Source organism: Vreelandella nanhaiensis (genome assembly GCF_003990185.1).
GTDB classification, from domain to species: domain Bacteria; phylum Pseudomonadota; class Gammaproteobacteria; order Pseudomonadales; family Halomonadaceae; genus Vreelandella; species Vreelandella nanhaiensis.
The window spans coordinates 1-228,192 of the sequence record NZ_RZHF01000025.1 but is presented as its reverse complement, the minus strand read 5'-3'; the positions used below and the strand labels follow the sequence as shown (position 1 = coordinate 228,192).

The 228,192-nt window shown below is 55.8% G+C and carries 216 protein-coding genes, 7 tRNA genes, 1 other RNA gene and 1 riboswitch (1 of these 225 only partly in view); of the genes, 138 read left to right on the top strand and 86 right to left on the bottom strand.

What is annotated here, in order from left to right; genetic code table 11:
• Positions 1-1,980 carry the 5' portion of an excinuclease ABC subunit UvrA gene (gene uvrA, locus ELY38_RS16395; protein ID WP_127063261.1) on the bottom strand. The gene continues 864 nt to the left of window position 1, outside the view, so only the first 1,980 of its 2,844 coding nucleotides appear in the window; the start codon lies at positions 1,978-1,980; its stop codon lies off the left edge, out of view.
• 170 nt (positions 1,981-2,150) lie between these two features.
• Here uvrA and ELY38_RS16390 point away from each other — a divergent pair, with 170 nt between their 5' ends.
• From ELY38_RS16390 to ELY38_RS16375, 4 genes are all read left to right on the top strand, one after another.
• Positions 2,151-3,527 (top strand): MFS transporter, encoded by a 1,377-nt coding sequence (locus ELY38_RS16390; protein WP_127063260.1) that lies wholly within the window; start codon positions 2,151-2,153, stop codon positions 3,525-3,527.
• A 100-nt stretch (positions 3,528-3,627) separates the two neighbouring features.
• On the top strand, positions 3,628-4,251 hold the full coding sequence (locus tag ELY38_RS16385; protein ID WP_127063259.1) for a single-stranded DNA-binding protein: 624 nt from the start codon (positions 3,628-3,630) through the stop codon (positions 4,249-4,251).
• A 61-nt stretch (positions 4,252-4,312) separates the two neighbouring features.
• On the top strand, positions 4,313-5,203 hold the full coding sequence (locus tag ELY38_RS16380) for a sugar nucleotide-binding protein (protein WP_127063258.1): 891 nt from the start codon (positions 4,313-4,315) through the stop codon (positions 5,201-5,203).
• Positions 5,200-5,934: a lysophospholipid acyltransferase family protein gene (locus tag ELY38_RS16375; protein WP_127063257.1), complete on the top strand. Its 735-nt coding sequence runs from the start codon at positions 5,200-5,202 to the stop codon at positions 5,932-5,934. Before ELY38_RS16380 ends, ELY38_RS16375 begins: the two co-directional genes overlap by 4 nt.
• A gap of 88 nt (positions 5,935-6,022) precedes the next feature.
• On the opposite strand, the gene fabB is transcribed toward ELY38_RS16375, so the two are convergent.
• Together fabB and fabA are read right to left on the bottom strand one after the other, a co-directional pair.
• Positions 6,023-7,240, bottom strand: coding sequence for a beta-ketoacyl-ACP synthase I (gene fabB, locus ELY38_RS16370; RefSeq protein ID WP_127063256.1), 1,218 nt, complete (start codon positions 7,238-7,240; stop codon positions 6,023-6,025).
• A gap of 12 nt (positions 7,241-7,252) precedes the next feature.
• Positions 7,253-7,768, bottom strand: coding sequence for a 3-hydroxyacyl-[acyl-carrier-protein] dehydratase FabA (fabA, locus tag ELY38_RS16365; RefSeq protein WP_126949757.1), 516 nt, complete (start codon positions 7,766-7,768; stop codon positions 7,253-7,255).
• 372 nt (positions 7,769-8,140) lie between these two features.
• Here fabA and ELY38_RS16360 point away from each other — a divergent pair, with 372 nt between their 5' ends.
• Entirely contained in the window at positions 8,141-9,979 is a 1,839-nt protein-coding gene (locus ELY38_RS16360; RefSeq protein WP_127063255.1) for a putative bifunctional diguanylate cyclase/phosphodiesterase, read from the top strand.
• Positions 9,980-10,012: 33 nt separating this feature from the next.
• Here the strand turns inward: ELY38_RS16360 and phrB are convergent, their stop codons facing one another.
• Entirely contained in the window at positions 10,013-11,425 is a 1,413-nt protein-coding gene (gene phrB, locus ELY38_RS16355) for a deoxyribodipyrimidine photo-lyase (protein ID WP_127063254.1), read from the bottom strand.
• A gap of 63 nt (positions 11,426-11,488) precedes the next feature.
• Entirely contained in the window at positions 11,489-12,409 is a 921-nt protein-coding gene (locus tag ELY38_RS16350) for a MerR family transcriptional regulator (protein WP_127063253.1), read from the bottom strand.
• Positions 12,410-12,891: 482 nt separating this feature from the next.
• On the opposite strand from ELY38_RS16350, the gene ELY38_RS16345 reads away from it, so the two are divergent.
• Positions 12,892-13,800 (top strand): TIGR01777 family oxidoreductase, encoded by a 909-nt coding sequence (locus ELY38_RS16345; protein ID WP_127063252.1) that lies wholly within the window; start codon positions 12,892-12,894, stop codon positions 13,798-13,800.
• A gap of 10 nt (positions 13,801-13,810) precedes the next feature.
• Here ELY38_RS16345 and rapA read toward each other — a convergent pair whose 3' ends face one another.
• A complete protein-coding gene (gene rapA / locus ELY38_RS16340) occupies positions 13,811-16,756 on the bottom strand; it encodes an RNA polymerase-associated protein RapA (protein WP_127063251.1) in 2,946 nt (981 codons plus the stop codon).
• Between the two features lie 115 nt (positions 16,757-16,871).
• On the bottom strand, positions 16,872-17,675 hold the full coding sequence (locus ELY38_RS16335) for a TlpA disulfide reductase family protein (RefSeq protein ID WP_127063250.1): 804 nt from the start codon (positions 17,673-17,675) through the stop codon (positions 16,872-16,874).
• Between the two features lie 67 nt (positions 17,676-17,742).
• Here ELY38_RS16335 and ELY38_RS16330 point away from each other — a divergent pair, with 67 nt between their 5' ends.
• The 3 genes from ELY38_RS16330 (at position 17,743) to ELY38_RS16320 (ending at position 20,858) form a co-directional block, all read left to right on the top strand.
• Entirely contained in the window at positions 17,743-17,979 is a 237-nt protein-coding gene (locus ELY38_RS16330; protein WP_127063249.1) for a hypothetical protein, read from the top strand.
• Entirely contained in the window at positions 17,972-19,525 is a 1,554-nt protein-coding gene (locus tag ELY38_RS16325) for a phospholipase D family protein (protein WP_127063248.1), read from the top strand. Before ELY38_RS16330 ends, ELY38_RS16325 begins: the two co-directional genes overlap by 8 nt.
• Positions 19,526-19,646: 121 nt before the next feature.
• Positions 19,647-20,858 carry an ABC transporter substrate-binding protein gene (locus ELY38_RS16320; protein ID WP_127063247.1) on the top strand — a complete coding sequence of 404 codons (1,212 nt, stop codon included), beginning with the start codon at positions 19,647-19,649 and terminating at the stop codon, positions 20,856-20,858.
• Positions 20,859-20,937: 79 nt separating this feature from the next.
• Here ELY38_RS16320 and ELY38_RS16315 read toward each other — a convergent pair whose 3' ends face one another.
• The 6 genes from ELY38_RS16315 to typA all read right to left on the bottom strand — a co-directional run bounded on the left by ELY38_RS16315 (position 20,938) and on the right by typA (position 28,554).
• Positions 20,938-22,263, bottom strand: coding sequence for a branched-chain amino acid ABC transporter permease (locus tag ELY38_RS16315; RefSeq protein WP_127063246.1), 1,326 nt, complete (start codon positions 22,261-22,263; stop codon positions 20,938-20,940).
• Positions 22,260-23,267 carry a branched-chain amino acid ABC transporter permease gene (locus ELY38_RS16310; RefSeq protein ID WP_127063245.1) on the bottom strand — a complete coding sequence of 336 codons (1,008 nt, stop codon included), beginning with the start codon at positions 23,265-23,267 and terminating at the stop codon, positions 22,260-22,262. Before ELY38_RS16310 ends, ELY38_RS16315 begins: the two co-directional genes overlap by 4 nt.
• Before the next feature lie 15 nt (positions 23,268-23,282).
• Positions 23,283-24,011: an ABC transporter ATP-binding protein gene (locus tag ELY38_RS16305; RefSeq protein ID WP_422822346.1), complete on the bottom strand. Its 729-nt coding sequence runs from the start codon at positions 24,009-24,011 to the stop codon at positions 23,283-23,285.
• 89 nt (positions 24,012-24,100) lie between these two features.
• On the bottom strand, positions 24,101-24,871 hold the full coding sequence (locus ELY38_RS16300; RefSeq protein WP_127063244.1) for an ABC transporter ATP-binding protein: 771 nt from the start codon (positions 24,869-24,871) through the stop codon (positions 24,101-24,103).
• A 45-nt stretch (positions 24,872-24,916) separates the two neighbouring features.
• Positions 24,917-26,365, bottom strand: a complete 1,449-nt coding sequence (locus ELY38_RS16295; RefSeq protein ID WP_127063243.1) for a sodium-dependent transporter — start codon at positions 26,363-26,365, stop codon at positions 24,917-24,919.
• A 362-nt stretch (positions 26,366-26,727) separates the two neighbouring features.
• A complete protein-coding gene (gene typA / locus ELY38_RS16290) occupies positions 26,728-28,554 on the bottom strand; it encodes a translational GTPase TypA (protein WP_127063242.1) in 1,827 nt (608 codons plus the stop codon).
• A 163-nt stretch (positions 28,555-28,717) separates the two neighbouring features.
• Here typA and ELY38_RS16285 point away from each other — a divergent pair, with 163 nt between their 5' ends.
• The 47 genes from ELY38_RS16285 to ELY38_RS16055 all read left to right on the top strand — a co-directional run bounded on the left by ELY38_RS16285 (position 28,718) and on the right by ELY38_RS16055 (position 63,777).
• The gene (locus ELY38_RS16285; protein ID WP_127063241.1) at positions 28,718-29,701 is read left to right on the top strand and encodes a biotin--[acetyl-CoA-carboxylase] ligase; all 984 of its coding nucleotides are present in this window, start codon (positions 28,718-28,720) and stop codon (positions 29,699-29,701) included.
• Positions 29,698-30,537 (top strand): type III pantothenate kinase, encoded by an 840-nt coding sequence (locus ELY38_RS16280; RefSeq protein WP_127063240.1) that lies wholly within the window; start codon positions 29,698-29,700, stop codon positions 30,535-30,537. Before ELY38_RS16285 ends, ELY38_RS16280 begins: the two co-directional genes overlap by 4 nt.
• A 119-nt stretch (positions 30,538-30,656) precedes the next feature.
• A tRNA-Tyr gene (locus ELY38_RS16275) sits at positions 30,657-30,740 on the top strand.
• Positions 30,741-30,844: 104 nt separating this feature from the next.
• Positions 30,845-30,918, top strand: a tRNA-Gly gene (locus ELY38_RS16270).
• 14 nt (positions 30,919-30,932) lie between these two features.
• Positions 30,933-31,007: transfer RNA gene (locus ELY38_RS16265), tRNA-Thr, on the top strand.
• Positions 31,008-31,172: 165 nt separating this feature from the next.
• Positions 31,173-31,248: transfer RNA gene (locus ELY38_RS16260), tRNA-Trp, on the top strand.
• A 71-nt stretch (positions 31,249-31,319) separates the two neighbouring features.
• Positions 31,320-31,703 carry a preprotein translocase subunit SecE gene (secE, locus tag ELY38_RS16255; protein ID WP_127063239.1) on the top strand — a complete coding sequence of 128 codons (384 nt, stop codon included), beginning with the start codon at positions 31,320-31,322 and terminating at the stop codon, positions 31,701-31,703.
• Between the two features lie 8 nt (positions 31,704-31,711).
• A complete protein-coding gene (nusG, locus tag ELY38_RS16250) occupies positions 31,712-32,245 on the top strand; it encodes a transcription termination/antitermination protein NusG (protein WP_126949739.1) in 534 nt (177 codons plus the stop codon).
• Positions 32,246-32,372: 127 nt separating this feature from the next.
• Entirely contained in the window at positions 32,373-32,804 is a 432-nt protein-coding gene (rplK, locus tag ELY38_RS16245; protein WP_018917744.1) for a 50S ribosomal protein L11, read from the top strand.
• A 2-nt stretch (positions 32,805-32,806) separates the two neighbouring features.
• On the top strand, positions 32,807-33,499 hold the full coding sequence (rplA, locus tag ELY38_RS16240) for a 50S ribosomal protein L1 (protein WP_127063238.1): 693 nt from the start codon (positions 32,807-32,809) through the stop codon (positions 33,497-33,499).
• 304 nt (positions 33,500-33,803) lie between these two features.
• Positions 33,804-34,307 carry a 50S ribosomal protein L10 gene (rplJ, locus tag ELY38_RS16235; protein ID WP_106374976.1) on the top strand — a complete coding sequence of 168 codons (504 nt, stop codon included), beginning with the start codon at positions 33,804-33,806 and terminating at the stop codon, positions 34,305-34,307.
• A 111-nt stretch (positions 34,308-34,418) separates the two neighbouring features.
• On the top strand, positions 34,419-34,790 hold the full coding sequence (rplL, locus tag ELY38_RS16230) for a 50S ribosomal protein L7/L12 (protein ID WP_106374975.1): 372 nt from the start codon (positions 34,419-34,421) through the stop codon (positions 34,788-34,790).
• Between the two features lie 257 nt (positions 34,791-35,047).
• Entirely contained in the window at positions 35,048-39,124 is a 4,077-nt protein-coding gene (gene rpoB / locus ELY38_RS16225) for a DNA-directed RNA polymerase subunit beta (RefSeq protein WP_127063237.1), read from the top strand.
• A 10-nt stretch (positions 39,125-39,134) separates the two neighbouring features.
• Entirely contained in the window at positions 39,135-43,349 is a 4,215-nt protein-coding gene (rpoC, locus tag ELY38_RS16220) for a DNA-directed RNA polymerase subunit beta' (protein ID WP_127063236.1), read from the top strand.
• Between the two features lie 172 nt (positions 43,350-43,521).
• Positions 43,522-43,896, top strand: coding sequence for a 30S ribosomal protein S12 (rpsL, locus tag ELY38_RS16215; RefSeq protein WP_009098973.1), 375 nt, complete (start codon positions 43,522-43,524; stop codon positions 43,894-43,896).
• 147 nt (positions 43,897-44,043) lie between these two features.
• A complete protein-coding gene (gene rpsG, locus ELY38_RS16210) occupies positions 44,044-44,514 on the top strand; it encodes a 30S ribosomal protein S7 (protein ID WP_106374971.1) in 471 nt (156 codons plus the stop codon).
• Between the two features lie 232 nt (positions 44,515-44,746).
• A complete protein-coding gene (fusA, locus tag ELY38_RS16205; protein ID WP_127063235.1) occupies positions 44,747-46,870 on the top strand; it encodes an elongation factor G in 2,124 nt (707 codons plus the stop codon).
• Between the two features lie 29 nt (positions 46,871-46,899).
• Positions 46,900-48,093, top strand: coding sequence for an elongation factor Tu (gene tuf / locus ELY38_RS16200; RefSeq protein ID WP_126949733.1), 1,194 nt, complete (start codon positions 46,900-46,902; stop codon positions 48,091-48,093).
• A gap of 159 nt (positions 48,094-48,252) precedes the next feature.
• The gene (gene rpsJ, locus ELY38_RS16195; protein ID WP_009098983.1) at positions 48,253-48,564 is read left to right on the top strand and encodes a 30S ribosomal protein S10; all 312 of its coding nucleotides are present in this window, start codon (positions 48,253-48,255) and stop codon (positions 48,562-48,564) included.
• A 159-nt stretch (positions 48,565-48,723) separates the two neighbouring features.
• A complete protein-coding gene (gene rplC, locus ELY38_RS16190) occupies positions 48,724-49,362 on the top strand; it encodes a 50S ribosomal protein L3 (protein WP_087108954.1) in 639 nt (212 codons plus the stop codon).
• Between the two features lie 15 nt (positions 49,363-49,377).
• Entirely contained in the window at positions 49,378-49,983 is a 606-nt protein-coding gene (rplD, locus tag ELY38_RS16185) for a 50S ribosomal protein L4 (RefSeq protein WP_126949731.1), read from the top strand.
• Positions 49,980-50,276: a 50S ribosomal protein L23 gene (gene rplW, locus ELY38_RS16180; protein WP_126949730.1), complete on the top strand. Its 297-nt coding sequence runs from the start codon at positions 49,980-49,982 to the stop codon at positions 50,274-50,276. The genes rplD and rplW overlap by 4 nt, the downstream gene beginning before the upstream one ends.
• A gap of 17 nt (positions 50,277-50,293) precedes the next feature.
• The gene (rplB, locus tag ELY38_RS16175) at positions 50,294-51,124 is read left to right on the top strand and encodes a 50S ribosomal protein L2 (RefSeq protein WP_106374965.1); all 831 of its coding nucleotides are present in this window, start codon (positions 50,294-50,296) and stop codon (positions 51,122-51,124) included.
• Positions 51,125-51,157: 33 nt separating this feature from the next.
• A complete protein-coding gene (gene rpsS, locus ELY38_RS16170) occupies positions 51,158-51,433 on the top strand; it encodes a 30S ribosomal protein S19 (RefSeq protein ID WP_009098993.1) in 276 nt (91 codons plus the stop codon).
• Between the two features lie 18 nt (positions 51,434-51,451).
• Positions 51,452-51,784 (top strand): 50S ribosomal protein L22, encoded by a 333-nt coding sequence (gene rplV, locus ELY38_RS16165; RefSeq protein WP_009723900.1) that lies wholly within the window; start codon positions 51,452-51,454, stop codon positions 51,782-51,784.
• An 11-nt stretch (positions 51,785-51,795) separates the two neighbouring features.
• Positions 51,796-52,500, top strand: coding sequence for a 30S ribosomal protein S3 (rpsC, locus tag ELY38_RS16160; RefSeq protein ID WP_087108946.1), 705 nt, complete (start codon positions 51,796-51,798; stop codon positions 52,498-52,500).
• A 15-nt stretch (positions 52,501-52,515) separates the two neighbouring features.
• Positions 52,516-52,929 (top strand): 50S ribosomal protein L16, encoded by a 414-nt coding sequence (rplP, locus tag ELY38_RS16155; protein WP_007112000.1) that lies wholly within the window; start codon positions 52,516-52,518, stop codon positions 52,927-52,929.
• The gene (gene rpmC, locus ELY38_RS16150) at positions 52,929-53,120 is read left to right on the top strand and encodes a 50S ribosomal protein L29 (protein ID WP_018917730.1); all 192 of its coding nucleotides are present in this window, start codon (positions 52,929-52,931) and stop codon (positions 53,118-53,120) included. Before rplP ends, rpmC begins: the two co-directional genes overlap by 1 nt.
• 1 nt (position 53,121) lies before the next feature.
• Positions 53,122-53,382 (top strand): 30S ribosomal protein S17, encoded by a 261-nt coding sequence (gene rpsQ, locus ELY38_RS16145; protein ID WP_009723897.1) that lies wholly within the window; start codon positions 53,122-53,124, stop codon positions 53,380-53,382.
• Between the two features lie 51 nt (positions 53,383-53,433).
• Positions 53,434-53,805, top strand: coding sequence for a 50S ribosomal protein L14 (gene rplN / locus ELY38_RS16140; protein ID WP_009723896.1), 372 nt, complete (start codon positions 53,434-53,436; stop codon positions 53,803-53,805).
• Between the two features lie 14 nt (positions 53,806-53,819).
• Complete coding sequence (gene rplX / locus ELY38_RS16135; RefSeq protein WP_007111996.1) at positions 53,820-54,134, top strand: 50S ribosomal protein L24; 315 nt, start codon at positions 53,820-53,822, stop codon at positions 54,132-54,134.
• Positions 54,135-54,152: 18 nt separating this feature from the next.
• Entirely contained in the window at positions 54,153-54,692 is a 540-nt protein-coding gene (gene rplE / locus ELY38_RS16130; protein WP_127063234.1) for a 50S ribosomal protein L5, read from the top strand.
• 10 nt (positions 54,693-54,702) lie between these two features.
• Entirely contained in the window at positions 54,703-55,008 is a 306-nt protein-coding gene (gene rpsN / locus ELY38_RS16125) for a 30S ribosomal protein S14 (protein WP_127063233.1), read from the top strand.
• A 32-nt stretch (positions 55,009-55,040) separates the two neighbouring features.
• Entirely contained in the window at positions 55,041-55,433 is a 393-nt protein-coding gene (rpsH, locus tag ELY38_RS16120) for a 30S ribosomal protein S8 (protein WP_126949728.1), read from the top strand.
• Positions 55,434-55,442: 9 nt separating this feature from the next.
• Positions 55,443-55,973, top strand: a complete 531-nt coding sequence (gene rplF, locus ELY38_RS16115) for a 50S ribosomal protein L6 (protein WP_127063232.1) — start codon at positions 55,443-55,445, stop codon at positions 55,971-55,973.
• 9 nt (positions 55,974-55,982) lie between these two features.
• Positions 55,983-56,333, top strand: a complete 351-nt coding sequence (rplR, locus tag ELY38_RS16110; protein WP_008959159.1) for a 50S ribosomal protein L18 — start codon at positions 55,983-55,985, stop codon at positions 56,331-56,333.
• Between the two features lie 11 nt (positions 56,334-56,344).
• Positions 56,345-56,845: a 30S ribosomal protein S5 gene (rpsE, locus tag ELY38_RS16105; RefSeq protein WP_071695005.1), complete on the top strand. Its 501-nt coding sequence runs from the start codon at positions 56,345-56,347 to the stop codon at positions 56,843-56,845.
• Between the two features lie 6 nt (positions 56,846-56,851).
• The gene (rpmD, locus tag ELY38_RS16100; RefSeq protein WP_126949726.1) at positions 56,852-57,034 is read left to right on the top strand and encodes a 50S ribosomal protein L30; all 183 of its coding nucleotides are present in this window, start codon (positions 56,852-56,854) and stop codon (positions 57,032-57,034) included.
• Positions 57,035-57,037: 3 nt separating this feature from the next.
• The gene (rplO, locus tag ELY38_RS16095; RefSeq protein ID WP_030074208.1) at positions 57,038-57,472 is read left to right on the top strand and encodes a 50S ribosomal protein L15; all 435 of its coding nucleotides are present in this window, start codon (positions 57,038-57,040) and stop codon (positions 57,470-57,472) included.
• A complete protein-coding gene (secY, locus tag ELY38_RS16090; RefSeq protein WP_126949725.1) occupies positions 57,473-58,804 on the top strand; it encodes a preprotein translocase subunit SecY in 1,332 nt (443 codons plus the stop codon).
• A 27-nt stretch (positions 58,805-58,831) separates the two neighbouring features.
• Positions 58,832-58,945 carry a 50S ribosomal protein L36 gene (gene rpmJ, locus ELY38_RS16085; RefSeq protein ID WP_081139244.1) on the top strand — a complete coding sequence of 38 codons (114 nt, stop codon included), beginning with the start codon at positions 58,832-58,834 and terminating at the stop codon, positions 58,943-58,945.
• Between the two features lie 123 nt (positions 58,946-59,068).
• A complete protein-coding gene (gene rpsM / locus ELY38_RS16080) occupies positions 59,069-59,425 on the top strand; it encodes a 30S ribosomal protein S13 (RefSeq protein WP_018917719.1) in 357 nt (118 codons plus the stop codon).
• A 39-nt stretch (positions 59,426-59,464) separates the two neighbouring features.
• Entirely contained in the window at positions 59,465-59,851 is a 387-nt protein-coding gene (gene rpsK / locus ELY38_RS16075) for a 30S ribosomal protein S11 (RefSeq protein WP_009099028.1), read from the top strand.
• Positions 59,852-59,863: 12 nt separating this feature from the next.
• On the top strand, positions 59,864-60,484 hold the full coding sequence (rpsD, locus tag ELY38_RS16070) for a 30S ribosomal protein S4 (RefSeq protein WP_127063231.1): 621 nt from the start codon (positions 59,864-59,866) through the stop codon (positions 60,482-60,484).
• Positions 60,485-60,605: 121 nt separating this feature from the next.
• Positions 60,606-61,601 (top strand): DNA-directed RNA polymerase subunit alpha, encoded by a 996-nt coding sequence (locus ELY38_RS16065; RefSeq protein ID WP_126949723.1) that lies wholly within the window; start codon positions 60,606-60,608, stop codon positions 61,599-61,601.
• A 39-nt stretch (positions 61,602-61,640) separates the two neighbouring features.
• A complete protein-coding gene (rplQ, locus tag ELY38_RS16060; RefSeq protein WP_126949722.1) occupies positions 61,641-62,027 on the top strand; it encodes a 50S ribosomal protein L17 in 387 nt (128 codons plus the stop codon).
• 388 nt (positions 62,028-62,415) lie between these two features.
• Positions 62,416-63,777: a D-alanyl-D-alanine carboxypeptidase family protein gene (locus ELY38_RS16055; RefSeq protein ID WP_246009171.1), complete on the top strand. Its 1,362-nt coding sequence runs from the start codon at positions 62,416-62,418 to the stop codon at positions 63,775-63,777.
• A 110-nt stretch (positions 63,778-63,887) separates the two neighbouring features.
• On the opposite strand, the gene ELY38_RS16050 is transcribed toward ELY38_RS16055, so the two are convergent.
• The 6 genes from ELY38_RS16050 to ELY38_RS16025 all read right to left on the bottom strand — a co-directional run bounded on the left by ELY38_RS16050 (position 63,888) and on the right by ELY38_RS16025 (position 68,130).
• Entirely contained in the window at positions 63,888-64,625 is a 738-nt protein-coding gene (locus tag ELY38_RS16050) for a DODA-type extradiol aromatic ring-opening family dioxygenase (protein ID WP_127063230.1), read from the bottom strand.
• Between the two features lie 54 nt (positions 64,626-64,679).
• Positions 64,680-65,093, bottom strand: coding sequence for a DoxX family protein (locus ELY38_RS16045; RefSeq protein ID WP_127063229.1), 414 nt, complete (start codon positions 65,091-65,093; stop codon positions 64,680-64,682).
• 86 nt (positions 65,094-65,179) lie between these two features.
• A complete protein-coding gene (locus ELY38_RS16040; protein WP_127063228.1) occupies positions 65,180-66,100 on the bottom strand; it encodes a LysR family transcriptional regulator in 921 nt (306 codons plus the stop codon).
• 10 nt (positions 66,101-66,110) lie between these two features.
• Entirely contained in the window at positions 66,111-66,731 is a 621-nt protein-coding gene (gene thiE, locus ELY38_RS16035; RefSeq protein WP_127063227.1) for a thiamine phosphate synthase, read from the bottom strand.
• Positions 66,731-67,531: a hydroxyethylthiazole kinase gene (gene thiM, locus ELY38_RS16030; protein WP_127063226.1), complete on the bottom strand. Its 801-nt coding sequence runs from the start codon at positions 67,529-67,531 to the stop codon at positions 66,731-66,733. Before thiM ends, thiE begins: the two co-directional genes overlap by 1 nt.
• A 26-nt stretch (positions 67,532-67,557) precedes the next feature.
• A riboswitch (TPP riboswitch) is annotated at positions 67,558-67,653 on the bottom strand.
• Positions 67,654-67,755: 102 nt separating this feature from the next.
• The gene (locus ELY38_RS16025; RefSeq protein ID WP_127063225.1) at positions 67,756-68,130 is read right to left on the bottom strand and encodes a DUF2237 family protein; all 375 of its coding nucleotides are present in this window, start codon (positions 68,128-68,130) and stop codon (positions 67,756-67,758) included.
• A 175-nt stretch (positions 68,131-68,305) separates the two neighbouring features.
• On the opposite strand from ELY38_RS16025, the gene gloA reads away from it, so the two are divergent.
• Both gloA and ELY38_RS16015 read left to right on the top strand, forming a co-directional pair.
• Positions 68,306-68,839: a lactoylglutathione lyase gene (gene gloA, locus ELY38_RS16020; protein WP_127063224.1), complete on the top strand. Its 534-nt coding sequence runs from the start codon at positions 68,306-68,308 to the stop codon at positions 68,837-68,839.
• A 1-nt stretch (position 68,840) separates the two neighbouring features.
• The gene (locus tag ELY38_RS16015; protein WP_127063223.1) at positions 68,841-69,209 is read left to right on the top strand and encodes a DUF6164 family protein; all 369 of its coding nucleotides are present in this window, start codon (positions 68,841-68,843) and stop codon (positions 69,207-69,209) included.
• Between the two features lie 8 nt (positions 69,210-69,217).
• Here ELY38_RS16015 and ELY38_RS16010 read toward each other — a convergent pair whose 3' ends face one another.
• From ELY38_RS16010 to ampC, 6 genes are all read right to left on the bottom strand, one after another.
• Entirely contained in the window at positions 69,218-69,883 is a 666-nt protein-coding gene (locus tag ELY38_RS16010; RefSeq protein WP_127063222.1) for a cupin domain-containing protein, read from the bottom strand.
• A gap of 70 nt (positions 69,884-69,953) precedes the next feature.
• A complete protein-coding gene (locus tag ELY38_RS16005; RefSeq protein WP_127063221.1) occupies positions 69,954-71,096 on the bottom strand; it encodes a glycoside hydrolase family protein in 1,143 nt (380 codons plus the stop codon).
• Positions 71,097-71,131: 35 nt separating this feature from the next.
• Positions 71,132-72,292 (bottom strand): UDP-galactopyranose mutase, encoded by a 1,161-nt coding sequence (gene glf, locus ELY38_RS16000; RefSeq protein WP_127063220.1) that lies wholly within the window; start codon positions 72,290-72,292, stop codon positions 71,132-71,134.
• The gene (locus ELY38_RS15995) at positions 72,289-73,317 is read right to left on the bottom strand and encodes a glycosyltransferase family 1 protein (protein ID WP_246009170.1); all 1,029 of its coding nucleotides are present in this window, start codon (positions 73,315-73,317) and stop codon (positions 72,289-72,291) included. The genes glf and ELY38_RS15995 overlap by 4 nt, the downstream gene beginning before the upstream one ends.
• Before the next feature lie 170 nt (positions 73,318-73,487).
• Positions 73,488-73,676 (bottom strand): NAD-dependent epimerase/dehydratase family protein, encoded by a 189-nt coding sequence (locus ELY38_RS15990; RefSeq protein WP_127063218.1) that lies wholly within the window; start codon positions 73,674-73,676, stop codon positions 73,488-73,490.
• Between the two features lie 399 nt (positions 73,677-74,075).
• Positions 74,076-75,239: a class C beta-lactamase gene (gene ampC, locus ELY38_RS15985; protein ID WP_422822347.1), complete on the bottom strand. Its 1,164-nt coding sequence runs from the start codon at positions 75,237-75,239 to the stop codon at positions 74,076-74,078.
• A 145-nt stretch (positions 75,240-75,384) separates the two neighbouring features.
• On the opposite strand from ampC, the gene ELY38_RS15980 reads away from it, so the two are divergent.
• Positions 75,385-76,260, top strand: a complete 876-nt coding sequence (locus ELY38_RS15980; RefSeq protein WP_127063216.1) for a LysR substrate-binding domain-containing protein — start codon at positions 75,385-75,387, stop codon at positions 76,258-76,260.
• Positions 76,261-76,347: 87 nt separating this feature from the next.
• Here the strand turns inward: ELY38_RS15980 and ELY38_RS15975 are convergent, their stop codons facing one another.
• From ELY38_RS15975 to ELY38_RS15945, 7 genes are all read right to left on the bottom strand, one after another.
• A complete protein-coding gene (locus ELY38_RS15975) occupies positions 76,348-77,358 on the bottom strand; it encodes a metal ABC transporter substrate-binding protein (protein WP_127063215.1) in 1,011 nt (336 codons plus the stop codon).
• A gap of 22 nt (positions 77,359-77,380) precedes the next feature.
• A complete protein-coding gene (locus ELY38_RS15970) occupies positions 77,381-78,271 on the bottom strand; it encodes a metal ABC transporter permease (RefSeq protein ID WP_127063214.1) in 891 nt (296 codons plus the stop codon).
• Positions 78,255-78,989: a metal ABC transporter ATP-binding protein gene (locus ELY38_RS15965; RefSeq protein ID WP_127063213.1), complete on the bottom strand. Its 735-nt coding sequence runs from the start codon at positions 78,987-78,989 to the stop codon at positions 78,255-78,257. Before ELY38_RS15965 ends, ELY38_RS15970 begins: the two co-directional genes overlap by 17 nt.
• A 318-nt stretch (positions 78,990-79,307) precedes the next feature.
• Positions 79,308-81,023 (bottom strand): HD domain-containing phosphohydrolase, encoded by a 1,716-nt coding sequence (locus tag ELY38_RS15960; RefSeq protein ID WP_127063212.1) that lies wholly within the window; start codon positions 81,021-81,023, stop codon positions 79,308-79,310.
• Between the two features lie 123 nt (positions 81,024-81,146).
• Positions 81,147-81,800, bottom strand: coding sequence for a hypothetical protein (locus tag ELY38_RS15955; protein ID WP_127063211.1), 654 nt, complete (start codon positions 81,798-81,800; stop codon positions 81,147-81,149).
• A gap of 354 nt (positions 81,801-82,154) precedes the next feature.
• Complete coding sequence (locus ELY38_RS15950) at positions 82,155-82,460, bottom strand: hypothetical protein (protein WP_127063210.1); 306 nt, start codon at positions 82,458-82,460, stop codon at positions 82,155-82,157.
• A gap of 63 nt (positions 82,461-82,523) precedes the next feature.
• The gene (locus tag ELY38_RS15945) at positions 82,524-83,444 is read right to left on the bottom strand and encodes an alpha/beta hydrolase (RefSeq protein ID WP_127063324.1); all 921 of its coding nucleotides are present in this window, start codon (positions 83,442-83,444) and stop codon (positions 82,524-82,526) included.
• Positions 83,445-83,553: 109 nt separating this feature from the next.
• Here ELY38_RS15945 and ELY38_RS15940 point away from each other — a divergent pair, with 109 nt between their 5' ends.
• From ELY38_RS15940 to glnG, 4 genes are all read left to right on the top strand, one after another.
• A complete protein-coding gene (locus ELY38_RS15940; protein ID WP_127063209.1) occupies positions 83,554-84,582 on the top strand; it encodes an acyltransferase family protein in 1,029 nt (342 codons plus the stop codon).
• Between the two features lie 444 nt (positions 84,583-85,026).
• Complete coding sequence (gene glnA, locus ELY38_RS15935; protein ID WP_127063208.1) at positions 85,027-86,433, top strand: glutamate--ammonia ligase; 1,407 nt, start codon at positions 85,027-85,029, stop codon at positions 86,431-86,433.
• A gap of 269 nt (positions 86,434-86,702) precedes the next feature.
• On the top strand, positions 86,703-87,761 hold the full coding sequence (gene glnL, locus ELY38_RS15930) for a nitrogen regulation protein NR(II) (RefSeq protein WP_127063207.1): 1,059 nt from the start codon (positions 86,703-86,705) through the stop codon (positions 87,759-87,761).
• Positions 87,758-89,185 carry a nitrogen regulation protein NR(I) gene (gene glnG / locus ELY38_RS15925; RefSeq protein ID WP_127063206.1) on the top strand — a complete coding sequence of 476 codons (1,428 nt, stop codon included), beginning with the start codon at positions 87,758-87,760 and terminating at the stop codon, positions 89,183-89,185. Before glnL ends, glnG begins: the two co-directional genes overlap by 4 nt.
• 16 nt (positions 89,186-89,201) lie before the next feature.
• On the opposite strand, the gene ELY38_RS15920 is transcribed toward glnG, so the two are convergent.
• The 5 genes from ELY38_RS15920 to ELY38_RS15900 all read right to left on the bottom strand — a co-directional run bounded on the left by ELY38_RS15920 (position 89,202) and on the right by ELY38_RS15900 (position 94,031).
• On the bottom strand, positions 89,202-89,747 hold the full coding sequence (locus ELY38_RS15920; RefSeq protein ID WP_127063205.1) for a YqiA/YcfP family alpha/beta fold hydrolase: 546 nt from the start codon (positions 89,745-89,747) through the stop codon (positions 89,202-89,204).
• 7 nt (positions 89,748-89,754) lie between these two features.
• On the bottom strand, positions 89,755-89,889 hold the full coding sequence (locus ELY38_RS15915; protein WP_127063204.1) for an entericidin A/B family lipoprotein: 135 nt from the start codon (positions 89,887-89,889) through the stop codon (positions 89,755-89,757).
• A gap of 922 nt (positions 89,890-90,811) precedes the next feature.
• Entirely contained in the window at positions 90,812-92,257 is a 1,446-nt protein-coding gene (locus tag ELY38_RS15910) for a sodium/glutamate symporter (RefSeq protein ID WP_127063203.1), read from the bottom strand.
• Between the two features lie 108 nt (positions 92,258-92,365).
• Positions 92,366-92,905, bottom strand: coding sequence for a phosphatase PAP2 family protein (locus ELY38_RS15905; RefSeq protein ID WP_127063202.1), 540 nt, complete (start codon positions 92,903-92,905; stop codon positions 92,366-92,368).
• On the bottom strand, positions 92,868-94,031 hold the full coding sequence (locus tag ELY38_RS15900; RefSeq protein WP_127063201.1) for a glycosyltransferase family 4 protein: 1,164 nt from the start codon (positions 94,029-94,031) through the stop codon (positions 92,868-92,870). Before ELY38_RS15900 ends, ELY38_RS15905 begins: the two co-directional genes overlap by 38 nt.
• Positions 94,032-94,356: 325 nt before the next feature.
• Here ELY38_RS15900 and ELY38_RS19755 point away from each other — a divergent pair, with 325 nt between their 5' ends.
• Together ELY38_RS19755 and ELY38_RS15895 are read left to right on the top strand one after the other, a co-directional pair.
• Complete coding sequence (locus ELY38_RS19755) at positions 94,357-94,503, top strand: hypothetical protein (protein WP_479694248.1); 147 nt, start codon at positions 94,357-94,359, stop codon at positions 94,501-94,503.
• A 46-nt stretch (positions 94,504-94,549) separates the two neighbouring features.
• Positions 94,550-95,362 (top strand): porin, encoded by an 813-nt coding sequence (locus ELY38_RS15895; RefSeq protein WP_479694247.1) that lies wholly within the window; start codon positions 94,550-94,552, stop codon positions 95,360-95,362.
• Positions 95,363-95,492: 130 nt separating this feature from the next.
• Here ELY38_RS15895 and ELY38_RS15890 read toward each other — a convergent pair whose 3' ends face one another.
• The 3 genes from ELY38_RS15890 to fdhF form a co-directional block, all read right to left on the bottom strand.
• Positions 95,493-96,572, bottom strand: coding sequence for an aldo/keto reductase (locus tag ELY38_RS15890; protein WP_127063200.1), 1,080 nt, complete (start codon positions 96,570-96,572; stop codon positions 95,493-95,495).
• Between the two features lie 150 nt (positions 96,573-96,722).
• Positions 96,723-97,253, bottom strand: a complete 531-nt coding sequence (locus tag ELY38_RS15885) for a helical membrane plugin domain-containing protein (RefSeq protein ID WP_127063199.1) — start codon at positions 97,251-97,253, stop codon at positions 96,723-96,725.
• A complete protein-coding gene (fdhF, locus tag ELY38_RS15880) occupies positions 97,253-100,219 on the bottom strand; it encodes a formate dehydrogenase subunit alpha (RefSeq protein WP_127063198.1) in 2,967 nt (988 codons plus the stop codon). The genes ELY38_RS15885 and fdhF overlap by 1 nt, the downstream gene beginning before the upstream one ends.
• Before the next feature lie 238 nt (positions 100,220-100,457).
• On the opposite strand from fdhF, the gene ELY38_RS15875 reads away from it, so the two are divergent.
• Positions 100,458-101,126 carry an SDR family oxidoreductase gene (locus ELY38_RS15875; protein WP_422822344.1) on the top strand — a complete coding sequence of 223 codons (669 nt, stop codon included), beginning with the start codon at positions 100,458-100,460 and terminating at the stop codon, positions 101,124-101,126.
• 54 nt (positions 101,127-101,180) lie between these two features.
• On the opposite strand, the gene phnE (ELY38_RS15870) is transcribed toward ELY38_RS15875, so the two are convergent.
• The 3 genes from phnE (ELY38_RS15870) to phnD (ELY38_RS15860) form a co-directional block, all read right to left on the bottom strand.
• Complete coding sequence (phnE, locus tag ELY38_RS15870; RefSeq protein ID WP_127063196.1) at positions 101,181-101,984, bottom strand: phosphonate ABC transporter, permease protein PhnE; 804 nt, start codon at positions 101,982-101,984, stop codon at positions 101,181-101,183.
• Positions 101,985-102,000: 16 nt separating this feature from the next.
• Complete coding sequence (gene phnC / locus ELY38_RS15865; RefSeq protein ID WP_127063195.1) at positions 102,001-102,804, bottom strand: phosphonate ABC transporter ATP-binding protein; 804 nt, start codon at positions 102,802-102,804, stop codon at positions 102,001-102,003.
• Positions 102,805-102,903: 99 nt separating this feature from the next.
• Entirely contained in the window at positions 102,904-103,785 is an 882-nt protein-coding gene (gene phnD, locus ELY38_RS15860) for a phosphate/phosphite/phosphonate ABC transporter substrate-binding protein (RefSeq protein WP_127063194.1), read from the bottom strand.
• A gap of 246 nt (positions 103,786-104,031) precedes the next feature.
• Between phnD (ELY38_RS15860) and ELY38_RS15855 the strand changes: the two genes are divergently transcribed.
• On the top strand, positions 104,032-105,672 hold the full coding sequence (locus ELY38_RS15855) for a bifunctional metallophosphatase/5'-nucleotidase (RefSeq protein WP_246009167.1): 1,641 nt from the start codon (positions 104,032-104,034) through the stop codon (positions 105,670-105,672).
• A gap of 310 nt (positions 105,673-105,982) precedes the next feature.
• Positions 105,983-106,432 (top strand): DUF305 domain-containing protein, encoded by a 450-nt coding sequence (locus ELY38_RS15850; RefSeq protein WP_127063193.1) that lies wholly within the window; start codon positions 105,983-105,985, stop codon positions 106,430-106,432.
• 41 nt (positions 106,433-106,473) lie between these two features.
• On the opposite strand, the gene ELY38_RS15845 is transcribed toward ELY38_RS15850, so the two are convergent.
• From ELY38_RS15845 to ugpB, 4 genes are all read right to left on the bottom strand, one after another.
• Positions 106,474-107,532, bottom strand: a complete 1,059-nt coding sequence (locus ELY38_RS15845) for a sn-glycerol-3-phosphate import ATP-binding protein UgpC (protein WP_127063192.1) — start codon at positions 107,530-107,532, stop codon at positions 106,474-106,476.
• A 1-nt stretch (position 107,533) separates the two neighbouring features.
• Positions 107,534-108,382, bottom strand: a complete 849-nt coding sequence (gene ugpE / locus ELY38_RS15840; protein WP_127063191.1) for a sn-glycerol-3-phosphate ABC transporter permease UgpE — start codon at positions 108,380-108,382, stop codon at positions 107,534-107,536.
• A gap of 50 nt (positions 108,383-108,432) precedes the next feature.
• Positions 108,433-109,317 carry a sn-glycerol-3-phosphate ABC transporter permease UgpA gene (ugpA, locus tag ELY38_RS15835; protein ID WP_127063190.1) on the bottom strand — a complete coding sequence of 295 codons (885 nt, stop codon included), beginning with the start codon at positions 109,315-109,317 and terminating at the stop codon, positions 108,433-108,435.
• 162 nt (positions 109,318-109,479) lie between these two features.
• Complete coding sequence (gene ugpB, locus ELY38_RS15830; RefSeq protein ID WP_127063189.1) at positions 109,480-110,808, bottom strand: sn-glycerol-3-phosphate ABC transporter substrate-binding protein UgpB; 1,329 nt, start codon at positions 110,806-110,808, stop codon at positions 109,480-109,482.
• Positions 110,809-111,007: 199 nt separating this feature from the next.
• Between ugpB and argE the strand changes: the two genes are divergently transcribed.
• Positions 111,008-112,180 (top strand): acetylornithine deacetylase, encoded by a 1,173-nt coding sequence (argE, locus tag ELY38_RS15825; protein WP_127063188.1) that lies wholly within the window; start codon positions 111,008-111,010, stop codon positions 112,178-112,180.
• Positions 112,181-112,271: 91 nt separating this feature from the next.
• Here the strand turns inward: argE and ELY38_RS15820 are convergent, their stop codons facing one another.
• Positions 112,272-112,583 carry a hypothetical protein gene (locus ELY38_RS15820; protein ID WP_127063187.1) on the bottom strand — a complete coding sequence of 104 codons (312 nt, stop codon included), beginning with the start codon at positions 112,581-112,583 and terminating at the stop codon, positions 112,272-112,274.
• A 290-nt stretch (positions 112,584-112,873) separates the two neighbouring features.
• Between ELY38_RS15820 and ELY38_RS15815 the strand changes: the two genes are divergently transcribed.
• The 10 genes from ELY38_RS15815 to ELY38_RS15770 all read left to right on the top strand — a co-directional run bounded on the left by ELY38_RS15815 (position 112,874) and on the right by ELY38_RS15770 (position 126,419).
• A complete protein-coding gene (locus ELY38_RS15815; RefSeq protein ID WP_422822343.1) occupies positions 112,874-113,245 on the top strand; it encodes a YchJ family protein in 372 nt (123 codons plus the stop codon).
• Positions 113,246-113,350: 105 nt separating this feature from the next.
• On the top strand, positions 113,351-114,268 hold the full coding sequence (locus ELY38_RS15810) for a tripartite tricarboxylate transporter substrate binding protein (protein WP_246009166.1): 918 nt from the start codon (positions 113,351-113,353) through the stop codon (positions 114,266-114,268).
• Positions 114,269-114,316: 48 nt separating this feature from the next.
• Entirely contained in the window at positions 114,317-118,294 is a 3,978-nt protein-coding gene (locus tag ELY38_RS19460; RefSeq protein WP_246009165.1) for a bifunctional diguanylate cyclase/phosphodiesterase, read from the top strand.
• A 9-nt stretch (positions 118,295-118,303) separates the two neighbouring features.
• Positions 118,304-118,585 (top strand): GIY-YIG nuclease family protein, encoded by a 282-nt coding sequence (locus tag ELY38_RS15800; protein ID WP_127063184.1) that lies wholly within the window; start codon positions 118,304-118,306, stop codon positions 118,583-118,585.
• Positions 118,586-118,655: 70 nt separating this feature from the next.
• A complete protein-coding gene (locus tag ELY38_RS15795; protein WP_127063183.1) occupies positions 118,656-119,696 on the top strand; it encodes a histone deacetylase family protein in 1,041 nt (346 codons plus the stop codon).
• 60 nt (positions 119,697-119,756) lie between these two features.
• Positions 119,757-120,122, top strand: coding sequence for a hypothetical protein (locus ELY38_RS15790; protein WP_127063182.1), 366 nt, complete (start codon positions 119,757-119,759; stop codon positions 120,120-120,122).
• 51 nt (positions 120,123-120,173) lie between these two features.
• A complete protein-coding gene (locus ELY38_RS15785; RefSeq protein ID WP_127063181.1) occupies positions 120,174-121,865 on the top strand; it encodes a VRR-NUC domain-containing protein in 1,692 nt (563 codons plus the stop codon).
• A gap of 10 nt (positions 121,866-121,875) precedes the next feature.
• Positions 121,876-124,188, top strand: a complete 2,313-nt coding sequence (locus ELY38_RS15780) for an ATP-dependent DNA helicase (RefSeq protein WP_127063180.1) — start codon at positions 121,876-121,878, stop codon at positions 124,186-124,188.
• Between the two features lie 69 nt (positions 124,189-124,257).
• Positions 124,258-125,037, top strand: coding sequence for a sulfite exporter TauE/SafE family protein (locus ELY38_RS15775; RefSeq protein ID WP_127063179.1), 780 nt, complete (start codon positions 124,258-124,260; stop codon positions 125,035-125,037).
• A 200-nt stretch (positions 125,038-125,237) separates the two neighbouring features.
• Positions 125,238-126,419 (top strand): glycosyltransferase, encoded by a 1,182-nt coding sequence (locus ELY38_RS15770; RefSeq protein WP_127063178.1) that lies wholly within the window; start codon positions 125,238-125,240, stop codon positions 126,417-126,419.
• On the opposite strand, the gene ELY38_RS15765 is transcribed toward ELY38_RS15770, so the two are convergent.
• Together ELY38_RS15765 and ELY38_RS15760 are read right to left on the bottom strand one after the other, a co-directional pair.
• Positions 126,410-127,285: a glycosyltransferase family 2 protein gene (locus ELY38_RS15765; protein ID WP_127063177.1), complete on the bottom strand. Its 876-nt coding sequence runs from the start codon at positions 127,283-127,285 to the stop codon at positions 126,410-126,412. The genes ELY38_RS15770 and ELY38_RS15765 overlap by 10 nt on opposite strands.
• Complete coding sequence (locus tag ELY38_RS15760) at positions 127,282-129,366, bottom strand: HAD-IIB family hydrolase (protein ID WP_127063176.1); 2,085 nt, start codon at positions 129,364-129,366, stop codon at positions 127,282-127,284. Before ELY38_RS15760 ends, ELY38_RS15765 begins: the two co-directional genes overlap by 4 nt.
• A gap of 40 nt (positions 129,367-129,406) precedes the next feature.
• On the opposite strand from ELY38_RS15760, the gene ELY38_RS15755 reads away from it, so the two are divergent.
• Complete coding sequence (locus tag ELY38_RS15755) at positions 129,407-130,465, top strand: glycosyltransferase family 4 protein (protein ID WP_127063175.1); 1,059 nt, start codon at positions 129,407-129,409, stop codon at positions 130,463-130,465.
• 7 nt (positions 130,466-130,472) lie between these two features.
• Here the strand turns inward: ELY38_RS15755 and ELY38_RS15750 are convergent, their stop codons facing one another.
• From ELY38_RS15750 to ispB, 3 genes are all read right to left on the bottom strand, one after another.
• A complete protein-coding gene (locus tag ELY38_RS15750; protein WP_281274355.1) occupies positions 130,473-131,612 on the bottom strand; it encodes an MFS transporter in 1,140 nt (379 codons plus the stop codon).
• A 253-nt stretch (positions 131,613-131,865) separates the two neighbouring features.
• Positions 131,866-131,942 (bottom strand) — tRNA-Pro (locus ELY38_RS15745).
• 89 nt (positions 131,943-132,031) lie between these two features.
• Entirely contained in the window at positions 132,032-133,036 is a 1,005-nt protein-coding gene (gene ispB / locus ELY38_RS15740) for an octaprenyl diphosphate synthase (RefSeq protein WP_127063173.1), read from the bottom strand.
• Between the two features lie 314 nt (positions 133,037-133,350).
• Here ispB and rplU point away from each other — a divergent pair, with 314 nt between their 5' ends.
• The 4 genes from rplU (at position 133,351) to proB (ending at position 136,495) form a co-directional block, all read left to right on the top strand.
• On the top strand, positions 133,351-133,662 hold the full coding sequence (rplU, locus tag ELY38_RS15735) for a 50S ribosomal protein L21 (protein ID WP_127063321.1): 312 nt from the start codon (positions 133,351-133,353) through the stop codon (positions 133,660-133,662).
• Positions 133,663-133,693: 31 nt separating this feature from the next.
• Entirely contained in the window at positions 133,694-133,951 is a 258-nt protein-coding gene (rpmA, locus tag ELY38_RS15730; RefSeq protein ID WP_018917617.1) for a 50S ribosomal protein L27, read from the top strand.
• A gap of 138 nt (positions 133,952-134,089) precedes the next feature.
• The gene (gene obgE / locus ELY38_RS15725) at positions 134,090-135,283 is read left to right on the top strand and encodes a GTPase ObgE (protein WP_127063172.1); all 1,194 of its coding nucleotides are present in this window, start codon (positions 134,090-134,092) and stop codon (positions 135,281-135,283) included.
• Between the two features lie 72 nt (positions 135,284-135,355).
• Positions 135,356-136,495: a glutamate 5-kinase gene (gene proB, locus ELY38_RS15720; RefSeq protein WP_127063171.1), complete on the top strand. Its 1,140-nt coding sequence runs from the start codon at positions 135,356-135,358 to the stop codon at positions 136,493-136,495.
• A gap of 61 nt (positions 136,496-136,556) precedes the next feature.
• Here the strand turns inward: proB and ELY38_RS15715 are convergent, their stop codons facing one another.
• Complete coding sequence (locus ELY38_RS15715) at positions 136,557-137,579, bottom strand: DUF1853 family protein (RefSeq protein ID WP_127063170.1); 1,023 nt, start codon at positions 137,577-137,579, stop codon at positions 136,557-136,559.
• Between the two features lie 131 nt (positions 137,580-137,710).
• Here ELY38_RS15715 and ELY38_RS15710 point away from each other — a divergent pair, with 131 nt between their 5' ends.
• Positions 137,711-139,066 (top strand): Glu/Leu/Phe/Val family dehydrogenase, encoded by a 1,356-nt coding sequence (locus ELY38_RS15710; RefSeq protein ID WP_127063169.1) that lies wholly within the window; start codon positions 137,711-137,713, stop codon positions 139,064-139,066.
• A gap of 57 nt (positions 139,067-139,123) precedes the next feature.
• Here the strand turns inward: ELY38_RS15710 and ELY38_RS15705 are convergent, their stop codons facing one another.
• Complete coding sequence (locus ELY38_RS15705) at positions 139,124-139,600, bottom strand: PepSY domain-containing protein (protein ID WP_127063168.1); 477 nt, start codon at positions 139,598-139,600, stop codon at positions 139,124-139,126.
• Positions 139,601-139,730: 130 nt separating this feature from the next.
• Between ELY38_RS15705 and ELY38_RS15700 the strand changes: the two genes are divergently transcribed.
• The 12 genes from ELY38_RS15700 to ELY38_RS15645 all read left to right on the top strand — a co-directional run bounded on the left by ELY38_RS15700 (position 139,731) and on the right by ELY38_RS15645 (position 152,955).
• Positions 139,731-140,120, top strand: coding sequence for a PepSY domain-containing protein (locus ELY38_RS15700; protein WP_127063167.1), 390 nt, complete (start codon positions 139,731-139,733; stop codon positions 140,118-140,120).
• A 10-nt stretch (positions 140,121-140,130) separates the two neighbouring features.
• A complete protein-coding gene (locus tag ELY38_RS15695) occupies positions 140,131-140,808 on the top strand; it encodes a winged helix-turn-helix domain-containing protein (protein WP_127063166.1) in 678 nt (225 codons plus the stop codon).
• Complete coding sequence (locus ELY38_RS15690) at positions 140,801-142,156, top strand: sensor histidine kinase (protein ID WP_127063165.1); 1,356 nt, start codon at positions 140,801-140,803, stop codon at positions 142,154-142,156. Before ELY38_RS15695 ends, ELY38_RS15690 begins: the two co-directional genes overlap by 8 nt.
• 31 nt (positions 142,157-142,187) lie before the next feature.
• Positions 142,188-144,113: an alkaline phosphatase D family protein gene (locus ELY38_RS15685; RefSeq protein ID WP_127063164.1), complete on the top strand. Its 1,926-nt coding sequence runs from the start codon at positions 142,188-142,190 to the stop codon at positions 144,111-144,113.
• Between the two features lie 219 nt (positions 144,114-144,332).
• Positions 144,333-146,084: a bifunctional diguanylate cyclase/phosphodiesterase gene (locus ELY38_RS15680; protein WP_127063163.1), complete on the top strand. Its 1,752-nt coding sequence runs from the start codon at positions 144,333-144,335 to the stop codon at positions 146,082-146,084.
• A 92-nt stretch (positions 146,085-146,176) separates the two neighbouring features.
• A complete protein-coding gene (phnD, locus tag ELY38_RS15675) occupies positions 146,177-147,142 on the top strand; it encodes a phosphate/phosphite/phosphonate ABC transporter substrate-binding protein (RefSeq protein ID WP_127063162.1) in 966 nt (321 codons plus the stop codon).
• A 77-nt stretch (positions 147,143-147,219) separates the two neighbouring features.
• Positions 147,220-148,059: a phosphonate ABC transporter ATP-binding protein gene (phnC, locus tag ELY38_RS15670; RefSeq protein WP_127063161.1), complete on the top strand. Its 840-nt coding sequence runs from the start codon at positions 147,220-147,222 to the stop codon at positions 148,057-148,059.
• A complete protein-coding gene (gene phnE, locus ELY38_RS15665) occupies positions 148,056-148,892 on the top strand; it encodes a phosphonate ABC transporter, permease protein PhnE (protein WP_127063160.1) in 837 nt (278 codons plus the stop codon). The genes phnC (ELY38_RS15670) and phnE (ELY38_RS15665) overlap by 4 nt, the downstream gene beginning before the upstream one ends.
• A gap of 15 nt (positions 148,893-148,907) precedes the next feature.
• Complete coding sequence (gene phnE, locus ELY38_RS15660) at positions 148,908-149,723, top strand: phosphonate ABC transporter, permease protein PhnE (RefSeq protein ID WP_127063159.1); 816 nt, start codon at positions 148,908-148,910, stop codon at positions 149,721-149,723.
• A gap of 38 nt (positions 149,724-149,761) precedes the next feature.
• A complete protein-coding gene (locus tag ELY38_RS15655) occupies positions 149,762-150,391 on the top strand; it encodes a histidine phosphatase family protein (protein WP_127063158.1) in 630 nt (209 codons plus the stop codon).
• Positions 150,392-150,455: 64 nt separating this feature from the next.
• The gene (locus ELY38_RS15650) at positions 150,456-150,938 is read left to right on the top strand and encodes a C40 family peptidase (RefSeq protein ID WP_127063157.1); all 483 of its coding nucleotides are present in this window, start codon (positions 150,456-150,458) and stop codon (positions 150,936-150,938) included.
• Positions 150,939-151,239: 301 nt separating this feature from the next.
• Positions 151,240-152,955: a putative bifunctional diguanylate cyclase/phosphodiesterase gene (locus tag ELY38_RS15645; protein ID WP_246009173.1), complete on the top strand. Its 1,716-nt coding sequence runs from the start codon at positions 151,240-151,242 to the stop codon at positions 152,953-152,955.
• Between the two features lie 7 nt (positions 152,956-152,962).
• Here the strand turns inward: ELY38_RS15645 and ELY38_RS15640 are convergent, their stop codons facing one another.
• Positions 152,963-153,577 (bottom strand): putative metalloprotease CJM1_0395 family protein, encoded by a 615-nt coding sequence (locus tag ELY38_RS15640; protein ID WP_246009163.1) that lies wholly within the window; start codon positions 153,575-153,577, stop codon positions 152,963-152,965.
• A 116-nt stretch (positions 153,578-153,693) separates the two neighbouring features.
• Between ELY38_RS15640 and ELY38_RS15635 the strand changes: the two genes are divergently transcribed.
• The 4 genes from ELY38_RS15635 to ELY38_RS15620 all read left to right on the top strand — a co-directional run bounded on the left by ELY38_RS15635 (position 153,694) and on the right by ELY38_RS15620 (position 158,086).
• Positions 153,694-153,921 carry a DUF2835 family protein gene (locus ELY38_RS15635; RefSeq protein WP_127063155.1) on the top strand — a complete coding sequence of 76 codons (228 nt, stop codon included), beginning with the start codon at positions 153,694-153,696 and terminating at the stop codon, positions 153,919-153,921.
• Between the two features lie 169 nt (positions 153,922-154,090).
• A complete protein-coding gene (locus tag ELY38_RS15630; RefSeq protein ID WP_127063154.1) occupies positions 154,091-154,669 on the top strand; it encodes an antibiotic biosynthesis monooxygenase in 579 nt (192 codons plus the stop codon).
• Positions 154,670-154,802: 133 nt separating this feature from the next.
• Positions 154,803-155,474 carry a glutathione S-transferase family protein gene (locus ELY38_RS15625; protein ID WP_127063153.1) on the top strand — a complete coding sequence of 224 codons (672 nt, stop codon included), beginning with the start codon at positions 154,803-154,805 and terminating at the stop codon, positions 155,472-155,474.
• Between the two features lie 8 nt (positions 155,475-155,482).
• Positions 155,483-158,086: an EAL domain-containing protein gene (locus ELY38_RS15620; protein ID WP_127063152.1), complete on the top strand. Its 2,604-nt coding sequence runs from the start codon at positions 155,483-155,485 to the stop codon at positions 158,084-158,086.
• Between the two features lie 31 nt (positions 158,087-158,117).
• Here the strand turns inward: ELY38_RS15620 and nhaD are convergent, their stop codons facing one another.
• Positions 158,118-159,599, bottom strand: coding sequence for a sodium:proton antiporter NhaD (nhaD, locus tag ELY38_RS15615; RefSeq protein ID WP_127063151.1), 1,482 nt, complete (start codon positions 159,597-159,599; stop codon positions 158,118-158,120).
• Between the two features lie 516 nt (positions 159,600-160,115).
• On the opposite strand from nhaD, the gene ELY38_RS15610 reads away from it, so the two are divergent.
• Together ELY38_RS15610 and ELY38_RS15605 are read left to right on the top strand one after the other, a co-directional pair.
• Complete coding sequence (locus ELY38_RS15610) at positions 160,116-161,084, top strand: TAXI family TRAP transporter solute-binding subunit (RefSeq protein WP_127063150.1); 969 nt, start codon at positions 160,116-160,118, stop codon at positions 161,082-161,084.
• A gap of 84 nt (positions 161,085-161,168) precedes the next feature.
• Entirely contained in the window at positions 161,169-162,959 is a 1,791-nt protein-coding gene (locus ELY38_RS15605) for a TRAP transporter permease (RefSeq protein ID WP_127063149.1), read from the top strand.
• A 46-nt stretch (positions 162,960-163,005) separates the two neighbouring features.
• On the opposite strand, the gene ELY38_RS15600 is transcribed toward ELY38_RS15605, so the two are convergent.
• Together ELY38_RS15600 and ELY38_RS15595 are read right to left on the bottom strand one after the other, a co-directional pair.
• On the bottom strand, positions 163,006-163,551 hold the full coding sequence (locus ELY38_RS15600) for a hypothetical protein (protein WP_127063148.1): 546 nt from the start codon (positions 163,549-163,551) through the stop codon (positions 163,006-163,008).
• A 68-nt stretch (positions 163,552-163,619) separates the two neighbouring features.
• Positions 163,620-164,579 carry a calcium/sodium antiporter gene (locus tag ELY38_RS15595; RefSeq protein WP_127063320.1) on the bottom strand — a complete coding sequence of 320 codons (960 nt, stop codon included), beginning with the start codon at positions 164,577-164,579 and terminating at the stop codon, positions 163,620-163,622.
• Between the two features lie 257 nt (positions 164,580-164,836).
• Between ELY38_RS15595 and ELY38_RS15590 the strand changes: the two genes are divergently transcribed.
• The 4 genes from ELY38_RS15590 (at position 164,837) to ELY38_RS15575 (ending at position 168,500) form a co-directional block, all read left to right on the top strand.
• Positions 164,837-165,535: a metal-binding protein ZinT gene (locus ELY38_RS15590; protein WP_127063147.1), complete on the top strand. Its 699-nt coding sequence runs from the start codon at positions 164,837-164,839 to the stop codon at positions 165,533-165,535.
• A gap of 149 nt (positions 165,536-165,684) precedes the next feature.
• Complete coding sequence (locus ELY38_RS15585; RefSeq protein ID WP_246009162.1) at positions 165,685-166,089, top strand: lysozyme inhibitor LprI family protein; 405 nt, start codon at positions 165,685-165,687, stop codon at positions 166,087-166,089.
• 228 nt (positions 166,090-166,317) lie between these two features.
• Complete coding sequence (locus ELY38_RS15580; RefSeq protein WP_127063146.1) at positions 166,318-167,679, top strand: GntP family permease; 1,362 nt, start codon at positions 166,318-166,320, stop codon at positions 167,677-167,679.
• A 164-nt stretch (positions 167,680-167,843) separates the two neighbouring features.
• Entirely contained in the window at positions 167,844-168,500 is a 657-nt protein-coding gene (locus ELY38_RS15575) for an SOS response-associated peptidase (RefSeq protein ID WP_127063145.1), read from the top strand.
• A 118-nt stretch (positions 168,501-168,618) separates the two neighbouring features.
• Here the strand turns inward: ELY38_RS15575 and ssrA are convergent.
• Positions 168,619-168,998: a transfer-messenger RNA gene (gene ssrA / locus ELY38_RS15570) on the bottom strand.
• Positions 168,999-169,042: 44 nt separating this feature from the next.
• Positions 169,043-169,534 carry an SsrA-binding protein SmpB gene (smpB, locus tag ELY38_RS15565; RefSeq protein ID WP_127063144.1) on the bottom strand — a complete coding sequence of 164 codons (492 nt, stop codon included), beginning with the start codon at positions 169,532-169,534 and terminating at the stop codon, positions 169,043-169,045.
• Positions 169,535-169,660: 126 nt separating this feature from the next.
• On the opposite strand from smpB, the gene ELY38_RS15560 reads away from it, so the two are divergent.
• Positions 169,661-170,095 carry a type II toxin-antitoxin system RatA family toxin gene (locus tag ELY38_RS15560; RefSeq protein ID WP_127063143.1) on the top strand — a complete coding sequence of 145 codons (435 nt, stop codon included), beginning with the start codon at positions 169,661-169,663 and terminating at the stop codon, positions 170,093-170,095.
• Positions 170,085-170,396, top strand: coding sequence for an RnfH family protein (locus ELY38_RS15555; RefSeq protein ID WP_127063142.1), 312 nt, complete (start codon positions 170,085-170,087; stop codon positions 170,394-170,396). Before ELY38_RS15560 ends, ELY38_RS15555 begins: the two co-directional genes overlap by 11 nt.
• Before the next feature lie 3 nt (positions 170,397-170,399).
• Here ELY38_RS15555 and bamE read toward each other — a convergent pair whose 3' ends face one another.
• The gene (gene bamE, locus ELY38_RS15550; protein WP_127063318.1) at positions 170,400-170,870 is read right to left on the bottom strand and encodes an outer membrane protein assembly factor BamE; all 471 of its coding nucleotides are present in this window, start codon (positions 170,868-170,870) and stop codon (positions 170,400-170,402) included.
• 72 nt (positions 170,871-170,942) lie between these two features.
• Between bamE and fur the strand changes: the two genes are divergently transcribed.
• Positions 170,943-171,395: a ferric iron uptake transcriptional regulator gene (gene fur, locus ELY38_RS15545; RefSeq protein WP_127063141.1), complete on the top strand. Its 453-nt coding sequence runs from the start codon at positions 170,943-170,945 to the stop codon at positions 171,393-171,395.
• A 114-nt stretch (positions 171,396-171,509) separates the two neighbouring features.
• Here fur and recN read toward each other — a convergent pair whose 3' ends face one another.
• Positions 171,510-173,183, bottom strand: coding sequence for a DNA repair protein RecN (gene recN, locus ELY38_RS15540; protein WP_127063140.1), 1,674 nt, complete (start codon positions 173,181-173,183; stop codon positions 171,510-171,512).
• Between the two features lie 223 nt (positions 173,184-173,406).
• Here recN and grpE point away from each other — a divergent pair, with 223 nt between their 5' ends.
• From grpE to dnaJ, 3 genes are all read left to right on the top strand, one after another.
• Complete coding sequence (grpE, locus tag ELY38_RS15535) at positions 173,407-174,036, top strand: nucleotide exchange factor GrpE (RefSeq protein WP_127063139.1); 630 nt, start codon at positions 173,407-173,409, stop codon at positions 174,034-174,036.
• Between the two features lie 129 nt (positions 174,037-174,165).
• On the top strand, positions 174,166-176,097 hold the full coding sequence (dnaK, locus tag ELY38_RS15530) for a molecular chaperone DnaK (RefSeq protein ID WP_127063138.1): 1,932 nt from the start codon (positions 174,166-174,168) through the stop codon (positions 176,095-176,097).
• A 125-nt stretch (positions 176,098-176,222) separates the two neighbouring features.
• Entirely contained in the window at positions 176,223-177,380 is a 1,158-nt protein-coding gene (dnaJ, locus tag ELY38_RS15525; RefSeq protein ID WP_127063137.1) for a molecular chaperone DnaJ, read from the top strand.
• Between the two features lie 73 nt (positions 177,381-177,453).
• Here the strand turns inward: dnaJ and ELY38_RS15520 are convergent, their stop codons facing one another.
• Positions 177,454-178,398: an HNH endonuclease gene (locus tag ELY38_RS15520; protein ID WP_185859002.1), complete on the bottom strand. Its 945-nt coding sequence runs from the start codon at positions 178,396-178,398 to the stop codon at positions 177,454-177,456.
• A gap of 159 nt (positions 178,399-178,557) precedes the next feature.
• Here ELY38_RS15520 and ELY38_RS15515 point away from each other — a divergent pair, with 159 nt between their 5' ends.
• Positions 178,558-179,457, top strand: a complete 900-nt coding sequence (locus tag ELY38_RS15515) for a DMT family transporter (RefSeq protein WP_127063135.1) — start codon at positions 178,558-178,560, stop codon at positions 179,455-179,457.
• Here ELY38_RS15515 and ELY38_RS15510 read toward each other — a convergent pair.
• From ELY38_RS15510 to ELY38_RS15500, 3 genes are read right to left on the bottom strand one after another with little or no spacing between them, the layout of a single operon-like run.
• Entirely contained in the window at positions 179,435-180,184 is a 750-nt protein-coding gene (locus ELY38_RS15510; RefSeq protein WP_127063134.1) for an ABC transporter ATP-binding protein, read from the bottom strand. The genes ELY38_RS15515 and ELY38_RS15510 overlap by 23 nt on opposite strands.
• On the bottom strand, positions 180,178-181,245 hold the full coding sequence (locus tag ELY38_RS15505) for a FecCD family ABC transporter permease (RefSeq protein ID WP_127063317.1): 1,068 nt from the start codon (positions 181,243-181,245) through the stop codon (positions 180,178-180,180). The genes ELY38_RS15510 and ELY38_RS15505 overlap by 7 nt, the downstream gene beginning before the upstream one ends.
• Positions 181,238-182,365, bottom strand: coding sequence for an ABC transporter substrate-binding protein (locus ELY38_RS15500; RefSeq protein ID WP_127063133.1), 1,128 nt, complete (start codon positions 182,363-182,365; stop codon positions 181,238-181,240). The genes ELY38_RS15505 and ELY38_RS15500 overlap by 8 nt, the downstream gene beginning before the upstream one ends.
• 291 nt (positions 182,366-182,656) lie before the next feature.
• Between ELY38_RS15500 and ELY38_RS15495 the strand changes: the two genes are divergently transcribed.
• The 5 genes from ELY38_RS15495 to greA all read left to right on the top strand — a co-directional run bounded on the left by ELY38_RS15495 (position 182,657) and on the right by greA (position 189,354).
• Complete coding sequence (locus ELY38_RS15495) at positions 182,657-182,941, top strand: DUF2218 domain-containing protein (RefSeq protein WP_127063132.1); 285 nt, start codon at positions 182,657-182,659, stop codon at positions 182,939-182,941.
• A 166-nt stretch (positions 182,942-183,107) separates the two neighbouring features.
• The gene (dapB, locus tag ELY38_RS15490) at positions 183,108-183,917 is read left to right on the top strand and encodes a 4-hydroxy-tetrahydrodipicolinate reductase (protein ID WP_127063131.1); all 810 of its coding nucleotides are present in this window, start codon (positions 183,108-183,110) and stop codon (positions 183,915-183,917) included.
• Positions 183,918-184,433: 516 nt separating this feature from the next.
• On the top strand, positions 184,434-185,579 hold the full coding sequence (carA, locus tag ELY38_RS15485) for a glutamine-hydrolyzing carbamoyl-phosphate synthase small subunit (protein WP_185859005.1): 1,146 nt from the start codon (positions 184,434-184,436) through the stop codon (positions 185,577-185,579).
• Positions 185,580-185,650: 71 nt separating this feature from the next.
• Positions 185,651-188,881: a carbamoyl-phosphate synthase large subunit gene (gene carB, locus ELY38_RS15480; protein WP_127063129.1), complete on the top strand. Its 3,231-nt coding sequence runs from the start codon at positions 185,651-185,653 to the stop codon at positions 188,879-188,881.
• On the top strand, positions 188,878-189,354 hold the full coding sequence (gene greA, locus ELY38_RS15475) for a transcription elongation factor GreA (protein WP_127063128.1): 477 nt from the start codon (positions 188,878-188,880) through the stop codon (positions 189,352-189,354). Before carB ends, greA begins: the two co-directional genes overlap by 4 nt.
• 118 nt (positions 189,355-189,472) lie before the next feature.
• On the opposite strand, the gene yhbY is transcribed toward greA, so the two are convergent.
• Positions 189,473-189,799: a ribosome assembly RNA-binding protein YhbY gene (gene yhbY, locus ELY38_RS15470; protein ID WP_127063127.1), complete on the bottom strand. Its 327-nt coding sequence runs from the start codon at positions 189,797-189,799 to the stop codon at positions 189,473-189,475.
• Positions 189,800-189,913: 114 nt separating this feature from the next.
• On the opposite strand from yhbY, the gene rlmE reads away from it, so the two are divergent.
• From rlmE to ELY38_RS15390, 16 genes are all read left to right on the top strand, one after another.
• Complete coding sequence (gene rlmE, locus ELY38_RS15465) at positions 189,914-190,561, top strand: 23S rRNA (uridine(2552)-2'-O)-methyltransferase RlmE (protein WP_127063126.1); 648 nt, start codon at positions 189,914-189,916, stop codon at positions 190,559-190,561.
• Between the two features lie 248 nt (positions 190,562-190,809).
• Positions 190,810-192,816, top strand: coding sequence for an ATP-dependent zinc metalloprotease FtsH (gene ftsH, locus ELY38_RS15460; protein WP_127063125.1), 2,007 nt, complete (start codon positions 190,810-190,812; stop codon positions 192,814-192,816).
• A 98-nt stretch (positions 192,817-192,914) separates the two neighbouring features.
• Entirely contained in the window at positions 192,915-193,829 is a 915-nt protein-coding gene (gene folP, locus ELY38_RS15455; protein WP_246009161.1) for a dihydropteroate synthase, read from the top strand.
• The gene (gene glmM, locus ELY38_RS15450; RefSeq protein ID WP_127063124.1) at positions 193,826-195,175 is read left to right on the top strand and encodes a phosphoglucosamine mutase; all 1,350 of its coding nucleotides are present in this window, start codon (positions 193,826-193,828) and stop codon (positions 195,173-195,175) included. Before folP ends, glmM begins: the two co-directional genes overlap by 4 nt.
• A 78-nt stretch (positions 195,176-195,253) precedes the next feature.
• Entirely contained in the window at positions 195,254-196,003 is a 750-nt protein-coding gene (gene tpiA / locus ELY38_RS15445; protein WP_127063123.1) for a triose-phosphate isomerase, read from the top strand.
• A gap of 4 nt (positions 196,004-196,007) precedes the next feature.
• Positions 196,008-196,367 carry a preprotein translocase subunit SecG gene (gene secG / locus ELY38_RS15440; protein ID WP_127063122.1) on the top strand — a complete coding sequence of 120 codons (360 nt, stop codon included), beginning with the start codon at positions 196,008-196,010 and terminating at the stop codon, positions 196,365-196,367.
• Between the two features lie 34 nt (positions 196,368-196,401).
• Positions 196,402-196,488, top strand: a tRNA-Leu gene (locus tag ELY38_RS15435).
• Between the two features lie 112 nt (positions 196,489-196,600).
• Positions 196,601-196,677: transfer RNA gene (locus tag ELY38_RS15430), tRNA-Met, on the top strand.
• A gap of 304 nt (positions 196,678-196,981) precedes the next feature.
• On the top strand, positions 196,982-197,443 hold the full coding sequence (rimP, locus tag ELY38_RS15425) for a ribosome maturation factor RimP (protein ID WP_127063121.1): 462 nt from the start codon (positions 196,982-196,984) through the stop codon (positions 197,441-197,443).
• 72 nt (positions 197,444-197,515) lie between these two features.
• Positions 197,516-199,030: a transcription termination factor NusA gene (gene nusA / locus ELY38_RS15420; protein WP_127063120.1), complete on the top strand. Its 1,515-nt coding sequence runs from the start codon at positions 197,516-197,518 to the stop codon at positions 199,028-199,030.
• Between the two features lie 27 nt (positions 199,031-199,057).
• The gene (infB, locus tag ELY38_RS15415) at positions 199,058-201,601 is read left to right on the top strand and encodes a translation initiation factor IF-2 (protein ID WP_127063119.1); all 2,544 of its coding nucleotides are present in this window, start codon (positions 199,058-199,060) and stop codon (positions 201,599-201,601) included.
• A gap of 18 nt (positions 201,602-201,619) precedes the next feature.
• The gene (gene rbfA / locus ELY38_RS15410; protein WP_127063118.1) at positions 201,620-202,030 is read left to right on the top strand and encodes a 30S ribosome-binding factor RbfA; all 411 of its coding nucleotides are present in this window, start codon (positions 201,620-201,622) and stop codon (positions 202,028-202,030) included.
• Positions 202,030-202,950 (top strand): tRNA pseudouridine(55) synthase TruB, encoded by a 921-nt coding sequence (gene truB, locus ELY38_RS15405; RefSeq protein WP_127063117.1) that lies wholly within the window; start codon positions 202,030-202,032, stop codon positions 202,948-202,950. The genes rbfA and truB overlap by 1 nt, the downstream gene beginning before the upstream one ends.
• 121 nt (positions 202,951-203,071) lie before the next feature.
• Positions 203,072-203,341, top strand: coding sequence for a 30S ribosomal protein S15 (rpsO, locus tag ELY38_RS15400; RefSeq protein ID WP_126949601.1), 270 nt, complete (start codon positions 203,072-203,074; stop codon positions 203,339-203,341).
• A 166-nt stretch (positions 203,342-203,507) separates the two neighbouring features.
• The gene (gene pnp / locus ELY38_RS15395) at positions 203,508-205,670 is read left to right on the top strand and encodes a polyribonucleotide nucleotidyltransferase (protein WP_127063116.1); all 2,163 of its coding nucleotides are present in this window, start codon (positions 203,508-203,510) and stop codon (positions 205,668-205,670) included.
• Between the two features lie 110 nt (positions 205,671-205,780).
• Positions 205,781-206,950, top strand: coding sequence for an MFS transporter (locus ELY38_RS15390; protein ID WP_127063115.1), 1,170 nt, complete (start codon positions 205,781-205,783; stop codon positions 206,948-206,950).
• A 70-nt stretch (positions 206,951-207,020) separates the two neighbouring features.
• Here ELY38_RS15390 and ELY38_RS15385 read toward each other — a convergent pair whose 3' ends face one another.
• The 11 genes from ELY38_RS15385 to dksA all read right to left on the bottom strand — a co-directional run bounded on the left by ELY38_RS15385 (position 207,021) and on the right by dksA (position 219,292).
• Positions 207,021-208,199 (bottom strand): acetyl-CoA C-acetyltransferase, encoded by a 1,179-nt coding sequence (locus tag ELY38_RS15385; protein WP_127063114.1) that lies wholly within the window; start codon positions 208,197-208,199, stop codon positions 207,021-207,023.
• Between the two features lie 181 nt (positions 208,200-208,380).
• Entirely contained in the window at positions 208,381-208,761 is a 381-nt protein-coding gene (panD, locus tag ELY38_RS15380) for an aspartate 1-decarboxylase (RefSeq protein WP_127063113.1), read from the bottom strand.
• 26 nt (positions 208,762-208,787) lie between these two features.
• Positions 208,788-209,657, bottom strand: a complete 870-nt coding sequence (panC, locus tag ELY38_RS15375) for a pantoate--beta-alanine ligase (protein WP_127063112.1) — start codon at positions 209,655-209,657, stop codon at positions 208,788-208,790.
• A gap of 42 nt (positions 209,658-209,699) precedes the next feature.
• A complete protein-coding gene (gene panB, locus ELY38_RS15370; protein WP_127063111.1) occupies positions 209,700-210,491 on the bottom strand; it encodes a 3-methyl-2-oxobutanoate hydroxymethyltransferase in 792 nt (263 codons plus the stop codon).
• Between the two features lie 132 nt (positions 210,492-210,623).
• Positions 210,624-211,124, bottom strand: coding sequence for a 2-amino-4-hydroxy-6-hydroxymethyldihydropteridine diphosphokinase (gene folK, locus ELY38_RS15365; RefSeq protein ID WP_127063110.1), 501 nt, complete (start codon positions 211,122-211,124; stop codon positions 210,624-210,626).
• Between the two features lie 35 nt (positions 211,125-211,159).
• A complete protein-coding gene (pcnB, locus tag ELY38_RS15360) occupies positions 211,160-212,542 on the bottom strand; it encodes a polynucleotide adenylyltransferase PcnB (protein WP_127063109.1) in 1,383 nt (460 codons plus the stop codon).
• Between the two features lie 871 nt (positions 212,543-213,413).
• Positions 213,414-214,787 (bottom strand): sigma-54-dependent transcriptional regulator, encoded by a 1,374-nt coding sequence (locus ELY38_RS15355; protein WP_127063108.1) that lies wholly within the window; start codon positions 214,785-214,787, stop codon positions 213,414-213,416.
• A complete protein-coding gene (locus ELY38_RS15350; RefSeq protein WP_127063107.1) occupies positions 214,765-217,707 on the bottom strand; it encodes an ATP-binding protein in 2,943 nt (980 codons plus the stop codon). The genes ELY38_RS15355 and ELY38_RS15350 overlap by 23 nt, the downstream gene beginning before the upstream one ends.
• The gene (locus ELY38_RS19135; protein WP_185856288.1) at positions 217,697-217,873 is read right to left on the bottom strand and encodes a hypothetical protein; all 177 of its coding nucleotides are present in this window, start codon (positions 217,871-217,873) and stop codon (positions 217,697-217,699) included. Before ELY38_RS19135 ends, ELY38_RS15350 begins: the two co-directional genes overlap by 11 nt.
• Positions 217,874-217,883: 10 nt before the next feature.
• Entirely contained in the window at positions 217,884-218,774 is an 891-nt protein-coding gene (gene gluQRS, locus ELY38_RS15345; protein ID WP_127063106.1) for a tRNA glutamyl-Q(34) synthetase GluQRS, read from the bottom strand.
• Positions 218,775-218,854: 80 nt separating this feature from the next.
• Positions 218,855-219,292 (bottom strand): RNA polymerase-binding protein DksA, encoded by a 438-nt coding sequence (gene dksA, locus ELY38_RS15340; RefSeq protein ID WP_126949590.1) that lies wholly within the window; start codon positions 219,290-219,292, stop codon positions 218,855-218,857.
• A gap of 185 nt (positions 219,293-219,477) precedes the next feature.
• Here dksA and ELY38_RS15335 point away from each other — a divergent pair, with 185 nt between their 5' ends.
• Together ELY38_RS15335 and sfsA are read left to right on the top strand one after the other, a co-directional pair.
• Positions 219,478-220,638: an aminotransferase class I/II-fold pyridoxal phosphate-dependent enzyme gene (locus tag ELY38_RS15335; RefSeq protein WP_127063105.1), complete on the top strand. Its 1,161-nt coding sequence runs from the start codon at positions 219,478-219,480 to the stop codon at positions 220,636-220,638.
• Positions 220,635-221,420 (top strand): DNA/RNA nuclease SfsA, encoded by a 786-nt coding sequence (sfsA, locus tag ELY38_RS15330; protein WP_127063104.1) that lies wholly within the window; start codon positions 220,635-220,637, stop codon positions 221,418-221,420. The genes ELY38_RS15335 and sfsA overlap by 4 nt, the downstream gene beginning before the upstream one ends.
• On the opposite strand, the gene metW is transcribed toward sfsA, so the two are convergent.
• From metW to ELY38_RS15300, 7 genes are all read right to left on the bottom strand, one after another.
• Positions 221,361-221,954: a methionine biosynthesis protein MetW gene (metW, locus tag ELY38_RS15325; RefSeq protein WP_126949587.1), complete on the bottom strand. Its 594-nt coding sequence runs from the start codon at positions 221,952-221,954 to the stop codon at positions 221,361-221,363. The genes sfsA and metW overlap by 60 nt on opposite strands.
• The gene (metX, locus tag ELY38_RS15320; RefSeq protein WP_126949586.1) at positions 221,954-223,135 is read right to left on the bottom strand and encodes a homoserine O-succinyltransferase MetX; all 1,182 of its coding nucleotides are present in this window, start codon (positions 223,133-223,135) and stop codon (positions 221,954-221,956) included. Before metX ends, metW begins: the two co-directional genes overlap by 1 nt.
• A 43-nt stretch (positions 223,136-223,178) precedes the next feature.
• Positions 223,179-223,772, bottom strand: a complete 594-nt coding sequence (locus tag ELY38_RS15315; protein WP_126949585.1) for a YggT family protein — start codon at positions 223,770-223,772, stop codon at positions 223,179-223,181.
• Between the two features lie 28 nt (positions 223,773-223,800).
• Entirely contained in the window at positions 223,801-224,625 is an 825-nt protein-coding gene (proC, locus tag ELY38_RS15310; protein ID WP_127063103.1) for a pyrroline-5-carboxylate reductase, read from the bottom strand.
• Positions 224,626-224,690: 65 nt separating this feature from the next.
• Positions 224,691-225,395, bottom strand: coding sequence for a YggS family pyridoxal phosphate-dependent enzyme (locus ELY38_RS15305; RefSeq protein WP_127063102.1), 705 nt, complete (start codon positions 225,393-225,395; stop codon positions 224,691-224,693).
• Positions 225,385-225,540: a hypothetical protein gene (locus tag ELY38_RS19130; RefSeq protein WP_185859001.1), complete on the bottom strand. Its 156-nt coding sequence runs from the start codon at positions 225,538-225,540 to the stop codon at positions 225,385-225,387. The genes ELY38_RS15305 and ELY38_RS19130 overlap by 11 nt, the downstream gene beginning before the upstream one ends.
• 9 nt (positions 225,541-225,549) lie before the next feature.
• Positions 225,550-226,692 carry an anhydro-N-acetylmuramic acid kinase gene (locus ELY38_RS15300; RefSeq protein ID WP_127063101.1) on the bottom strand — a complete coding sequence of 381 codons (1,143 nt, stop codon included), beginning with the start codon at positions 226,690-226,692 and terminating at the stop codon, positions 225,550-225,552.
• Positions 226,693-226,807: 115 nt separating this feature from the next.
• Here ELY38_RS15300 and tyrS point away from each other — a divergent pair, with 115 nt between their 5' ends.
• A complete protein-coding gene (tyrS, locus tag ELY38_RS15295; RefSeq protein ID WP_127063100.1) occupies positions 226,808-228,007 on the top strand; it encodes a tyrosine--tRNA ligase in 1,200 nt (399 codons plus the stop codon).
• The last annotated feature ends 185 nt before the right edge of the window (positions 228,008-228,192 follow it).

Genomic DNA, 228,192 nt, shown 5'->3' with positions numbered 1-228,192 from the left:
CTCACGCGCGGCAATGGGCATCAGCGTGCCATTGATCAGGGTCGATTTGCCCGATCCTGATACGCCGGTAATTGCGATGAAAAGCCCCAGCGGCAAGCTGAGGGTCACATTCTGCAGGTTGTTGCCTGTCGCGCCACGTAACACCAACTGTTTTTCCGGGTTACCGGGAATGCGATAAGGCGGCACGCTGATCTCGCGAGTGCCGGTCAGATACTGGCCGGTTAGTGAGTTGGGGTTATCCATGACCTCTTGGGGCGTTCCCTGCGCGACAATTTCACCGCCGTGAACACCTGCGCCAGGGCCAATATCCAGCACGTGATCAGCCGCGCGGATAGCATCCTCGTCATGCTCTACCACAATCACGGTGTTGCCCAAGTCGCGCAGGCGCTCCAGGGTTTTCAACAGCCGGTCATTGTCGCGTTGGTGCAGGCCGATTGAGGGTTCGTCAAGAATGTACATGACCCCGACGAGACCCGCGCCGATCTGGCTTGCCAGACGAATCCGCTGGGCTTCACCGCCTGAAAGCGTATCGGCACTGCGTTCAAGGTTCAGATAATCAAGCCCGACGTTAACCAGGAACTCCAGCCGGGCATGAATTTCATTGACGATCTTGTCGGCAATCTCACCTTTACGGCCTGGCAGTTTTAGCGCTGCAAAATAGCGCTGCGCCTCGCCGATCGGGGTACGTACCACGTCGGCAATATTACGATCATCCACAAACACATGACGCGATTCCTTACGCAGGCGTGTGCCGTGACACGTGGCACAAGGCTGCATGGCAATATATTTCGCCAGGTCATCGCGCACCATGTTGGACTCGGTTTCACGGTAGCGGCGCTGCATATTAGGCAATACACCCTCGAAGGCGTGCTCGCGGGTGACTTTGCGGCCTCGGTCGCCGACATAGGCAAACGGAATCTTTTCGCTGCCGCTACCGTTGAGAATGATCTCCTGCTCATGGCGGGGGAGCTCTTTCCACGGCGTTTCGAGCTCAAAGCCGTAGTGTTTGGCAAGCGCCTGTAGCTGAGTAAAATAATAGATATTGCGCCGATCCCAGCCCTTGATGACGCCTTCTGCCAGCGAGAGCTCAGGGTGGCTGATCAGCTTTTCGGGATCGAAATACTGCTGTATGCCCAGACCATCACAGGTTGGGCAAGCGCCCGCTGGGTTGTTGAACGAGAACATACGCGGCTCAAGTTCAGACAGCGAGTAGCCGCAGACCGGACAGGCAAAACGTGACGAGAAGGCCATATCCTCCTGCTCGCCATCCATAAAGTGGATCATGGCGGTGCCGTCGGCCAGGTTGAGTGCGGTCTCGAATGACTCGGCCAGACGCTGGGCGATGTCGTCGCGTACCTTGAAGCGGTCAACCACCACGCTGATATCGTGCTTCTTGCGCTTATCCAACGGCGCGACATCGTCAAGCTCCAGCACCTGGCCATCAATAAGCGCACGCACAAATCCTTGAGCGCGCAGCTCAGCCAGCAGCTGTAGGTGTTCGCCCTTGCGTCCTTTTACCACAGGGGCCAGAAGCATCAGTCTGGTGCCCTCGGCCAGATTCATTACCTGGTCGACCATCTGAGAAATGGTTTGGGCTTCCAGATCCTCGCCGTGTTCGGGGCAGCGGGGTGTGCCGGCTCGGGCAAACAGCAGGCGCAGGTAATCGTATATTTCAGTGATGGTGCCCACGGTCGAACGTGGGTTGTGGGAGGTGGATTTCTGCTCGATGGAGATGGCAGGCGATAGCCCCCCAATGTGATCCACATCGGGCTTTTCCATCATCGACAGGAACTGGCGCGCATAGGTAGAGAGCGATTCTACATAGCGACGCTGTCCTTCGGCATAAAGTGTGTCAAACGCCAGCGACGATTTACCTGAGCCTGACAGGCCGGTAATCACAATCAGCTTGTCGCGGGGCAGTTCTACATCGATCTGCTTGAGGTTGTGGGTGCGTGCACCCCTGACCAGAATGCTGTCCATCAACACCTCGACTCGCGCGGCAAAAGAGTAATTATACGTTTGCCACCCCTCTCCCGGCAAAAACGCTTTGTATAGCTTAACGCAGGACGGCGTTTCCAGCGTGGATGCAAACCGCTAGAATGGGGGGTTATCCAAGGGCTTTGGCTCCATCCACCATACTCAAGGGCATTATGCGCAAGGTTTCTGCACTGCTACTGGCCACTGAGCGTCGTGCAATCAGCGGCTTGGCCGGGCTTTATGCGTCTCGTATGCTGGGGCTTTTCATGGTGTTGCCGGTGCTGGCGCTGTATGCCGACGCGCTTGAAGGGGCGACCCCGCTGCTGGTGGGCTTTGCACTAGGCGTCTACGGACTTACCCAGGCCGTGCTGCAGATTCCGTTTGGCCTGTTGTCAGACCGTATCGGGCGCAAACGGGTTATCGCATTTGGACTGATTGTTTTTGCTCTGGGTAGTATGGTGGCCGCCATGGCGGACTCCATCGGCGGGATTATTATCGGGCGTGCGCTGCAGGGCAGTGGAGCGGTGGCCGCGGCCATCATGGCGCTGCTTGCCGACCAGACGCGGGAACAGGTGCGCACGGCGGCTATGGCTACAATTGGTTTATCAATTGGCGCCTCGTTTGCCATCGCCATGGTCGTGGGGCCCTGGCTTGCCTCTTGGGCGGGGCTTTCCGGCGTGTTCTGGTTTACTGCACTGCTTACTCTTTTAGGCTTGATCGTCCTGTGGCGCTGGGTGCCACCCGCTCCCCGGCGGCTGCGCCACCGTGATGTGGGGCTGGATCGCCAGCAGTTTAAAAGCGTAATTATACGGCCTGATCTATGGCGGCTGGATATATCGATTTTTACACTGCATCTGGTGCTGATGGCCATTTTCGTCGCGGTGCCCTTTCGGTTGCAGGAGGCTGGGATTCCGCTGGCACATCACGGGTTGGCGTACCTGGGCATTATGGGGCTTTCATTTGTGGCCATGGTGCCGCTCATGATCGTAGCCGAGAAAAAGCAGCAGACCAAGGTGGTTTGCCTGCTGGCCATTGGTGCCATCGCGGTGAGTCTGGGAGGGCTTGGGTCGTCATTTTCTCATGGTTATTGGCTGTTCATCGGGCTGTTTGTTTTCTTCACCGGCTTCAACTTGCTGGAAGCCACGCTGCCGTCAATGCTCAGTAAGCTTGCCCCTGCGGGTGCCAAAGGCACTGCGATGGGCGTGTATTCCACTAGCCAGTTTCTAGGCGCGTTTCTGGGCGGTACTCTAGGTGGCCTGCTGGCTAATGTGTGGGGCCTGAACGCCGTTTTTATCGGATGTGGAGTGCTTGCTCTGCTATGGTGGCTTGCGATGTGGAAGATGCCATCGCCGCCGCCGCTCTCCAGTGAAGTGGTAGCCCTTAATGACACGCCACCAGATATGCTGGATTTATTGCTCGAACGTTTGGCCGACGTGGTGGGTGTTGAGGACGTGATGGTGGTGCCCGAAGAGCGGTTGGTCTATTTAAAGGTTAACCGTCAGCAACTTGATAGAGACGCGCTGACCCGGTTGATTCCCCCGAAATCGTAAAGTGGCTGCCTGTCAGCCGTAGCAAGACAGTGGCATCGGCGATGCGTGACAGTCGCTCGCAAATGTTTATCCATACGTCAGTTAAATGAAGGAGCGCCTTATGGCTCGCGGTATCAACAAAGTGATTCTGATCGGTAACCTCGGACAGGACCCTGAAGTGCGCTTTACCCCAAGCGGTACGGCCGTCGCTAACCTGAACCTGGCCACGTCCGATACGTGGATGGATCGCCAGAGTGGTCAGCGACAGGAGCGCACCGAGTGGCACCGGGTCGTACTGTTTAATAAAACAGCTGAAATTGCCCAGCAGTACCTGAAAAAAGGCTCCAAGGTGTATATCGAGGGGCGCCTGCAAACCCGTAAATGGCAAGACCAGAACGGCCAGGATCGTTACAGCACCGAAATCGTTGCCAACGATATGCAAATGCTGGATGGCCGGGGTGGCGACTTCCAGGGTGGTAGTGCGCCGCAAAATAACTATGGCAGCCAGGGTGCGGCCCCTCAAGGCAACTACCCGCAGCAGAATGGCGCCCCCCAGGGGAACAATTACGGTGGCCAGGGCTATCCGAACCAGGGCAACCCGCAGCAGGGCAATCAATCGCCAAGCGGCCAGCCCGCACCTCGTCCTCAGCCCACGCCTGCGCCGCAGCAAGGCCATCAGAATAGCAACTACGGCGCGCCGGATCCGGGTAGCTTTGACGATTTCGACGACGAAATTCCGTTCTAACGGTGCTCGGGTACGTCGCGTTTAGCTGGTTGGCTACGTTGGTTGATAAAGAGGGGCTGTCTTGAAGCTGCTGATACTGGATGCAGGGCACTGCTTAAGCTTGGCACTGGCCCGGGAAGTGAACCGCCGCACGGATACGGAGCTGGTGATTGAGCAGGGGGTGACGATCACTGCGACCCAGTTGCATACAATTGCGCCTGACGCAGTGATTATTCCTCCGCTGGCACAACCGCTTAACATGACACCAGCGGCGGTAGGCGAGCATGCGGATGCAGTAGAGCGCTGTCTGGATGCCTGTCTTGCACAAGAAGTGCCCTTGGTATGGTGCGTCTCAGACCAGCTCTATGAAGATGGCTTTGATGAGCCGATCGACGAGCATGTGGTGCCAACGCCACGCGATGAGTGCTTACGGCGGTTGGTCGCGACCGGCGACCGGATTCGGAATGAGTACCATCGTCATCTGATTATACGCCTTGGCCCTCTGTTTGCGCTTGAGGGCAGTCATGCCTGGTTAAATGAGATTATCGATAGTCTGATCGAAGGGCAAAGCGTGCGCGCAGCAGAAGACGTGGTGTGTTGCCCTACCTCGGCGGATGCCGTGGCCATGGCATTGGTCGGAATGCTCCAGCAGCAGGCGAGCGGTGCCAATGCTTGGGGCGCCTACCACTTGGCTGGTACAGAGCCGGTGAGCGCGTTCACCTTCACTTCCATGGTGCGTACTCAGTTGGCAACTCATTTGGAAGGGCGTGGCGAAAAGGTCGAGCTTGGTGAGGTAACCGCACTGAATCATCATCACGATGCAAAATTGCGGCGCGTCTTAAATTGCCGCCGTGTGCTGGATGTCTTCGGTGTGCATCAGAAACCCTGGCGGCTAGAAGTAGGACGCATGCTGGATGCCTGGTGCCTTATGCGCGATGACCAGCAGGATGCCAGTACAGGAGAGTCCATTTGATCAATGTGGTTCGTAGCTTGGTATTTTATGCCGGGTATTTCCTCGCCATGCTGGTTAGTGGCGTGTTTTTTCTGCCTATCGCTCCTTTTTTACCACTGGCAGGCCGTTACCGTCTGCTGAATCTGTATAACCACTTTTTAGTGGTCTGGTTTCGGGTTGCCTGTGGGGTTCGCTACGATATTCAGGGGCGCGAGCGTATTCCGGAAGGACCTTGTGTTATTCAGGCAAACCATCAATGCGAGTGGGAAACGGTTTTTCTTCAGGTAATGAAGCCGCCGGTATGCACTGTGCTTAAGCAAGAACTTCTGCGCATTCCGATTTTCGGCTGGGGGCTACGCCTGTTACGTCCTATCAGCCTTGACCGCTCCAAGCCTGCCCGCGCCTTGAAACAGGTGCTGACGCAAGGGGTAGCGCGGCTAGGAACGGGACTTTCGGTGCTGATATTTCCAGAGGGTACGCGGGTCGACCCAGGCGTGCGCAAGCGCTACAACAAGAGCGGCAGCGTTGTAGCCTGCCGGGCCGGTGTGCCGGTGCTGCCGGTTGCCCATAATGCTGGCGAACGCTGGCCAGGACGCCAGTGGGTAAAGCGGCCTGGGGTTTTGCGGGTCCGTATTGGGGCGCCTATCGAGACTCAGGGGCGTACGCCCGACGAGGTGCTTGCCGAGGTGGAAGCCTGGATTGAAGGGCAGCTGCAAGAGATTTCCGAGGTGCCGCGTCCTCTCATCCGCTAGACACCGAATGGATTATATCGACAGCCACAAAAACGGCGCCTTCAAGGCGCCGTTTTATATTGCACTATATCAATCCATTAGCCGTGCTTCAGTCGGTATACCGTTGGAAGACCAGGCAGGCATTAGTGCCGCCGAAGCCAAAGCTATTGGACAGGATACGTTCAAGGGTAACGCCATCGCGCCGCTTGGTCACAATATCAAACCCGGCCGCCTGCTCGTCAAGGTGCTCGACGTTAGCAGAAGCGGCCACAAAGTTATGCTGCATCATCAACAACGAATAGATGGCTTCCTGAACGCCTGTGGCGCCCAAAGAGTGGCCGGTGAGGGATTTGGTTGAGCTCATCGCGGGTGTTGAGTCGCCAAATACTTCACGGACGGCTTTAAGTTCAGCCATATCACCTACCGGCGTTGACGTGCCGTGGGTGTTGATATAGTCAATGTCCCCCGTTACGGTCGCCATCGCCTGATGCATGCAGCGCACTGCGCCTTCGCCAGATGGCGCCACCATGTCATGGCCATCTGAAGTTGCACCATAGCCCACAAGCTCACCGTAAATCTTGGCGCCGCGTGCCTTGGCGTGCTCCAGCTCTTCAAGCACCAGCATGCCGCCGCCGCCAGCAATGACAAATCCGTCACGTGCCTGATCATAGGGGCGCGAGGCCTTCTCAGGCGCATCGTTATACTGAGTAGAGAGTGCTCCCATGGCATCGAACAGGCATGAAAGTGTCCAGTGCTCTTCCTCGCCACCCCCGGCAAAGACTACATCCTGTTTGCCCAGCTGGATCTGCTCCATCGCACTGCCGATACAGTGCGCTGACGTAGCACAGGCAGACGAAATCGAGTAGTTCACGCCCTTGATCTTGAATGGGGTGGCGAGGCAAGCGGACACCGTGCTGCCCATGGTACGGGTGACCCGGTAAGGGCCGACGCGGCGCAGACCTTTCTCACGCATCACATCGGCGGCTTCTACCTGGTTGGCGCTTGACGCGCCGCCGGAGCCCGCGATAAGTCCAGTACGCTCGCTGGAAACCTGTTCAGCCGACAATCCTGAGTCTTCGATGGCTTGGGCCATGGAAACATAGGCATATGCCGCCGCGTCGCCCATAAACCGGCGCAGCTTGCGGTCAATCAGCGTGTCCAGATCAATATCGACACTGCCTGCCACGTGGCTACGGAAGCCGCGCTCGGCGTACTCTTCCTTAAAACGGATGCCGCTGCGCCCGCTCTTGAGCGCTTCGAGAACCTGCTCTTGGTCGTTGCCCAGACACGACACGATGCCAAGGCCAGTGACTACCACTCGTCGCATGGGAGCCTCCTGTCAGAAATTCGCAGTGGAGGTGAATAGGCCAACGCGTAAATCATTAGCCTGATAAATATCGCGTCCATCGACAGCTAGGGTGCCGTCGGCGATGCCCAGAATAAGTCGCCGGGTAATAATACGCTTGATATTAATACGGTAAGTTACTTTTTTCGCATCAGGCATAATTTGCCCGCTGAATTTAACCTCACCGCAGCCAAGCGCGCGACCCCGTCCGGGATGGCCTAGCCAGCCCAGGTAGAAACCTACAAGCTGCCACATGGCATCAAGGCCTAGACAGCCAGGCATGACCGGATCGCCCGGAAAGTGACAATCAAAAAACCATAGGTCAGGAGAGATATCCAGCTCGGCAATCAGTTCGCCTTTGCTATGCTCACCGCCTTCTTCATGAATGTGCGTAATACGATCAAGCATTAGCATGTTAGGAGCCGGAAGCTGAGCGTTTCCGGGGCCGAATAGCTCGCCGCGCGAGCAGGCCAGCAGTTCTTCGCGATCAAAGGAATGTTGCTTGGTCACTGAATCGTTCCGAGTTTCAAGATGGTTGTTGGCCGTGTGCGGCATTAAGAGCCGAGGCATGGCATCGGAGTATAGCATGAGAGGCTAGCGCCGAGGCACGGCCCGCAAGGCCTAGCTTAGTCTACTTCCCGAAACCGCTGAATGCACGCAAGACACCCTTTATCACCGATAACTAGCGCTTTTTATTAAGTGATAGTCGCTTACGATAAGCTTTTTTCATGGGGTTTGTCGTTAGTGATTTATCCACTTAAGCGACCTATTAACGTAATATGCGGTATTCAAGCTTTTAGTAACACGGCATGATGCGTATGTTGCTTGATGATTATGTTTATTTTATAGCAGTTTTTTCAGGATAGGACGTAGCGAATCGCCATGTGGCTCCCTGTTTCTCTTAATCGTCCGTTGGTCTGGGGCGGGCTGACCGCGCTGCCGGGGTGTGTTTGGTTGCCCGATGCGATGCTGCGCATGGTGGCGGTCAGTTTCGTCCTACTTGGGCTTTGGGATGCTTGGCGTCAAGTGCGCCGGCAACGCTTACGCTGCCACTTGACGCAACATGTCATTAACATGGCAAGCGATGCCATTGTGGTCAGTGATGCGGAGAATAGAATTCTGGCCGTTAATCCGGCGTTCACAGATATTACCGGTTACAGCAGCGATGAAATTGTTAGCCGCCAGCTGGAAACCCTAGCCGCCCCCCGCCACGATAAAGCATTTTTCCAAACCTTCTGGAGTACTTTAAAGGCGACGGGGCGCTGGGAAGGGGAAATGTGGAACCGGCGCAAGCATGGGGATGAATATCCCGAGTGGTTAAAAGTGCGCGCGATTACCGATAAGCGCGGCAGTATTACGCACTTTATCAACCTGTTCACTGATATATCAGCGCAAAAGGCGCGGGAGCATGATCTACGTCGTATCGGTTATGAGGATCCGCTGACAGGCCTGCCCAACCGTCGTCGTTTACACGATTTGATGGCCTCTCGCCTGCGCCATCTGCGCGCTGGCGAGAGTTTGGATATTGCCTTGATTGATATTGATGGCTTGAAATCCGTCAATGACAGCCTAGGGGTAGAACAAGGCGACCGGTTGTTGGCCCGCTTTGCCCAACGGCTGGCAAGCTATGTGGCGGGCAGTGTGGTCGGGCGGCTTGGGGGGGATGAGTTCATGGTGGTTCGCACCACCACCTTTGATGACCACGAAACTTGGGTTGCAACCCTACGTGAGCATATGTGTCGGCCGTTTGAAATTAGCGGGCAGGTTCTGCGACTAGGACTTACCATAGGTAGCTGTCGCGCGCCGGAAGATGGTCGTGATTCAGGTGTGCTTTTTCAGCGCCTGGAGTCCGCCCTGTACAGTGCCAAACGGCTGAGGCGCAATCACAGCCTGCGATTCCGCCCGGCTCTGGACAAGCAGGATAATCCCCAACTGACGTTGGTCAGTGATCTGCGAGCCGCACTGATATCCGGTGATCAACTTGAATTGCACTTTCAAACCCAGCATCACCCCGGTACCGGCGAGCTCTTGGGCATGGAGGCGCTCTTGCGCTGGCGGCATCCCCAGGATGGCATGATTTCCCCTGCAGACTTCATTCCGTTAGCCGAACGCCACGGCCTCATGTCGGAACTTGGTAGCTGGGTCATCGAAAAAGCTTGCGCGCAGCAGGCGCATTGGCAGCACAGCAGCATGCCCAAGCTGACCATCTGGATCAATATTTCAGCTCTGCAGCTTTTTCAAGGTGATCTGGAAACTCAATTGAACACGTGCTTGAAGCGCTATCAGCTAAAACCTTCCCAGATTGGCCTGGAGCTCACCGAATCGGTGCTGATTGATGAGCGTGCCGGTGATATGGGGCCTCGCCTGAGAGCTTTGAAAGAACAAGGGTACTCGATTGCCATTGATGATTTTGGCACCGGTTATTCGTCACTTGGTTACCTCAAACGGTTACCGGTAGATAAGATAAAGTTGGATCGCGCATTCATTCGCGAGCTGCCCGACAGTCAGGCAGATGCCGCTATTGTCAAAGCGGTACTGGAAATGGCCCAAGGCATGGGGCTTTGTGTGGTAGCTGAAGGCGTGGAAACCCAGGAGCAGTGCCTGTTTCTGGTCGAAGCGGGATGCACCATCGTACAGGGCTTCTATTTCGCTCGCCCGCTACCTGCTATTGAGCTAGAGCAGCGCTGGGCGCCGCTACCCATGGCCGCTGGCGCACTTTAGAAGCGTTTGCAAAAAATGCCTTCTTGCTGGGCGCTACTTGGTGAGCGCTTTAAACGCGTCCAGTGCACGCTGGCGGGCAGCTTTGTGATCCACAACCGGTTCGGGGTAATCCAAATGGGTCAGCATATCCCGCGGAGGCGCATGGCGCGCCTTAGCAGGTAGTTCGTTTAGCGTCGGCAGCCATTTGGCGATGAATGCGCCGTCAGGATCGAAGCGTTTAGACTGGGTGGTCGGATTGAAGATGCGAAAATAAGGGGCGGAATCCGTGCCGGTGGACGCCGCCCATTGCCAGCCACCGTTATTGGCACAAAATTCACCGTCTACCAGGTGGCGCATAAAGAATTCTTCGCCCCGCCGCCAGTCAATCAACAGGTGCTTGCTCAGGAACATTGCTGTCACCATTCTGAGCCGGTTATGCATCCAGCCGGTGGCCACCATCTGGCGCATGGCCGCGTCTACCAGCGGATAGCCCGTGCGCCCCTCGCACCAGGCCTTGAAGCCTTCATCGTCATTACGCCAGGCAAGCTGCTTTGTATGTTCCTGAAATGGCTGGTAGCGGCATACTTCTGGGAAGCCCACCGCGACGTGTTGGTAAAACTCACGCCAGATAAGCTCGTTCACCCAGGTAGTAAGCCCTGCATCGCCGTCGGCCAGATGGCCGCCATTCTCACTCATGACAGCTTGCAGACACTGGCGATGGGAGATCATGCCTAATGCCAGGTATGGCGATAGTTCGCTGGTGCCGCTAAGGTTGGGGAAATCGCGCTGCTGACGATAGTGACGTCCGCGAAAGCGTAAAAAGCGTGCCAGATGATCACCAGCCGTCTCTTCACCGGCAGGCCATTTACGGCTACTCACTGGCTGGTCGTCAAGCTTGGGAAGAGCAGGTAGTTTATCGCTGTTGATTAGTAGCCGTTTTTGGGGTTCAGGCGTGTCGCGCAGGGTTAGCTGCTCGGTGCTGACCTGTTTATGCCACGCTTTAGAGAAAGGCGTAAATACACCGTAATAATCGCCTTTGCCGGTTAACAGCGTGCCGGGGGCGAAAGCAACGGCGTCATGATAGCCATGGGCGGCAATACCCTCGTTCTTGAAGGCATCCAACACTGCCTTATCGCGGCGCTGTTCATTAAGTGGGTAGTGATAATTAAAGTGCAGCCGCTTGATGGAGTGCTCGCGGGCAATTTCTAAAAGCGCCTTGGGCGCTTCGGCATAGCTTTCAATATCGCGGTATAGAAGAGGAATGTTGAGTCCGTCAAGTGCATCTTTAACGGCCGCTACGCCGCGTGCCCAGAAATCGATCTTATTTGCCCCGTGACCATGGGATTGCCATTGAGCGATACTGCGTAGGAAAACCGCAATCACGGGACCCTTTGCCGACGCGGCAGCCAGGGCTGAATTGTCGTGAATACGGAGGTCGCTGCGCAACCAAACTAGCTGAACATCCATGTTCTCTCCGGCATCATCAAGGCCTAAGCACCGTCTTATGCGGGGGCCTTGGCAAACGGCAGCTTATAGCACGCCTGACTCGCGCAGCAGCGGGCGTAATCGCGCGATGGCTTGAGGCAGATCGTCCCCTAGAGTATGCACCGGGCCGCCACGCAACTCGCTGTCGCGTAACCGGGCAACCGCGCCGCATACGCCAAGCGGCACGTTGAGCGCTTCGGCGGCGTTGGGCAGTTCGGTATGGATAAAGTGATCGCTTTCCCGCTGGCCACTTGTCAGCAATACCATGGATGAGTGAAGACGGGCCACCGCCTGGGGCAGGTCCTCAAGCGGCAGCGAATGATCCAGCATCTGGACACGATAACCCTGCTCACTGGCCATTAATGCAGCCATCAACATCCACAAAGGGCCCGGGTCGTCGGGCATGGTGTTGAGCAGAATCAACGGGCCGCGCGTTGACTGATTGGCGTAATGAAGGCGCGTACCCACCTGGCTACGTAAAAAGGCTTCCAGTGTGCGGCGTACCAGATTATCGGGCTGTATGGTCCATTTGGTTTCCAGCGCCAAAATAACCGGCTGCCATAGCTCATTGACGACAACGCTCAGCGGGTAGAGCGCAAGGTTTTGGTGATAGAGCGCCTCAAGCTTGGGTAAATCAAGGATTTCTATCGTTACTTGCAGCTGCTGGCGCTGGCTTACCCAGTCACCGGCATCTGGTACCGGTGTCTCTACCGTCTCAGGTTGATCAAGAAGATCAACGACTTGGCTTACGGGAACGCCACGGTTGAGCCACTGGAGTATGCGTTCAATGCGAGCGATATCGTCCTGAGCATACAGTCGGTGACCTTTTGGCGTGCGCTTGGGGCGAATTAAACCGTAGCGACGCTCCCAGGCGCGTAGGGTGACCGAGTTCACACCCGTTAATCGAGATACTTCCCGAATCGGATAGAGCGGCGTATCGGGTGGGTGGGTCGCCTTGGTGCTCATGGGCGCCTTTGCCTCTTGGTTGTCTCAAGCCGCAAAGTGCCGCGAGTTACCTTAACTTGCGGCGGCAATGTCGATTCACAATCCATAGTGTGTCGCTTGAATAAAAAGGAATAGAAGTACTGTCTATCGTAGCTCTATTTGTACAACTTGTCGCTATTAGGTACAACCTTTGGTTCTGAATGCGCTGTTATCAAAAAAACAAAAATTCTTTAAGTGTATGATGTTAATAATACGATTGGTTTAAAAAGCGTCTTTAACCTATTGTATATAACGTTAGCAACTTCTACACAAATACTACTAAAGCTATTTTTTATAGACGTATAAAACATTTGGTGTATAGGTAGTAGACGTGACACCACATTAGTGACAATGCGCTCAACAAACCCATGCAGCCACCCATATGAGGCTGATTGCTAACTGTCACGCTAACGTGGCGCGCCTTGTTCGCGGTGTAATCAGCGGGTCGTTACAGGAGGGGTATTATGCGTGTATTAATAACTGGAGGCAGCGGTTTCGTTGGTCAACGCCTTTGTGAAAAGCTGTTGGCTCAGGGGCACAACGTGCAGGTGGTGTCCCGTTACCCGGATCGTACACGCAAAAAACTCCCCCAGGCGTGTGATATTCGGGATAGCGCGCTTGGGTTTATGGATTCCCCGCCAGAAGCCATCGTTAACCTCGCCGGTGAATCCATTGCCGGAAAACGCTGGAGCGAAGCGCAGAAAAACCGGCTGGTTGAATCACGTGTCAAGGCCACGCACCAGCTTGTAACGCTGTGCGAGCAGCTTATAACCAGCGGTCTGCCCGTGCCGAAGGTAATGGTTAGCGGTTCCGCCATGGGTTACTACGGCGATCAGGGCAAGCGCATGGTCACCGAGGAAACGGCTCCCCATGATGAATTTGCCCATCGGCTATGTGCCCGATGGGAAACTGCCGCACAGCCGGTGAAGGCGCTGGGCGTACGCTTGGCTATTCTACGCACAGGGTTGGTACTGGACGCTGGTGGCGGAATGCTTGAGAAGATGCTGCCCCCGTTCAAGCTGGGGTTGGGTGGGCGTTTTGGCCGTGGCGAGCAGTATATGCCCTGGGTTCACCGTGACGACTTAGTGTCGGCGATTATGTTCCTGCTCGAAGAGAATGAACTAAACGGAGTCTTCAACGCCAGCGCACCGCATCCGGTCACCAACGCCGAGTTTGCCAAAATCCTGGCCCGCAAGCTCCATCGTCCGGCCATATTCCCGGTACCTGCCTTTGTCTTAAAGGCAGGCCTTGGGGAAATGTCCCGGTTGCTGTTAACCGGTGCGGATATGCGTCCTGCGCGCCTTGAAGAGGCGGGTTTTGAGTTTCAATACCCAACACTCGACAAGGCGCTTAGCGCTATTTTAAAACGTTAAGATTGGCCCATCAGGCATTTGGGTCAACCGTGATGATGACCCGAACGGAGTCCAGACGCAGGCGGGTATTTTCAATTGCTTCGCTCAGCGCCACGCGCTCCTGCTTGAGCGCGTCCAGCTCCTCACTACGCACTGACGGGTTGTGTTCGGCAAGCGCAGCCAGGCGGGCAAGCTCGGCGTCCAGCTGGCTACGCATGCGCGTCTCGGCGGCTTCCACAATGCTTGGCAACTCGCGCTCCGCCTCGCCTTCCCCTTGGATGAGCAATTCGCGCAGCTGGTCGTGACGGCTCTTGATCAGATCACGTGCCAGTGACTTGTTGACCTTTTGCAGATTTTTGCCTAGGCCGGTAAACGAGATCTTGCTGGTCAGGTTGGCCCCTGACTCATCCAGCAGTACCCGCACGGCGGTCGGCGGCAGGAAACGGTTAAGGTGCAGCGACCTGGGCGCAGGGCAGTGGGTGCGGAAGACAAGCTCGGCCATCAGTCGCCCGCTGGGAATGGCGGGGTGGCGCAACAGGGCCAGAGCTGTGTTACCCATGGTGCCATCCAGCACGCGGCCCATCATTTCGCGCAGCAGCGGATGCTCCCAGGAAAGTCGCTGAATATCATCTCGGGCAAGCGCCTGAGCGCGGCTATAGGTGGCGGTAAAGCCCTCTTCTCCCTTGACCAGGCCTGGCAGGCCGTCAAGCATGTGCTGGCTGGGCTGAAGATGGAAAAGCCCCTTGCCAATCTCCTGGCTATCGACGCCGAATACGTCCAGGGCGCGCTCGACATAGCGCGGCAATGCCGCGTCTTCATCAAGTTCGCGCACCGCCTCAATGACTTCCTGAGCACGGGCCGGGCGGCAGGCATTCAGCTCCAGCAGGCGGTTGCGGCCCGCATCACGCTCGGCAAGCTTGGCGGTAAACATCTCCCTCGTTTCTTGGATGATTTCATCCAGCATTTCGTCGTCCAGAAGCGCATCCGCCAGGGCGTCACCAAAGGCGTCAAACAGGTCGCTGCCGATGCCGTGCGGCGCGCTGAACGCATCCATCCCCTCGTGATACCAGCGCAGCAGGCGCTCGCCGGGGCTGCCGGTAAAGGTCGGGGCGTGGAGTTCGATGGCGTGCTTCTGGCCGATACGGTCCAGACGGCCAATGCGCTGCTCCAACTGGTCCGGGTGCTGGGGCATGTCGAACATGACCAGATGGCGGCAGAATTGGAAATTGCGGCCTTCCGAGCCAATCTCCGAGCAGACAAGTACCTGTACGCCTTCTTCCTCATCGGCAAAGGCGGCGGCGGCGCGGTCACGCTCAACCAGCGACAGCCCTTCATGGAAGACCGGCGCCTGGTAGCCGCCCAGCACGCGCAGCCCTTCGGCAATGCCTTCGGCCGTTTCGCGGTGATGAGCAATTACCAGCACTTTGTCGTTGGCAAAACCTGTTTCGCTGTCGTCGCTGAGTTTATCCAGCAGCCAGTTAACCCGTGGGTCGATATGCCACCAGGCTTCGCCGTTGAGCGGATCGTTGCTGAGTTCCCGATACATGGCATCTGGGTAGATCAAGACATCCGGATGATCCATGCCGGTTTCGATCAGAAGCTCGTCCAGATAGTCGTCGTCGCGCTCCAAACGGCGCAGCACCCGGCGATAGGCCGAAGGCAGTTCAAGGGGCGCCAGGTGCAAGCGCCGATCGGGGAAACCGCCTACATGACGGCGGCTGTTGCGGAACATCACTCGGCCCGTGCCGTGGCGGTCAAGCAGGGCATCGCGCAGCTGAATACGGGCGGCATCCTGTTGCTCGGCACTGGCTTCCGGGTTGCACAGCGTGGCCAGCAGCGCCTGACTGTCGCGGTCGTCGGCGACGGCCTCAACGCGGGCACGGGCATCTGGCGCGGCGGGTAGCTCATCAAGGGCATCAATGGCACTGGCGACGGCACTGTAGTGGCGCTCTTCGTCCTTGAAGCGTTCCAGGTCGTGGTAACGCTCGCCGTCCAACAGGCGCAGGCGGGCAAAGTGGCTTTCAATGCCCATCTGCTCGGGCGTCGCGGTCAATAGCAGCAGGCCAGGTATTTCAGCGGCCAATTGCTCGACGCACTGGTAGCCAGGACCACTACCTTCGCTGCTCCAATCCAGATGGTGCGCTTCATCGACAATCAGCAGGTCGAAGCGGCTGGCCAGTGCTTGATCCTGACGGTGAATATTGGCAAACAGCCAGCCCTGGCTTGCCAGTACCAGCTGGGCACTTTCGAACGGGTTGGCACTGCCGTGAGCCTGACTTTGGTGCTCATCCAGCAGGCTAACGCTAAGTGAAAAGCGGCGCAGCAGTTCCACCAGCCACTGGTGAGTAAGACTGTCGGGCACCAGAATCAGTGCGCGCTCAACGCGTCCGGCCAGCAACAGGCGGTGAAGAATCAGACCGGCTTCAATGGTTTTACCCAGGCCAACCTCGTCGGCAAGCAGAACCCGAGGCGCGTGACGGTGGGCCACTTCATCAGCGATATATAGCTGGTGAGGGATCAGGTCGATGCGCGGACCAGCAAAGCCCAGCGCACTATGCTGCTCAATGCGCTGAAAGTGATGCAGCGTGCGAAAGCGCAGATCAAACCAGTCGTTACGGTCAACCTGGCCAGTCAGCAGGCGGTCACGGGCCTGGTCAAACTGCATGGTGTCGGCGAGCTTGGCCTCGGGGAGTTCACGCAGGGTGCCTTCGCTGTCCTCACCGATGTAGGTAATCAGGCCATGGGACTCTTTACTGTCATCAACGATCATCTGCCAGCCATCGGCAGACAGCACCCGGTCACCGCTGCCAAACATCACGCGAGTGAGGGGGGCCTGGCGGGTGTTATACGTCCGGGTTTCCTGGCTGGCACTGAACAAAATGGTAACGCTACGGGCGTCGCAGTTAAGCACGGTGCCGAGTCCAAGCTCGGCTTCACCGTCGCTAATCCAGCGCTGGCCGGGAGAAAAATCGCTCATGATGCCTCGGGGAAGTCTACAAAAACGGGTCATACGCTGCCAAGGGCACGCCATTGGCAGCAGCAGGGCGGGGGATTCTAACGCAAAGGTGGCGGGGGATTAAGGTGTATTGACGTCAATCTTCCAGCCAGCGCTCAAGGTGGGCGCGGGTAAGCTCACCAACGTGGATATCCAATGTATTGCCCTGGCCATCGAAAAGTACCGTGGTGGGCAGCCCAGGCGCTTCAAACAACGCCATCAGACGCTGGCCCGGGTCGCGCAGGGCGTGGGTAAAATGAAGGTCCTGTGCGTCCAAATAACGCACAATAGGCAATAGATCCTCGCCCTGGTTAACCACTGCCAAGGTCACCCCTTCATGTTGGGCCACCTCTTCAAGCAGCGGCATCTCACGCCGACACGGCGGACACCAGGTGGCCCATAAGTTAACGATGACCCGGTCACTGTTATCGGCAAGCGCAGGTAGGTAGACCTCGTCACCGTCGATATTTTCCAGGCTGAGCTCGGGCAGCTGGCTGACGGCAAAGTTGCTGCCTAAAGGAGCAAGCGATATCAACGCAAGCCACACCCCGGAGGCGCCGAGCAAAAGGACGGTGCCGCCCACCAGGCCTGCCAGGTACTTGCGTAGCGCAAACGCTGTCCAGAGCAGCCCCGCCAGTAGCCCGCCAATGACATGGTAGCCCGGCTGCCACATCTTGAGTGCATCAAGCGGATCGGCGCTATAGCTCTCCAGATGAAGCGTGATATGCGCAATACGGGCGCCTATCAGCCAGGCGATAACCAGCCCGGTGAACCAGCGCTGCAGCGTGGAGGAGGGCAGGCGCAGTAGGTAGCGCGCGGCCAATAAAACAAGCAGGGCGCAGCCAATAGCGTATAGCCTGGGTAATGAAATCAACAATGGTCCAAGGGCAATGGCATTCATGGTCTTCTCAATAAAGCAGGTACACTAGTGACCATATCACGAGAGCTGTCATTTACGGAGTTTGTCTATGCCTCACCCCGCCTTTGATGTCCTGCGTGCGCTGGCCATCGGCTCCCAGGCGTTGGGCCTGATCGTTATTATCACCCTGGAGACACTGCTGGGAGATGCCGCAAGACCCTGGCAAGGGCTGACGCTGGGCGTCATGCTGGTCGCCGCATTGATGATTGCCCTGGTGCGGTTGTATCGCCATAACCGTTTGCGCAAGCAGCGTGCAGAGCGGCTGGGCGATAACGACCATGCCTAGTGGGCATGGGGAGCACCGTTGGTGGGTAGGGGGAATGATCTGTGTGCTCCTGACCGGTTGCACTCAGGATGTCGTACGTGAAGATCACCGCGCGCTCGCTCAAGAGCAGGCTCAGCAAACCTGGCTGGGTGGACAGGTCCAGCAAGCCCTGGCAGAGCATGCCGAACCGGATGGCTTTGGCCTGCTGGCCAATGGGCAGGAAGCCTTTGCTGTACGCGCCGGGTTGATTCAGCAGGCCCAGCAAGAGTTGGATATTCAGACCTATCTGCTGGGTGAGGGGCAAACCACCAGTCTGGTGCTATCGCGTCTTTTAACGGCGGCCGAAGAGGGCGTGCGCGTTAGGCTACTGGTAGACGATATGGGGGCTGTCGGGCAGGGCGAACGTCTGGCAGCTCTGGCGAGCCATCCAGGGATTTACGTGCGGGTGTATAATCCTGTGGCTATAGGGCGGGGGCATCTGTTCACCCGGGTGCTGGCATCGGTGACCAACCCTGCCCAGCAGCAGCGGCGTATGCATAACAAGCTTTGGATCGCCGATAACAGTGTGGCGATTGTGGGTGGACGCAATCTGGGCGATGAGTATTTTGACGCCAACGACTCACGTAATTTCGCCGACCTGGACTTGGTGGCGGTCGGCGACATCGTGCCAGAGCTATCGCAAGGTTTTGATCTTTACTGGAACCACGATCTGGCCCAGCCCATTGAGCGTTATCATCAGGTGGCGACCAACGCCTGGCAGGCGCTGCAGGATGAGCTTGACGAGTGGCTGAATGATAATGCCGACTCCGCCTACTTCTCCGAACTGAGACAACAGTCGCGTGATACACCGCCCTGGGAAACGCTGCACTGGGGCGAGGCGCAGGCGCTGTGGGATGCGCCAGGCAAGCTTGCTCAAAGTGGTACGCCCGACTGGCAGGCCACGCTACTGGGCGACTTGATAGCCAATACGCAGGTCACCAAACGGTTGACGCTGATTTCCGCTTATTTTGTACCCACCGAGGATGGCGTTAGGCGCTTGACCCGCTTGGCGGACCAGGGCGTTGAGGTAGAGGTGATCACCAATTCGCTGGAATCCACCGATGCCGCGGTCGTGCACGGCGCTTACGCCCCCTGGCGGCAAACGCTTTTGGAGCATGGTGTCACGCTCTATGAGTTGCGCCCCGAGCAGGAGGCGGATGAGGTCGATGCTGAAAAGGAGATGCGCGTGCCCGGCGCTTCAGCGTCCGCGTTGCATATCAAGGCCATTAGCTTTGATGACCAGCTGTTCGTAGGCTCTTTTAACGTTGATCCGCGTTCGGTGCTATGGAATACCGAGGTCGGGGTGCTGGTCAACAGCGACACGCTGATGGAAGCCTTTCATGAACTAGTGGAGGTAGGGCGTGACCCAGCCATCAGCTATCATGTGGTGTTGGACAATGCCGGTAATATTAACTGGGAGTTTGAACACCGTGGTGAGTCTCAGGTGCTGAGTGACGAGCCGGGCAACATCTGGCGGCACTTTAATGCCTGGCTGAGCCATGCGTTTCGACTGGAGCGCTGGCTGTAACGTCAGCATCAAAGAAACGTTAGAAAGCGTTGCTTGTGTTTTCCTCGTAGTGGTTCCAGATTAGAGAAAGTTTCCGCGCTCTAGCGCGGGGCTTTATACCTCACTGGGAGCGAAAAACAATATGATCAATAAACGCGCATTAGCTACCGCCGTTGCGGCCTCTTCACTTTTCATGACGGGGCTTGCACAGGCTGAGGATGTCAAGATTGGCTTCCTGGGCGGTTTTACCGGGGGAATTGAAAGCCTTACACCACCTATCTTTGAAGCCGCGAAGCTTGCCGTTCAGCAAATAAACGAACAGGGCGGTATCCTGAAAGGGCAAACGCTGGTCATGCCTTCAGGTGATACGACTTGTTCGGATGCTTCGGCGGCCTCTAACGCTGCTGACCGTATGGTTAACTCCGAACAGGTAACCGCGATTGTCGGGGCGCTTTGCACCGGGGCGACCATCGCCGCGGCCAATAACGCTGCGGTTCCAGGGGGCGTGGTCATGGTGTCACCGGCATCCACGGCACCTGCGGTCACCGAGCTTGATGATAACGACCTGGTATTCCGCACCGTACCCTCAGATGCTTTCCAGGGTGAAATACTCGCCAAGCTACTGCTTGATAAAGGCATCGACGCCGTAGCCGTCACCTTTGTGAATAACGACTACGGGCGCGGCCTTTCCGATGCGTTTAGCGCGGCCTTTAAGGCTGGTGGCGGCGAGGTTGCCGAAAATCTCGCCCATGAAGATAACCGCGCTGATTACCGCTCTGAGCTGGGGTCACTCTCGGCAAGCGGCGTCGATACGCTGGTTGTGCTGGCGTATGCCGATACCTCGGGCCAGACGGTGCTCCGCCAGGCGTATGAAAGCGGCATGTTTACCCAATACGTGGGTGCCGACGGTATGGTAGGCGACAGTCTGATCGAAGCGATCGGCGCTGACGTGTTGGACGGCATGATCGCCACGCGCCCGGGCAGCCCGGATCTCCCCGGCACGCCGATTTTCAACGAGGCCGCCGAAGCTGCAGGCTTTGACCCCAGCGCCGTCTTTGCTGCCCAGGCGTATGACGCCGCTTTCCTGCTGGCGCTTGCCATTGAGCAAAATGGTAGCGCCGAGCGTGAAGGATTAGCCGAGGCACTGCGCAACGTTTCCAGCGCCCCAGGCGAGGTGATTCTGCCCGGCGAGTGGGAGAAGGCGGTCGAGCTGATTGCTGCGGGTACCGAAATCAACTACGAAGGCGCCTCTGGCTCCCACGATTTTGATGAAAATGGTGATGTCCCCGGCGTGGTCCTGGAAATGGTCGTCGAGAACGGCACTTTTACTAGCAAAGGACAGGTCGATCTGTAAGGTCCGCCTGATGCAGAAATGTGCTATTTAAGCCTGAAATCCTCGGTCTTTGACCGAGGATTTTTTAGTGCGTCTGGTATCAGCCGTGATGAGCGATTTTCTCAGGTAACAGCCCCTTGGGCGCAAAGCGCAGCACTAGGGTGATTAGCATGCCGATGACCAGCACTCGGGCCTGCAGCGCCCGGCTATCCATATTGTTTGGCGCGTCCCAACCGAAAGTGCCTTCACCAAAGCTTACGATCAGTTCCATCACAAATAGCGCCAAAGGCTCCGACATGATCCAGATGATATACACCGCCACTGCGCCAAAAATGGTGCCCAGGTTATTGCCGGGGCCACCGAGTATCACCATGACTAGCACCAGAAATGTATGGTTGAGCGGCAGGTAACCCTGCGGGTCGAACAGGCTGTTGAACGTTCCCAGCATGCCGCCGCCCAGGCCCATCAGAATGCAGCCGAGCACAAAGATTTCCAGCCGTCGCTTGTTGATATCCTTGCCCATGGCCGCAGCAGATACTTCATTGTCACGGATTGCCCGAATCATTCGCCCCCAGGGGGCGTGATAGGCGCGATGAAGCAGAAAGAAGATCACGGCAATTACCATCGCCGTGATCGAAAGATAGATTGCTCGCGAAAGGGTAAAGCCAAGCTCCGCCGGGCCAGGCGTTGGCCAGGGCAGTGGCGATACCGTCGCAGTGCCCCGGGTCAGCCAGTCGGAGTTTTTCAAAAACGCCTTGATGATTTCTGCAATGCCCAGCGTGGCAATGGCTAGGTAATCGCTGCGCAGTCCCAGGCAGACATGGCCGATAAAATAACCCACGCCGCCAGCCAGCGCCCCGCCGACTATCCAGCCCACCCAGGCAGGTAGGCCAAAGCCACCCACAAAGCCTGCCTGAGACTGAATCTGGCTGGTCACTTCGCGCAGCTGGCTGATGATCACTAGGTAAAGCACGAGCGCCAACACTACGGTAATCAGGGTGCGCAATTTTCTGGGCACGCCCAGGCGGTCAAGCCGGCTGGCGCCCACTACCAGAAAAGTGGCAGCAACGCCGTAGAGAAGCACGCGGCCCAGCTCGCCGGGAAGTTCCGTACCCCAGAAGGCATTGTTCACCGGCACGCTGAACAGCATGGCGCAAAAGCCGCCCAGAGCCACAAAACCCATTACCCCGGCATTGAACTGGCCGGCGTAGCCCCACTGAATGGTCAGTCCCAGCGCCAGAATGGCGTAGCAGGCGGCTTCTACCAGCATACGGGTGCTGTAGGCCGCACCCATCAGCGCATAAACCGCCAGGATGGCTGCCATCAGCGCGCCAAACAGCACGACCTCACGGACAGGAAAGCGTCGTGCTGGCGTGGCGTCACGCGGCGTATAGGTCGGGTCGCGGGTTTCTGTTGAATTGCTCATTGGATCACCTTGCCTTTAAAGAGGCCGGTAGGACGCCATACCAGAATGGCCACCAGAATGAAAAATGGCACCACAATCTTGTACTCGGTACCCACAAAGGCGAGGTTGGAAGGCAATTCCAGCCACGTGGGCAGGCTGTCGCGAAAGGGGCGCAGCAGCACGTTCCAGTTAAATACCGCCAGGGTCTCGGCAAAGCCCACCACAAAGCCCCCCGCGATCGCACCGTAAGGATGGCCGACCCCACCCACAATCGCTGCGGCAAAGATCGGTAGCAGCAGGAAGAAGCTAAGGTCGGGCTTGAAGGTCACATCCAGGGAAAGCAGCGTGCCGGCAATAGCAGCCAGACCACCGGCAATCACCCAAGTAACCGCCACGATCGTATTGGTGTTGATACCCGAGGCCTGGGCAAGCTCCGGGTTATCCGACATGGCGCGCATCGCCTTGCCCAGCCGCGAGCGGTTGAGAAACACATGCAGCGCCACCACGGCCACCAACGTAATCACAAACAGGTAAAGCTGCGGCTCGGTGATCACGATCGGCGCACGAGCGCCTTCAAAGGGCAGCGCCAGGCGAAAGATTTCCTTGCGGTCATCCACGTACAGGCTCTGCCCGCCAGTGCCGGAAAAGAGACGAATAAGCCCTTGCAGCATGAGCGTCACGCCAAGTGAGCCGATCACCAGTACGATCGGCTTGACGCCGTGAACGCGCAGGGGCTTATAGAACGCTTTGTCGATGCCTACGGCGAGTGTTGCCGTCAGCAGCATGGCCAGGGGGAGCATGACCAGCGCCGTGGGTACGCCAATGCTGGCACCTGCCGCCGGAAACAGGGTGGTCAGCAACAGCACCATAAATGCGCCGAAGGTCATCATGTCAGCATGGGCGAAATGAGCAAAGCGCATGATACTGAAGATCAGCGTCACGCCAATCGCGCCAATCGCGTAAATGGAGCCTGTGACGCTGCCTGCAATAATGACGTTGTTGATAAAAAAGACCAGTTCATTCACGTGTTTTCCCCCGGGCTAGCCGCCCAAAAAGCTTTTGGCGACATCAGGGTCGGCAAGCAGGGCCGCCCCGGTGTCAGTGAAGCGGTTTTGTCCCGCAGCCAGTACAAAGCCCTTGTCGGCAATGGCGAGCGCCTGTTTGGCATTCTGCTCGACCATCAGAATTCCTACCCCGGCGGCGTTGATCTGCTTGACCCGGTCAAAGATCTCGTTCATGTAGAGCGGTGAAAGCCCAGCGGTGGGTTCATCAAGCAACAGCAGACTCGGCTCGGCCATCAGTGCTCTCCCCATGGCAACCATTTGGCGCTGGCCGCCGGAAAGTTCGCCCGCAGGCTGGTGGCGCTTTTCGACCAGTGGTGGGAAAAAGGCGTACACCTGTTCCAGCATGCGCTTGACGTTTTGGGGTTTAAGGTAGGTACCCATCTCCAGGTTTTCCTTGACCGTCAGGCTCGGGAAAACGTTTTTCTCCTGGGGGACAAAGCCCATGCCTCGTTCAACCAGCTTATTGGGCGGCAGGTTATGGATTGGCTGCCCGTTAAGCAGAATCTCGCCTTGGGTGACGTTCAAAAGGCCAAACACGGCTTTCAGCATGGTGGATTTTCCCGCACCGTTGGGTCCGACAATCACCCCCACTTCATGGGTTTGTAGCGCCATGTTCACCCCGTTAAGGATGTTCATGCCGCCATAGCCACCGTGTACGTCGCGTGCCTCAAGTAATGGCGTCGTTGATGACATCGTCAATGACATAGAAAAGTGTCTCGCAGCGCCGCTTTCACGCGGCATGTTGTCTTGGTTTTTTGTCTTAGTTTTTTCGTAGCTTTTATGCAAGGCGCCGCTTAAGCGGCGTCGGTGCCGAAATAGGCTTCAATGACGTCTGGGTTGTTCTGGATATCCTGAATATGCCCCTCAACCATCACGCTGCCCTGAGCCAGTACAATGACGGGATCACATAGCCGGGCAATCATGTCCATATCGTGTTCGATGACCAGAAAGGTGTAACCCATCTCGCGGTTCAGGCGTTCAATATTGCCGATCAGATCGCCCAGCAACGTACGGTTGACGCCAGCGGCGATTTCATCGAGCAGTACCACCTTGGCATCGGTCATCATGGTGCGGCCGAGCTCCAGAAGCTTTTTCTGACCACCGGAAAGGTTACCAGCTAGCTCGTTGCGTACGTGATGCAGGCCCACAAACTCAATTACCTCAAGGGCACGTCGGCGTACTTGGGCTTCCTCTTCACGTACCTGGCCTGGCTTGAACCAGGTACTGAACAAGCTTTCTCCTGCCTGACGGGGAGGCACCATCATCAGGTTCTCAAGCGCGCTCATCTGGCTGAATTCATGGGCAATCTGGAAGGTTCGCAGCAGGCCCCTATGAAACCGTTGGTCGGCGCTCAACGCGGTAATATCCTCGCCATCCAGAATGACGCGGCCACTGTCCGGCGTGAGCGCGCCAGCAATCAGGTTGAACAGCGTGGATTTGCCGGCACCGTTAGGTCCTATCATGCCGGTAATAGACCCTTTTTCGACGTTGATCGAGCAGTCATTGATAACCTGCAGGCCGCCGAAAGCCTTGTTAACGTGCTGAACTTCAATAAGAGGTATCATCGCATCCCCGCGCTTAGGGCCACATGAGCGGCCCGGCCATGGCTATTATTGTGTGAGTTGGCGACGTTTGGCGATCCATCGCTGGCCCAGCGCAAACAGGCTGACTAGAAGCAACGCGCCTGTTGCTGGCACCAGGTAGCCCTGTACGTAGGGAAGCGTACGCAAGAACACGAACGCAACCGCTGCGGGGCTAACGAACCGCACCAGAAACCGCCAAGTGACAAACCACGTGGCGCTGGTGTCGAGCTCTTTTTTGACTTCCGTTTGGGTCAAGGCCCAACCAGCAAAGAGGGCAATCATAAGCCCACCCAGGGGCATAAAGACATTGGTCAAAAGCTCAATAAGTTCAAATGCGCTGCGCCCGAACAGAGCGTGGAAGATCGAGCCTTCCGCCCAAATATTGAAGCTGATGACCGTGAGCAACCCCATCGCCCAAGCCGCTATCACCATCACGGCGACCGCTTGGGGGCGGGTCATGTCAAAGCGCTCGACCAGGTAGGCGGCCACCGGCTCGATCAGCGATATGGACGAGCTAAGCGCCGCGCCCAGCACCAGAATAAAGAAGACGCCGCCAATCAGGGCGCCCATGGGCATCTCGGCAAAGGCCATTGGCAGCGTGATGAACATCAGCCCCGGCCCTTGAGCGATATCCAGCCCCGCACCAAATACCAGCGCAAAAATAGCTAGGCCCGCCACCATGGCAACCGCAGTATCGATAAAAGCGATGGCAATGGCGGTGCGGGTCAGCGAGATTTCGCTGGTCATGTAGGCACCGTAGGCCATGATGGCGCCCATGCCGAGGCTCAAGGTGAAAAACGACTGGCCCATGGCCTGTAGCCACCCTTCAATACTCAAGTTGGCAACGTTAAAGGTGAGCAGGAAACGTGCCGCCGCCGCGATATCCCCGTTAATCACGCTATACGCCAGCACTACCAGTAAAATAACGAACAGCGCCGGCATCATGATGCGCAACCCCGATTCAATGCCTTTATGAATGCCTATTCCCACGATGACACCTGAGCAACCGATAAACAGGGTGTGATAAAGCGTCATCAAGGCGGGTGAGGCGAGTAGAGCGGTAAAGCCCTCACTGATGGCTTGCGCATCGGCTTCGAGCAGCGAGCCGGTAAACATCAGCCAGGTGTAGTGAATTGCCCAACCGGCAATCACCGAGTAGAAACTCAAAATCAGGAAAGCGGCGGCGGCGCCCAGCCAGCCGATTGACTCCCAGAAGCGGAAGGTGCGGTGCGTCTTGGTCAGATGGCGCATGCCCATGATCGGGCTGCGGCGGCTGGTGCGGCCAAGCATGATTTCGGCAATCAGAATGGGGATGCCAACGGCAAAAATGGTCAGTGCGTACACTAAAATGAACGCCCCGCCGCCGTTCTCACCGATCAGGTAAGGGAAGCGCCACAGGTTGCCAAGCCCGACGGCGGAGCCCACCGCTGCCAGTAGAAACGTACCTTTGTGCGTCCAAACGTTGTGACCGCTCATGTGCTCGGTGTCCATGTGCTGGTGTTGGTGAGGAAGGCTATCCAAGCACCGAAATGAAGAAGGCCAGCTTGCTGCACCTGCCAAAAAGTGCTTAGCGCTATAGTCGATCAGTTCTATGGCTGCGTATTTTTGGGGTTACTTAGTTCTACGCTTGCTTAACCCTACTTTGCGATAGAAAGCGGCCACTTGCCAGCCTCCTACCGTTTAGGCTGCGTTTACCGGGGCAGTTGGTGGTGTAAGCAAATCAATAATGCGGGGAAAAATGAGCAGACAGGCACGATAAAGCCCGCACGAGGGCGGGCTTTAGGGTCTTTCCTGAGCGCTTGCACTAAGCGCTTTTTTCAAGAACTTGCTTTAAGCACTTATTTCTTGCCAGCGCGCTTACGCTCGTTCTCGGTCAGGTGTTTCTTACGCAGGCGGATATGCGTTGGCGTCACTTCCACCAGCTCATCGGAATCCAGGAATTCGATGGCCTGCTCCAGGGTGAACTTGATCGGCGGCGTCAGCACGATGTTTTCATCGTTACCGGTTGAGCGCATGTTATCGAGTTTCTTACCCTTGGTCGGATTGACCACCATGTCGTTGGCACGGTTGTTGATACCGATCAGCATGCCTTCGTAGACTTCTGTGGCGTGATCGATGATCAGCTTGCCGCGCTCCTGCAGGGCATACAGCGCATAGGCAAGTGCCTTGCCGCCTACCATGGAGACCAGTACGCCGTTACGACGCTCGATAGAGGCGTCAGGCTTCAGCGGGCCGTAATGATCAAAGCGGCTGGTCAGAATGCCGGTACCGGAGGTCAGCGTCAGGAACTGACCACGGAAGCCGATCAGGCCACGTGCTGGAATGATGAAGTCCAGACGAACACGGCCCTTGCCATCCGGGTTCATGTTGGTCATTTCACCCTTGCGGTAGCCAAGCTCTTCCATGATCGAGCCTTGGTGCTGCTCTTCACAGTCGATGATGACCTCTTCGTAGGGCTCCTGCTTCACGCCGTCGATTTCTTTGATGATAACTTCGGGGCGACCAACGGCCAGCTCAAAGCCTTCACGACGCATAGTTTCGATCAGTACTGACAGGTGAAGCTCACCACGACCGGAAACCGTGAATTTCTCAGGGGTTTCGCCCTGTTCAACGCGCAGCGCCACGTTATGGATCAGCTCTTGATCAAGGCGATCCTTGATATTACGGCTGGTCACGAACTTGCCTTCTTTACCGGCGAACGGCGAGTCGTTGACCTGGAAGGTCATGGACACGGTCGGTTCGTCAACGGAAAGCGGCGGCAGAGCTTCAACGGCGCTGTTGTCGCATAGCGTATCGGAAATCGCCAGATCTTCGATGCCGGTGATGCAGACGATGTCGCCCGCGGTAGCTTCGGTGGTCTGAACGCGCTCCAGACCCATATGGGTCATGACCTGGCCGACTTTACCTTTACGGGTATTGCCTTCCTTGGTGATCACGGTTATCTGTTGCCCCGGCTTGACGCTGCCGCGCTTGATACGGCCAAGACCTATAACGCCAACGTAGCTGTTGTAATCCAGGGCAGAAATCTGCATCTGGAAGGGACCGTCAACTTCAACTTTCGGCGGCTCAACGATATCAACGATGGCCTGGAACATCGGGTCCATGTTGTCGGCAAGCGCTTCAGGATCCATGCCGGCAATACCGTTGAGCGCCGAGCAGTAGATGATCGGGAAGTCGAGCTGTTCGTCGGTGGCACCCAGGTTGTCGAACAGGTCGAAAATCTGATCGATAACCCAATCAGGGCGCGCGCCAGGGCGGTCAATCTTGTTGACAACCACGATAGGTTTAAGGCCCTGAGAGAAGGCTTTCTGGGTAACAAAACGGGTTTGCGGCATTGGGCCGTCAACCGCGTCCACCAGCAGCAGAACCGAGTCCACCATGGACATGACGCGCTCTACTTCACCACCGAAGTCAGCGTGCCCAGGGGTGTCAACGATATTGATGTGGTAGCCCGTACCATTGCCATCTTGCCACTGAATGGCTGTATTTTTGGCCAGGATGGTAATGCCGCGCTCTTTCTCCTGGTCATTAGAGTCCATAATCCGCTCTTGGCCTTCGGCCTTGCGGTCTAGTGTTCCCGATTGACTTAACAGCTTGTCTACCAAGGTAGTTTTGCCGTGGTCAACGTGGGCGATGATGGCAATGTTACGAAGATTCTCGATCACGACGCGATCCTGCTGGGAAAATAGGGCGGCATTATAGGGTGTCGGTGCGGTCGACTACCAGCGCTGTCTTAAATAAAGCATCAAGTCAATAACCCAAACGCGGCAGTTTTCGCCTTCCTCATGCATCCGTTAAGATAGACGTTTTCCCAGTTGGGGCAAGCACATGACCATCGGTAACCTGATGCGTTTGTTGAGCGATGGCAACGTTCACTCCGGTGAACAATTAGGTGAGGCGTTAGGCGTTTCACGGGCTGCCGTATGGAAACAGTTAAAAAAATTGGACGCGCTGGGTGTGGAACTGGTGGCCGTAAAGGGCAAGGGTTACCGACTATCCCAGCGCCTTGAGCCGCTGGAAGGCGCAAAGATTGTGGAACGCTTGCCTGCTCAGGCACGTCATCTTCTGGCACGATTATTTGTTGAAGACCAGTTGCCTTCAAGTAACGAGTACCTGCGCCAGCGTTTCAACCAGGGCGCCGGGCACGGCGAGGTTTGCCTGGTCGAGCTGCAAACCGCTGGCCGTGGTCGGCGTGGCCGGGTATGGACTACACCTTGGGGACAAAGTCTGATGATGTCACTGGGCTGGCGCTTCGAAGCCGGCGTAACCGCCCTCGAAGGATTGAGCTTGGCCGTAGGTGTGGTGGTTTCTCAAGTGCTGGAGCAGCACGGTGTGGCGCCCAAGCTTAAATGGCCCAACGACATTCTGCTGGCTGAAACCGGCGATGAGCTGGGCAAACTGGCGGGCATCCTGATCGAGGTAACCGGCGATGCCGCAGGTCCTTGTGAGGTGGTAGTCGGCATGGGGATGAACCTGTCGCTAAGCGAATCCCAGCGCGCCGCCATTGACCAGCCGGTAGCCGCGCTGTTTGATGTGCATGGCGGGCTTTCACGTAATCAGCTGGCTTCTGACATGGTCGCCGGGCTTCTAGCCATGCTGGCTAGTTTTGAGCAGGTAGGGTTTGGCGCCTGGCGTGATGAGTGGAATGCACGCCATGCGTACGCGGGTTTACCCGTACGTATTATTCAAGGAGAACGCGTCAGCGATGCCATTGCAGGCGACGTGGATGAGAGCGGTAACTTATGGGTTACTGAAAACGGTTACTCGCGGCGCTTGGCAGGCGGTGAGATCAGCGTACGCAGGCGCTTATGATTCTGGATCTGGATATCGGCAACACCTTGTCGAAGTGGCGACTCAAGGATGCCGAAAGTAGTGAAATACGCTCGCGTGGGGCAGTGTGGACCCGCGAAGAGTGGCGCCCAGGGGCGGATATACCGGACCTGGACGTAGTCGAGGCAGTGCGTATATCGAGCGTTGCCCGGGCGGCGGTGCTGGATGAAACGGTGACGCTACTGCGCCGTCAGGTTCGCCACGTATTTGTCGCACGATCATTGCCTGAGGCCTTGGGGGTGGTCAATGGCTACGAGGAGCCTGGCCGTCTGGGGGTTGATCGCTGGATGGGGGCGCTTGCCGGTTACCAGCTGGCCGGGGGATGCTGCGCGGTAGACTGCGGCAGTGCGATTACCATTGATTTTGTCCTGCCGGGCGGCGTGCACCTGGGGGGATTTATTATCCCTGGACTGCGCCTGATGAAAGAAAGCCTGAAGCTGGGAACGCGCAACGTGGCCATCGACCCGGAGAGCGAGGCAGATGCGCTTTTGGAGCCCGGGCGGCGAACGGTGGATGCGGTCAATCACGGTATCTACATGGCAGCCGTCAGTGCAATCAACCGCATCTACAGCGAAGTGTGCGACCAGCAGGGTGTCGCGCTGCCCATGCTGTTGACCGGTGGCGACGCCCGGGTCGTGTCGCGTGGTGTGCAAGTGCCTCACGCCGTATGGCCGGATATGGTCTACGGTGGGCTAGAAGCCAGCTTTCCGCTTACTTTTGCTGAGCGGGCGGGCAAGATGTCTGGCGCGCCGCGTGTCCCTGAGCCGGTATCATTAGAAAAAATTCGTGCAGGGCTTGCATTCTCCATGCTGCTTTGACAGAATGCAGCGCGTTCCAAGGCAGGTAGCAGATACGCAAGTATCGCAAGCTATGATAAATTAAGTAAATATCTAGCTTGACACCGTTTTTGGGGCTGGCATAATGTGCCGCCAAAGATGGAGAGATTCCCGAGTGGCCAAAGGGAGCAGACTGTAAATCTGCCGCGAAAGCTTCGAAGGTTCGAATCCTTCTCTCTCCACCAGATTTAAGCAGCAGCGATGTTTGTCGGTGTTGTAGGGTTAAAGCCGGTAGTGGGCATTGTCTATCGTTCGGCGTGCAGCGGCTTGTAATCCTGGCAGCGGTTACGCGGGCGTAGTTCAATGGTAGAACCTCAGCCTTCCAAGCTGATGGTGCGGGTTCGATTCCCGCCGCCCGCTCCAGTTGATGTGTTATTGCTCATGTAGCTCAGGGGTAGAGCACACCCTTGGTAAGGGTGAGGTCGACGGTTCAATTCCGTCCATGAGCTCCATATTGCAAAAAAAGCGAGCCGAGCTCGCTTTTTTTGTCTTTGCATTTAAGCGTTGTCTTTTTGTAGGCGTTTGATGCTGAAAAGGGTTGCCAGGCGGTTAGTTCTCCGCTATCATGGCGCCCGCTGTTGTTTGGGCTTGTTTAAGTGGTCCGGCAACGATGATATAGGCCAGTAGCTCAATTGGCAGAGCAGCGGTCTCCAAAACCGCAGGTTGGGGGTTCGATTCCCTCCTGGCCTGCCAACCTTCCCCAGGTTGGTGTGTCTTTAAAGAATTCCATTGTCGCTCGCTGTACCCTGAGGAGTCTCGTTTTTATGAAGCCGAGTTCTATAAAACATGGCGCTGAGGTGCGACAGGCGCGTCATGACGGGCTCAAGTGGGCGGCAGTTATAGCGCTGCTTGTCGTCGCTATTGTAGGTAATGCCTATTTCACCGATATTGGTCTGCTCTACCGCGTGCTGGGTGTGGTGGTGTTGTGTGCGCTTGCGGGTTTGATTGCGCTCACCACAACCAAAGGCCGTGATTTGAGAGAACTTGCCGTTAGCGCCAAGAAAGAGATCCAGCGCGTTGTATGGCCGACCCGTCCCGAAACGATTCAAACCACCGCGATTGTCCTGGTGGCTGTTCTCGTGGTGGGTTTGATGCTGTGGTTGATTGATACTCTTCTTGGCTGGGCAATGTCCGGCGTCATTGGTTAGGAGCTTTCATGTCCAAACGTTGGTACGTCGTTCACGCCTATTCCGGCTTTGAGAAGCATGTTATGCGCTCACTGATTGAGCGCGTAAAGATGCACGGTATGGAAGATCGCTTTGGCGAAATTCTGGTGCCGACCGAAGAAGTCGTTGAAATGCGCGACGGCAAGCGTCGCAAGAGTGAGCGCAAGTTCTATCCAGGCTATGTACTGGTCGAGATGGAGATGGCCGACGAAACATGGCATCTCGTCAATGAGACGCCGCGCGTAATGGGCTTTATTGGCGGTACCAAAGAAAAGCCGGCGCCGATTACCTCCCGTGAAGCCGATGCGATTCTGCGTCGTGTGAAGGACGGTACAGACAAGCCGCGGCCCAAGACCATGTTTGAGCCAGGGCAGTCGGTACGTGTTATCGATGGTCCGTTTGCAGATTTCAATGGCGTAGTTGAAGAAGTCAACTACGACAAGAGCCGCCTGCAGGTCAGCGTATTGATCTTTGGGCGTGCAACACCTGTTGAGCTAGAATTTTCTCAGGTTGAAAAAGAGTAAGTTTTCAAGTCGAGAAAAAGTAAGCCGCAGGTTAAGGAAGTATCGTAAATTCGTAAGAGGCAGCCGTTGGCTGTCTCGCTAGTCCCGGGGAGCCGCAAGGCGTTATTACCCAAATGGAGTAACTACCATGGCCAAGAAAGTTCAGGCTTATATCAAACTGCAGGTAGCTGCAGGTAAAGCCAATCCAAGTCCGCCCGTAGGCCCAGCGCTGGGTCAGCATGGCGTGAATATCATGGAATTCTGTAAGGCGTTCAACGCTGCGACTCAAGAGATTGAGCCGGGCCTGCCGACGCCTGTCGTGATCACTGTCTATTCCGACCGCAGCTTCACGTTCGTTACCAAGACTCCGCCTGCTGCCGTGCTGCTGAAGAAAGCTGCTGGCATCAAGTCGGGCTCTGGTGAGCCGAACAAGAAGAAAGTCGGCACCGTGACTCGCGAGCAGCTTGAAGAGATCGCCAAGACCAAAGAGCCTGATCTGACGGCTTCTGATCTCGATGCCGCCGTACGTACTATCGCAGGCAGCGCTCGTAGCATGGGCCTTAACGTGGAGGGTCTCTGATCATGGCTAAACTGTCTAAGCGCGCGAAGGTAATTCGCGAGAAAGTAGATGCCAACAAGGCTTACTCTTTGGAAGAAGCGGTTGCACTGCTCTCTGAGTTGTCTACCGTCAAATTCAACGAGTCTGTTGATGTCGCGATCAATCTTGGTGTTGATCCGCGTAAATCTGACCAGGTTGTTCGTGGCGCGACCGTAATGCCTAACGGCACCGGTAAAGACGTGCGCGTAGCGGTCTTCACTCAAGGCGCTAACGCTGACGCTGCTAAAGAAGCAGGCGCTGATGTCGTGGGTATGGAAGAGCTGGCTGAGCAAGTGAAAAAAGGCGTGATGGATTTTGACGTCGTTATCGCTTCTCCCGATGCTATGCGCGTTGTCGGTCAGCTGGGCCAGATTCTTGGTCCGCGCGGACTGATGCCGAACCCGAAAGTCGGTACCGTAACGCCTGACGTTGCGACTGCTGTCAAGAATGCCAAGGCGGGTCAGGTACGTTTCCGTACTGACAAAAACGGCATTATCCACACCACGCTGGGTAAAGTGACGTTTGATGCGGCTGCCGTTCAGGGTAACCTGGAAGCGCTGGTTGCTGACCTGAAGAGGCTCAAGCCGAGCTCTTCCAAAGGTATTTACTTTAAGAAAGTCACCCTGTCCACTACCATGGGCCCAGGTCTGACTATCGACCACTCTGCGTTTGTATAAGCAGGCCGTCGACAGATTTTTAGTAAGAACCGAGCAAGAACTTTGCGGTCCTCTGGTTAGGTAAACCTGCCGGAGCACCGTCAAAGACCGCAGGTGCCGCGCTGGATGTCTCATCTCAACGCGGCTTAATTGCCTAAAGCGCCTGCGCAGATGGTGTGGCCGCCAGTTGGTTGTAGCTTTTTTAGCGACTTCGCTTTCTGGTGAGCACCATCCCCTAAGGCTTCCAGTGCTCGTTATATTAGGCCTGGAAGAGATGGTAACCCCCGAAGCCTTGAAGAGGTTTCGGCACGAAGGAGTGATCACTGTGCCACTAGCACTTGAAGGCAAGAAAGCGATTGTTGCCGAGGTCAGTGAAGCGGCCAAGGGCGCACTCTCCGTCGTAGTTGCCGATTCTCGCGGTGTAACGGTCGGTAAAATGACCGATCTGCGTAAGCAGGCACGTGAGAATGGTGTAGAGCTGCGCGTTGTTCGCAATACGCTAGCTCGCCGCGCCCTCGAGGGCACTCAGTGGGAGTGTCTGAACGAGAGCTTTGTTGGTCCGACTCTGTTGGCTTTCTCTACTGATCATCCGGGCGCTGCCGCTCGCTTGTTCAAAGATTTTGCTAAAACCGAGCAGAACTTCGAAGTGAAGGCGTTGGCCTACGAAGGCGAACTGATCCCGGCTGCTGACATCGATCGTCTGGCAACCCTGCCGACTTACAACGAAGCAATTGCCAAGTTGATGTCGGTAATGAAAGAAGCCTCCGCTGGCAAGCTGGTTCGTACCCTGGCCGCTCTGCGCGACCAGAAGCAAGAAGAAGCTGCGTAAGCAGACCTTTTTGCAGGCGGCGTGAACTGCATCAGCAGCGCACTGCCTGAACCGAGCAATGAATCCCGAGTCCTCGGCCGACCGAGACTCCCGCAAAGTTAGGAATGAAAAATGGCACTGTCTAAAGACGATATCATCAATGCTGTAGCCGACATGTCCGTAATGGAAGTTGTTGAGCTGATCGAAGCGATGGAAGAGAAATTCGGCGTATCAGCTGCTGCAGCTGTTATGGCTGGCCCGGCTGCTGGCGGCGAAGCTGCTGCAGAAGAGCAAACTGAATTCGACCTGGTTCTGGCATCTGCTGGTGACAAGAAAGTTAACGTCATCAAAGCCGTTCGCGAAATCACTGGTCTTGGCCTGAAAGAAGCTAAAGGCGCTGTTGACGGCGCTCCGGCAACTATCAAAGAAGCCATGTCCAAAGACGACGCAGAAGCAGCAAAAGCGAAGCTGGAAGAAGCGGGCGCAACCGTCGAGCTCAAGTAATTCTTGTGCTGATGGCTTTACGCGCTGCGTAAGCTTCCACGGCTGGCGGCGGGTCTACCCGCTGCCGGCCTTTTTCTGTTGCAGTCTGAAGGTTGCAACAGGAACACAGTAATACCGTTGTTGTAACACTGTTATCGATCAAGATTTTCGACGGCGAGCTACCGATTTAGGAGCTTGCTGTCTGCGTCTGACACGCCCGCGCAGGGCAGCGATGACCACGCATCGGTCACCCATGGTGAACAAGCTGGGGAATACAGATGGCTTACTCATATACTGAGAAAAAACGCATCCGCAAGGATTTCGGCAAACTGCCCCAAGTGATGGATGTGCCTTACTTGCTGGCCATCCAGCTTGATTCCTATTACGACTTTCTCCAGCAAGATCGTTCGCCTGACGAGCGTCACGAAGTTGGCCTGCATGCGGCGTTCAAGTCCGTGTTCCCGATTGAGAGCTTCTCCGGTAACGCAGCACTTGAGTACGTCAGCTATCGCTTTGGTACGCCGGCGTTCGATGTTAAGGAGTGTCAGCTGCGCGGCGTGACCTATTCCGCCCCGCTGCGCGTCAAGGTTCGCTTGATCATTTATGATCGCGATTCCTCGAACAAGGCAATCAAGGATATTAAAGAGCAAGAAGTCTACATGGGGGAAATCCCCCTGATGACTGAGAACGGTACCTTTGTCATCAACGGTACTGAGCGGGTTATCGTTTCCCAGCTCCACCGCTCGCCCGGTGTGTTCTTCGATCACGACAAAGGCAAGAGCCACTCATCAGGCAAGTTGCTCTACTCTGCCCGCGTGATTCCTTACCGTGGTTCCTGGTTGGACTTCGAGTTCGACCCCAAAGACAACGTGTTTGTACGTATCGACCGTCGCCGTAAACTTCCGGCTTCGGTACTAATGCGTGCCTTGGGCATGAGCGCTGAAGAAATTCTGAATGAATTCTTCGAGACCAGCGTTTTCCACATCGAGAAGTCCGGCTTCTCCGTGGAGCTGGTGCCTTCACGCCTGCGCGGTGAGACCGCTACCTTTGACATCAAAGGCGGCGATGGCGAGATCATTGTTGAAGAAGGTCGTCGGATTACCCAGAAGCACATTCGCCAGCTTGAAAAAGCCGGTCTTGAGCGTCTGGAAGTGCCGATGGAGTATCTGTTCGGCAAGACACTGGCCAAAGATCAGGTTGATACCAAAACTGGTGAGCTGATCTGCCCGTGCAACACCGAAATTACCCCTGAAGTGCTTGAGCGTATGGCGCAGGGTGGTATTACCCTGATCGAAACGCTTTACACCAACGACCTGGATTGCGGCTCGTTCATTTCTGACACCTTGAAGCTCGATACCACCGGATCGCAGCTTGAAGCGCTGGTTGAAATTTATCGCATGATGCGTCCTGGCGAGCCGCCCACCAAGGAAGCAGCCGAAACGCTATTCCACAACTTGTTCTTCACTGAAGACCGCTACGATCTATCGGGCGTGGGTCGCATGAAGTTCAACCGCCGCCTGCGTCGGGATTCCGATACTGGCTCCGGCGTGCTCGATCGCAAAGACATTCTTGATGTGTTGCGCGAGCTGATCAATATCCGTAACGGCTTTGGTGACGTTGACGATATCGACCACCTGGGCAACCGTCGTATTCGCTGTGTTGGCGAGATGGCCGAAAACCAGTTCCGTGTAGGTCTGGTGCGTGTTGAGCGCGCGGTGAAAGAGCGTCTCTCCATGGCGGAAAGCGAAGGTTTGATGCCGCAGGATCTGATCAACGCCAAGCCGGTTGCGGCGGCAGTGAAAGAGTTCTTTGGCTCAAGCCAGCTGTCCCAGTTCATGGACCAGAACAACCCGCTTTCGGAAGTTACTCACAAGCGTCGTGTGTCTGCACTCGGCCCGGGTGGTCTGACCCGTGAGCGTGCTGGTTTTGAAGTGCGTGACGTACACGCCACGCACTATGGTCGTCTGTGCCCCATCGAGACACCTGAAGGTCCGAACATCGGTCTGATCAACTCGTTGGCCACCTACAGTCATACTAACAGCTACGGCTTCCTTGAGACGCCGTACCGCAAGGTTAATGCGGGTCAGGTGACTGATGATATCGTTCACCTGTCAGCGATCGAAGAGGGCGACTTCGTTATCGCCCAGGCATCGGCTGCAGTGGATGAGTCTAACAAGCTCTCCGACGACTTGGTTCAGGTACGTCACCGCGGTGAAACGACCTTCATGCGTCCTGAGCAAGTGACGCTGATGGACGTTTCTCCTCGCCAGGTGGTATCGGTTGCCGCGGCATTGATTCCGTTCCTTGAGCACGATGATGCTAACCGCGCCTTGATGGGTGCAAACATGCAGCGTCAGGCCGTTCCCACCCTGCGTGCTGACAAGCCGCTCGTGGGTACCGGTATGGAGCGCTTCGTTGCGCGTGACTCCGGCGTTTGTGCTGTAGCGCGTCGTGGCGGTGTGATCGACTCGGTAGATGCACGTCGTGTGGTAGTGCGGGTCAATGAAGATGAAATCATCGGCGGTGAAGCCGGCGTTGATATCTACAACCTGACCAAGTACACGCGTTCTAACCAGAACACCTGTATGAACCAGCGCCCCATCGTGCGCCCGGGTGACAACGTAGCACGTGGCGATATTCTCGCCGACGGTCCGTCTGTTGATATGGGTGATCTGGCACTCGGTCAGAACATGCGTATCGCGTTTATGCCCTGGAACGGTTACAACTTCGAGGACTCCATCCTGCTTTCCGAGCGGGTCGTTCAAGAAGACCGTTTCACCACGATCCACATCCAGGAATTAACCTGTGTCTCTCGCGACACCAAGCTTGGGCCGGAAGAGATCACGTCCGATATTCCCAACGTTGGCGAGTCGGCACTTGGCAAGCTGGACGAAGCGGGCGTTGTCTATATCGGTGCTGAAGTTGGCCCGGGTGACATTCTGGTCGGTAAGGTAACACCGAAGGGTGAAACCCAGCTGACGCCGGAAGAGAAACTACTGCGTGCGATCTTCGGTGAGAAGGCGTCTGACGTCAAAGATACCTCCCTGCGTGCCCCCACCGGCATGAAAGGTACGGTTATCGACGTTCAGGTCTTCACCCGCGACGGCGTTGAGAAAGACTCCCGTGCGCTTGCCATTGAGCAAATGCAGCTTGATGAAGTGCGCAAGGACCTGCAGGAAACCTACCGTATTGCCGAAGACGCCACGTTCGAGCGTCTGAAGCGTACGCTGGATGGCCAGGCAGTCAACGGTGGTCCGAAGCTCAAGAAAGGCGATGTGCTCGATGAAGAGTATCTCGACGAGTTGCCGCGTCAGCAGTGGTTCAAACTGCGCATGCAGGATGAATCCTACAATGAGCTTCTGGCTCAGGCTGACGAGCAGCTGGAAAACCGTCGTAAAGAGATGGATGAGCGTTTCGAAGACAAGAAGCGCAAGCTGACCCAGGGCGATGATCTTGCACCGGGCGTGCTGAAAATCGTCAAGGTCTACATGGCCGTCAAACGTCGCATCCAGCCCGGCGACAAGATGGCTGGCCGTCACGGTAACAAGGGTGTTATCTCCGCGATCATGCCGATCGAGGATATGCCGTTTGACGAGAAGGGCGAGCCGGTTGACGTCGTGCTCAACCCGCTGGGCGTACCGTCACGTATGAACGTCGGCCAGATTCTGGAAACCCACCTGGGTATGGCGGCACGCGGTCTGGGTGTCAAGATTGACGCCATGCTGCGTGATGCGCGTGGCCAGCAGGTCGCCGAGATTCGCGACTTCCTGGGCCAGGTGTACAACACGCCCGGCGCCCGCTCTGAAGATCTGGATTCGCTCAGTGATGAAGAAGTCATTGCGCTGGCCAAGAACCTCAAAGGTGGTGTGCCCATGGCCACGCCGGTATTTGATGGTGCCAAAGAGCACGAAATCAAACACCTGCTGAAGCTTGCTGATGTTCCTGAGTCAGGCCAGATGGCGCTGTACGATGGCCGTACGGGGGATGCGTTTGACCGCCCGGTAACCGTTGGTTACATGTACATGCTGAAACTGAACCACTTGGTAGACGACAAGATGCATGCGCGTTCTACCGGTTCTTACTCGCTGGTTACCCAGCAGCCCTTGGGTGGTAAGGCCCAGTTCGGTGGTCAGCGCTTTGGTGAGATGGAAGTGTGGGCGCTGGAAGCTTATGGCGCGGCCTACACCCTGCAGGAGATGCTCACCGTCAAATCGGATGACGTCGAAGGCCGCACCAAGATGTACAAAAACATCGTGGATGGCGACCACACCATGCAGGCGGGCATGCCGGAATCCTTCAATGTACTCGTGAAGGAAATCCGCTCGCTGGGCATCGATATCGAGTTAGAGAGCTAGGAGCCGTCATATGAAAGATTTGGTGAAAGTACTCAAATCGCAATCTCAGTCCGAAGAGTTTGACGCGATCAAGATTACTCTGGCGTCGCCGGACATGATTCGCTCCTGGTCTTTCGGCGAGGTGAAAAAGCCTGAGACCATCAACTACCGTACCTTCAAGCCGGAACGGGATGGACTATTCTGTGCCAAGATATTTGGTCCGGTAAAAGACTACGAGTGCTTGTGCGGTAAGTACAAGCGCATGAAGCACCGCGGCATCATTTGTGAAAAATGTGGCGTTGAAGTCACCAAGGCTGCCGTGCGCCGTGAGCGCATGGGCCATATTGAGCTGGCTTCACCGGTTGCGCACATCTGGTTTTTAAAGTCGCTGCCGTCGCGTATCGGTATGTTCCTCGATATGACCCTGCGTGATATCGAGCGTGTGCTGTACTTCGAGTCCTTCGTTGTTATCGATCCAGGCATGACCACGCTTGAGCGTGGTCAGCTTCTCAACGATGAGCAATACTTCGAAGCCCTTGAAGAGTTCGGCGACGACTTCGATGCCCGTATGGGTGCCGAGGCGGTGCAGGAACTGCTTAAAGATATCGATCTGGAAGAAGAGATCAATACACTGCGCGAAGAGATTCCGCAGACCAACTCTGAAACCAAGATCAAGAAGCTTTCCAAGCGTCTGAAGCTTCTGGAAGCGTTCTACCACTCTGGCAACGCGCCGGCGTGGATGGTCATGGAAGTGCTGCCCGTACTGCCGCCGGATCTGCGTCCGCTGGTACCGCTGGACGGCGGCCGTTTCGCGACCTCTGATCTTAACGACCTCTACCGTCGTGTGATCAACCGTAACAACCGTCTGAAGCGTCTTCTCGACCTTAACGCGCCGGACATCATCGTGCGCAACGAGAAGCGTATGCTTCAGGAAGCGGTCGATGCACTGCTGGATAACGGTCGTCGTGGCCGCGCGATCACGGGCTCCAACAAGCGCCCGCTGAAATCGCTTGCCGATATGATCAAAGGTAAGCAGGGTCGTTTCCGTCAGAACTTGTTGGGTAAGCGTGTCGATTACTCGGGCCGTTCGGTTATTACCGTTGGTCCGACACTGCGACTGCACCAGTGTGGTCTGCCGAAGAAAATGGCGCTCGAGCTGTTCAAGCCGTTTATCTACTCCAAGCTTCAGTCGCTGGGCTTTGCCTCAACGATTAAAGCCGCGAAGAAGATGGTTGAGCGCGAACTGCCGGAAGTGTGGGACATCCTTGCCGATGTTATCCGCGAACACCCGGTACTGCTTAACCGTGCACCGACGCTGCACCGTCTGGGTATCCAGGCGTTTGAACCGCTACTGATCGAAGGTAAAGCGATCCAGCTGCACCCGTTGGTGTGTGCGGCCTACAACGCCGACTTCGACGGTGACCAAATGGCGGTACACGTACCGCTGACCCTGGAAGCCCAGCTTGAAGCCCGTGCGTTGATGATGGCCACCAACAACGTACTGTCGCCTGCTAATGGCGAGCCGATCATCGTGCCGTCGCAGGACGTTGTTTTGGGTCTTTACTATATGACCCGCGAAAAGATCAACGCCAAGGGCGAAGGTATGGTGTTCTCTGACCTCAACGAGGTAGAGCGCGCTTTCGGTACCCAGTCAGTGTCGCTACACGCTCGCGTCAAGGTTCGTCTGGACGAGATCGATATTGATGAAGAGACCGGCGAGAAGTCATTCCATCGCCGTCTGTATGAAACCACGGTTGGTCGTGCGCTGCTGTTCCGCATTCTGCCCGAAGGCGTGCCGTTTGCGCTGATCGACCAGCCGATGAAGAAAAAGGCGATTTCCGGCCTGATCAACGAAGTCTATCGCCGCTCTGGTCTTAAGCCGACGGTTATCTTCGCTGACCAGTTGATGTACACCGGTTTCCGCTTAGCAACTTGGTCGGGCGCCTCTATCGGCGTTAACGACTTCGTTATCCCGGATGCCAAGACCGAGATCGTTGACGCGGCCGAAGCTGAAGTTAAAGAGATCGAAGACCAGTTCTCTTCTGGCCTGGTAACGGCAGGTGAGAAGTACAACAAGGTTATCGATATCTGGTCCAAGGCCAACGATAAAGTCGCCAAGGCGATGATGGTGGGTATCTCGAAAGAGACTGTCGTTGACCGTGATGGCAACGAAGTTGAGCAGGATTCGTTCAACAGCGTATTCATCATGGCCGACTCGGGCGCTCGGGGTTCTGCTGCTCAGATCCGCCAGCTGGCGGGTATGCGTGGTTTGATGGCCAAGCCGGATGGTTCGATCATCGAGACGCCGATCGTGGCCAACTTCCGTGAAGGTCTGAACGTACTTCAGTACTTCATCTCAACCCACGGTGCGCGTAAGGGTCTGGCAGATACGGCCCTGAAAACGGCCAACTCCGGTTACCTGACCCGCCGACTGGTAGACGTAGCACAGGATCTGGTAATCACCGAGGTTGACTGTGGCACCGAAAACGGCCTGACCCTGCACCCGATTATTGAGGGTGGTGACATCATCGTACCGCTGTCTCAGCGTGTGCTGGGCCGCATGGTTGCGCAGGACGTTGTTGATCCGGGTACCGAAGAAGTTCTGATTCCGCGTAACACGCTGCTTGACGAGAAGTGGTGTGCCGAGCTCGACACCATGGGTGTGGATGAGATTATCGTACGCTCAACCATTACTTGTGATACGCCGCATGGCGTGTGTTCGTCCTGTTACGGTCGTGACCTCGCGCGCGGTCACCAGGTCAACATTGGTGAGTCTGTCGGTGTTATCGCTGCTCAGTCCATTGGTGAGCCGGGTACTCAGCTGACCATGCGTACCTTCCACATCGGTGGTGCGGCATCGCGTTCGTCAGCCGTGGATAGCGTACAGGTCAAGCACGGCGGTAAGGTTCGTCTGCACAACATCAAGCACGTAGAGCGTGCCGACGGCAAGCTGGTGGTGGTATCCCGTTCCAGCGCCCTGGCGGTTGCTGACGACCACGGTCGTGAGCGCGAGTACTACAAGCTGCCCTACGGTGCCGAGCTTTCCGTACGCGATGGCGATGTTGTCGACGCCGGCGCCATGGTAGCCAAGTGGGACCCGCACACCCACCCGATCATTGCTGAAGTAGAGGGTAAGGCACAGTTCATTGATCTTGACGAAGGTGTCACCATGCACCGCAGCGTCGACGAGATGACCGGTCTTTCGTCTATCGAGGTTATTGAATCGGCCGCTCGTCCGATGGCCGGTCGCGATAAGCGTCCGATGGTCATGCTGCAGGATGCCGCAGGTGAGTACGTGTCGGTTTCCGGCTCGAACACGCCGGTACAGTACCTGCTGCCGGGTAATTCGATCATCTCTGTGGATGACGGCTCAACTATCGGTGTGGGTGAGGTTGTTGCCCGTATCCCGGTTGAGGCATCGGGTAACAAGGATATTACCGGTGGTCTGCCACGTGTTGCCGACCTGTTCGAAGCGCGTAAGCCGAAAGAATCAGCGATTCTTGCCGAAATCAGCGGCGTGGTGAGCTTCGGTAAAGAGACAAAGGGCAAGCGTCGCCTGACGATTACCCCCGAGTCCGGCGATCCGTTTGAAGCGCTGATCCCCAAATGGCGTCAGATTGCCGTCTTTGAAGGTGAAACGGTTGAGAAGGGCGAGGTCATCTCCGATGGCCCGAGCAACCCGCACGATATCCTGCGTCTGCTGGGCGTTGCGGAACTTGCCAAGTATATTACGGCCGAAGTGCAGGACGTTTACCGTCTGCAGGGCGTAGGTATCAACGACAAGCACATCGAAGTAATTGTGCGTCAGATGCTGCGTAAGGTTGAGATCACCGATTCGGGCGATTCTGACTTCATTACTGGTGACCAGGCTGAGCTTGTTCGCGTACTGGAGCAAAATGCCCGTCTCGAGAAAGAAGGTAAGTTCCCGGCGAAGTATCAGCGTATGCTGCTGGGTATTACCAAGGCGAGCCTGGCGACTGAATCGTTCATCTCCGCGGCCTCCTTCCAGGAGACTACCCGCGTACTGACCGAAGCAGCTGTTACCGGCAAGCGCGATTACCTGCGCGGCCTGAAAGAAAACGTGGTAGTTGGGCGTCTGATTCCGGCAGGAACCGGTCTGACTCACCACGCAGAACGTCGCCGCAAGCGCGAAGACGTTGAGCGTCTGTTCAACCCCTCAGCGACTGAGGTAGAGCAGGAGCTTGGAGCACAGTTGACAGCACTAGATAGTGACGACGAGCTCTAAATCGAGTAGAAAAAAAGTATCTGGCCCTGACGACGCTATCTTGCCGGTTAAACCGCCGGCAAGACTTGACGCCGCCTAGGGTCAGCCTTTAGAATGCGCAGCCTTTAACAGTGGGGTGGGTGCGCCCGCAGCCGCTGGAAGGCCAGGCAACCATTGGAGTCAGCTAAACACCATGGCAACGATTAATCAGCTAGTGCGCAAGCCGCGCAAGCGCCCCGTTACTAAAAGTGACGTGCCCGCGCTGCAGGCCTGTCCGCAAAAACGCGGCGTATGTACGCGCGTATACACCACTACCCCCAAGAAGCCGAACTCGGCCCTGCGTAAGGTTTGCCGTGTGCGCCTGACCAACGGTTTCGAAGTTTCTTCTTACATCGGTGGTGAAGGTCACAACCTGCAGGAGCACTCTGTTGTTCTGATTCGCGGCGGCCGTGTAAAGGATTTGCCAGGTGTGCGTTATCACACCGTTCGTGGCGCCCTTGACACTTCCGGCGTACAGAACCGTAAGCAGGGTCGTTCCAAGTACGGTACCAAGCGTCCGAAGTCTTAAGATCGCTTGCCGTCGCGCTGCGTAATGCAGTGTAGTGTTCAAAACGAATATGACGGTCTGATAAGAGTAAGGTCGGGCAATGCAGGGTGTTAAATACCTGACGCGAGTCCCGGGTTTACCTGAAGGATCCTTAATTGAGGGCTTATCATGCCTAGAAGAAGAGTTGTAGCTAAACGCGAAATCCTGCCGGATCCTAAGTTCGGAAGTGAGCGTCTGGCGAAGTTCATGAACCACCTGATGGTCAGCGGCAAGAAGTCCATAGCTGAGCGCATCGTTTATGGTGCGCTGGACAAGGTTGCCGAGCGTAGTAAAGAAGAGCCGCTGGAAATCTTCGACAAGGCGCTGGAAACTATCCAGCCGATGGTCGAAGTGAAGTCGCGCCGCGTAGGTGGTGCGACCTATCAGGTGCCGGTTGAAGTTCGTCCGTCACGCCGTCAAGCGCTCGCTATGCGCTGGCTGGTGGACGCGGCGCGTCGTCGCGGTGAAAAAACGATGGTTCAGCGTCTGGCTGGTGAAATGCTGGATGCGGCAGAAGGTAAAGGTTCGGCTGTTAAGAAGCGCGAAGACGTGCATCGTATGGCTGAAGCCAACAAAGCTTTCTCGCACTATCGTTTCTAAGAGCGTCGCTTCTAAGTACGGCGTTTCTAAGTACGGCGTTTGTAAGCGCAGTGTTTGTAGAGTCCGCGTTTATTTATGCACGTTGTTTCAGCATGGCGTCGTTGAAAGTGGTAAGTCGAGTCGCTTTGTTGCAACACCCCGCCGCTATCATGCTGTGATGGCGGTGGTGGTGTAAGACTCACTTTCACCGCTGCTAAATTAACGAGCATCGCCAACTAACGGGAGTTTCACCGTGGCACGCAAGACACCACTTAAGCGTTATCGCAATATTGGTATCGTAGCGCACGTCGACGCGGGTAAAACCACGACGACCGAGCGTGTACTGTTCTATACCGGCCTTTCTCACAAGGTGGGTGAAGTGCACGACGGTGCTGCGACGACGGACTGGATGGAACAGGAGCAGGAGCGTGGTATTACTATCACCTCTGCGGCTGTAACCACCTTCTGGCAAGGTATGGCCAAGCAGTTCGACGAGCACCGCATCAACATCATCGATACGCCTGGGCACGTTGACTTCACCATCGAAGTTGAGCGTTCTCTGCGTGTTCTTGATGGTGCGGTCGTTGTACTATGCGGTTCTTCCGGCGTTCAGCCGCAGACCGAAACCGTATGGCGCCAAGCCAACAAGTACGAAGTACCGCGTATGGTCTTCGTCAACAAGATGGACCGTACCGGCGCTGACTTCTTCATGGTCGTTGACCAGTTGAAAGAGCGTCTGGGCGCGAATGCTGTGCCGATCCAGATCAACTGGGGTACGGAAGAAGACTTTAAGGGTGTTGTCGACCTTATTCAGATGAAGGCGATCCTGTGGGATGAAGCCAGTCTGGGTATGAACTTTGAACTCGTTGATATTCCGGCTGAGCTGCAAGAAACTGCCGAGAAGTATCGCGAGCAAATGGTTGAGGCTGCTGCCGAAGGCTCTGACGAGCTGATGGAGAAGTACCTGGAAGGTGGTGAGCTGACGATCGAAGAGATCAAAGCCGGCCTTCGTGCGCGCACTCTGGCTAACGATATTGTTCTGGTTACCTGTGGTTCTGCCTTTAAAAACAAAGGCGTTCAGGCGGTACTGGATGGCATTATCGAATACATGCCTTCGCCGACTGAAGTTAAGGCGATCGAAGGTGAGTTGGACGATAAAGACGGCACTATCGCTACGCGTGTAGCGGATGATGATGCTCCGTTTGCGGCGTTGGCATTCAAGATCGCGACTGACCCCTTCGTTGGTACGCTGACCTTTATCCGCGTCTACTCGGGCGTTCTGAAATCTGGTGATGGCGTATATAACTCCGTTAAGCAGAAGAAAGAGCGCGTTGGCCGTATCGTTCAGATGCATGCCAACTCGCGTGAAGAGATCAAAGAGATCTTGGCTGGCGATATTGCAGCGTGTATCGGCCTGAAAGACGTCACCACGGGTGACACCCTGTGCGATATCGATAACAAGATCGTTCTCGAGCGCATGGAGTTCCCGGATCCGGTTATCTCGGTAGCCGTTGAGCCGAAGTCTAAGGCTGACCAGGAAAAAATGGGTATTGCACTGGGCAAGCTAGCTCAGGAAGATCCTTCTTTCCAGGTTAAAACCGACGAAGAAACCGGCCAGACCATCATTTCTGGTATGGGCGAACTTCACTTGGACATCATCGTTGACCGTATGCGTCGCGAGTTCAAGGTTGAAGCTAATATCGGTAAGCCGCAGGTAGCGTACCGCGAAACCATTCGCGGCAGCGTAGAGCAGGAAGGCAAGTTTGTACGTCAGTCCGGTGGTCGTGGTCAGTACGGTCACGTTTGGCTGCGTATCGAGCCGCTGACTGCTGCAGATAAGGGTGAAGGCGAAGATGAGATCTTCTTCAAGTTCAACTCTGAGATCGTAGGTGGTACGGTTCCGAAGGAATACGTCCCTGCGGTTGAGAAAGGTGCTTACGAGCAGCTTAAAAACGGTGTCATCGCGGGTTACCCGATGATTGACGTTAAAGTGACGCTGTTCGACGGCTCCTTCCACGACGTAGACTCTAACGAGACTGCGTTCAAGATTGCTTCTTCTATGGCAGTGAAGGAAGGTGCCAGGAAGGCCAAGGCCGTGCTGCTGGAGCCGGTGATGAAGGTCGAAATCGTGACTCCCGAAGAATTTATGGGTGACGTCATGGGTGACCTGAGCCGTCGTCGCGGTCTGGTGCAGGGCATGGATGACTCTTCTGCTGGTAAAGTCATTCGTGCAACGGTGCCGCTGGGTGAGATGTTCGGTTACGCAACCGACCTACGCTCACAAACCCAGGGCCGTGCGAGCTACTCTATGGAGTTCGCGAAGTACGAGGAGGCGCCCTCCAGCGTCGTTGAAGCCGTCATCAATCAAAACGGTTAACCGTTAGCTAACGTAAAGAGGTTATAGCAGTGGCTAAGGAAAAATTCGAACGTTCCAAACCGCACGTCAACGTCGGCACCATCGGTCACGTCGACCACGGTAAAACGACTCTGACTGCGGCCCTGACCCGCGTGTCTGCTGAGGTTTTCGGCGGCGACTGGCGTGAATTCGATACTATCGATAACGCTCCTGAAGAGCGCGAGCGTGGTATCACCATCGCGACTTCACACGTGGAATATCAGTCAGAAGAGCGTCACTACGCTCACGTTGACTGCCCAGGACACGCTGACTACGTCAAGAACATGATCACTGGTGCTGCGCAGATGGACGGCGCGATCCTGGTATGTTCAGCCGCTGACGGCCCGATGCCACAGACTCGCGAGCACATCCTGCTGTCTCGTCAGGTTGGCGTTCCGTTCATCGTTGTGTTCCTGAACAAAGCGGACATGGTCGATGACGAAGAGCTTCTCGAATTGGTAGAGATGGAAGTTCGCGAACTCCTCGACCAGTACGACTTCCCGGGTGACGACACTCCGATCATCACTGGTTCTGCGTTGATGGCTCTGAACGGTGAAGATGAGAACGGCATGGGTACTACCGCCGTTGCTAATCTGATCAAAGCTCTGGATGAGTACATCCCTGAGCCGGAGCGTGCTATCGACCAGCCGTTCCTGATGCCGATCGAAGACGTATTCTCTATCTCTGGCCGTGGTACTGTTGTTACCGGTCGTGTAGAGCGCGGTATCGTTAAAGCCGGTGAAGAAGTGGAAATCGTGGGTATCCGCGACACCACCAAAACCATCGTTACTGGCGTTGAAATGTTCCGTAAGCTGCTCGACGAAGGTCGTGCTGGTGAGAACGTTGGCGCCCTGCTGCGTGGTACTAAGCGTGATGATGTTGAGCGTGGTCAGGTTCTGGCCAAGCCGGGCACCATTCACCCGCACACTACCTTCGAAGCAGAAGTTTACGTACTGTCCAAAGAAGAAGGTGGTCGTCACACGCCTTTCTTCAAGGGCTACCGTCCTCAGTTCTACTTCCGTACCACTGACGTAACTGGTACTTGTGAACTGCCGGAAGGTGTTGAAATGGTAATGCCGGGCGACAACGTTCAGATGGTTGTTACTCTGATCGCTCCGATCGCCATGGATGAAGGTCTGCGCTTCGCGATTCGCGAAGGTGGCCGTACCGTTGGCGCTGGTGTTGTGGCCAAAATCGTTCAGTAATCATTTTACTTGAATGAGAAAGGGGGCTCCTGAGAGCCCCCTTTTCTGCGCACCATTAGCAAATGTTTGACATGGGCTTTTGGCGTGCCTATAATGCGCATCCTTTGAATGCGTGGGTAGACGGCTCGCGCCGTCGACATCCATTGGAGTTTAGGGCAAATGCAGAACCAGAAGATTCGCATTCGGTTGAAAGCGTTCGACCATCGCCTGATCGATCAGTCCACAGCGGAGATTGTTGAAACCGCTAAGCGTACTGGTGCTCAGGTTCGTGGGCCGATTCCGCTGCCGACCAACCGCGAGCGTTATACCATCCTGATTTCACCGCACGTCAACAAAGATGCGCGTGATCAGTATGAGATTCGCACGCACAAGCGTGTGCTCGACATCGTTGAGCCGACCGAGAAAACTGTTGATGCGTTGATGAAGCTCGATCTCGCCGCTGGCGTAGACGTGCAAATCAAGCTCGACTAATTACACTAGACACTTGCGGCCCAGCGTTCGTCGCCCGTTTGACGGGTTAGCATGAACAGCAGCCGCCGCGCCGTGAGGCGCCACACAATGTGCTAGTGGAATGCTCTGGAAAGGGCAGCCATAGCGGGTGATAGCCCCGTACACTATAGGAGACTGAGTATGACTATCGGTTTAGTCGGTAAAAAGGCCGGGATGACCCGTGTCTTTACCGAAGATGGCGCATCTGTGCCCGTGACCGTTATTGAAGTTGATCCTAATCGTGTTACGCGCGTTAAGACCATTGAGTCTGACGGCTACGCAGCGATTCAGATCACTACAGGTTCTCGTAAAGCCAAGCACCTCACCAAAGCGCAAGCTGGACAGTTTGCCAAGGCGGGTGTTGAGGCTGGTCGTTCACTGATGGAATTCCGCCTTGCAGAAGGTGAAGAAGCTCCTGAAGTGGGTGGTGAGCTCACTGTATCCCTCTTTGAAGCTGGTCAAATGATCGACGTGACCGGCACCTCTAAGGGTAAAGGCTTCCAGGGTGCTGTTAAGCGCTGGAACTTCCGTACCCAAGACAACAGCCATGGTAACTCCCTGTCGCATCGCGCGCCGGGTTCTATCGGCATGTGTCAAACACCAGGTCGCGTATTTAAAGGCAAGAAAATGGCCGGTCAAATGGGTAATGCCCGTTGCACCGTTCAAAGCCTTGAGATCGTCCGTGTTGACGCCGAGCGTAACCTGCTGCTGATCAAGGGCGCTGTACCGGGAGCACCCGGTAGCGACGTTATCGTTCGCAGCGCCGTGAAAGCTGGCTGAAGGGGATAATTACCAATGAATCTGAATCTTGCTGCAGGCACGGGTACCGTTGAAGTAGCCGACGCCACTTTTGGCAAAGAATTCAACGAAGCGCTAGTACACCAGGTTGTTACCGCCTATTTGGCTGGTGGCCGCCAGGGCACTCGCGCTCAAAAGAGCCGTTCCGACGTACGTGGTGGTGGTAAGAAGCCATGGCGCCAGAAAGGTACCGGTCGTGCACGTGCCGGCACCATCCGCTCTCCGCTTTGGCGCAGCGGCGGCGTAACCTTCGCGGCACGTCCGCAAGACTACACCCAGAAGGTTAACCGCAAGATGTACCGCGCGGCGATGCGCTCCATCCTGTCTGAGCTTGTACGTCAAGAGCGTTTAGTCGCTATTGAAGAGTTCAGCGTCGAAGCGCCCAAGACCAAGCAGGTAGCTGCCAAGCTGAAAGAGCTCAACCTTGAAAAAGTGTTGATCGTCACTGAAGAAGTCGACGAAAAGCTCTATCTGGCCGCACGCAACCTTCCCCACGTTGATGTGGTGGATGTAGCGGCAGCTGACCCGGTTAGCCTGGTTGCCTTTGATAAGGTCCTGGTTACCGTCTCCGCCCTGCGTAAATTCGAGGAGAAGCTGGCATGAACCAGGAACGCGTATTCAAGGTTCTGCTTGGACCGCACGTGACCGAAAAGGCCGCGATGGCTGCAGAGCGCAACCAGTACGTTTTCAAGGTGGCAACTGATGCTACCAAACCCGAGATCAAGAAGGCCGTTGAAGCACTGTTCGGCAAGAAGGTCGGTAATGTTCAGGTACTGAACATGAAGGGTAAAACCAAGCGTACTGCACACGGCGTTGGCCAGCGTAAGGGTTACCGCAAAGCGTATGTGACCCTGGCTGCGGGTGAAACGCTCGAAGACTTCTCTGGCGCCGAATAAGGGCAGGAGTACGGAAAATGGCAATCGTCAAGACCAAACCCACTTCCGCCGGTCGTCGCCACGTCGTCAAGATCGTTGGCGAGGAACTGTACAAGGGCCGTGCGTATGCACCGCTTTTGGAAAAGCAGTCCAAGTCCGGTGGCCGTAATAACTACGGTCGTATCACCACCCGCCACGTGGGCGGTGGTCACCGTCATCACTACCGGTTGATCGACTTCAAGCGCACCAAGGATGGCATTCCGGCCACCGTTGAGCGTCTGGAGCACGACCCGAACCGTAGTGCGCATATTGCACTATTGAAATATGCAGATGGCGAGCGTCGTTACATCATTGCACCGAAAGGTGTCAGCGCGGGTGACGTGCTGGAATCTGGTGTTAACGCGCCCATCAAGAAAGGCAATGCCTTGCCTCTGCGCAATGTACCGCTTGGTTCTACCGTTCACGGTATCGAACTGAAGCCGGGCAAAGGCGCGCAGATTGCTCGCAGTGCCGGTACTAGCGCCCAGCTGGTCGCTCGTGAAGGTAACTACGCCACCTTACGTCTTCGCTCTGGCGAAATGCGTAAAGTACTGGCCGAGTGCCGCGCGACCCTGGGTGAAGTGAGCAACTCCGAGCACAGCCTGCGTCAACTTGGCAAGGCCGGTGCGAAGCGCTGGAGAGGCGTGCGTCCGACTGTTCGCGGTGTCGCGATGAACCCGGTGGATCACCCACACGGTGGTGGTGAAGGCCGCACCAGTGGTGGTCGTCACCCGGTATCCCCATGGGGTGTGCCGACTAAGGGTCACAAGACGCGTAAGAACAAGCGCACCGACAAGCTGATTATTCGTCGTCGTAATAAGACACGTTAATCGAAATTGCCAAGACATTAAGAGGTAACGGCTGTGCCACGTTCACTAAAGAAAGGTCCCTTCATTGACCTTCATCTTTTGAAGAAGGTAGAGGCTGCAGTGGAGAAGAACGATCGCAAACCGATCAAGACCTGGTCGCGTCGTTCGATGATCCTGCCCAACATGGTAGGTCTGACCATCGCAGTCCATAACGGACGCCAGCATGTCCCGGTGCACGTCTCCGAGGAAATGGTGGGTCATAAACTTGGCGAATTCGCTGCTACTCGCACATATCGCGGGCATGCTGCGGACAAGAAAGCCAAACGGTAAGCCAGAGAGGATTAAGAGATGGAAGTCACAGCTAAGCTGAGTGGCGCTGCTTTATCCGCACAGAAGGCCCGTTTGGTGGCTGACCAGGTGCGCGGTAAACCGGTCGCCGAAGCTATTGATCTGCTGACCTTCTCACCGAAGAAGGCTGCCAAGCTGGTCAAGAAAGTGCTTCAGTCCGCCATCGCGAATGCGGAAGAAAATAACGGCATGGACATCGACGAGCTGCGTGTCTCGACCATCTGCGTCGATGAGGGCATGACGCTCAAGCGTATCAAGCCGCGCGCCAAAGGCCGTGCGGATCGTATCTTGAAGCGCACCTGCCACATCACCGTCAAGGTAGCCGAGAAGTAGGAGTCGACCAGATGGGTCAGAAAGTCAATCCAACAGGCATTCGACTGGGCATCGTCAAAGACCATGCTTCTGTCTGGTATGCCGAGCGCGGCGCCTATGCCGATAAGCTCAATAACGATCTCGAAGTGCGCAGCTTCCTGGAAGAGCGTCTGAAAAGCGCTTCCGTAAGCCGCATTCACATCGAGCGTCCGGCTAACAACGCCCGCATCACCATTCACACTGCCCGTCCGGGTATCGTGATTGGTAAAAAAGGTGAAGATGTCGACCGTCTGCGTCGCGATCTTACCGAAATGATGGGTGTTCCGGTTCATGTGAACATTGAAGAAGTTCGCAAGCCGGAGCTGGATGCCAAGCTGGTTGCTGCTAACGTAGCTGGTCAGCTTGAGCGTCGCGTAATGTTCCGTCGTGCTATGAAGCGCGCAGTACAGAACGCAATGCGTCTTGGCGCTGGCGGCATCAAGATTCAGCTGTCAGGTCGTCTTGGTGGTGCTGAAATCGCACGTACCGAATGGTACCGCGAAGGTCGCGTTCCGCTGCACACCCTGCGTGCGGACATCGACTACGCCACTTACGAAGCTCACACCACCTACGGCGTTATCGGCGTCAAAGTGTGGATCTTCAAGGGCGAAATCCTCGGCGGTATCGAGGAAGTACGTGCCAAGGCTAAGCAACAGCAGCCTGCCGGCAACGCGCCCAAGAAGAAAGGTTCCAGGTAAGGGGAGAGCGAGTCGATGTTACAGCCCAAGCGTATGAAATTCCGCAAGATGATGAAAGGCCGCAACCGTGGCCTGGCGCATCGCGGAAGCAAGATCAGCTTCGGGGAATACGGTCTGAAAGCTACTGGTCGCGGCCGCATCACTGCGCGTCAGATCGAAGCTGGCCGTCGTGCGATCACACGTCACGTTAAACGTGGCGGTAAGATCTGGATCCGCGTTTTCCCTGATAAGCCGATTTCCAAGAAGCCGCTCGAAGTTCGTATGGGTAAAGGTAAAGGTTCTGTTGAGTACTGGGTAGCCCAGATCCAACCGGGTCGGGTCCTGTACGAAATTGAAGGTGTATCCGAAGAGCTGGCCCGTGAAGCATTCGAACTGGCCGCACAGAAGATGCCCTTGTCCACCACCTTTGCGAAACGGACGGTGATGTGATGAAAGCACAGGAAATTCGTGAAAAGTCCGCAGGAGAGCTCAAAGAGCAGCTCCTCGAGCTACTCCGCGAGCAGTTTAACCTGCGCATGCAGAAGGCCACTGGCCAACTGAGCCAGACTCATCTGCTCAAGCAGGTCCGTCGGGATATCGCCCGCGTTAAGACTATGCTCAACGAGAAGGCAGGTGATTGAGATGGCCGAAGAGAAAAAAACCCGTACGCTCACCGGCAAGGTGGTGAGCGACAAGATGGATAAATCCATCGTCGTCATGATCGAGCGTCGTGAGCGTCACCCGATCTACGGAAAATACGTTAAGCGCTCCACCAAGCTGCACGCCCATGATGAGGCGAACCAGGCTAAGGCAGGCGATACGGTTTCCATTCAGGAGTGCCGTCCGCTTTCCAAGAAGAAAGCCTGGACGCTGGTCGAGGTGGTCGAGCAAGCCAAGGGTTAATACCCTGGGTTTGTCCAACCAGTGCAGTCAGATTAGGTTTGGAGAAAACCGATGATTCAGACTCAGACAATGCTGGATGTCGCCGACAACAGCGGAGCGCGCCGGGTGCAATGCATCAAGGTGTTAGGCGGTTCACACCGTCGCTACGCCCGCGTTGGTGACGTCATTAAAGTAACGGTGAAAGAAGCTATCCCTCGCGGCAAGGTCAAAAAAGGCCAGGTCCTGAAAGCGGTAGTGGTTCGCACCCGTAGTGGCGTCCGTCGTAGTGACGGTTCGCTGATCCGTTTCGATGGAAATGCGGCAGTTTTGTTGAATAACACCAACGAACAGCCGATCGGCACGCGCATCTTCGGGCCGGTTACTCGTGAACTTCGTAATGAAAAGTTCATGAAGATCATTTCCCTAGCGCCTGAAGTGCTGTAAGGAGCGAGGCGGATATGCAAAAGATCAAACGTGACGATGAAGTCATCGTCATCGCCGGGAAGGATAAAGGCAAACGTGGCACCGTTAAGCGGGTATTAGAAAACCGCTTCTTGGTGTCCGGTGTGAACATGATTAAACGTCACACCAAGCCGAATCCCATGGCGGGAAATCAGGGCGGTATCGTCGAGCGTGAGGCTCCGATTCACGCGTCCAACGTAGCCATCTTCAATTCGGAGACCGGTAAGGCGGATCGCGTCGGCTTCCAAGTTAAGGAAGACGGTACCAAGGTACGTATCTACAAGTCGACGCAGACGCAGATCGACGCCTAACGCGAGTCGGGTAGCACAATGGCGAACTTGAAAGAACGTTATCAAAACGAGGTGGTAGCTCAGCTCAAAGAGCAGTTCAGCTACGCCAACGTAATGCAGGTACCCCGGATCACGAAAGTGACTCTGAACATGGGTATCGGCGAAGCGGTTAGTGATAAAAAGCTGATCGACAATGCCATCGGCGACCTGGAGAAACTTTCCGGTCAAAAGCCGCTGGTGACCAAGGCACGCAAGTCCATCGCGGGCTTCAAGGTGCGTGAAGGTTGGCCAATCGGTGTCAAAGTAACACTGCGCGCTGAGCGTATGTGGGACTTCCTGGACCGTCTGGTGAACATCGCAATCCCTCGCGTGCGTGACTTCCGTGGTCTTAACCCGAAGTCTTTTGACGGTCGCGGCAACTACTCCATGGGTGTACGTGAGCAGATCATCTTCCCGGAGATCGAGTATGATAAGATCGATCGTATCCGTGGGTTGGACGTCACTATCACTACTACCGCCAACACCGACGAGGAAGGTCGTGCGCTGCTAGCAGCGTTGAACTTCCCCTTCAAGAAATAAGGGTTGGATCATGGCTAAGAAAAGTATGATAGAGCGTGAGCTCAAGCGTACGCAGCTGGTCGAGAAGTATGCGGCCAAGCGTGCTGAGCTCAAGGCAATCATCTCAGACGTTAACACGTCTGAGGAAGAGCGCTTCGAGGCGACGCTGAAGCTGCAGCAACTGCCGCGCGACTCAAGCCCGGTTCGTCAGCGTAACCGCTGCCGCATCACGGGTCGTCCGCACGGTTTTTACAACAAGTTCGGCCTCGGCCGTAACAAGCTGCGTGAAGCCGCCATGCGTGGCGACGTCCCTGGTCTGAAAAAGTCCAGCTGGTAACGCTACGTAGAATCATCAGGAGCGCACATTAAATGAGCATGCAAGACACTCTGGCGGATATGTGTACCCGTATCCGCAATGCGCAGATGGCCACCAAAGAGACGGCAGTCATGCCGTCTTCCAAGCTGAAAGTGGAAGTGGCCCGCGTGCTAAAGGAAGAAGGTTACATTACCGACTTCACAGTAGCTGAAGGCGTCAAGCCCCAGCTGACCGTGACTCTCAAGTACTTTGAGGGCAAGCCGGTTATTGAGCACATTCAGCGTGTTTCCAAGCCGTCTTTGCGTCAGTACAAAGGCAAGGACAACCTGCCTAAGGTAGCCGACGGCCTGGGTATCGCGATTGTCACCACGTCAAATGGTGTCATGACCGATCGTGCCGCGCGCCAGGCGGGTGTCGGTGGCGAAGTCATCTGCACCGTATTCTAGGAGGCTGGAATGTCCCGCATAGCGAAATATCCGGTTAAAGTGCCTGCCGGCGTTGATATTAAAATCAACGACGACCAGCTGACCGCCAAAGGCGGCCAGGGCACGCTGTCAATGCCCATTCACCAGGACGTGGTGATTGGTCAGGAAGATGGCCAGCTGACCTTCGCCCCGAGTGAGTCTGCCAAGAGCTGGGCAATGGCCGGTACTACCCGCGCCTTGGTTCAGAACCTGGTAACGGGCGTATCTGAGGGTTTTACAAAAACTCTCGAAATTGTTGGCGTCGGTTATCGTGCCCAAGCAAAGGGCCAGACGCTCAATCTTTCACTGGGCTTCTCGCACCCGGTCGACTACCAACTGCCTGAAGGTGTCTCAGCGGAAACGCCGAAGAACACCACTATCGTGCTGAAAAGCGCGGACAAGCAGATGCTCGGTCAGTGCGCCGCGGAAATCCGCGCCTTCCGTCCGCCTGAGCCGTATAAAGGCAAGGGTGTTCGGTACGCCGACGAGCAGGTGCGTCGCAAAGAAGCCAAGAAGAAGTAAGGCAGGGTTATGAACGCGAAGAAAGAATCTCGTCTCCGTCGTGCCCGCCGCGCTCGCGCCAAGATCCGCGAGCTGGGCGTGTATCGCCTGTGCGTCAACCGTACCCCGCGTCACATCTATGCGCAGATTATCTCGCCGGATGGTGGCAAAGTGTTGGCCAGCGCTTCAACGCTGGACAAAGCACTGCGCGAGGGTGCGACCGGTAACTCAGATGCGGCCTCCAAGGTCGGTGCTCTGATTGCCGAACGCGCTAAAGAAGCAGGCATCACCCAGGTGGCCTTCGACCGTGCTGGCTTTAAGTATCACGGTCGCGTCAAGGCTCTGGCCGACGCCGCTCGTGAAGGCGGCCTGGAATTCTAAAGGGTTTTACGATGGCGAAGAACGAACAGCAAAGCGGCGATCTGCAAGAGAAGTTAGTGCAGGTTAACCGCGTCGCCAAGGTGGTCAAAGGTGGTCGTATTTTCGGCTTCACCGCACTGACCGTCGTTGGTGATGGTAAAGGTCGTGTCGGTTTCGGTCGTGGCAAGGCGCGTGAAGTGCCGGTCGCAATCCAGAAAGCGATGGACCAAGCTCGTCGCAATATGGTCAAGGTTAACCTCGCAGGCCACACCCTGCAGTACCCGGTAAAAGCCCGTCACGGTGCTTCCAAGGTGTACATGCAGCCGGCTTCCGAAGGTACCGGTATCATCGCCGGTGGCGCCATGCGCTCTGTACTAGAGCTTGCTGGTGTCCACGATGTACTGGCCAAGTGCTACGGTTCCACCAACCCGGTTAACGTGGTTCGAGCGACTGTTAAAGGTCTCTCTGCCATGCAGGCACCGGAAGACGTGGCCGCCAAGCGCGGTCTGTCTGTCGAAGCGATCACGGGGTAAGACACCATGGCAGCAACGATCAAGGTTACCCAGATCCGCAGCACCATCGGCGTTCTACCCAAGCACAAGGCTACTATGAAGGGCCTGGGTCTGCGTCGCATCGGTCACACGGTTGAGCTGGAAGACACCCCTGCCGTACGCGGCATGATCCACAAGGTTAACTACCTTGTGAGCGTTGAGGGAGAGTAATCCATGAAACTCAATACCCTGAGCCCGGCACCGGGCTCCAAGCACGCTGAAAAGCGCGTTGGTCGTGGTATCGGTTCCGGTCTGGGCAAGACCGGCGGCCGTGGTCACAAAGGCCAGAAATCACGCAGTGGCGGTAGCGTCAAGCCTGGTTTCGAAGGCGGTCAGATGCCGTTACAGCGTCGTCTGCCGAAGTTCGGCTTCACATCAGCCAAGTCGCTGGTGTCTGAAGAAGTGCGCCTGGCCGAGCTTGCTAAAGTTGCCGGTGACGAAGTCACCATGGAAACACTGAAGCAAGCCAACGTACTGAAGGATGCAACGCTACACGCGAAGATTATCCTTTCAGGCGAACTGAACAAAGCAGTTACCGTTCGTGGAATCAAGGTCACCAAAGGTGCCCGTGAAGCGATCGAAGCTGCTGGCGGCAAGGTAGAGGACTAAATGGCCAAGTCAGGAAATATGCCGGCGAAGGGCAACGGTCTGAGTGAACTGTGGGCGCGTTTGCGCTTCGTGCTCCTCGCCATCGTGGTGTACCGTATTGGTGCCCATATTCCCGTGCCCGGTATCAATCCTGACCAGCTTGCTGCCTTGTTTAGGGAGCAACAGGGCACCATCCTGGGCATGTTCAACATGTTCTCGGGTGGCGCCCTGGAGCGCATGAGCGTCCTCGCGTTGGGCATAATGCCCTATATTTCAGCGTCGATTATCATGCAGCTGATGACTGCGGTCTCACCCCATCTTGAACAGCTCAAGAAGGAAGGTGAGGCTGGCCGCCGAAAAATTAGCCAGTACACCCGCTACGGTACGGTGATACTGGCTCTTGTCCAGGCTACCGGTATGTCGGTGGGTCTGGCTAGCCAAGGCATCGCTTACAGCGCTGACTTTAGCTTCTATTTCACCGCCGTGATTACGTTTGTGTCAGGCGCGGTGTTTATGATGTGGCTAGGTGAGCAGATTACCGAAAAGGGGATTGGCAACGGTATTTCGCTGCTGATCTTCGCCGGTATCGTCGCTGGGCTGCCCAGTGCCGTAGGGCAAGCGTTCGAGCTCGCTCGTAACGAAGGGGCCTGGAATGTTCTCCCGCTGTTAGCGCTGTCAGTGCTAGGTATTGCCACCGTGGCATTCGTAGTGTTCATTGAGCGCGGCCAACGCCGCTTGAAAGTGAACTATCCACGTCGCCAGGTTGGCAATAAGATGTATGCAGGTCAAAGCAGCTACCTGCCTTTGAAAGTGAATATGGCAGGGGTAATCCCTGCAATCTTCGCTTCCAGTATTCTGCTCTTCCCGGCCTCAATCGGTCAGTGGGTAGGTGCTGGTGAAGGTATGGAGTGGTTGCAGCGAGCTTCTCAAGCGCTAGCCCCCGGGCAACCGCTTTACATCTTGCTTTTCGCGGCGGCAGTGGTATTCTTCTGCTTCTTTTACACAGCGCTGGTCTTCAATCCCAAGGATGTAGCTGACAATCTGAAAAAGTCAGGTGCGTTCCTGCCGGGCATTCGCCCCGGCGAGCAGACCGCTCGCTATATCGATAAAGTCATGACTCGTCTGACCTTATTCGGTGCCCTGTATATCACTGCGGTTTCCCTGATGCCCCAGTTCCTGATTGTTGCGTGGAATGTGCCATTTTTCTTTGGCGGCACCTCGCTTCTGATCGTGGTGGTGGTCATCATGGACTTCATGGCCCAGGTGCAATCGCATCTCATGTCGCATCAATATGACTCGGTGATGAAGAAGTCCAACCTGAAAGGCTACGGTAGCGGCGGCATCATGCGCTGAGGCGCGTCGCCCGTATTGGAGAGAACGATGAAAGTTCGAGCTTCCGTAAAGAAGATGTGCCGTAACTGCAAGATCATTCGTCGCAATGGCGCTGTCCGCGTTATCTGCGTCGAGCCACGGCACAAACAGCGTCAGGGCTAATTCCTACGCTGTTTTAAGTGGGTGTTTGGCATACCCCTTGCCTTAGGGCAGTTAAAGGGGTATGCTGTTGCGCCTTTTGTAGATGAATAAACGAGCAAGCCGCTCAAATTTCGGAGTAAGCTGATGGCCCGTATTGCAGGCGTCAATATCCCGGACAACAAGCATGCGGCGATCTCGCTGACCTATATCTTCGGGATTGGCCGTACCCGCGCTCAGCACATCTGTGCTGCTGCTGGTATCGAGCTGACTACCAAGATCCAGGATCTGTCTGGCGAAGAGCTAGATACCCTGCGTTCTGAAGTTGGTAAGTACACCGTAGAAGGCGACCTTCGTCGTGATGTTACGCTGAACATTAAGCGTCTCATGGACTTAGGCTGCTACCGTGGTCTGCGTCATCGTCGTAGTCTTCCGCTGCGTGGTCAGCGGACTAAGACTAACGCGCGCACCCGTAAGGGCCCGCGTAAGCCGATCCGCAAATAACACGCACGTTCTGGCGTAAAGACAGGAATAGACATCAACATGGCTAACCCGCGTAGTAACCGTAAAAAGGTTAAAAAGCAGGTTGTGGATGCCGTAGCGCATATCCATGCCTCTTTTAACAACACGATCGTGACGATCACAGACCGCCAGGGCAATGCTCTTTCTTGGGCAACTGCCGGTGGTTCGGGTTTTCGTGGTTCTCGCAAGAGCACCCCGTTCGCTGCTCAAGTAGCAAGCGAACGTGCAGCGACTGCTGCAGCCGAGTATGGTGTGAAAAACGTAGACGTACTGGTTAAAGGCCCAGGTCCCGGTCGTGAATCCGCCGTGCGCGCACTCAATGCCGCAGGCTTCCGCGTGCAAAGCATCGTAGACGCGACGCCCATTCCCCATAATGGCTGCCGTCCGCCTAAGAAACGCCGCGTTTAAGGAGACAGATTCATGGCTCGTTATATTGGACCGAAGTGCAAACTGTCTCGTCGTGAAGGCACCGATCTCTTTTTGAAGAGTGGCGTGACTCCGTTCGAGAAAAAGTGTAAATCCGAGCAAATCCCGGGTGTACACGGCCAACGTCGTCAGCGTCTTTCAGACTACGGCTTGCAGCTTCGTGAGAAGCAAAAAGTACGTCGTATGTATGGCGTACTCGAAAAACAGTTCCGTAACTACTACAAAGAAGCTGCTCGCCTGAAAGGCGCGACCGGTGAAGTATTGTTGCAGTTGCTTGAATCCCGACTGGATAACGTCGTCTACCGTATGGGCTTTGGCTCGACTCGCTCTGAAGCGCGTCAGCTTGTTAGCCACAAGGCGATTTCCGTGAACGGCCGCACCGTTAACGTTGCTTCTTATCAAGTGAAGCCGGGTGACGTTGTGTCCGTTCGCGAAAAGGCGAAGAACCAGGCTCGTATTCAAAGCGCGTTGTCCATTGCGGCCAACCGTGGCGATATCGTCTGGATCGAAATCGACGCCAAGAAGATGGAAGGCACTTTCAAGGCTCTGCCTGAACGCGGTGACCTGACTGCCGACATCAACGAAAACCTGATCGTCGAGCTGTACTCCAAGTAAGCGGCGTTAATTAATCTGCTTCTTGAAGCCTGGGCGGGGTAGCAAAGCTAACCGCCCAGACGCTCTTGAGTACGTGTTCTTAAGAACTCAGTATCCGTTTGGCAGCCTGAAAGGTGTTCATATGCAGCGTTCAGTGACAGAGTTTCTTCGTCCTCGCGACATCAAGGTCGAAGAAATCAGCGCACATCATGCCAAGATCGTTCTCGAACCGTTCGAGCGTGGTTTTGGTCACACCCTGGGGAATGCACTGCGTCGCATTCTGCTTTCGTCTATGCCCGGCGCTGCCGTGGTAGAGGCTGAAATTGCTGGTGTAGAGCACGAGTACAGTGCGATCGAAGGGGTGCAGGAAGATGTCATCGAAATCCTCCTGAACTTGAAAGATGTTGCGATCAAGATGCACAGCCGCGATGAGGCGGTGCTCTCGCTGAACAAGCAGGGCCCAGCCGTCGTCACTGCTGGCGACATTGCGCTTGATCATAGCGTCGAAATCGTCAACCCGGATCACGTCATTGCACATGTCAATGAAGGTGCCGAGCTGAAAATTCAGCTTAAGGTAGCGCTGGGTCGTGGTTACGAACCGGCTGACGCCCGTGGCTCTGATGAAGAGACCCGTGCTATTGGCCGCCTGCAGCTGGATGCCACCTTCAGCCCTGTCCGCCGCGTTTCCTACTCGGTTGAAGCCGCTCGTGTTGAGCAGCGCACCGATCTCGATAAGTTGATTATCGATCTGGAAACCGACGGTACTTTGGATCCGGAAGAGGCTATCCGTCGCAGTGCGACCATTCTGCAAGAGCAGCTGGCCGCCTTCGTCGACCTGGAAGCTGATAAAGAGCAGGAAGTCGAAGAGGAAGAGGATCATGTTGATCCAATCCTATTGCGCCCCGTAGACGATCTTGAGTTGACCGTTCGCAGCGCGAACTGCCTTAAAGCCGAGAATATTTACTACATCGGTGATCTTATCCAGCGCACTGAAGTTGAGCTGTTGAAGACACCGAACCTCGGTAAAAAATCCTTGAATGAAATCAAGGACGTTTTGGCGGCGCGCGGCTTGTCCCTCGGTATGCGGTTGGAAAGTTGGCCGCCCGCTAGCTTGAAGGACGACAAGGCCTCCGCGTGAGTGTCGACTCGAGTCCCAGTTTGGTAAGGAATTACAACCATGCGTCATCGTAAGAGTGGTCGTCATCTGAATCGCACCAGCTCGCATCGTCAGGCCATGTTCAAGAACATGTCTGTCTCGCTGGTCGAACATGAAGTCATCAAGACAACCCTGCCCAAGGCCAAGGAACTGCGTCGCGTTATCGAGCCGCTGATCACCTTAGCCAAGCAGGATAGCGTTGCGAACCGTCGTTTGGCGTTCTCTCGCACACGTTCCAAAGAAGCCGTCGGCAAACTGTTCAACGAGCTGGGTCCGCGTTACGCCGAGCGTCCGGGTGGTTACATCCGTATTCTCAAGTGCGGTTTCCGCGCTGGCGACAATGCGCCCATGGCGTACGTTGAGTTAGTAGACCGTCCGGTTGCCCAAGAAGCCGCTGCTGAAGAGTAAATCTTTAGTCGCGGTATCTTGAAGGCAGAATGAAAACCGACCCGATAGGGTCGGTTTTTTTATGCCCAGTTTTTATGCCCAGTTTTTATGTCAAGTTTATTGCGTCAAAACTATTTGCGCTGTGTCGCTGTGTCGCTGCGTTTGCAGGTCGCAAAGATTGTTCAGCGATGGATACGTGTGTTCTCGCTACATTTATACTCAGCACAGGCGTTAAATTGTACGGTTGGCATGCTAGTCTAGAGTGAGCTAATGGTGAGCTCTCAGGCTTGGCAAAAATCATTATCAGCGCTTTAATCGCGATGTAGGTGGCGCAGAATCCAGCGCGCCCAAGTTACGTCCGGACGTATGGGTTTCGTTTCCAGGGTAGATTAATCGGCAAGGGGCAGACATGGCGGCGAGGGGAGTTAACGATAATAAACTGGCGAGGGCGTGGCTAGCATTCACGATGCTGTTCTTGATGGCCTGCATGGCCGCTGATGCCGAGGCCAACCCGCGTTACGCAGGCATTGTGGTAGATCTTGATAACGGCGAAGTCCTTTACTCCGAAAACGCTGATGCGCCGCGCTATCCGGCATCGCTTACCAAGATGATGACGCTGTATCTCACCTTTGAAGCGCTGGAAAACGGCGAGCTGAGCCTTAACCAGCCGCTACCCGTTTCCGCTCAGGCGGCGGCCATGCCGGCTACCAAGCTTTGGCTGGCGGCAGGCAGCAGTATTCCTGTAGATACCGCCATTCGCGCGTTAGCAGTCCGTTCGGCTAACGATGTCGCGGTGGTAATTAGTGAGGCTCTAGGAGGCAGCGAGCAGCAGTTTGCCCGGTTAATGACTCAAAAGGCGCAAGAGCTGGGCATGAGTGCGACGACCTTTCGAAACGCTTCAGGGTTGCCCGATGACCAGCAAATAACATCTGCTCGGGATATGCTGACACTCTCGGTGCGCGTAATGCAGGATTTTCCCCAGTACTTCCATTATTTTGGACTGCAGGAGTTTACCTTTCGCGGCACACGCCATACCAGCCATAACCGTCTGGTGCGCGACTACCCCGGCGCTGATGGTTTAAAAACCGGCTTTATTCGTGCCTCTGGATTTAACGTGGCGACCACCGCTGTACATAATGGCCGCCGTTTAGTTGCCGTTGTCATGGGTGGCTTTAGTGCTGCATCCCGCGATACCCATATGGCCAGTTTGCTGGATAGGGGCTTTATGCGTGCTGAGTTGCGCGATCACCGCACCTGGATTGCCAATACCAGCTTCTCTCAAGAGTATATGGGGTTTGGAGCCCCGACCCCCCCCGTGGCTCCTCCGCGTCAGGCGCCGGTATACGCACCTAGCCAAATGCTGGCTAATGTTGAAACCACGACGGTTTCACCTACTCCAAATGCCAGAGTGGAGGAACAATTAGCCAAGATAACCATCGAGGGTCCTGGCGAAACGTCTACCGCTACTGATTCAGATCCGTTGCAGGACTTTATTCAAAGAGAGCGCCTTATTGAAGCGCCCCCAATAGGTGGCTGGGGTATCCAGGTTGGCGCGTTTAGTCAAGAAGCCCAGGCACATCAGTTGGCTCAGCAGGCCGCCCAGCGCTTGACCAATAGCCGGGCTGGGCGAGTTGCTGTGGATACCTTAGAAGGCCAGACACCGGTCTATCGGGCACGTCTGGTCGCCTTGGACGAACAGCATGCCAGGGAAGCCTGCCGCGAGCTGGAGCTTCAGGGCATGGAGTGCATGGTGGTTAACGCCAGCTTGTAAATCTCAGCCGATAAAAGCCCCTGTTGGTCGAGAGGTCTGATCTCAGCCAGCAGGGGCTTTCTTATGCCAGAATCTGGCAATCGATCTAGGATTAACTTACCCCGAAAAGCCTAGGCGAACGCATACACATCCATGGTCAGCACACCGTGCTCAACGCTGTGGTGCAGCTGACTCGCCTCGCCGCCCGCCCCCATAGCCACTAACAGCGGCTGAAAGTGTTCAGGTGTTGGGTGGTTGTCACGAGCATGCGGCGCTTCCTGCCAGTTAAGCAGTGCCTCACGATCATTATCAGCCAACCTGGTATTAACCCAGCTAGCGAATGTATCGACCCACCCGGGCGCCTGATTGTTCTGCGGCATGATTTCATACAGGTTATGCGTCAGGCTACCCGAGCCAATCACCAGGATGCCTTCGTCGCGAAGTACGGCTAGATATTTGCCTAACCCAGCCAGCTCGCCGTTTGACCAGCGCACAGGAAGCGATACCGAGACCACCGGAATATCAGCGCCAGGAAACATCAACGAAAGTGGCACCCAGGCGCCGTGATCGAACCCGCGCTCTACGCATTTGGCATCCAGGAGGGCCGCCACGCGTTGAGCGAGTGCTGGCTCGCCCGGGGCGGGGTACTGGCACTCGAACAGCTCGCGGGGAAAGCCGCCGAAATCGTGAATAGTGTCAGGCCAAGCGCTGATGCTGACCTCAGGCGAGGGGGTTTCCCAGTGCGCAGAAACCACCACGATGGCTTTGGGGCTTAACGTCTTGCCTAGCTCACGCAGAAAACGGTGCGCAGGCGTTGGGGTAAGGGCCAGCATGGGTGAGCCGTGTGAGATAAACAGACTGGGTAACATGGCGGATTCTCCTGGCAGTAAGCCCCGGCATTCAACCGGGGCATGTACAAAGGGTTAGCGGACGCGGCGATTAATAATAACGCTTCCGCCTCCCAGGCCTGCCTGCACCAGCAGGGCAACGGTCCAGAACAGCGGGAATTCCCAGCCGCCGCCGGTGTTGGAAAACAGCCAGCCGTTGCCCAGGTGGACGGACGTGGCTCCTATCAATAGCGGTATCATGGCAAGGCTGACCCAGCGTGTATAGATACCCAGTATCAATGCCAGGCCGCCTCCCAGCTCACCGATAATAGTCAGGTAAGCCATAAAACCGGGTAATCCCAGGGACTCGAAGTAGCTGACGGTGCCGGGCAGTGTGAACACGAACACTTTGAGCAAGCCGTGAGCAAAAGCCATGATACCCAGTGATACGCGCAGCAGCGCAATGGCATGAGGTTGAATGGCAGAAGCCGTTACAGCAGATGTTTGCATAGGGTGCTCCATTGAATGGTAATGGCGATCTCAATGAAGACACTTTACGTTTCTTTAAGGCGAAGATAATCCGCCATAAATGAACATCACTGTTGCACAATAGGCGACAATCCCATGTCACGCTCCCAAAGAGGTGGGCTGCCCCAGGCATTCGCCAGCAGCTCAATAAAGCGCTCCACCTTGGCAGGTAGGAAGTGTCGTGCCGGGTAGAGAGCGTGAATATCCAGCATCCGAGGGGCAATATGGGTTAAGACCGGCACCAGGCGTCCCTGGATAATACTCTCGGCCACCAGGAAGCTGGGTTGGTGGGCAATCCCCAGGCTTGCTTCGGCGGCGTGGGTCAGGACATCACCGTTATTGCTTTCAAGCGGGCCCTGGACAGCTAATGTCACATTGTCAAAGCGCCAGTCGCCATTGGCAGGGCCGCTGCGATAGCGCAGGCAGTGATGCTGCTTCAGTTCTTCAATAGTCGTGGGCGTACCATGCCGGGCAAGGTAGTCAGGAGAGGCGCAAAACAGCACCCGGCAGCGTGTCAAACGCCGCGCAATCAGGCTGGAGTCCGGCAGGCTGCCGATGCGAATGGCGACATCATAACCCTCTTCGAGAAGATCCACGCGTCGGTCGTTAAGATCAAGGCGCACTTCAAGGCTTGGGTGCTCGGCCATGAAGCGTGCTACCAAGGGAGAAAGGTGGCGAACACCAAAGCTCATCGGTCCGTTGATGCGCAAGTGGCCGCGCACCTCGGTAATGCCGCTGCCCACATCGGCGGCAGCTACATCAAGGGCCTGTAGAATAGACTGGGCATGAACAAGATAGCGCTCGCCCTCCGCGGTCAGGTGCAGGCGCCGCGTGGTACGCTGAATCAAACGCACGCCCAGGGAGGCTTCAAGTGCCATGACCAGCCGCGAAATACGGGTTCGCGAGAGCGACAGCGCCTCGGCCGCGCGGGTATAGCTTTTCAGCTCAGCCACGCGTACAAACGCAACGATTGACTCAAACGGAGGCATGGCTACTCGCCTAAAGCTTGGAGCGCGCAAAGGCGCGGGCGGCATCAAAAGGACTGGCCTGCCCGCAAATGGCAGAAATAACAGCAAGCCCGTGTGCGCCAGTCTGAAACACCTGCTCGGCATGTTCTGCCTTCAGTCCCCCGATGGCAACGCTTGGCAGTGATGAAGCGGCGGCCAGCTGCGCCAGGCCTTCAAACCCCAAGGGGGCAGCGTGGTCGCGCTTGCTGGGCGTGGCGAATACCGGGCCAAGGCCTACATAATCCAACAGGCTAATCGGCGCCGCATGCAGTTGCTCAAGGGTATTGATCGAAAGCCCTATAAGGGCATCCGGGCCGAGTGCGGCACGCGCCTCCTGGACGGCCGTATCGCTCTGGCCAACGTGCAGGCCGTCAGCGCCACTTTGCAGGGCAACTTCCAAACGGTCGTTGATCACCAGCGGCACGCCGCTACCCGCAAGTGCGGCCTTTAAGCGCTTTGCCTGGTCAATCATGTCGGCATCGCTTGCGTGCTTGTCGCGCAGCTGCACAAAACTGACGCCGCCTTTTACCGCCTCAACCACGGTGCGTTCAAGGCCGAAAGCCGCACATAGGCTTGCATCTGTGACCAAGTAAAGTGAAAGATCGAAACGCATCAGGCTTTCTCCAGGCCGGTAAACTGATCCAGATCTTCAGGCGTCAGCTGGTAAAAAGCATCCAACAGGGCGACCTGAAAGCTGCCGGGGCCTGCCGCCTGTTGCCCGGCGCGTGCCCCGGCAATGGCAAAACTGGCTACGGCGGTAGCGGTGGCTGCCAGCGGTGCTTCAGGCCTGGCGGCGATAAACGCGGCAACACAAGCGCTCAAGGCGCAGCCTAAGGTGGTCACCCGCGGCATTAATGCGTGCCCACCCGTAATGCGCCACTGCTGGGTACCATCGGTTATGAAGTCACTCTCGCCGGTCATCGCCACGATACAGCCCTGCCGCTTGGCAAGCGCGATGGCGCTTTCACGTGCCTCCTCGGTGGAAGCAGTGGCATCCACGCCGCGGCCAGCATTAGCAAGGCCTGCCAGGGCCATGATTTCCGAGGCATTACCGCGAATAGCGCTGGGTTGATACGTCAGTAGCGTTTGGGAAAGCGTCTGGCGGTAGCGGGTCGCACCTACCGCGACCGGATCAAACACCCAAGGGGTGTTGCTCTCTTGCGCAGTACTCGCCGCCAGCTGCATGCCTTCTGCCCAGGCGGGCGAAGGCGTGCCAATATTGATTGAGAGTGCACTAGCCAAGCGCGTAAACTCGGCAACCTCCTCAGGCGCATGGAGCATGGCAGGAGAAGCGCCAATCGCCAGCAGGCAGTTAGCCGTGCTGTTCATCGCCACATAGTTGGTAATGCAATGCACCAGCGGCGTGGCACGTTGTAAGGCAAAGAGCGCGTCGCTCAGCGGAAGTGATGTCATGGCCACCTCGCAGCGTAGATCGGGTGTTAAATGACACCGCGACTTCCTACGCCGGTATTATCCGGTTCAGGTTCAAAGGGTGCATCTCAGCCTGAAGTGATCAGGCGCCCCTGTCGATTCGGCTACTATCCTTGCCTTGGGCGAAGGTGTAAAGCGCAAGCGGCGGATAAAACGAGGATTTATTGAAGGCAAGCGGTGGAGCAGAGTAATGACGGTCGGCTACGCTAATGAACAAGATCAAGGGCGTGCTGGCGCAGTATCTCCAGAGTCGTAAACGCAAGCGCTCGTTCATTGGTACCCGACAGAATCACCGGTGGCGCCAATCCCATATCGACAGCCTGCTGCCAAAGGCTTGCGCATAAGCACCAGCGGTCGCCAGGGGCAAGGCCAGGAAAGCCAAACTCAGGCCTGGGCGTCGCCAGATCATTGCCTTGCGCCTTGGAAAAGGTGAGAAACTCATCGGTCATGATGGCGCATACCGCATGAACGCCAGCATCTTCAGGCCCCACACGACAAAAGCCATCCCGGTAAAAGCCCGTTTTTGGTAAATGGCAGCAAGGCGTCAGGGGTTCGCCCAGCACATTTAGATCACGAGACATGTCTTCTACCTATCGTCGGGGCTGGAAAAATCGCTTTTCTGCCCACATGGTTAGTGCCATGCGTTATTCAAGCAGGGCGGCATGATTAAGTTACAGGCTTGTACATTGCTACAACTTTGTCAAAGATAGACGCTCAATCGACCCATTTATCAGCAAAATGCCTAAGGATCCTAAGATGAATTTTCAAGGTGAGCAGCACCCCGGTATCGCCCCCTCTGCGCCACAGACCCAAGGGTTTCGGTTAAATCACACAATGCTGCGGGCCAAGGACCCCGAACGCTCGCTGGCGTTCTACTCCAAGGTATTCGGCATGCAGGTACTGCGGCGCCTGGATTTCGAAGAGATGCAGTTTTCGCTCTATTTTCTGGCCAATCTTGAGGCCGGCGACCAAGTGCCGGAAGACATTCAGGCCCGCACCGCCTGGACGTTCAGCCAGAAGGGGCTGCTTGAACTGACCCATAACTGGGGCACGGAAGATAAGGACGAGTTTGCCTATCACGATGGCAATGCCGAGCCTCAGGGCTTTGGGCATATCTGTTTCAGCGTGCCGGATTTAGCTGCCGCCCAGGCGTGGTTTGATGAACACGAGGTGACGTTTGTAAAACGTGCCGACCAGGGCAAAATGCAGGATGTAATTTTCGTCAAAGACCCGGACGGCTACTGGATCGAAGTGATTCAGGCGGATCTGATGGCGGCCATGGGTAACTAGGATGGCACATTTGCTGTTTCGGCTGCGTTACGTGACCGATGAAGAAGCCATGGAGGTGCGCACGCTGCTGGCAGAACAGGGCTTTGATACCTATGAAACCCAAGCGGGATTTTTCCGCTTGGGGGTGGATGCCATCTGGCTACGTGATGAAAGCCAGCGTGACGCCGCCGAAACGGCGCTTGCTACCTATCAGGCAGCGCGTTTTGATCAGGCCCAGCGCGAGTTGCACGAGGCCCGGGCGCAAGGCAGGTTGCCAACGCTTTGGCAGCGGCTTGTTGAACATCCTGCCCAAGTAGTTTTGGTACTAGTAGCGGTTGGCTTGATCGGCGCACTCACGCTGTTGCCCTTTCTGGGCCTGATGCGTGGTTAGTTAGTGCATCAGGCGGCGGGCAGATGGCCGCGCTTAAGGTACATCATGACCCCATCGCTACCGGCCGTTAATACAGGCGTGGCGCCACTGGGATAACGGCACCAGGTACCCGCCGAGTAGTTCTGCTCGCCGTCGCTTAGCGTGCCTTCCAGCACAAACAATTCCAAACCGCCTTTAAGTGTTGGATAAGCAATAGACGTGCCTTCCGCCCAGCGCTCAAGGCTCACGCGCTCTTGCCTGAAGGTATGCAGCATCTTGTAGGCAATGTGAGGCCGTCGGTCGGGCTGCCAGGGCAGCCGATGGGCGGGTACGGCCAGCTGCAGCGTATCGGTCAAGTCAAACTGGTGGAGCTTGACGAAAATAAGTGCGCCTTCATCGCCAATCTGAGGTGTATGGTGCGTACCCACGGGGTTGCGTAAATAGCTGCCCGCCGGGTAACGGCCATGCTCATCGGCGAACACGCCTTCAAGTACCAATATTTCTTCGCCGCCCCCGTGAGTGTGGGCACTAAACTGGCTATTGGGGGCATAGCGCACCAAGCTCGTGGCACGGGCTACTTCGTCGCCAATTCGGTCCAGCATCATGCGCGTAACGCCTGCACTGGGGGCATCTACCCACTGGTACTGCTCGGGCGTGATACAGGCAAACTGCGAGAAATCGGCATTCAGGTGCATGGTGTGCGCTCATTGGCGTATTAGTCCGCCTAGTCTCGATAGTTAAACCGGTAATTGCAACCCGGCAATGCTATGCGTTGAGCGCCTCAAGTATTGGCCGGTTTTCAAAGCGCCGCCGCTGGAACGTCAATTCATTTGCCAGCGGTGAGAAGACGGGGCGCTGGCCCTGAGCGTCGGCATACCCCAGTAGGCCCGTTCTGCAGTGGCGGTTATTTTCCCACCCGGGATAATCAGTGACCGGATACAGGCAGATGCCCTCAACAGGAATGTGCTGGCGCAGGGCTATGTCGACCTGCTCGCACACATAACGTACCCACGGTACGCGGCGCTCGCATTCAGCGCCTGTTTCCGCAATCAGCAGCGGCTTTCCATAACGCTGATAAGCATCGGCTAAAAGCTGATGGAAAGGGCGGTAATCGGGGCTATCCATGGGAATATCCTGACGATTGGCGTACCACTGGTTATGCGGATAATAGTTCACCCCCATAATATCCATGTAGGCAGGCTGGCCACCTAGCTCAGGGTGAAGGTAGCCACACAGCATATCCCACGCCGTGTACTGCTCGAATTTGAGCCGCTCGGCGCGCTCGCGATCCCGCCGCCGGGTTGAGCGGGATACCACGTGGATAATGGGGTCGACCTGAATAAAGCGCGTCTTGGGTGAGATTTCCCGAATCGCTTCCATGGCGGCAATGGCGGCGCGTACCAGCTGACATTTAAGCTCATCGCCCCGGCGGCGCACGGTCGGGTTGAAGTGGGCCACGCTCCCCCCGGCCCAGGCCCAGAAGGAGATTTCATTAAGCGGAGTAATAAGCGGTGCTTCAACGCCTTCATCGCGTAAAAGCCGCGTAGCGGCGGCGGCATAGGCGGCAAAGCGCTCGACAAATTCAGCCTTGAAGATATCAATATCATCCGGCCAGCCGTAGTGACATAAGTCCCAGATGACCTCGGTATGCTGCGCCTTGGCCGCACGTATCATTGGCAGCACGCTGCTCCAATCGTAACGGCCTTTGGCGGTCTCGATAAGATGCCAGCGCATGCCGTCACGTACGCTGTGAATGGCGTGATGGGCGAGCGCTGCGTAGTCATTACTGGCGTACTGATCGTGCCGGGTTCCGGCGATCAAATCCAGGCGACGCCCATCCCGGCGGCGATGGGTAGAGCACTCGAACCCTCCCAGAAAAAAGCTTTTAAACAGACTCGGCTGATGCATGCCGTTTTACGCCCTTGTCGGTGAAGCGGTGCATCTTAGCTTACCCGCGTTTCGTCGACTGGCGCCAATGAATCACCGGCATGTGCCTCAGCCAGATACTCGAAGGTGGCCAGGGCCTGGCCCACCACCTGATCCATATTGTAATAGCGGTAGCTGCCCAGGCGGCCCAGAAAGGTGACCCCTGGCGTGGCATTGGCCAGCGCACGGTAGCGCCGGTAAAGCTCGGTGTTCTCGGCTCGGGGGATGGGGTAGTAAGGGTCGCCCTGGTCGGTGGGGAATTCATAGGTCACGCTGGTTTTGGGGTGCTGCTGCCCGGTCAGGTACTTGTACTCGGTGATCCGAGTGTAGGGCACGTCCTCTGACGGGTAGTTGACCACGCCCACCGGCTGGAACACCTCTTGGTTCAGCGTTTCATGCTGAAAGCGCAGGCAGCGATAGGGCAGCTTGCCCAGCTGGTAACCAAAGTACTCATCAATCGGCCCTGTATAGATCAAGTGGTGGTAATCGACCTGGTCACGCACCGCTTCAAAATCCACCCCTAACTGAAGTGTAATATTAGGGTGGGCAAGCAGGTTCTCGAAAAGAGCGGTGTACCCATCCTTGGGCATTATTTGAAAACTATCCGTGAAATAGCGGTCATCGGTATTGGTACGGGTGGGTACGCGAGCCGTCACCGATTTATCCAGCTCAGATGGGTCAAGCCCCCATTGTTTACGTGTATAACCGCGAAAAAACATCTCATAAAGCTCGCGGCCTACCTGGCTGACTACCACATCTTCAGAGGTGCGAATATTCTCAACCGGCTCGGCGCGTGAGGTGAGAAACTCAGCCGCTTGCGTCTCATCCAGGTCCAGGTCATAGAGCATGTTAAGCGTGGTCAGGTTAATGGGGATGGGTACCTGCTGGTCATTTACCTGAGCCAGCACGCGGTGCTCATAGGGGCGCCATTCGGTGAACTGGGAGAGATAATCGACAATGCGTTGGGCGTTGGTATGAAAAATATGCGGGCCATAACGGTGCACCCACACGCCATCCTCGTTGTAATGATCAAACGCATTGCCCGCAATATGCGGGCGCCGGTCAATTACCATCACGCGCTTGCCCAACTGAGTAGCAAGCCGTTCGGCCAGCACGCTACCCGCGAAGCCTGCGCCCACAATCAAGTAGTCATAGGAACCACTTGGAGTACGTTTCATACTGCACATCGCATTTGCTCCTCCATCAGCTTCCAGGTGGTATCCCACGACATATCGCTCAGTGCCGCATCGGCCAATTGCCACACGCGCTCATGGTGTGGAAGTTCCTTAAGTGATTCCTCAATGGCCCTGATAAACTCCTCCGGCGTCTTGGCGATCTTGACCACGCCGCTATCCCCGTAGGTGCGTATCACATCGGCAATCGGCGTCGAAACGACCAGCCGCCCGCCCGCCAAGTATTCTGGTGTTTTGGTTGGGCTGATAAACCGCGTCGCTTCGTTGAGTGCAAAGGGCATAAGCGCCACGTCCCAGCTGGCCAGATACTGAGGCAGCTCAGCGTAGGATTTAGGGCCCAGGTAGTGGATGTTGGGTAGCTTGGGGAGGGTGTCGGGGTCGATCTTGACCACCGGGCCAATCAAGATGAATTGCCATTCAGGCCGCTGAGTGGCGGCTTTCTCTAATAGCGCAATATCCAGACGCTCATCAATGACCCCAAAAAAACCCAGGCGCGGCCGGGGCAGCGATGCTTGATCCTCTGGTTCCGGCTGGGGCTTGCGGGCGGCGCCAAAGTGAGCAATATCCACGCTGCTGGGGAAGGGATGCACGTTGTCATGCAGTTGGCGCTTGGCCTCGAACAGGCTGATACCCCCGGTAAAGATGAGATCGGCACGTTCAATCAGGCGGCGCTCCTGCTCCACCAGCGAAGGTGGGGCCCCGCGGAATGCGGAAAGTTCGTCCATGCAGTCATAAACGGTTAGCCGCGGCCGCAAATGGTCGGAGTAGGGCAGGCTCATGGGGGTGTAGTACCATGAAATAATATCGCTGGCGGCTATTTCAGCTAAGTACTCATCCAGCAAATTACGCTGGGCGTCGACTGCTATAGCGCCTTGGTAGGTTTCCGGCAAGTGGGGGACCAGGACATGTAGGTTGTCTTCAAGGCGTTTTTCAAGCCATGGCATATCAATATCGGTGAATACCGCTTCTTCAAAAAACAGTACGTGATAAGTTGTCGCGAAACGCGACATTAAATGTTGAGGTCGTTGGTAGACAAACCGCCAGCGTAAATGTGAAAAACAAACTAATACGGTTTTATGAGGTGCTTTATTAGCTATTGAAGTACTTTTAGATGAAGCTTTGATTGGTTGAGCTTTTTCAATGTCAGAGGGTTCGGCTGTCCAACGCATGACCAATCTCCTTAATTAATAAAAGAAGACTTACTTTTAACTGCTGATAACGTTGCAGAAAAGTAAACTTCCTTTTCCTTTTTCTTACCGTATATTTGTAAATATTTATTGATGCTATTATTGTTTAAGACAATAACTTCATGGCCAGCTTCAAGAAGCCGTTTAACAGTATGAGAGCCAATATAGCCACACCCACCCACCCCTAATAATCTAGATACAACCTGATGATTTCATAAAAGTGAATTTAGTTGAGTAATAAAAATGCTAGGCTGGCGATTGTTGTTAATCATAATTTACTTTAGTGTTGATGCTGGCTTACTTGTTAATGATGTAAATTAAGATATAGCGATAAATGCTAGTTTAATCCAATAATAAATAAAGCTATTTGGGATATTTAATCAATATCAATAGTTAATATAATATTCAAAATACAACAAAAATTATAATTAGTTTATATATTTTTAAATGGCTATATAAATTAACTAGCGTGAGTGTATTGTGTGCCCCGTACGCTTAAAAACATAATCAAGGAGGCGATATCAGAAATAACTGATATCGCCATCCTTGATGGCAAGCCCATCAATGCGCTGGGGCTTAACTCAAGGCGCTTCTGCCAGTACCGTTAGAATATGATGGGCGGCCGCGATACGCGCCTGGTTGGGGTAATTCCGGTTTGCCAGCATGACAATCCCCAATTGCTGGCTGGGGATAAAGGCTAGGTAGGCACCGAATCCGTTGGTCGAGCCAGTCTTGTTAAACCAGATGTTCTGGCTTGCCGGTAGCGGCGGCTGTAAGCGCTCCGCTGCATTGGCCTCCAGCACCATCTCAAGTGAGTTCCCGGCGCGTAACTGTTCAATTGATACCGGGTAAGCATAACGCTCCCAGCCCAGGCCCTGAGCCATGCCCCCCATATTGAAATACCCCCTTCGCGTTATCTCCAGCGCCTCACGCAGCGTGTCATCCGGTGCTGAGCCGTGCATATGGGCATCGACAAAGGTCAGCACATCGGCGGCCGTTGACTTCATTCCATAGGCTTCTGCATCCAGCACGCCTGGGTTCACACGGATGGGCTCATCTTCTTTTGAATAGCCAAAGGCATAATTCGCCTGCTGCTGGTGGGGTACCTGAAAGAAGCTGTGATCAAGGTCCAAAGGAGAGAACAGATGGTTCTTCATCAGCGCCTCGAACGGCTGGCCTAGGCGCTGAGCGGTCAGATAGCCGAGTAACCCGATGCTTGGGTTGGAATACAACCGGTGGCTGCCGGGGGGGAAGTCAGGTTCCCATTGGCGATAGTAGCTGAGCATGTCAGTTTCGTTTTTAACGTTATCCGGAAACTGTAAAGGCAGGCCGCCAGCTGTATAAGTGCCCAGTTCCAGCAAACTGATGTCATCAAAAGCGCTCTCTTCCAGCGCTGGCAGATAATGGCTGGCGGGGTCGGATAACGACAGATCACCGCTGGCATCAAAGTAAGCGGCCAGCGCCGCGGTAAAAACTTTGCTAACGGAGCCAAGCTCGAACAGGGTATCCGCCGTTACCGGCACGTCTGCCTCCTGATCGGCGATACCATAATTAAAGTAATGCTGTCGGCCATTAACACTCAAGGCAACGGCCATGCCCGGGATGCGATGCTCTTCCATTAGTGCCGTTATAGTGTCGTTAACCAGAGGCTCAATGTGTACGCTGCCGTGTGCGTCGCCAGCCCAGGTGAATGTGCTTATGCTCAAAGAACCTGCCGCGATAAGACAAATGTTTGCTGCTAACATCCTACTCATGCTGAAACCCCGTTACTTGTTGGTCAATAGAATTGGGCGCTGGCCCCACTAGCAGAATGCTTAAATTACGGCGAACGGTATGAGGTGACAAACGGCGATATTTTGCATGAGCTATTAGAAAAATTTGGGGGGTTGCATGGTACATCCCTACCTGCCTTTAAAAGCCCTGCGGGCCTTTGAGGCATCGGCGCGACATTTAAGCTTTACCCGAGCCGCTGCTGAGCTGTGTGTAACGCAAGCTGCCGTCAGCCACCAGGTCAAACTGCTGGAAAGTCAGTTAAGGGTATTGCTTTTTACACGCCTGCCCCGTGGGTTAATGCTTACCCACGAAGGGGAAATGCTGCTGCCGGTGCTAAAAGATTCCTTCGACCAGATCACACATGCCCTGGATCGGCTAGGCGAAAGCAACTACCGGGAGGTGTTGAACGTAGGCGCGGTGGGAACCTTCGCCGTAGGCTGGTTGCTGCCTCGACTGGCAGATTTTCAGGAACGCTATCCGTTTATTGATCTGCGTCTTTTTACGCATAACAACCGGACAGATATGGCGGCCGAGGGGCTCGATTTTGCCATTCGCTTTGGAACGGGTGCTTGGCACGGAATAGCAGCACAGCCGTTGCTACCAGCCTCGCTATCGGTGATGTGTACGCCTGAAATCGCCACCCGGCTCAAGGCGCCTGCCGATGTGGTGGGCGAAACATGGTTACGTTCTTACCGCGCCGATGAATGGCCGCAATGGTTACTGGCGGCGGGGCTGTCGAGCAATGTCTCGGTGCCGAAAAGCATTGTGTTTGACTCGTCTATCGCCATGATGGAAGCGGCGCAGCAAGGAGCAGGCGTCGCGCTGGCACCCCCGTCAATGTTCTCACGCCAACTGGCCAGCCGTGCACTGGTACAACCCTTTAGTGCATCGGTGAGTTTGGGCGGATACTGGCTGACTCACCTGCAGTCGCGGGTCGAAACCCATGCCATGACCTGCTTTAGAGAGTGGTTAAGCATAGCCACCAGCGCCTGAACGGTGCTGGTGGCCATGAAGGTACTGCTGAGCTGGTTCTTCTAGATCTGACTTACTTTATTTCGGCCTGACGCTTTGAGCGTACGTTTAGTGTGTATGCTCACTATGGTCATGGTCATGGTCATGGTCATGGTCATGGTCATGGCTGGGCGCATGATCATCATGACCCGGCTCTGCCAGCGAATCGTGCAGTACGCGGGCATTGTGACGCATCATGCCCAGGTAGGTGCTGGCTTCGCCCTCAGAGGAGAGCGCGTCGGCGTATAAGGTGCCGGCAATGGGCAGGCCTGTCTCTTCAGACAGCTGCTGGATAACCGCCGGGTTGGTCATGTTCTCATGGAATAACGCTTGAACGTTCTGGTCGTTAATTACATCGACCAGTTCGGCCATGCTGGCACCGCTAGGCTCCACTTCGGTTGAAAGTCCAGCCGGGGATAGGAACTGAATGCCGTACGCATTGGAGAAGTAGCCAAAGGAGTCGTGGCCGGTAATCACACTGGTAGACGCAGGAATCTCGCTGATCAGCTCGCGAATCTCGGCATCTGTTTCGGCCATCTCGGCGAGGTAACGGTCCGCATTGGCCCGGTATTCGTCAGCGTTGGCTTCGTCAGCGGCAATCAAACCATCGCGAATGTTGGTCACGTAAACACGTGCCTGCGTCATGTCCTGCCAGGCGTGTGGATCAGACTCACCATGGTCATGCTCGTGATCATGCCCGTGGTCATGCTCGTGGTCGTGAGCGTGAGGCTGATAGTCGATCTTGTCGATGCCGTCGGTGGCGATTACCAGCGAGCCGCGGTAGTCGCTGGACTCAATCAGCCGCTCCATCCAGCCTTCAAACAGCAGACCGTTAAATACCACCAGGTCAGCTTCAGCCAGGGCTCGGGCATCACCGGGGCGGGGGGAGTAGACATGCGAATCGCCGTCGGGACCAACCAGCGAGGTAACGTCCACATGCTCGCCACCCACGTTCTCGACCATATCGCTTAGAATCGAAAAGCTCGTGACTACCTGAACGCGTTCGGCAGCCATGGCGGCAGGGAGCGCCAATAGTGCTGATACGCCAACCAGCATGCGCGAAGATAACCGTAAAGACATACCTACTCCTTTTAATGATGTGCTACATCGAGGTTTCGGCACTTAGCGGCGTTGTTCTACGCCGCAGTCTGGCCGCCAGGCTGTGATAGCGCCCAAACAGTGCCGAGAAAAAGTAACCCGCGCCAGCCAGCAGAATAATGCTTGGCCCCGAAGGGATATCCAGGTGAAACGAAAGCAGCAGGCCGCCTGTGCTAGCCGTCATTGCCAGTACCACGGCAATGGCCATCAGCCCTTCAAGGCGTCTACTCCAAAACCGCGCCGCTGTGGCGGGCAGCATCATCAGGCCCACGGCCATCAGCGTGCCCAAGGTCTGGAAGCCTGCGGTCAGGTTGAGCACCAGCAGGCCCAGAAACACGCTGTGTACCCAGCCGTTGCGCCGGCTCTGGCCGCGCAGAAACAGCGGGTCCAGGCATTCCACCACCAGCGCCCGGAAAAACACTGCCAGAATCACGACAATCAGTGTGCTGATACTCGCAATTAGTACCAGCGCCGTTGAATTGACCGCTAGAATCGAGCCAAACAGCACATGGGTTAAATCCACGCTGCTGCCGCCGACTGATATCAGCATGACGCCTGCGGCCAGCGAAATAATAAAAAAGCTCGCCATGGCGGCATCTTCACGCTGGCCGCCCATTTTCGAGACGGCGCCAGCCAGCAGGGCCACCATCAGCCCAAACATCACCCCGCCAATGCTCATGATCGGCAGCGAAAAGCCGGCCAGCAGAAAGCCGATGGCAACCCCTGGCAAAATGGCGTGAGCCATGGCATCGCCAATCAGGCTCATGCCACGCAGCACCAGAAACACCCCGAGTGGCGGAGCAGCGAGTGAAAGCGCAAGCCCACCCACCACGGCGCGGCGCATGAAACCGTAATCAAACGGGGCGACAAACCACGCGTTAAGCAATTCCAGCATGGCGACCTCCCAGAGTAAAAGGCACCGCCTGGGCGGGCACCTGCTGCTGATGCAAGGCGCTTGGCGCCATCCAGCGGGCATGGCCGCCGTTTAACATCAACACTTCATCTGCCAGGCGCTGCAAATGATCCATATCGTGCAGCACGACAATGATCGTAGTGCCGTCATCTGCCATCTGGCGCAGAATGCGGATCAGGATATCCACCGTATCGCTATCCACATTGGCAAACGGCTCATCCAGCAGTAAAAGCTCGGCTTCCTGCATCAGCGTGCGTCCAATCAGCGCCCGCTGGCGCTGGCCGCCGGAAAGCTCGCCCAGCGGGCGGTGAGCCAAATGCGAAACCCCCAGGCGTGCCATGATGTCGCGGCCCTTGCGGTAGTGCGCTGCACAGTAACCTTTGAGCGCCCCATGGCTTGGCCAGCTACCGGTCATGACCAGCTCTTCCACGCTCATGGGAAAAGTAAGGTCCAACGCCAGCTGTTGGGGCAGCCAGGCGCGCCGCTCTGAAGGAACATGGCACGTTACCTTGCCGCTAATGGGGCGAAGCTCGCCCATGATGGCCTGAATGAGTGTGCTCTTGCCCGCCCCATTAGCCCCAATCAGCGCAGTAATGGCACCGGGTTTGATATCGCCATCCACATGCTCCAGCACTGTACGGTGCCCTTGGGCCAAGTGCAGGTTCTCAAGCTTCAAACGGGGCAAATCATGCAGGCTCATTGCGGCCACCCGCTCGCCCAAGCCACCAGTGCCCACAGCGCCAATAGCGGCACAGTCACAAATACCAACCGTTTAGTGGCCGATAAGGACATCAAGGAGAAGTGGCAAGGTCCTTCCCGGTTATGTCGGTGCGTGCGATGACTCACGGTGTACCCTCTGAATAATAGAATAAGTTATAACATAACATTTGGCTGAGCCAAAAAATTGCTGAATATTTTACGCGCTTGCCCAGTGGTGGCAATCATAAGCGTGCTATCGAACTGGCGGGGAAATGTCGATAGCCAAAACCTCAATGCGCTATCGAATCGCCCGCCTTCATTAAAGACCGTAGTGCTCGGGCTGGACCGACTCGACCAAACGTCCCAACTGGTCGAAATCAACCCGGCTGATCTCATCATTATAAAAGATGCCCGCACGGCGAAGATTCCGTACCACCCGCACGCGGCTTGGCTGGCCACGTTCATCAAGGGCTAGCACCCAAGCCAGATAACCGTGGGAAAACTTTACCAAACTGCCGAGTGGATAAAATCCATGACGCTGAACGTAGCGCGTAACCCAGTGGCGATCAAAGCGCTTGGGACGGTTATAAAGATAGCGGTACGCCTTGACGGCATCCAGCGCCGGTCGGTCGCCCCGTGGGCGCGTCATGGCATCAATCACATCAATGACAGCCGCCATGCGCACCACCGGGGAAAGCGCCTCGCCCGCCACTCCACGCGGGTAGCCCGAGCCATCAAGCCGCTCGTTGATACCTCCAATGATGTCACGCTCCAGCGCATCAAGCGGGTAGCCTGCGCGTTCCAATGCTGCCAGCAGCGCCCCTACATGATTACGTAGCCGACTACGCTGGGCCTCGTTCATTTCGCTTTCAAGCGAAGGCAGGGCCTCATCAATCAGCATCGCCTTACCCAAATCATGAATTAGTGCTGCCCGTACGGCACGATGGGTGTCAGCGGCCAACTCAGGCTCGGCCAGCATCAAATCCGCTAGCCTGCCCGCCACGTTAAGTGAATGTTGCATCCACTGGGGCTCGTCGGTAAGGCAGGTAAGATCGTAAAAAAACGCTTGGCGGCCCTTGCCCAGCAGCTTTATTAGTTGATTGGCACTGCGTTCCAGGCGCTCCACCGGTAGCGAGTGGCCATTTTGCAGTGCTAGCAGGAATAGGTGCTGGTCGCGGGCAATTTCTCGCAGCGTATTCAGCCCTTCTGGGGTGTGTTGCCGACGCCTTGCCGTTCTGCTTCGCGTGCGTTCAGCGCTGGCATAGAGAGGGGTAGGCGCCGCCAATCGAGACACCTCGCCCGCGCGCCAAGCAATTTCTTGCTCGGTGGACGACACAATATGGGCAAGCTGGCGCTGATGGGGGCGATCAAGATTGCCGAATTCAAGCCCCACCACCGCTTGGTTGCTGCGAGCGATAGGCGTGACATGGCGCACTGAAGCCTTAATAGTAAAGTGCTCACCGCTGGGAAAGGTAAGCGTTACGGCGGGTAGCGTTAATGCTCCAGTGAGCGGCGCGCATTCCGCTAACGGCAAGCCTAGCAGGCAACCACCCCCTGAAATATCGCGTAGCGTTGCCATGATGGGCGGCTGGTCGACAAAGCACGTTATCGCCGCGCTGACATGCATATCCTTTCTAAGCGTGATGCGTGCGCTCTGACGCCGGGCTGCTGTAATCAGGCGCTTGGGAAGCGCGCAACGTAGTTGCAAGGCATCACCGTAGCGTTCGGCTTTCAGCACCTGAATGGCTTCAAAGCGCAGGGTCTGATCATTTTCAGCGCTTAGTGCTAGCCGATGTGTATCAAAGATGGGAGTTTCTAGGCTGCCTGCATCGGTCACTACCAGCAAAAGCTCGCCGGAGACGGGGTCGATGTGGTCGAGATACACCGGATAATCAGGCTGCTGAAAAGCTGTCTGGTCGTACAGGGAAACGGTCAGCGCATCACAGCGATCATCCAGGTTGATCAACACATCGGTAATATGACGCGCATCATTCACTACCACGCTATCACTCTTTTCTAATATTAGTGTTTCCATTTCCCCCCCTGTGATTATTTTGTTCGCCAATTATCCGCGCCCGGTTTTACAGCACCAACATGGCAGGCGGTAGAAAATACCGCATATTACAGCGTCTTGAAATTATGCGTGGTTAAGGGGTAGTTAGTAGCGCCAGGTAGCGCCAAGCTCTTGAGGAGATACCAGCAGTGCGTACTCGCCTTGTAACGTCACAGGGCCAAGCGAAAGGCGCGCTGGCTGAAAGCGGTTGATCGCCGACGACGCCTGATTCGGCTGAGTCCAAATCTGCAGTTCGTTCACCAGCATGCCGGTGGCAAAGTTGATCGCGCCATCGCTTTCCCGGCCATCGGCGGCAATCACCGCGCCCGCCACACCGTTAACCACCAGCGAGCTTACCCGCGCTCCCCAACCGCGCCGCTCCCGCTCGGCCTGGGCCAGTTCCAATCCCAATGCCTGCACGCCGCTTAGCTCGCCGCGGGCTTTTAACCGCTCATACTCGGCAAGCGCTGCCGGGTGTGGCTGGCTATCCATCAGCATGCCACCCAATGCCAGCGCCGACTTCACCACACCAACCCGCGCATCAAAGCGGTCATCACGGTCGCTCGCCTCACTCGACTGGTAGGCATTGTAAGCAAGGCTTGTGCCATAAATACCCGTCCAGCCCCACTGCCAAGCGTTGGCATGGCTTGCCCCGCGCTCAAACACATCATCGTAACCCGCCCATTCATCTGATGTTTGAGCCTGGGCCGGCAGTACAACCACGCACAGCAGCGCGCACAACAAGTGGTTTAAACGCATGGCGAAAATCCTGTCATCAAAGGGGAATGGCATTAAGCGTAGCATGCTCGCTGGGAAGGATTAGTGGGAATTAGCACAGCTAAGTATGTACGCCAAAGCATATTATGGTTAAAGGGGATTTATGGCTCCTGGCGTCTCTGCGCGCTGCCGCAGCCCTGTGATGTTTTCGAGGGTGCGCTAACGCTTATACCGCGCTATTCCTAGTTTTTGATAGGGATGTGGCTATTGTTCAAGCAGCTCTGGCACGCTAGATTTAGGTTCTACTGCTGCGGCATAAACAAAGTATTTAATAAGCACGAATAAAGAGAGCCCCGGTGGGGCTCTCTTTATATACGAAGTGACAGTATGGCTGGCTTAGTCATTGTCTTCGCGTTTTTCAAACGCGCGCTTGTCATCAGGCAAACGGACGATGTCGCCGATGTCGAGCTTGTCCATGCCTTTCAGGCGATTGCCTTTGGCGTCGAGGATGGCGACGACCTTGCCAATGCTGACGGCGTCTTCCTCGCGGTAGGCTTCCACTTCCACACGGACGATCTTGCCCTGGTAGCGTGCCGAGAGAATATCGCCGGTGCCAATCCTGGCGTGGCCATGATGATCGTTGGCGAATAGCTTGGATACGCTGGCGCTACCCGGGTCGTCCCATTCAATATGTCGATGCATCGTTATCTCCTTATACGTTGGCCTATACGACAAGTGTAGTTTGCTGTTTATTGATTTCGCCAGTTATTGGCCGGTGGGTGTGTCGCCAATGTGCTGAAACATAAAGGTTAACGCCGCCGGTAAGCTGGCCCGCCATACGCGCCAGGTATGTCCGCCGGGGTAGAGGTCCAGGCGCACGTCGTTGGGCTGAATGCGTTCCATGGCCTGGCGCAGCTGGCGGGCGTGGAACTCGGCGTCATACACATCGCTACGCCCTGCACTAATATAAAGTGGCACCGGCGGAATATCGCTTTCTTCGGCACTGGGGCGGGGGGTTACGTTAATACGATACTCTTCCAGATAAGCAGGGTAGTTGCGCGTGTCCCATAGAGCAGTATCAAAATTGCCTTGTTCATCTAGAAAGGAAGGATGACGGTGGGCAGATGAGTTAGGTGGCGGGTAGGGGACGTAGCTTGCCGGGCTCAAGGCGGCCACGGCACCAAACATCTCAGGCTTTTCAAGGGCAAAGTTAAGCGCACCAAAGCCCCCGGCTGAAAGCCCGCCCACGCCGCGTAGCGCACGCGTTGATCCTACCCGATAGTGCGTTTCTACATGCGGAATCAGGTCGTTGAAAAAGGCGCTGCGGCCTGCTTCGTTGTGGTCGTCTATCCACCAGCTGCGGCTGCCGGGCATGATGAATACCGCAGGCGGAATATGCCCTGCTCGAATTAACCGGTCAGCGGTTTGGGCAAGGTTACCCTTGGCTACCCAGTCGCGCTCATTACCGAAGGAGCCGTGCAGTAAATAAACCACGGGGTATGGCGTACTCGCCTCAGCGTCATAATTGTCGGGTAAATAAACGGTGTAAGGGTAGGCGTGGCCAAGCGTGGATGATTCAAAGGTGTGATATTGAACCTCACCGGCAATCGCTGCGTTAAAGAAGCTCCACAGGCCCAGCAGGGCAGTTAGCCTGGCTAAAAGCGGGCGTAACGACCATCGCGACATGCCAGTGCGTGAAGAGAGTGGCAAACTGCCTCCAGGAATTATTAGCAGGTTATAGAGTCGGACACCACGATAACCGGGCGTGCTCAGCGTAGGCATACATGGAGTAGGTATGCATAAAAGAATAGAAGAAATCTACTGGTTGCGTGCTTACGGCTGTGTAGCCGTTTTTTTGTTTCACCTGTTGGACCACGTCAATCAGCGTGTGGATAACCTGGCCACCGACCTGATGCGTTTGCCGCTGGTGCTGGGTACGCCGATCTTTCTGTTTATCTCGGTGTTCGTTTTTGCCATGCGTTACGACAAGGCGGTGCCACCCGGTTTTTTGGCCCAACGGGTGAAGTACGTGATGCTGCCGTATCTGGTATATGGCTTTATCTACTCGACGGCAGAGTGGGCGCATCTAGGCATGATTGGGCAGCCGGTGAATTTTATCCCCAACGCGATGGAGTACTTGATCTTTGCCGGTTGGCACGGCTATTTCCTGATCATTGCCATGCAGTTTTATGTTGCCTATTGGCTGTTTACGCGCTGGCGGCTGTGGCGCTTCAACCCGTTGCCGTGGCTATGGCTTAGCTGCCTAGTAAGTATGGCGTACTGGGGCACGGCCTATTGGCTTGAGGTTGAACTGCCAGGGTATCTGCTATGGATTGCACCTCTTGGCTGGATTTATCTGTTTTTTCTGGCGCTGGTACTGGTGCGCTACTACCCCTTTGATGCGGCGACCCAGGCACCTGAGCGGCCAGCGTGGATGCGTTATCTGTCTCATCCGGTGTGGCTTGGCCTTTGGGTATGCCTGTTGATTGTGGCAAGCGTTGCCGGCTGGCTGCAGTTTTCCTCCAAGGAAGTGTGGGTCATTCCACTATTTGTACTCTTTACTCTCGTTGCCATGCGTTACCTGAAAGATTGCCCGGCGCCAGAATGGGTACGCTATATCAATCGATACTCATTTGGCATTTACCTGGCTCACCCGATGTTTTTTTCAATTACCGACGTGTTTGTTGCGCCTTTAACACTGCCCGTGGCCGCTTATGTGTTGCTACTTATACTTATCGGGGCAAGCGGTTCTATCATGCTCAACCAAGTTGCTAACACCACTACCACGGGCGCTATGCTGTTTGGGAAGCGTTTGAAAGCGTGAGGAGTAGGCTTTGCACCAAAATGGATCAAAAGAATTACTTTTTGCGCTTTTTTGGTTCAAAACTACGCTCAGGGAGTAGCCAAAACTTAATCGTCGGACGCTATGCTACATGGCGATGCATGGCCGGTTAACTTTTATTTATTTATAAACAATGGCTTATTTTTAATGCAAGCCAAGTTGGTGCAAAGTTGGCACGCTCTCTGCATTGTATTGGTCAGCGGCTAGCGGGTCGTAGGCAGATGCCTTACGGCGTGCTACAACGATAGCCGGTTTGAAATGATCGCTGGACGATTTGTTACCCAAATCAGGCAATCGTTGAGCGAACAACAATGACAAGCGCGCCCTCTGGCTCGTTATTTGTCGAATGACAGAGTTTGTCTAACAACACTTTTATCGATAGCTTACTGTTTTACGCTTTAAGCCACGCTCATACCGGAGGACACAATGTCAGCCAAGACTCTCGCGCTAATCGAAGAACATGATGTTAAGTGGGTGGATCTGCGTTTCACCGATACTCGCGGTAAAGAGCAGCACGTCACCGTGCCTGCCCGCGATGTAAACGAAGAGTTCTTTGAGAATGGCCAGATGTTTGATGGCTCTTCTATCGAGGGCTGGAAAGGCATCAACGAATCCGACATGATTCTGCGTCCGGAAGATGGCACAGCGTTCCTCGACCCCTTCACCGAAGACGCTACCCTGATTTTGCGTTGCGATATCATTGAGCCTGCCACCATGCAGGGCTATGACCGTGACCCACGCTCCATCGCCAAACGCGCTGAAGCGTACCTGGAATCTACCGGCCTGGGCGATACCGCCTTCTTCGGCCCGGAGCCTGAGTTCTTCATCTTTGACGAAGTGCACTGGAAGTCCGACATTCAGGGTTCCATGTACAAAATCACGTCCGACGAAGGTGCCTGGGCAACCAGCAACCAAGTCGAAGGCGGCAACCTGGGCCACCGCCCGCGCGTTAAAGGCGGCTACTTCCCGGTTCCACCGGTCGATAGCTTTCACGATATTCGTGGCGCCATGTGTAACACGCTGGAAGCGATTGGCCAGACCGTTGAAGTTCACCACCATGAAGTGGCGAACGCCGGTCAGAACGAAATCGGCGTTAAATTCAACACGCTGGTGAAGAAGGCTGACGAAGTTCAGGAAATGAAGTACGTGATCCACAACGTGGCCCACGCTTACGGCAAAACTGCGACCTTCATGCCCAAGCCGCTGGTAGGCGACAACGGTTCCGGTATGCACGTACACCAGTCGTTCTGGAAAGATGGCCAGAACCAGTTCGCCGGTGACGAGTACGCGGGCCTGTCTGAAATGGCGCTTTACTACATCGGCGGTGTGATCAAGCATGCGCGTGCTCTGAACGCCTTCACCAACGCATCGACCAACTCGTACAAGCGTCTGGTACCGGGTTTTGAAGCGCCGGTCATGCTGGCCTACAGCGCTCGCAACCGTTCGGCGTCTATCCGTATTCCTTACACGGCAAGCCCGAAAGGCAAGCGTGTTGAAACCCGCTTCCCTGACCCGACGGCCAACCCGTACCTGGCGTTTGCTGCCCTGCTGATGGCCGGTATCGACGGTATCAAGAACAAGATTCATCCTGGCGATGCCATGGACAAGAACCTGTACGATCTGCCGCCAGAAGAAGGCAAGTCCGTACCGACCGTGGCCAACAGCCTGGATCAGGCGCTGGAAGCGCTCGACGCTGACCGTGCGTTCCTGACCGAAGGTGGCGTGTTCACCGACGATATGATCGATGCCTATATCGAACTCAAGATGGAAGAAGTGGAGCGTATTCGTATGACCACGCATCCCATCGAGTTTGATATGTACTACAGCTGCTAATCACTCAGTGATAGTGCTAAAACCCCGCCTCGGCGGGGTTTTTTTATTGCACTGAACCGGTGAGTAACGTGCCCCTTAATCAGGCTTAATGCACTAAAATGGTGCGTTGTCGCAAGGTGGCTGATCGAATGCTGCGCTAAAAAAGCTCGGGCCCCACCCGCAACTGCCCATAATCCGTGCAGGTAAGCAATAGTGAGCCGACTTGGCGCGCTTTTTGCAATTTCCCTACAACGATGAATGATTTCACGAGCGATGCTTCAGGACACCTCATGTATCAGCGTTTACTAGAACATCTCACCATGGCAGTACTGCTACTGGACGGTGAGCTCCGCGTACGCTGGATGAACCCGGCCGCCGAAGCGCTGCTGGCGGTAAGCTTTAGCCGCGTGGAGGGAATCAACCTGGACACCCTGCTTGGCGGCGATGAAAGTATCGATCAGGTGTTAGCCAAGGCGCGGGATGCCTTTCACCCTTACACCCAGCGCGAGGCGCGTATTACCCCGGTCAATGGCGAACCCCTGACGGTGGATTACACCGTGACCCCCCTGTCGGAAAATGAACTGCTGCTGGAAGTGGAACCTCGTGATCGCTTGATGCAGATCTCCCGCGAGGAAGCGCTGACCACGCGTCAGGAAACCATCAAGGTACTGGCGCGGGGCCTTGCCCATGAAGTGAAAAACCCGCTAGGCGGAATTCGAGGCGCCGCCCAGCTTTTGGAGCGCGACCTGGCAGACCCGGCGCTGCGTGAGTTCACCCACATCATTGTTGAAGAAGTCGACCGCCTGCGCGATCTGGTGGACTCGATGCTTGGCCCTAATCGCATCGTCAAGCATGCGCCGGTGAATATTCATAAAGTGCTGGAACGGGTAAGGGCGCTGCTGATTGCTGAGCATCCAGGCATTACTGTCAATCGTGATTACGACCCCAGCCTGCCGGATCTTTCCGGCGATGAGTCGCAGATGATCCAGGCGGTACTCAACGTGGCCCGAAATGCCGTACAGGCCATGAGCGATGCCGAGACACCCGCGCCTGAGCTGATGCTACGCACCCGTGCCCGGCGCCAGTTCACGCTGGGCGCCGAGCGCCACCGGCTGGTGAGCGAGGTGGGCGTGATTGATAACGGCCCAGGCATCCCCGAGGGGCTTAAGGAAACGCTTTTCTACCCCATGGTTTCAGGGCGCGCTGAAGGCAGCGGGCTGGGGCTTTCCATCGCCCAGTCAATTTTGCATCAGCATCAAGGATTGATCGAATGCGACTCACGACCCGGACACACCGAATTTCGTTTACTGATTCCACTGGTTATTAACTGCACCGGAGAAGCGTCATGACTGAGGCGACACGTAATGAGGTTGCACGGGTGGTCGTTGTGGACGACGACCGCGCTATCCGCTGGGTGCTTGAGCGTGCGCTGGCACAGCCGGATCTTGATGTAGAGTGCATCGAACGGGCCGATACAGCGCTTGAAAGGCTACTGGAAAACCCACCGGATGTACTGGTGACGGACATTCGTATGCCGGGCATTGATGGGCTGGGTCTGATGTCACGTATCCGCGATGCTCACCCTGATTTACCGGTGATCGTCATGACCGCGCACTCGGATCTGGATAGCGCGGTGGCTTCCTATCAAGGCGGCGCCTTTGAGTATTTGCCCAAACCGTTTGATGTGGATGAGGCACTGGCGCTCGTGCGCCGGGCGGTGGCTCATGCCCGCGAGCGTCAGCGGCCGATTAGCGTACCCGAAGGCTTGAATGCAGAAATCATCGGCGAAGCCCCCGCCATGCAGGAAGTGTTCCGGGCTATTGGGCGGCTTTCTCACTCGCATATCACGGTGTTGATCAACGGTGAGTCGGGTACCGGTAAAGAGCGTGTCGCCCAGGCGCTGCACCAGCACAGCCCACGGGCGGGCAAGCCGTTTATTGCCCTTAATATGGCGGCAATCCCGCGTGATCTGATCGAGTCTGAGCTATTCGGCCACGAGAAAGGCGCCTTTACCGGGGCGGCGGCATTGCGCCAAGGGCGCTTTGAACAGGCCAATGGCGGCACGCTGTTTCTGGATGAAATTGGCGATATGCCCGCTGAGACCCAAACCCGGTTATTGCGCGTGCTCGCCGATGGTGAGTTCTATCGAGTAGGCGGGCATACGCCGGTCAGGGTAGATGTGCGTATTATCGCGGCCACGCACCAGAATCTTGAATCGCTGGTGGATGACGGGCGATTTCGCGAAGACCTTTTCCATCGCCTGAACGTTATCCGCATCCATCTGCCGCGCCTTGCCGAGCGGCGCGAGGACATCCCCCGGCTCACGCGACATTTTCTTGCCGAAGCCGCCAAGGAGTTGGCGACCGATATCAAGGTACTCACGGCCGAAACCGAAGCGCACCTGACGCGTCTGCCGTGGCCGGGTAACGTGCGCCAGTTGGAGAATATCTGTCGCTGGTTAACAGTGATGGCTTCAGGGCGCGAAATACTGGTTGAAGATTTGCCCCCTGAATTGCGCTCCTCCCATACGGCTGAAAACGCTGCTCATGGCGACTGGCGAACGGCATTTCGCGAATGGGCCGACCGCGCCTTGGCCGAAGGGCATACGCATCTGCTGGAAGAGGCCGTGCCGGACTTTGAGCGAATTCTGATCGAGACGGCATTAAAGCATACCGGCGGGCGCAAGGGAGAAGCGGCCGAGTTGCTCGGCTGGGGGCGAAACACTCTGACGCGCAAACTGAAAACGCTATTACCGGCGCTTGCCGACGAGTAGGCCAGGTATTAATCGTTTAAGGGTAGCCTGCCTGAATGGCCTGTTGATCTAAGGTTTGGCACTGAACAAGAAAGTGTTCAAAATCGCTGAGAATGGTGTCCAGACTTGCATGCAGGCGGTGATCATCATCCACCATTCGCAAGGACAGGTGTTGGCGCTGTGCATGCTCAATCACCGGGCCAGGGAGCACCACATCGTCTTGCCAACCATGAATGATATGGGTAAGCCGGGCCTGAATGGTGGGTGAGGTTTGCGGATAGGCAGGTAAGCCCAGCGCCGGCGCAAGAAGAAAGCAGCCCAGTACGGGGTGTTGGGCGCTAGCCGCCGCGCTTAGCCACCCACCCAGGCTTGAACCTGCCAGCACACACTCGCTGGGTTTGTCATTACGCTTGGCGAGGGTCACCAGCAAGTGTTCCAGACGTTTTGACGGTTCAGCCATGCCCCGGTAATCCATGACAACCGGCTCGCAGTCATCAAGCTTTTCTGCAATGCCTTTTAGGGCCTGAATCTTCAAGGCGTCGGGCCCGCTTTCCAAGCCGTGTGAAAGGTAGACGGTCATCATGGTGGCGTTAACTCGCTGCTGAATTTTGAATCGCTTGACCGCCTTGCTCGATATCTTTACCGGCACCATTAATTGTATTGCAGCCGCTAATAACCAGCGTAAGAGTTGTTATCAGAAAAGCCATAGCCACAGTACGTTTCATACATCTATTCCTCTCAGGTAAGCATGCCTAGCATCGTCATGAATCTGAAGCAGCAGTTGCAGCACTACGTAAAATAAGACTGTTGTGTCGTCTTGTCACTGATTTAATCAACAGGGCCGATAGTGAGCCGTGCTTATCTGTCGCATGTGCCTTTTTTACACAATTTTAAGTCGTGATATGACCTATGTTAGAGGAGTTTGTTAAATCTTAAGTTTATGATTTATAAGTTTTTTAGGTGATTAAGCGAAATGTTGGCCTGCTGCCTGCACTACCTAAGTAGTAACAGTGTGAGCTGAATGATAGAAGATAAGGGAAGGCAGGAGCCAAATTTAGAAAAAACAGGGAAGCTTAAGGACATTCATTCTGCTCACTTGTATTAGCGTATGGAGACGCTAATCGTCGAGGCCAGGGAATGGCGCAGATGCAAAACTACCATTTCGCGAAAGCGAAGTGGTTTTTTTGCGTGGCTAATATATTTAAATAATTGATTTTTATACGATATTTAAATCAGGTTGTAATTTGCAAAGCCTTTGTACAGATCAATCCATCGATTTAGTCTATCCTGTCGGCATACTACCTCTAAGCGGTTAGAAAACGTCAACGCAACAGCCGCGTACTTTCAGGGATAAGCGCTATGGCGATGGTACTGATGTTATGCATGTTTGTGCTGTTTTTAGGGTTCTCAGCCATCGGGTTATACATGATGTTTAAAAGCTCTTTTATGGTCACCAACGAAGATCCGGACGATATACCGCCCGAACTTTGAGCCTAAAAGAGTGGTGGTATGACGTTGCTGTCCAATGCCATATAACTCAAACCCCTAGCGAAAACCTGTTAGCCATACCTTTAGTAGCACCCTATAAAGCCTCATGCCCGCTTACGTGGGCATGAGGCTTTATAATAAGTGGCTATCTGACCAAGGCTATTTCTGCTGCCAACGGCCTCGGCCGCGTTCGGGTACCAAACGGCCAAAGTAGAGTAAACCAAAGGCCAGCCAGCCCAAGGTTAAAAGTCCGGTGAATATCAGGACAGCTACAGCACCAAACTCGGCAATCAGCGGCAGCGCAGCCGCAGTGAACAAGCCACCGCCTACAATCGGTTCAAACATGAGCTGTTTGTAGCCAAAGCTTTCAAATGCCCCTGAGGTGTTCTTCGGGTCAGCCATCCGCATTAATAGAAGGCCCGTGACCGTTACCCCCATGGACTGACCAAAGTCACCAATGCCCCGCTCAAACCAGTTCTCTGGGATAACCCGTGGAGCAATTACGATCAGCACGAATAACCCCCAGCCAATACCGGCTACCGAGAGTAGCAAAAACGGCAGAAAGTATTCGCCCAGCGTCGTGAGTGACAGCGTGGCCAGTGCCGCCACGATGGTAAAATCAAGCGCAGTACCGGCAATTCGCGCCATGGTGCGTGTGGATACGTGGCGCTCTAGGCCAAAGCGAGTCACCACTAACTGGACGATCACCCCACCGATCATCGCGATAGGAAACAGCGGCACGTGGGCGAGTATTTCGAGGCCATCGTTACGTGCCCAGGTAACCTGCTCGATCCATTGCAGGCCAGAAAGCAGCAGCCAACCAATTAGAATAGCAATGCCCACCAAACCAATATGCAGGCTAAGCGGGTCGGTGGTGCCTGCTTCGTGGGTAAGGTCTTTTTTAAACTCGCTAAATTCTTCGGTGGAAGGGCGCTCATCGTCGCGCATCAGATCATCCGGAGAATCGTTCTCTTTGGTGGGGATAATTACCCCACGGCGGGCGGCGATGTTGATCATCAGGGTGCCAATAAGCACACCGGCCACGATCCCTACGGTGGCTAGCCCCAAGGCAAGGTCAGCGCCTTCCTCAAAGCCTAGGTCGGCGAACGTATCAGCCATGCCTGCTGCCGTGCCATGGCCGCCTTCAAAACCAATCTCGATGAGCGCGCCCACCATGGGGTTCATGTTAAATAACGGCGTTAATACCAAAAGCGCTAAGGTAAGGCCTACGACATACTGCCCCCAGGCCATGGTTTGGCCTACCACGACCTGAGGCCCGGCGCGAAGCCAGATGGTTCGAAGGCCAGGAATGGCCTTGCCGATAAACAAAGCGGCAAACACGACGTTAATCAACAGACCCGGCAAGGCCGCCCAGCTCTCTTGCACATAGGCGGGAAACAGGCCCGGGCTATCTTCAAACAGGGTAGGCATCAGGCGGCCAATAACGTCAGGTCCCAGCAATAAAAGTATCAGTCCGGCAATCACCGAGCTGGGTAGAAAAAGCTTGCGTAGCCACGTGATCCTAAGCCTTAACGCGTTACTAACCACAAGCGCTAGCGCAATGATCACAAGCGCAATAAAGAGTTCGCCAACCGTCATGGTCATTACATCGCTCCCTAATGAATGCGTAAGGACAATGCCTTCGCAAGACCGTTAAATGACAGGGTTGGTCTTAATTTAGTGCCTAACGCTTGAAATGGCGAAAAGTTTACTTTAGCCCATCCAATAAAGGCTAAGAAAAGCGAAGCCATAGCCGATAGCGCCGCCAGCGATGACATCGCTAATGTAGTGCAGCCCAAGGCCCACCCGGGAAATAGCGATCAGCAATGCTAGAGGTAACACAATGGGAAGCAGCCATGGTGTATGAGCGGCCACCAGTACGCTAAACAGTACCGCGTGCATGGTATGCCCGCTTGGGAAGCTATAGCGGTCGCGGGCGGGTTCGCCGCAGTGTACGCCGTCTAGATAAGTAATGAAGGGCCGTTCGCGGCAGAGGCGTGTTTTGATCAGCCGATACACCGCCATGGCAGCCAGGGCAATGCTGCTGTATTGCATAATGCGCCAGGCACCGTCCGGCTGTAGCCAGGGCTGAGCGGCAATCAGCAGTACCCAGATGGGCCAATCACCTAATCGGCTGGCGGCCTGAAGAGTAATACGCCAAGGGCGAAACAGATTCAGACGCGTAACGCGCTGACAGAGCTGCCACTCCAGTAGGTCAAGACGATCGAACACGACAAGTGGGCGTGGACGCATGATAAGCCTCCTGGGCTTGTTGGAGATACTGCATAAACTGATCGGCAATGCCCGACCAGCTTTGCTCAAGCGCCCGTAGGCGTGCGACACGTCCTAACCGCGCGTAATCGGCCGGATGTTGGCAGAGTTCAACCGCCGCCTGCTGAAAGGCTTCGCTGTCATCAGGCGTGACGGTAATGCCGTTATGGCCGTTTTGAATCAACTCGGCGCTGGCGGCATGCCGGTAAGCCACGACGGCCAAGCCGCTTGCCATGGCCTCTGCAACCACGTTACCCCAGGTTTCAGAAAGCGAAGGAAAGATAAACAAATCGGCGCTTGCGTAGTGGCGGGACAGTTCCTGTTTATCCACAAAGCCTGTGAAGCGCGCCTCGGGTAGCGCTTTTTCAAGCTGCGCTCGGCCAGGGCCATCACCCACAATCACCTGTGCCATATCCGGGCGTACTGCACGCATGGCTTGTAAAGTTTCCTGTAGAAGCGTGAGGTTTTTCTCTGCGGCCAGACGGCCCGCATAAAGCGCTACAGGTTGATACGCGTTTACACCCCATTGCTTACGTAGCTCGGCGTCACGGTGAGCAGGCGAAAACTGCTCACCCTCAATGCCGCGCGACATGACATGAACGTTACGAATACCCTGTTTGCCCAATGCCGTAGCCTGAAGCTGGGTAGGTACCAGGGTAAGTTCACAGCCGTTATGAAAATAGCGCAGATAGCGACGCGTGGCTGATTCAAGCCAGGGCACGCCGTAATCGTGGCAATAGTGATCAAAATTGGTGTGCCAGCCAGCCACCAGCGGGATATTAAGCTGACGTGCGGCCTGTCGTGCTGCCCAGCCGAGAGGACCTTGTGTAGCGAGATACACCACGCTTGGGCGATGTTCGCGCCAAAAACGCCGTAGCGTGGAAGGGCGAGTCAAACCTACCTGGACATCCGTGTAGCCAGGCAAAACGCACCGTTTAACCTGCAGTTCCTGTTTAACATTAGCGGTCTCACCTGTTACGCGTGGCCGGGGTCGAATTACATCAACCTCAACGCCCTGTCGGTAGAGCTCTTGATGCAGCCGACTCAACGTATGGGCAACGCCGTTTATTTCCGGTGCCCATGTTTCGCTAACGATACAAAGCCGCATACGCGATCCATCCCTTTATCACATTTTAATTCAGTGTGGCCAGAGACAGTGACACTGCCAAGTCAAGGTAGTGAATATGTGATGACACAAAGTAAATAATAATTAGTTTTTTTCAGTATATGGCTTTATTAAGGATTTGTTACGGTTTTTAGTCATTTTTTGTTGAATATTAAATAGGGTCCATAAGTTACTAAAAAATATTAAAACTTTAAAAAAAATGAAATATAAGCCCATTACTATTTGCAGCGTTGAGGATCAGACGAGCTCATGTTCGTTTAGAACCTTTTTATTAAAAAAATATACGATTATTTCAACGGGATCGAACATGTTTAAGAAAACGACACTAGCGTTAGGGGTTTGTGGTTTATTAGGCGCCTCTGCAGCTCAAGGCGCGATGGTGTATGACCAGGACGGCACAACGCTAGATATTTACGGCCGTATCGCCATGGGTTTTGAGGGGGGGCGGTGCTAAAGACGGCGTTGATAACGGCGAAGAATTCCGTAACTTTGGTTCGCGTTTGCGCATCACAGCCGGCCATCAAATTACTAATGACCTGCGTGCTTTTGCCCGTGTAGAGTGGCGCTTCACGGGTGATGAGCGTAGCCGCCCCGGTTTTGATGAAGTGCGTAATAGCTATCTGGGCCTGGAAAGTGAGCAGTTCGGTACGTTCATGGCGGGTAACTACAACAGCTTCTATGACAACTACGTCATGACCCCCTTCGACGTTTACGTTGAGCGCGGCTATGAATTTGCAGGCGGTGGTGTTCAGGCACGCGGCGACTCTATCGGTTATAAAACGCCGGAAATAGAAGGTTTCCAGGCGGTTATTTCTGCCAAGCACTTCTCTGAGCGCGGCCTGACCGAAGCCGAAATTGAAGAAACCGGTGGCAGTGATATTGCTGTTCAAGGTGGCGTAGTCTATGAAGCTGGACCAGCGCGTTTGGCTCTAGGTTTTGTTGACGATGTCGCGATTGGCGGTGGTAATGATGAAATGCGCTACGGCGCGACAGGTGCCTTTATCATTACAGATGCTTTCTCTGCCCGTGTAGGTTATGAAACCCGCAGCGATAACGACGTTTACGGTGGTGGTTTCGATAAAATCGGCGTAGGTGCTACCTTCGTTATCGATTCTTGGGCGTTCTTCGCCGACTACTACAACATCGACGTGGCCGGTGCTAGCAGCGACCGTAACGCTTGGGCGCTAGGTTCAATGTACAAGCTAAGCAAAAACTTCGATATGTTCCTTGAACTTAACGACAGAAATCTTGATGCCGTTAACGACTACGAAGAAGATATGTATTACGCGGTAGGTGCTCGTTACCACTTTTAATGGCTAGTGTAGGTTCGTTACTGCTTTAAGCTTTACTTCGATCTTGAGTCGGTATGGATAACTCCATACCGACTTTTTGGCGTTGTAATGGTTCGCCACCGGCTGAGACAGCTCAATCGGTAGTGTGTTTTTAGCGCTCGTCATCCCGGTTATCGATGGTGTTACGGTAGTTGTCGATAAACGGCTGCTCGGCCTTGTCGATGCGGTCCATACCTGCCACGACGCGATGCCAGTAAGGGTAAAGCGGGGCCGGACGCGTGGCGGCTTCAAGACGATCAATCTCTTCCTGGCTTAGCGTAAGCTCTGCCGCGGCCAGGTCATCTTTCAGGTGCTCTTCGTTGCGTGCGCCGACAATCAATGAGGTTACGCCGGGGCGGTCCTTCAGCCAAGCAAGGCAAGTGCGCGGAATAGAGGCGTCGTGCGCTTCACCAATCTCAGCTAACAGCTCGATAATATCAAACGCGCGCTCCATGTCATGTACATAGGGCTCAGGCCAGCCGTTGCCCTGGCGAGTGCCTTCAGGCGCTTTCTGACCTCGACGTACCTTACCGTTGAAAAGGCCTTCACCGAGCGGCCCCCATACCAGCGTGCCAATGTTCTGATCGATCGCCAGTGGCATCAGCTCATACTCGGCCTCGCGGGATTCCGGCGTGTAGTAAATCTGCTGGCTGATGGGTTTGACAAGGTTATGCAGTTCGGCCTTGCCGATGGTCTTCATCATCTGCCAGCCGGTAAAGTTGGAAGTGCCGTAATAGCGGATCTTGCCGCTTTGCACCAGATGATCAAGTGCATAAAGCATCTCTTCAACGGGCGTAACACCATCCCAGTTATGGATCTGGTACAAATCGATATGGTCGGTATTCAGGCGTTTCAGGCTGGCTTCGCAAGCGTTTATCAAGTGATAGCGTGAAAAGCCGCTGTGGTTGGGGTTATCGCCCATGGGGCTTCTGGCCTTGGAAGCAAGAATCATCTCCTGGCGCTTGTTGCCCAGCGCCTTGCCTACAATTTCTTCCGCCTCGCCCATGGAGTAAAGATCGGCGGTATCGATCAGGTTAACCCCGGCATCAATCGCCATGTCAATCTGGCGTCGCGCGCCTTCTACATCAACACTGGCGGCCTTTTCAAAGCCGCCACTTCCTCCAAACGGTACGGTACCCAGAACGATTTCAGATACCAATAGGCCTGAATTTCCTAATGGACGATATTTCATTTCGATAGCTTCCCTGTTAATCGAAGGTGTCGTTAATCTAACGTTTTAGATTGCATGCGCCTGTAAGCCTAGAAACTCAGCGGGGTATGTCAAAACATGAGCCTTGCCTTGGTAATATGTGTACTGAGGCGCTGATTTGATTCACCATTCTCACGGGCCTTCGGTAGGTTTGCCGGTGAAATCCGTCACCGGCTTGTCTACAGGCCTGTCGAGCCGCTCGGAGAAAGCGCGCAGACCCGCCAGAACCGGTTGGATGGCATACCACAGCTCGTCGTCATGGAGCAGACGATAAATGCCGGTGATGCCGGGGGCGCTGTCCTTCTCTTGATATTTCCCTTTGCTCCTACTCTTATAGGAATGGCCCTCCGCTTCGTCATGGCGGTGGTTGCCGACCTGTTCAATTCCTTCTTTGAGTGCAAACATCACTTGATAAAAACGTTCCGGCGGCAGCGTCGAGAGTGTCATGGCGATCACTGAAAGGTTCTGGATGGCATTAAGCGTGCCTGGTTTATTTAATCCCCCAACAAGAATACGCAATAGCTCATGATTGGAAGCCACCACATCGTTGGCAAATCGAAGCACGCCGTGTTCATGGAGCGTTTGCACAAGCCTATCGAGCTCTTCTTGAGCATCCGGACCGATTTTGGGCGGCGTCACGTCGTGGGCAATTCGTTCGGCCATTACATTTTCCTCGGATTGGTTTGCTGGGCAGGCGGCAACGTATAATCCTCGTTGGCCCACTTCACCTCGACGGCGACGCCTGCATTGGGCGTGCGTTTTCCAAAACGGTAGTTGGTGCTGGGAAGCGGCGGCTCGGTGCGTTTATCCAGTACCTCAAGCTTAACGGCCGTTTCCTTGTAGGCAGGCGTATGAACAACCGGGTCGGTGTGTTCACCGGTTAACCCATTAACTCCAGGCTTGCCAAAGTGAATCGGCAGGTAGAGCGTCTTACCAGCGACGCGGTCGGTAACCAAGGCTGGGAATTCATGGCTATCCCGGCGCGAGGTGATGCGCACCCAGGTGCCGTCTTGAATGTTGCGCTCGGCCGCGAGCTCCGGACTTACTTCTACAAAACTGCCGGGTACCTGGTCCCAGATGCCCTGAGACCGCCCAGTTTGGTTGGAGCCTTGAAAGTGCTCCAGCAAACGGCCGTTATCCAACATGAAATCGTATTCATCATCAGCGGCTTCAGCAGGCTCTTGCCACTCAAGAACAAACAAATTGGCCTTGCCATCTTCGGTGGGGAACCCATCGGTATACAGCAGTGGCGTGTCGGTACCGTCTTCGGCAACCGGCCAGAGCAGCGACTTCCAACCTTCCAGGCGCTCATAGCTGACTCCGGCGAACAGTGGTGATATAGCCGCACACTCTGCCATGATCTCGGAGGGGTGGGTGTAACCCCAGTCGTGGCCCATACGCGCGGCAAGATCCGTCAGAATACGCCAGTCGGGGCGGCTGTCGCCTAACGGTTCCAGCACCTGGTAAAAGCGCTGGATACGCCGCTCGGTATTCACAAACGTGCCCTCTTTCTCGACGCTGGGACAGGCGGGGAGCACCACATCGGCAAACTCAGCGGTACGGCTCAAGAAGAGATCCTGTACTACCATAAAGTCGAGGCTTTCAAATGCGGAATGGACGTTATGGGTGTTGGCATCAGAAAAAGCTGTCTCTTCGCCGATGATGTACATAGCTTTGAGTTCGTCTTCAGACGCTGCCTGGACCATCAGAAAGTTGCCCCAGCCCTCATTTAAGGAAAGTTGGCTTGGATCAACACCCCAACCTTTGGCCCAGCGCCTGCGGGCGTCTTCGTCGGTGACCTTTTCATAGCCTGGGTACATGTTGCGTAAGCAGCCAAAGTCGCTAGCACCCTGCACGTTATTGTGGCCTCGCATGGGGTAGCCGCCGGTACCCGGTTTGCCGTAGTTGCCCGTCACCAACAGCAGATTGGAGAGCGCGGTGCTGGTATCCGAGCCGTGGCTGTGCTGAGTAATCCCCATGGCCCATAACAGGCACACACTTTTTGCCCTGCCGATTAACTCGGCGGCCTCAACCAGCTGCTGCTTGGGAATGCCGGTTTTCTGTTCGGCAAAATCAAGGGTAAACGGGGCCAGTGATTCACGGTATTCATCGACGTTATTGACCCAGCGCTCGAGGAATTCATAGTCGGCCAAGTCGTTATCGAACATATAGCGCGATAGGGCCGAGGCCCAAATTAAATCGGTGCTGGCATTAGGGCGTAGAAAGATGTTCGCGCGCTCAGCCATTTCATGCTTGCGGGGGTCGAACACTACCAGCTTTTGGCCGTGCAGCTTCTGTGATGACTTGATACGTGAGGCAATTACCGGATGGTTTTCGGCGGTATTGCTGCCTACCAGTACCACCACTTCAGCTTGTTCTATATCCTTAATAGTACCGGCATCGCCACCATAACCCACCGTGCGGAAAAGCCCTTTGGTCGCCGGGTTTTGACAATAACGGGATGAGTTATCCACGCTATTGGTGCCAATAATCAGCCGGGCAATCTTTTGCGTCAGGTAAGCCTCTTCGTTACTGGCTTTACTGGAACCAATAAAGCCAATGCTCTGTGGGCCGTGGGTATCGCGTACATCCATCAATCGGCGGGCCACTAAGTCCAGCGCTTCATCCCAACTAGCTTCACGGAATCGGCCATTTTCCCGAATCAGCGGTGTCGTGAGGCGTTTTTTGCTGTTAACGAAATCCCAAGCAAATTTGCCCTTGATGCAGGTGGAAATGCCGTTAGCGGGGGCTTCTGGCGTAGGTTGAACCTTGAGGATTTTGCGATCCTGGGTCCACATCTCAAACGAGCAACCCACCCCGCAGTAGGTGCATACCGTTTTAGTACGCTTAATACCCGGTTGGCGCCAAGCGGCATCCAGCTCAGAAATGCCGGTGATGGGTTTGGCGCTGGTGGTGTTTTCGATCTCTTTGACCACTTCGATCATGGGGCGTTTAAGCGACCAGGGCAGAGCGGTCAGAGGGCCTGTCTGGCCGTACATGCTGTTTTCCTGCAGCGCATTGCACGGACAAACCGTGACACAGTGGCCACAGTGAACGCAGCTTGAGTCGTTGATCTCTTTGCCGCCATCCCACAGTACGCGCGGATTTTCACTGGCGTAATCAATGCTTAACGTCTCGTTGACCTCGACGTTCTGGCACGCTTCCACGCACTGACCGCACAGAATGCACTGGTCCGGGTCATAGGTATAAAACGGGCTGGAGGTATCTTTGGGGTGAGGCTTGGGCTGGAATTCATAACGCTGAATGGGGATATCCATCTCTACCAGCGTGTTATGCACACGGCAATCGCCGTTGTTATTCTCGCAAACAGTGCAATAAAGCTCGTGCTTGGCGAGCAACCTGTCCATGCCTTCATGGCGAGCCGCCGTAGCCTGGGTGCTACGGCTAGAAATATTAAGGCCTTCTTCGGTACGCAGCGTACAGCCACGTTTCATTTCGCCGTTAACCTCGACCCAGCAGGTATCGCACGTTTCAATAGCGCCTAGAGAAGGGTGGTAGCAGACGCTAGGTAAAGAAATGCCATGGCTTTCCAGAAAATCAATCAACGGCTCATCGGCGTTACCGGTTAATTCTTTATCATCAAATTTAATTGTGCACGGTCGGTTCATACGGGTACTCCTCCATGGGCCCCTTGTTTTTCCTGTCGCAGGCTCCTCTTTGCGGGTTTTAACGCCTTGCTTCAAAGGTAGTTAAGCGACTTAAGCTTGTAAAAGCTTAAGTCTGGGTTTTAAACCTAAGTTAAGTGCGGGTTTTGCGTTTCTCTTTTAAAGCCAGCACGCTACGTTTATAGCCAGTATGGCTTTATCTACCCCCATATCGCTTGGAGAAGACAACGTGGAAAAGACAGTGAAACAACAAACCGTACTTATTACCGGCGCCAACCGAGGAGTCGGATTAGCACTGGCGGCACACTATAGAGATGAAGATTGGCAGGTAATTGGCGTTTGCCGCCAATCATCAGAAGAGCTTAAGCGGGTGGCTGACCGTGTTATTGAAGGTATCGATGTGACCAAGCCCGAGGATGTTGAGCGTTTGGTACAAGCGCTTGATAGTCAAAAACTGGATTTATTAATCAATAACGCGGGTCTCTTGCGCGATGAATCGTTAGGTCATCTTGATTTCGACAGCATTCGTGAACAAATGGAAATCAATGCCTATGCACCTTTGCGGGTTTGTGAGGCACTGCTGCCGTTGATGCAGGACGGCAGCAAGATTGCCAACATCACCAGTCGCATGGGGTCGATTGCCGATAACGACTCCGGCGGCCGCTATGGCTATCGTGCATCCAAGGCGGCGTTGAACGCTTTTGGGAAATCCCTGGCAATGGATCTTAAACCACGAGGTATTGCCGTGGCGCAAATACACCCAGGCTATGTAAAAACACGCATGGTTAATTTTGGCGGGATGATCAGCCCTCAGGAAGCCGCCACGGGCATTGCTGCATGTATCAAAACGCTGACGCAGGAAAATAGCGGCGGCTTTTGGCATAGCAATGGGGAATCGTTGCCGTGGTAGCGTCGTGTAAAGCCTTCTTCTATAAAACGGCGAGGGCAGTGCATGCCCTGCCAATTAAATAACACGCTTGCGAATTTGCGATGACAGCTGCTCAAAACCGATCACGACCACCAGGATGAGCAAAATAATAGTCAATGCGCGGTCAAAATTGAAAAGCCGCATGGCGGCGGCCAGCTCAACACCGATACCGCCAGCCCCGACCAGGCCTAAAGTAACTGCTGAGCGCAGGGCCTTTTCGACGCTATACAAGCTGGTAGCCGTCATGGAGGCTAATGTTTCAGGCAGGATCGCCCCGCCGATTACCGAAAGCTTGCCCGCGCCGGTGGCGCTGAGCGCTTCAGAAGGGCCGGGATGGACTTCTTCGATACGTTCCGAGAAAAAGCGCGCTGCAAAACCAATGGTATCCATGATGATCGCCAGCACGCCAGCCATTGGGCCCAAGCCAACGGCAACCACGAAAATAAGTGCCCAGATCAAATCCGGAATGGTGCGCATGGTAGACACTATAAATCGCGTTATGGTGCGAACCCAAGGTGTGGGTGCGGTATTGCGTGCTGCCAGTAAGGCAAACGGCAGGCTAAGTATTATCCCAATGGTCACGCCCACAATGGCAATGTTCAGTGTCTCGAACATAGACCATGCCAATACATCCAGATTGCTGAGATCTGGAGGAAAGGCGCGACCCAAAAAATGTCCCAGATTAACGATTCCGCGCAGCAAGCGTTCAAGCGTGACATTGGTTGCCATAGCGCCTTGAATAAACAGGGCTAAAAAAACCAAAACAATAGCGCAGGTAAATAGTGAGGGTCGTCTAAATCGGGGCGGTAATGCCGTCTCAAGGGGGTGATTGGTAGACATGGGCTGCTCTCGGCGGCTAGTGGGTGGCGGGCGTTAAACGGGGAGTAGTGGACAGCGGTGGTTGATCGACGCGGGTCTCGCCTTGATACAGGTGCTGCATATCGTCCATGGCGACCTGTTGACGTGGCACGTCCAGGACAATTCTTCCCGCTTTCATCCCCACAATGCGGTCACCATACTGCTGGGCGAGTTCAAGCTGATGCAAAGTGCAGAGCACCGTCATGCCTCGCTCCGTTACGACATCCAGCAATAAGTCCATGATTTCACGGCCGGCTTTAGGATCAAGGCTGGCAACAGGCTCATCTGCAATAATAATTTCGGCATCCTGCATAAGCGTTCTGGCGATAGCCACGCGCTGCTGCTGGCCTCCCGAAAGTGCCCGACAGTCAGCCTGTGCTTTATGCGCCAACCCTACTCGCTCAAGCGCCGCCATGGCCCGCTCACGCAGCTCATTGCTGGCGAAACAGGAAAGACTGGTAAGAAGCCCTAAGCGCTGCTGACCGAGTGCACCATATAAAACGTTTTGGAAAACGCTCACGTTTTGCACCAGATTGAACTGCTGGAACACAACACCTATTTTCTGGCGCAGCCTGCGCAGTTTGGCTGGCGATAAGCGCGTTAGCGGTTCGCCAAGGATGTGGATAGAGCCTTGATCATGAGGTGCCAAGCCGTTGAGACAGCGCATTAATGTCGATTTACCGCATCCATTGGCGCCCAACAAAATAACGCATTCGCCTTGGGTAACACTGAGATTTAAGCCGCGCAGTACATGAAGCGTTGCGTAGTATTTATGCAATTCAGTAATCGTTATCGCATTCATACAAAAACCTCCTGTATTGCGGCCAGGAGGAGGGTGTCATAGACCATCATGTCGAAACCTTTAAACGGCACGTCCCTGTGCGTATTGGGTAACTACTTGTTAAAGAGGAATGCCTGCGGCTTCGTACGCTTGACGCACTACGTCGTAATCTTCATTGGTGCGGTCAAAGCCCAGTGATGAATCTCGGTTTAAGAATTTTCCTTCGTTACGTTCCGTGGCTATCAGTGCACTCCACAGCGTATCGGCATTGTCACTTAGCGTGTCACGCAGTGCTGTTTTACAAGCTTCATCCAAAGAGCCCCGCATGATTACCGGGTCGCCAGGCAGTACGTCGCTGGTGGCGATAACACGGTATTCGCCGCCAGGATCCATTGCCTGAATCTCATCAATGTCACGGTTGCCGCCGCCCATGGCGTCGACATCGCCATTAACCAGGGCGGCAATACGTGCATCGCCCGCCATGATAATTTCTAGGTCCCGGTTAATATCCAATCCGGCATCCACCAGCATCTGGCTTGGGAAAATATGCCCGCTGGTAGAGCCAACATCTTTTAGTGCTACGCGGTGACCTGCTAAATCTTCAAGAGATTCGATATCACTTTCTGCGGGCACGTAAAAGCTGCTTCCATAGTGCGGGCGCTCGATGGCAAACAGAATTTCAATATCGCTTTCGCGGTCGAACAGCACGAACTCGGAAGGTCCGGCAAATACCAGATCCACATCGTCATACTGAAGTGCCGTACCCGCCGCTGTACGGTTGCTTAGGCTAAACATCTTAAGTTCAAGACCGGTCGTTTCCTCGAATGCATCAGCGAAGGGGCCAAACGCTTCTGCCAGCGGTCCCATGCCTTCAATACCCGTGTCGGCCATGCGCAGCGGGCTAGGACAGATGCCGCTTAAATCGTCATTGGCGTAGGCAGTCGTGGTGGTAGCTAGCGTTGCGGCAGTGGTGAGTGCAAGCGCGAGGAGTGAGTTGTGCATATGAGCTTCCCTAGAGAGGAGATGCCAGAGGCAACACAGCAGTAGCTTGTCTGGCATGGAATGATCGCCCCATAGAGTGGCAGCCCTTGATGACACTTAGGTGTAGTGCAGATGGCGGTCTTATCTCGATCTCATGACACGACTGCTTGAGCATTTAGCGCTATCCAGTCTGCTTACTGCCGTCACCAATTTGTCAGGCTTTTAGGGCACGCTATTGTTTTGTTATAACACTGTATAAAAGGAACCATGCTGATGCGTTTTATTCCTCACGGTATTGCGCTAGGGATAGCGACGGGGCTGCTCACCACATCGGCATATGCCGCGCCCTATACGCTGACCATTTTCCATACCAATGATCTACATGGACGTACCGACCACTATCCCCAGCTCATCACCACTTTGGCCGAGGCGCGCGAGCGATTCGGTGACGGCCTGCTGTTGGATGCCGGAGATATCTTCTCGGGTACGCTCTATTTCACCGAATACCAGGGGCAGGACGCCATCAAATTCATGAACCTGATGGGGTACGACGCTTTCGTGCCCGGCAATCATGAGTTTGATCTGGGCAATCCGGAAAAGGGTCATCAAGCCCTTGCCGCTTTTTTTGCCGCGGCTGATTTTCCTATCCTCGGCGCCAATCTGGACTTTTCCACGCCACCTGAGTTTGCCGATCAGCTGGGCGAATCGATCAGCGCCGAACCCCAGCCCGGCCACCTCTACGACGGTATCGTCGTCGAACATGAAGGGCAGCGAATCGGCATCTTCGGCTTGAGCACGCCAAGCAGTGACACCATCTCCAGCCCCGGCAACGTTATGATTGGCGATTACCGGGAAGCGGCCGAGGCGATGGTGGCTGAATTTGAAGCGCAGGGTATCGACAAGATCGTGGCCCTTACTCATCTGGGCTACGACAGCGACCCGAGTATGGGCAACGACTTGCTACTCGCCCAGCACGTGGAAGGGGTGGACGTGATCATCGGCGGGCACAGCCATACTCGCTTGCAAACACCTGTAATGCTGACCGAAAACGACCGGGGCGAGCCGATAGCGCCCACCGTGATCGGTCAGGCAGGCGAGTACGGGCAGTACCTGGGCGTCATGCAGGTAACGTTCGATGATAACAGCAATGTGCTGGAAGCCAACGGTGAACTGCTCGCCACCGAGGAGCGCGAGCCGGACGCCGACGCTGCCGCCCTGTTGGCGCCGTTTACGGCGAAAATCGAGGAGGTGCGCGATACGCTAATAGGTGCTCGGGTAGTTTCAACCCTGCCCAATCCACGCCATGGCAACGGTGATGAGCAAAGCGTGCGCGCTGATGAAACGGCACTGGGTAACCTGATTGCCGACGGGCAGCTCAACGCTGCCCGCCGAGTCGACCCTCAAACTGTGCTGGCATTGCAAAATGGTGGCGGCATTCGTGGGCCTATCCCGGTAGGCGATGTCACCGTGGGCGAGTTGATCGCGGTGCAACCCTTTGGCAATCGCCTCACGCTGATGGAAGTAACGGGCGCCGAGCTTCTGGAAACCTTTGAGATCGCGCTGGCAAATGTGCCGATTGAAAGCGGCGCCTTTTTGCAGGTATCGCGCGGCACTGAAGTGGTCTATGACAGCCGTCAGCCTGCCGGCGAGCGGGTGGTGAGCCTTAAAGTGATAGAAGACGGCACGCTTCAAGACATCGCGCTTGAACGCACCTACACCATCGCCACCAATAACTTCACTGCCGCTGGCGGCGATAGTCATTCAGCGCTGGAAGCCGCCTATAACGATGGGCGCAGTACCATTGTCGGCAATACCGATTGGGAGATGCTGCGCGACTATATGGTGTCGCTGGGCGAGGTGACCTACCCGGTTGAAGGGCGGATTGTCGATCAGGCTCGCCGCGATTAAGTGTTAACGTCAGTGAAAAGGGGCCACCAACCGTCAGGAATTGGCGGCCCTTTTAATTGTGCGCAAACCTCCAGAAAGAGCAAAGCAGCCTGCTGGCATATGCTGAGGTCGCAATCACATCAGTGTAGCGAAAATAACGGTTTGACCACGGAGCGTTAGATAGCAACACCAGTGCGCTACCTTTACTGCCAGGGTGCCAGAGCACGAATATGACGCTAGCATAAAAAGCGTTTCCAGCGTTGCCATCCGGCAGGATAACGGATCAGTATCTACACTCGTAACTTCGTTGGTTGATTCAAGGAGGAATACGATGAAAATGTATATACGCTTTGGCGCGATGATTGTGACGGCCACTGTGATAATGCTGGTATTGATGTACCTGAACACTTACCAGCTAGACCATGTTACTTTTAGTGAAACCCGTACCTACATGGCAATCGTCATGGGTGCCACAATGACAGTTGTCATGCTGGGTTTCATGCTTGATATGTACTCTAAAAAAGGCGTGAATATAGCCATTTTTGTGGGCAGCATCTCAATATTTGCCGGAGCGCTGTGGCTGGTGCGCAGCCAGCAGACGGTAGATGACGTCTCCTACATGAAGGCGATGATTCCGCACCACTCCATCGCCATTCTGACCAGTGAACGCGCCCAGATTTCAGACCCCCGCGTACGCGAACTCGCCGATACGATTATCGAGACTCAGCGCGAAGAGATCGCAGAAATGAAGGCACTAATAGCGGACCTTGAGGGTGAGTAATAGCGTTTATTACACCACCCTGTTGAGCAAGTTCGGCTTAGTTAGGGAGCGTTAGTTCGTTGTCCCGTAGTGCTGTTAAAGGGGTGGAGCGCTTCGCGGGTGACAAAAAAGCGCAGTGTTTCTCCCTCCTTGACCGGCGGTTGGCCGCTTACCCGAATCACGGTGGGTTGGTCGCTGTCGGCGAGTCGCACGTAAAGATGGCTCTCGGCGCCGGCGGCTTCAAAAAGCTCAAGCGTCGATTCGACCACCAGGTGTGGAGTATTTGGCGGTGCCAGACGCATATCGTCTGGGCGAATGCCTACCGTATCGGTGTTGGGAGGAAGGTCGCTTAGCAGGTCATGGGTACCACGCGTTTGCAGGTATTCAAGCGGCACCATGTTCATGGCGGGCGAGCCAATAAAGCCCGCCACAAACATTGATGCGGGGCGGGAGTAGATCTCCATGGGCGTGCCCACCTGCTCGATTTTTCCGGCGCTAAGCACCACCAAGCGGTCGCCTAGGGTCATCGCCTCTAACTGGTCGTGGGTTACATAGAGGCTGGTGGTCTTCAAGCGGCGCTGAAGCTGCTTGATCTCCACGCGCATCTGCACGCGTAGCTTGGCATCCAGATTAGAGAGCGGCTCGTCGAACAAGAAGGCCGCGGGTTCGCGTACCAATGCCCGGCCCATAGCCACCCGCTGGCGCTGACCGCCGGAGAGCTTGCGCGGCTTACGCTCTAAATACTCCTCAATTTCGAGCATCTTCGCCGCTTTGCGCACACGCTCTTCGATCTCGGGTTTTTTAAAGCCGCGGTTTTTGAGCCCGTAAGCGAGGTTGTTGTACACCGTCATATGCGGGTAGAGCGCATAGTTCTGGAACACCATAGCGATATCGCGCTCGGCAGGTTCGAGCTTATTGACCACCCGATCGCCAATCTTGAGCGTACCGTCGGTAATCGTTTCAAGCCCGGCCACCATGCGTAACAGTGTGGATTTACCGCAGCCCGAAGGGCCCACCAGCACCACAAACTCACCGTCTTCAATCGCAAGGTCGATGCCTTTAACCGCCTGCACGTTGCCTGCGTAGGTTTTTCTAAGCCCTTCCAAGGTAATACTGGCCATCTTATTTCTCCGTCTCGGTCAGGCCCTTCACAAACAGTCGCTGCATAAACAGCACTACCAACACCGGGGGCAGCATGGCAAGCGTGACGGTTGCCATGATGAGGTTCCAGGCAGGCACCCGGTCGGACGAGGCCATCAGGCGCTTGATACCCAACACGATGGTGTAGAAGTCTTCCTCTGTGGTGACCAGAAGCGGCCATAGGTACTGCACCCAGCCGTAAATGAACATGATCACGAAAAGTGCGGCGATATTGGTGATCGAGATGGGCAGCAAAATATCGCGGAAAAATTTCATGGGGCCGGCACCATCGACCCGGCTTGCTTCCATTAACTCTTCCGGTACGGTCATAAAAAACTGGCGGAACAAAAAGGTCGCAGTCGCTGAGGCAATCAGCGGAAGGGTTAGCCCCGCATAGGAGTTGAGCATGCCCAGGTTTGCCACGACGGCGTAGGTGGGGATGATGCGAACTTCGACCGGGAGCATCAGGGTGATGAAAATGACCCAGAACGCCAGCATGCGAAACGGGAAGCGGAAATAGACAATCGCAAAAGCGGAGAGAATCGAAATGGCGATCTTACCGACGGCAATTGTCAGCGCCATGATCAGTGAGTTACCCAGCATCAGCCAGACCGGCGGCGTGCCGCCCACTTGCCAACCGGAACTGAGCATCTGCCCGTAGGATTCAAGCATGTTGTCGCCAGGGAGCAACGGCAGCACCCCACGCACGAAGGCGCTGGGTTCGTGGGTGGAAGCGATAAATGCCACGTACACCGGGAACGCCACCACTAGCACGCCTGCGATCAGCACCAGGTGGGTCAGAATATTTAAAAAAGGTCTGTTTTCAACCATGTTTATATCCAGCCATGTTCATACTCAACCAAGTGAATAGCTTTCAAGTGCTAGTAGTTGACCCGGCGTTCCACGTATCGGAACTGGATAAAGGTCAAAATAATCACGATGCCCATCAACATGACCGATTGGGCGGATGAGGAGCCAATGTTCAGCCCCGCCACACCGTCGGTGTAAACCTTGTACACCAGAGTCATGGTGGCTTGCCCAGGCCCGCCGCCGGTGGTGGCATCGATCACTCCGAAGGTGTCGAACATCACGTAGTTAATGTTGATGATCAGCAGGAAGAAGGTGGTGGGCGATAAAAGAGGAAGCACGATGGTCCAGAAGCGCTTGAAGGGGCCCGCACCATCTATGGCCGCCGCCTCCATCAATGACTGCGGCACCGATTGAAGCCCGGCGAGGAAAAACAGAAAGTTGTAGGAGATCTGTTTCCAGGCAGCGGCAATGGTGATCAGAATCATCGCCTGGGTACCCGAGACGCGGTGGTTCCAGTTGATGCCGAACCAGTCGAGTAGATGCGGCAGAAGGCCAATGGTCGGGTTGAACAGAAACCACCACAGCACCCCCGCAACGACCGGGGCGACGGCGTAGGGCCATACCAAGAGCGTGGTGTAGAACTTGGCGCTGCGCAGTACGCGGTTAACGCAAATGGCCAGTAAAAGTGCTAGACCCATGGATAGCGCGGTGACCGAGACGGCGAAAATCGCGGTACGCCCCAGTGCATTCAGATAGCTGGGGTCCGCCAGAATGCGCGCGTAGTTATCGAGGCCGACAAACGTCGTCTTGAAACCGAATGCATCGGTACGCTCGAAGCTTGATTTGACCGCCTGACTCGCCGGCCAGATAAAAAATACCAGCGTAATCGCCAACTGCGGCGCTAATAGCAAAAAGGGGAGCCACCGGTTTTGATAGGTAGAACGTTTAGTCTGCATGGTACTTCCTGTCTTACAGGCGCTTGGTGCGGCTGGACTGCCGCGGTTAGCTGCCGGAAGTAAGCCATCCCATAGGCCCAGATAACCTGGGCGTATGGGATGGCTCCTATAACAAGCCCCGGCTATAAAAGCCGGGGCTCCTTTACAAGTAGCGAGAGGGGCTTAGTTATTGGCCGATTCAAAGTCGCGCAGGATCTGATTGCCGCGGCGTGCCGCATCATCCAGCGCTTGTTGACCGCTCTTGGTGCCTGCCAGTACGGCCTGGAACTCTTCATCCAGAACCATGCGCACCTGGGGGTAGTTGCCAAAGCGCAGGCCTTTGGAGTTCTCCGTCGGCTCGTTTAAGTTGATCTGTTCGATGGCAATATCCGCACCCGGGTTCTCGTCGTAGTAACCCTGCTCCTGGCTCAGCTCGTAAGCGGCGGTGGTAATCGGCAGGTAGCCGGTGCCCTGGTGCCACTCGGCTTGAACTTCTGGCAAGGAGAGATATTCGAGGAATTCGGCAACGCCGGTGTACTCGTCTTCATCGTGACCGGCGAGCACCCAAAGCGTTGCGCCACCGATAATCGAGTTTTGCGGCGCACCGTCCACGTCGTCATAGTAGGGCAGCATGCCAAAGCCTACTTCGAAGTCAGAGTTGGCCAATACATCGGCCCGCGACGCTGACGAGTTCATGTACATCGCGCAGTCACCGGAGTAGAACGAGGGCGCCGCATCGGGGCCGTTCGCCGGGCCTGCGTAGCTGTAGACGCCGCTGTCGCTCCATTCTTTCAGCTGATCCCAGAAGCGCGCCTGCACATCGCCGTTAAAGGCGAATTCGGTCTCAAGCCCGCCGAAGCCGTTTTCCATAGTGCCGACCGGCTGGTTGTGCAGTGCCGAGAAGTTTTCCAGGCCGATCCAGTTGGCCGCATAGGCCATGGTGAAGCCGCAAGACGCCGCGCCCTCATCGACAATTTGCTGACCCATCTCGCCCATTTCCTCCCAAGTGGTAGGCGGCGTTTCCGGGTCGAGGCCAGCGGCTTCGAAGACGTCCTTGTTGTAGTAAAGAATCGGCGTTGACGAGTTGAACGGCATGGAGAGCATATTGCCATTGGTGTCGGTGTAGTAGCCGGTCACCACGGGCAGATAATCGGCCGGGTCAAAACTGTTGCCATGCTCTTCCATCAGCTCATAAACCGGGTAGATGGCGCCTTGGGCGGCCATCATGGTGCCGGTACCCACTTCGTAAATCTGTACAATGTGGGGCTGCTCGCCTGCGCGGAAGGCGGCAATAGTGTTGACCATGGTCTGTTCGTATTCGCCCCGATAGGAGGGCGTGACACGATATTCATCTTGAGAGGCGTTAAAGTCTTCGGCAAGGGCGCTTAAGCGCTCGCCAAGTTCGCCACCCATGGAGTGCCACCAGGTGATCTCGGTGGCAGCGTGGGCGGACATGCTCAGAGTAGCCGCCGCGATACCGGCAGATAACGCGCGTAACGTAAAACGAGACATAAAGGCTCCTTATCGCCTGGCATCGCCAGGTGGCACAGTGCGTTTGTTAAGGTTCTTGGGTGCACTGAACACTAGTTAGTGTAGATGACATTTTGATGACCGCTAAGTGAACTGGGTATGACCACGTTCAACTTTGGCAGTAGGCGTACGGGAAAGCCGGTGATAGGGTTAGACGAAGTGCATAACCAACGAGACGCGTATGACGGACGCAATAGCGCTATTAACTAAACTGGTCTCTTTCGATACTACTTCCCGAGGCTCCAATCTGGCGCTGATCGAGTTTGTCGAAAGCTATCTCGATGATTACGGTGTCGCCTCGGAGCGGGTCATGAGCCCGTGCGGAACCAAGGCGAACCTAATTGCACGTATCGGCCCCGACGCGCCGGGTGGAGTAATGCTTTCAGGCCATACCGATGTGGTGCCAGTGGAAGGCCAGCCTTGGTCGACCGACCCTTTCACCCTTTTTGATAATGGAGATGGCAAGCTTTACGGTCGTGGCACCTGTGATATGAAAGGCTTTATCGCCTGTGCGCTTGCCATGGTGCCCGACTGGGTCAAGGCACCGCTGCAACAGCCTATCTACTTCGGCTTTTCGTATGATGAAGAGATTGGCTGTGTCGGTGCGCCTGCGCTGATCCAGCGTTTCTATGAGCACTACTCGACCACCGCTCACGTCATTGTCGGCGAGCCGACCAGCATGCAGCCCGTCGTGGCCCAGAAAGGCGCAACCAACCTGCGCACCACGGTGACCGGACGCGAGGCGCACAGCAGTCAGGTCAATCAGGGCACCTCTGCGATCCATGTGGCGGCCCGTCTGGTGACCTTTATCGAAGATACCATGGTGGCGCTAGTGGAAGAGGGGAAAGTGGATGAGGCATTCAACGTACCCCACACCAGTCTGCACGTGGGCAAGATCAAGGGCGGTACGGCCATCAATATCATGGCACGCGAGTGCCAGTTCGAATGGGAGATCCGCCATCTGCCCACCGAGACGTTCGAAGGGGTATTCGCCCGTTTTGAAACGTATGCCAAAACATTAAGTGCCGAACTAAAGGCTCGTGGCAAGGAAGTGGATATTGTGACCGAGCCGCTGAATGTGACGGTGCCGGGCTTGGCCGACCGAGATAACCACGCCGTGCTGCGCTTGGCCAAAGATCACCTGCCCGGTGCCTGCTGCAACCACGCAGTGGCCTACGCCACTGAGGCGGGGCAATTTCAAGGCCAGGGGTTACAAACGATTATTCTGGGGCCGGGCAGCATCGCCCAGGCGCATCAACCGGATGAATATATCGAAAAAAGCGAGCTTGAGGCGTGTTTAGCCTTTTTGAACCGGATGGGGGAGGCGCTGGAACAACCTTTTCAGGGCGCTTAAAGTAGAATTTCGTTTGAAGCGAACCGTTGCCCCACCCGCTTAACGGGTGGGAACCTCCTTCACAGTGAATGTTAGGGTTTAGTGCGGATAACTAGTGCTGGTGGTTCTCTTCAAAAAGATCGGCCTTGGCATTGCGCATTACATCTTCACAAGCCTGCTGATGCGCCAGCTGGGTCAATAGCTGTTGGGTAACTTCAAACCCTTTGCCCAGGCAGGTATCCACTTCCTCTTGGCTTACCTGGGGGGTCACGTTGCAATGAACCTTGAGCGTTCGACCGACACCGTCTAAACGGTCAGCCAATGCGCGAAGCCGCCAGGCCACTCGCTCTTTCCAGTTAGCTGATTCTTCCGCGCCTTCGTTTACGCTAAACGTGCACTGCCATTCCGGTTTGTAGACCTTCATGAGAACCTCCGCTGCTTTTGGAAAGAATATTGCGTCGTGTTTCGTACTCCGTTTGTCAAAATCTTACTCAGCCACTATACGCTTAACATCGGGCCAATATCGAACTAAAACCTAGTCCATATATAGGATAGTCTTTAGGGTTATCGGTTAAGCCAAAGTAAACGTGATATATGAGCCCCCCTATGATGTCTCTAATGGAAAAAAGTTGCCCCTGCGGTACTGGTTTACCGACTGAATTATGCTGTGGACGTTACCACCATGGCGAACCAGCCCCTACGCCTGAGGCGTTGATGCGCTCTCGCTATAGCGCCTTTGTACTTGGGTTGACCGACTACCTGCTGGCTACTTGGCATATCAGCACACGCCCTGTCGAGCTACTGCCTGACCCGCATACACAGTGGAAAGGTTTATCAATTATTAAAGAAGCGCCTGATTTACAAAAGACTCCTTCCCAAGCCGATATTGGCTATATTCACTTTCGTGCTTATTTCAAAGAGCGTGCCCGCTGGCATAGGCTTGAAGAGAATTCGCGTTTTGTGTTTGAACAGCGCCGCTGGTGGTACATAGACGGTACTCCAGAAGTGATGCGTCTCAAGCCACGCCGCAATGATCCCTGCTTTTGTGGTAGCAGCCGAAAATTAAAGCTATGTTGCAAAGAGTAGCTATGCGTTAACAAATAAAAATGAGGGGATGGGAGCATGGCGTATAGTTGCAGGGAAAGAGCGCGTTATTGTTTTAAAATAGGCGTCCTAAGCAGTTTTCTACTGATGATGGCTTTGGCCGTTGCCGACGACCACTATCCGCAACGCGAAATCACGCTAGTGATTCCGTTTGGAGAGGGGGGGGCGACCGATGTATTGATTCGGGATATCTTTGAAACGGCGCAAACCTATCTAGGCCAGTCTGTTCACGTGGTTAATATGCCTGGCCGTGGTGCTATACGTGGCTCGCAGTATGTCAGAAATGCCGCGCCCGATGGTTATACGCTGCTTGGCAGTCATCAAACGATTGACCTTTCTTACCTGGCGGGGTTAGCTTCGTTTTCCCATGCCGATTTTGCGCCCGTGTCGCTGCTGGCTCGCACGGTTAACATTCCTGCCACGTATGCAGGGCATGTGGTCCAACAAGCAAGCGATATTGAAGCGTTAATCCATACCTCCTCAAAACCTCCCATGTTCGGCGTCATTGCCAACTCCACTGATCACCTGTTCTGGCTACAGTTTTTTGAAAAAACAGGTATCTCGCTTTCGGATGTGCAGCTGGTTCGCTTTCCTGATACCGCCTCTCAGGTGGAAGCCTTATTGGCTCAGGAAATTGATTTTGCCATGCTCAACCTGCCCTCTGCGGGTTCTTTGTTTGCCTCGGATGCCTTAGTTCCTTTAGCAGTGGCGGGTAGTGAGCGACTGCCTGGGTTACCTGACGTCTTAACGCTTCGTGAACAGGGGATCGATCTTGTTCATACCACCGACCGAGGCATTTTTGCGCCAGCGGGCACACCGCCACAAACGCTTGCCATTTTGGCCGATGCGCTAGCGTATGCACTCGCCAGCCCGCCCGTACGATACCGAATAATACATGAGTATGGCTCATTAATTGATTACCGAATGCTTAGTGATTATGGCAGCTATTTGGATGAGCAATTTCATGAGCTGGTACCGCTTACAGAGCGGGTACACTTCAAATAGATAGTAAGCGTTGGTTGTAAATACTAATACCTGAAGAGTCGCAGAGACATGCCGATTAATACGCGCCATTTAGCGCTGGAAACCCTATTGCTGATGATATCGGCGACCCTGGTTTGCATGGGAACGGTAGGGGTCGTGGTGGGCATCAGCATACCTACGCAGCCTTTTTTTGCCACGTTGGTACCCGATGGGGCGTTGATTACGCTATTGGTAGGCGTTGGCCTGCTTGCATCACTGCAAGGCTGGGTTAAAGCCCGGCTGCTTTGCGCTGTTACGTTGCTACTCATCATCATTTACACCGTGGTACACAATAGCCTGGAAGAAAGTGGAGGCGGCTCATGGCTAAGCAGTGGACCACGTATTACCAGCTTGTCAGCGGGCTTTCTTGTGCTGGCTGGGGTGTGCTTTTGGGTAGGACTTTCCACCTCATGGCGGCGCAGGTTATGGGTGATCGGTGGGCTTAGCCTACTGGGGCTTGCTCTGTTTGTGGTTGGAAAACTATGGTTTGGACTGAGCGGTGCTTCCCGGCTGTTTTCATCCTCGCCCATGACCGCATTGGTATTTATGTCCTTATTGGGCACCGCCATGCTGGCAGCAGGTTTGCGTGGCAAAGCTCAGCGTTTAAACCCGGGGCGAGTGACTGTCGCCGCCTCGCTTTGGGGCGTTACTATAAGCTGTTTTATCTGGCTGTTGGTAAATAGCCACCAACAAGCCGCACTGCGACAGCAAGCCGTCTATTTATTAGATAACGTTCAGTTAAATATTGAGCAGGCAACACAAGATCGGCTGCGGCTAATGCAGCGTATGGCTGAACGCTTAAGTGCCATGGGGCCTCGCTGGGATTTGGATCTGCTGGAAAATGACGCGCAGAACTATCTGCGTGATACGCCGAGCATGAGCGCCATTGCGCTGGTTGATCAGGAGCAGCTGACTTGGAGCTGGGGAGTAGGCCGAACCGTTGAAACGGAGCGATGGTTACGCCAGCAACTGAGAGAAGAATATACGCGTGCCTGGATGCAAATTCCTCTGGAACGCCCACGACTTTTGATGGCAGATACCAGCCGGCCCCATGAGGCAATGTTTGTTATTCCCATTCCCGTCAATGGTCATTACCTGTTCGCCAGTTTTGACTTGGCCACCATGTTAGAAAATGAGCTGCGCTTGGAAGTGGGTCCTTTCCAGGTCAGGGTGAACCGTGATGACACATCACTTGTAAAACTGCACCCCGTAGGCTTCTCAGTTGATCGTATGGAAACGCCCGAGCTTGCGCTGGCATCACGCTATATCGGATTGCCTGGTGGCATTAACATGGAGCTTTATGCCTATCCGGGGAGCCAGTACAACTGGTATCAGTTGAATCTGCTGCCGTTTGCGGTTGCACTAGGGACCTTGCTGCTTAGTGGTCTGTTGGCGTTTAGCCTTGGCGTGGTAAGCGTGAGTATTGCCCGTGCCCGGGAACTGGCCCAGACGCGTCGGATGCTGGAAGACCAGCAGGCAATTCAGCGCATGATTGCCCAAGAGCAGCCACTACCGGAAATCCTAGAAAGCCTCTGCCGTATGCTGGAGCGCGAGCTACCTCAGGCAACCTGCTCGGTCATGCTGGTTAATGATGCGGGTACCCACCTGGAGTTTGCAGCAGGTAACCGGCTGCCCGCTGCGTACCGTAACGCAGTACAGCGCATTTTAATAAGTGCAAATAATGGCGCGTGTGGTAGCGCGGCCTACCAAGGGTCTACTGTGATATGTACCAATATCGCAGAAGACGAGCGCTGGCACGGCTATCATGGCGTTGCCAAAGAAGCAGGGCTGGCTTCCTGCTGGTCGAGTCCTGTTTACGGGGGGGAGGGGCAGCTGGTCGGCACGATTGCGGTTTATTATCCGCGCCCCAGCACGCCAAGTGGTGCCGATACCGCGCCAATTGAAAAAGCCGCTGGGTTACTGGCTTTAGCCATTGAGCGCTTTCAGGTGCGGCGCTCGCTGGAAGAGAGCGAACAGCGCTACCGTTCACTGTTTACGCATCATCCTGATGCAGTTTTTACGCTGGATGATCAAGGCTGCTTTGTTACTGCTAACGCCACCTGTGCGGCCCTAACCGGCTATTCGGTTGAAGAGATACTCGGTAAGCCGTTCACCTTCTTTATTACCGAGCAGGATACGACCCGCGTGCAGGCGTATATCGAAACGGCCATGCGGGGAGGAATTGACCGCTACGAGCTAACGCTTAAGGATCGCGCGGGCCATCTGCACGTACTGGAAATTATTCATTTACCCATGATGGTGAACGATACCATCAAGGGTGTGCATGCCCTTGCCCAGGAAGTTACCGCCGCGCGAGAGCAGGAGTCTCGCCTGCGCACTCTGGAGCGTAGCGTGGAAGCCAGCTTCAACGGCATCCTGATCGCCGATGCCGAACAGCCTGATTTACCTATTATTTATGCCAATAAAGCGTGTACCGCCGTGACTGGCTACAGCCAGGAAGAAATCCTTGGCAAGAACTGCCGCTTCCTCCAAGGGCCTGAGAGCGACCCGGCCGTGGTGCAACTGATTCGTAGCAGTATCGAGGCGAAGCGTGAAGTCAATGTGACCATCTGCAACTATCGCAAGGATGGCACGCCTTTCTGGAACGATCTGTATATTGCGCCGGTACGCGACCACGATGGGCGGGTTACTCATTTTGTCGGCGTCCAGCACGATATTTCCAAGCATAAGGCCTACGAAGCGCAGCTGGCCTATCACGCTTCCCATGACGACCTTACCCGTTTACCTAACCGTACGCTTTTTGAAGAGGCACTACTCAAGCAATTTGCAACGCTTCGTCAGTGTAAAAAGCGCTTGGCCGTGCTGTTCGTGGATCTAGATGACTTCAAGCCCATCAACGATAACCTGGGGCATGCGGTGGGCGATCAGGTACTGATTGAAGTGGCCCGACGGCTAAACAATGCGGTAGGTCCTGAGGATACCGTTGCCCGTATGGGCGGTGATGAGTTCGTTATTATGCAAACAGGTATTGACTACGAGTCAGAGGTTATCGATCTGGTGGAGCGACTACTGCCCATGTTGGCCCGCCCTTATCGAATTGAGTCTCAGGAGCTTTATTTAACCGCGAGTGTCGGTATCGCCATCAGCCAAGAGGATACCCTTCAGCCGCAAACGTTGATTCAGCAGGCTGACATGGCCATGTACAAGGCCAAGCAGCAGGGGCGTAACGCCTATGAATGGTTTACCCGTGCGTTTACCGATACGGTTAGCGAGCGCATGGTATTGCGTAATGATTTACAGGAAGCCATTGAACGCGAAGAGTTTGCGCTGCACTATCAGCCGTTAATTGACCGGGAGGGCAATCTTGACGGGGTGGAGGCGCTGCTGCGCTGGGAACACCCTGAGAAAGGTTTTATTTCACCGGCACGCTTTATTCCGCTTGCGGAAACGACGGGCCAGATTATCCCGATCAGCGAGTGGGTGCTTAAACGCGCCTGCCTGGATATGCAGCTGCTGAATCAACAAGGGCTGGGTGAAATACGCGTGGCGGTGAATCTATCGCCACTGCAGTTTCAGCGCTCCAGCTTTCTTGCCAATCTGCGCCAAACGCTGCTCATGACCGGCTTGCCTGCCGAGCAACTGAGCCTGGAACTGACGGAAGGCATTTTGATGGACAACACCGAAGGCGCGATTGATACGCTTCACGCGCTGCGCAGTATGCATGTTGGTGTATCTATTGATGACTTCGGGACGGGTTATTCAAGTCTTAGCTACCTCAAGCATCTGCCTATCAGTACGGTGAAAATAGACCGTAGCTTTATTAATGAGCTTAACAACAGTGAAGACGATGCCGCGATTGTGCAGGGAATTATCTCCATGGCGCATCACCTGGGGCTTAAGGTGGTGGCCGAAGGCGTGGAAACCGAAGAGCAGTACCAGCGCCTGATGTCCTATCAGTGCGATATCTTCCAAGGCTATGGCTTGGCCAAGCCGATGCCGCTTGAGGCGCTGGAGACGTTTGTCATGGGCTTGTCCCGCAAGGAATAAGGAATAGGGATGGCGTTATCTCCCTCGAACTGCTGGTATGTCTATTTACTGGAGTGCCAACGCGGGACCTATGTAGGCATCACCAATAACATCGCCAGACGCTACCGCGCCCACTGTACGGGCAAGGGGGCACGCTATACACGGGCTAACCCGCCGGTGGCTCTGCTGGGGGCTCAGCCGTTTGCCGATAGGGCATCGGCAAGCCGGGCGGAGTATCAGTTGAAGCAGCAAACCCCCAGCCAAAAACGCCGCTGGGCGATGGGTTGGCCCTACTCACTGGAAGTGGACTAACATACCCACACTACTGTCTTGGCGGCTGAGCAGGCCCTAGGCCTTACTGCCCCCATATGAAGGAGCCTGCATGCTTACGTTTTTTTCCGAGGACAGTCGCCTGCGTCAAGCGCGTACGGAGCTTCATGACGGAGCACTTGTCAGTCCCTTCGAGTGTCCTGAACGCATCGATCTGATACTCAAGCATATCCAGCAAGCCGGGTTTGAAGTGCGTGCCCCACACGCCTATGGCCTGGAGCCGGTGCGCGCCGTTCACGATGCGGGCTACGTAAGCTTTCTGGAAACTTGCTGGCAGGCATGGCAAGCGGCGGGCCATCAGGGCGAAGCAATACCCAATATCTGGCCTGCCCGCTCCATGCGCGGCGACCACATCCCTCGCTCGATTAGTGGTCAGCTTGGCTACTACGCCCTGGCGGCAGAAACCTCCATTTCCGAAGGGACGTTCAGCGCTGCCATGGGCAGCAAGGATGCCGCTCTTGGGGCCGTGTTGCATACCCTGGAAACCAGTGAGCCAAGCTTTGCCCTATGTCGGCCGCCGGGTCATCACGCCGCTTTTGATCAGTTCGGCGGCTACTGCTTTTTCAATAATGCAGCGGTGGCCGCGCAACAGGCGCTTGATGCCGGTAAGCGGCGCGTGGCGGTGCTGGACGTGGATTTCCACCACGGCAATGGCACCCAGCAGATTTTCTACGCCCGCAGCGACGTGCTGTTTGCATCCCTGCACGGCGACCCGGATGTGACTTTTCCCTACTATCTGGGGTACGCCGATGAAACAGGCGAGGGAGAGGGCGAAGGATTTACTCTCAATTATCCCATGGCGCTGGGTACCAGCGTTGCCAGCTGGATCCGGGCGTTGGAGCAGGCGCTAGCGGCCATCAAAACACACAGGTGTGAGCTTTTGATCGTGTCACTCGGCGTGGATATTTTTGAAGGGGACCCAATCAGCGCCTTCACCTTTAAAAGTGATGATTTCACCGCGCTGGGCAAGCGTTTGGCACAAGCGGGCCTGCCCACCACCTTTTTAATGGAAGGAGGCTATGCTGTGAATGAAATAGGTATCAACGTTGTCAATGGGTTACAAGGGTTTGAACAGGAAAGCTCGCAAGAGTGATGACAGCCGCCCGTTATTCGGGCAGGCTAATGCCCCACTCAACGGGCAGGGAGCGCAGGCGTGGCAGTTTACGGCGGTATTCAGGCACATGAATTGGAGCGTTGGCTTAATGCATTAACCAACGCAGCCTACGACCGGCGCTGCCCGCTTTCCAAGGTGCACGGCGGCAATGCCCGTGCGCGCACCGCCCGGCAGGACCTGCTCTATCTGGCCCATGGCTTTCGTGGTGGTGAACGTAGCCGTGAAGCGGTAGCCGATGCCTTGGGTGGCTGGTGCCAACGTTATCTCACCGAGGCCGAGTGGTACGTGCTGGTCGGTGGGGGGCATAAATCTGGCGCCAGAAGTTACACTGCCACGTCGGTGGATACCGCTCAAAAAGAGCCGGATCAAGCACTTGAGATATTAATGCAGCACCGCGTGGGCTAGGCCCTGCCGGAAAGCTGGCAGCGTCTGGTGACGCCCTGATACAATGGATAAATGAACAGTGCTCCCGCCCCGGTTACCGCCTCGCTCGACGACCCTTTCTATTACCTGACGAACTTCCGGTTCGTGCTGGCTTGGGTGGGTGAGCGCCATGCCGACCTGCTAGATCACGACGAACTCGCCTTTCTACGTCACTTTGATACGCTGCCTCGGGCTTCCCAAGCACTGCTTACACGTATGGTCATGCGCAAGGGTGAGCTGTTTCGGATTGGCAAACTTCGCTATGACGAAATAGGCGATACCGCCGCGGCACTTGCCCCGCTCATGGCGCTTGGCTGGGTAGATGATGCCCCGGCACTTAGTGGAGAGGAGTTGTTCCACCAGTTGCGTCTTGCCGAGCTGCGCGCAGCGCTGGCAACGCGCATGCGCGATGCGGGGCTTTCGGCCTCAACCGGCAAGGCGGTACTGCAAGCTACGCTGGCCCCCCAGCTCACCGAGGCCAAGCCGCTAACTCAGTGGTGGCCAGACGCGCCGGACAGTATTGTGCGTCTTGGCGTAATGGAAATCTGCGACCGGTTGCGGCTGATGTTTTTTGGCAACCTGCGCCAGGATTGGGCGGAGTTTGTGCTCACCGAGCTTGGCTTGCAGCGCTTTGAAAACGTTGCCTTCACCAACGCCTCGCGCGCTTTTCACAAGCGCGAAGAGGTGGATGCCTATCTGGCTCTTCATCGTCTGCGCCAACGGCTGGAAATGGGCGAAGATGTCGAGTCGTTAAGCCTTGAAGTACCCCCTGTGCCGAATAACGCTTGGCTTGCCGCACGGCGAGCCCGGCTATTACTGCACTTGGGTCGCGAAGCAGAGCGCAGCGGCCAGACTGAACGCGCACTTTCATGCTATGCCGACGCCGACAGCAGCGAGGCACGTGTTCGCCAGCTACGCGTGCTGGAGCGCCTGGGTCGTTATAAAGAGGCCTTTGAACTGGCGATGAGCGCCCACCACCGCACGCCCAATGAAACCGAGGCCCAGGCCCTGGCCCGGTTGATTCCTCGGCTGCGCAAAAAGCTGAAAATGGCGGTAGAGCCCTCCCCGCGTGAACCCGCTTATACCCGATGGGAATTGACGCTGCCCGGCCCCCAACCAGTAGAGCGCGGCGTTGCCTTGCATTTCAGCACGCCGGATGCACCGGTTTACTATAGTGAAAACACTCTGCTTACCGGGCTGTTCGGGCTGCTCTGCTGGCCAGCGATATTCGCGCCATTGCCTGGCGCCTTCTTTCATCCGTTTCACACCGGGCCTGCGGATCTTTATCGCGACGATTTCGTGCCCCGGCGGCGTGCATTGTTTGATGAGTGCCTGGCCCGCCTGGAAGATGGCAGCTACCCAGAGGCCATTCGCGCTACCTGGCAGGAGAAGCACGGTCTGGCGTCTCCTTTTGTGCACTGGCCCATGTTGGATGAAACACAGTTAACGTTGGCGCTTGAGTGTCTGCCAGCGTCGCATCTACAGGCATTCTTTGAGCGATTTATAAAGGATTTCAAGGCCAATCGAGCGGGCCTGCCCGATCTGATTCAGTTTTTCCCCAAAGCGCCGCTGGGTGAACCGCGCTATCGGTTGATCGAGGTAAAAGGCCCCGGTGACCGGTTACAGGATAACCAGCGCCGCTGGCTGGCTTTTTTCCATCAGCATGATATCCCGGTCGCAGTGTGCTACGTGCAGTGGTTCACTGATACGTCAGGCATGCCATGAGCCTTATATCATGAACACTGCGGCGAGTTATCGGGTAGCCGTTCGTGCACTGTGTGACTTTACTGCCCGTGAGGGGGATCTGGATCACCGCTTTACCCCGTCGCCCAGCGCCCAGGAAGGCATTGCCGGGCATACCCTGGTCGCCAGTCGACGGGGCGATAGCTACATTGCCGAAATGCCGCTTTCCGGTGCCTACAAAAGCCTTACCGTCACCGGGCGCGCCGATGGTTATGACCCTGCCGAGAACCGTCTAGAAGAGGTCAAGACCTACCGTGGCAGCCTTGAGCGTATGGCCGATAACCAGCGCGCGCTACACTGGGCGCAGGTAAAGATCTACGGCGCCCTGTTATGCAAAGCGCGCGGTCTTGATGAAGTTACATTGACGCTGGTGTATCTGGATATCGCCACCGAAAAAGAGACCCTGTTGAGTTACAAAGCGCAGGCAGCCGAGCTTGAACTATTTTTCACTACCCTGTGCGAGCGCTTTATTGCCTGGGCCGAACAGGAAGCTGAACACCGTCTGGCGCGTGATTTGGCGTTAACATCGCTCAGTTTTCCCCATGCCACGTTTCGCCCCGGTCAGCGTGAGTTGGCTGAAGATGTTTATAAGGCCGCCAGCACCGGGCGCGGCCTGTTGGCCCAGGCACCTACCGGGATCGGCAAAACCCTGGGTACGCTATTTCCCATGCTCACGGCCATGCCTCGCCAGCGCCTTGATCGAATTGCTTTTCTGACCATGAAAACACCAGGACGGCGTTTAGCGCTGGATGCCCTGGCGCAGCTTCGCCCGGATAAACAAAAAGCCGAGGATTCAGGGCTTGAGGCGCCTCGTGTGCTTGAGCTGATTGCTCGGGAGAAAGCCTGTGAATACCCGGGAATTGCCTGCCATGGCGACGCCTGCCCGCTGGCGGCGGGTTTTTATGATCGCCTGCCTGCTGCGCGTCAGGCCGCCGTGGCTGAAAGCTGGTGGGACCGCGACGCGCTTCGCAAGGTAGCGCTTGCCCATAGCGTCTGCCCTTACTATCTGGGCCAGGAGCTGGCGCGATGGGCGGATGTGATCGTAGGCGATGTGAATCACTGGTTTGATCGCCATGCGCTGCTCCATGGCCTGGCACAGGCCGATGATTGGCGTGTCGGGTTATTGGTGGATGAAGCGCATAACCTAGTGGAGCGGGCACGCGGCATGTATAGCGCCGAGCTTGACCAGCAGCGCTTCAACCGCGTCAAGCGCAGCGTCCCGAAAGCCATTGGCCGTTCTTTGGCAAGCCTAGGCCGGCAGTGGCAGGCGTTGGTGAAAGAGGTAGTCGAAAATAAGCCAGATGATGCGAATCAGGCAGGCTATTACCTGCTTGAGTCACTGCCCGATAAACTGGTGGGTGCCCTGCAGAACGCAGCCGCCTCGATCACCAACCACCTGGGCGAACATCCGGAAGATGCCACCTTTGAACTCCAAGAGTTACTGTTTGAGGCGCTGGCTTTCTGTCGGTTGGCGGATAGCTTTGGCGATCACTCGCTGTGCGATATAACCCTAAAAGGGCGAGGAAAGGCGCTGATTGGCCTGCGTAATCTGATACCAGCGGACTTTCTAACGCCGCGTTTCAAGGCGGCCCACTGTGCCGTGCTGTTTTCAGCCACGCTCACGCCCGCGCACTACTACCGCGACCTGCTGGGCCTGCCTGTGAATACGGTATGGCGCGAGGTATGTTCACCCTTTGTGGCCCGCCAGCTTGAGGTGCGGATTCGCCGGGATATTTCGACACGCTTTCGCGATAGGGAGGCGTCGCTTGCGCCGATGGTGTCCGAGATGGCCCAGCAGTATCAGCAGGCGCCGGGCCACTATCTGGCGTTTTTCAGTAGCTTTACCTATCTCGATGCCGCGCTTAAGCGGTTTTGCCAACAGCACCCTGACGTACCGGTATTTGCCCAAACGCCAGGCATGCGTGAAGCCGAGCGGGATGCGTTCCTGCAGCGCTTCACGCCGGGCGGGCAGGGCATCGGCTTTGCCGTACTGGGCGGCGCCTTTGCCGAAGGCGTTGACCTGCCCGGCGACCGATTGATTGGTGCGTTTATCGCAACACTGGGCCTACCGCCGTTTAATGCCTTCAACGAAGCTCTGAAAGTGCGTCTCACGACAAGATTTGGAAAAGGTGATGACTATACCTACCGCATCCCGGGGATGATCAAGGTGGTCCAGGCCGCTGGCCGGGTGATCCGCAGCCCCACTGATGAAGGGGTTGTGGTATTAATGGATGATCGTTTTGCCCAACCCAGCGTACAAGCGCTGTTACCCAGCTGGTGGGCGATAGGCGGGCAATCATCTTAGGTTCTGTCTGAAAAGTGTTTGCGCTCATCGACTTTTCAGACAGAACCTAGTAACCAGGGGCGCGAGTGCATGGCGGATTTGTGGTGGTATCAGTATGCGTTGATCGGGTTGATCTTTGCCTGGAGCGGCTTTGTCAGAACCAGTCTGGGGTTTGGCGGTGCGGTGCTGGCATTGCCTTTCTTATTACTGGTCGTTAACGATCCGCTGCTTTTCCTGCCTATTATCGCCGTGCATCTACTGATCTTCTCAAGCTGGATTGCCTGGCAGGGCAACCGCCAATTAAAACGAGAGAGCGGCAACGCTTCCGTTGAGAGCAATATTGATTGGGGCTATTTAAGGAAAGCCCTGAAAATTATGATCGTTCCCAAGCTGGTTGGCGTGGTGGGGCTGTTAACGCTGCCTGCCAACATCATGACCAGCATTATTTTCGGCATCGTGTTGGTCTACGCCATTGGCTACGTGCTCAATAAACCGTTTAAAAGCAACAACAAGTATATCGACTATGTGCTGCTGGCTCTGGGTGGTTATGTAAGCGGTACCTCCCTGATTGGCGCGCCGCTGATCGTGGCCGTGTTTGCCTCCCATGTCGTCAAGGAACAGCTACGCGATACCATGTTTGTGCTGTGGTTTATTCTGGTCGTGATCAAGATGATCTCGTTTCTGTTCGCCGGCGTGGATCTTCAGCTAATCCATCAGCTGTGGCTATTGCCCTGTGCGTTTGCCGGCCATCTGCTGGGTGAGCGGGCGCACCGCTACATCGTCAAGGCGGATACGGGCGTGTTCTTTCGGGTACTCGGGGGAGTGCTGATCTTTGTCAGTATTATGGGGTTGGTCTTTTCTCCCTCTTGAAGGGCAGGCCATCTTCTGGAGGCGTGGACTGACAGGCATTTTTTGGGGTGCCAGCTATGCTTAGCGTCATGTAAAGCAATAATGCCGCTTAAGAGACGTTGTTAAGCAATGGCAGGACGACTTGAATCATCAGGCCACGGAAGCGGCCACGGTGGCTGAACAGATTCGGCGCCGATTAACACAAGGGAGTGTGCCACGCTATGAAGAAACCCATCAGTTTTTTTGTTCATCACCAGGGGCGTGGCCATGCGCGGCGCACCATGGCCATTATTCGTGAATTCTCGCCTGACCGCCCAGTCAGCGTCATGACTGCGGACCCGTCGCTGTTCGATGGTTTTGAGCGCGAGATCGAGCTGATTGCGCTGCCCGACATGATCGGCGCGGATGTGCCCACCCAGGCGCTGTTTGACCAGCCTACGCCGTCCGTCATGCACTGCGTGCCCATGGGCGTGGTGGAAATGCGCCAGACCATGCGACGCATTCTGGATCACCTTGACGATACCGATACCGGGCTTTTCGTGATCGATGTGTCGGCAGAGCTTGCCCTGCTTTCTCGTATCGCAAGCGTTCCAGCGGTCAAGGTACGTATGCACGGCGATCGCAACGACCCAGGGCATATCGGTGCCTATGAAGCGTGTGTGGGTATGCTGGCGCCGTTTGATGAGCGCTTGGAACAGGCTGATTACCCTGACCGTTTACGGCAAAAGACGTTCTATACCGGCGGGCTGTGTACCACCGCCGCCGAGATGCCCGAGCGGGCCGAAGCGCGGCGTCGGCTGGAGCTCGATCCGGATCGCGAGATCGTCCTGGTGCTGACTGGCGGGGGCGGTTCGGGCACACCTTATGCGCCGCTGACCGTGGCCGCAAGGGCGGCACCCAATACGCTGTTCGTGACGATTGGCCCGCTTCATCTGGAAGGCCACGAGACCGATTTTGCCAATCTGGTCAATGCGGGCTGGGTCGATAACGTGGTGGATTACCTGGCAGCCTGCGATATCGTGCTGGCCTCGGCGGGTGACAATACGGTGCACGAAATTGCCATGCTGAAACGCCCCTATATCGTGGCGCCCGAATGGCGCTACTTTGGTGAGCAGACCCGTAAGGCCGAGCGCCTGGCGGAGCTGGGCGCGGCCGTCAATATGGCCGCTTGGCCCGGCGACTTTGCCGGCTGGCAAGACGTGCTGGAAGACGCGCGAAAGCTGGATGTCAGCACGCTGAGCGAGCTTTACAGCGCAGATGCCGCGCGCCGCGCCGCCCAGTGGCTGGAATCTTGCGTTGATCGACTATGGGAAGGCGCCACGCCTCAAGTGGGCCAATCAACACCCGTGCGGGCAGCCGAGTGCTCACCCTGCGCCGCGGCGGTTAACGAAGCTCAGCCGTAGCGTGCGCTGGCGGGCAGGCGCGCGGTACTAATTTCCTGCTGCGTGGGCTGCCTTAAGACCTCAATGCCGTCTGCTTCCGGCGACCAGCGGATAGCGCCCGCTTCATGAAACTGGTTTAGCCAGTACTCCATGCACCACTGCTCCCAGCGCTGATAAAAGCGCCGGGCGTTGGCGATAATCGCCTCAAAGTGGGGCCAGGGTGGGGCATACATGGGGTGATGCTGGTGCCAGGCAAGCGCGCCGCCTACCCAGTAAAGCGGCACATCCGCCGCCGCCAAACGCCAGGCGTAGTCGGTTTCCTCACCACCGTAGCCGATATAGCCCTCATCCATGCCGCCCGCACGCTGGTGGTCCTGACGCATCAGGGCAAACGAAAGCCCCCATAGGTTACCGTGGTCAGGCTCGAAGCGGATTTCCTGTTCATTAATGGCAGGGCGCGCCGGGTGGCGCTCGCCAAGCATGGCAAGGCGCGCTAAATCCAAGGTGCCATCCGCGTGGTAGCTTACGGCATTCGCAGGTAAGTAGTGGACTTCGCCAATGTAGAGCGCTGGTTGCTGGGCTAGCGCATTTCGGTAGCGTGCAACCAGAGCGGGTGAAGCGATACAGTCAACATCCAGAAATATCAGGGCCTCATGGCTTGACGCATCAACGGCCTGATTGCGCGCTTTAGCGAGCGGCAGAGCGTCGCCCTCAACTATTACATGGCGAATAGGAAAGTGTGTTGGGGGAAGGTCTATTTCCGGTTCAGGCTGCATCCAGGCGATGACCAGCTCATCCGGGCGCTGCTGCTGTGCCTCAAGGCTCACTATGAGATTTATCAAATGCTCGCGGCGGTCTCTAACCAGGGTCAGGGCGCTGACCTTCATACCGCACCCCCCATTTTCTGCTTGCGCTGAAAATGCTGCACACCTTCAATGATCCCCAGCGCGTGCCGGGCACGGGCGCTGTATACATGGGCCATACCAGGGGCGTCTAGCAGCCCGTCACTGTGATTGGCCACCACAATCGAACAGGGCGCCGAGCGCAGCATGTCCAGGTCATTGCCTGAGTCGCCAGCGACGTAGAGCGCCTGACGCCCAATATTTAGGCGTTTGCGGACGTGCTCCACTGCTTGGCCCTTGGAAGCCTCAAGAGGCAAAATATCCACATAGCGGCCATGGCTTTGAATCACCGTGCTTGCCAGCCCTCGTTGTTTTAAACGGGCTTGAAGCTGCACCATCAAGGATGAGTCACCATCGCTGAAATAGCTCAGCTTATGGCGGCGCTGCTCAAGTGGCCCTTGAGGCGTCAGTTCGGGCGCATCCCCCAGCGCCTGTTGCACGGCTTCCCGTTGCCAGCGGCGGTCTATTCGCTCTGACCACTGGGTATCCTGCTGGTAGGTCACGCCGTCGTCATTGCGGTAATAAATCTCTGAGCCAACCGATGCAATGATCACCTGTGGGTAGGGGATGCCGGCCTGTTCCAGAATCGACAGCGCGCTATGAAAGCTGCGCCCGGTGGCAACGCCAAACCCAAGCGTGGGCTGCTCCTCATACCAGGTGATAAAGGCGCGTATGCCGGTAGGCGAGCCGGTCAGGGTGTTATCGATATCGCAGATCAAAAGTGCCTTGGGCGCGACCGGCTCAGGGTCTGGCTGGCTAAGCCGGGCAAGCAGGTCATGATAGTACTGGGTATGCCCCTTCCAGTCGTAGGCCTTGACGGCTTCTCGGCCGTTATCGGCCATGCGCTGCCAACGGCTGGGGTTGTGAAACAGATCAAGCGCCTGACGGACGATTTCATCATTATGGCGGGGGTTGATAAGCACGCCGTTGCCGCATTGTTCAACAATATCGCTGGGACCGCCGCTGTCGGTGGCAATCAAGGGCAGGCCCGCCGCTGAAGCTTCTAGCAGGGTCAGTCCAAACGGCTCGTTAAGCGCTGGATTGATAAACACGCCGCCCCGCTCGCGTGCCCAGGCGTAAAGCGCTGGAATATCTTCTGAAGCATGATGTTTGGGGTAGGCGACATGTCCGTAGAGGTTGTAATCATCAATCAGCGTTAAAAGCTCATGAAGATTATCGGCAAGCTCGGGTTCCAGCGCATCAATCTGGTCGCGTACTCCCGCCACAATTACAAGATTGGCGCACTGCTGCAGCGCTTTGCTCTGCCCGTAAGCGCGCACCAGTGCGGCCAGATTCTTGCGGGTGACGGGCCGAGCAATGGCCAGCAAAACGGGCTTGTCGGGATTTATCAGAAACGGCTGCATCATCGCGTCAATGGCAGGTGTTGAGATGGCGCTAGTAAAATCGTCCAGGTGACTGCCGGGCGGGATAACGCGTATTCGGCCGGCATCGTAGTGCAGGTAGTCGGCGTACTGAACCTCGGCTTCATCTCTTGAGCTTGCAATGATCAGCGCGGCATCGCGAATGGCGCGCTCTTCAAAGGCGATGCGCCGCTGCAGGCTCTGCTGCGTTTTGGCGTCCAGATTCAACTGACCATCGGCCAGGCATTTAAGCTTGCAGCGCCCCAGCGAGTGGGCGGTAAAAACAAACGGAATGCCATGACGGGCGCTGATTTCAGCGGCTACCTCGCCCGCATCTGCATAGTGGGCGTGCAGGGCCGCCGGTGGGGCGGGCAGCGTGGCAAGCCAACGCTCAAAGGCGGCGATAAATGATGGGTGCTCCTGCCAGAGGGCTTCCTTGGGTAAATAATCAGGGCAATCGGTAGGTAGCCGCACCAGGGTGATCTTTGGGCTAACCACTTCAACTGGGCAGGTATAGTCGACCCGACTAAACTCACACTCAAAAGCGCGCGTCACCAGCGTAATACGCTCAATGGCCGGGTCCTGTTCGGACGCTTCCACCAGCTCCAGCAGGTAGCGGATATGGCCGCCGGTATCGGCCGTAATGCCATATTCGATATCACTGCCGCGAAGGCAGCCCTGTAACGCCAAATGTACGATATGCATGTCGTGAATTCCTTTTCACCGGATAGGGTGCACCCAATCTATGCTTCAGAAAAAGCGTATACGCATTGCCCAAGTTGCTCCAGTTATCTTTCCGACACCGCCTGTTGATAATGGTGGAACCGAGCGTATTGTCTTTGACCTGACCGAAGCGCTTGTGGAGTTGGGGCATGATGTAACGCTGATTGCCCCTTCTGACAGCCAGACGAGCGCGCGCCATCTGGCCACCTCACCAAGTCTTTACCGATGGCAGCAGCTGTATGAAAACGTGCCGCCAGGCGTTCCGGGCGTTCTTGAGGCGCTGGTGCTGGAGCGTTTGCGCCAGCACTTGGATGAGTTCGATATCATTCATTGCCATGGCGAGTTCTGCCACGCTGCCGTGCTGGGCGAGCGTCGCCGCCATAGTGTGACGACCGTTCACTGGCGTGTTGATGAGCTGGACCGGCAGCTTTTCTTCGAAGGATTTCCTGATTTGCCGGTGGCCTCCATCTCTCAATCGCAGGGTCGCGCACTGCCCAAAAAAAATCATTTGGGTACGGTTTGCCATGGCTTGGATGCCAAGCGCTTTAATTTAAGTAAAGGCTCAGGGGGATATTTGACCTTTATTGGCCGCATGACCGACCAGAAACGCCCCGACCGGGCTATTGAGGTAGCGCGAGCCACGGGCTATTCGTTGCGCCTGGCAGGCGGCATTGATGTAGGTAATCCAGACTGGTTTGATCGCCATGTAGCGCCCGCGCTTGATGAGCGCATCCAGCATGTAGGCACGGTTAACGATCAGCAAAAGCAGCAGTTTCTGGGCGAGGCAGCCGCGCTGCTGTTTCCCATCGACTGGCCGGAACCCTTTGGCCTGGTAATGATTGAAGCCATGGCCTGCGGTACGCCAGTGATTGCCTGGCGCAATGGTTCAGTGGAAGAAATTGTTGAAGAGGGCGTTAGCGGCTTTATCGTCGACTCTCATGAGGAGGCCGTTGCCGCCGTCAAACGGCTACCTGAGCTTGACCGTCACCGCGTTCGCGAGGCGTTTCTCGAACGCTTTACTGCCACGCGCATGGCCGAGGATTACCTGGCGCTTTATGAGACGTTGCTGGGCGCTGATTAAGTTCGCCTTAAAGTCGGCTGTCCGCGCGTAGATAGGTTTTGCTCAGTATCATGAGAATAGCAGCGAACACGATGCACAGCACCGCCATGGCAATGAACACGTTGCGCAGTGAACCGAGCCAGATAACCGCCGGAGCGACCGCAATGGGTGAGATGAACTGGCCAAAGAAGAAGGTGGAGGTAAAACCGCCAAACACCCGGCCGCGCACCCTCTGTGGCGTAATGCGCATAAGCCAGGTAGTGGTGTTGGGCATGAAGGCGCCCAGGCCGAATCCCGAGATCGCCGCACCCACGATGGCCATGGCGTAGCTGTCGGTGAACCCCACCACTAGAAAACCGGTGGCGGCCAGCGCAAAGCCCAACACATAAATCGTCATGACCGAGAAGAACGGCTTGTAGTAGCCGTAGCCAAACGCCACGATGCTGGCCGTGAGTGCAGACATGGAGAGCGCGATGCCAATCGCCATGCCGCTGATCTCACCCTGCTCGGAAAGCAGAAAGGGCAGCTGGGCAGGAAACATGTAAAACATCATCATGCTCAGCATGGCGATCAGATAGCCAAGGCCGGTGCGCCAGTAGTCGACGCGCGCCGGTGCCTGGGCGCTATCGGCATGTGTCGCGCCCGGCAGACGGGGCTCCTTGAGCATCGCCCAGGCGTAAGGCAGCAGCAGCACGCCGGTAAGGTAGAGTAGAAAAGGCCCGCGCCAGCTCCAGTCGGAGAGCAAGCCCCCCAGGTTGATAAATACCACCCCACCAAGCGCCATGCAGCTACTCTGCAGGCCTAGAAAGCGCACGCGCTCGCTACCCTCGAAATAATCACCCACCAGCGTCGTGCTGATACTCAAAATACCGGCGACGGCAATGCCCATCAGTGCCCTTGATGCTAACAAGAGCTCTACGCTATTGATCAAAAAGCCCGCACCACCCGCCAGTCCGTAAATGGACAGCATTAACAAAAGCAAAGGCTTGCGTCCAAATCGATCGGCCAGATAGCCCATCAGCGGGCTGCACAGCGTGATCATCAGCGCGGGCAGAGTCAGAATCAGCTGAATCAGCACCTGGGAATGCTCGGAAAAATGGCGGCTGATACCTGGCAAGGCAGGCGCAATAATCGCGCCGGACATAACGGTCATGGTGCTGGCAAACAGCAGTACGGCTTTGGTATGTGTTAAACGGCTGATGGTCGGTTTCCTGATATGAAAATGAAGATAGCGTCGCTTGCAGAAAGCGTAGCATATCTATTAGCAGGCTATTGAGCGACACTTGCCAGGCAAGACGCCAATTACAAGACATCAGACAGAAGAAGGAGCAGCTAAGCAGAGTGCTCAGTCAACGAGAAAAACTAGGTGCAATAAAAAACCGCCAGCAGGTTTGACCCAGGCTGGCGGTTTTATAAATTCTTGGTCGGAATAGCAGGATTCGAACCTACGACCTCTGCCTCCCGAAGGCAGCGCTCTACCAAGCTGAGCTATATTCCGAAGGTTGTGAGCAGTGCCCTACAACGGAGCTGAATCATACACAGGGAAGTGCTTTTTTTCAAGCCCCGGCAGTGCGGGGGGCTTGAAATTTATGCTTGCCGGTCAACAGCCATACGGGCGAGTTCAGCCATGCTGTCGCGGTAGGCGTTGGGCGGCAGAAGCTCCAGCTGGGCAAGGGCCTTGTCGGCCATTTCGTCGGCGCGCTTGCGGGTGTACTCAAGGGCACCGGTGGTGTGCACAATCGCCAGCACCTCTTGGAGCTGCTCAAGCCCCCCCTTACGGATCACCTGACGAATCAGCTTGGCCTGCTCCGGTGTGCCTTGTTCCATGGCGTGAATCAGCGGCAGGGTGGGCTTGCCTTCGGCTAGGTCGTCGCCGACGTTTTTACCCATGGCCTCAGCATCACCCTGATAGTCCAGCAGGTCGTCAATCAGCTGGAAGGAGAGGCCCAAATAGCGGCCGTAAAGCTTGAGCGCCTCGGCCTGCTCGGCGGTGGCGCCTGCCAGTACCGCACCGCTGTGGGTAGCGGCTTCAAACAGCATGGCGGTTTTGCCCTGAATGGTTTCGAAGTAGTCCGCCTCGGAAATGCTCGGGTTGCCGATATTGGTCAGTTGCAGTACTTCGCCTTCGGCAATGGTGCAGGTGGCGCTGGAGAGAATCGCCATGATCTCCATCGAGCCGACATCTACCATCAGTTGGAATGAGCGCGAGTAGAGAAAGTCGCCGACCAGTACCGAGGGCGCGTTGCCCCAGGCATCGTTGGCGGTTTTCTTGCCGCGCCGCAGGTGCGATTCATCCACCACGTCGTCATGCAGGAGTGTGGAGGTGTGCATGAATTCGATCAACGTGGCCAGCGTAATATGCTTGTCGCCTTCATAACCCAGCGAGCGGGCCGCGAGCAGCACCAGTAACGGACGTAGGCGCTTGCCGCCGCTTTCAATGATGTACTGGCTGATGGTCTCGACAAGCGGGACTTTCGAGGTGAGCTGCTCAACAATTGTCCGGTTGACAGCTTCAAAGTCATCTGACACCACGGCGTGCAGCGGTGAGGGCGTTGGGCTGGCAGTCGGGGTTGGGGAGACGTTGGCAGTCATGGGTTCCGTTCATCGCGGCAGGTGAAGGGGGCGTGCCCCGTAAATTGAGGTCATGCTATGGGGCTGTCGGGAAGGCGTCAAGGCACGTTACCGTAAGCCCGCACGGCAGATAAGCAAATCGCTAATTGACAACGGCCGGTAGTCTTGTGGTAATAGGGAAATGTCGTTATAATCCGCGACCCACTCATCATGCTCCCTGTCAGATGGCTGCCAAAAGGGGCGCCACTCGCAGCAGGTCAATAAGAGCACGACTCGCAAGAGCGTAGGTGATGAGCGCTGCCGAAGCGGCATTAACGACAAGTCCGGAGAGTGACATGTACGCAGTTATTAAAAGCGGTGGTAAGCAGTACCGCGTTCAGGAAGGTCAAACGCTCAAGCTTGAGAAAATCGAAGTCGCTACCGGCGAAACGATTGAGTTTGATGAAGTGCTGTTGGTTGCAGATGGCGATGACTTCAACATTGGCGCGCCTCTGATCAGCGGTGCCAAGGTTTCCGCAGAAGTCGTTTCTCATGGCCGCGGTGACAAGGTGACTATCATCAAATTCCGTCGCCGTAAGCACAGCATGAAGCGTCAGGGCCACCGTCAGTGGTTCACTGAAGTCAAAATTACCGGAATTTCCGCGTAAGCGGTTAAATTCCCCAAGAGGAGAATTTGCAATGGCACATAAAAAGGCAGCCGGCTCCACGCGTAACGGTCGCGATTCCGAATCCAAACGCCTCGGTGTAAAACTTTTCGGTGGCCAGGCAGCGAACGCTGGTAGCATCATCGTTCGTCAGCGCGGTACACGCTTTCACGCGGGCACTGGCGTTGGTCTGGGTCGTGATCACACTTTGTTCGCTCTGAACGAAGGCTTCGTGAAGTTCGAGACCAAAGGCCCGAAAAACCGTAAGTTCGTTAGCATCGTTTCTGAATAAGCAACCATTGTTGCGCAGGACGTAGATAACGAAGAAAAGCCCCGCTATGGCGGGGCTTTTTTGTCTGTTTGAACCCACTTGCCCACACCTGGGCAGGGTTGTTGCATATAGGGCGGCGGAAGCGGCCGGGAGAATCCAATGCAGTTCGTCGATGAAGCCTCGATTATTGTTGAGGCGGGAAAAGGCGGCAATGGCTGTCTGAGCTTTCGCCGCGAGAAATATGTGCCGAAGGGCGGCCCCGACGGGGGTGACGGTGGTCACGGTGGCAGCGTTTACCTGATTGGGGACGATGCGCTGAATACGCTGGTGGACTTCAAGTTCCAGCGTTTTTACAAGGCGGAAAACGGCCAGGGCGGCATGGGTCGTCAGATGAGCGGCAAGGCAGGCTCTGATCTGCACGTTAAGGTGCCGGTAGGCACCACCGTGGTGGATGTCGATACGCTGGAAGTGATTGCGGATGTCACCGAAATTGGCCAGGTCGTACTGGTGGCTGAAGGCGGACGCCGTGGGTTGGGCAATATCCACTTCAAGTCCTCCACCAACCGCGCGCCGCGGCGCACGACACCCGGCACCGAAGGCGACCGGCGAAACCTGCGCCTGGAAATGAAGGTCATGGCCGATGTGGGCTTGCTGGGTATGCCCAATGCGGGAAAATCCACGCTGATTCGCTCGGTGTCGGCGGCCAAGCCCAAGGTTGCCAACTACCCGTTCACTACCCTGGTGCCTAACCTAGGTGTTGTGAAGCTGGGTATGCACGAACACTTTGTGATGGCTGACGTACCGGGGTTGATTGAAGGTGCCTCCGATGGCGCAGGGCTGGGGTTGCGTTTTCTCAAGCACCTGACCCGCACGCGGCTGCTGTTCCACGTGGTCGATGTGGCGCCTTTTGATGAGTCTGACCCGGTAGAAACTGCGCAAGCGATTGTTCATGAGCTTGGCCAGTTCTCCCCCGCGCTTTCCGAGCGTCCCCGCTGGCTGGTGCTGAACAAGTTTGACTTGCTGCCGGAAGAGGAGCGCGACGCGCGTGCCGAAGCGATTATTGAAGCGCTTAACTGGGATGGACCGGTATTCCGCATCTCTGCGATCAGCAGCGAAGGCACTGACAAGCTGGTTCAGGCGGCCTACCGTTGGCTGACCGAGCAGCGTCGCCTTGAGAACGAAGACGAAGAAGCCCATGCCCGCGAGCAGGAAATGCGCCGACGCATGGAAGAAGAGTCCGTGGCTCGCATCGAAGAACGCCTGGGGCGTCGGCGTAAAAAGGCTGACGATGAAGGGGATGATGACGACTTCGATGATGACGATTACGATGTGGAAGTCGAATACGCGCCCTGATCGATTAGCTGTCAGTGCCCATTTGGCGATGTAAAAACGTACTTAACAACGTGCCTTGAAAGGTAGAAACGGATGGAGAGTCATGAGCAGGGATTAGGCCGCCAGGCCCTAAGCCGCGCCCGGCGCATTGTGGTCAAGATTGGCAGCGCCTTGTTGACCAACGATGGCCGTGGCCTGGACGAAGCGGCCATCGGCGGATGGGTGGACCAGATTGCCAAGCTGCATCAGCAGGGTACGGAAGTGGTACTGGTTTCCTCCGGCGCCGTGGCGGCCGGTATGGTGCGCCTTGGCTGGCAGGCCCGCCCGAGCGCGGTGCACGAGCTGCAGGCCGCAGCGGCGGTTGGCCAGAATGGTCTGACCCAGTGCTATGAACAGCACTTTGCCCGCCATGCCATGCTGACTGCACAGATTCTGCTCACCCATGACGATCTCTCCAACCGCAAGCGCTACCTGAATGCGCTCTCGGCCTTGCGCACCCTGGTGGAAATGCGCGTGGTCCCGGTGATCAATGAAAACGATACCGTGGTCACTGACGAGATTCGCTTTGGTGATAACGACACGTTAGGTGCCTTGGTGGCCAACCTGTTGGAAGCCGATGCGTTATTGCTCTTGACCGATCAGGAAGGCCTTTTCGACGCTGACCCGCGCCACAACCCTGACGCCAGAATGATTGCCGAAGGGCGTGCCGATGATCCACGGCTTGCCGCCGTGGCGGGCAGCGGTGGCGCGCTGGGGCGTGGCGGAATGAGCACCAAAGTGCGCGCAGCCAAGCTTGCCGCCCGCTCTGGTGCGGTTACGGTGATTGCTAGCGGCCGCCAGCCGGACGTGATTAACCGGATTATGGCGGGCGAAGCGCTGGGAACGTTGCTGCATCCGGAACAGGCCCCCATGGCAGCCCGCAAGCGCTGGTTGGCAGGCCAGCTGCAGGTGCGCGGTACGCTTATGGTAGATGCCGGTGCGGTCAAGGTATTGCGCGAAAAAGGCTCCAGCCTGCTGCCCGTAGGGGTGCGCGGCGTGGAAGGTGCGTTCAAGCGTGGCGACATGGTGGTATGCGTGGATGAACAGGGCACGCCCGTGGCCAAAGGGCTGGTAAATTACGGGGTAGACGAAGCGCGCCTGGTGGCTGGTCAGCCCAGCCATCAGATCGAGGCGATTCTGGGCTACGTGGAAGCCCATGAACTTATTCATCGCGATAACCTGGTTGTGATCTAGCGCGGTTAACGTGCTGGGCAAGAGCGCTGCTTACTTTACGTAAGCGGCGCTTTTTTATGGGTTAACCCTTAAGCACGGCAGGTAGCGGTATCTGGCGGGGCCAGCTGTTTGGCACAATAAAAATCCGTTTAAAGCGCTGCTGGTTAGGAAAGTAAAGCATCACCTGCTGAGGTCCGCGTTGATCAATAAACTGCCTGATGCCGTGCATCACGACACTTTCCTGGTAAAAGGCACCTTGGCCGGGCGGCGCCAGCCAGTGAGGCTTTTGTAGCCAGGCCATGGTGAAGGGGGTGGCAAGGCTTGCCGCAAGGTCAGGCCAGTCGTTTAGAAAGCACCACAGGCCTTGGCGATGTTCATCCGTTGCCCCTTGAGGCGGGGGCAGTGGCGCGTGCCAGGGATAAAACAACACGCCGGGCATGGCAAGGCGCTGGGTAAGGGCCGCCGCCGGTTGTTCCTGCGGGCAGGCTAGAGCATCGCGGGGCGTTAACCACTGCGCAAGAGTCGCATATGCTAAAGGCGTGGCGGAAAGCGGCAGTTGGTGACGATGCAAATGGCGGCATTTAAGCGCCAGGCTATCCAGCCCGCCAGGGCCAATCCAGCGGCTTGGGCTGGTGGCTTCGCCCGGGCCTTCCGGCAGGCCAAGATAGAACTTGATCGCTACTTCCAAATGCACTGGTGCCGAATTGGCGCGGGTTCGGTAGAGCATGTCCAGCTCACCAAGTGTTGTGCGGTTATGGAAGATACGCATATTGCGGGCAAGCAGTCGCGTACCAGGGGCGTGATCCAGCAGGATATGCCACAACCGTTCATGATAATGCCCCAGGCGGGTAGCCCGCCTGTCGTTTGCCGTGGCCAACAAGGCCGGAGAAAGCGTTAAGAGCCACTCTACCAGCGAATTCTCCCGCTTGTGCAGGCCAAGCTCTTGCAGAGTAGGTCGCCCGGCGCAGGGAATAGGTGGTGGAAGCTCCACTAAATCGGGCGTGAGCGCAAGCCAGGCCAAATCACGCAGTAGGGATGACGAAGCGTGAACAGGCAGTCGGTAGAGTTCGCGACTAACGCCTTCTGCATCGGGGGGAGTGGGCAACGCTATCTCCTGAAGGCCATCAAAGAGTGCAAAGAAGGTAGCCGCCCTCAACCGTTGCCAAGCTGCTACGCTTTCCTGTACAGCGACATTAGCGTGATAACCCGTACTAGCCAAGGAAAGGAGCGCGTTGAATGGGTAAGGTCAAATCGAAAAAAACCAAAACAAAAAATAAACACTCCCAAATGGATCAGCCCCAGGCGCAAAGAACTGCTCCTCAGGCACTTACTGCCGAGACGGGCGCTGCGCTTTTTGAGGATGCGCGCTCGCGGCTGGAAGATGTTTTTAAGACGTTGGATATTCATCCCGATGCGCAGGCGCGCCTGATGCAACCGAGCCTATCGTTACAGGTGAGCGTGCCGGTTCGCATGGATGATGGCAGCCTGAAAGCGTTTCCGGCCTGGCGGGTGCAGTACGATACCAGCCTCGGCCCGGCCAAGGGGGGCGTGCGATTTCACCCGGCAGTAAATCAACACGAGGTCACCACGTTAAGTTTCTGGATGGCGGTCAAGTGTGCAGTCGTCGGCTTGCCTTATGGTGGTGGAAAGGGCGGCGTACAGGTGGACGCCAAATTGCTCTCCGCGCTTGAGCGCGAGCGTTTGGCGCGAGGTTATATCCGTGCCATTGCCGATGTGATGGGGCCGGACCGTGATATCCCCGCCCCAGACGTCAATACGGACGCCACCGTCATGGGTTGGATGATTGATGAGTACGAGCATATTGTACGCGCTCACGCGCCTGCCGCGATTACCGGCAAGCCGCTGTCGCTGGGCGGTTCGCCGGGGCGAGTGGCGGCCACCGGACGAGGAGCGCTGAAGGTGCTCGACCTATGGGCCGACCGGGAAGAGCGCAAACCTGATGAAACGATCGTGGCCGTGCAGGGCTTTGGCAACGCGGCGTATCACTTTGCCCGTTTGGCCAGCGAGCGGGGCTATCGGATCGTCGCGCTGTCCGACTCCAGCGGCGCGATCTATAACGCCGACGGTATCGACATTAACGCTGCGTATAAGGATAAAGCGCAGCACGGCAAACTGGCTGAAAGCCAGGCGGGCAAGCACATCAGCGGAGACGAGCTGCTAACACTAGAGGTCGATGTACTGACCCTGGCGGCGCTTGAAAATCAGATCCACGCCGATAACGTTGGCCAGGTACAGGCCAGCGCGATACTGGAAATCGCCAACGGCCCCCTGACCAGCGATGCCGACGAACAGCTTGCCAAACGGGAAGTGCCGGTGCTGCCGGATGTACTGGCCAACACGGGCGGGGTGATTGTCAGCTATTTCGAGTGGCTGCAAAACCGGGCGGGTGAAACCTGGGGTGAAGACGAGGTCAATCAACGCCTGGAGGCCCTACTGGAAACGGAGGCGGGACGCGTATTAAATCTCGCCGAAGAAAAGGGCATTACTTACCGGCAGGCCGCCTATCGCCAAGGGATCGAGCGCATCGCCGATGCCATCATGGCGCGGGGCAACTGCCTGGACGGCCGCTAAGGGCGGGCTGAACAAAGGCGGGCCCCAAAGGGAGCCCGCTTGGCGTAAGGTAAACGGTTAATCACGGTCGATTTGGGTAACTTCATAAGAGCCTAGACGTACGCTGATTTCAAGCTCGCGACCACTTTCATCGCGGCCTTCAATATCGATGATGCCGTTCTTATCGATGTCGATGTCCTCAAACTCGACCATGCCTTCCTGCCGGGCGACTTGAAGCGCCTGGCGAATGTCGTCTTCGCTCATGCCCCAGGCACCGGTAATCAGGCGCTCGCGCTGTTCTTGCAGCGTTTCACCATTATCAAGTGAAAACTCAACGTCGGCGTACCACTCATCATCCAGCCAGCCCTCCACTTCAGCACGCCCGCTGCCTTTGATGCTAAGCTCTTCATACTGGCTGAAGCCATAGTCGGATGCGTGACCCAATATATTGTCGATTCGATCAATGGGCAGTGAATCGGCTTGCGCGCTGCCCAGCGCTGCGGCGAAAAGCAGGGCAGACGTAGGGATGATCAGCATTTTTTTCATGGCGTTCATGGCAAAATCCTTCTTTGATTTAGCAAAGCATTCAACGAATGCGACACGGTAGTTATAGCACCCGGGTTCTTTCCTTAAACTGAACGGGCCGTTCATCTAACGTTCATGTTGCTTTTGGCATGCTAGGCCCATGAAAGCCACGTTGCGTTCTCTTAACTTGTTATGCCTCTATGGTCATTGTCTGCCCCGCCGTTCTCTCGGCGCAGGGCTTTTGGCGCTGGCTCTTTCGGCAAGTGTCGTGCTTTCCGGCAGTGCCGTGGGCGACCAGCACTGGGAAGCGCTGCACGGTGAAGTGCGGCGCGGCAACGTGGTACCGCTGGAAACCATACTTGATTGGCTGGAAGCGCACTATATTGGCGAGGTGCTGGAAGTCGAAGTAGAGCGCGAGAATGGCTATGTCGAGTATGAAATCAAGATGCTAGGACCGCAGAACCAGGTAGTCGAATTTGAATTCGATGGTCAGAGCGGCCAGTTAATGACAATCGAGGGTGTGCGCATTAACGAAATGCGCCGCCCCTAAGGCACAAAACATGAAGTGTTTGCTGGTAGAGGACGACCAGGCACTGGCGCGGGAACTGAGCCAGGCGTTGCGCGACGGTGATTGGCTGGTGGAGCATGCAGAAAATGGCCAGGAGGCTGACTTTCTGGTACGCACTGAAACCTATGATACGCTGATTTTAGATGTGGGGCTGCCCGATGGCGACGGTACCCGCTGGCTCGCCTCTTGGCGTGATGACGGCATCGATCTGCCGGTACTGATTCTCACTGCCCGGGAGCGCTGGGCTGACAAGGCGGCAGGCTTTACTGCTGGCGCCGATGACTATGTAACCAAGCCGTTTGAATCCGCCGAGGTGCTGTTTCGTCTGCGTGCTTTGGTACGTCGCAGCCACGGTCATTCTCATCCCGTATTTAAGGTGGGTGAGTTGAACCTGGATACGCATACCCAGCACGTGACGCTGGCGGGTCGACCGGTTGGCTTGACCGCCCAGGAGACCCGCCTGCTCAGCTACCTGATGCACGCCGCGCCCCGTGTGGTGAGCCGTAGTGAGCTTTCCGAGCACGTTTACGATCGCGACCACGAGCCGGACTCCAACGTGATTGATGTGCAGATTAGCCGGCTACGCCGCAAGCTGGGCGCCTGGCGGTTTGCAACGCTCCGGGGGCAAGGCTACCGGCTATTGGCAGAAGAGCCTGGCGTGGATGAGTAGGTGGGCGTCCAACTGGAAGCGGCGCTGGTCGGGCCGCTCGATAAGCCTACGTCTGCTGCTCGCCGTTTTGCTGATGATCGGAATTGCGCTGCCGGTCGCTGGCTTTTTGCTTGCGCACCATTTTCGCATGGCCGCCACCGAGGCCTTTGATGACCGGCTTGAGGCCACGCTTAATGTGATCATTGCTGGAGTAACCTTTGACCCGCTAAGTGAGCAGTTGCGTTATGAAGGGGCACTGGGTGACCCGCGCTTTGATCAAGTATTTTCAGGCTGGTACTGGCAGGTTACCGATAAGCAGGCACACACCACCACGTCACGCTCGCTGTGGGACCAGCGCCTGCCGGTCACCGACAGTGAACAGGTCAGCGGCCGCGGCGTTACCGGGCCACGCGGGCAGTCGCTGCGTGTGGTTGAGCGGGATATCTATCTGGCCCCTTTGGAAGAACCGCTGCATATTAGCGTTGCGGCCCGTAACGATGAGTTAAAAAGCGATATCGGTGAATTCCAGCGTCTGCTGTGGCTCGGTTTGTTGGGGCTGGGGGCTCTGCTTCTGGGCCTGCAGGTGCGTTGGGGGCTGGCGCCCTTGCGGCGTATGCAGGCCAATTTACGCGACGTTGAGCAGGGGCGGGCAGAGCAGCTGGCTACCGATCTGCCTGAGGAGTTGGCCACCCTCGCCGCGTCGATGAACGCCGTGCTGGCCCGCGACCAGCGGTTGATTGAGCGCGGGCGGCATACGGCAGGTAATCTGGCGCACGCGCTGAAAACACCGCTGAGCGTGATGCGCTTACTGGTTCGTCAACTGCCTGAAGCACGCCGGGCCGCCTGGGACGTTGAACTTACCCGAGTAGATAGTGCGGTTCGTCACCACTTGGCACGCGCTTCGGCGGCGGGCGAGGGCGTGCGCTTTGCGCCCATTCAGCTACACGACGCCCTGGCTCCGCTGTTGAACGGGCTGGCCCGACTGGCGAAGCGGCGCCATATAAACCTGCATTACGCTTTTGAAAATGCCGCACGAGCGCATATCGATACTCAGGATATCCAGGAGCTTGTTGGAAACCTGCTGGATAACGCGCTTCGCTGGGCGCAGCACGAAGTCTATCTGCAGGTACAGACGATCGATCAGACGCTTCGCTTGACCGTGAGCGACGATGGCCCGGGGATGACCGAAAAAGAGTGCCAGGAAGCTATTCAGCGTGGCCGTCGACTGGATGAGCAGCGCTCTCAAAGTGGTCTGGGGCTTGCCATCGTGTCGGAGCTGGTCACGCTGTATCATGGTCAGATATGCCTGCAACGCGCGGCGACCGGGGGCCTAAAGGTAGTGATAGAACTACCGGTAGTGGCACGTTGATGAAAACAGGTGGCCAAAGGAGAGCTGACCCATGAGTGATACGCTGCCCGATGTGCTGGTCGGGCCTCTGTTGCGGCGTATCAGTCCCACCCGGCTGGTGATGTGGCTGGTAGCGACGCGCCCGCTGATTATGTCGTTGGTGCTCAACCCCGGTGCCAGCAATGAGCAGCGCTTTAGCCTGAGCGGCCATCACCAATGCCTGCCCATTGGACGGCGCGGGTTTATTCATTTGATCGACCTGCGTTTGCCCCAGGCACTGCCCGTTGATGAACGCATTGAATATGACCTGCGCGTGCAAACTACCCAGGGCGAGTGGCAGCCGCTACCGGAATGGGCACCTTGGCTATGTTACGAAGAAGCCCGATTTCCTGCCTTCGTGGTGGCTTCACGCCACCACCGGCTGATGCACGGCTCGTGCCGCAAACCCCATCATACAAGCGCGGATGGCCTGGTGCGCGCGGACAGCTGGCTGGCCGAGCAGCAGGCAACGCCCGAGGAATGGCCTGCTTGGCTGTTGATGACCGGTGATCAGGTCTATGTCGATGACGTGGCTGGCCCCATGCTGCGCGCCGTGCATGCCCTGATTGAGCGCCTTGGGCTTTTCGATGAACGGCTTGAGGGCGCTACGGTGGATGACAGCCAGACGCTGTATATCTCGCCGCAGAGCTACTACCAGCGTGAGTCGCTGCTGCCTGATGTCACCAGTAACGTAGCGCTGCGCGAACGCTTTTTCGGCGGCGTTAAAAAGCCTGTGTTTACCTCGGCGAATGCCTCTAACCATCTGATGACCCTGGCGGAAATGCTCGCTATGTACTGCCTGGTATGGTCACCGGTTCCCTGGCAGATCATCGCCCCGGTGATGCCAGCACTTAGCCGCGAAAATGCGGATATCTATCGACAGGAGCAGAGCGCGATAGATGACTTTGTGGCGGGTCTGCCCCAGTGCGCAAGATTAATGGCCAGCCTGCCCAGCCTGATGATTTTTGACGACCACGATGTGACCGATGACTGGAATCTGACCGCTGACTGGGAACGCTGCGCTTACGGCCACCCATTTTCAAAGCGCATCATTGGCAATGCAGTAATCGCCTACCTGCTTTGCCAGGGATGGGGAAATGCGCCGGATAAGCTCGACCCGTTGATAGAGCAGGCGGCTGAGTTGCTCGGTCAGACAACCACTATGCTTCCAGCTGATCAGCAGGATGCGCTGATCGAACGGCTGCTGCGCTTTCAGGGCTGGGAGTTTCACGTACCCGGCACGCCGACCTTGATTGTGCTGGATACCCGCACCCGACGCTGGCGCAGCGAACGTAGCCCGAAACGCCCCTCTGGGCTGATGGATTGGGAAGCGCTAATGGAAATGCAGCAGGCGCTGCTGGGCTGCAAGAGCGCGGTGATTATCTCGCCAGCCCCGATGTTCGGAGTAAAGCTGATCGAAGGCGTGCAAAAGCTGTTTACCTTGATGGGCAAGCCGCTGGTAGTAGACGCTGAAAACTGGATGGCGCACCGTGGGGCGGCCAATACGCTGCTGCAAATCTGGCGGCACTCCAAGACGCCCGGCAACTACGTGATCTTATCCGGCGATGTACACTACTCGTTTGCCTACGACATTATCGTGCGCCGTCAGGAACGCGCTCCACACTTGTGGCAGATCACCTCCAGCGGGATCAAGAATACATTTCCTGTGCAGCTTCTCAATACCTTTGACCGACTTAACCGTTGGCTCTACGCGCCTTGGTCACCGCTTAATTGGTTTACCAAGCGCCGCAAACTGGGTATCTATCCTCGCGACCCTAGCCGGGCCAGTGCCGGTGAGAGGCTTTGGAATGCCAGCGGTATCGGCCTTGTGACATTGGATGAGCAGGGGCGCCCGGTGGATATTCGCCAGCTGGATGTCAGCGGTGATGACATCGTCTTCCCACCGCCCGCTGATTTGCATGAAAAATCTCATGATTAAGCCTTACGTCCGTCATTAAAGCGTCATAAAAAAGTCGCACTCTGACTGCCAGGACAGTACGTTCTAAAAGCCTTTATAAACAGCCGTTAAGATAATAATTTTTAACTAATGTGGTGTTTAAGCGGTCTCGTGCGTCCTCTTACAAGCCATTTCCCCCTCTAAGCATCATGACGTTTGCGCAGCGTCAGCATCGCCGACGTTTGATAAGGCAGCAGGCATATGACCACCCAAGAAGCGCTCTGGCTTAATCGCATTATTGCTGCAGAAGACCTGCAAGTATTGTTTCAGCCCATTGTGGATGCCAGCCAGCAGGCTATTCATGGCTATGAAGCGCTGATACGCGGCCCCAAAACATCGCCGCTTCACTCGCCATTACGCCTTTTCGATGTGGCCCTGCAGGCGGGGTTGCTGGTGGAGCTTGACCTGCTGTGCCGGCGGCTGGCTATTCACCGGTTTGCTGAGCTTGAGCTGCCGGGGCTTTTATTTCTCAATGTGATGCCGCTGACCATTGTCGAGCGCGATTTCGAGGAGGGGATAACGCTTGGCTTTATCCGTGAAAGCGGGCTGCCTCCCGAGCGGGTGGTGATCGAGCTGACTGAGCATGTGCCGATCCATGACTATGACTTGATGCGTCAGGCGGTCGACCATTACCGCGATATGGGCTTTCAGGTGGCGCTGGATGATCTGGGCGCTGGGCATTCAAGCCTGCGCCACTGGTCAGAGCTGCGCCCTGATTTCGTAAAGCTTGACCGCCATTTTATTTCGGGTATCGACCAGGAGCCTGCCAAGCGCGAATTTCTGCGCTCGATTCTGGACGTGGCGCGCAGCTTGGACTGCCAACTGATTGCCGAAGGAGTGGAAACCGCCGCCGAGCACCTCTGCCTATGGGAGCTGGACCGGGGACTAGCGCTTTTGCAGGGATTTTATTTTGCCCGGCCAAGCTCTGAGCCGCCAATTAAACTGCATACCCTTTTGCCCGCCACAACCCAGTTTGCCAGCCCCGCTGGGCGCACGTCGCGGTCCATCTTTCGAACGCTTGAGGCGGTTGCGCCTGACTATTCGGTCCTCATGCTGGCCGAGCGTTTTCGCCACTGTCCGCAACTTCGCTGCGTGGCTGTGGTGGAAAACGGCAAGCCGATAGCGGTGGTGCGCCGCAACGCATTTTTGACCCTGTTCACCAACCCCTACAGTCACTCACTTTATGCCAAGCGGCGGGTAATGGACGTTGCTGACCATAAGCCGCTTATTGCCGAGGTAGATACGCCGCTTGAAGTCCTCAGCCAGCAGCTTACGGACAGTCGCGATATCGAGCAGGAGGACTTCGTGATCGTGGATGGCAGCGGTGATTATCTGGGGATGGGCAGTATTGTGGACTTGCTACGAGAGATCACCGCGATTCAGGTGCGTCAGGCACGTCATGCCAATCCGCTTACCGGGTTGCCGGGCAATATATTGATCAATGAAATGCTGACTCAATACCTGTCAGAGCAGCGGGGCTTTGCCGCAGCCTATGTTGATCTGGATAACTTCAAGGCATTTAACGATGCCTACGGTTATGCGCGGGGCGATCATGTCATCATTTCACTTTCGCGCTTGCTCCAAGCCCAGGTAGACAGCGCGGGAGGCTTTATCGGGCATATCGGCGGCGATGATTTCATGATGCTGCTGCCGTTGAGCCATTGGGAAAACGTTTGCCAGCAGATACTGCGCTCGTTTGAGATAATAGCCCCCGGTTTTTACGAAGAAAGTGACCGCGCCCAGGGAGGGATCATGATTGAAAACCGCCAGGGCGAGACAAACTTCTTTCCTTTTGTCAGTGTCTCTATTGCGGTTAAGCCCGTTGGTGATATCGGGACCTGCAGGGCGCTGGATATCGCTGCACAGCTTTCTGAGTTAAAGCATCAAGCCAAGAAAATTCCTGGCAACAGCATGTTTGTCGAACGTCGCGGCTGCTGCGTCTCGACGGCTTGAGTGGCGTCATCAAGTAGTCACCAAAGTGTCTTGGCGTTGTCATCTGTCGTGGGCAGGATAGCGCTATCTTTGAACAACACCTTAGGTGATTCATGCTCACTCTGTCTCTGCCCCGTACCTTGATCAGCGCTGCCGTTGCCAGCGCGTTTGCTTTAGTGGCGGTTAACGCCTCGGCCGATCTTTCCTCGCGCTATGTGGATAACGACGGCGATATGGTGGCGGATGCACCGACGGATGAATCCCAATGGGTTGATCCCGATACGTTGGTATTTGCCTATACGCCGGTTGAAGATCCGGCCGTTTATGCCGATGTCTGGTCTGACTTTCTGGATCACCTAAGCGAAGCCACCGGCAAGCGTGTTCAGTTCTTCCCCGTGCAGTCCAACGCCGCACAGCAAGAAGCACTGCGCGCTGGTCGCCTGCATGTGGCGGGCTTTAACACCGGTGGCGTACCGGTCGCGGTGAACTGCGGTGGCTTCCGTCCGTTTGCCATCATGGCTGCTGAAGATGGCAGCTACGGCTATGAAATGGAAATTATCACCTATCCAGGCAGCGGCATTGAGTCAGTTGAAGACTTGAAAGGCCGCCAGATGGCATTCACTTCTGAGACCTCTAACTCAGGCTTCCGCGCGCCATCTGCACTGCTGCGCTCAGAGTACGGTATGGAAGCGGGTGAAGACTTTGAAGCTGCTTTCTCAGGATCTCACGACAACTCCATTCTCGGCGTCGTGAATAAAGACTACGATGCTGCGGCCATCGCTAACTCTGTGGGTACGCGCATGATCGCCCGGGGCGTGGTCAACGAAGGTGATTACGAGATTATCTACACCTCAGACACTTTCCCCACCACGGCGTACGGTGTAGCACACAACCTGAAGCCTGAACTTGCCGAACAGATTCAGGATGCGTTTTTCAGCTACGACTGGGAAGGCACACCGCTCGAAGCTGAATTCGCCAACTCTGGTGAAGCCCAGTTCATCCCCATTACTTATGAAGAGCACTGGTCTGTTATCCGCACCATCGCTGATGCCAACGGTGTGACGTACGACTGCAACTGATACGTCAGAAAGACGGCTGTGTGCGGCCAGGAGGGCTTACCTTTCTGGCCGCTTCGCTATACAGATGAGGTGGGAATATGTTGACACTAAGTGGTGTGACCAAGCGTTACCCGACCGGTGACCGGGCGCTGACAGATATCGAACTTACCTTGCCCAAGGGGCAGGTGATGGCCCTCATCGGCCCCTCCGGCGCGGGTAAAAGTACCTTGATTCGCTGTGTGAACCGCCTGGTAGAGCCTACGTCAGGCAGCATTCGCCTGGATGATACGGAGCTGACCCGTCTTTCAGGCAGCGGGCTGCGTAAGGCGCGTCGCTCAATGGGCATGATTTTCCAGGAATATGCACTGGTTGACCGGCTGACGGTAATGGAAAACGTGCTTTCTGGGCGCCTTGGCTATGTGGGTTTCTGGCGCAGCTTTTTACGTCGCTACCCAGAGGATGCCGTTGCTGAAGCGTTTCGTCTGCTTGAGCGAGTAGGCCTGCCCCACGCAATTGATAAGCGCGCCGATGCACTGTCCGGTGGCCAGCGCCAGCGGGTGGGGATTGCTCGGGCGCTTTTACAGAGTCCCAAACTTTTACTGGTGGATGAGCCGACTGCAAGCCTTGACCCCAAAACCTCACGCCAGATTATGCGCCTGATTCGCGAGCTGTGTGCCGAGCGCGAGCTGGCGACCATTATCAATATTCATGACGTGGCGCTGGCCCAGCAGTTCGCGGACCGTATTGTGGGCCTTCGAGCAGGCCAAATTGTATTTGACGGTCGCCCTGACGAACTGACCAGCGATATTCTAACCACTATCTATGGCGAAGAAGATTGGGATACCTCTCCCGAGCCTGCCGATGAGCCTGAGCGCGAGCCCGTTTCCTATGAGCGCCGGGACATCGCGGGCGCAATGGCAACTGGGGTGGCGCCATGAGTGAGCAAGCCCAGGCATATTTCGAAGCTCGCCAACAGGCGGCCCGCCAGGGGCAGTGGCGTCGTCTGCCGCTGATTCACAGCCAGTGGCTGCGCTGGGCGATCGCCCTGGGCGTGGTGACCTACCTTGTACTAGCGCTGGCCTCTGTTGAAGTGAACTGGGCGCGTGTGGCTGAAGGGGCCAGCCGTGGCCTGCGCTTTATCGGCGCCTTTGCCCAGCCTGATTTCATGAGTCGGGGTAACGATATCATCAACGGGCTGGTTGAAAGTTTGACCATGACGCTTACCTCGACGGTGATAGGCGTAATGCTGGCGATTCCTGTTGGGCTTGGCGCTGCGCGCAATATTGCGCCTCTGCCGGTGTACTTTGTGTGCCGTAGCATCATCGCTGTATCGCGTACTTTCCAGGAAATTATTATCGCGATCCTGTTTGTGGTGATGTTCGGCTTTGGCCCACTGGCCGGGATGATTACGTTGGCGTTTGCGACCATCGGCTTTATGGCCAAGCTTCTGGCGGAAGATGTTGAAGACCTGGACTGGCGACAGGTAGAAGCAGTGAGAGCGACCGGCGCCAGCTGGTGGCAAACCATGAATCATGCCATTCAGCCCCAGGTAATGCCGCGCTTGATCGGGCTCTCCATGTACCGTCTGGATATCAATTTCCGCGAGTCGTCAGTGATTGGTATTGTCGGCGCCGGTGGGATAGGTGCCACGCTGAACACTTCTCTTAGCCGCTATGAGTACGATACTTCGGCGGCTATTTTGCTGATTATCATTGCTATTGTGCTGCTGTGTGAATACAGCTCAAGCCACGTCCGCCGCTGGACGCAGTAACCCCGGAGAATCACTATGCCTGTCTTAACCTCCCAACAAGGGATGCCGGTCTGGCGGCGGCGTACCACGCGTGCCCAGTGGCTGCAGTTTAGCGCCTGGCTTCTAGGGGTCAGCCTGTTTCTATTCTGCTGGAAGGTCATTTCCGACAACACTATGTGGGTGTTTGTCGAGGACGCCGGACGCCAGGGCAGTGATCTTCTCAGCCGCATGATTCCGCCCAAGTGGGAATACGCCAACGTGCTGTGGAAGCCCATGTGGGACACGTTGAATATCGCCACGCTGGGGACGGCGCTGGGGATCATCATGGCATTTCCAGTGGCGTTTCTTGCCGCGCGTAATACGACACCGCATCCGCTGGTACGCAGCCTGGCATTGATGGTGATTGTGTCGTCACGCTCCATCAATTCGCTGATCTGGGCGATGCTTTTGGTAACGATTCTGGGCCCTGGGGTCCTGGCCGGTATTATCGCCATTGCACTGCGCTCGATTGGCTTTGTGGGCAAGCTTCTTTATGAGGCCATTGAGGAAATTCACCCCACGCCCGTCGAAGCCATCAGTGCGACCGGTGCCAGCCGCTTGCAGATCATGAACTACGGCGTTCTGCCCCAGGTTATGCCGGCGTTTGCAGGTATCAGTGTGTATCGCTGGGATATCAATATCCGCGAATCCACGGTGCTTGGCCTAGTGGGCGCAGGCGGTATCGGTCTTCAGCTGAATGCCTCCATTAATATGCTCGCCTGGAACCAGGTCAGCGTTATTTTTGTAATGATTTTCGCCACAGTACTGGTATCTGAGTGGATTTCAGCCCGCGTTCGGCATGCAATTATTTAACCCAAGCACTACGTTTCATAAAAAGCCAAGGAGCCGGGATGCGTTTTCCTGATGCAAGTGTCACCACGATTGATCTGTTGCGCCATGGTGAGCCGGTGGGCGGGCGCATGCTGCGCGGTTCAACCGATCACCCCTTGAGTGAAGCTGGCTGGCAGCAGGTGACTGATACGGTGATGCGTCACTGCGTTGATGGGTGCCCGCCTTATGATGCCGTCATTACTTCGCCACTCTCACGCTGCCGTGAGTTTGCACTGTGGCTGGGGGAGGAGTTTGATCTGCCGGTGCAGATCGAAGATGACTTGGCCGAATTACACTTGGGGCGCTGGGAAGGCAAGACCCATGCGGAAGTCTTTGGCGAAGAAGGGACTGCCCCCATGAGCGCTTTCTGGAATAGCCCCGCTACGGTATCACCGCCGGGTGGCGAAGCCATGGAGGCCTTCGATTCCCGGCTTGCCGAGGTGTGGCGCAACCTTCTGGCCAACCCGCCCGGTCGGCACGTGTTGGTAGTGGCCCACCTGTTTGTCTGTAATGGCCTGCTGCGCCAGGTACTCGAACAGCCTCTAAGCCGCATATTAGCAATGGATTTACCCTACGCCGCCATGAGCCGCGTGCGCCATGAGCAGCATGCACTGGGGGAAACGAGCTTTATCGAGTGGATTGGCCGTTAGTGGAGCTTGGCGCTGGAGCTTCGTTTGCGCCATGATGAGGGCATTGCCACCAGGAGAGTCGACAATGCCCGCCGCGTTGGGAAGGTTTACGTTCGCTTTGATGATGTTAATGTGGCTTTCGGGCTGTGCCAGCCGTGGTGTTACCCTTTCAGAAGAATCACCGGTACCGCGCGATGGTCTTTCCATGGAACGCATGCTGATCCTGGCCCATGCCCAGCAGGCCATCGGCACGCCGTACCGCTTTGGTGGCAACACTCCGGACGGTCTGGACTGCTCCGGGTTGGTAGAGATGGCCTACCGCGCTGCTGGCATGCGCGTGCCACGTACCGCCGATGAGCAGTTTCGGGCGCTGCCCGCCGCCGATATGCCCAAGCCTGGCGACCTGCTGTTCTTCGGCGAGCGTAACAAGGCGACCCATGTGGGCATCTATCGCGGTAATCGGCAGATGATTCACGCCCCCGGCAGCGGCCGCGCGGTGGCCAGCGTTCCTTTAGATGTTGATTACTGGCAGCAGCGTTTTCTGGGTGCTGCTACGCTCGCCCCCTGAAATCTTATTGGTATCCTCATCTGGCACCCTAATGCCTTGCATGCGTCAGGGGGCCTAATGAGGCGTTAATAATAGGCTTAAAACGCTAATCTCAACGTATTATTCTTCCCTGAAAGATCAACCACATGGCTTAGGCCAACGATGCTAGTATGTCTTACTACCTTCTATAAAAAGTGCGTAAATGGCAGTAGAGAGGCTGCCGGGCAACGCGCGTTTTAGACGCGAAAGAACAAGGAGCAACATCATGTATCCGCCTACCCACGTGCCGCAAAAGACACCTTTTCAGCGCCAGGTGGATGCTATGCCGAATAAGCGCTTACATACGGTAGACACCACTGCTACTGCCTTTCTGTACGCCAATGAAGCGATCATTATCACCGATAGGGATAATCGAGTGGTCGATGTCAATCCGGCCTTTTGCGAACTGACCGGTTTTACGCTTGAAGAGGTGTTTCAGAAAACGCCGGAAGCTTTCAGTATTCTGCCGCTGGATAATCGCCACCTCGATCATTTGATGCGCGAAGAGCGCAGGCTGCGCGATCGCAGTAAGCACCAAGTGAGCTATCGGAGCCATGACGGGCAGTATTATCCTGGCATGATGTCGATTAACCGGGTTCGCGATCAGCAGGCACGCATTGATCATCATGTTATTGTCCTGGCGGATCTATCGGCTATCCCTGCCCATGCCCGGCACTTGAACCGAGAAGTCTATTTCGACGCGCTTACAGGCCTGCCTAACCTGCAGCTGTTGACACAGCTGATTCAGGAGTCAATCCAACACGCTGACCAGAAACAGCAGCCGCTTGCCATCTGCTCGCTGGATATCGACTTTTTTCAAACGGTCAACGAGCGTCTGGGTGCTCAGGTGGGTGATATTTTATTGGCCTCGTTTGCTCAGCGCGTCAGCCATTTACTGTTTGGCGATGACGTACTGGCTCGGGTAGGCGGAGATGAGTTTGTACTGCTGTTACACCATGGCGTTGATGATACCTTCTTTGAAAAACTGCTGGCGGCCATTCGCCAGCCCATCGTGATCGAAGGTCAGAGTATCTATTTGACGGTGAGCCTGGGGGTGACGCTTTATCCCAGCGATCATGTGCAGGGCGATGTATTGTTGCGTCACGCCAACCAGGCCATGTACCGCGCCAAACAGCGCGGGCGCGATACGTTTCATTTTTTCGACCCCGATCAGGACCGGTTGCTTCAGGTGCGTCATGAGAAGCGCCAGCGCTTTATCGATGCCATTAACCACAATGAGCTGTGTCTTTACTTTCAGCCGCAGGTGGATATGCGATGTGGACGCGTCATTGGCGTTGAGGCACTGATTCGTTGGCAGCACCCAGAGTTTGGGTTGCTATCACCGGGAGAATTTTTGCCCATCATTGATGCCACATCACTGGAAATAGATTTGGGGGAGTGGGTGCTTACCCAGGCGCTTAAACAGCTCTCCCAGTGGCAAACCCGGGGTATTGCGATACCGGTCAGCGTCAATATCAGCCCAACGCATTTATTGGCCAGCGACTTTAGCCAGCGATTAGCCGAGCTCTTAGAGCGCTATCCGCAGGTATCACCAGATATGCTGAAGCTTGAGGTGCTGGAAAGTGCTGCCATGCATGATGTTCAGGCCGCACTCAAAAATATAGCGCGCTGCCAGGCGCTCGGCGTAGGATTTGCGATCGACGACTTTGGCACCGGTTTTTCATCGCTTACCCACTTGCGCCAACTGCCGGTCAATCTGATCAAGATCGACCAGAGTTTTGTGCGTGACATGCTTGTCGACACCAATGATATGGCGATTGTGGAAAGCGTGATTTATATGGCCAACCGCTTTGACCGGCCCATGATGGCAGAGGGCGTCGAGACGCTGGAACATGCACAAGCGCTGATGGAACTAGGCTGCCATCTTGCCCAGGGTTTCGGCATCGCCAGGCCCATGCCGCCTGAAGCGTTGCCCGCCTGGCTTGCAAAATGGCCGCACCGCGCGGACTGGCAGGCGCTTGCGTTAATCTCTCACTAGGCCTGCATTAAGCCACTTGTTTCAGAGACGTTTCAGCTTCTGGAACAAGTGGCTTGTCTGCAGCCAGTGGTTCGCTGCCCCGGGCTTGAGTCATTATGCTTTGCTGCTGAGCGGCTTCAAACTTGGCTTCCAGCAAGTATTGCCGGGCTTGAGCGGCGACCTGTAAGTCTTTGGGCGACGGGTCGGCAGGGGCCATGGCAGCCGCAATGACGGTTTGCATCTTTTCGATGGTGGCCTGTGGATCGCCTGGTACTGGGCCGTAATCAATGGGCACTTCGCCGGCAACCGCATAGCGTTTACCGTCAGGGCCCATTTCGTATTCGTAAGAGGCACCGCCGGTATAGGCGCCCCCGGCAATCTGGTGAGCCATCTCGTGCTGGCGAACGTCGCGATCCGTTTGTTTTAACTGTTCAAGCAGCTGAATTTCTTCGGGAGCCAGCGGCGTGCCATCGGCTCGTGTTGGACCAGTGGTTGCTTCATCGTTTGCCTCGACGGGCTTATCTTGCCCCAACGCCTCGTCGGCCTGATCACCTGTCTCGCTAGCAGCCGACGCTACCCGGTTAGACATGTTTACATAAGCCGTACCAGAGAAGGATAAAGCACCCATGGAGATGGAATTCATCAGCAATCACCACTCAAGGCTATTACGTTAATCAAGAGTATCCGTGAGAGCGTAAAGGTGCGCAAGAACGTATACTGGACGTTTCATTAAAATTTGTTTTCAGATTAAACGCAACGATGCCTTCCATTGATGTAATTATCCATCTAAGCCCCGATGAATGTCTTGCCCATTATGAGGGCCGGGCGGCCAATGTGCGTGCGCGCAGTCTGGATGGACGTTGGGTAGTGTTTCCTGCCGATGCCATTCGACGCGTCGTCGGCCAAAACGGCGTTCATGGTGTGTTTCGCCTGGTGTTTTCAACCGAAGGACGCTTTACCAGTATTCAGCCGCTTAGCAGGCGATAACTCTAATTTTTGCCTTAGCAGATCGTCGCGCAGCGATTTGCGTGCAAACCCTGATATTGGCTATATACTGTGCTATCGATGCATATCGTCACCTCTTTCGGGCTAACCCGCCGGAAAGTTTGCAGCCTGCTTACCCAGCATTGGCTGTGCTTTTATCAGGAGATATATCATGTCTGCCTCACCCGTCACACTGATGGTGGCTCGGCGCGTTGCCAGCGGCCGTTACCATGATTTCAACCGATGGTTGAACGAAGGCCGCGAGCTGGCGGCTGACTTCCCCGGCTATTTAGGTTCAGGCGTACTCGCCCCGCCAGAACATGATGATGAGTATCAGATTATTTTTCGATTCAGCAGCAGCGATACGCTGCACGCGTGGGAACACTCAGCGTCACGCCATGCGTGGCTGATACGCGGTAAAGGCCTTTATGATACCCCTTGTGAGCACCGGGCCACTGGTCTGGATACCTGGTTTCAGACAGGCGCAGTGGGCGCCCCGCCGCGCTGGAAACAGGCCGTAGCTGTTTGGTTAGCCTTTTTCCCTGTATCGCTTATTTTTCATTGGATGTTTGGCGGTGTACTCGCTGATTGGTCACTAATACCACGGGTATTAGTCAGTACGTTAATGTTAACGCCGGTTATGGTATTTGTGTTCATTCCGTTTTCTACCCAACTTCTGGCGCCTTGGCTACAGGGTAAGTGGTCATTAACAAATGTCTGGGCGCGCTTACGTCATGTTCATCGAGTCTAATTAAATGTAATCTTTTTTAATGAGATATTTACTTCATGGTGGGCAACCCTGCTAAGCTAGACAGGCTTGCAGTAAAAGGATAACTGCCGCAGGTGCAAGACTTGCGTGCGACATAGCCCCCATGGAGTATTGTATGATCCACGTTCATCATCTGGAAAAGTCTCGTTCTCATCGAATTCTGTGGCTTCTCGAAGTGCTTGAGTTGGACTACGACATCCATGTTTATCAGCGCGACACGCAAACTCAGCAGGCACCTGAGTCATTAAAAAGCATTCATCCTTTGGGTAAATCCCCGGTTATTACTGATGAGGAGCTGGTCATTGCAGAGTCCGGCGCCATTATTGATTATTTAATACAACAGTATGGTGATGAGCGCATACAGCCGTCTGCCGATGATATTCGCGAGTGGGTTGAATACCGCTATTGGCTACATTATGCCGAAGGATCTTTAATGCCTTTATTAGTAATGCAGCTGGCGTTTAAAAAGATGCCTAAACAGTCTCCCTGGTTTATTAAGCCGCTGGTTAAAGGAATAGGCGATACGGTTAGCCAGCGGTTCTTGAGTCCACAGATTAAACAGCATTTAAATGTTATCGAAGCGCACTTGGCTAATAAGGGAAATTTTGCCGGCGAATGGCCAAGTGGTGCTGATATTCAAATGAGCTTTCCCCTTCAGGCCATCAAGGCAACCCAGTCCCTGGTAGCGTACCCTGCTATTGCCGAATTTGTGCAACGTATTGATGGTGACCCTGCCTGGCGGCGGGCTGTAGAACGCGCCGGCCCGCTCACCATGCCTGGCGAGTAAGTCCTATCATGTCTGCAGCGTTAGATGCATCTGGCTGCGACCGTCTGCCTAGGCAAACGCTTTCTTTCAGCCTGCCACAGCGATGGGTCTTGAGGGCGGGTTTGCTGCTGGGCGGTTTGGGCTTGGCGTTTCCAAGCACCGCTAACGAAACGTTGCTGGTGGGGGTCTATCACAATCCGCCCAAGCTATTTGTCGACGAACAGGGGCAAATGCGGGGCATCCTGGGCGAATTGCTTGAGGCGATAGCTAGGCAGGAGCAGTGGACCCTTGAAAGTATCGCCTGTGAATTTCAGCACTGCCTTGACCTGCTTGAGCACGGCGATATTGATCTGGTCCCTGACGTGGCCTGGAGCGAAGAGCGTGCTGGCTACTTGGCGTTTCATAACGAACCCATCATGCATACTTGGTCGCAGCTCTATCAGCATGAAGGGCAGGGGGTGGAGGCGATCCTTGACCTTGAGCAAAAGCGCGTTGCGGTGGTCAACGGCTCTATCCAGCAAGACTATCTAAAGGCGGTAACCGAGCGTTTTAATGTGGAAGTCGCCTGGCAGACAGTAGACAGCTACGCCGAAGGATTCCAGGCTGTCGCCATGGGCGATGCGGATCTGGCGGTTTCAGAGCATCTATTTGGCGATTGGCGAGCGCATCATTACGGCCTTTATGAAACGCCGGTCATCTTTCAGTCGATTCGGCTTTTTTATGCGGGCTCGCCCACGTTATCGAAAACGGTGCTTGAACAGATAGATGACGTACTGCGCCGCTGGAAACAGGACCCTGGGTCTGAGTACTTTAAAACGCTGCGAATCTGGCAAGCCGAACCGACGTCTACAGACGGCATTCCTGCCTGGGTATGGTGGTGTCTGGGGCTGTTGGTCGCTTTTAGTTTACTCGCGCTTGGCTGTGCCTTGTGGCTTAGGCGGCGTATGGCGTTTAATCGGGCGCAGCTGAATGCCAATGAAAAGGTGCTGGCGACGATTCTGGATAGTGTTGACGCCTGTATTTATATCAAAACTCCTTCGCTGCATTATCAGTATGTCAATCGGCGGGTTAGCGAACTTTTTGGGCTGCCAGTCGAGCAGATTCTGGGCAAGCGTGACGATGCATTTTTTGATAGTGAAACGGCCAAGGAAATTGCCCTGACCGACCGCAGCGTCCTGGAGTCAGGCAAGAAGATAACCATTGAAGAGAGCAACGTACTGCAAGGCAAACACGATGTGCGGACGTTCCTGACCATCAAAATGCCCCTGCTACTGTTTCCAGGGCAACCCGCCAGTTTGTGTGGCATCTCAACCGAACTGACCGACTATCTGGAAATGCAGTCGCGCTCTAACCATCTGGCATTTTACGATGCGCTTACCGGGCTTCCCAATCGACGTTTATTGATGGAGTCGCTGACTTGGGAGATCGAACAGGAAAATACCGCGCGGCCATATAGTGCACTACTGGTGATCGATCTGGATAATTTTCATCGGGTGAATGATATACAGGGCCATGAGTGCGGTGATCAGCTGTTGATCAACGTAGCCAAGCACTTGCACCAGCATTTGCCTGAAGGCGCCGTGCTGGCCCGGTTCAGTGGTGATGAGTTCGTTGCCTTGCTGGCGAAGCTGGGAGAGCACAAAGCGGATGCTGCATTAAGCGCTGAACGCGCCGCCCGGCAATTGTTGGATGCTGTCTCCCAGCTGCGCACAGATCACTCGCTGCCGGTAAGCGCCAGCATCGGGATTGCCCTGTTTGATGGCGCCGACCATAGCATGAACAGCGTACTCCAGCAGGCCGATTTGGCATTACAACAGGCCAAGACGGCGGGAGGCAATACACTGCGCTTTTTCAATCTGGAGATGCAAACCCGGCTGATTGAGCGGGCAAACCTTGAAGCGGATTTGCACTATGCATTGGCCCGTAATGAGCTGGCGCTGCATTATCAGCGGCAAGTAGACCACCAGGGCGTAACGGTCGGCGTTGAAGCGTTGCTGCGTTGGAATCATCCCCAGCGGGGCTGGGTGCCACCCTCAACGTTTATCCCTCTGGCTGAAGAGAATGGCCTTATTCTACCGATTGGCTATTGGGTGCTGCAGTCTGCCTGCGAGCAGCTCGCTGCGTGGTCAAATCAGGCCGCCTATAGAGCGCTCACTATTTCCGTCAACGTAAGTTCGGTGCAGTTTCAGCAGCCTGAATTTGTTCGTAATCTGGAAGGCCTGCTGGCCCAGACTCAGGCACCGCCAGGGCGGCTGGTGCTGGAGGTAACTGAAAGTTTACTAATGCACGAGCCAACCCGGGTACGCAATACCATGCTTAAATTGCGCGCTCAGGGTATTCGTTTTGCGATTGACGACTTTGGTACCGGCTACTCTTCGCTCAGCTATCTTAAGCGGCTACCCCTGGATGAACTAAAGATTGACCAATCTTTTGTCAGGGAGCTTTTGATGGATAGAGCTGACGCGGCCATTGTTGATACCATCATACTGCTGGCAGTGAGCTTGGGGTTAACCGTTGTGGCCGAAGGTGTTGAGAAAAAAGAGCAGCTTGATTGGCTGAAAGGGCATGGCTGCTATCGCTATCAAGGGTATCTGTTTGGACGCCCCATGCCCATTGAAAAGCTGTTTGAATAACGCCCTTGGCAGGGCGTTATAATTTAAAGCGTTAATACACGGTAAAGCTGTCCGCATTAAGCCACAAGTGAACGGCAATGCTGGCAATGTAGCCGAGTAGAATAACCGGCGTCCAGCGCAAGTGACCCATAAAGGTATAGGATCCCCGCGCCTGGCCCATGACTGCGACACCTGCTGCTGAACCAATGGAGAGCAGACTGCCGCCTACGCCCGCAGTCAGGGTAATCAACAGCCAATGACCATGAGACATGTCAGGCTGCATGGTCAATACGGCAAACATCACTGGGATGTTGTCCACCACTGCAGAAACCACGCCAAGCACAATGTTGGCCCACGTTGCATCCCAGTTGCTGTAAAGCGCTTCAGACATCAGGCCAAGATAGCCCATGAATCCAAGACCACCCACGCACATCACCACGCCGTAGAAGAACAGCAAAGTGTCCCACTCGGCCCGTGCCACACGGTTGAAGACATCAAACGGTACCACACTACCCAGTTGCGCCAGCTTCTTGGTATCGCCGCGACGACTATAGCGTTCACGTTTGCGCTCAAGGGATCGAGGAAGGCTTTTACGCAGATAGAAACCGAAGAATTGAAGGTAGCCAAGCCCAGTCATCATACCGAGTACCGGCGGAAGGTGCAGGACAGTGTGGCAGATAACGGCGGTCAGAATGGTGAGCAAGAAAAGCCCGATAATACGCCGCGCGCCGCGTTTAAGAAGAACCTCTTCATACACACTGGCAGGTTTTTGATTCTTGATGAACAAGCTCATGACCAGCGCCGGAATAAGAAAATTAACCAGCGAAGGCAAGAACAGCGTAAAGAACTCCTGAAACTGAATAATGCCCGCCTGCCATACCATCAGCGTGGTAATGTCGCCAAAGGGGCTAAAAGCGCCTCCCGCATTGGCTGCTACCACGATATTGATACACGCCAGGTTGATGAAACGTTTGTCGCCTTCAGCCACCTTGGTGATAACGGCACACATCAAAAGTGCAGTGGTCAGGTTGTCGGCAATCGGGGAGAGGATAAAGGCTAGCCCTCCGGTCAGCCAGAAAAGCGTGCGGTAGTTAAACCCTTTACGAAGCATCCAGGAACGCAGGGCATCAAACACCCGTCGTTCTTCCATGGCGTTGATATACGTCATGGCGACAAGCAGGAATAGCATTAGCTCGGTGAATTCTAAAAGTGTCATGCGAAATGCATATTCCGAGGCGTCCGACATGCCATTTTGAACATATACCCAGCCGATAAGGCCCCAGATAATCCCGGCGGCAACCAGTACCGGTTTGGACTTACGCATATGAATTTTTTCTTCTGCCATCACCAGGGCATACGCTAAAACAAAAATAGCCACAGCAAAAAAGCCAATGGCAGTGGACGTTAAGTCAAGTTCGCCGGTAACAGCAAAAGTAGGTGTGCTATAGCTATAGAGTATTAACAAGGCCGCTAACAAAAAAAGCCAGCGACGAGAAGCTCGTGGCTGGCTGTGGGCATTATAGTGCGTCAGCATGGTGTATTTATCCTTATTAAAAGGGAGTGGGAAGGGTTAGAAATCCTTATTAGTGTAACAAGCCTTCACCGTAGCGAAATAAAGAATAAAACAGAATATAAAAGGAAGATTGATGACAAATCACATCTTTTTTTAGCAAATTAACCATTTAGCTAATGGTAATTTTTTCAATAAAATGTAATTCAAAAAAGAATAAGAAATTGTGTGGTGATGCTAAGCCAATTTTTAAGTTAAGCGCATAATAATAAGACTAATGGATAGTGGAAAGCTCTAATATCAACTTAATCAGTATTATTGATTTATTTTATTTCCTAACAATAGTAGACGGTGGAGGCGCATTTTAGCGGAGTACCTGCACTTACGTTCGTCTAGGTAGCGTGTTCCGGCCGAGCATTTTACATGCTATGTTGGCTGGCCCCAGATGCTGTTCGCACCTAGGTCCGTTGAGGCACGCCATATCTTCAGCGCGACAATAAAATCAGACCGTTAAGGTCGCTGGATATCAGGAAATAACACATGCTCCCTTTTTTACGCTTTGCCCTACGCACGCCCTTGCTTGTTGCTACCACACTTTCATTGAGTTTGGCAGCCCAGGCGGAAACTCGAGTTACCTATAAATCGGCAACGGCGGGAACGGCTTATTACCAGATGGGCGTAGAGTTATCAGAAGCCATCCGTCAGGGCACAGATGACAACATCACTCTTACTCTAGAAGAGAGTCAAGGCTCTGTGCAAAACGTGATGGAAGTCATGGCGCGCCAAGGCAACTATGTCTTTACCACGCCGCCAGCACTGGTCGAACAGGCAGTGGCGGGTGAAGGGCCTTTTGCCGAACGCCAGAGCCCGCGCTTTCAAGAGATTCGTGGCCTGTTTCCTATCCCAGCGATTACCATGCACTTCATACTGGCAAAGGACAAAGGCGTGGTGGGGATTGAAGCGCTTGAGGACAAGCATATCCTGATTGGCCGGGGCACCTTTGGCGCCCGGGAAGCCGCTCGTTACCTAACACTGTTTGGGTTGGAGGAACAGGTGCAGATCGCCGATGCTGCCTTGGGCAGTGGCCCCGATGCGTTGAAAAACGGCCAGATCGATGGTTTTGTAACCGCAAGCTCTTACCCGACGCCTAATATTATTGAGGTGGCTGCGAGTATGCCGATTGCGATGGTGAGCCTCACTGACGAGCAGATCGGCATGACCGAAGCGTCGCGACAGGTTATTCCGGGCGGTACCTATCCAGGTATTGATGAGGATGTACAAACCACATCGCTGCCGGTCATGGCGTATACCACGTCGCAGATGGATGACGATACTGCATATACGCTGACCAGAACCTTCTGGGAGCGCCGTGATGCCATGGCTGAAGAGGCTGCATGGTGGGGCGGTATTACGACAGAACAGCTTGGTAACATGGCCGGTACACTGCACCCTGGCGCCCTGCGTTATTACGAGGAAGCAGGTATCGACATTCCCGCATCGCTGCGTTAATTCTCTCTAGGCAGTGTCGACGCCACGAAGACCGCTTCGTGGCGTCGCTATTTATTGATGGCTCGTTTCTGACAGGCATAAGGCATGACTCTTTTTTCAACTTTAACGCCAGACAGTGAGGCGCCAGCCGCTCATGGCTGGGTAGCGCTGGGTACCTTAAGCGTAATTTTTCACTTGGGACTCATCTTTTACGGTTTAACCCCAGCGTTGATTAGTCGGCCATTACATATGGCGTTACTGCTGCCATGGGTATTGATATTTATGGCCAAAACGCCCTGGCAGCGGGTGAGTGGCTGGATACTGACAGCGCTCGGCGTGGCAGCCTGTGGCTATATTGCCTTTAATGAAGCGTCGCTTGCCAATCAATACGGATTTATCGATAACCACCTGCAAATGGGCATTGGGCTTTTCTTGATTGCCCTGGCACTTGAAGCGGCACGCCGGGCCATTGGCTGGCCCTTGCCGCTGGTTGCATTGCTCGCCTTGCTTTATGGCGCTTTTGGCCAGTATGTTCCAGGCACGTTTGGTCATCCCGGTATTCCTCTGCAAAGCATGGTGGGTACGCTCACCATTGCCGAAGGTGGACTCTGGGGATCGCTTACCGGTGTCAGTGTGGGCGTAGTGGCGATATTTGTTATTTTTGGCGCGGTGCTTAATGCTGGTGAAGCGGGCCAAGGGTTTATGAATCTGGCAAGTGCCGTGGCGGGCAGGTTAACCGGTGGCGCGGCTAAAGTCTCGGTGATCTCTTCAGCACTAATGGGGTCAATTTCCGGGTCGGCTTCAGCCAACGTGGCGTCTACCGGGGCGATCACCATTCCTTCAATGGTGCGCTTGCGTTATCCAAAATCCTTGGCAGGGGCGGTGGAAGCAGTAGCTTCTTCAGGCGGGCAAATCATGCCGCCGTTAATGGGGGCGGGGGCGTTTGTCATGGTCGAGCTGACCGGAACTCCTTATACGCAAATTATGGCGGCTGCCGTTTTGCCGGCGTTTCTATACTTTCTTACCGTTTGGATGGGTATCAATGCTTACGCCACCCGGCATGACCTACTGCCTTTATCTGAAAGCGAGCAGCCTCATCGTAAGGAGGTATTGATTACCTCGCTATTTTTTGCGGTGCCTTTTAGTCTGCTTCTGTGGTGTATTTTTATAGGCGGATATACCCCTCAATATGCGGCGAGTATTGCCATATTTGCTGGGCTGGCACTTTTGGTCTTTAACGTCACACTCCGCTTCTCCCTAGTTGGTTTTGTCGCCCGTTTCTCGTTCGCCATGGTGACCGCCGGGCGGCAGATAGCAATGATTGGCGCCATCATTATTTGTGCCTCTCTTGTGATAGGCGTGCTCTCATTGACAGGGCTTGGGGTGAAAATTACTTCCGGTATCCTGTCTCTTTCCAATGATATGCTATGGCCCGCGCTTTTGTTGACGGCGCTGGCCTGTTTAATTTTAGGTATGGAAGTTCCCACCACGGCGGCCTATGTCATTTGTGTGTCGGTGGCGGGGCCTGCACTGACATCGCTAGGACTTGAGCCACTACTCGCTCACTTGTTTGTCTTCTGGTATGCGCTGCTATCAACGATTACACCGCCTGTGTGTGGTGGTGTGTTTATCGCAGCGGGCATGGTGGGGGAAAACTGGCTTAAGGTAGCACTGAAGTCCATGGCGTTGGGCATCGGGTTGTATCTGATTCCGCTGGCAATGGTGGCTAACCCTGACATGATTCGGCTTGCCTTCGATCCTGCTGGCGCATTGTTCGATACCGCCAAGGTGGCCGTAGGGCTGAGCGCCATTTCCTTCGGCATCATTGCACGCAAAGCGCTATGGCTGCGCCTGATGCTTGTGGTGGTGGGTGCGCTTATTATCTTCGCGTTCTAACCTTTGCCTGGTTCGCCGCTGCCGGTTTGCGCTAACGTTAAACGCGCTAAAGGTGCAGCGGCGAATTCTTATCCAGCGACGCAGTAGTGTAGATAACCCAGGTATCGATAGCCGGTCCAAGTGAGCGCATTAATTGTAAGGTATCAGGCGCCTTGGCCAGTGCTTCCTCCGCGCAAATACCGGCCTGATAGTGACCCTCCATCAATCCGTTGGCAACGTCCACCGTTGTTGGTGCTTCGATAATTGTCTTGAATGCGCTTAAATCAGTGTAATAACGCGTGGCAGGCTGTAGCGCGACGTGCTCTGGTTCGGGAGTGTCACGGCGAACGAGAAGCGCCAATGGTTTGCTGCCAGCAATAAACGCATCCACTGGAAAGGCGCGATGCATATAGCGACCTACGCAGTCGGCATGGCTGAAATGGGCCGTACATTGCAGTACATGGGTCAACTCACCGGCTAACAGCGCGTCGAAAGCCATCTCGAACGTGTCAAAGAAAACGCACTGCCCACCTTGCGGTGCCCGGCGTTTGAGATAGCGCCAAGCAATCAGCGCATGATTATTGCCTTCAGGCCCAAGGGTACCAAGAATCAAAGCGTTTTCTCATATAGTTAACGAAGACCCAATATAACGCAGCGCTGGAGAGTACGTTTACGATACTACTAACTAATTACTGTAAAGCTGGCTGCCAAATATGCGATATAGCCAAGCAACAGCAAGCTGCCTTCTCCCCGTGACAGGCGCAGGCCAGTGTAGAGAAATGCGATGAGAAGCGCAGATGCGCCCAGCATCACCCATTGATCAAACGTTGCCATGCGCTCAACAAGCGCTAACGGTTGCAAAAAGGCGGACACGCCCAGTATGCCGAGTATATTAAAGATATTGCTGCCTAGAATGTTACCCACTGCCACGTCGGCATGACGGCGCAGGGCCGCAATGACCGAGACGGCAAGCTCAGGTAAAGAAGTACCCACCGCCACAATGGTAAGCCCAATGACCGCTTCTGAAATACCCAGTGCCTGGGCAATGCCGATGGCACCATAAAGCAGCAGTTGGGAGCCACCGATCAGCAGGGCCAGCCCGCCGATTAAAGCCACCACAATAAAGAGCGTACTACTAGGCAGCTTGGTGACTTCGTTTGCCTCGGCAGTATGTAACTCGGCAGAAGGGGAGTGCTGGCCACTTTCACTTTGATACGCCCATATCAGATAGGCCGCCAGGCTTATGAGAAGTAGCACCGCATCGAAGCGGCCCAGGCTACCGTTGAAAGCTAAAACAATAAACAGTCCTGCAGCCAGCATCATTACCAGCCCATCGCGCTTGAGCGCCTGTGGCTGGGTGGTCAGCGGGCAGATAAGAGCACAAAGGCCAAGAATCAATAAGATATTGCCAATATTGCTGCCGACTACGTTGCCAATTGCGATGTCGGGCTGTTGGTTCATAGCGGCGTGAATCGACACCACCAGCTCGGGCGATGAGGTGCCAAACCCCACGATGACCAGCCCGGTAAACAGAGGTGATACGCCCAGCCGCTTCGCTCCGGCCACGGCGCCGCGAATCAGTCCTTCACCGCCTAGGGTTAAAAGCGCAATACCAGCTAATAAACTCAGTCCATACAGCAGCATAAGACACTCCAAAGCGAAGCCTGAAGTTCAGGCGAAACCTACATTAGCGACTATAGACAGCCATTAGTTAGATGGCGAGGTTAAGGTATTGTCGTAAAGGGGCCTGACGGCAATGAATGGGGTGATCAGAGCAGGCTACCCTAGGGCGCGGAGTAGGTTTTCAAAAAACTAAATTGATACGTGAAATGTTATATCGTATCTTTATGGGGTGATGCAGTTTGATCTTGAACCATACTTCAAAAAAGGATCGCACCATGGCGCTACTTTCAGCAAAATCACTCAGCGCGTTAGCCATCAGCTCGCTGGCGCTGACGGGTATTCAGTTTGTTGTTGCAGATGACAAGCATGAACACCACGATCATGACCATAGCCATTCACATGGCCATTCACACGATCACGGACATGATCACAACAATGATATCTACTCGGGCTATTTTGATGATGAACAGGTGGCGGACCGTTCGTTGTCCGATTGGGAAGGCGATTGGCAGTCCGTCTACCCCTATCTAGAAGATGGCACGCTGGATGAGGTGTTTGCCTATAAAGCGGAGCATGGAGATAAAACAGCTGAAGAGTACAAGGAGTACTACAACACGGGTTATAAGACAGCGGTTGAGCGTATCGTTATCGACGGTAACAACATTACCTTCTATGAAGGCGGAGAAGAGAGCACGGGCGAGTATCAATACGATGGCTATGAAATTTTAACCTATGAAGCAGGCAACCGCGGTGTACGGTTCATTTTCGAACTAGTGGATGATGACGCTGCTGACAATCTTCCTCAATACATTCAATTCAGCGATCACGACATTTACCCGACCGATGCTCATCACTTCCACCTTTACTGGGGCGATGACCGCGCAGCGCTGCTTGATGAAGTCACCCATTGGCCGACGTACTATCCATCTGATTTAAACGGTGATGAAATCGCGGAAGAAATGATCGCTCACTGAGATTGAGTCGTCGTTTCTATAGTTAGGGTATCAACAAGGCGCCAGTAGAAATGCTGGCGCCTTGATGTTATAGGAGCATGAAAAAGGAGCTAACCTGTAAGGTAGATAGTATCTATATTGTCGTTTTGGCTTTTAAACCAGCAATAAGGATGACGATGCGATTATTGTCACTATGGGCAGGTGTGGGGCTTTTAATCTCCAATGGTTTTGTAAGTGCCAGCGACGAGTGCGATAGCCCTAACACACAGACGGAAATGACCCAATGCTCGGCGCAGACGTATCAAGCGGCCGATGACGAACTTAACGAGGCTTATCAAGCGCTGGTCGGAAGACTTGCAAATAATGAGTTGTCGCTTGAAAAACTCAGGGCGGCCCAGCGCAAGTGGATTGGTTTTCGTGATGCCGAGTGTGCGTTCGAGAGTAGCGCGGTAGAAGGCGGTAGCGCCCAGCCCATGGTACGCAACGGCTGCCTTGAAGTACTCACGAAAGCGCGAACGCAGAGACTGCAAGAGCATGCCAGCTGCGAAGAAGGTGACCTGAGTTGCGTCAGGTAAGCAAACACAAAGACTGTTGTTAGATATGAAAAAGCACCTGAGGGGGCTTTTTTCGAAAGGGCACCTAGTGAAATACATCACGTTCTCAATATATACCGCATAGCTTTTCACCCTCTTATGTACGTCATATAACCGCTTCGGGTACATTGTGTGGCTGCTTGAGCGACAAAGTGCTGGGCGCAAGGTGATACGCATCGCATTGAATAAACAACTATTCAGGGGAAAAGCATGGGGTTGGTCTTAATATTGTTAATAGTGGTGGGGTTTATTGTGCTTGCCACCAGCAAGTGGAAAGTGCATCCCTTCCTGGCGCTTTTAGGCGCGGCCTTTATAGCGGCCTTTGCTTACCGGTTACCCATTGACTCGGTCGTCAGTACGATCACCTCAGGGTTTGGGGGCATTCTAGGCTACATAGGCCTGGTGATTGTGTTGGGCACCATCATTGGGGTGATCCTGGAGAAAAGTGGGGCGGCTATTACCATGGCCGATTTTATTATTGCCCGACTGGGGGACCGCTTTCCTACGCTGACGATGTCAATGATTGGTTATATCGTCTCGATTCCGGTTTTTTGCGATTCCGGTTTTATCATTCTCAATTCGCTCAAGGAGTCACTGGCCAAAAAGCTGCATACCTCCTCAATTACGATGAGCGTGGCACTCGCCACTGGCCTTTATGCCACGCACACCTTTGTGCCCCCAACGCCTGGCCCTATTGCGGCGGCAGGCAACCTGGGGCTGGAGTCCAATCTGGGGTTAGTGATTGCCGCGGGCATTCCCATTGCCGCTGTCGCGGCCATCGCCGGTATGCTTTGGGCGAAACGTTTTGCGCATACGGCCCCTGACGTGCACGACACGCCCCAGCACGCTGATGACCAATGGCAGGATTGGGAAGCGCTCAAGGCAAGCTACGGGCGTCTTCCTGGGCCAATGGCGGCGTTTGCTCCTATCGTCGTGCCCATCTTGCTTATTTGTATCGGCACGATTGCCCGTCTGCCGGCAGCGCCTGTCGGTGACGGAGCGGTAATGGACATACTCAGCCTGCTCGGGCAGCCGTTAACAGCCCTGCTGATTGGCCTGCTGCTTTCCTGCACCTTGCTAAAAAGCGATGACAAGATTGCAGAGTTCAGCGAGCGTATCAGCGAAGGTATTCTGGCGGCAGCGCCTATTTTGCTGATTACCGGTGCCGGGGGCGCTTTTGGTGCCGTGCTTAGTGCCTCGCCGCTGGGTGATTACTTGGGTAGCACGCTATCCACGCTGGGTATCGGTATCCTGATGCCGTTTATTGTATCGGCCGGGCTGAAATCAGCACAGGGTTCTTCCACGGTGGCGCTTGTGACTACATCCGCACTAGTAGCCCCTATGCTGGACTCGTTAGGCCTGGGCAGTGATATCGGGCGTACGCTCACGGTGATGGCTATCGGAGCCGGTGCCATGACGGTCTCGCATGCCAACGACAGTTTCTTCTGGGTCGTCTCGCGCTTTAGCCGTATGAGCGTGGGGCTTGCCTACCGGGCACAAACGATGGCAACGCTCGTTCAGGGCGTTACCGCGATGCTCTTGGTGTACGGGCTATCGTTGGTGCTGTTGTAAAGAGTGCCTATTGCCTTAGGTCTGTAGTGCCCCTGACCGCACATTAAATTGTCAGGGGCTGCTATGGTGCCATCAAGTGAGGCACGTAGCAGAACTGTGAAACATAGACGATGAGTATCGTTGGCTGAAGGTGCTCTAATAAAATATTGAGCTATGCTTCGCTTATGTGTGGACGATTCGCATTATTCAGCCCGTTAGAACGTTTGGCCAACAGGGTCGGCGCTTCAGCGCCTGAGAATACACTAAGGCCGCGCTACAACGTTGCACCGGGCACTTGGATCGCTGCCATCCACCAGCCTTCAGAAGACGCGGCACCAATAGTTGACGAGATGTGGTGGGGGTATCGTCCGAAGTGGGCGAAAGGGTCGGGTAATCAGCCGATCAATGCCCGGGTGGAGACGGTAGCTACCAACGCCTATTTCAAATCAGCTTTCGCAAAACATCGGTGTTTGATACCAGCGGACGGCTGGTATGAGTGGGTTAAGAATTCGAAGCCCAAGCAGCCTTATTTCATTTGTCGAAAGGATCGAGAGCCGCTGTTCTTTGCAGGCATTTTCACTGAGCGTGATGATGGCAGTTTAGGCTGCGCTATTGTTACGGAGCCTGGGCGGGGTAGTGCTGCCGAGGTGCATGACCGGATGCCATTGATTCTTGATGACGATAGCCTCGAACACTGGTTGGCACCTGACATCACGGATCACGAGACAATCAAGCAAATGGTGCGGCATATCGATGCGGATCTGATCGAGTACTGGCCGGTGAGTACTGCTGTCAACAAGCCAGCGGAAGGGCAGGGCGATGAGTTGATCAACCCAGCTTGAGCGGCGATTTTAAGAAAAAATGCTGACCAAAATATTGGCCAAGCTATACCTAAAACAGCTTTTTACAGGCTATAGGCACAAAAAAAGCACCTAAAGGTGCTTGATTTGTAGGGGTGTCTGGTGGAGGCGGCGGGAATTGAACCCGCGTCCGCCAGCACGCGCCTATTGGCTCTACATGCTTAGATTTCGTCATTTGCTTTAACGCAACTGACTCCGACGATCAGGATTCAGCCACGCGAGCCTTCTAAAGTTTAACGGTTGACGAGAAGACACCACCAACCGCGATCCTATCAGCTTTAGCTCATATCCCCGCCGCGATGAATAGGCACATCACTTTGGGGCCAGACAAGAAGCTAACAGAGTTTAAGCTGCTAGCGCGCCTTGAGCGTAGTTTTCGTCATTTGCGACTATTTTTCGTGATGTGGGATTTACGAGATACATCACGCTCTCGGCATGCACCGCAAGGGTTGTCACCGGCGTCGAAACCATGTCGCCCCCTTATTCAGAGCCGTATTCTAACGTGCTCAGAACCAATTGACCAGTTATGCCTTATTATGTTCCCGCATAATCCGACCTTTTTGACGGCTCCAATCGCGATCCTTCTCGGTGGCGCGTTTGTCGTGCAGCTGTTTACCGGTCACCAGCGCCAGTTCGCACTTCACTTTATTGCGCTTCCAGTAGAGTTTGAGCGGCACACAGGTATGCCCCTTGTCTTGGGTGACCGAGAAGATCTTGGCGATCTCTTTACGGTGCAGCAACAGTTTGCGTGTGCGTGTAGGGTCAGCAATTTCGTGAGTACTTGCCGTATTGAGCGGCATGATGTGGCTGCCGAGCAGAAAGGCCTCGCCGTTACGCACCAGAATATAGGTGTCGGTAAGCTGGGCTTTACCCGCGCGCAGGCTCTTGACCTCCCAACCGGCAAGGGCTAAGCCTGCTTCGAAAGTCTCATCAATATGGTACTCGAATCTTGCCTTCTTGTTCTGGGCAATAACGCTGCTGCTAGGGCCCTTGCTGTTACCTTTCTTAGTGGCCATGAAACCTCATCATTAATCTGTCAGTGGCATCCCCTTTGTTATGCGGGGAGGCGTGATACCATTCAAGGTCTGAATAAATGTTTCCCATGATACGCTTTGGGCACTGTGAAGTCAGCGGAGAGGTCAATGCCAACCGTCAATCGTTCTGCCTTAGTGCGGCACACCCCCCAGCAAATGTTCGATTTGGTTAACGATTTCGAACACTATCCCGAGTTCTTACCGGGCTGTCGTCGGGCACGCCTGCTTGAGCGCGATACAACCCACCTGATCGGGGAAATGACCCTGGGTCGTGCGGGGGTGGAGCAAACTATCACGACACGCAATGACCTGTTTGCCCCGGAGCGAATCGAGCTCTCGCTGGTAAAAGGGCCATTCAAGCGCTTGAAAGGGCGCTGGCTATTTACCCCGATGGGCGAGAATGCCTGCAAGGTGAGCCTGGAAATGGAATTCGAGTTTGCCAGCCGCCTGTTGAGCATGGCATTTGGCAAGCTGTTCCAACAGATTGCCGGGCAGCTTGTGGAAGCCTTCACCAAGCGCGCTGACGAGCTGTATGGCCGCTAGTAGCCTCGCGGTAGAGGTAGCCTTTGCCTTGCCGCATAAACAGCGTCTGGTCGCCCTAAGCGTGCCTGCAGGCACCACAGCCCGCCAGGCCGTAACGCTTGCCAATCTGCCTGAGCTATTTCCTGAACTGCCTGAGGAGACGTTCAGCAAAGCGCCGCTGGGCATTTTCGGCAAAGCGTTACGCCACCCCGATACGCAGGTGCTGCGTACCGGGGATCGCGTGGAAGTGTACCGCCCTCTGGAAATTGACCCCAAGGCCGCCCGCTTGGAACGCGCCAAACGCCAGGCAAGCGGGCAATAGCCGTTACTCGGCGCGGATCACCGGTTGCGGTGCCGGGGCTGTCTCCGGCGTTTGCGACTGTACGCGCTCTGTTGGAAGCGCATTTAGTGGGTCGGCGCCTTCAACAGCAGGCCCAACGCCGTCGTCCGTGCTTACCGGTATATCGCGCGAGAAATCGCCTTGTTGCTGCACATTGGTTAATCGGCCCATGGAGTCAAAGGTAAGCGTCACGCGTCGCTGCTCAACGCCGCCGTAAGCTTCGTCTAGCCGGTACACGTAATCCCACTGATTGGAATCAAACGGTGCTTCCATCAGCGGACGGCCCATCACGTAAGTGACCTGCTCCTGGGTCATGCCCGGTTGTAGCTGGCTAACCATCTCTTCGGTTACCAGATTGCCCTGGGGAATGTCACGTTTGTAAACACCAACGTAACTACAGCCACTTACAACGGTAAGGGCAACGGAAAGGGTGATGATGCGAGTCAATTTTTGCATTTGAGCCTGTTCTTCACTATCGTGGTTTCGGTCGATCATACCCGACCTAACCTGTTACTGCGAAGAGCAACCATGGCCGATCAGAACCATGAACTGCGCAAAGCCGGGCTGAAAGTGACCCTGCCGCGCGTCAAGATCCTGCAAATTCTCGAAAATGCTTCGGGTCAGCATCACCTTAGCGCAGAAGAAGTGTATAAAACACTGATTGATGCGGGCGAAGATGTTGGCTTGGCGACTGTCTACCGTGTACTGACTCAGTTTGAGTCAGCGGGGCTTGTGATTCGTCACAATTTTGACGGTGGTCATGCAGTCTTTGAGATGACCCAAGAAGACCATCACGACCATATGGTGTGTCTAGAGAGCGGTGAAATTATCGAGTTTCTTGATGATATCATCGAGCGTCGCCAGCAAGAGATTGCCGAAGAACACGGCTACGAGCTTGTCGATCACGCTCTGGTCCTTTATGTACGTCCCAACGGGTCGGACGTAACGCGCCAGATCAACGTGACCAGCAACAAAAAATAGGTGTTTAGCCAGCCCGCCTATTTAACCGTTGCCTAAAACCCCCATGCCGCCCCTGTTAACAGGAAGCGGCATGGGGGTATTTTGCGTGGCAGCGATTAATTGAGGAACCGGCTATCAGTGGGGTGGGCGCTGGCTGGCGTGGAGCATTTCCCGGGCGTGGGCCAGTGTCTGGTCAGAAAGCGTAACCCCGCCCAGCATGCGGGCAAGCTCGCTAATTCGGCCGCGCTCATCCAGAAGCGCCATATGGGTAAGCGTGGTATCGCGCTTGGCGCGTTTTTCGATATGCAGATGCTGGTGAGCCTGTGCCGCCACTTGAGGGAGGTGTGTCACGGTCATCACTTGGCCTTTTTTCCCCAGCTTGCGCAGCAGTTGGCCGACAATTTCCGCCGTGGCGCCTGAAATACCCACATCCACTTCATCAAATACAAGGCTTGGAATAGTGGAGTGCGAGGCTGCCACTACTTGAATGGCAAGGCTGATGCGAGAAAGCTCGCCGCCTGATGCCACCTTGGCAAGCGGGCGCGCGGGCTGGCCCGGGTTGGCGCTGATCAGGAACTGCACGTAATCCAGGCCTTCCGGGGTCGGCGTTTCCCGCGGTGATACCGCCACTTCAAAACGGGCCTTGCCCATGGCCAGAAATCCCAGTTGCTGCTGTACTTCTTTTCCTAAACGGACGGCCGCTTTCTGGCGGGCATCGCTGATCTGCTTGGCGTCGCGACGGTAGCGTTCACGATACTCGGCTACTTGGTTGCTGAGCGATTCAAGATCATCGTCGCTGGCTTCCAGCTGAGCAACTTCGCGCTGCAGGGATTCGTGCAGTGCATAAATCTCTTCCGGCGCAACATGATGCTTGCGTGCTACGCGGTGCACATCGGCCAGACGGTCCTCTACCCACGCCAGGCGCTCGGGATCAAGTTCCGTGGTGCTGGCAAGACGGTGCAGCTCACCAGATGCCTCTTCCACTTGAATGCGCGCATCAGACAGCATAGCCAGCGTATTGGCCAGGGTACCCTTGTCGCTACCCGGTAGAGCGCTCAAGCGAGCGTAAGCCTGATTGAGCAGCGACAGTGCGCCGCCTTCATCGCTTTCACAGCAGTCAGCGGCAAACTGCGTTTCACGCAGCGTCTCTTCGGCGTGGGCAAGCGTATGCTGCTCTTCTTCCAGCATCTGTAATTCGCCTTCGCCAAGGGCTAACTGATCCAGCTCTTCCACTTGGTAGCGCAATAACTGGCGCTTGGCTTCTACCTCGCTACCTTCCTCGGTGAGCTTTTTAAGCCGACGGCGGGTATTGCGCCATTCGCGAAATGTAGTGGCCAACTGGTTGCGCGCTTCCTGCAGGCCCGCATAGTCATCCAGCAGGGCCAGATGCATCTCTTCGCGCATCAACGCCTGATGGGCGTGCTGGCCGTGTATCTGGATAAGCAGCTCACCCAGAGATTTCAGGTCGCTAATGGTCGCCGGATGACCGTTGATCCAAGCCTTTGAACGCCCGCTAGCCGTGACTACCCGGCGCAGCAAGCATTCGTCGCTGGGCAGCTCACGAGCACAAAGCCATTCGATGGCGGCAGGCAGGTGCTGAATATCAAACCGGGCGGAAAGGTCGGTGCGCTCGCAGTTATGGCGAACGCTTCCCGCATCGGCGCGCTCACCCAGGCAAAGGCCTAGAGCGCCGAGCAGGATGGATTTACCGGCGCCTGTTTCCCCGGTGATGGCGGTCATGCCCTGGGTCAGGTCAAGCTCAAGGCGGTCGACAATGGCGTAATCTTGAATCGCTAGCTGAGTAAGCATGATGCCTCCTGAGGCGGTGCGACACAGAAGCTGGATACTTATCCAATAATTGGTGTTTTATACAGTAGTCGATAACTCACTTCAATGCCCCTCTTGAGATGGCTTTTATGGCCCCCATATAGCGAGCATATGATTCACCGTCCGTGTTTGACGGGCACTTATTTATAAGCATTTTGGTAACGCCGGGCATGCAAGGCCCGTCTTCACTTTTCAGGAGCATGGCATGGCTAAAGAACCGCAAACGCCGCAGGATAACGAACTGTCCCGTCAGGAGCAGGAAGCTGAATTTAACGCTCAAGATGCTGAACAGCGCCTGGTCGATGGCGAGCTGGAAGGGTTGATCAACGATGAAGCGCCGCTTGAGGGCAGCATCGCCGATCCGGAGGCGGACATCCTGGCTGCCCAGGTAGAAGAGCTTGAGCAGAGTCTGGCGGAAGCCAAAGATCAGGCGCTTCGCGCCGCTGCCGAAGCTCAGAATGTTCGCCGCCGCGCCGAACAGGAAGCCGACAAGGCGCGTAAGTTCGCGCTGGAGAAGTTCGTCAAGGATCTACTTCCTGTCGTGGATAGCCTGGAAAAAGCTCTGGAGTCCATGCAGGACGGCGCCTCTGACGTGCACCGTGAAGGTGTCTCCATGACGCTGAAAATGCAGCTCGACGTGCTGAGCCGGTTTGGCGTTGAGAGCATCGAACCCCAGGGCGAGCCCTTTGATCCTCAAGTGCATGAAGCCATGGCCATGGTGCCTAATCCGGAGCTTGAGCCCAATACCGTCATGGATGTCATGCAGAAAGGTTATTTGCTGAATGGCCGTCTGGTTCGCCCGGCAATGGTAGTGGTCAGTCAGAAGGCAAGTTAAGCCAATAGTGACATAAAGCGCAAAAAAAGCCCTTGAAAAGTCACAGGCGGCCCCCAGATAAAGGCCAACCCCGCGGGACATCCCGCAAACGTTTTAAGTAATGAGACAACTGAATTCGAGGTTTTTGCTATGGGACGCATTATTGGTATTGACCTAGGTACTACCAACTCTTGTGTGGCAGTACTTGATGGTGACAGTGCTAAAGTTATCGAAAATGCTGAGGGCGGCCGTACTACGCCTTCCATTATCGCTTACACCGATGATGGCGAAACCCTGGTAGGCCAGGCCGCTAAGCGTCAGGCGGTTACCAACCCGGAAAATACCCTGTACGCCATCAAGCGTTTGATCGGCCGTCGTTTTAAAGACGACGTCGTTCAAAAAGACATCAAGATGGTGCCTTACAAGATCGCTGAAGCCGATAACGGCGATGCGTGGGTGGAAGTTAAAGGCAAGAAAATGGCACCGCCGCAGGTAAGCGCGGAAGTGCTGAAGAAAATGAAGAAAACCGCCGAAGACTACCTGGGCGAGACCGTTACTGAAGCGGTTATTACCGTTCCGGCTTACTTCAACGACAGCCAGCGTCAGGCCACTAAAGATGCTGGCCGCATTGCCGGTCTGGACGTCAAGCGCATCATCAACGAGCCGACCGCAGCGGCCCTTGCCTATGGCATGGACAAATCGCGCGGCGATAAAACTATCGCGGTTTACGACCTGGGTGGTGGTACCTTCGATATCTCGATCATCGAGGTGGCCGATGTTGAAGGCGAAACTCAGTTTGAAGTGCTTGCCACCAACGGTGACACCTTCCTGGGTGGTGAAGATTTCGACCTGGCGCTGATCAACTACCTGGTTGACCAGTTCAAGTCTGACAGCGGTATCGACCTGTCTGGTGACAATCTGGCCATGCAGCGCCTGAAAGAAGCGGCCGAGAAAGCCAAGATCGAGCTTTCCAGCGCCCAGCAGACTGACGTCAACCTGCCTTACATCACTGCCGACAACACTGGCCCGAAACACCTTAACGTCAAGGTGACCCGTGCCAAGCTGGAGTCGTTGGTAGAAGAGCTGGTTCAGCGTTCGCTCGAGCCCTGCAAGATGGCGCTGAAAGATGCTGGCCTGTCTGCGTCTGAAATCGACGAAGTGATCCTGGTCGGCGGTCAGACCCGCATGCCGATGGTGCAGAAAAAAGCGGCTGACTTCTTTGGCAAGGAAGCGCGTAAAGACGTGAATCCGGACGAAGCGGTTGCCGTGGGTGCTGCGATTCAGGGCGGCGTACTGGGCGGCGACGTCAAGGACGTTCTGCTGCTCGACGTTACCCCGCTGACGCTGGGTATCGAAACGTTAGGTGGCGTGATGACGCCCTTGATTGAAAAGAACACCACCATCCCGACCAAGAAGACGCAAACCTTCTCAACTGCGGATGACAACCAGACGGCCGTGACCATTCACGTTGCCCAAGGTGAGCGTAAGCAGGTCGCGCAGAACAAATCACTGGGTCGTTTTGATCTCAGCGATATTCCGCCGGCACCGCGCGGTGTTCCGCAGATTGAGGTCGCGTTTGACCTGGATGCCAACGGTATCCTGAACGTATCGGCCAAAGACAAGGCGACCGGTAAAGAGCAGTCGATTGTCATTAAAGCGTCCAGCGGTCTGTCTGATGAAGAGATCGACCAAATGGTACGCGACGCTGAAGCCCACGCTGACGAAGATAAAAAATTCGAAGCGCTGGTACAGCTGCGCAACCAGGCCGACGGCATGATTCACGCCACGCGCAAAACCCTGCAGGAAGCAGGTGATAAAGCGACCGATGACGAGAAACAGGCTATCGAAACTGCGATCAGCGAGCTGGAAGAAGCCGTCAAGACTGACGATCAGGAGAACATTCAGAAGAAACTGGATGCTCTGACCGAAGCCTCAGGCCAGCTGGCGCAAAAGATGTATGCCGAGCAGGCAGAAGCGGCCCAGCAGGGTGGTGAAGGCGCTGAAGAAGCCAGTACCAAGCAGGAAGATGACGTGGTTGACGCCGAGTACGAAGAAGTCAACGACGACAAGAAACAGCAGTAATAACCTCTTTCTGCCAAGGAAGAAGGTAACGCGGGAGATGCCTCCCGCGTTGCTGTTTCCGTGGTTGAGACCCTCATCATGTGCATCGTCATCACGTGCATAGTTAACCAGGAGGCGTAGGACCCATGTCCAAACGCGATTATTATGAAGTCCTGGGTGTCGATAAAGGGGCCGATCAGAAAGAGATCAAAAAGGCCTACCGCCGCCTGGCGCAAAAATTCCACCCTGATCGAAACCCGGACGATAACACCTCGGCGGAAAAATTCCGCGAAGTGTCAGAGGCCTACGAAGTTCTAAGCGATGGCGAAAAGCGCGCGGCATATGACCAGTTTGGTCATGCCGGTGTGGATGGCCAGGGCGGCGGCTTTGGCGGCGGCGGTTTTGGTGGGGGTGGCGCTGGCGACTTTAGCGACATCTTCGGCGATGTGTTTGGCGATATTTTCGGTGGCGGCGGCGGTGGCCGTCGGCGCGGTCCCAACGCACCGGCGCGCGGCTCTGACCTGCGCTACAACCTAGAACTTGATCTGGAAAGCGCAGTGGCGGGCACCACGGTGGATATCCGTGTACCGCGTCATATCAACTGCGACCGCTGCGAAGGCGATGGCGCCGAGCCAGGCTCTACTAAAGAGACCTGCCCCACGTGTCATGGCCACGGCCAGGTGCGCATGCAGCAGGGCTTCTTTGCCGTGCAGCAAACCTGTCCGACCTGCCACGGCAATGGTCAGCACATCAAGGTGCCGTGCCATAAATGTAACGGCGAAGGCCGTGTGCGCGAAACCCGCACGCTATCGGTGAAGATTCCGCCCGGTGTGGATACCGGCGATCGCATTCGCCTTAACGGCGAAGGTGAAAGCGGCGTTAACGGTGGCCCGGCGGGCGACCTGTACGTTCAGGTAGCGATCAAGGCGCACCATATCTTCCAGCGCGACGGCAAGAACCTGCACTGCGACGTGCCGATCAACTTCGTCGATGCCGCACTCGGTGGTGAGCTTGAAGTGCCCACGCTTGATGGCCGCGTGAAGCTTAAGATTCCGCCGGAAACCCAGACCGGCAGGCTCTTCCGCCTGCGCGGCAAAGGTGTGAAGCCGGTCCGCGGCGGCGCGCCGGGCGACCTGCTCTGCAAGGTCGTCATCGAAACCCCGGTCAACCTGGGCGACGAGCAACGCGATTTGCTGCGTAAATTCCAGGAAAGCCTGGAAGGCAGCAATAGCCATAGTCATTCACCCAAGAAAACCGGCTTTTTCGACAGCGTGAAGAAGTTCTTTGAAGAGATGAAGCCGTAAGAAGCATTGCGTCTTAGTAGTCAATAAAGCCCCAGCATTGCTTAATGCTGGGGCTTTATTTTTTGACTAATACTCAGCGATGAAGTCGCTTTAACCTCAAGGTCAAAGCATCCGGGTCAGGCCTGAAGTGAGGCTTGCGTGGAGCTACCAGCGATTGCCCATCAAGACTACATAGCCAGTGATTATCTGTAACCAAGCGATCAATGCGAGGGCTAACATGCCATTTAAGGTCTGGCCCTGGGGCAATCAAGTTATTATCCATCGCCCAATGTAAGTTTGGGGTGAGTGCCAAGCCGTTGGTAGGACGATCATCTTGGCTTTCTGAAAAAGGGATAATGTGCGCTGCTTCGACCAAGTAACGATAGTCAGGCGTAATATGACGTAATCGCGTGGCGGTACACCGGTAGTCATAAGCTTCTAGTACAAGAGAGCGAAAAGCCGCGGAGCGGACATAACGCTGACTGTTTTCCGTTACACTACCGGCGAGCTTTTCTGGATGCTTCTCATATTCACTGCTCTGTAGAGCGCCTTCGATATAGGCGCGCAAGCGCTGCTGCGCCTGTAGGTTTGAGGCGAAGTAGTAAGTGATCAAAATGTCGCATGCTGCTCGAGCATTTTGCTGGTACTGAAAGGTGTTGAATAGTTCGCTATTAAATCTGGCCGAATCGAAGCGCGCTCTCAAGCTTTTGAGTGATTTGGGTTGACCAAGTTGACCTGCGAATTGGCCGAATTCATTTTTAAAGTCAGGTGACCACAAGGCGCTTGAGGGCCCTTTGTCACTTTTTAAATGCCAAAGTGGAAGATGGGGATTAGCGGATGAACGTTGGTTGGTCGCAACTTCGTAGATATCGTAATAGCGTGCGATCAATCGATCATTGATCTCTACCACTGGTGAGCTGATATAGCTGCTTTGAATGTCGCAGATGATGGCTATCAGTAAGCAAGGCTTGTTGGGTGCCGGCTGGCCTTGGCGATGCCCCACTCTTAGCTTTTTCAGGCAGTCAAGTGACTCAACCACAGACTTTTCTCCTGACGACTCGGGAAAATTAGCGAGCACAATAGCACAGTTGTTAATTCAGCAATTTGGTCAGTAAACGCGAACCTGCAATAAGATGGCGTTGCCGCTGGTCACAATTTTGGGCGGACCAACTTAAATACATAAGGAAAGTAATCAACGATGACGGGTGTAGAAGATCGTCCTGGACTGGGTATTGGGCTGCGAATTCTGTCTGGGGTGCTGTTTACCGGCATGCTGGTATGCATCAAGGCCGTGAGCGATGCAGTGCCGGTGGGGCAGTCGGTGTTTTTTCGCTCGCTGTTTGCGCTTCTGCCGATTATGGTTTTTCTGATGGTTCGTCGAGAGTTTCCGGGGGGGCTGGCCACTCGGCGCCCGCTGGGGCATGCGTTGCGCTCAGGTTTGGGGGCAGCGGCCATGTTTGCATCCTTTGCCGCCGTGGCGCTGCTGCCGGTGGCCGAGGCCACGCTATTGGCCCAGCTAACGCCGGTATTTATGGTAGTGGGGGGCGTGCTGCTGCTGGGCGAGCGGTTCTCGTTTTATCGGGCGGGAGCCGTTGCGCTGGCACTTGCCGGTATGGCCGTACTGGTGTTGCCAGGGCTTGACCCAAGGTCCGGCGGTGGGCAGATGACCGGATACTTGCTAGGAGCCTTGAGCGCGCTGCTCACTGCTGGGGCGCTGCTTACCGTCAGGCGTATTTCCAGAACCGAAACCGCTGCTTCTATCGCCTTTTATTTTATCTTGGTATCTGCACTAGCGGGGCTGGCAACACTGCCTTGGGGTTGGGCAACGCTTACTCCGGCTGAGTTCGGGTTATTGGTGCTCTCAGGCCTATTTGGTGGGGCAGCGCATATCGCAATGACGCTGGCACTGCGCTACGCCGAAGCGTCCCGCCTGGCGCCCTTTGAGTACATCGCGCTGGTATGGCCGGTGCTGGCCGACTGGCTGCTGTTTGGCCTGCCAGTTTCTAGTGGTTTTGTGCTGGCGCTACCGCTGATGTTGAGTGGGGTGGGGCTGGCCGCCCTGGAAGGGCGGCGGTTTAAACGGCCTCTTCAACGATAAGCTGAGGGCGGCCTTTCGAGCACGGCTCGATACGCGCCGCCACTTTATATACTTGGCGCAGAAGATCGGGGGTAATCACTTCTTCGGTCGGGCCGCAGGCAATCAGGCGGCCGTTTTCCAGCACCATTGAGGCATCGGTAAAGCGCAGCGCGTGGCCAAGGTCATGAAGCGCTACCAGAATCAGCATCTGGCGCTCGTCGGCCAGGCGGCGTAAGACCGTCAACAGGTTGATTTGGCGATTTAAGTCCAACGCCGAGGTAGGCTCATCCAGCATCAGAATCTCGGGCTCCTGCACCAGCGCCTGGGCTGCACTGACCAGCTGGCGCTGCCCGCCGCTCAAGTCGCCAATGTCGCGCTCACCAAGCGAGGCGATGTTGAGCTCCTCAAGGGCCCGATCTACCTGGGCGAGATCCTCCGGCTGCACTTTAAGGCTGCGTCCTTGCATGCGCGCTAAAAGCACTGATTCATATACCGTCAATACCGCTTTGGCGCCTGTGTCCTGGGGCATATAGGCCACGGGGCGCTCGGCGCTTGTATTGCTGATGGTGACATCGCCTTCGCCTTTCAATAAGCCCAAAATGCGTCTAAATAGCGTCGATTTACCAGCAGCGTTAGGCCCCAGTAGCGCCACTACCTGCCCGCCTTGGAAGCGGGGCGTGGTGATGTCTTCCAGAATGGCACGGCGCCCGTAGCGCGCTGAAACACGGGTTAGCTGTAGGGTTACCATGAGGCCTTCTTGTGGTTGAGCACGAGAAACAGAAAGAAGGGAATGCCCACCAGAGAAGTGATGATGCCGATGGGGATGATGGTGCCTGGAATGATGATCTTGGAGATCACCGATCCCACGGAAAGGATCAGCGCGCCGCACAGCGCCGAACCCGGCAGGAAGAAACGCTGGTCTTCACCTAGCAGAATGCGTGCAATGTGCGGTCCCACCAAGCCGATAAAGCCGATAGTGCCCACGAAAGCTACCGCCACGGCGGCCAGAAGGGAAACCAGTATCAGTACCTCCAGGCGTAGCGCGCGGGGCTTGACGCCCATGCTTTCCGCCTTGGCATCACCCAGGCGCATGGCGGTCAGCGCCCAGCCGTGACGGGCAAGCAGGGGCATGACGGCAGCGAGAATGCCCAGCGCAATCCAGAACTTGGGCCAGGTGGCCTTGGTCAGGCTGCCCATGGTCCAGAACACCACCGCCGAGACGGCCTCTTGGCTTGCGAAAAACTGAATCAGCGCCATCAGCGAGTTGAAGATGAACACCATGGCAATGCCGAGCAGGACGATGGTTTCCACCGTGACGCCGCGCCTGAGGCTCAACGCATGGATCAGAAACGCGGTGAACATGGCCATGATGAAGGCGTTAAGGGGCACAACAAACTCGATGGCGGCGGGGATGATCGCCACGCCAAAGGCAAGCCCGAGCGCGGCACCGAAACTTGCGCCTGCAGAAATTCCCAGCGTAAAGGGGCTGGCCAGCGGGTTGCTCAGAATGGTCTGCATCTGCGCCCCGGCGACTGACAAACTCGCCCCTACCACTAGCGCCATTAGCGCTACCGGCATGCGGATCTCCCACAAAATCACCCGTGCCTGCTGGCTGACGCTGTCTGGTGTCAGCAGGGCGGCGATCACTTCATTTAGGCTGTAGCGAGCAGGGCCAAGGGCCAAGTCCACGCAGAGGCTGAAAAAGAGTGCTACGACCAATGCCAGCAGTATCATCTGGCGGCGAAAGACCTGGGTGCGGTAGAAGGCACGCCCCTGAGAGAGAGGCGCCGCCACAGTCGTTTCAGTCATCATTGAGCGATACCCAGTAGCCTGGCTCGTAGTCGATGGGCAGGAAGCGTTCGTGAAGTTCTTGCATGGTGGCTTCCGGGTCCAGGTCTTCGAAAAGCGCCGGATGCAGCCATTTGGCTAGCTGCTGAATGGCCACAAAGTAGTAAGGGCTGTTATAGAACTGATGCCAGATGGCGTGGAAATTGCCCTCTTCCACCGCCTGAATGCCGGTCATGGCAGTGCGGGAGGTCAGCGCTTCAAGCTTGGCGCGTGCTGCCTGCATGTCAGAGCCGGGTCCTACGCCTACCCAGGCGCCGCCGGGGACGTAAGCATCCCAATTGCCGCCAGTCACCACCACGTGCTCAGGGTTGGCGGCAATGATCTGTTCGGGGTTCAGTGTGCCGAAGCTGCCGGGAATGATGCCATCGGCGATGTTGGTGCCACCCGCAAGTGTCACGTACTCGCCAAAGTTGCCCGGCCCAAAGCTCATGCAGCACTCGTCGGAGTAGCCGCCTGCCCGGTCGATAAACACACTGGGGCGCTCAGGGTCGGCTTCGGCAATTACATCGGTCACGCGGGCCATCTGTGCTTCAGCAAACGCGATAAACTCCTCGGCCGCTGCTTCATCGCCCATTATCTGGCCCATGATACGCATGGAGGGAATAGTGTGCGCTATTGGATCTTCGCGAAAATCGACATAAACAATCGGAATGCCCAACTGGGCAAGCTTGGCATCATAAGCCGCGTCTTCGGTAGCCGCCTTGGCCTCAAGGTTCATGAATACCACATCCGGTTCGAGCGAGGCGGCCTGCTCAACGTCGAAGGTGCCGTCCTTGAAGCCGCCGAAGGTGGGAATATCGGCTATTTCAGGAAAGCGCTCGGCGTAGCGGGCGTAGTTGTCCGGGTCGGCCTGGGAGAAGTCTTCGCGCCAGCCCACTACATGGGTGAAAGGCGCTTCGGGTTCGAGCAGCCCCAGCAGATAGATTTGTCGGCCCTCACCCAGAATCACCCGCTCGGCGGGAGCGCCCAGCGTGACTTGGCGGCCGGTGACGTCGGTGACCGTGATCTCATTGGCTGCTGCAATAGTGCAGCTCAGGGCAGCGGCGGCGCTTGTTAGGGTTTTTAAGATATAAGAATTCATAGGCCTGCTCATTACTTGCTCAAGAGTGGGTAACCGCTAGCCACTATCCATGGCCTAATATCAGTACACTGCAGCAGACAAACGGTATCCAGGATGTCTTTGTATATAATTCGCATTCGCATGGCGGACCATTATCAGGGAAACCACCAGAGCTGTCGAGATAGCGCCTGCTACACCACAATATTTAAGGTGGCGAACACCCTGTTGCACTATTGTTGAATTAAGTGATTGGCAGCCTTGGACATAGACCCATAAGCTAATGGCCGTCCCCTATTTTGTGGAGAATTACGCATGCCTTTATCCCGTGCCGAAATCACTACCGCTTCAGGCGAGCGCATCATCAACCGGCTTTGCAAGCACTGGGCGCATAAGCTGGAAGTGGAGTACAACGCGCAAGATGCCAAGATCGTGTTCCCGGAAAAGGGCACCTGCCTGCTGCATGCAGAAGCTGACAAGCTGTCGGTGTCTATCGAAACGCTGGAAGAAGAGCATCTCGATCAATTGGAAGGCGTGGTTGAGAACCATCTGGTACGGATGGCCAAGGATGAAGAGCTGGTAGTGGTCTGGGAAAACTAAGTTCGCAAGATGGGTTTGTAAGAATAGCTTTGCAAGAAGCAGGCTTTCTTTAGACGGGCGCTGAATCCTTCGGCGTGTCTGTTATAATCGGCGGCTATCTTGAATCGTTCGATTTGTCCGTGCGTTGTAGGACTACTTGCAGCGCGCACTGCACGCAGGAGTTCGCATGACCCGAGTTGCCATTGTGGGCGTGGCTGGCCGTATGGGCCGTACGCTAGTAAGCGCTGTTGAACAGGATACTGGCGCCACCCTCGCCGGTGGCATTGTTGAACCGGGCAGCTCGCTGGCAGGTGCCGATATTGGTGAGCTGGCAGGCGTTGGCAAGCGCGGCGTCAAGGCGGTGGATTCTCTTTCAGCCATCGTTGACGATTTTGATGTGCTGATCGACTTTACCGCCCCCCAGGTCACGCTCGCCAACCTGGCGTTTTGCGCCGAGCACGGCAAGCGTATCGTGATTGGTACGACCGGTATGAGCGACGACGAGCTTGCTCAGCTGGATGCCTACCGTGGCAAGGTGGCCATGGTGTTTGCGCCCAATATGAGCGTTGGGGTGAACCTCACGCTTAAACTATTGGAAACCGCCGCCAAAGCGTTGGGTGATGAAGGCTATGATATCGAAATTATCGAGTCGCATCATCGCCACAAGGTAGATGCGCCTTCCGGTACCGCCATCAAGATGGGCGAAGTCGTCGCTGACAGCCTCGGGCGTACATTAAAAGAGCACGGTGTATTTGAGCGGGTAGGCCAGTGCGGGCCGCGTACCGATAAAGAGATCGGCTTTGCTACCGTACGTGCAGGCGATATTGTGGGTGAGCATACGGTAATGTTCGCTACAGAAGGCGAGCGCATTGAAATTACCCACAAGGCTTCCAGTCGCATGACGTTTGCCAAGGGTGCGGTTCGTGCGGCGCGCTGGGTGGCTGACCAGGAAAACGGTCGCTATGACATGCAGGATGTGCTGGCGCTGAATGAGTAGCCAACCAACGCTAATCTCGATACCTAATGTGGAATAAAAGGCTAGCCGAAGGCGAACAAATCCTGTAACATTCCATAAATTTTGGCCGGGTGGCTCATGGATGGCAGGCGGCGCGCTTGTTGCGTTGGTCAGCCCACTGCCTGCCCAGGCTAGTTACAGCGTCTGTATTGCCTGTGGCACATAAGGCTGCGAGATATAGAGCTGAGACGCATAGACCTGATGCGCATAGAACAACAAGCGGGATGAAACCGATTTTTTCTCTATCGGCTTCGTCCCGCTTTTTTACGACCCGAATTTTGAACGTTTGATGAGAAATCTCGAGCGTTTGATACGGAAGTTTTAGCAACTTGGTTTTAGGAACCTGATTTCAAAAACTAGGTTTCAAAAAACTAGCTTCAAAAAAATTAATCTCGATTCTGGTGATGGCGCCCTACGGGGGCTTTCAACCAGGATTGCTGAGCCTGCGCCCACAGGCTCCCACCAGCATGGGAGGACCTTGACTTGAATAACCCCGCATTGAGCAAACCCGCAATATTGGCCCTGGAAGATGGCAGTGTGTTTCATGGAATAGCCATTGGCGCGGAGGGAGTAACAAGCGGTGAGGTGGTGTTCAATACGGCCATGACTGGCTATCAAGAAATTCTCACTGACCTCTCTTATTCCCGCCAAATCGTTACCCTTACCTATCCCCATATTGGCAATACCGGCATTAACACCGAGGACGTCGAATCTGCCTCTATCGCGGCGGCCGGCCTGGTGATTCGTGACCTGCCGCTAATGGCCAGCAGCTTCCGGTCTGAGCAGAGCCTGTCTGACTATTTGAAAAGCCAGAATGTGCTGGGTATTGCGGATATCGATACACGCCGCCTGACGCGCATTCTGCGCGACAAGGGTGCGCAGAACGGTGCAATTCTGGCCGGTGCAGAAGCTGAGGGTGATGACGCGGTAGAGCGCGCGTTGGCGGCTGCCAAGGCTTTCCCTGGTCTGAAGGGCATGGATCTGGCTAAAGAAGTTTCCTGTAAGGAAACCTATGAGTGGTCGGAAGGTGAGTGGACGCTGGGCGAAGGCTATGCCGATACCACCCAGGGCGAGCGCCCCTATCACGTGGTGGCTTATGACTACGGGGTGAAATTCAATATTCTGCGTATGCTGGCAGCACGCGGCTGCCGCCTGACGGTGGTGCCGGCACAAACGCCCGCGGCGGACGTGCTGGCAATGAACCCGGACGGCATTTTTCTGGCCAACGGCCCGGGTGACCCCGAACCCTGCGACTACGCCATCAAGGCCATCCAAGAAGTGCTCGAAACCGATACTCCTGTGTTCGGTATCTGCCTGGGTCACCAGCTGCTGGCGCTCGCCTCGGGTGCCAAGACCGTCAAGATGAGCCATGGTCACCACGGTGCCAACCACCCGGTGCAGGACCTGGATACCGGCACAGTTATGATCACCAGTCAGAACCACGGCTTTGCAGCGGATGAAGCGACTCTGCCTGCCAATCTGCGCGCCACGCACCGCTCGTTGTTCGACGGTACGTTGCAAGGTATTGAGCGCACTGATCGGCCAGCGTTCAGTTTTCAGGGGCACCCCGAGGCGAGCCCTGGCCCGCGTGATGTGGCGCCGCTGTTCGACCGCTTCGTTGAGATGATGCGGGCGCGCCGCTAAGTCGTTGCTCTAGTCATCACCGTATCGTCGTCTTTTGTCGCTCATCGTCACCATTTTTTGTGGGAACCGTTATGCCTAAGCGTACCGACTTAAACAGTATTTTGATCATTGGTGCTGGCCCGATCGTCATCGGCCAGGCCTGCGAATTCGACTACTCTGGCGCCCAGGCGTGTAAAGCGCTGCGTGAGGAGGGTTACCGCGTTATTTTGGTCAATTCCAACCCGGCGACCATCATGACCGACCCGGCGATGGCCGATGCGACTTATATCGAGCCGATTACCTGGCAGGCTGTTGAGAAAATCATCGAAGCCGAGCGCCCGGATGCCATTCTGCCCACGATGGGTGGCCAGACCGCGCTCAACTGCGCGCTGGATCTTGAAAAGCATGGTGTGCTGGAAAAGCACGGCGTGGAGATGATTGGGGCCAACGCCGATGCCATCAACATGGCGGAAGACCGCGATCTGTTCGACCAGGCCATGAAGCGCATTGGTTTGGAGTGCCCGAAGGCAAAAGTCGCGCACACCATGGATGAGGCATGGGAAATCCAGGCAGAACTTGGCTTTCCGACCATCATCCGGCCTTCCTACACCATGGGCGGCTCTGGCGGCGGTGTGGCGTACAACAAAGAAGAGTTCGAAGAGATTTGTACGCGCGGTTTCGAGCTTTCCAACAACCACGAGCTTCTCATCGACGAGTCTTTGCTTGGCTGGAAAGAGTACGAGATGGAGGTTGTTCGCGACAAGAACGACAACTGCATCATCGTCTGCGCGATCGAAAACTTTGACCCGATGGGCGTGCATACCGGTGACTCGATCACCGTGGCCCCGGCGCAAACGCTGACGGACAAAGAGTACCAGATCATGCGTGACGCTAGCCTCGCGGTACTGCGCGAGATTGGCGTAGAAACCGGCGGCTCCAACGTCCAGTTTGGTATGGACCCGAAAACCGGCCGCCTGGTCGTGATCGAGATGAACCCGCGGGTATCGCGCTCATCCGCGCTGGCCTCCAAGGCCACCGGTTTCCCGATCGCCAAGATTGCCGCCAAGCTCGCGGTAGGCTACACGCTGGACGAGCTGCAAAACGATATTACCGGTGGGCGTACTCCGGCATCGTTCGAGCCGTCTATCGACTACGTAGTTACCAAGATTCCGCGCTTCACGTTCGAGAAATTTCCGCAAGCCAATGATCGCCTGACCACTCAGATGAAGTCGGTGGGTGAGGTCATGGCTATCGGTCGTACCTTCCAGGAATCACTGCAGAAAGCGCTGCGCGGCCTGGAAACCGGCAACGACGGCCTCGATCCGATCATCACCGACTTTACCGACGAGGCCATGGCCCAGATCAAGGGCGAGCTTCAGGCCGCGGGTGCCGAGCGCATCTTTTATGTGGCTGATGCCATGCGCGCTGGCATGAGTGTTGATGAAATTTTCGCGCTGACCAATATCGACCGTTGGTTCCTGGTGCAGATGGAAGATCTGGTGCTGACTGAAGCGGCCGTGGCCAAGCGCGCGCTCAAAGATTTCTCCACGCGCGAGTTGTACCAGCTCAAGCGTAAGGGGTTTGGCGATGCGCGTCTGGCGAAGCTGCTCAATGTCAGCGAAAAAGAATTCCGTCAAACTCGTCAGGCCGCGGGGATTCGCCCGGTCTATAAGCGTGTAGACACCTGTGCCGCCGAGTTCGCCTCTGATACCGCCTACATGTACTCCACCTATGAGGAAGAGTGCGAAGCGGATGTTTCTGATCGCCAGAAAATCATGGTGCTAGGCGGTGGCCCCAATCGTATCGGCCAGGGTATCGAGTTTGACTACTGCTGCGTACATGCGGCGTTCGCCATGCGCGACGATGGCTATGAAACCATCATGGTCAACTGCAACCCGGAAACCGTCTCAACCGATTACGACACGTCTGATCGTCTCTACTTCGAGCCGGTGACACTTGAAGACGTGCTCGAAATTGCCGATAAAGAGAAGCCGGTAGGCGTAATTGTTCAGTTCGGTGGCCAGACGCCGCTAAAACTGGCCCGTGAGCTTGAAGCCGCTGGCGTACCGATTATTGGTACTACACCGGATGCCATCGACCGCGCCGAAGACCGCGAGCGCTTCCAGGTGATGATCGACAAGCTCGGCCTGAAGCAGCCGCCCAATGCTACCGCGCGCAGCTTTGATGAAGCCTTCGCCAAGGCGGAAAAAATTGGTTACCCGCTGGTGGTGCGCCCGAGCTACGTACTGGGTGGCCGGGCCATGGAGATCGTCTACGATGCCTCCGAACTTGAGAACTACATGACCAATGCGGTCAAGGTTTCCAACGATTCGCCGGTGCTGCTGGACCACTTCCTGAGCGCGGCGGTAGAAGTGGATATTGATGCGGTTTCTGACGGCCAGCAGGTAGTTATCGGCGGTATCATGCAGCACGTCGAGCAGGCGGGCGTTCACTCCGGTGACTCTGCCTGTGCACTGCCGCCATACTCGCTGCCGGCCGACGTGCAGGACGAAATGCGCGATCAGGTCAAACGGATGGCCGTCGAGCTGGGTGTCAAAGGACTGATGAACGTGCAGCTGGCCTGGCAGGATGGCGAAATCTACGTCATCGAGGTTAACCCGCGCGCTTCGCGCACCGTGCCGTTTGTCTCCAAGTGTATCGGCACTTCGCTTGCCCAGATTGCCGCACGCTGCATGGCGGGTACTACACTTGCCGAGCAGGGCTTTGAGCGCGAAATCATTCCGCACTTCTACAGCGTGAAAGAAGCGGTCTTCCCGTTCAACAAGTTCCAGGGTGTTGACCCGATTCTTTCTCCGGAAATGAAGTCGACCGGTGAAGTGATGGGCTCCGGCGACACCTTTGCCGAGGCATTTTTCAAGGCGCAGCTAGGGGCGGGTGAGGCGATTCCGGCGCTTGAAGGCGAGCGCAAGGCCTTCCTTTCCGTACGCGAGCCGGATAAGGAGGGGATTATCGAAGTGGGTCGTTCTCTGCTAACATTGGGGTTCACGCTATGTGCAACACACGGCACGGCAGCAGCGCTGGAAGCGGCTGGCCTGGCGGTGGAGCGCGTCAATAAAGTCTACGAAGGCCGCCCCCATATCGTCGATCTGTTGAAGAACGACGAAATTGCCTACATTGTGAACACCACCGAAGGTCGTCAGGCGATTAACGACTCTTCGATCATTCGCCGTACTGCTCTTGCTCGCAAGGTGCCTTATGCAACCACCTTGGCGGGCGCTAATGCCGTTTGTATGGCACTTGAGTACGGTAGGGAAATTACGGTGCGGCGCCTTCAGGATCTGCATGCAGGAGCAAGTCAATGAACAAGGTCCCGATGACCGTTGCAGGCGAAAAGAGTCTTCGCGAAGAGCTTGAGCATCTAAAGGGCACAGCTCGCCCTCAGGTGATTGCTGCTATCGCTGAAGCGCGCGAGCACGGTGATCTCAAGGAGAACGCCGAGTACCATGCCGCTCGCGAGCAGCAAGGGTTTATTGAAGGCCGTATTCAGGAGATTGAAAGCAAGCTGTCCGTTGCCCAGGTCATTGATGTCACTAAGCTGCCTAAAACCGGCAAGGTGATCTTTGGTGTCACGGTATCGCTGCTTAACCTGGATACCGATGCCAGCGTAACCTACCGCATTGTGGGCGAGGATGAGGCGGATATTAAGTCTGGCCGCATCTCGGTTAGCTCGCCCATTGCGCGCGCGCTGATTGGCAAGGAAGAGGGTGATGTTGCCGTGGTGAAAACCCCAGGGGGCGACGTAGAATATGAAATTGAAAGCGTCGAATATCTCTAGGCACGTGCTGGTATAGATGCAAGGTGGCGCCCGGCTGGTTAGGGCGCCCATAAAAAAAGCCCGCGTCTCAGGTTTATAACAACCGAATCGCGGGCTTTTTATTGATCAGTCAGCGGCTTTAATGACGGCCGTGATGATCCTCGAAGCGTGAAACGTTAGAGAGCTTCGAATTGGCTTTAGGATTTCGGCGATAAAGCAGCGCCATCTTGCCAATGGTTTGAACCACTTCGGCGCGGCTGTCGGCGATAAGCTCGTTGAGCATGGTTGCTCGATCGTCACGCTCAGGCAGGGCAAGTTTCACCTTGATGAGCTCGTGATCGTTGAGCGCGCGGTTGAGTTCTGCGAGCAGATTTTCGGAGACGCCGTTTTCAGAAACGGTGACCACCGGGTTCAGATGGTGGCCAATGCTACGAAATGCTTTCTTTTGTGCCTGTGACAAGCTCATGGTATCTTGCGGTATCCCGGTTAGCGCTTAACGTTCCATCTTACGGTGAAATGCCACCGAGTGAAAGCTATCGCGTTAACGCGCTCATCTCTTATTCCAGTGTTAGATTCTCATATGCAGCAAAAGCCTCCAAGCCGTAAACATTCCGTCAGCAAGACCAGCAATAACTGGAAGAAGGAACATTTTGACGACCAGTATGTAAAACAGAGCTGGCAGGACGGCTATCGTTCCCGTGCAAGCTATAAACTGCTGGAGCTGGACGAGAAGGATAAGCTGTTTCGTCCGGGCATGACGGTGATCGATTTGGGAGCAGCGCCGGGCGGGTGGAGTCAAATTGCCGCAGAGAAGGTGGGGCCTGGCGGTGTGGTGATAGCCTCAGACATACTGGAGATGGATGCGCTTGCAGGTGTGGACTTTATCCAGGGCGATTTTACCGAAGAGTCGGTGCTGAATGCGATTCTTGAGCGCCTGGGAAATCGGCCGGTAGACCTTGTGATGTCCGATATGGCCCCCAATATGAGTGGTATGGCAGCTATTGACCAACCCCAGGCTATGTATCTGGTTGAGCTCGCCCTTGAGCTTGCCCGTGAAACGCTGCCGCCCGGCGGGCGGTTTTTAGCCAAAGTGTTTCAGGGGGAGGGGTTTGATACCTACCTTAAAGAGCTGCGCGGCAGTTTTGACCGTGTTGTCACACGTAAGCCGGATGCCTCGCGAGCACGTTCTCGGGAAGTTTACTTTCTAGCAGAGGGGTTTCGCGGCTAAACTATCAAAACGGACATGAAAACGTGCATAGCAAAGATTTATCATCGCGATTGCCAGACAGGCAGGCGCAAGGTGTGTCACATTATGCGTATGAGATAAGTGTGATACAGATGGCCCAAAGCCAACGGTGCTTTGGCAAGGGTTGAACGTCTGGTATGGATTTAAGGTCATATAGCTTGAAGATCGTATGGCTTTAAAATCGAAGTATCGGCGGTTAACTGACGGATTCTTGTAATGAGGGTAGCCCCTTGAACGATATGGCGAAGAACCTGATTCTGTGGCTGGTCATTGCGGCTGTGCTACTGACAGTGTTCAACAATTTTAGTACGGAAAGCGCTCCGCAAAACACGAACTACTCCCAGTTTGTGCAGCAGGTGCAAAATCAGCAGGTCCGTAGTGTCACCATTGATGGTTATACCATTCGGGGTGAGCGCACGGATGGTTCGCAGTTCCAGACCATTCGCCCGGCGGCTGAAGACCCCAAACTGATGGATGACCTGCTAAGCAATAACGTGACGGTCGTAGGTAAAGAGCCAGAGCAGCAAAGCATCTGGACGCGCCTGCTGATTGCAAGTTTCCCGATTCTCTTGATCCTGGCCATCTTCATGTTCTTCATGCGCCAGATGCAGGGCGGCGCAGGGGGCGGTAAAGGCGGCCCCATGAGCTTTGGCAAGTCCAAGGCCAAGCTGCTTTCTCAAGATCAGATCAAGACCACCTTTGCCGACGTAGCCGGTTGTGATGAAGCCAAGGAAGAAGTGGAAGAGCTGGTCGACTTCCTGCGTGAGCCTACCAAGTTCCAGCGTCTGGGCGGCACTATCCCCCGCGGCGTTCTCATGGTGGGCCCGCCGGGAACCGGTAAAACGCTGCTGGCGAAATCCATTGCTGGCGAAGCGAAGGTGCCGTTCTTCTCGATTTCAGGCTCTGACTTCGTTGAAATGTTCGTGGGTGTCGGTGCGTCTCGTGTGCGCGACATGTTCGAGCAGGCCAAGAAGCAGGCACCCTGCATCATCTTTATCGACGAGATTGACGCGGTAGGCCGTTCACGCGGCGCGGGTATGGGCGGTGGTAACGACGAGCGCGAGCAGACATTGAACCAGCTGCTGGTCGAGATGGATGGCTTCGAAGCCAACGAAGGCATTATCGTGATTGCTGCGACTAACCGCCCTGATGTACTCGACCCTGCATTGCTGCGGCCTGGCCGTTTTGACCGTCAGGTTACTGTAGGCCTGCCGGATATCCGGGGTCGTGAGCATATTCTGGGTGTTCACCTGCGCAAGGTGCCGCTGGCTGAAGACGTCAAGCCCTCGGTCATTGCACGCGGTACGCCGGGCTTCTCTGGGGCAGATCTTGCCAACCTGGTCAATGAGGCAGCTCTGTTTGCCGCGCGCCGTAACAAGCGCTTGGTAGGTATGGAAGAGCTTGAGCTTGCCAAGGACAAGATCATGATGGGCGCCGAGCGCAAGTCCATGGTCATGACCGATAAAGAGAAACTCAATACGGCATATCACGAATCTGGCCACGCGATTATCGGCCTGGTAATGCCAGAGCATGATCCGGTCTACAAGGTCACTATCATTCCGCGCGGCCGTGCGCTGGGGGTGACGATGTTCCTGCCTGAGGAAGACCGTTACAGTCTGTCGCGTCAGCAGATTCTCAGCCAGATCTGCTCGTTATTCGGCGGGCGTATTGCTGAAGAGATGACCCTGGGGCCAAATGGTGTAACCACGGGCGCCTCCAATGATATCAAGCGGGCTACCGAGCTTGCCCATAACATGGTCGCGAAGTGGGGTCTGTCTGATGAGATGGGGCCGATCATGTACGACGAGGATGAGTCGCATCAGTTCCTCGGTGGCCCGGGCCAAGGTGGTAGCAAGCTGAAGTCGGGCGATACCACTACGCGTCTGGATAAGGAAGTACGCAAGATCATCGATGAGTGCTATGAGCAGGCGCGTCAGATCCTGCACGATAATCGTGACAAGCTGGACGCCATGACTGAAGCGTTGATGAAGTACGAAACTATCGATGCCAATCAGCTGAAAGATATCATGGAAGGCCGCGAGCCGCGTCCGCCGGAAGGCTGGAACGATGGTGACTCCTCGGGTGGCGGTATGCGCGTCAGCGACGACAAGCCCAAGGCGCAGAGCGACTCAACGTCGCCATCAGGAGATAACGCTGGCGATGAAGGCGAGGAAGAGGACGATGATGGTCCACGTCGCCGTCCTTCTAACCCGCTGGGTGGCCCAGCTGGACAATAAGCGCTTTTGCGGTTCATTAAGGCGCCCCATCGTGGGGCGCCTTTTTGTTATCCTATGCTGAGATTAAATAACGCTGCTTCTTTTTTATAGGCGTCAGCATGAAATCAATCATCGACCCTCCTAAGTCCCAAGCAATGAATGATAATGTGAACATGCGCTGCGGGCGCCATCTGCTGGATCTCTCCTTTCCTCGGGTAATGGGTATTCTGAACGTTACTCCTGACTCGTTTTCTGATGGCGGCCGTCATGTCGCTCCGGACGATGCGTTGCGTCATGCTGAGCGCATGCTGGCTGAAGGTGCTGCCATCATCGATGTGGGGGGAGAGTCCACGCGTCCTGGCGCCGTCCCGCTGGGTGAGCAGGAAGAACTCGATCGCGTGGCGCCCGTCGTGGAAGCGCTGGTGCGTGAATTGGATGCGCTGGTGTCAGTGGATACCAGTAGTCCTTTGGTGATGCGTGAGGCCGGTGCGTTAGGGGCAGGAATGCTGAACGATGTGCGTGCCTTGGAGCGCGAGGGTGCCCTGATGGCGGCGATTGGTAGTGGCTTGCCGGTATGTTTGATGCATCGTCAGGGTGAGCCGCAGGATATGCAGCATTCGCCTGCTTATGATCAGCCGGTAGAAAAAGCCGTGGTGGATTATCTGGCGCGGCGGGTGGCGGAGTGTGAGGCGGCAGGGCTGCGACGTAGTCGCCTGGTGCTGGACCCGGGGTTTGGGTTTGGCAAAACCGTTGAGCATAACTTGCGCCTGCTGAAATATATGGATTCGTTGCAGTCTCTTGAGCTACCGCTGCTTGTCGGAATGTCGCGCAAAAGCATGATTGGCAAGGTGCTGGGAAGGCCGGTTGAAGAACGTCTGGCGGGGGGGCTTGCGCTCTCTGCCATGGCCGTTGAACGTGGCGCCAGAATCCTGCGTGTTCACGATGTGGGGCCAACGGTGGATGCTGTCAATATGGCATGGGCGGTACTGCAGGAGGGTTGTGAAATGCCTTTGAATGAGGAAAGTCAGTTATGACACGACGCTATTTTGGTACCGACGGTATTCGCGGAACGGTCGGGCAGTCACCTATAACCGCCGATTTCATGCTTAAGCTTGGTTGGGCTGCCGGTCAAGTGTTGCGGCGCGAAAAGGGCCGGACGCGGGTGTTGATCGGTAAGGATACGCGTATTTCAGGCTATATGTTTGAGTCAGCGCTTGAAGCTGGACTGTCAGCGGCAGGTGTCGATGTTTCGCTTCTCGGCCCCATGCCGACGCCGGGGATCGCCTATCTGACCCGCACCTTTCGGGCTGATGCAGGGATCGTGATTTCGGCCTCGCACAATCCGTTTGACGATAACGGCATCAAGTTTTTCTCGTCAGAAGGCAAGAAGCTTCCTGATGAGATGGAAAACCGTATCGAAGCGATGCTGGATGCACCGCTTACCACCGCCGAGGCGGCGCAGCTCGGCAAAGCCGCACGCATTGACGATGCGGCCGGGCGCTATATAGAGTTTTGTAAATCGACATTGCCGGATCGCTTGAGCCTGCATGGCTTGAAGGTCGTGTTGGATTGCGCACATGGCGCAACCTACCATATTGCGCCGAGCGTTTTCCGTGAGCTGGGGGCGGAGGTCAGTGTGATTGGTGCCTCCCCCGATGGCCTGAATATCAACCACCATGTCGGCTCGACTCACCCGGCATCCCTGCGTGCATCGGTGATCCATCAGGGCGCTGACCTGGGAATTGCATTTGACGGTGACGGTGATCGCGTCTTGCTAGTGGATGGCGACGGCCGCGAGGTAGATGGCGACGATATTCTGTATCTCATCGCCCGCGACCGCTTTGAGCGCGGCCTGCTGGAAGGTGGCGTAGTGGGTACCCTGATGAGCAACTTCGGCCTTGCTGTGGCGCTTGAAAAACTAGGTATTCCTTTCAAGCGTGCCAAGGTGGGAGACCGCTTTGTCATGGAGATGATGGCCGAGAACGGTTGGGAGTTGGGTGGCGAGGCCTCAGGTCATATCGTTTGCAGCCATGTGCAAACCACCGGTGACGGGATTGTCGCCGCCCTGCAGGTATTGGCGCTGATGATGCGTGAGCAGAAATCCCTGCCCCTTTTGCTCCAGGGTCTTGAAAAGACCCCTCAGGCGTTGGTTAACGTGCGCTTGCCTGCAGGCACCAAGGCGAGCGATGTCATGGCTTCAAGCGCGCTGGAAGAAGCCGTGGCCATGCTTGAGGAGAAGTTGGGCGACCAGGGGCGAGTGCTATTGCGTCCTTCAGGTACCGAACCCCTGATTCGGGTTATGGTGGAAGGGGCAGAGCATTTGAACGTTGGCCAGCTGGCTAATGAGCTGGCTGAGCGTGTTCAGGCCTTGCTCGAATAACACGACTGTGCTTGTCAGCGGTTGTCTTGGCAGGGCCGCTCCTATACCATTTCGCTCCACCTTGAGTGAGGAGAGCTGATGCGTACGCGATTGATTGCCGGTAACTGGAAAATGAACGGCTCCACGGCACTGATTAACGACTTTAGCAGTGCGTTTGCTGATGTAACGCTGCCCGAGGCTGTGGATGTTGTAGTGATTCCGCCCTTTCCCTATCTAGATGCGGCTCGTCAGGCGTTTCGCAATACGCCGCTTCAGCTAGGTGCGCAGACGCTCAATCCGATCGACTCAGGGGCGCATACCGGAGAAGTCAGTGGCCGTATGCTCAAAGAGCTCGAGGTAGCCTACGTATTGGTAGGTCATTCCGAGCGCCGCGAGCTATACCGTGAAAGTGACGAGCAGGTGTTTGACCGCTTGCTGGCCGCCCTTAATGTGGGGCTTAAGCCAATTCTCTGCGTTGGTGAGTCACTTGCCGAACGAGACGCCGGCCAGACCATGGACGTGGTGTTGCGTCAGGTTGGCTACGCTATGGCCCGTCTGGACCCGGAGCAGCGTCAGCAGGTAGTGATTGCCTATGAACCTGTATGGGCCATCGGTACAGGGCGCACGGCAACGCCTGAGCAGGCGCAGGAAGTAATGGCCGGTATTCGGGCCTATCAGGCAGGGTTCAATACGGCGCTTGCCGAGCAGCTCACGCTGCTCTACGGCGGCAGTATGAATGCAAAAAATGCGGCTGAGCTACTTGCCCAGCCGGATATCGACGGCGGTTTGGTGGGTGGTGCTTCGCTCAAAACCGACGATTTCTACGCCATTTGTCAGTCAGCAGGATAACGCCATGCAAGTTGCAATTCTTATGGTCCATGTGGTGATTGCGATCGCCCTGGTGGTATTGATCCTGCTCCAGCAGGGTAAAGGTGCTGATGCGGGTGCCTCTTTCGGAGGCGGTGCTTCACAAACGGTATTTGGCTCGCGCGGCAGCGGCAACTTCTTGTCGCGCACTACTGGTATTCTGGCGGCAGGCTTTTTTGTTACCTCTATGGCGTTGGCATACTTTGCCACCCAAGCGGGGCAGGCGCCGGAAGCGGGTATTCCTGATGCGCGCCTGATCGAACAGCAGCAAAATGTTCCAACGCTTGACGACGGGCCGGTAAGTGTGGATAATACCGCGCCAGTGCTAGAGGAAAGCAGCGAGTAATTGTTTGATATCGCTTTCTTTAGCCTCCCCTGATGCCGAAGTGGTGGAATTGGTAGACACGCTATCTTGAGGGGGTAGTGACCGTATGGTCGTGCGGGTTCAAGTCCCGCCTTCGGCACCATCTGTTTTGCTGGCTCGCCAGCTTGTCAGAGAAAACCAGGTTTGGCACCTGAAGCGAAAAAGATAACTTGACGTAAGTGGTTCAAGTGTCTATTATCGTCGACCTAGATTGATGCGGGGTGGAGCAGTCTGGTAGCTCGTCGGGCTCATAACCCGAAGGTCATCGGTTCAAATCCGGTCCCCGCTACCATTTTCTGGTAACACGTTAGATGGACGACTAGCCTGACAGATCATGATGAAATGTCGATAAGGGTAAATCGTCAAGTAGGTGAAGCCTGCGCTGTGTTGCTAAGATGGTATTACAGGTTTCTTACGAAAAGCCCCTTCCTGTGAAGGGGCTTTTTGTTAGCAAGCTTTTTGTTAACAAGAGTGTCTCAGAGCGGATATCGTCCGAGTTGCCGGAGACACATTTCCGGGTAACGCCAATCAGCCACCTAGCTTTTCTTATGACTCCCGGCCAGGTGCCTGATGCAACGGCTGTAGGAGCTTTGTCTGTGGCCACAAAACACGCGGCGCTTCATGCGCTAATTGAACCTGTCGTAGCCGCCATGGGCTTTGAACTGTGGGGTATCGACCATCTTTCCCAGGGCAAGCAATCGCGGCTGGTAATTTATATTGAGCGCGAAAGTGGTGTCAGCGTGGAAGACTGCGCTGACATTAGCCGCCAAGTCAGTGCCGTGATGGACGTGGAAGACCCTATTCCTGGCGAATACCGCTTGGAAGTCTCTTCGCCCGGTATGGCACGCCCCTTGTATACCCTGGACCAATTCACCCGTTACCAAGGCCATCAGGTCGCGCTTAAGTTACGCGTTGCATTTGACGGCCGGCGTAAGTACCAAGGGCTTTTGGCAGGTATCGAGGGCGACGAAGTACTGCTACAAATGGATGGCGAGGAGTACTGCTTTCCCATTGAAAGCATTGATTCAGCGCACATCGTACCGCAGTTCGACGATTAACCGGGTGGCGGCGCTGCCGGCAGGCTGCCGGGGTGATGCACAAAAGGACAGGTTTTCTGGCGAGGCAAACGCATGAGTAAAGAAATTTTAATGGTCGTTGACGCGATCTCTAATGAGAAAGGCGTTCCCCGGGATGTCATCTTTGAGGCGGTAGAAGCCGCTCTTGCAAGCGCGTCACGCAAGCGTTTTGAAAATGAAGAAGCCAACGTGCGCGTACATATTGACCGTCGCACGGGGGAATACGATACCTTCCGCTACTGGACCGTGGTGGAAGATGACGAGTTCGAAACGCCAGACTACGAAATCAAGGAAAGCATCGCCGAGCAGCGCGACCCGCCTTTGAAACTTGGCGACGTTGTCGAAAAACAGATCGAAAACGCGATGTTTGGACGTATTGCGGCGCAAACAGCCAAACAGGTCATCGTACAGAAAGTACGTGAAGCCGAGCGTGCCGAAGTGGTCCGCCAGTACGCCGACCGTGAAGGCGAGCTGGTGGCCGGTATCGTTAAAAAGACTACCCGCGACGGATTGATCATTGACCTGGGCGAGAATGCCGAAGCGTTCCTGCCGCGCAATGAGATGATTCACGGTGAGCGCTACCGCATGAATGAGCGGGTTCGCGCACTGCTGGTTAAAGTCGACCCGGACGCTCGTGGCGCCCAGCTCCAGCTGTCGCGTACCAATCCGGCGCTGATTATTGAGCTGTTTAAAATTGAAGTGCCTGAGATTGCTGAACAACTAATTGAAATCAAGGGCGCTGCCCGCGACCCGGGCTCGCGAGCCAAGATTGCGGTCAAAACCAACGATCGCCGCATCGACCCGGTAGGGGCATGTGTGGGGATGCGCGGCTCACGTGTTCAGGCAGTCTCATCCGAGCTGCAAAATGAGCGTGTGGATATCGTGCTGTGGGACGACAACCCCGCTCAGTTGGTGATTAACGCCATGGCACCTGCCGATGTTGGGTCTATCCTAGTTGACGAAGACGCCCACGCGATGGACGTTGCCGTGGCTCAGGATAACCTGGCTCAGGCGATTGGCCGTAGCGGCCAGAACGTCCGCCTGGCTTCAGAGCTCACCGGATGGCGTATTAACGTCATGACCGAAGAGGAAGCTGAATCCAAGCGCGAGCAGGAAATTGATAGCCTGGTGGACTCCTTCGTTCAGCATCTGGGTGTGGACGATGATGTCGCTCGCCTGTTGGTGGAAGAAGGGTTTACCACGCTTGAAGAAGTAGCCTACGTGCCGCTGGAAGAGATGCTCGAAATCGAAGAGTTCGATGAAGAACTGGTTGAAGAGCTGCGTGCACGTGCCAAAGACGAGCTGCTGACGATGGCCATTGCCTCGGAAGAAGCGTTAGACGGTGCCCAGCCAGCGGCTGATTTGCTGGAAATGGACGGCATGGAGCGCCATCTGGCCTTCATTCTGGCCAGTCGCGGCATTGTCACTATGGAAGATCTCGCCGAACAGTCTGTCGACGATCTGGTCGATATCGAGGAGTTGGACGAAGCGCGCGCAGCGGCACTGATCATGACTGCCCGTGCGCCCTGGTTCGAAGAAGATGACGCATCGGATTCGAACACACAGTAAACAGGTCACGGGCTGAGGAGGATCATTATGTCAGATATGACAGTTAAAGATTTTGCAGTAAAGGTGGGCCGTGATGTGCCCCGCCTATTGGAACAGATGAAAGAAGCGGGTTTGAAGCATGCCTCGGAAGGCGATGCCGTGTCTGAAGAAGACAAGCAGAAATTGCTCAGCTTTTTGAAGAAAAGCCATGGCGGTGCTGAAAGCGATCCAGCCAAGAACCGCATTACGCTGACGCGCAAGACACGCAGCCGCATCAAGACTGGCGAGCGTGGCAAAACGATCGAAGTGCAGGTACGTAAGAAAAAAACGTACGTTAAAAGCGCCGAAGAGAACAAGCCGAAAGCCGCCGAGCCCAAGCATTCTGGCCCGCGCCAGCTAGTGGGCGATATGGCAGAAGCTGAAGCCGAGCGTAAGGCTCGCGATGCGCGTGAAGCTGAAGAAAAAGCCGCGGCTGCAAAGGCCAGGGCAGCTGAAGAGGCAGCGCGTAAAGAGGCCGAAGCCAAAGCTGCCGCTGAGCCTAAGGCGGCGCCTAAAATTGAAGTGCCCGAGCTTGAAATTAGCAACGACGAAGCACCGTCTGAAGACATGCCGCCAGCGCCGCCGAAAGAGGGCCGTACTGACCGTCGTACCGCGCCGCCCAAGAAGGCTGCCGCGAAGAAGAAAGGTCGTGATGACGATGATGACCGCGGCGACCGCGAAGAGCGTAAGCGTGGCGGTGGCGCGAAGAAAGTAAAACGTGCCGAACGTCGTGGCGGCCGTCGTGGCCCGAGCCAGAGCGGCAACGGCAAGCATGGCTTCCAGAAGCCGACCCAGCCGATCGTACGTGAAGTGTCGATCCCTGAGTCGATTAGCGTGGCCGAGCTTGCCGACAAGATGTCGATCAAGGCCAACGAAGTGATCAAGGCCATGTTCAACATGGGCGCGGCCGTGACCATCAACCAGACCATCGATCAGGATACCGCTGCGATCGTGGTGGAAGAGATGGGACACCGGGTCAAGCTGGTGAAGGATGACGCGCTGGAAACGGAAATGCTCGAAGGCATCTCCTACGAAGGCGAAGAGATCACCCGTTCACCAGTTGTGACCGTCATGGGTCACGTTGACCATGGTAAGACCTCGCTTTTGGATTATATTCGTCGTGCCAAGGTGGCGACCGGTGAAGCGGGTGGTATTACCCAGCATATCGGTGCCTACCACGTCGAAGATGACCATGGTGGTGTTACCTTCCTGGATACGCCGGGTCACGCCGCGTTTACCGCCATGCGTGCCCGTGGTGCCAAGGCGACGGACGTGGTTATCCTGGTAGTGGCGGCCGACGACGGCGTCATGCCGCAGACCGTTGAAGCGATCGAGCACTCCAAAGCGGCCGAAGTACCCATGGTCGTAGCGGTGAACAAGATTGACAAGACGGGCGCAGACTTTGACCGCATTCGTAACGAACTCTCGCAGCATGGCGTGATTTCTGAAGATTGGGGTGGCGACACTCAGTTTGTTCACGTATCTGCCAAGACCGGTGAAGGCATTGAAGAGCTGCTGGAAGCTATCCAGTTGGTGTCTGAAGTGCTTGAGCTTAAAGCAGTACCGTCTGCCCCGGGTAAAGGCGTTGTCGTCGAGTCACGTCTTGATCGAGGCCGCGGTCCGGTAGCCACTGTACTGGTTCAAAACGGCACCCTGAAAAAAGGCGATATCGTACTGGCTGGCCTGCATTACGGCCGTGTACGAGCGCTGACCAACGAACTTGGCCAACAGGTTGAGAGTGTTGGCCCGGCTATGCCGGTGGAAATTCAGGGCCTGGACGGCACGCCGGACGCCGGTGATGACTTTATGGTCGTGGCCGATGAGAAGAAAGCCCGCGAAGTGGCCAACTTCCGTCAAGGCAAGTACCGTGAAGTACGCCTGGCACGTCAGCAGAAAGCCAAGCTTGAGAACATGTTTAGCCAGATGGGCCAGGACGAAGTGGCCAAGGTTAATATTGTTCTGAAAGCGGACGTACAAGGCTCGCTGGAAGCGATCAAAGGCGCGCTGGAAGAACTCTCCACGAGTGAAGTAGAAGTGGCGGTGGTTTCTTCCGGTGTGGGTGGTATCACTGGTACCGACGCCAACTTGGCGCTTGCCTCTGAAGCGATCGTGGTCGGCTTTAACGTCCGTGCCGACGCGGCTGCCCGTGAGATTATCGAGCGCGAAGGCCTGGATCTGCGTTACTACAGCGTCATCTATCACTTGATCGATGAGGTCAAGCTGGCGATGAGCGGTATGCTCGCCCCCGAGTGGAAAGAAGAAATCGTGGGTGTGGCTGAAGTACGCGACGTGTTCCGTGCGCCGAAGATTGGTGCAGTGGCTGGCTGTATGGTCGTTGAAGGCACCGTATCGCGCAGCAAGCGCATCCGCGTACTGCGTGACAACGTGGTCATCTACGAAGGTGAGCTCGAATCGCTGCGCCGCTTCAAGGACGACGTACAAGAAGTACGTAATGGCATGGAGTGTGGTATTGGCGTGAAGAACTACAACGACGTTCAGGTCGGCGACAAGATCGAAGTATTTGATCAAGTCAAAGTCGAACGCAGCCTGTAAGGCCGCGAGGAGACAACCATGCGCGAATTCAAGCGTACCGACCGGGTAGCCGACCAGCTCCAGAAGGAGCTGGCGGTACTCATCCAGCGCGAAGTCAAAGACCCGCGCCTGGGCATGATCACAGTGAGCGGCGCAACCGTTAGCCGTGACCTGGGTTACGCCGATATCTACGTCACCCTTTTGGGTGAGCAAGAGCCCGAGCGTATCAAGGAGAACCTGCAGGTGCTCAAGCGCGCTGCAGGTTTTCTAAGAAGCCAGATTGCCAAACGCATTAAGCTGCGCCACGTGCCTGAGCTGCGCTTTCATTACGATGAAAGTGTGGTGCGCGGCCAGCATCTCTCGTCCTTGATTGACGAAGCGGTTTCAACCGACCGTGCCCGTCAGGCGGATGAGGAGGACGATACGGATCAAGGTGAGGAGACGCGCTAATGGCTCGTCGCCGTCGCGGTTTACCGGTTAATGGGGTGTTGCTGCTGGATAAGCCTAAGGGTATTTCCAGCAATCATGCCCTGCAGCGTGTGCGTCGCTTGTTCGAGGCACAAAAGGCCGGGCACACCGGCACGCTGGACCCCATGGCCACTGGCTTGTTGCCGATTTGCCTGGGGGAGGCCACCAAGTTCTCCGCGCACCTGCTGGAAGCCGACAAGATGTATCGCACTCGCGTTGAGCTTGGGGCGATAACCGACACCGGCGATGCCGAAGGCACGGTGATCGAGCGCCGCGATGTGCCGTCTTTAACGGCTGATGACATTGAAGCCGCTATTGCACGCTTTCGTGGTGAGATCGATCAGGTGCCGCCAATGTATTCGGCGTTAAAGCATCAAGGCAAAAAGCTTTATGAGCTGGCCCGTGAAGGTAAGCAGGTAGCGCGTGCAGCGCGGCGGGTAAGCGTGTATGATGCGCGCCTGCTTGCCTTTGACGGCACGGCATTTGAGCTTGAAGTCACCTGCAGCAAGGGGACTTACATCCGTACGTTGGCCGAAGATATCGGTCTGGCGCTTGGATGCGGCGCTCACATCAGTCAGCTGCGCAGACTCAAAACCGGGCCTTTTACGGGTGACATGATGTGGACGTTGGAAGCGCTTGAGGCACTGGCTGACCAGGCCTCACGCGAGGCTGAGCTGATGCCCGCTGATGTTCTGGTGGACCATCTGCCCCCGCTTGAAGTGGACGAAACGGCGTACGGGCGTCTCGCCCACGGCCAATCGGCAAACCTTGCGATCGGCACACTGGCCCCGGATGCCTTGGCAAGACTTTATTACGCCAAGACGTTTATCGGCCTTGGCGTTGTAAAAAGTGCTCAGGAAGTAGCACCCAAGCGATTGTTGAGTACCGTCGCTATCTCGTAAAACCGTTGCAAGGATGTGGCGATTTGCGCGAAAATTGTACGTTGAAAAGAGTCGACTGAGACTGCAAATATGCGTGGTCTCACCCATTCATTTTTAGGCATATTGCTTACTGGAGAGACAGATGGCTTTAACCGCTGAGAAGAAGGCCGAGATCGTTAACGAATACGGCCGCGGCGATAACGATACCGGTTCCCCTGAAGTACAGGTTGCACTGCTGAGCGCCAATATCAATGGCCTTCAGGACCACTTCAAGACCAACAAGCAGGATCACCACTCTCGTCGTGGTCTGATCCGCATGGTAAACCAGCGTCGTAAACTGCTGGACTACCTGAAGCGTAAAGATTTCGATCGCTACCAGTCGCTGATTCAGCGCCTCGGTCTGCGTCGCTAAGAAAGGCGTATTTCGCTTCGCGAAATTAAGCTTTTCTATTGTAGGTCGAAACGGGCAGCTCCCAAGGAGCTGCCCGTTTTTTGTGTTTCTGGTAGCCGTAACGCGCTACAGCGCCTAGAATAGTGGCGAGTCAAAACGACCAAAGCGAATAGACAAGTAGATATTTATGTTAAAGGAAGTCGCCGTGAATCCGGTAAAAAAAACGTTCCAGTACGGTCGTAGCACCGTCACGCTAGAAACCGGGCGTATCGCTCGCCAGGCCACCGGTGCCGTTATGGTCACCATGGACGAAACCGTTGTGCTGTGTACCGTGGTAGCTCGCAAAGAAGCTAACCCCAGCCAACCCTTTTTCCCGCTCTCGGTTCACTATCAGGAAAAAACCTACGCGGTAGGTAAAATTCCTGGCGGCTTCTTTAAGCGCGAAGGACGTCCGACTGAGAAAGAAACGCTGACCTCGCGTTTGATCGATCGTCCGATCCGCCCGCTGTTCCCCAAAGGCTTTATGAACGAAGTGCAGGTCATCTGTACCGTTCTGTCTACCGACCGTAACCATGACCCCGATATTGCCGCAATGCTGGGTACGTCAGCGGCGCTCTCGATTTCCGGCGTGCCGTTCAACGGCCCGATCGGTGCTGCACGCGTTGGCTTCAACGAAGAGCAGGGTTACTTCCTAAACCCGACCGTTGAAGAGCTCGCCACCTCTGAGCTAGACATGGTCGTCGCCGGTACTGAAAAAGCCGTGCTGATGGTTGAGTCAGAAGCCAAAGAGCTTCTGGAAGATGAAATGCTGGGTGCCGTGCTGTTTGGCCACCAGGAAATGCAGGTGGCCGTCAGCGCCATTAACGAACTGGTTCAAGAGGCGGGCAAGCCGCGTTGGGATTGGCAGCCGGCACCTGAGAACGTTGCGCTGAAAAACGCCATGGCTGACGCGTTTGAAGCCAAGGTGGGCGATGCCTATCGCATCACCGATAAAATGGCCCGTCAGGACGCGCTTGCCGCACTGAAAGAACAGGCCGTTGAACAGCTGGCCTCCGCTGAAGGCGAGCCGGTTAACGACAAGTTCGATAAGGAAGAAGTCAAAGGCGCCTTTGCCAGCCTTGAAAAGCGCGTAGTACGTTCACGCGTGGTCAAGGGTGAGCCGCGTATCGACGGTCGCGACAACTTTACCGTGCGCCCGCTGGCCATCGAAGTGGGTGTTCTGCCGAAAACCCACGGCTCAGCGGTTTTCACCCGTGGTGAGACGCAGGCAATTGCTGTGGCAACGCTGGGCACCTTGCGTGACTCGCAGCTGATTGAATCGCTTGAAGGCGAGCGTAAAGACCGCTTTATGCTGCACTACAACTTCCCTCCTTATTCGGTCGGCGAAGCTGGCTTCATGGGCGGCCCGAAGCGTCGTGAAATTGGCCATGGCCGTTTGGCGCGCCGTGGTATTCAAGCCATGCTGCCCTCTGAAGAAGCCTTCCCCTACACCATCCGCGTGGTATCGGAAATTACCGAATCCAATGGTTCAAGCTCCATGGCGTCGGTATGTGGCTCCTCGCTTGCCCTGATGGATGCAGGTGTGCCGCTGAAGGCCCCGGTAGCCGGTATTGCCATGGGCCTGGTGAAAGATGAAGACGGCTACGCGGTCCTGACCGATATTCTGGGTGACGAAGATCATCTGGGTGACATGGACTTTAAAGTTGCCGGTTCTGAAGAGGGCGTGACCGCTCTACAGATGGACATCAAGATCGAAGGCATCGATGAAGAGATCATGGAGACGGCGCTTCAGCAGGCCCATAAGGCGCGTTTGGGTATCCTTGAGCAGATGAACGTGGTCATCAGCCAGAGCCGTACCGACGTCTCCGAGAATGCACCTTCTATGGCGACGATCAAGATCGATCCGGAAAAGATCCGTGACGTTATCGGCAAGGGCGGCGCTACCATTCGCAAGATCTGCGAAGACACCGGCGCGTCTATCGACTTGGATGACGATGGTACTGTGCGTATCTACGCCGAAGATAAAGCGGCCGCCAAGAAAGCTATCGATACCGTACTGGCGATTACCGCCGAAGCGGAAATCGGTAAGCTTTATCAGGGCAAAGTAGTGCGTATTGCCGACTTCGGCGCCTTTGTGAATATTATGCCGGGCACCGATGGTCTTGTGCATATCTCACAAATCGTGGCCGAGCGCGTGAACAACGTGCGCGATTTCCTGAACGAAGGCGATGAGGTGGTGGTGAAGGTGCTCGACATTGATAACCGCAACCGCGTGAAGCTCTCGATCAAAGAGATCACCGAAGAAGAGAAGTCGGCGTTTGCCGCTGAAAACGAGAACACCGCGGGCTAAACCTCCGCTGAGTTCCCTATGCCGCCCCCGTAGCCCCTGGCTGCGGGGGCGGCGTTGTTTGGTTAAAAGAAAGTTTGGCTGGAAGGACGTTGGGATAGAAGGGAGTAGGCATGGAGAAGGAACAGGCACCGCGCTGGTGGGCGGTGGTGGCCGTGATGATCGGCATTTTTTTATTGGTAACTGCTGAGCAGCTGCCTATTGGGCTGCTCTCTCAAGTGGCCTCGTCAATGGATGTTACTCCCGGTGTCGCCGGATTGATGGTGACGGTACCCGGCGTGGTGGCTGCCTTTTCGGCGCCACTGTTACCGGTGGCGGTAGGCCGTATGGATAGGCGGGTCATGTTGACGTTGCTAATGGGTGTAATGGTCATTGGCAGCGTGCTTTCAGCGCTGGCGAGCAGCTTTATATTTCTGCTGGCGGCGCGAGTGCTGGTGGGCATCAGCATCGGCGGCTATTGGGCTGTGGCTGGCAGTATCGCCCCGCGCCTAGTGCCCGGCGACCAGGTTGCCAAGGCCATGACAGTTATTTTTGGCGGCGTGGCGGCGGCTTCAGTGTTAGGTGTACCCCTGGGCACCCTGCTGGGGGATCTCAGCAACTGGCGGGTTGCCTTTGGGGCGTTGGGCGGTTTCAGCCTTTTGACTGCACTGGCCCTATGGTGCTGGTTGCCGCCTTTGCCGCCCAGAGAGCCGGTGCGTTTGAAGGTGTTGGCTCAGCAGTTCAGCAATCGCGGTGTGCGGGTGGCTGTATTGGCCACGGGCTTTGTAGTGGTAGGGCACTTTGCAGCGTACACCTTTATCAGTCCCATTCTGCAAGACATCAGCGGTGTAGCCCAGCGCCATGTGGGCAGTCTGTTGCTGCTTTATGGGGCGGCAGGAATCATTGGAAATATTGCAGCAGGTATGTTTGCCGCACGCCATCCTTACCGGGCGGTGCTGGCGATCCCTAGCCTTCTGCTGGTTGTGGTCGCTGTGTTTCCGTTTTTTGGTGTGCAGCCCAGCAGTGGTGTACTGATGTTAATGATGTGGGGGGCGGTATTTGGCAGTGTTTCGGTGAGTATCCAGACCTGGATTCTGCGCACCGCGCCGAACACGGAAGCCGCTACGGCGCTGATGGCCTTTGTGTTCAACCTTTCCATTGGTTTGGGCGCCATGGTCGGTGGTCGAGTCGTCGATGTTACCAGCCTGCCGGTCACCATGTGGGCCGCCTCGGCGCTTTTCCTGTTGGGCGCCTTGCTGGTATGGCGAACGCCGCCAAATATTGTGGGCATGAAACACCGCTAAGCGTCGGCAATAAAAAAATGCCCCTGTCCAGTGACAGGGGCATTTGTTTTGAAGCGGTTAAAGCAAGTGCTTAAGGGCGCTCAATTGCTAGCGCAACGCCCTGACCCCCGCCGATACAAAGTGTAGCGAGGCCTTTTTTGGCATCGCGGGCAATCATTTCGTGAAGAAGCGATACCAGCACGCGGCAGCCCGAGGCGCCAATCGGATGGCCGAATGCAATCGCGCCACCGTTAACGTTGACCTTTGAAGCGTCCCAGCCAAGTTCCTTGTTAACCGATAACGCCTGAGCCGCAAAGGCTTCATTGGCTTCAGCGAGATCCAAGTCGTCCAGGCTCCAGCCAGCCTTTTCCAGGCAGCGGCGCGTGGCCGGTGCCGGGCCAATGCCCATGATTGCCGGGTCAACGCCTGCATTGGCGTAAGCAGCAATCCGGGCCAGCGGTTCAAGGCCTAGTTCTTTGGCTTTTTCCGCCGAGCAGATCATGACCACTGCCGCACCATCGTTGAGCGATGAGGCGTTACCTGCGGTAACGGTGCCGTCTTTCTTGAACGCAGGCTTCATACTGGCAAGCTTTTCAGCGGTCACTTCGCGCGGATTTTCATCGGTATCAAAGACGATGGGGTCGCCTTTACGCTGGGGAATCTCGACCGGCACGATCTGGCTCTTGAACTTGCCTTCTTTTATGGCATTGGCCGCATTGTGCTGCGACTGGGCGGCAAACTCGTCCATCTGCTCGCGGGTAATACCGTATTTTTCGGCAAGGTTCTCGGCAGTGATGCCCATGTGGTAATCGTTGAACGCATCCCATAGGCCGTCGTGAACCATGGTGTCGATGGCTTTCCAGTCGCCCATACGCTGGCCGGTGCGCGAGTGGGGCAATACATGGGGCGAGGCGGACATGTTTTCCTGGCCACCGGCCAGAATCAGCTCGGCGTCGCCGCAACGGATAGCCTGGGTGGCCAGGTGTACGGCTTTAAGGCCCGAGCCGCATACCTTGTTAATCGTCATGGCCGGTACGCTGGCTGGCAGGCCCGCTTTGATTGCCGCCTGGCGCGCCGGGTTTTGGCCAGCGCCTGCTGTTAGTACCTGGCCCAGCAATACTTCATCAACCTGGTCTGGAGAAACACCGGTGGAGGCGAGAATTTCCTTGATGACCAAGGCGCCAAGATCGCTTGCTGGAATGTCTGCAAGTGAACCACCAAACGCGCCGATAGCGGTGCGGCGAGCTGCAACAATGACTACTTCTTGCATGAGAGGACTCCTGGAGTGAGTAAGCTAGACAGCCTGTTATTGCTATAGGTTGAACGTACGCTATCTATCTTTTATGTCAGCCGTGCTATTCAGCATAGGGGATGGTTGTGCATTGCGGCAATACGCATTTGGACGCAAATAAAAAACGGGCCTTAATGGCCCGTTTTCATAAGTACACGGCTTAGGCCAGCTGCACCGGAATGGCGTGGCTGGTATGGCTGACGTGGTTGCCTTCTTGCAAATACACCAGTGCCGGGCGGTGCTGTTCAAGCTCGGCCTCTGAGTAGTGGGCATAGCTGCAGATAATGATCCGGTGGCCGGGGGCGGCCAGGTGCGCCGCTGCGCCGTTAATGGAAATCAGCCGAGAGCCTTCCTCACCGCGAATTGCATAGGTGGTAAAGCGCTCGCCGTTCTCCACGTTGTAGATCTGAATCTGCTCGTTTTCCCGAATGCCCGCCATGTCCAGCAGGTCGCCGTCAATGGCGCAGGAGCCTTCGTAATTGAGAACGGCGTGGGTGACGCGTGCCATATGCAGCTTGGCTTTGAGCATGATGGTATGCATAACAACTCCTGAGCAGCACAGGCTGCCTAATGGTGGGACGTAATTGGTTGAGAAGGCAGCCGCACGCTTAGGTTGTCGAGTAGCCGGGCCGGGCCCAGCTTGGCGGCTGCCAGCAGTACAGCATCACGTGTTGCAGAGCTGACGGGGTTTAGGTGTGTATCCCGAAGCTCCAGGTAATCCGGTATAAAGCCAGCCGCTTTGAGGTCCTGATGCCCTTGGTGCAGTACGGTTTCAACGGGTTCCCCCCGTTCGAGTGCGTCACGCAGTGTGCATAAAGTGCGGTACAGGGCAGGTGCTATGGCGCGTTCAGCGGCGCTTAGGTAACCGTTTCGCGAGGAAAGCGCCAGACCATCCTCAGCACGTACGATCGGCACGCCGATGATCTCTATGGGCATGTGCAGGTCACGAACGAACTTGCGAATAACGGCAAGCTGTTGGTAATCCTTTTCGCCAAAGCAGGCTACGTCTGGCTGAACTAGGTTGAACAACAGTGTAACGACGGTAGACACACCGTCAAAATGGCCGGGGCGGGCGCCACCGCAGAGTCCTTCGCTCACCTTTGGTACGTGCACACGAGTTTGCGCGTCTAGCCCGTTGGGATAAAGCGCCGTGTTGGACGGGGCAAACAGCACGTGGCAGCCAGCGTCAGCGAGCTTTGCCTGATCTTCAGTAAAGGTGCGCGGATAGGCGTCCAAGTCTTCATTGGGACCAAATTGCATAGGATTGACGAACAGGCTCGTTACTACGATATCCGCGTGTTGCCGGGCTTTCGCTACCAGAGCCAAATGCCCGGCATGAAGGTTACCCATGGTGGGTACCAGCGCAATCCGGTGGTCGTGCTGTCGGTACTCGCGCAGAGTGCTACGCAGGTCAGTAATGTCTCGTAAGGTGCGCATAGTGATTTCGCGTTGTAGTGGCATGACCGTTAAATGAGCAGATTAGAAGCAGTGCTCCTGAGCGGGAAAGACGCGGCTTTTTACCGCCTCATGGTAGCGCCGAAACGCTGACTGAATGCAGTCGGCCTCATTCAAGAAGTTTTTGACAAACCGAGGAGGGCGGCCGTGGGTAACGCCGAGCACATCGTGCATGACCAGTATCTGGCCGTCGGTATCAGGCCCCGCGCCAATGCCGATAACCGGCACATCAAGCGCGTCGGTGACCGCTTTGCCAAGGCTTGCCGGTACACACTCAAGCAGAATGACCGAAGCACCGGCTTCAACCAACGCCTTGGCGTCATAGATGATGCGTTCAGCTTGAGCAGCTTCCCGGCCCTGCACCTTGTAACCACCAATCTGATAAACAGCCTGTGGCGTCAAACCAAGATGAGCACAAACGGGAACACCGCGCCGAGTAAGTTCACGAATGCCATCGGCCATCCAGGCTTCGCCTTCCACCTTTACAAGCTCAGCACCGGCACGCATCAGCGCGCCAGCATCTTCAAGCATACGCTCGGTGGTGGCATTACTCATAAACGGCAGGTCAACCATCAGCAGGCTAGGGCCTTTGCCGCGCGCCGCGCAGCGGGTGTGATAGCAGATATCTTCAATGGTAACGGGCAGGGTACTGGCGTGACCTTGAAGCACCATGCCCAGCGAATCACCAACCAGCAGTACCTCAATACCGGCGTGGCTGGCCGCCTGAGCGAAAGAGGCATCATAAGCGGTTAAGCAACTGAACGTTTCACCAGTGCGTTTGTACGCCTGAAGCGTGCTCAGTGTAACGGGTTTCATGGCGTGCTCTCTATTGTCGTGGGGCGGCGCGACATGGGCAACCGACCATTGTTGATATCACGAATGCAATACGGAGCGTGATTGTTACCCTTCAAGCGCTGCCTGTCGAGACTCCAATAGGCGCAAAGCCGCCTAGCCGGGGCCATCTTCGACTAAACGCTGAATGCCAAGGTCGGGAATCTGGCCAAGCCAGTGGCTCAAGGGCTGCTGGTGAAGGGTGAGCGATGCATCAAGCTCGGCAAGCGGAGCGAGCACAAAAGCGCGGGCTTGCATATGCGGGTGGGGAACGCTCAGGCGCGGATGGGAAATCGTTTCTTGGCCATATAGCAGCAGGTCGAGATCGAGCGTGCGCGGCCCCCAGTGGCGCTCGCGCTGGCGCCGATGGCGCTGTTCCAAACTCTGAAGTTGGTCGAGCAGGGCAAGCGGCGATAGTTGCGTCTTGAGCGCGACCACCGCGTTGATAAAGTCCGGTTGATCCTGAGGGCCTACCGGGCGGCTTGCATACAGAGAAGAGACGCCGTGCATTTGGCTAAGCGGCAGGGTGGCAAGCTCGGAAATAGCCTGCCGCACCTGGGTGATCGGATTCTCCAGATTGCTGCCCAGGCCAATATACACAAGCGATAATATTGTCATGCTCTGCTCTCTGTTCGGGCACATTACCTGATTTACTATTCTGAGCTGCGCGACGGCTTGCGACGCCGTTTGCGCCGACGGTCACCCTGGCTTGCCGGGTCAGCACCCACTTTTTGAAGCAAGCGGCGCTGCTCATGCTCATCGCCCTGCTGGAAGGCTGTCCACCAGTCGCCTAAACCACGCGGTATTTCGCCAGCCTGCTCACGCAAAAGCAGTAGATCATAAGCGGCCCTGAAACGCGGATGCTCACGGGTCTGGAAGGCTCGCTTGCCGCGCCGTAACGGCAGACGGGTCTGAAGCTCCCAGATATCACGCATGGGCATGCCAAAGCGCTTGGGAATCGACGTATGCTCCAACTGGCGCGAAACGACTTCCTGTGCAGCTGTCTGCAGGGCAGGGATGGCAGGCATGCCTTCGCTCTCAAGTTCAGCTTGGCGCTGGGCAACCGGTGCCCACAAGAAGGCGGCCAGCAGGAACGCCGGCGTTACTGGGCGATCTTCAGCGATGCGCTTGTCGGTATTGGCAAGGGCAAATTCAATCAGTTTTTCCGCCCACGCCGCATCCGCCATGGCTTCTTCCGATTCGGGAAAGAGCATGCCGAACAGCCCGTAGTGGCTGAGCAGGCGGAAGGTGGTAAGCCCGTGGCCAGACATGAACATCTTGAGCACTTCGTCAAACAACCGCGCTGGCGGAATTTGCAGCAATAACGGTGCAAGATCGTACATCGGCGCTTCGGTAGCCGGCTCAATGGTAAAGCCGAGCTTAGCGGCAAAGCGTACGGCGCGCAGCATGCGTACCGGGTCTTCGCGATAGCGCGTGGCCGGGTCGCCAATCAGGCGCAGCGTGCGCGATTCTATATCCTGGGCGCCGTTGGCAAAGTCATGCAGGCTAAAGTCGGCGATGTTGTAGTACAGCGCGTTGACGGTAAAGTCACGCCGCACGGCATCCTCTTCAATACTGCCCCATACGTTATCGCGCAGCAGCAGGCCCGCGTCAGACTGGTGGGCAATATTTTCCCCGTGCTCATCCTGAGGCTTGCCTCGGAAGGTGGTCACTTCAATGACCTCACGGCCAAAGCGGACGTGCACTATACGAAACCGCCGACCGATCAGGCGCGAGTTGCGAAACAGGTCGCGCACTTGCTCAGGCGTGGCGTTGGTGGCCACGTCAAAATCCTTGGGCATTTTGCCAAGCAGCGCATCGCGAATACAGCCGCCCACCAGATAAGCGTCAAAGCCTGCACCGTTAAGGCGATAAAGGACCTTTAATGCGGCGTCGCTAATGTGCTGGCGAGAAACGGGGTGCTCGGACCGGGGGATAATACGAGGGCTGAGAGTGGCTACACTCTCCTGGGGATCGAGCAGCGTTTTCACTTGCTCTTCCTGATTATGTAAGAAACGGGTAAATCCTTTGAACATGCGGCGATATCGACTCGCAGGGTATCTAAAAAGTGGCCGTGAAGTAAGCAGTAAGTGGCTGAGTGTAGCCGACCCCTTTACGCTTGCAAAGTCTCGCTTGTGGGTTTACGGGCGCTCAAGTTTTTAAACGCGGAAAGGGGAGGCTAAGGGAGCCTCCCCTGTAAAGTATTTAATCAGCGTCCATGCTGCTGTTTTTCTTCATGATGGCACATCGCCCTGAATACGCACCGCAGTCGGTAGGCGTTTCCGACCGCCTCGTATTCAAAACAATAATCCAACCGCGAACTTTTCTTCCCCGGCGTATTGTTGTTGGTTCCGGGGGTGTACACACTCACTGCTGTTATTTTTATTGGTGTGCAGATCACCTGGTGTACGTCGCGTCCGTTTTGGGCACTTGCTATATGTTGTTTTTATTGGCTGCGCTTATTTTTCTTAGCGCCAGCAAGTCGTGAGATGTAAGCCTGTTATTGTTATTGGTGCTGTTATCTCGCCCGGCCGTATTGTTTTTGTTATGGCTCAGGTTGGGGTGGCGTCATGTTGTTTTTATTGAAGACCCACCGCTTGGCCCAGTTTGTTTTTCTTACCTGAATATATTGCACTCGTTGTGCCACTTGTTGGGGAGTTTATATATTTCAGTAGTTTGGGGTTGAATTGGCGTGCCAAGTAACCAATGGGGCTAGTGAGTGTTACCGCATTTGTGTGTGTTTTTTAGGTGGGTTGTGTGGTCAGGTAACATTGCGGAGGTAACGAAAAAGTGATTATTTTTTATTTAAATCAGTATATTAGACGTTGGTCGTAAGCCTTGAGTATGAAAGCCAGCGCCCAAAAGACGAAGATGCGAAATGCTGGCATCGCCGGCTTCGCTAACGCACTAGCCAGGACGCCGAGCGGTTTTTTTACGCGGTATGCCCAAACGTTGACGCCGCTCCCAAAGGTTTTTCCGGCTGATCCCCAGTTTCTGGGCCAACTCGGTTTCGCTCATTTGGTCCTGATGCTCAAGCACGAAGTGCTGGAAATAGTCTTCAAGGGACAAATCGTCCTCTTCCTCCGCTAGGCTTTCTTCACCGTTGGATGTCGTCGAGCTTGCATGGGCGCGCGGTGAGACAGGGCCAAGCCCCAGGTCATCAGGGTGAATCAAATGCCCTTCAGCCAGAATGACACCGCGCTCCAGGGCATTTTCAAGTTCGCGTACATTACCGGGCCACGGATAATCGCGCAGGTCTTGGCGGGCGGCCCTGGAAAGGCGCAGCTCCGGGCGCTCGTGCCGCTTGCAGGCTTTTTTAAGCAGGATATCGGCAATCTGCAGCACGTCGTCTTCGCGTTCGCGAAGCGGAGGCAGTTCAATCTGCATCACGTTCAAACGGTAGTAAAGATCGAGACGAAACTCGCCGCTCTTGGATAGTGCCCGCAGGTCACGGTGGGTGGCCGCAATCAGGCGAACGTTGACGTGGCGAGTCTCTACCGAGCCGATCTTGCGGATTTCCCCCTCTTGCAGCACGCGCAAAAGGCGCGCCTGGGCATCAAGGGGCAGTTCGCCAATCTCATCTAAAAATAGTGTGCCCTGATCGGCGGCTTCCACAAGGCCGGTGCGTGCCGCGCTTGCCCCGGTAAACGCACCTTTCTCATGACCGAACAGCTCCGACTCAATCAGGGTTTCGGGAATGGCGGCGCAGTTGACACTGATCAGCGGTGCTTTGGCGCGCTTACTCTGCTGATGAATGGCTCGGGCCACAAGCTCTTTGCCGGTACCTGATTCGCCCAGAATCAGTACAGTGACATCGGCAGGCGCAGTTTTGCGAATACGCGTATATACCTGCTGCATGGCGGCGCAGTCACCAATCATCATTTGCTGGCTACCGCCATCATCGGTAATTGCGGGCGGCTCGCTGTGCTGCATCGCCTGCTGATGCAGGATGCGCTCGATAGTCTCTAGCAGCTCGGTATGATCAAACGGTTTCGCAATATAGTCGACCGCGCCTTGCTTTAGGGCATCCACCGCCGAGCGCATGCTGGCATAGCTGGTCATGATCAGTACCGGCGCAGGGGCGGCGGCCTTGATCAGCGTGGTCCCCGGCTCCCCTGGCAAACGCAGGTCACTGATGATGAGGTTGAACTCACAAAGCGCCAGCTGGGCGGCTTCTTCGGCGCTGCCCGCCTCACTGACCGTATAATCGTGACGCTCAAGCAAACGCTTTAGGGCGCTGCGAATAATCGCTTCATCTTCAACAATCAGAATCCTGGGCATGAGGTTGCTGGTCATCCTGTTGGTAAAGCGGCAGCCAAAGAGTAATGGCCGTACCGCGTGACTCTTGGGGAGGTGGCGAGGCCACCTCTATGCGGCCTTGGTGTTCACTAATAATCTGGTACGCAAGCGATAGCCCAAGACCTGTTCCCTCGCCGGCGGGCTTGGTCGTGGTAAAGGGCTCAAACAGATGGTCGCGCACGCGCGGGTCGATTCCCTGGCCGTTATCACTGACCCGCCACCAAGCGCTGCCTGCCTCGCGCCCGGCAGTAATGACCACCTGGCCGTCAGGCATGCAGGCGTCACGGGCATTGCTGAGCAGATTGACCATCACCTGGGTCAGACGCTGGGCATCACCACGCACTACTATCCCTTCAGGGCAAGCGTTAGTCAGAGTTACATCCTCACCCGAGCGCGCCAGATGGATCAAGTGTAATGCGTCTTCGCTTATCGTGGTAAGCGCCACCGGCGAGTCCGGTGGCGGCCCCGCATGGCGTCCGCCATGGGCGAAGCCGACCAGGGAGTTGACGATCTTGGTCACGCGTTGGGTCAACTGCTGAATCTGGTCGGCGGTCTCAAGCAGGGCTGGGTCCTGGGTATCGTAGCGCAGGTTTTGCGCCAGCGATGAGATCCCGGTTATCGGGTTGCCGATCTCGTGGGCGACGCCGGCCGCCAGCTGGCCAATGGAGGCAAGGCGGGCGGCGTGCACCAGTTCATCTTCCAGCCACTTCATTTCGGTATGGTCCTCGACCAGGATGACGCTGCCACCCCGGCTATCATGGCCGCTCAATTCCGCCTTGTGCAGGGTCAGAAAGTAATCCTTGCCGTGCAGCGTGACGGCCTGTTTATAAAGCGGCGTATGGGTAGCCAGCAGGACATTGCCCAAGAGCTCGGGCCAGGGGGTGGGAAGACTGTCGCAGCGTGAACCGATAACGCTTTCACCGCTGATGCCTGAAAGCTGGGAGAGCGCCTGGTTCCACATCAGAAGCTCCTTGTCATCGCCAAATACGCATAGCCCCACCGGTAGGTAAGCCAGCGTCTGGCGATGGTGACGGCGCAATCCGTCAAGCTCGCGAGCAAGCCCGGTCAGGCGCGACCGATAGGCTTCCAGGCGGCTTTCCACAAAGTGGATGTCATCGGTGACAGGCGCATCGTCATGGCGATAGGGCAGGTAGCGGTCAACGATATCGCGCGCTACTGAGGGGCCCATCAAACCCGACAGGTTAGCCTGGATGCGGTCGCGCAGGCGCCGCAGCGCGTAGGGGCGGCGCTCTTGCGGGGTTAGCTTGAGTGCGCTCAGCGCCCGGGAGACCTCGCGCTGGGCCGCTTCATCGCCAATGGCCTGGGCCAGGTGGGTGGAAAAATCAGCCGCCGTGGCGGCTTCCAGCGGCAGGCGTTTTGAGCGGATAACCGCATCCACCGAGCAGGCTTCCGCCGCCGAGCGTTCACCTTCTGAAATACGCGTGAAAAGCGATATCACGATCAGGAGAACAATATTGGTGGCAAGCGACAGCAGCGTTACCGTATACCAGGGCGGTGCATCGCTCGGGATCAGGTGGGTGAAAGGCAGGGGTGGCGTGGGTAGCGAGAAGATAAGCGGCAGCCAAAGCCCCCAAAGCCATACCGCGACGCCCGCGATAAGCCCGACCACCATGCCTTTGCGATTTGCTCCCGGCCAATAAAGCAGCGCCAGCATGCCGGGCAGGCACTGGGCCATCCCCACGAAGGAGGTCATGCCCAGATTGGCCAGATCATGATGCCGCCCCACCCCCTCATAAAACAGCCAGCCGCTAACGATTACGCCGACTACCAGTGCCCGACGCAACCAGAGCAGCCAGCCGTACAGGTCACTACGCGCTTCCGGGGGTCTGGCTACCAGCACGATATGGTTAAGCACCATCCCGGAAAGTGCCAGAGAGATCATGATCATGGTGCCACTGGCTGCGGCCAGTCCTGCGATAAACGCCAGCGCCTTGACCCACCAGTGCTCGCTCATCATGTACACCGCGTAGGCCGCCACTGGTATCTCATTGTTGACTGATTGTGCCGCCCACCAGATAAGCGGAACGGGAAGGGCCATCAGGAGTAGGAAGAGCGGCAGCGCCCAGCTGGCCTGCAGCAGCGTATGGCGCGACAGGTTTTCAGCAAAGGTGATGTGGAACAGGTGCGGCATCATGAGGGCAGAGGCGAAAAATAGCAGCAGCAGCGTTCGCCACTGAGCGGCTTCTAGCTGCGGAGTAGCCTGCTGGGCAGGTAATCCTGGCCCTTCCAACCAGCGCTGCAAATCTTGCGGTCCATCAAATACTAGCCACAGTGCCACAGCTCCCAGGCAGAGCATGGTGAACAGCTTGATCAGCGATTCAAAGGCTAGAATGCTAATCAGTGGGTCTTGGCGGGAGTGGTTAGGCCGTGCGCCGAAGACCACCGCAAAGACGGCAATCAGCCCGCAAAACAGCAGCGCGGCGCTTGAGCTATACGGGCTACCGGTGAGCCAGTGGATCGCATCACTAAGAGTTTGTACCTGAATGCCTAAAAGCGGCAACACCGCTACTAGACTGATCAGCGTGACCAGGGTGCCTGCCCAGCGCGAGCGAAAGCGAAACGCAAACAGGTCCGCCAGAGAGGCAAGTTGATAGGTGCGGGTAATCCGCTGGATGGGAACCAGCAGCACCGGGGCAAGCAGAAAGGTTCCCGCTGCGCCCAGGTAATAGGCCAGATAGCCAAAGCCTGCGTGGGCGGCAAGTTCAACGCTACCGTAGATTGCCCAGGCACTGGCATAAACGCCCAAGGCAAGTGTATAGACCACTGGGTGGCGTGTAACGCTTGCTGGCACCCAGCCACGCTCCACGGCAGTGCCGCAACCGAACAGCAGGGCCAGGTACCCAATGCCCAGTAGCAAGACACCGATTAACTCAACGCTCATCTAACTTCCTTTTTTGCTCAAGCCAAAGCGTCAGCGAAATCAATACACCCCAAATCGCAAACGGGCGGTACCAGGCAACGCTTGGGTTGCTCCAGCCATCCATCAGAAGTGGAGAGAGTAGGTAACCGCCAAACACCAGAAACAGCATGATGCGGTAGACATACATAGACGTATCCTTACGGCGAAAAGCGGTGTTCAGATGGCGTTAACCGACCAACCGACCAATTTGCCACTGCCCAGTGTAGTTGGCTGGTAGGTGGCTCTGTTGCCAATTCGGCAGGAGGCGTTTGGTCAAGCGCTTGAAGGGCCTGAAAAAGCTGGCGGCGCACGTCGTCCGCTTCTTCGGCAAGCGCAGGCGCCAGGTTCTGCTTGGAAAGCTTTTGGCCTTCTGGCGTGACCACCAGCGGCAGGTGCAGGTAACGTGGCTCGGGCAGGGTCAGAGCAATTTGCAGCTGACGCTGCCAGGGCGTGTTATCAAGCAGATCCAGCCCTCTGACCACGTCGGTAATACCCTGCTCGGCATCGTCCACCACCACCGCCAACTGATAGGCCCACAGGTTATCCTTGCGCTTGAGTACCACATCACCTAAGTCGGCAGGGTCAAACTGCTGGTAGCCAAACAGGCGGTCCTGCCAGATGATCGGCCGCCTGGCCAGGTCGCTGCGCAGCCGCCAGGCGGCCGGCTTGTCTGGATCGCTTAGCCCGTCACGACACCAGCCTGGGTAAATAGCATAGGCCTGCCACTGCTTGCGCGAACAGCTGCAAGGATAGGCCAGGCCCTGGGCGGCCAATTGCTCAAGCGCCTGCTGGTAGGCCTCATGGCGGTCGTGCTGCCAGCGTACCTTCTCGTCCCACTCCAGGCCAAAGGTTTCCAGCTGGCGCAAGATGATGCTATCAGCGCCTTGGGGGCAACGCGGCGGGTCGATATCTTCAATACGTACCAGCCACTGGCCGCCTGCGGCGCGGGCATCCAGGTAGCTACCCAGTGCTGCCACGAGAGAGCCAAAGTGCAGGGGACCTGAAGGCGTGGGAGCAAAGCGCCCCCGATAGCAAGCAGAAGGAGTCATAAAAGCCTTTACCCGTAACAAAAACGGGCACCCCAAGGTGCCCGCCTTCAGCGCTAGCGTAGAGGTGGTTTGGCCACCTTTTAGCCGCCCAGCTGTTTTTCTTTAAGTTCTGCCAGCGTTTTGCAATCCACGCAAAGTGTCGCCGTTGGCCGGGCTTCCAGGCGGCGAATGCCAATTTCTACGCCACACGCTTCGCAGAAACCATAATCGTCTTCGTCGATTTTCTCGATGGTTTCATTGATTTTCTTGAGCAGCTTACGCTCGCGATCACGCGTGCGTAGTTCAAGGCTAAAGCCTTCTTCCTGCGTTGCCCGGTCGGCGGGGTCTGCGTAGTTGTTAGCATCTTCTTGTAGGTGGCGCACGGTACGATCCACCTCTTCCATGAGGTCCTGCTTCCAGTCCAATAGCAGCTGACGAAAATGCGCCAACTGCTTATCGTTCATGTACTCTTCACCCGGTGCCGGCTCATACGGGGTGAAGGACTTGGTCGCTTCCGGTTTTTTTTCCGCTACTGGCATGGGATTGCCCCTTACGTATGTGACTGCTGATCGACCATGAGCGTGTGCCACGATCTCACGCCAAAGGGATGCTTGTTTAGCTGAAAAATGACCACTTTGCAAGCATAATGGTGCGTTTGCGACTATGGTCCTACCGTTTGTACGACCTATGTCATGTTTTAACTCTGTTAGGTGAAGGAGCCGTTATGGCCTGGAATTCGCGAGTCAGCCACGTGGCGCCCTTTCGTGTGATGCATCTGCTGGAAATGGCTCAGGCGCGGGAGGCCGCCGGGCATGATGTGATTCACCTGGAGGTCGGCGAGCCGGACTTTGCTACGCCTGAGCCGATCATTGCGGCAGGTCAGCAGGCGCTTGCCTTTGGGAAAACACGCTATACCCCCGCCGCCGGGCTGCCGGCTCTGCGTGAAGCCATTGCTGGCCATTACGCCGAGCACTTTAATGCCGAGGTGGACCCTTCGCGAATTCTGGTCACCCCTGGCGCTTCTGGTGCGCTGCTGCTGGCAAGCCAGCTACTGGTGGAGAGCGGCGATCGGGTGTTGATGGCAGATCCCAATTACCCCTGCAACCGCCATTTCATGGCGCTGGCGGGCGCTGAAATAGATGCCGTTTCGGTGGGGCGCGAGAGCGGCTGGCAACTGGATGCTGACTTGATCAACCGGCACTGGCGTGACCAGACTCGCCTGGCCATGTTGGCTTCGCCCTCCAACCCAACGGGCCACACGTTGAGCGCTGAACAGCTCACCCAAGTGCTGGACGCCGTGGCCAGGCGCTCGGGCGAAGTGATTGTCGATGAGATTTACCAAGGGCTCAACTATGATGACGTGCCACTGTCAGCCACGTCGCTTTCCAGTGAGGCGTTTGTGGTTAACAGCTTTTCAAAATACTTCGGTATGACCGGCTGGCGCCTGGGATGGTTGATCGCGCCAGAGCGGGCGGTCGAGCCGTTAACCCGGCTTGCCCAGAATGTCTTTCTGGCGGCGTCTACGCCCTCTCAGTATGCAGCACTTGCCGCCTTCACACCCGAGTGTCGGGCTATTCTGGAACAGCGCCGCGAAATACTCGCGAAGCGCCGCCAGGTGTTGCTGGATGGGTTGGCTCAGCTGAGTTTGGCGCCGGATTTACCGCCCCAGGGCGCGTTTTATGTGTGGCTGGATATTTCCCGCTATAGCCACGACAGCCAGGCGTTTTGTGAACGGCTTCTGGAAGAGGAGAACGTGGCCATTACCCCCGGCATTGATTTTGCCGTGCGCGGTGGTGAGCACCATGTGCGGATTGCGTTTACCAACAATGTTGCCCGGCTTGAGGAGGCCGTCGCGCGGATGGCGCGCTTCGTGGAGCGGTTATGACGCTCCACTATCCGGCGCTGGTCCCCGGCACGCTGCTGCGCCGCTACAAGCGCTTCTTCGCTGACGTGCGTCTGGATGATGGCCGCGAGGTGATTGCCCATTGCCCTAATACCGGGTCAATGAAAGCCGTGAATGTGCCCGGCTGTCGCGTCTGGCTATCACCCAGCGATAACCCCAAGCGCAAGCTTTTATGGACGTGGGAACTGATTGAATTGCCTCAGCCGGATGGCAACGCGTCTTTGGTATCGGTGCATACCGGGCGGACGAACCGGATTGTTGAGGCGGCGCTTTGCTCAGGGCGATTTAAGGCGCTAGCCGGTTATGCCCACCATCGCCGTGAGGTGAAGGTGGGCGAGGCGCGGCTTGATTTCCTGCTGGAAGACCCGGTGAAAGGGCGCGCCTATATCGAGGTCAAGCAGGTGACCCTGAAAGAGCCGGATGGGCATGGCTACTTCCCGGACTCGGTCAGCACGCGAGGGCTCAAGCACCTGCAGACACTGAGCGCGCTCGCCGGGCAGGGCGAGCGCGCGATACTGCTGTTCTGCATTGCTCATGAGGGTATTGAGGATGTCGCCGCCGCCGGGCACATCGATGCAGCTTACGCCGCTGGGCTTGTGGCCGCGGTTGCCAGCGGCGTTGAAGTGCTGGCCTACGGCACGCAGGTCGCGTGGCAGGCGGGCGTTCCGGTCAGCGTAGCGCTTGAACGTACGCTGCCGGTTCGCCTAGCGGCGACGTACGCGGAAGATGGCAATCTCGCCAAACAGGTTGGGCCACCACTTTGAGGTCCAGTGCCCGCGGCGCTCGCCTACGCCAACGGCACGGTCCACAATCACCAGCCCCTTTTCACGACATAGTTGCTCGAAGTCGTTAAAGGTCGACAGGTGAATATTCGGGGTGTCGTACCAGGCGTGAGGCAGCGACTTGGAAACCGGCATATAGCCGCGCAGGCCAAGATAAACCCGGTGCCGCCAGTAGGCGAAATTGGGAAAGGTGATAATTCCCTCATTGGCGACGCGCAGCATCTCATCGAGCATCTTGTCTGGGCGGCGCAGCGCCTGAAGCGCCTGGGTCATGATCACCTGGTCATAGCTGTGATCGCAAAAGCTTGCCAGGCCATCGTCCAGGTTGTGCTCGATAACGTTCACGCCCCGGGCCACGCACTGGGTGATGCCGTCAGGGTCAATCTCAAGCCCGTAGCCGGTCACGTCCTTGTTGCGGGCAAGGCTTTCCAGAAGCGCGCCATCTCCGCAGGCAAGGTCCAGCACGTGAGCGCCTTGGGGCACCCAATCGTAAATCAGTTCAAGGTCGGCGCGCATCAACGGGTCTCCTCCAGGCCTAGCTCACGAGCAGTACGGTTCATAAAGGCGCTGAACAGAGCCTGGTAGCGGGGGTCTGGCAATAAAAACGCATCGTGGCCATGAGGCGACTCAATATTGGCGTAGCTAACTGCCTTGCCTGCCCGGGTGAGGGCATCTACCAACTCGCGTGAGCGCGCCGGCGGGAATCGCCAATCAGTGGTGAAGCTGACAATCAAAAAAGGGCACTGGGCAGGTGCTAACGCCTTGGCTAAATCGCCGTCAGCCAGGGAAGCCGGGTCGAAATAATCCAAGGCCTTGGTCATCAGCAGGTAGGTGTTGGCATCAAAGGCGGTTGAAAAGGTATCGCCCTGGTAGCGCAAGTAGGACTCCACCTGAAACTCGACGTCAAAACCGAAGTTGAGGTCGTCGCTTCGAAGGTCGCGGCCAAACTTGCTGCCCATGGCATCTTCAGACAGATAGGTAATATGGCCTATCATGCGCGCCAGTTTTAACCCGCGCTTGGGAACGGTATCGTGCTCGGCGTACCAGCCGCCAAAAAAATCGGGGTCTGAACGGATGGCTTGACGGGCTACTTCGTTAAACGCAATGTTCTGGGCTGAGAGGCGTGGCGTTGCCGCAATCACCACCGCATTGGCTACCCGCTCGGGGTAAGTGATTGTCCACTGGAGTACCTGCATGCCGCCAAGGCTACCGCCTACTGCGGCGGCCCAGCGTTCAATGCCCAGGTGGTCGGCAAGCCGGGCTTGGCTTGCAACCCAGTCGCTCACCGTTACGATGGGAAACTCCGGCCCCCATTGGCGGCCGGTTTCCGGATTGTGGCTAACCGGGCCGGTACTGCCATGGCAGCCGCCCAGATTATTCAGCGATACGACAAAAAAACGGTTGGTATCGATCGATTTTCCCGGACCAATATGGTCGTCCCACCAGCCGGGTTTGCGGTCATCCTGGCTATGATAGCCCGCGGCATGGTGATGGCCGGAGAGCGCATGGCAAATCAGCACGGCGTTGCTACGTTCAGCGTTTAACGTGCCGTAGGTCTCATAAATTAGCTCATATTCTGGCAGCACTTTGCCGCAGGCGAGGGCAAGCGGCGTATCAAACTGCGCAATGTGAGGGGTGACAAGACCAACGGAGCCGGTTGGTCGGTCAGCAAAGGCAAGCGTATCTGAGTCGGGCATCGAAAGCGTTAGTCCTGCTGATGAATGGGTAGCGGGCAGGCCCTTAAAGGCCTACCAGCGCACCAGAAATGCCGGCTGCGCGAATCAGCGAGCCAATCACGAGTCCATCGATAAGGTTAATGGCGATAAATACCACAATGGGCGATAGATCAATCATACCCAGCGGTGGAATGATCCGGCGTACCGGCGCCATGATCGGCTCAACCAACTGCATGACCAGCAGGGCGGCGGGGTGGCTTGCGTTGGGGGCAACCCAGCTTAAGATGATCATCACAATCATGGCAAAGAAGTAGATCTTTAAAATTGCATTGGCCAGGGCGGCGACACCTGCAATCACAAGCCCGGCAATTGGTGGCATGCCAATGCCAATCACCATGAAAATAGCGATGATGCTTACCACCTTCAGTACAAAGCCGGCGGCCAGGGTAGCAAGATCAAAACGCCCGGCCACCGGACCTAAAAAGCTTTGAAAAGGCCCGACTACCGGCTGGGTGATCTTAACGACCGTCTGGCTCAGCGGGTTGTAGTAATCCGCCCTTGATGCCTGCAATAAAAACCGCAGCATAAGTAAAAACAGATAAATGTTGATCAGCGTGTTAACCAGCATTAACCCGGCGCTGCCCAATTGATTGCCCATTGATGATTCTCCGTCTCGTTAAGGGTATTCAGTGACTGCCTAATTCCTGGGCCATTTCCTGGGCGCGTTTGGCGCAGGCTTGCATGGCATCAGCAACAATTGTGCGTAGGTGCGCTTCTTCCATATGCTGGATGGCGCGCTCGGTGGTGCCGCCGGGCGACATGACGTTCTGCTTGAGTGTGGCGGGGTCTTTATCACTTTGCTGCGCCATGGTCGCAGCGCCCAGCGCAGTCTGAATCGCCAGGCGGCGTGCGGTGTCAGCCGAAAGGCCCTGGGCGACTGCGGCCTCTTCCATGGCTTCCAGCATCAAAAAGAAGTAGGCCGGGGCACTGCCGGACACGGCGGTAACCGCGGCTAAAAGGGACTCGTCTTCCACCCACTCGACAATACCTACCGCTTCCATTAGCTGGGTGGCCAGCGTACGCTGCGCTTCGCTTACGGCGCTGTTGGCATACAAGCCGCTGGCGCCGCAGCCAACCAGCGAAGGTGTATTGGGCATGCAGCGTACCAGCGCGTTGTTGCCGCCCAGCCACTGATCAATGGTGGCAGCGTCAAGCCCGGCGGCAATGGAGATCACTAGCGGTCGCGTTTGCTGAATAGTGTCTTTAAGTTCTTCACATACGACCCGCATGATTTGTGGCTTTACTGCAAGCACCACCACATCAGCACCGCTGACAGCTGCGCTGTTGTCGGTCTGGGTATGAATGCCCAGGCGCTCTTTAATGGGGGCAAGCTCGCTGCTGTTCGGGGCCGTGGCGGTTAGGTTGGTGGGCGCAACGCCGCTGTCGATAAGTCCGCCGATAATGGCGGTTGCCATGTTGCCCGCACCAATGAAAGTAATCCTGCTCGCCATGTCTATGTCCTGTTCGGTTTTGTGAATCCGCTGCGCCAGCAACCTTATCGCATGCTGTCAGTGGATTAGTCTGTGTTACGTGCGCCGAAAATGGCGGTGCCCAAGCGCACGAGCGTCGCCCCTTCGAATACAGCTGCTTCCAAATCGTCGCTCATGCCCATCGACAGCGTATCCAGCGGTGCCTGAGGCAGTGCCGCCTGAAGGGATACCAGCAGGTTGCGCAGCGCGGCTAGCGGCTCGCGCTGCGCTTCAAGCGTGGTAGCCGGTGCTGGAATGGCCATCAAACCGCGTAATTGTACATTGGGCAGCTTAGCTACTTCAGCGGCCAGCGCGGCGGTCTCTTCCGGTAGAACGCCAGATTTGGAGTCCTCACGGCTTATGTTTACCTGCAGACAAATATTCAGAGGAGGCAGGTGAGCAGGGCGCTGTTCGCTCAGCCGCTTGGCAATTTTCAGGCGATCAACGCTGTGGATCCAGTCAAAGCGCTCCGCAACTGCGCGCGTTTTATTGGATTGGAGCGGACCAATGAAATGCCACACGATGTCGTCCAGATCCGCCAGGTCCGCCTGCTTTTCCAAGGCTTCCTGTAGGTAATTTTCACCAAACTCGCGCTGGCCAAGCTGCCAGGCCTGGCGAATCACGGCGGCAGGCTTGGTTTTGCTCACCGCCAGCAGGCTCGCGCTATTCAGGGGGCGACCTGCTTCTTTTAATGCCTGGTGCAGGCGTTCGCGCGCCTTTGCAAGCGACTCTGGAAGTGCGCTATGTATCATGCTCAAGCACCTTACCGCAGCTGGAAGAGATAGGGATATTAACGAACTGCTGGCACTGTCGGCAAAGCGCAATGCGCTTGGCGCATATTTCCAGTGGCCCGCCCACCATGATACGGGTTGCGCGCACTGTTTGTTGGCTTTTCATAGGCATGCCTTAAGGCGCATAAATGCCCCCCAGCACACGATACCCCTGGGCACCCGTCACGGATGGCAGGTTTCCGGGCTTTAGGTGCAGGCGCTGATGGGCAAGCCAGGCAAAAGCGCCTGCTTCAATCCAGTCTTCCGGCCAGCCGTAAGCCGAGGGGGAGGTCAGCGTGGCGCTGGGCAGATGGTGTGCAAGACGTGCCATTAGATAGCTGTTGTGGGCGCCGCCGCCGCAGGTAATCAGCGTAACGCTGGGCCTTTCGGGCAGCAGCTGCTCGATACCCTGGGTGATACTGATGACCGTCAACTCAGCGAGCGTTGCCTGCACATCCGCTGGCGCTTCTTTGCCTGTTAGCTGTTGCTTCAACCAGGCCAGGTGAAAAAGCTCCCGACCGGTACTGCGCGGCGGTGGCTGGTGGAAGAATGGCTCGGCCAGCAGGCGGGATAACAGCGCATGATCTATCTTTCCGCTTGCGGCCCAGGCGCCACTTTGGTCAAACCGGCCGGTCTGATGCTCGGCAAACCAGGCATCCAGCAGGACATTGGCTGGGCCGGTATCAAACCCCATGACCGGTTGGTATGTATCACGTGGCATCCAGGTCACATTGGCAAAGCCACCCAGGTTAAGAATCAGCTGCTCATGGGTGTGTCTGCCAAATAGCGCCTGATGAAACGCGGGAGCCAGTGGAGCCGCCTGGCCGCCAGCGGCCAAATCGCGCCGGCGAAAATCAGCCACTACTGTGCAGCCCGTCAATTCTGCCAAAAGACTCGGATTATCCAGCTGTAGTGTGTAGGCCGGGCCGCCGTGATGACCGCTGGGTGCGTGTTCTACAGTCTGCCCGTGGCTTCCGATAGCGCAAATATTGTCAGGTGAGAGACCTTGCTTATTCAGTAGTGCTTTAACAGCCTGAGCCTGCAGTTTGCAAAACGCATCCTCTGCAAAGGCGAGCTCTGCAAAGCTTGTCTGTTCTGCATGGCACAGCGCTAATAGCGCGCTATGCAGCGCATCAGGCATGGGTTCGGCATGGGTGGCCACCAGCCGGGGTGGGGCGCTAGGCTCAATCGAAATAAGGGCCACATCAATACCGTCAAGGCTGGTGCCCGACATTAAACCCAGATAATAAAGCGGCGTAGCGGCAGGGGGCGTTTTCATAAAGCGTCATCCAAAGCGGGGCGAAGGCTCAACCAGGGCCGAGAGGCATGGTAACATCGTCGGCTATTTATCATCTGTATGCCCTGAGGGGCAAAGTTTAAAGTGGAGAGAGGCAATGAGTGAGGTGGATCAGGCTTTAGCGCTGCTGGCGCGGGGTACGCATGAAATCCTGATAGAGGACGAGCTTAAGAAAAAGCTGGCCTCTGGGCGCAAGCTGCGTATCAAGGCTGGTTTTGACCCCACGGCCCCTGACCTGCACTTGGGTCACAGCGTACTGCTGACCAAGATGCGCCAGTTCCAGGACCTCGGTCACACCGTGATTTTCCTTATCGGTGACTTCACCGGCCGCATTGGCGACCCAACCGGCAAGAACGTAACGCGTAAGCCGCTGACCGAAGCAGACGTTAAAGCCAATGCCGAAACCTATAAAGAACAGGTCTTCAAGATACTGGATCCTGAAAAGACCGAGGTGCGCTTTAACGCTGAGTGGTTTGGTGAACTGACCGCGGCCAAGATGATTGAGCTGGCGGCTCAAAGCACCGTTGCGCGTATGCTGGAGCGTGATGACTTCGAGAAGCGTTACAAGGCTAACCAGCCGATCGCGATTCATGAGTTCCTTTACCCGCTGGTTCAGGGCTATGACTCTGTAGCGCTTGAGGCCGATATCGAACTGGGTGGCACCGACCAGAAGTTCAACCTGCTGATGGGACGCGAGATTCAAAAGCACTTCGGCCAGGAGCCGCAGGTGGTGATCACTATGCCGCTGCTGGAAGGTCTGGACGGCGTGCAGAAGATGTCCAAGTCGCTAGGTAACTATGTGGGAGTCGATGAAGCGCCGGGTTCCATGTTCAACAAGCTGGTGTCTATGCCCGACAGTTTAATGTGGCGCTACTTTGAATTACTGTCGTTGAAATCCAACGAAGAGATTGATGCGCTTAAGCAAAGCGTTGAGCAGGGGGCGAACCCGCGCGACGTAAAGATGGAACTGGCGCGTGAGTTGATAGCCCGTTACCACGGAGACGAGGCGGCCGCCAATGCGCACAAGTCGGCAGGCAACCAGCTGGCCGATGGTGAACTGCCGGAAGACCTGCCAGAAGTAGAGGTGGACTTTGAAGGCAGCAAGCAGGCACCTATCGCGACTGTGCTTAACCGCTCCGGGCTCACCAAGAACAGCGCCCAAGCCAAGGATATGCTTAAAAACGGTAGCGTAAAGGTAGATGGCGAAGCGGTTGCCCAGGACACCATGCTGGCGACAGGCAATGCCTATGTCATTCAAGCTGGCAAGAAACGCTACGCCCGTGTAACGCTTATTTAAACTTTTTCCGCTAAATTTCAAAAAGGCCTTGCCAAGCCGGCAGYGAATCCGTAAAGTACGCATCCGCTGCCGGGGACGCCAAGCGTTACCAGCGGTGAATGAAGGTGAAAACCTTCGGGTTATCAAGCGGTTAGAAGTTTTGGATGTGGGTAGTTAAACATCGAAAACAACGCCCTTGACAATCA

Excerpts from the sequence above, each read along its gene's own strand:
- glmM (WP_127063124.1), top strand. The coding sequence starts at position 193,826 with ATGACACGACGCTATTTTGGTACCGACGGTATTCGCGGAACGGTCGGG.
- ELY38_RS16345 (WP_127063252.1), top strand. The coding sequence starts at position 12,892 with ATGCGTGTATTAATAACTGGAGGCAGCGGTTTCGTTGGTCAACGCCTT.
- ELY38_RS15815 (WP_422822343.1), top strand. The coding sequence starts at position 112,874 with ATGCGCTCTCGCTATAGCGCCTTTGTACTTGGGTTGACCGACTACCTG.
- pcnB (WP_127063109.1), bottom strand. The coding sequence starts at position 212,542 with ATGTTCAAAGGATTTACCCGTTTCTTACATAATCAGGAAGAGCAAGTG.
- rplX (WP_007111996.1), top strand. The coding sequence starts at position 53,820 with ATGCAAAAGATCAAACGTGACGATGAAGTCATCGTCATCGCCGGGAAG.
- recN (WP_127063140.1), bottom strand. The coding sequence starts at position 173,183 with ATGCTTACTCAGCTAGCGATTCAAGATTACGCCATTGTCGACCGCCTT.
- dksA (WP_126949590.1), bottom strand. The coding sequence starts at position 219,292 with ATGCCAGTAGCGGAAAAAAAACCGGAAGCGACCAAGTCCTTCACCCCG.
- rpsE (WP_071695005.1), top strand. The coding sequence starts at position 56,345 with ATGGCGAAGAACGAACAGCAAAGCGGCGATCTGCAAGAGAAGTTAGTG.
- ELY38_RS16050 (WP_127063230.1), bottom strand. The coding sequence starts at position 64,625 with ATGTTACCCAGTCTGTTTATCTCACACGGCTCACCCATGCTGGCCCTT.
- rpsG (WP_106374971.1), top strand. The coding sequence starts at position 44,044 with ATGCCTAGAAGAAGAGTTGTAGCTAAACGCGAAATCCTGCCGGATCCT.
- infB (WP_127063119.1), top strand. The coding sequence starts at position 199,058 with ATGTCAGATATGACAGTTAAAGATTTTGCAGTAAAGGTGGGCCGTGAT.
- ELY38_RS15945 (WP_127063324.1), bottom strand. The coding sequence starts at position 83,444 with ATGTCGCGATGGTCGTTACGCCCGCTTTTAGCCAGGCTAACTGCCCTG.
- ELY38_RS15690 (WP_127063165.1), top strand. The coding sequence starts at position 140,801 with ATGAGTAGGTGGGCGTCCAACTGGAAGCGGCGCTGGTCGGGCCGCTCG.
- ELY38_RS15505 (WP_127063317.1), bottom strand. The coding sequence starts at position 181,245 with ATGACTGAAACGACTGTGGCGGCGCCTCTCTCTCAGGGGCGTGCCTTC.
- ELY38_RS15755 (WP_127063175.1), top strand. The coding sequence starts at position 129,407 with ATGCTTCAGAAAAAGCGTATACGCATTGCCCAAGTTGCTCCAGTTATC.
- rpoC (WP_127063236.1), top strand. The coding sequence starts at position 39,135 with ATGAAAGATTTGGTGAAAGTACTCAAATCGCAATCTCAGTCCGAAGAG.
- ELY38_RS16295 (WP_127063243.1), bottom strand. The coding sequence starts at position 26,365 with ATGAGCGGTCACAACGTTTGGACGCACAAAGGTACGTTTCTACTGGCA.
- rplV (WP_009723900.1), top strand. The coding sequence starts at position 51,452 with ATGGAAGTCACAGCTAAGCTGAGTGGCGCTGCTTTATCCGCACAGAAG.
- ELY38_RS15580 (WP_127063146.1), top strand. The coding sequence starts at position 166,318 with ATGGGGTTGGTCTTAATATTGTTAATAGTGGTGGGGTTTATTGTGCTT.
- rplE (WP_127063234.1), top strand. The coding sequence starts at position 54,153 with ATGGCGAACTTGAAAGAACGTTATCAAAACGAGGTGGTAGCTCAGCTC.
- ELY38_RS16280 (WP_127063240.1), top strand. The coding sequence starts at position 29,698 with ATGATTCTGGATCTGGATATCGGCAACACCTTGTCGAAGTGGCGACTC.
- ELY38_RS15785 (WP_127063181.1), top strand. The coding sequence starts at position 120,174 with ATGAACAGTGCTCCCGCCCCGGTTACCGCCTCGCTCGACGACCCTTTC.
- ELY38_RS15610 (WP_127063150.1), top strand. The coding sequence starts at position 160,116 with ATGCTCCCTTTTTTACGCTTTGCCCTACGCACGCCCTTGCTTGTTGCT.
- glnG (WP_127063206.1), top strand. The coding sequence starts at position 87,758 with ATGACTGAGGCGACACGTAATGAGGTTGCACGGGTGGTCGTTGTGGAC.
- proB (WP_127063171.1), top strand. The coding sequence starts at position 135,356 with ATGGAGAGTCATGAGCAGGGATTAGGCCGCCAGGCCCTAAGCCGCGCC.
- ugpE (WP_127063191.1), bottom strand. The coding sequence starts at position 108,382 with ATGGTTGAAAACAGACCTTTTTTAAATATTCTGACCCACCTGGTGCTG.
- ELY38_RS19755 (WP_479694248.1), top strand. The coding sequence starts at position 94,357 with ATGTTTAAGAAAACGACACTAGCGTTAGGGGTTTGTGGTTTATTAGGC.
- rplF (WP_127063232.1), top strand. The coding sequence starts at position 55,443 with ATGTCCCGCATAGCGAAATATCCGGTTAAAGTGCCTGCCGGCGTTGAT.
- ELY38_RS15915 (WP_127063204.1), bottom strand. The coding sequence starts at position 89,889 with ATGAAACGTACTGTGGCTATGGCTTTTCTGATAACAACTCTTACGCTG.
- rpsC (WP_087108946.1), top strand. The coding sequence starts at position 51,796 with ATGGGTCAGAAAGTCAATCCAACAGGCATTCGACTGGGCATCGTCAAA.
- proC (WP_127063103.1), bottom strand. The coding sequence starts at position 224,625 with ATGGCGAGCAGGATTACTTTCATTGGTGCGGGCAACATGGCAACCGCC.
- nhaD (WP_127063151.1), bottom strand. The coding sequence starts at position 159,599 with ATGCTGACGCACTATAATGCCCACAGCCAGCCACGAGCTTCTCGTCGC.
- ELY38_RS15315 (WP_126949585.1), bottom strand. The coding sequence starts at position 223,772 with ATGGGCAATCAATTGGGCAGCGCCGGGTTAATGCTGGTTAACACGCTG.
- ELY38_RS15775 (WP_127063179.1), top strand. The coding sequence starts at position 124,258 with ATGGCGGATTTGTGGTGGTATCAGTATGCGTTGATCGGGTTGATCTTT.
- folK (WP_127063110.1), bottom strand. The coding sequence starts at position 211,124 with ATGACAATATTATCGCTTGTGTATATTGGCCTGGGCAGCAATCTGGAG.
- rpmA (WP_018917617.1), top strand. The coding sequence starts at position 133,694 with ATGGCACATAAAAAGGCAGCCGGCTCCACGCGTAACGGTCGCGATTCC.
- rpsJ (WP_009098983.1), top strand. The coding sequence starts at position 48,253 with ATGCAGAACCAGAAGATTCGCATTCGGTTGAAAGCGTTCGACCATCGC.
- ELY38_RS16040 (WP_127063228.1), bottom strand. The coding sequence starts at position 66,100 with ATGCCTCCGTTTGAGTCAATCGTTGCGTTTGTACGCGTGGCTGAGCTG.
- ELY38_RS16350 (WP_127063253.1), bottom strand. The coding sequence starts at position 12,409 with ATGAGCACCAAGGCGACCCACCCACCCGATACGCCGCTCTATCCGATT.
- ispB (WP_127063173.1), bottom strand. The coding sequence starts at position 133,036 with ATGACTGCCAACGTCTCCCCAACCCCGACTGCCAGCCCAACGCCCTCA.
- phnE (WP_127063160.1), top strand. The coding sequence starts at position 148,056 with ATGAGTGAGCAAGCCCAGGCATATTTCGAAGCTCGCCAACAGGCGGCC.
- ELY38_RS15575 (WP_127063145.1), top strand. The coding sequence starts at position 167,844 with ATGTGTGGACGATTCGCATTATTCAGCCCGTTAGAACGTTTGGCCAAC.
- ELY38_RS15645 (WP_246009173.1), top strand. The coding sequence starts at position 151,240 with ATGCCGAATAAGCGCTTACATACGGTAGACACCACTGCTACTGCCTTT.
- rplR (WP_008959159.1), top strand. The coding sequence starts at position 55,983 with ATGAACGCGAAGAAAGAATCTCGTCTCCGTCGTGCCCGCCGCGCTCGC.
- dapB (WP_127063131.1), top strand. The coding sequence starts at position 183,108 with ATGACCCGAGTTGCCATTGTGGGCGTGGCTGGCCGTATGGGCCGTACG.
- phnD (WP_127063194.1), bottom strand. The coding sequence starts at position 103,785 with ATGCACAACTCACTCCTCGCGCTTGCACTCACCACTGCCGCAACGCTA.
- ELY38_RS16360 (WP_127063255.1), top strand. The coding sequence starts at position 8,141 with ATGTGGCTCCCTGTTTCTCTTAATCGTCCGTTGGTCTGGGGCGGGCTG.
- rpoB (WP_127063237.1), top strand. The coding sequence starts at position 35,048 with ATGGCTTACTCATATACTGAGAAAAAACGCATCCGCAAGGATTTCGGC.
- panD (WP_127063113.1), bottom strand. The coding sequence starts at position 208,761 with ATGCATACCATCATGCTCAAAGCCAAGCTGCATATGGCACGCGTCACC.
- metX (WP_126949586.1), bottom strand. The coding sequence starts at position 223,135 with ATGCCCGACTCAGATACGCTTGCCTTTGCTGACCGACCAACCGGCTCC.
- bamE (WP_127063318.1), bottom strand. The coding sequence starts at position 170,870 with ATGCAAAAATTGACTCGCATCATCACCCTTTCCGTTGCCCTTACCGTT.
- ELY38_RS15950 (WP_127063210.1), bottom strand. The coding sequence starts at position 82,460 with ATGCATCGACATATTGAATGGGACGACCCGGGTAGCGCCAGCGTATCC.
- ELY38_RS15765 (WP_127063177.1), bottom strand. The coding sequence starts at position 127,285 with ATGAAGGTCAGCGCCCTGACCCTGGTTAGAGACCGCCGCGAGCATTTG.
- rpmJ (WP_081139244.1), top strand. The coding sequence starts at position 58,832 with ATGAAAGTTCGAGCTTCCGTAAAGAAGATGTGCCGTAACTGCAAGATC.
- ELY38_RS15975 (WP_127063215.1), bottom strand. The coding sequence starts at position 77,358 with ATGTCTTTACGGTTATCTTCGCGCATGCTGGTTGGCGTATCAGCACTA.
- rplQ (WP_126949722.1), top strand. The coding sequence starts at position 61,641 with ATGCGTCATCGTAAGAGTGGTCGTCATCTGAATCGCACCAGCTCGCAT.
- ELY38_RS16305 (WP_422822346.1), bottom strand. The coding sequence starts at position 24,011 with ATGTCATTGACGATGTCATCAACGACGCCATTACTTGAGGCACGCGAC.
- rpsQ (WP_009723897.1), top strand. The coding sequence starts at position 53,122 with ATGGCCGAAGAGAAAAAAACCCGTACGCTCACCGGCAAGGTGGTGAGC.
- ugpB (WP_127063189.1), bottom strand. The coding sequence starts at position 110,808 with ATGTCTCGTTTTACGTTACGCGCGTTATCTGCCGGTATCGCGGCGGCT.
- ELY38_RS15800 (WP_127063184.1), top strand. The coding sequence starts at position 118,304 with ATGGCGTTATCTCCCTCGAACTGCTGGTATGTCTATTTACTGGAGTGC.
- folP (WP_246009161.1), top strand. The coding sequence starts at position 192,915 with ATGAAATCAATCATCGACCCTCCTAAGTCCCAAGCAATGAATGATAAT.
- ELY38_RS15700 (WP_127063167.1), top strand. The coding sequence starts at position 139,731 with ATGAAAGCCACGTTGCGTTCTCTTAACTTGTTATGCCTCTATGGTCAT.
- ELY38_RS16045 (WP_127063229.1), bottom strand. The coding sequence starts at position 65,093 with ATGCAAACATCTGCTGTAACGGCTTCTGCCATTCAACCTCATGCCATT.
- ELY38_RS15885 (WP_127063199.1), bottom strand. The coding sequence starts at position 97,253 with ATGGCCGAACGAATTGCCCACGACGTGACGCCGCCCAAAATCGGTCCG.
- rplW (WP_126949730.1), top strand. The coding sequence starts at position 49,980 with ATGAACCAGGAACGCGTATTCAAGGTTCTGCTTGGACCGCACGTGACC.
- ELY38_RS15590 (WP_127063147.1), top strand. The coding sequence starts at position 164,837 with ATGGCGCTACTTTCAGCAAAATCACTCAGCGCGTTAGCCATCAGCTCG.
- rplA (WP_127063238.1), top strand. The coding sequence starts at position 32,807 with ATGGCTAAACTGTCTAAGCGCGCGAAGGTAATTCGCGAGAAAGTAGAT.
- ELY38_RS16010 (WP_127063222.1), bottom strand. The coding sequence starts at position 69,883 with ATGCACCTGAATGCCGATTTCTCGCAGTTTGCCTGTATCACGCCCGAG.
- smpB (WP_127063144.1), bottom strand. The coding sequence starts at position 169,534 with ATGGCCACTAAGAAAGGTAACAGCAAGGGCCCTAGCAGCAGCGTTATT.
- tpiA (WP_127063123.1), top strand. The coding sequence starts at position 195,254 with ATGCGTACGCGATTGATTGCCGGTAACTGGAAAATGAACGGCTCCACG.
- rplO (WP_030074208.1), top strand. The coding sequence starts at position 57,038 with ATGAAACTCAATACCCTGAGCCCGGCACCGGGCTCCAAGCACGCTGAA.
- ELY38_RS15655 (WP_127063158.1), top strand. The coding sequence starts at position 149,762 with ATGCGTTTTCCTGATGCAAGTGTCACCACGATTGATCTGTTGCGCCAT.
- rpsK (WP_009099028.1), top strand. The coding sequence starts at position 59,465 with ATGGCTAACCCGCGTAGTAACCGTAAAAAGGTTAAAAAGCAGGTTGTG.
- ELY38_RS16320 (WP_127063247.1), top strand. The coding sequence starts at position 19,647 with ATGATCAATAAACGCGCATTAGCTACCGCCGTTGCGGCCTCTTCACTT.
- ELY38_RS16300 (WP_127063244.1), bottom strand. The coding sequence starts at position 24,871 with ATGATACCTCTTATTGAAGTTCAGCACGTTAACAAGGCTTTCGGCGGC.
- ELY38_RS15305 (WP_127063102.1), bottom strand. The coding sequence starts at position 225,395 with ATGATACATAGCGCACTTCCAGAGTCGCTTGCAAAGGCGCGCGAACGC.
- rlmE (WP_127063126.1), top strand. The coding sequence starts at position 189,914 with ATGCAGCAAAAGCCTCCAAGCCGTAAACATTCCGTCAGCAAGACCAGC.
- phnE (WP_127063196.1), bottom strand. The coding sequence starts at position 101,984 with ATGTCTACCAATCACCCCCTTGAGACGGCATTACCGCCCCGATTTAGA.
- metW (WP_126949587.1), bottom strand. The coding sequence starts at position 221,954 with ATGCGCGCCGACCTTGAACTGATTTACGATTGGGTGCCCCAAGGCGCT.
- ELY38_RS16335 (WP_127063250.1), bottom strand. The coding sequence starts at position 17,675 with ATGAATGCCATTGCCCTTGGACCATTGTTGATTTCATTACCCAGGCTA.
- rplU (WP_127063321.1), top strand. The coding sequence starts at position 133,351 with ATGTACGCAGTTATTAAAAGCGGTGGTAAGCAGTACCGCGTTCAGGAA.
- ELY38_RS15605 (WP_127063149.1), top strand. The coding sequence starts at position 161,169 with ATGACTCTTTTTTCAACTTTAACGCCAGACAGTGAGGCGCCAGCCGCT.
- argE (WP_127063188.1), top strand. The coding sequence starts at position 111,008 with ATGACGGACGCAATAGCGCTATTAACTAAACTGGTCTCTTTCGATACT.
- ELY38_RS15385 (WP_127063114.1), bottom strand. The coding sequence starts at position 208,199 with ATGCAAGAAGTAGTCATTGTTGCAGCTCGCCGCACCGCTATCGGCGCG.
- ELY38_RS15965 (WP_127063213.1), bottom strand. The coding sequence starts at position 78,989 with ATGAGCCTGCATGATTTGCCCCGTTTGAAGCTTGAGAACCTGCACTTG.
- ELY38_RS15905 (WP_127063202.1), bottom strand. The coding sequence starts at position 92,905 with ATGCGTCCACGCCCACTTGTCGTGTTCGATCGTCTTGACCTACTGGAG.
- fabB (WP_127063256.1), bottom strand. The coding sequence starts at position 7,240 with ATGCGACGAGTGGTAGTCACTGGCCTTGGCATCGTGTCGTGTCTGGGC.
- glnA (WP_127063208.1), top strand. The coding sequence starts at position 85,027 with ATGTCAGCCAAGACTCTCGCGCTAATCGAAGAACATGATGTTAAGTGG.
- ELY38_RS15920 (WP_127063205.1), bottom strand. The coding sequence starts at position 89,747 with ATGATGACCGTCTACCTTTCACACGGCTTGGAAAGCGGGCCCGACGCC.
- ELY38_RS19460 (WP_246009165.1), top strand. The coding sequence starts at position 114,317 with ATGCCGATTAATACGCGCCATTTAGCGCTGGAAACCCTATTGCTGATG.
- truB (WP_127063117.1), top strand. The coding sequence starts at position 202,030 with ATGGCTCGTCGCCGTCGCGGTTTACCGGTTAATGGGGTGTTGCTGCTG.
- ELY38_RS15940 (WP_127063209.1), top strand. The coding sequence starts at position 83,554 with ATGCATAAAAGAATAGAAGAAATCTACTGGTTGCGTGCTTACGGCTGT.
- nusA (WP_127063120.1), top strand. The coding sequence starts at position 197,516 with ATGAGTAAAGAAATTTTAATGGTCGTTGACGCGATCTCTAATGAGAAA.
- panB (WP_127063111.1), bottom strand. The coding sequence starts at position 210,491 with ATGAAACCCGTTACACTGAGCACGCTTCAGGCGTACAAACGCACTGGT.
- yhbY (WP_127063127.1), bottom strand. The coding sequence starts at position 189,799 with ATGAGCTTGTCACAGGCACAAAAGAAAGCATTTCGTAGCATTGGCCAC.
- ELY38_RS15620 (WP_127063152.1), top strand. The coding sequence starts at position 155,483 with ATGTCTGCAGCGTTAGATGCATCTGGCTGCGACCGTCTGCCTAGGCAA.
- panC (WP_127063112.1), bottom strand. The coding sequence starts at position 209,657 with ATGCGCACCTTACGAGACATTACTGACCTGCGTAGCACTCTGCGCGAG.
- ELY38_RS16015 (WP_127063223.1), top strand. The coding sequence starts at position 68,841 with ATGGCACATTTGCTGTTTCGGCTGCGTTACGTGACCGATGAAGAAGCC.
- secE (WP_127063239.1), top strand. The coding sequence starts at position 31,320 with ATGAAGCCGAGTTCTATAAAACATGGCGCTGAGGTGCGACAGGCGCGT.
- rpsO (WP_126949601.1), top strand. The coding sequence starts at position 203,072 with ATGGCTTTAACCGCTGAGAAGAAGGCCGAGATCGTTAACGAATACGGC.
- rplD (WP_126949731.1), top strand. The coding sequence starts at position 49,378 with ATGAATCTGAATCTTGCTGCAGGCACGGGTACCGTTGAAGTAGCCGAC.
- ELY38_RS15980 (WP_127063216.1), top strand. The coding sequence starts at position 75,385 with ATGGTACATCCCTACCTGCCTTTAAAAGCCCTGCGGGCCTTTGAGGCA.
- rbfA (WP_127063118.1), top strand. The coding sequence starts at position 201,620 with ATGCGCGAATTCAAGCGTACCGACCGGGTAGCCGACCAGCTCCAGAAG.
- phnE (WP_127063159.1), top strand. The coding sequence starts at position 148,908 with ATGCCTGTCTTAACCTCCCAACAAGGGATGCCGGTCTGGCGGCGGCGT.
- ELY38_RS16025 (WP_127063225.1), bottom strand. The coding sequence starts at position 68,130 with ATGTCTCGTGATCTAAATGTGCTGGGCGAACCCCTGACGCCTTGCTGC.
- rpsH (WP_126949728.1), top strand. The coding sequence starts at position 55,041 with ATGAGCATGCAAGACACTCTGGCGGATATGTGTACCCGTATCCGCAAT.
- carB (WP_127063129.1), top strand. The coding sequence starts at position 185,651 with ATGCCTAAGCGTACCGACTTAAACAGTATTTTGATCATTGGTGCTGGC.
- thiE (WP_127063227.1), bottom strand. The coding sequence starts at position 66,731 with ATGCGTTTCGATCTTTCACTTTACTTGGTCACAGATGCAAGCCTATGT.
- ELY38_RS15635 (WP_127063155.1), top strand. The coding sequence starts at position 153,694 with ATGCCTTCCATTGATGTAATTATCCATCTAAGCCCCGATGAATGTCTT.
- ELY38_RS16285 (WP_127063241.1), top strand. The coding sequence starts at position 28,718 with ATGACCATCGGTAACCTGATGCGTTTGTTGAGCGATGGCAACGTTCAC.
- rplC (WP_087108954.1), top strand. The coding sequence starts at position 48,724 with ATGACTATCGGTTTAGTCGGTAAAAAGGCCGGGATGACCCGTGTCTTT.
- ELY38_RS15640 (WP_246009163.1), bottom strand. The coding sequence starts at position 153,577 with ATGAATTCCATCTCCATGGGTGCTTTATCCTTCTCTGGTACGGCTTAT.
- ELY38_RS15555 (WP_127063142.1), top strand. The coding sequence starts at position 170,085 with ATGGCCGCTAGTAGCCTCGCGGTAGAGGTAGCCTTTGCCTTGCCGCAT.
- rplK (WP_018917744.1), top strand. The coding sequence starts at position 32,373 with ATGGCCAAGAAAGTTCAGGCTTATATCAAACTGCAGGTAGCTGCAGGT.
- rplB (WP_106374965.1), top strand. The coding sequence starts at position 50,294 with ATGGCAATCGTCAAGACCAAACCCACTTCCGCCGGTCGTCGCCACGTC.
- fdhF (WP_127063198.1), bottom strand. The coding sequence starts at position 100,219 with ATGAACCGACCGTGCACAATTAAATTTGATGATAAAGAATTAACCGGT.
- grpE (WP_127063139.1), top strand. The coding sequence starts at position 173,407 with ATGGCTAAAGAACCGCAAACGCCGCAGGATAACGAACTGTCCCGTCAG.
- rplP (WP_007112000.1), top strand. The coding sequence starts at position 52,516 with ATGTTACAGCCCAAGCGTATGAAATTCCGCAAGATGATGAAAGGCCGC.
- ELY38_RS15780 (WP_127063180.1), top strand. The coding sequence starts at position 121,876 with ATGAACACTGCGGCGAGTTATCGGGTAGCCGTTCGTGCACTGTGTGAC.
- glf (WP_127063220.1), bottom strand. The coding sequence starts at position 72,292 with ATGAAACGTACTCCAAGTGGTTCCTATGACTACTTGATTGTGGGCGCA.
- ELY38_RS16390 (WP_127063260.1), top strand. The coding sequence starts at position 2,151 with ATGCGCAAGGTTTCTGCACTGCTACTGGCCACTGAGCGTCGTGCAATC.
- ELY38_RS15630 (WP_127063154.1), top strand. The coding sequence starts at position 154,091 with ATGTCTGCCTCACCCGTCACACTGATGGTGGCTCGGCGCGTTGCCAGC.
- ELY38_RS15760 (WP_127063176.1), bottom strand. The coding sequence starts at position 129,366 with ATGCATATCGTACATTTGGCGTTACAGGGCTGCCTTCGCGGCAGTGAT.
- greA (WP_127063128.1), top strand. The coding sequence starts at position 188,878 with ATGAACAAGGTCCCGATGACCGTTGCAGGCGAAAAGAGTCTTCGCGAA.
- ampC (WP_422822347.1), bottom strand. The coding sequence starts at position 75,239 with ATGTTAGCAGCAAACATTTGTCTTATCGCGGCAGGTTCTTTGAGCATA.
- ELY38_RS15350 (WP_127063107.1), bottom strand. The coding sequence starts at position 217,707 with ATGAGCGTTGAGTTAATCGGTGTCTTGCTACTGGGCATTGGGTACCTG.
- ELY38_RS15960 (WP_127063212.1), bottom strand. The coding sequence starts at position 81,023 with ATGGAAACACTAATATTAGAAAAGAGTGATAGCGTGGTAGTGAATGAT.
- rpsL (WP_009098973.1), top strand. The coding sequence starts at position 43,522 with ATGGCAACGATTAATCAGCTAGTGCGCAAGCCGCGCAAGCGCCCCGTT.
- rpsD (WP_127063231.1), top strand. The coding sequence starts at position 59,864 with ATGGCTCGTTATATTGGACCGAAGTGCAAACTGTCTCGTCGTGAAGGC.
- ELY38_RS15680 (WP_127063163.1), top strand. The coding sequence starts at position 144,333 with ATGACCACCCAAGAAGCGCTCTGGCTTAATCGCATTATTGCTGCAGAA.
- glnL (WP_127063207.1), top strand. The coding sequence starts at position 86,703 with ATGTATCAGCGTTTACTAGAACATCTCACCATGGCAGTACTGCTACTG.
- nusG (WP_126949739.1), top strand. The coding sequence starts at position 31,712 with ATGTCCAAACGTTGGTACGTCGTTCACGCCTATTCCGGCTTTGAGAAG.
- rplN (WP_009723896.1), top strand. The coding sequence starts at position 53,434 with ATGATTCAGACTCAGACAATGCTGGATGTCGCCGACAACAGCGGAGCG.
- ELY38_RS16330 (WP_127063249.1), top strand. The coding sequence starts at position 17,743 with ATGCCTCACCCCGCCTTTGATGTCCTGCGTGCGCTGGCCATCGGCTCC.
- ELY38_RS15705 (WP_127063168.1), bottom strand. The coding sequence starts at position 139,600 with ATGAACGCCATGAAAAAAATGCTGATCATCCCTACGTCTGCCCTGCTT.
- ELY38_RS15955 (WP_127063211.1), bottom strand. The coding sequence starts at position 81,800 with ATGCGTTTAAACCACTTGTTGTGCGCGCTGCTGTGCGTGGTTGTACTG.
- secG (WP_127063122.1), top strand. The coding sequence starts at position 196,008 with ATGCAAGTTGCAATTCTTATGGTCCATGTGGTGATTGCGATCGCCCTG.
- fur (WP_127063141.1), top strand. The coding sequence starts at position 170,943 with ATGGCCGATCAGAACCATGAACTGCGCAAAGCCGGGCTGAAAGTGACC.
- rplL (WP_106374975.1), top strand. The coding sequence starts at position 34,419 with ATGGCACTGTCTAAAGACGATATCATCAATGCTGTAGCCGACATGTCC.
- ELY38_RS15770 (WP_127063178.1), top strand. The coding sequence starts at position 125,238 with ATGAAGAAACCCATCAGTTTTTTTGTTCATCACCAGGGGCGTGGCCAT.
- ELY38_RS15845 (WP_127063192.1), bottom strand. The coding sequence starts at position 107,532 with ATGGCCAGTATTACCTTGGAAGGGCTTAGAAAAACCTACGCAGGCAAC.
- ELY38_RS19130 (WP_185859001.1), bottom strand. The coding sequence starts at position 225,540 with ATGAAAAGCCAACAAACAGTGCGCGCAACCCGTATCATGGTGGGCGGG.
- ELY38_RS16315 (WP_127063246.1), bottom strand. The coding sequence starts at position 22,263 with ATGAGCAATTCAACAGAAACCCGCGACCCGACCTATACGCCGCGTGAC.
- ELY38_RS15300 (WP_127063101.1), bottom strand. The coding sequence starts at position 226,692 with ATGAAAACGCCCCCTGCCGCTACGCCGCTTTATTATCTGGGTTTAATG.
- ugpA (WP_127063190.1), bottom strand. The coding sequence starts at position 109,317 with ATGCAGACTAAACGTTCTACCTATCAAAACCGGTGGCTCCCCTTTTTG.
- dnaJ (WP_127063137.1), top strand. The coding sequence starts at position 176,223 with ATGTCCAAACGCGATTATTATGAAGTCCTGGGTGTCGATAAAGGGGCC.
- ELY38_RS15625 (WP_127063153.1), top strand. The coding sequence starts at position 154,803 with ATGATCCACGTTCATCATCTGGAAAAGTCTCGTTCTCATCGAATTCTG.
- ELY38_RS15850 (WP_127063193.1), top strand. The coding sequence starts at position 105,983 with ATGAAAATGTATATACGCTTTGGCGCGATGATTGTGACGGCCACTGTG.
- rapA (WP_127063251.1), bottom strand. The coding sequence starts at position 16,756 with ATGAGCGATTTTTCTCCCGGCCAGCGCTGGATTAGCGACGGTGAAGCC.
- ELY38_RS15795 (WP_127063183.1), top strand. The coding sequence starts at position 118,656 with ATGCTTACGTTTTTTTCCGAGGACAGTCGCCTGCGTCAAGCGCGTACG.
- secY (WP_126949725.1), top strand. The coding sequence starts at position 57,473 with ATGGCCAAGTCAGGAAATATGCCGGCGAAGGGCAACGGTCTGAGTGAA.
- ELY38_RS15970 (WP_127063214.1), bottom strand. The coding sequence starts at position 78,271 with ATGCTGGAATTGCTTAACGCGTGGTTTGTCGCCCCGTTTGATTACGGT.
- ELY38_RS16055 (WP_246009171.1), top strand. The coding sequence starts at position 62,416 with ATGGCGGCGAGGGGAGTTAACGATAATAAACTGGCGAGGGCGTGGCTA.
- obgE (WP_127063172.1), top strand. The coding sequence starts at position 134,090 with ATGCAGTTCGTCGATGAAGCCTCGATTATTGTTGAGGCGGGAAAAGGC.
- ELY38_RS15495 (WP_127063132.1), top strand. The coding sequence starts at position 182,657 with ATGCCTTTATCCCGTGCCGAAATCACTACCGCTTCAGGCGAGCGCATC.
- ELY38_RS15685 (WP_127063164.1), top strand. The coding sequence starts at position 142,188 with ATGAGTGATACGCTGCCCGATGTGCTGGTCGGGCCTCTGTTGCGGCGT.
- ELY38_RS15390 (WP_127063115.1), top strand. The coding sequence starts at position 205,781 with ATGGAGAAGGAACAGGCACCGCGCTGGTGGGCGGTGGTGGCCGTGATG.
- phrB (WP_127063254.1), bottom strand. The coding sequence starts at position 11,425 with ATGGATGTTCAGCTAGTTTGGTTGCGCAGCGACCTCCGTATTCACGAC.
- tyrS (WP_127063100.1), top strand. The coding sequence starts at position 226,808 with ATGAGTGAGGTGGATCAGGCTTTAGCGCTGCTGGCGCGGGGTACGCAT.
- phnD (WP_127063162.1), top strand. The coding sequence starts at position 146,177 with ATGCTCACTCTGTCTCTGCCCCGTACCTTGATCAGCGCTGCCGTTGCC.
- gluQRS (WP_127063106.1), bottom strand. The coding sequence starts at position 218,774 with ATGACTCCTTCTGCTTGCTATCGGGGGCGCTTTGCTCCCACGCCTTCA.
- ELY38_RS15510 (WP_127063134.1), bottom strand. The coding sequence starts at position 180,184 with ATGGTAACCCTACAGCTAACCCGTGTTTCAGCGCGCTACGGGCGCCGT.
- ELY38_RS15900 (WP_127063201.1), bottom strand. The coding sequence starts at position 94,031 with ATGCGGCTTTGTATCGTTAGCGAAACATGGGCACCGGAAATAAACGGC.
- ELY38_RS15515 (WP_127063135.1), top strand. The coding sequence starts at position 178,558 with ATGACGGGTGTAGAAGATCGTCCTGGACTGGGTATTGGGCTGCGAATT.
- rpmC (WP_018917730.1), top strand. The coding sequence starts at position 52,929 with ATGAAAGCACAGGAAATTCGTGAAAAGTCCGCAGGAGAGCTCAAAGAG.
- ELY38_RS15820 (WP_127063187.1), bottom strand. The coding sequence starts at position 112,583 with ATGAAGGTCTACAAACCGGAATGGCAGTGCACGTTTAGCGTAAACGAA.
- sfsA (WP_127063104.1), top strand. The coding sequence starts at position 220,635 with ATGACGCTCCACTATCCGGCGCTGGTCCCCGGCACGCTGCTGCGCCGC.
- ELY38_RS15890 (WP_127063200.1), bottom strand. The coding sequence starts at position 96,572 with ATGAAATATCGTCCATTAGGAAATTCAGGCCTATTGGTATCTGAAATC.
- ELY38_RS15585 (WP_246009162.1), top strand. The coding sequence starts at position 165,685 with ATGACGATGCGATTATTGTCACTATGGGCAGGTGTGGGGCTTTTAATC.
- ELY38_RS15855 (WP_246009167.1), top strand. The coding sequence starts at position 104,032 with ATGCTGATGCGTTTTATTCCTCACGGTATTGCGCTAGGGATAGCGACG.
- rpsN (WP_127063233.1), top strand. The coding sequence starts at position 54,703 with ATGGCTAAGAAAAGTATGATAGAGCGTGAGCTCAAGCGTACGCAGCTG.
- ELY38_RS15500 (WP_127063133.1), bottom strand. The coding sequence starts at position 182,365 with ATGAATTCTTATATCTTAAAAACCCTAACAAGCGCCGCCGCTGCCCTG.
- ELY38_RS15335 (WP_127063105.1), top strand. The coding sequence starts at position 219,478 with ATGGCCTGGAATTCGCGAGTCAGCCACGTGGCGCCCTTTCGTGTGATG.
- ELY38_RS19135 (WP_185856288.1), bottom strand. The coding sequence starts at position 217,873 with ATGTATGTCTACCGCATCATGCTGTTTCTGGTGTTTGGCGGTTACCTA.
- gloA (WP_127063224.1), top strand. The coding sequence starts at position 68,306 with ATGAATTTTCAAGGTGAGCAGCACCCCGGTATCGCCCCCTCTGCGCCA.
- pnp (WP_127063116.1), top strand. The coding sequence starts at position 203,508 with ATGTTAAAGGAAGTCGCCGTGAATCCGGTAAAAAAAACGTTCCAGTAC.
- ELY38_RS16065 (WP_126949723.1), top strand. The coding sequence starts at position 60,606 with ATGCAGCGTTCAGTGACAGAGTTTCTTCGTCCTCGCGACATCAAGGTC.
- rpmD (WP_126949726.1), top strand. The coding sequence starts at position 56,852 with ATGGCAGCAACGATCAAGGTTACCCAGATCCGCAGCACCATCGGCGTT.
- ELY38_RS16005 (WP_127063221.1), bottom strand. The coding sequence starts at position 71,096 with ATGCATCAGCCGAGTCTGTTTAAAAGCTTTTTTCTGGGAGGGTTCGAG.
- ELY38_RS15650 (WP_127063157.1), top strand. The coding sequence starts at position 150,456 with ATGCCCGCCGCGTTGGGAAGGTTTACGTTCGCTTTGATGATGTTAATG.
- ELY38_RS15995 (WP_246009170.1), bottom strand. The coding sequence starts at position 73,317 with ATGTCGCGTTTCGCGACAACTTATCACGTACTGTTTTTTGAAGAAGCG.
- dnaK (WP_127063138.1), top strand. The coding sequence starts at position 174,166 with ATGGGACGCATTATTGGTATTGACCTAGGTACTACCAACTCTTGTGTG.
- ELY38_RS15810 (WP_246009166.1), top strand. The coding sequence starts at position 113,351 with ATGATGGCTTTGGCCGTTGCCGACGACCACTATCCGCAACGCGAAATC.
- ELY38_RS15710 (WP_127063169.1), top strand. The coding sequence starts at position 137,711 with ATGGGTAAGGTCAAATCGAAAAAAACCAAAACAAAAAATAAACACTCC.
- thiM (WP_127063226.1), bottom strand. The coding sequence starts at position 67,531 with ATGACATCACTTCCGCTGAGCGACGCGCTCTTTGCCTTACAACGTGCC.
- ELY38_RS16325 (WP_127063248.1), top strand. The coding sequence starts at position 17,972 with ATGCCTAGTGGGCATGGGGAGCACCGTTGGTGGGTAGGGGGAATGATC.
- ELY38_RS15355 (WP_127063108.1), bottom strand. The coding sequence starts at position 214,787 with ATGCCCAGGATTCTGATTGTTGAAGATGAAGCGATTATTCGCAGCGCC.
- rpsM (WP_018917719.1), top strand. The coding sequence starts at position 59,069 with ATGGCCCGTATTGCAGGCGTCAATATCCCGGACAACAAGCATGCGGCG.
- ELY38_RS15695 (WP_127063166.1), top strand. The coding sequence starts at position 140,131 with ATGAAGTGTTTGCTGGTAGAGGACGACCAGGCACTGGCGCGGGAACTG.
- ELY38_RS16385 (WP_127063259.1), top strand. The coding sequence starts at position 3,628 with ATGGCTCGCGGTATCAACAAAGTGATTCTGATCGGTAACCTCGGACAG.
- ELY38_RS15560 (WP_127063143.1), top strand. The coding sequence starts at position 169,661 with ATGCCAACCGTCAATCGTTCTGCCTTAGTGCGGCACACCCCCCAGCAA.
- phnC (WP_127063161.1), top strand. The coding sequence starts at position 147,220 with ATGTTGACACTAAGTGGTGTGACCAAGCGTTACCCGACCGGTGACCGG.
- ELY38_RS15910 (WP_127063203.1), bottom strand. The coding sequence starts at position 92,257 with ATGACCATGACGGTTGGCGAACTCTTTATTGCGCTTGTGATCATTGCG.
- phnC (WP_127063195.1), bottom strand. The coding sequence starts at position 102,804 with ATGAATGCGATAACGATTACTGAATTGCATAAATACTACGCAACGCTT.